At 60.4% G+C, this 230,686-nt stretch carries 202 protein-coding genes and 1 pseudogene (2 of these 203 only partly in view); 99 read left to right on the top strand and 104 right to left on the bottom strand.

Translation table 11 applies throughout. From position 1 onward, the window contains the following. Positions 1-353 carry the 3' portion of a hypothetical protein gene (locus HWX91_RS24745; RefSeq protein WP_028195201.1) on the top strand. Its footprint begins 151 nt before the window's first position, so the window shows 353 of its 504 coding nt (coding positions 152-504); the start codon falls outside the window, past its left edge; its stop codon occupies positions 351-353. 54 nt (positions 354-407) lie between these two features. Here the strand turns inward: HWX91_RS24745 and aroE are convergent, their stop codons facing one another. From aroE to HWX91_RS24720, 5 genes are read right to left on the bottom strand one after another with little or no spacing between them, the layout of a single operon-like run. Further along, positions 408-1,241 (bottom strand): shikimate dehydrogenase, encoded by an 834-nt coding sequence (gene aroE, locus HWX91_RS24740; RefSeq protein WP_028195200.1) that lies wholly within the window; start codon positions 1,239-1,241, stop codon positions 408-410. After that, positions 1,238-2,461 carry a CaiB/BaiF CoA transferase family protein gene (locus tag HWX91_RS24735; RefSeq protein WP_028195199.1) on the bottom strand — a complete coding sequence of 408 codons (1,224 nt, stop codon included), beginning with the start codon at positions 2,459-2,461 and terminating at the stop codon, positions 1,238-1,240. The genes aroE and HWX91_RS24735 overlap by 4 nt, the downstream gene beginning before the upstream one ends. Beyond that, entirely contained in the window at positions 2,461-2,919 is a 459-nt protein-coding gene (locus tag HWX91_RS24730) for a MaoC family dehydratase (RefSeq protein ID WP_028195198.1), read from the bottom strand. The genes HWX91_RS24735 and HWX91_RS24730 overlap by 1 nt, the downstream gene beginning before the upstream one ends. Before the next feature lies 1 nt (position 2,920). After that, positions 2,921-3,313 carry a VOC family protein gene (locus tag HWX91_RS24725; protein ID WP_028195197.1) on the bottom strand — a complete coding sequence of 131 codons (393 nt, stop codon included), beginning with the start codon at positions 3,311-3,313 and terminating at the stop codon, positions 2,921-2,923. Then, complete coding sequence (locus tag HWX91_RS24720; protein WP_028195196.1) at positions 3,310-4,260, bottom strand: ketopantoate reductase family protein; 951 nt, start codon at positions 4,258-4,260, stop codon at positions 3,310-3,312. Before HWX91_RS24720 ends, HWX91_RS24725 begins: the two co-directional genes overlap by 4 nt. Positions 4,261-4,355: 95 nt before the next feature. Here HWX91_RS24720 and HWX91_RS24715 point away from each other — a divergent pair, with 95 nt between their 5' ends. After that, on the top strand, positions 4,356-5,261 hold the full coding sequence (locus HWX91_RS24715; RefSeq protein WP_028195195.1) for a LysR family transcriptional regulator: 906 nt from the start codon (positions 4,356-4,358) through the stop codon (positions 5,259-5,261). 209 nt (positions 5,262-5,470) lie between these two features. On the opposite strand, the gene HWX91_RS24710 is transcribed toward HWX91_RS24715, so the two are convergent. After that, positions 5,471-6,265 (bottom strand): SDR family NAD(P)-dependent oxidoreductase, encoded by a 795-nt coding sequence (locus tag HWX91_RS24710; protein ID WP_028195194.1) that lies wholly within the window; start codon positions 6,263-6,265, stop codon positions 5,471-5,473. A gap of 104 nt (positions 6,266-6,369) precedes the next feature. Here HWX91_RS24710 and HWX91_RS24705 point away from each other — a divergent pair, with 104 nt between their 5' ends. The 3 genes from HWX91_RS24705 (at position 6,370) to HWX91_RS24695 (ending at position 10,158) form a co-directional block, all read left to right on the top strand. After that, the gene (locus HWX91_RS24705; protein WP_028195193.1) at positions 6,370-7,260 is read left to right on the top strand and encodes a LysR family transcriptional regulator; all 891 of its coding nucleotides are present in this window, start codon (positions 6,370-6,372) and stop codon (positions 7,258-7,260) included. Between the two features lie 169 nt (positions 7,261-7,429). Continuing rightward, positions 7,430-8,560 (top strand): sensor histidine kinase, encoded by a 1,131-nt coding sequence (locus HWX91_RS24700; protein ID WP_028195192.1) that lies wholly within the window; start codon positions 7,430-7,432, stop codon positions 8,558-8,560. 725 nt (positions 8,561-9,285) lie between these two features. Then, on the top strand, positions 9,286-10,158 hold the full coding sequence (locus HWX91_RS24695) for a manganese catalase family protein (protein ID WP_028195191.1): 873 nt from the start codon (positions 9,286-9,288) through the stop codon (positions 10,156-10,158). 171 nt (positions 10,159-10,329) lie between these two features. Here the strand turns inward: HWX91_RS24695 and HWX91_RS24690 are convergent, their stop codons facing one another. After that, complete coding sequence (locus tag HWX91_RS24690; RefSeq protein ID WP_030099677.1) at positions 10,330-10,740, bottom strand: NUDIX domain-containing protein; 411 nt, start codon at positions 10,738-10,740, stop codon at positions 10,330-10,332. Between the two features lie 964 nt (positions 10,741-11,704). On the opposite strand from HWX91_RS24690, the gene cls reads away from it, so the two are divergent. Beyond that, positions 11,705-12,976 carry a cardiolipin synthase gene (gene cls, locus HWX91_RS24685; RefSeq protein ID WP_028195189.1) on the top strand — a complete coding sequence of 424 codons (1,272 nt, stop codon included), beginning with the start codon at positions 11,705-11,707 and terminating at the stop codon, positions 12,974-12,976. A gap of 45 nt (positions 12,977-13,021) precedes the next feature. Here cls and chrA read toward each other — a convergent pair whose 3' ends face one another. Beyond that, the gene (chrA, locus tag HWX91_RS24680; protein WP_042274194.1) at positions 13,022-14,260 is read right to left on the bottom strand and encodes a chromate efflux transporter; all 1,239 of its coding nucleotides are present in this window, start codon (positions 14,258-14,260) and stop codon (positions 13,022-13,024) included. Positions 14,261-14,885: 625 nt separating this feature from the next. On the opposite strand from chrA, the gene HWX91_RS24675 reads away from it, so the two are divergent. Then, on the top strand, positions 14,886-15,461 hold the full coding sequence (locus tag HWX91_RS24675; protein WP_042274191.1) for a GNAT family N-acetyltransferase: 576 nt from the start codon (positions 14,886-14,888) through the stop codon (positions 15,459-15,461). A 347-nt stretch (positions 15,462-15,808) separates the two neighbouring features. Here the strand turns inward: HWX91_RS24675 and HWX91_RS24670 are convergent, their stop codons facing one another. Beyond that, complete coding sequence (locus tag HWX91_RS24670; RefSeq protein WP_028195186.1) at positions 15,809-16,306, bottom strand: RidA family protein; 498 nt, start codon at positions 16,304-16,306, stop codon at positions 15,809-15,811. 602 nt (positions 16,307-16,908) lie between these two features. Between HWX91_RS24670 and HWX91_RS24665 the strand changes: the two genes are divergently transcribed. Beyond that, positions 16,909-17,544, top strand: coding sequence for an SDR family oxidoreductase (locus HWX91_RS24665; RefSeq protein WP_028195185.1), 636 nt, complete (start codon positions 16,909-16,911; stop codon positions 17,542-17,544). 612 nt (positions 17,545-18,156) lie between these two features. On the opposite strand, the gene HWX91_RS24660 is transcribed toward HWX91_RS24665, so the two are convergent. The 7 genes from HWX91_RS24660 to HWX91_RS24630 all read right to left on the bottom strand — a co-directional run bounded on the left by HWX91_RS24660 (position 18,157) and on the right by HWX91_RS24630 (position 26,708). After that, on the bottom strand, positions 18,157-18,591 hold the full coding sequence (locus HWX91_RS24660) for a hypothetical protein (RefSeq protein ID WP_176035679.1): 435 nt from the start codon (positions 18,589-18,591) through the stop codon (positions 18,157-18,159). Positions 18,592-19,155: 564 nt separating this feature from the next. Next, entirely contained in the window at positions 19,156-20,160 is a 1,005-nt protein-coding gene (locus HWX91_RS24655) for a transketolase family protein (RefSeq protein WP_028195184.1), read from the bottom strand. Further along, on the bottom strand, positions 20,157-20,999 hold the full coding sequence (locus HWX91_RS24650) for a transketolase (protein WP_028195183.1): 843 nt from the start codon (positions 20,997-20,999) through the stop codon (positions 20,157-20,159). Before HWX91_RS24650 ends, HWX91_RS24655 begins: the two co-directional genes overlap by 4 nt. A 43-nt stretch (positions 21,000-21,042) precedes the next feature. Beyond that, positions 21,043-22,371: an MFS transporter gene (locus HWX91_RS24645; RefSeq protein ID WP_028195182.1), complete on the bottom strand. Its 1,329-nt coding sequence runs from the start codon at positions 22,369-22,371 to the stop codon at positions 21,043-21,045. 185 nt (positions 22,372-22,556) lie between these two features. Beyond that, positions 22,557-23,306, bottom strand: a complete 750-nt coding sequence (locus HWX91_RS24640) for an SDR family NAD(P)-dependent oxidoreductase (protein ID WP_028195181.1) — start codon at positions 23,304-23,306, stop codon at positions 22,557-22,559. Positions 23,307-23,402: 96 nt separating this feature from the next. Next, positions 23,403-24,290 carry a LysR substrate-binding domain-containing protein gene (locus HWX91_RS24635; protein WP_028195180.1) on the bottom strand — a complete coding sequence of 296 codons (888 nt, stop codon included), beginning with the start codon at positions 24,288-24,290 and terminating at the stop codon, positions 23,403-23,405. Positions 24,291-24,557: 267 nt separating this feature from the next. Then, positions 24,558-26,708: a hypothetical protein gene (locus HWX91_RS24630; protein WP_028195179.1), complete on the bottom strand. Its 2,151-nt coding sequence runs from the start codon at positions 26,706-26,708 to the stop codon at positions 24,558-24,560. Positions 26,709-27,064: 356 nt separating this feature from the next. On the opposite strand from HWX91_RS24630, the gene HWX91_RS24625 reads away from it, so the two are divergent. After that, a complete protein-coding gene (locus HWX91_RS24625) occupies positions 27,065-28,345 on the top strand; it encodes an MFS transporter (RefSeq protein WP_028195178.1) in 1,281 nt (426 codons plus the stop codon). 14 nt (positions 28,346-28,359) lie between these two features. Here HWX91_RS24625 and HWX91_RS24620 read toward each other — a convergent pair whose 3' ends face one another. Beyond that, the gene (locus HWX91_RS24620) at positions 28,360-29,352 is read right to left on the bottom strand and encodes a LacI family DNA-binding transcriptional regulator (RefSeq protein WP_028195177.1); all 993 of its coding nucleotides are present in this window, start codon (positions 29,350-29,352) and stop codon (positions 28,360-28,362) included. 178 nt (positions 29,353-29,530) lie between these two features. Here HWX91_RS24620 and HWX91_RS24615 point away from each other — a divergent pair, with 178 nt between their 5' ends. Together HWX91_RS24615 and HWX91_RS24610 are read left to right on the top strand one after the other, a co-directional pair. Beyond that, positions 29,531-30,364 carry an NAD-dependent epimerase/dehydratase family protein gene (locus HWX91_RS24615; RefSeq protein WP_028195176.1) on the top strand — a complete coding sequence of 278 codons (834 nt, stop codon included), beginning with the start codon at positions 29,531-29,533 and terminating at the stop codon, positions 30,362-30,364. 100 nt (positions 30,365-30,464) lie between these two features. Then, positions 30,465-31,010 carry a GGDEF domain-containing protein gene (locus tag HWX91_RS24610; protein WP_028195175.1) on the top strand — a complete coding sequence of 182 codons (546 nt, stop codon included), beginning with the start codon at positions 30,465-30,467 and terminating at the stop codon, positions 31,008-31,010. Between the two features lie 122 nt (positions 31,011-31,132). On the opposite strand, the gene HWX91_RS24605 is transcribed toward HWX91_RS24610, so the two are convergent. Continuing rightward, complete coding sequence (locus HWX91_RS24605) at positions 31,133-31,462, bottom strand: ArsR/SmtB family transcription factor (RefSeq protein WP_028195174.1); 330 nt, start codon at positions 31,460-31,462, stop codon at positions 31,133-31,135. Positions 31,463-31,549: 87 nt separating this feature from the next. Here HWX91_RS24605 and HWX91_RS24600 point away from each other — a divergent pair, with 87 nt between their 5' ends. The 5 genes and pseudogenes from HWX91_RS24600 to HWX91_RS24580 all read left to right on the top strand — a co-directional run. Then, positions 31,550-32,647: an NADH:flavin oxidoreductase/NADH oxidase gene (locus HWX91_RS24600; protein ID WP_028195173.1), complete on the top strand. Its 1,098-nt coding sequence runs from the start codon at positions 31,550-31,552 to the stop codon at positions 32,645-32,647. 563 nt (positions 32,648-33,210) lie between these two features. Further along, a complete protein-coding gene (locus HWX91_RS24595) occupies positions 33,211-34,221 on the top strand; it encodes a zinc-binding alcohol dehydrogenase family protein (protein WP_028195172.1) in 1,011 nt (336 codons plus the stop codon). 108 nt (positions 34,222-34,329) lie between these two features. Further along, positions 34,330-34,485 (top strand): hypothetical protein, encoded by a 156-nt coding sequence (locus tag HWX91_RS24590; protein WP_156034503.1) that lies wholly within the window; start codon positions 34,330-34,332, stop codon positions 34,483-34,485. Positions 34,486-34,537: 52 nt separating this feature from the next. Further along, complete coding sequence (locus tag HWX91_RS24585) at positions 34,538-34,843, top strand: putative quinol monooxygenase (protein ID WP_028195171.1); 306 nt, start codon at positions 34,538-34,540, stop codon at positions 34,841-34,843. Positions 34,844-35,072: 229 nt separating this feature from the next. Next, a pseudogene (locus HWX91_RS24580) lies at positions 35,073-35,681 on the top strand (phospholipase D-like domain-containing protein); the annotation flags it as partial. 86 nt (positions 35,682-35,767) lie between these two features. On the opposite strand, the gene HWX91_RS24575 reads toward HWX91_RS24580, so the two are convergent. Together HWX91_RS24575 and HWX91_RS24570 are read right to left on the bottom strand one after the other, a co-directional pair. Next, positions 35,768-36,289 (bottom strand): hypothetical protein, encoded by a 522-nt coding sequence (locus HWX91_RS24575; protein WP_028195170.1) that lies wholly within the window; start codon positions 36,287-36,289, stop codon positions 35,768-35,770. Positions 36,290-36,402: 113 nt separating this feature from the next. After that, positions 36,403-37,377 carry an alpha/beta fold hydrolase gene (locus tag HWX91_RS24570; RefSeq protein ID WP_028195169.1) on the bottom strand — a complete coding sequence of 325 codons (975 nt, stop codon included), beginning with the start codon at positions 37,375-37,377 and terminating at the stop codon, positions 36,403-36,405. Between the two features lie 82 nt (positions 37,378-37,459). Here HWX91_RS24570 and HWX91_RS24565 point away from each other — a divergent pair, with 82 nt between their 5' ends. Continuing rightward, positions 37,460-37,897, top strand: coding sequence for an RrF2 family transcriptional regulator (locus HWX91_RS24565; protein WP_028195168.1), 438 nt, complete (start codon positions 37,460-37,462; stop codon positions 37,895-37,897). Positions 37,898-38,032: 135 nt separating this feature from the next. Here the strand turns inward: HWX91_RS24565 and HWX91_RS24560 are convergent, their stop codons facing one another. Beyond that, on the bottom strand, positions 38,033-38,818 hold the full coding sequence (locus tag HWX91_RS24560) for an IclR family transcriptional regulator (protein WP_028195167.1): 786 nt from the start codon (positions 38,816-38,818) through the stop codon (positions 38,033-38,035). Between the two features lie 127 nt (positions 38,819-38,945). On the opposite strand from HWX91_RS24560, the gene HWX91_RS24555 reads away from it, so the two are divergent. After that, positions 38,946-40,289, top strand: coding sequence for an MFS transporter (locus HWX91_RS24555; protein ID WP_375791918.1), 1,344 nt, complete (start codon positions 38,946-38,948; stop codon positions 40,287-40,289). Between the two features lie 4 nt (positions 40,290-40,293). Continuing rightward, positions 40,294-40,740 (top strand): type II 3-dehydroquinate dehydratase, encoded by a 447-nt coding sequence (locus tag HWX91_RS24550; protein ID WP_028195165.1) that lies wholly within the window; start codon positions 40,294-40,296, stop codon positions 40,738-40,740. Positions 40,741-41,348: 608 nt separating this feature from the next. On the opposite strand, the gene HWX91_RS24545 is transcribed toward HWX91_RS24550, so the two are convergent. The 14 genes from HWX91_RS24545 to HWX91_RS24480 all read right to left on the bottom strand — a co-directional run bounded on the left by HWX91_RS24545 (position 41,349) and on the right by HWX91_RS24480 (position 55,676). Beyond that, positions 41,349-41,810, bottom strand: a complete 462-nt coding sequence (locus HWX91_RS24545; RefSeq protein WP_028195163.1) for a MarR family winged helix-turn-helix transcriptional regulator — start codon at positions 41,808-41,810, stop codon at positions 41,349-41,351. Positions 41,811-41,971: 161 nt separating this feature from the next. Continuing rightward, entirely contained in the window at positions 41,972-42,685 is a 714-nt protein-coding gene (locus HWX91_RS24540) for an SDR family oxidoreductase (protein WP_028195162.1), read from the bottom strand. A 73-nt stretch (positions 42,686-42,758) separates the two neighbouring features. Continuing rightward, positions 42,759-43,133, bottom strand: coding sequence for a hypothetical protein (locus HWX91_RS24535; RefSeq protein ID WP_028195161.1), 375 nt, complete (start codon positions 43,131-43,133; stop codon positions 42,759-42,761). 31 nt (positions 43,134-43,164) lie between these two features. Continuing rightward, a complete protein-coding gene (locus HWX91_RS24530; RefSeq protein WP_028195160.1) occupies positions 43,165-44,046 on the bottom strand; it encodes an NmrA family NAD(P)-binding protein in 882 nt (293 codons plus the stop codon). A gap of 541 nt (positions 44,047-44,587) precedes the next feature. Continuing rightward, positions 44,588-45,520: an amidohydrolase family protein gene (locus tag HWX91_RS24525; protein WP_028195159.1), complete on the bottom strand. Its 933-nt coding sequence runs from the start codon at positions 45,518-45,520 to the stop codon at positions 44,588-44,590. A 2-nt stretch (positions 45,521-45,522) separates the two neighbouring features. Continuing rightward, entirely contained in the window at positions 45,523-46,845 is a 1,323-nt protein-coding gene (locus HWX91_RS24520; protein ID WP_028195158.1) for an MFS transporter, read from the bottom strand. Positions 46,846-46,857: 12 nt separating this feature from the next. After that, positions 46,858-48,096, bottom strand: coding sequence for an MFS transporter (locus tag HWX91_RS24515; protein WP_028195157.1), 1,239 nt, complete (start codon positions 48,094-48,096; stop codon positions 46,858-46,860). Beyond that, positions 48,093-49,373, bottom strand: a complete 1,281-nt coding sequence (locus HWX91_RS24510) for an MFS transporter (RefSeq protein ID WP_028195156.1) — start codon at positions 49,371-49,373, stop codon at positions 48,093-48,095. The genes HWX91_RS24515 and HWX91_RS24510 overlap by 4 nt, the downstream gene beginning before the upstream one ends. After that, positions 49,370-50,416, bottom strand: a complete 1,047-nt coding sequence (locus tag HWX91_RS24505) for an amidohydrolase family protein (protein ID WP_028195155.1) — start codon at positions 50,414-50,416, stop codon at positions 49,370-49,372. Before HWX91_RS24505 ends, HWX91_RS24510 begins: the two co-directional genes overlap by 4 nt. A gap of 12 nt (positions 50,417-50,428) precedes the next feature. Beyond that, entirely contained in the window at positions 50,429-51,580 is a 1,152-nt protein-coding gene (locus tag HWX91_RS24500) for a porin (protein ID WP_028195154.1), read from the bottom strand. 45 nt (positions 51,581-51,625) lie between these two features. Then, positions 51,626-53,005 carry an MFS transporter gene (locus tag HWX91_RS24495; protein WP_028195153.1) on the bottom strand — a complete coding sequence of 460 codons (1,380 nt, stop codon included), beginning with the start codon at positions 53,003-53,005 and terminating at the stop codon, positions 51,626-51,628. Positions 53,006-53,078: 73 nt separating this feature from the next. Continuing rightward, positions 53,079-54,008 carry an SMP-30/gluconolactonase/LRE family protein gene (locus HWX91_RS24490; RefSeq protein WP_028195152.1) on the bottom strand — a complete coding sequence of 310 codons (930 nt, stop codon included), beginning with the start codon at positions 54,006-54,008 and terminating at the stop codon, positions 53,079-53,081. A 22-nt stretch (positions 54,009-54,030) separates the two neighbouring features. Continuing rightward, positions 54,031-54,978 (bottom strand): NAD(P)-dependent oxidoreductase, encoded by a 948-nt coding sequence (locus HWX91_RS24485; protein WP_028195151.1) that lies wholly within the window; start codon positions 54,976-54,978, stop codon positions 54,031-54,033. Then, positions 54,978-55,676 carry an RraA family protein gene (locus HWX91_RS24480; protein WP_028195150.1) on the bottom strand — a complete coding sequence of 233 codons (699 nt, stop codon included), beginning with the start codon at positions 55,674-55,676 and terminating at the stop codon, positions 54,978-54,980. The genes HWX91_RS24485 and HWX91_RS24480 overlap by 1 nt, the downstream gene beginning before the upstream one ends. 166 nt (positions 55,677-55,842) lie before the next feature. On the opposite strand from HWX91_RS24480, the gene HWX91_RS24475 reads away from it, so the two are divergent. Further along, on the top strand, positions 55,843-56,553 hold the full coding sequence (locus HWX91_RS24475; protein ID WP_028195149.1) for an IclR family transcriptional regulator: 711 nt from the start codon (positions 55,843-55,845) through the stop codon (positions 56,551-56,553). Between the two features lie 64 nt (positions 56,554-56,617). Here HWX91_RS24475 and HWX91_RS24470 read toward each other — a convergent pair whose 3' ends face one another. The 9 genes from HWX91_RS24470 to HWX91_RS24430 all read right to left on the bottom strand — a co-directional run bounded on the left by HWX91_RS24470 (position 56,618) and on the right by HWX91_RS24430 (position 63,859). Beyond that, complete coding sequence (locus HWX91_RS24470) at positions 56,618-57,052, bottom strand: hypothetical protein (RefSeq protein ID WP_042274245.1); 435 nt, start codon at positions 57,050-57,052, stop codon at positions 56,618-56,620. Positions 57,053-57,833: 781 nt separating this feature from the next. Then, positions 57,834-58,838 carry an allantoicase gene (gene alc, locus HWX91_RS24465; protein WP_028195148.1) on the bottom strand — a complete coding sequence of 335 codons (1,005 nt, stop codon included), beginning with the start codon at positions 58,836-58,838 and terminating at the stop codon, positions 57,834-57,836. A 41-nt stretch (positions 58,839-58,879) separates the two neighbouring features. Continuing rightward, positions 58,880-59,548, bottom strand: coding sequence for a DUF1989 domain-containing protein (locus HWX91_RS24460; RefSeq protein ID WP_028195147.1), 669 nt, complete (start codon positions 59,546-59,548; stop codon positions 58,880-58,882). After that, positions 59,545-60,348 (bottom strand): amino acid ABC transporter ATP-binding protein, encoded by an 804-nt coding sequence (locus HWX91_RS24455; protein WP_028195146.1) that lies wholly within the window; start codon positions 60,346-60,348, stop codon positions 59,545-59,547. Before HWX91_RS24455 ends, HWX91_RS24460 begins: the two co-directional genes overlap by 4 nt. A gap of 5 nt (positions 60,349-60,353) precedes the next feature. After that, positions 60,354-61,028, bottom strand: coding sequence for an amino acid ABC transporter permease (locus HWX91_RS24450; protein ID WP_028195145.1), 675 nt, complete (start codon positions 61,026-61,028; stop codon positions 60,354-60,356). Beyond that, positions 61,025-61,708 carry an amino acid ABC transporter permease gene (locus HWX91_RS24445; protein ID WP_030099716.1) on the bottom strand — a complete coding sequence of 228 codons (684 nt, stop codon included), beginning with the start codon at positions 61,706-61,708 and terminating at the stop codon, positions 61,025-61,027. The genes HWX91_RS24450 and HWX91_RS24445 overlap by 4 nt, the downstream gene beginning before the upstream one ends. An 18-nt stretch (positions 61,709-61,726) precedes the next feature. Continuing rightward, on the bottom strand, positions 61,727-62,362 hold the full coding sequence (locus HWX91_RS24440) for an urea carboxylase-associated family protein (RefSeq protein ID WP_028195144.1): 636 nt from the start codon (positions 62,360-62,362) through the stop codon (positions 61,727-61,729). Positions 62,363-62,373: 11 nt separating this feature from the next. Continuing rightward, positions 62,374-62,991, bottom strand: a complete 618-nt coding sequence (locus HWX91_RS24435) for a DUF1989 domain-containing protein (protein ID WP_028195143.1) — start codon at positions 62,989-62,991, stop codon at positions 62,374-62,376. A 19-nt stretch (positions 62,992-63,010) separates the two neighbouring features. Beyond that, the gene (locus HWX91_RS24430) at positions 63,011-63,859 is read right to left on the bottom strand and encodes a transporter substrate-binding domain-containing protein (protein ID WP_028195142.1); all 849 of its coding nucleotides are present in this window, start codon (positions 63,857-63,859) and stop codon (positions 63,011-63,013) included. A 278-nt stretch (positions 63,860-64,137) separates the two neighbouring features. On the opposite strand from HWX91_RS24430, the gene HWX91_RS24425 reads away from it, so the two are divergent. Further along, on the top strand, positions 64,138-65,022 hold the full coding sequence (locus HWX91_RS24425) for a MurR/RpiR family transcriptional regulator (RefSeq protein WP_028195141.1): 885 nt from the start codon (positions 64,138-64,140) through the stop codon (positions 65,020-65,022). Positions 65,023-65,404: 382 nt separating this feature from the next. On the opposite strand, the gene HWX91_RS24420 is transcribed toward HWX91_RS24425, so the two are convergent. Then, a complete protein-coding gene (locus HWX91_RS24420) occupies positions 65,405-66,322 on the bottom strand; it encodes a LysR family transcriptional regulator (protein WP_028195140.1) in 918 nt (305 codons plus the stop codon). A 117-nt stretch (positions 66,323-66,439) separates the two neighbouring features. Here HWX91_RS24420 and HWX91_RS24415 point away from each other — a divergent pair, with 117 nt between their 5' ends. The 3 genes from HWX91_RS24415 to HWX91_RS24405 all read left to right on the top strand — a co-directional run bounded on the left by HWX91_RS24415 (position 66,440) and on the right by HWX91_RS24405 (position 69,543). After that, complete coding sequence (locus HWX91_RS24415; RefSeq protein WP_028195139.1) at positions 66,440-67,603, top strand: alpha/beta fold hydrolase; 1,164 nt, start codon at positions 66,440-66,442, stop codon at positions 67,601-67,603. Positions 67,604-67,650: 47 nt separating this feature from the next. Then, entirely contained in the window at positions 67,651-68,442 is a 792-nt protein-coding gene (locus tag HWX91_RS24410) for an MBL fold metallo-hydrolase (RefSeq protein WP_028195138.1), read from the top strand. 81 nt (positions 68,443-68,523) lie between these two features. Beyond that, positions 68,524-69,543 carry a carbon-nitrogen hydrolase family protein gene (locus HWX91_RS24405; protein WP_028195137.1) on the top strand — a complete coding sequence of 340 codons (1,020 nt, stop codon included), beginning with the start codon at positions 68,524-68,526 and terminating at the stop codon, positions 69,541-69,543. A gap of 199 nt (positions 69,544-69,742) precedes the next feature. Here HWX91_RS24405 and HWX91_RS24400 read toward each other — a convergent pair whose 3' ends face one another. Next, entirely contained in the window at positions 69,743-70,720 is a 978-nt protein-coding gene (locus HWX91_RS24400) for an AraC-like ligand-binding domain-containing protein (protein ID WP_028195136.1), read from the bottom strand. Positions 70,721-71,409: 689 nt separating this feature from the next. Here HWX91_RS24400 and HWX91_RS24395 point away from each other — a divergent pair. The 3 genes from HWX91_RS24395 to HWX91_RS24385 all read left to right on the top strand — a co-directional run bounded on the left by HWX91_RS24395 (position 71,410) and on the right by HWX91_RS24385 (position 74,483). Continuing rightward, the gene (locus tag HWX91_RS24395) at positions 71,410-72,090 is read left to right on the top strand and encodes an alpha/beta fold hydrolase (protein ID WP_028195135.1); all 681 of its coding nucleotides are present in this window, start codon (positions 71,410-71,412) and stop codon (positions 72,088-72,090) included. A 115-nt stretch (positions 72,091-72,205) separates the two neighbouring features. Beyond that, positions 72,206-73,666 (top strand): catalase, encoded by a 1,461-nt coding sequence (locus HWX91_RS24390; RefSeq protein ID WP_028195134.1) that lies wholly within the window; start codon positions 72,206-72,208, stop codon positions 73,664-73,666. 49 nt (positions 73,667-73,715) lie between these two features. After that, positions 73,716-74,483, top strand: a complete 768-nt coding sequence (locus tag HWX91_RS24385; protein ID WP_028195133.1) for an alpha/beta hydrolase — start codon at positions 73,716-73,718, stop codon at positions 74,481-74,483. Positions 74,484-74,869: 386 nt separating this feature from the next. Here HWX91_RS24385 and HWX91_RS24380 read toward each other — a convergent pair whose 3' ends face one another. Continuing rightward, positions 74,870-75,376: a winged helix-turn-helix transcriptional regulator gene (locus HWX91_RS24380; protein ID WP_028195132.1), complete on the bottom strand. Its 507-nt coding sequence runs from the start codon at positions 75,374-75,376 to the stop codon at positions 74,870-74,872. 229 nt (positions 75,377-75,605) lie between these two features. On the opposite strand from HWX91_RS24380, the gene HWX91_RS24375 reads away from it, so the two are divergent. From HWX91_RS24375 to HWX91_RS40885, 3 genes are all read left to right on the top strand, one after another. Next, a complete protein-coding gene (locus HWX91_RS24375; RefSeq protein ID WP_028195131.1) occupies positions 75,606-76,700 on the top strand; it encodes an NmrA family NAD(P)-binding protein in 1,095 nt (364 codons plus the stop codon). Between the two features lie 70 nt (positions 76,701-76,770). Continuing rightward, positions 76,771-77,376, top strand: a complete 606-nt coding sequence (locus HWX91_RS24370) for a hypothetical protein (RefSeq protein WP_042274180.1) — start codon at positions 76,771-76,773, stop codon at positions 77,374-77,376. Positions 77,377-77,446: 70 nt separating this feature from the next. Continuing rightward, positions 77,447-78,628, top strand: coding sequence for an alpha/beta fold hydrolase (locus HWX91_RS40885; RefSeq protein WP_042274178.1), 1,182 nt, complete (start codon positions 77,447-77,449; stop codon positions 78,626-78,628). A gap of 127 nt (positions 78,629-78,755) precedes the next feature. Here the strand turns inward: HWX91_RS40885 and HWX91_RS24360 are convergent, their stop codons facing one another. The 7 genes from HWX91_RS24360 to acnA form a co-directional block, all read right to left on the bottom strand. After that, complete coding sequence (locus HWX91_RS24360; RefSeq protein WP_028195129.1) at positions 78,756-79,676, bottom strand: proline dehydrogenase family protein; 921 nt, start codon at positions 79,674-79,676, stop codon at positions 78,756-78,758. 721 nt (positions 79,677-80,397) lie between these two features. Beyond that, positions 80,398-80,667, bottom strand: a complete 270-nt coding sequence (locus HWX91_RS24355; RefSeq protein ID WP_028195128.1) for a hypothetical protein — start codon at positions 80,665-80,667, stop codon at positions 80,398-80,400. A gap of 591 nt (positions 80,668-81,258) precedes the next feature. Beyond that, positions 81,259-82,008, bottom strand: a complete 750-nt coding sequence (locus HWX91_RS24350; RefSeq protein ID WP_028195127.1) for a response regulator transcription factor — start codon at positions 82,006-82,008, stop codon at positions 81,259-81,261. A 217-nt stretch (positions 82,009-82,225) separates the two neighbouring features. Further along, positions 82,226-83,857 (bottom strand): hybrid sensor histidine kinase/response regulator, encoded by a 1,632-nt coding sequence (locus tag HWX91_RS24345; RefSeq protein WP_162181281.1) that lies wholly within the window; start codon positions 83,855-83,857, stop codon positions 82,226-82,228. A 438-nt stretch (positions 83,858-84,295) separates the two neighbouring features. Then, complete coding sequence (locus tag HWX91_RS24340; RefSeq protein ID WP_028195125.1) at positions 84,296-85,045, bottom strand: ABC transporter substrate-binding protein; 750 nt, start codon at positions 85,043-85,045, stop codon at positions 84,296-84,298. Continuing rightward, positions 85,042-86,325 carry an MFS transporter gene (locus HWX91_RS24335; protein WP_244144137.1) on the bottom strand — a complete coding sequence of 428 codons (1,284 nt, stop codon included), beginning with the start codon at positions 86,323-86,325 and terminating at the stop codon, positions 85,042-85,044. The genes HWX91_RS24340 and HWX91_RS24335 overlap by 4 nt, the downstream gene beginning before the upstream one ends. Positions 86,326-86,443: 118 nt before the next feature. Continuing rightward, positions 86,444-89,125 (bottom strand): aconitate hydratase AcnA, encoded by a 2,682-nt coding sequence (gene acnA / locus HWX91_RS24330; RefSeq protein WP_042274172.1) that lies wholly within the window; start codon positions 89,123-89,125, stop codon positions 86,444-86,446. Between the two features lie 178 nt (positions 89,126-89,303). On the opposite strand from acnA, the gene HWX91_RS24325 reads away from it, so the two are divergent. Then, a complete protein-coding gene (locus HWX91_RS24325; RefSeq protein ID WP_028195124.1) occupies positions 89,304-90,209 on the top strand; it encodes a LysR family transcriptional regulator in 906 nt (301 codons plus the stop codon). 102 nt (positions 90,210-90,311) lie between these two features. On the opposite strand, the gene HWX91_RS24320 is transcribed toward HWX91_RS24325, so the two are convergent. From HWX91_RS24320 to HWX91_RS24305, 4 genes are all read right to left on the bottom strand, one after another. Further along, on the bottom strand, positions 90,312-93,425 hold the full coding sequence (locus HWX91_RS24320) for an efflux RND transporter permease subunit (RefSeq protein WP_028195123.1): 3,114 nt from the start codon (positions 93,423-93,425) through the stop codon (positions 90,312-90,314). Then, a complete protein-coding gene (locus HWX91_RS24315; RefSeq protein WP_042274170.1) occupies positions 93,422-94,633 on the bottom strand; it encodes an efflux RND transporter periplasmic adaptor subunit in 1,212 nt (403 codons plus the stop codon). Before HWX91_RS24315 ends, HWX91_RS24320 begins: the two co-directional genes overlap by 4 nt. Continuing rightward, positions 94,630-96,111: an efflux transporter outer membrane subunit gene (locus HWX91_RS24310; RefSeq protein WP_052660640.1), complete on the bottom strand. Its 1,482-nt coding sequence runs from the start codon at positions 96,109-96,111 to the stop codon at positions 94,630-94,632. Before HWX91_RS24310 ends, HWX91_RS24315 begins: the two co-directional genes overlap by 4 nt. A gap of 148 nt (positions 96,112-96,259) precedes the next feature. Next, entirely contained in the window at positions 96,260-96,937 is a 678-nt protein-coding gene (locus HWX91_RS24305) for a response regulator transcription factor (protein ID WP_028195122.1), read from the bottom strand. Positions 96,938-97,098: 161 nt separating this feature from the next. On the opposite strand from HWX91_RS24305, the gene HWX91_RS24300 reads away from it, so the two are divergent. The 3 genes from HWX91_RS24300 to HWX91_RS24290 all read left to right on the top strand — a co-directional run bounded on the left by HWX91_RS24300 (position 97,099) and on the right by HWX91_RS24290 (position 99,813). Next, positions 97,099-97,782: a response regulator transcription factor gene (locus tag HWX91_RS24300; RefSeq protein ID WP_028195121.1), complete on the top strand. Its 684-nt coding sequence runs from the start codon at positions 97,099-97,101 to the stop codon at positions 97,780-97,782. Then, positions 97,769-99,142 (top strand): sensor histidine kinase, encoded by a 1,374-nt coding sequence (locus HWX91_RS24295; protein ID WP_042274167.1) that lies wholly within the window; start codon positions 97,769-97,771, stop codon positions 99,140-99,142. Before HWX91_RS24300 ends, HWX91_RS24295 begins: the two co-directional genes overlap by 14 nt. Positions 99,143-99,234: 92 nt before the next feature. After that, positions 99,235-99,813, top strand: coding sequence for a YncE family protein (locus tag HWX91_RS24290; protein ID WP_052660639.1), 579 nt, complete (start codon positions 99,235-99,237; stop codon positions 99,811-99,813). A 107-nt stretch (positions 99,814-99,920) separates the two neighbouring features. On the opposite strand, the gene HWX91_RS24285 is transcribed toward HWX91_RS24290, so the two are convergent. Beyond that, positions 99,921-102,827, bottom strand: a complete 2,907-nt coding sequence (locus HWX91_RS24285; RefSeq protein ID WP_028195119.1) for a CHAT domain-containing protein — start codon at positions 102,825-102,827, stop codon at positions 99,921-99,923. Positions 102,828-103,324: 497 nt separating this feature from the next. Here HWX91_RS24285 and HWX91_RS24280 point away from each other — a divergent pair, with 497 nt between their 5' ends. Next, positions 103,325-103,846, top strand: a complete 522-nt coding sequence (locus HWX91_RS24280) for a hypothetical protein (RefSeq protein ID WP_028359591.1) — start codon at positions 103,325-103,327, stop codon at positions 103,844-103,846. Between the two features lie 387 nt (positions 103,847-104,233). Beyond that, positions 104,234-107,038 carry a CHAT domain-containing protein gene (locus HWX91_RS24275; protein ID WP_028195117.1) on the top strand — a complete coding sequence of 935 codons (2,805 nt, stop codon included), beginning with the start codon at positions 104,234-104,236 and terminating at the stop codon, positions 107,036-107,038. Between the two features lie 130 nt (positions 107,039-107,168). On the opposite strand, the gene HWX91_RS24270 is transcribed toward HWX91_RS24275, so the two are convergent. Then, positions 107,169-108,116, bottom strand: a complete 948-nt coding sequence (locus tag HWX91_RS24270; protein WP_028195116.1) for a LysR family transcriptional regulator — start codon at positions 108,114-108,116, stop codon at positions 107,169-107,171. A 104-nt stretch (positions 108,117-108,220) separates the two neighbouring features. On the opposite strand from HWX91_RS24270, the gene HWX91_RS24265 reads away from it, so the two are divergent. Together HWX91_RS24265 and HWX91_RS24260 are read left to right on the top strand one after the other, a co-directional pair. Next, positions 108,221-108,955: an SDR family NAD(P)-dependent oxidoreductase gene (locus HWX91_RS24265; protein WP_028195115.1), complete on the top strand. Its 735-nt coding sequence runs from the start codon at positions 108,221-108,223 to the stop codon at positions 108,953-108,955. Positions 108,956-109,025: 70 nt separating this feature from the next. Further along, the gene (locus HWX91_RS24260; RefSeq protein ID WP_028195114.1) at positions 109,026-109,625 is read left to right on the top strand and encodes an NADPH-dependent F420 reductase; all 600 of its coding nucleotides are present in this window, start codon (positions 109,026-109,028) and stop codon (positions 109,623-109,625) included. 113 nt (positions 109,626-109,738) lie between these two features. Here the strand turns inward: HWX91_RS24260 and HWX91_RS24255 are convergent, their stop codons facing one another. Both HWX91_RS24255 and HWX91_RS24250 read right to left on the bottom strand, forming a co-directional pair. Continuing rightward, positions 109,739-110,539, bottom strand: a complete 801-nt coding sequence (locus HWX91_RS24255; RefSeq protein ID WP_028195113.1) for a phosphodiesterase — start codon at positions 110,537-110,539, stop codon at positions 109,739-109,741. Positions 110,540-110,794: 255 nt separating this feature from the next. Beyond that, the gene (locus HWX91_RS24250; protein ID WP_042274237.1) at positions 110,795-111,229 is read right to left on the bottom strand and encodes a hypothetical protein; all 435 of its coding nucleotides are present in this window, start codon (positions 111,227-111,229) and stop codon (positions 110,795-110,797) included. A gap of 968 nt (positions 111,230-112,197) precedes the next feature. On the opposite strand from HWX91_RS24250, the gene HWX91_RS24245 reads away from it, so the two are divergent. Then, complete coding sequence (locus HWX91_RS24245) at positions 112,198-114,108, top strand: ATP-binding protein (RefSeq protein WP_028195112.1); 1,911 nt, start codon at positions 112,198-112,200, stop codon at positions 114,106-114,108. Between the two features lie 51 nt (positions 114,109-114,159). Here HWX91_RS24245 and HWX91_RS24240 read toward each other — a convergent pair whose 3' ends face one another. From HWX91_RS24240 to HWX91_RS24220, 5 genes are all read right to left on the bottom strand, one after another. Continuing rightward, entirely contained in the window at positions 114,160-115,098 is a 939-nt protein-coding gene (locus HWX91_RS24240; RefSeq protein ID WP_081832960.1) for a retron St85 family RNA-directed DNA polymerase, read from the bottom strand. Further along, positions 115,091-116,011 carry a retron St85 family effector protein gene (locus HWX91_RS40510; protein WP_208459044.1) on the bottom strand — a complete coding sequence of 307 codons (921 nt, stop codon included), beginning with the start codon at positions 116,009-116,011 and terminating at the stop codon, positions 115,091-115,093. Before HWX91_RS40510 ends, HWX91_RS24240 begins: the two co-directional genes overlap by 8 nt. A 592-nt stretch (positions 116,012-116,603) precedes the next feature. After that, positions 116,604-117,455, bottom strand: coding sequence for a carbohydrate ABC transporter permease (locus tag HWX91_RS24230; protein WP_028195111.1), 852 nt, complete (start codon positions 117,453-117,455; stop codon positions 116,604-116,606). Beyond that, the gene (locus HWX91_RS24225) at positions 117,452-118,342 is read right to left on the bottom strand and encodes a carbohydrate ABC transporter permease (protein WP_025647863.1); all 891 of its coding nucleotides are present in this window, start codon (positions 118,340-118,342) and stop codon (positions 117,452-117,454) included. Before HWX91_RS24225 ends, HWX91_RS24230 begins: the two co-directional genes overlap by 4 nt. Positions 118,343-118,495: 153 nt before the next feature. After that, the gene (locus HWX91_RS24220) at positions 118,496-119,728 is read right to left on the bottom strand and encodes an ABC transporter substrate-binding protein (protein WP_028195110.1); all 1,233 of its coding nucleotides are present in this window, start codon (positions 119,726-119,728) and stop codon (positions 118,496-118,498) included. Between the two features lie 335 nt (positions 119,729-120,063). On the opposite strand from HWX91_RS24220, the gene HWX91_RS24215 reads away from it, so the two are divergent. From HWX91_RS24215 to HWX91_RS24190, 6 genes are all read left to right on the top strand, one after another. Continuing rightward, positions 120,064-120,837, top strand: coding sequence for an SDR family oxidoreductase (locus tag HWX91_RS24215; protein WP_028195109.1), 774 nt, complete (start codon positions 120,064-120,066; stop codon positions 120,835-120,837). Positions 120,838-120,929: 92 nt separating this feature from the next. After that, positions 120,930-122,012, top strand: a complete 1,083-nt coding sequence (locus HWX91_RS24210; protein WP_028195108.1) for an ABC transporter ATP-binding protein — start codon at positions 120,930-120,932, stop codon at positions 122,010-122,012. Between the two features lie 92 nt (positions 122,013-122,104). After that, entirely contained in the window at positions 122,105-122,968 is an 864-nt protein-coding gene (locus tag HWX91_RS24205; RefSeq protein WP_028195107.1) for a MurR/RpiR family transcriptional regulator, read from the top strand. A gap of 316 nt (positions 122,969-123,284) precedes the next feature. Further along, positions 123,285-124,037 carry a PA3715 family protein gene (locus tag HWX91_RS24200; RefSeq protein ID WP_052660638.1) on the top strand — a complete coding sequence of 251 codons (753 nt, stop codon included), beginning with the start codon at positions 123,285-123,287 and terminating at the stop codon, positions 124,035-124,037. Continuing rightward, on the top strand, positions 124,030-125,295 hold the full coding sequence (locus tag HWX91_RS24195; protein WP_081832959.1) for a DUF3142 domain-containing protein: 1,266 nt from the start codon (positions 124,030-124,032) through the stop codon (positions 125,293-125,295). Before HWX91_RS24200 ends, HWX91_RS24195 begins: the two co-directional genes overlap by 8 nt. Continuing rightward, positions 125,282-127,939: a hypothetical protein gene (locus tag HWX91_RS24190; RefSeq protein WP_028195106.1), complete on the top strand. Its 2,658-nt coding sequence runs from the start codon at positions 125,282-125,284 to the stop codon at positions 127,937-127,939. Before HWX91_RS24195 ends, HWX91_RS24190 begins: the two co-directional genes overlap by 14 nt. 8 nt (positions 127,940-127,947) lie before the next feature. On the opposite strand, the gene HWX91_RS24185 is transcribed toward HWX91_RS24190, so the two are convergent. Beyond that, entirely contained in the window at positions 127,948-128,796 is an 849-nt protein-coding gene (locus HWX91_RS24185; protein ID WP_028195105.1) for an IclR family transcriptional regulator, read from the bottom strand. After that, positions 128,793-129,650 (bottom strand): IclR family transcriptional regulator, encoded by an 858-nt coding sequence (locus tag HWX91_RS24180; RefSeq protein WP_028195104.1) that lies wholly within the window; start codon positions 129,648-129,650, stop codon positions 128,793-128,795. Before HWX91_RS24180 ends, HWX91_RS24185 begins: the two co-directional genes overlap by 4 nt. A gap of 285 nt (positions 129,651-129,935) precedes the next feature. On the opposite strand from HWX91_RS24180, the gene HWX91_RS24175 reads away from it, so the two are divergent. From HWX91_RS24175 to HWX91_RS24155, 5 genes are all read left to right on the top strand, one after another. Continuing rightward, the gene (locus tag HWX91_RS24175; protein ID WP_028195103.1) at positions 129,936-130,895 is read left to right on the top strand and encodes an MBL fold metallo-hydrolase; all 960 of its coding nucleotides are present in this window, start codon (positions 129,936-129,938) and stop codon (positions 130,893-130,895) included. Positions 130,896-130,965: 70 nt separating this feature from the next. After that, positions 130,966-132,666 carry an FAD-dependent oxidoreductase gene (locus HWX91_RS24170; protein ID WP_028195102.1) on the top strand — a complete coding sequence of 567 codons (1,701 nt, stop codon included), beginning with the start codon at positions 130,966-130,968 and terminating at the stop codon, positions 132,664-132,666. Positions 132,667-132,715: 49 nt separating this feature from the next. Then, positions 132,716-132,952, top strand: coding sequence for a DUF2783 domain-containing protein (locus tag HWX91_RS24165; RefSeq protein ID WP_028195101.1), 237 nt, complete (start codon positions 132,716-132,718; stop codon positions 132,950-132,952). Positions 132,953-133,147: 195 nt separating this feature from the next. Then, positions 133,148-134,488 (top strand): MFS transporter, encoded by a 1,341-nt coding sequence (locus HWX91_RS24160; RefSeq protein WP_028195100.1) that lies wholly within the window; start codon positions 133,148-133,150, stop codon positions 134,486-134,488. Between the two features lie 112 nt (positions 134,489-134,600). Next, entirely contained in the window at positions 134,601-135,296 is a 696-nt protein-coding gene (locus HWX91_RS24155; protein ID WP_028195099.1) for a 4'-phosphopantetheinyl transferase family protein, read from the top strand. A 28-nt stretch (positions 135,297-135,324) separates the two neighbouring features. On the opposite strand, the gene HWX91_RS24150 is transcribed toward HWX91_RS24155, so the two are convergent. The 3 genes from HWX91_RS24150 to HWX91_RS24140 all read right to left on the bottom strand — a co-directional run bounded on the left by HWX91_RS24150 (position 135,325) and on the right by HWX91_RS24140 (position 137,434). Beyond that, entirely contained in the window at positions 135,325-136,146 is an 822-nt protein-coding gene (locus tag HWX91_RS24150; RefSeq protein ID WP_244144130.1) for a 4'-phosphopantetheinyl transferase family protein, read from the bottom strand. 18 nt (positions 136,147-136,164) lie between these two features. Beyond that, the gene (locus HWX91_RS24145; RefSeq protein WP_028195097.1) at positions 136,165-136,644 is read right to left on the bottom strand and encodes a hypothetical protein; all 480 of its coding nucleotides are present in this window, start codon (positions 136,642-136,644) and stop codon (positions 136,165-136,167) included. Positions 136,645-136,771: 127 nt separating this feature from the next. Next, a complete protein-coding gene (locus tag HWX91_RS24140) occupies positions 136,772-137,434 on the bottom strand; it encodes a nitroreductase family protein (protein ID WP_028195096.1) in 663 nt (220 codons plus the stop codon). Positions 137,435-137,689: 255 nt separating this feature from the next. On the opposite strand from HWX91_RS24140, the gene HWX91_RS24135 reads away from it, so the two are divergent. From HWX91_RS24135 to HWX91_RS24120, 4 genes are all read left to right on the top strand, one after another. Then, entirely contained in the window at positions 137,690-138,925 is a 1,236-nt protein-coding gene (locus HWX91_RS24135) for a YbfB/YjiJ family MFS transporter (protein WP_028195095.1), read from the top strand. A gap of 88 nt (positions 138,926-139,013) precedes the next feature. After that, complete coding sequence (locus HWX91_RS24130; RefSeq protein WP_028195094.1) at positions 139,014-140,159, top strand: alpha-hydroxy acid oxidase; 1,146 nt, start codon at positions 139,014-139,016, stop codon at positions 140,157-140,159. Between the two features lie 112 nt (positions 140,160-140,271). Continuing rightward, on the top strand, positions 140,272-141,213 hold the full coding sequence (locus tag HWX91_RS24125) for an ATP adenylyltransferase family protein (RefSeq protein ID WP_028195093.1): 942 nt from the start codon (positions 140,272-140,274) through the stop codon (positions 141,211-141,213). A gap of 67 nt (positions 141,214-141,280) precedes the next feature. Beyond that, on the top strand, positions 141,281-141,451 hold the full coding sequence (locus HWX91_RS24120) for a hypothetical protein (RefSeq protein ID WP_167440635.1): 171 nt from the start codon (positions 141,281-141,283) through the stop codon (positions 141,449-141,451). Positions 141,452-141,532: 81 nt separating this feature from the next. On the opposite strand, the gene HWX91_RS24115 is transcribed toward HWX91_RS24120, so the two are convergent. Beyond that, positions 141,533-142,381, bottom strand: coding sequence for a LysR substrate-binding domain-containing protein (locus HWX91_RS24115; protein WP_028195092.1), 849 nt, complete (start codon positions 142,379-142,381; stop codon positions 141,533-141,535). A 126-nt stretch (positions 142,382-142,507) separates the two neighbouring features. Between HWX91_RS24115 and HWX91_RS24110 the strand changes: the two genes are divergently transcribed. Continuing rightward, entirely contained in the window at positions 142,508-143,155 is a 648-nt protein-coding gene (locus HWX91_RS24110) for a LysE family translocator (protein ID WP_028195091.1), read from the top strand. Here the strand turns inward: HWX91_RS24110 and HWX91_RS24105 are convergent, their stop codons facing one another. From HWX91_RS24105 to HWX91_RS24095, 3 genes are all read right to left on the bottom strand, one after another. Beyond that, on the bottom strand, positions 143,156-143,629 hold the full coding sequence (locus HWX91_RS24105) for an Lrp/AsnC family transcriptional regulator (protein WP_028195090.1): 474 nt from the start codon (positions 143,627-143,629) through the stop codon (positions 143,156-143,158). 426 nt (positions 143,630-144,055) lie between these two features. After that, positions 144,056-144,436 (bottom strand): hypothetical protein, encoded by a 381-nt coding sequence (locus tag HWX91_RS24100; protein ID WP_028195089.1) that lies wholly within the window; start codon positions 144,434-144,436, stop codon positions 144,056-144,058. A gap of 444 nt (positions 144,437-144,880) precedes the next feature. Then, positions 144,881-145,936, bottom strand: a complete 1,056-nt coding sequence (locus HWX91_RS24095) for a LacI family DNA-binding transcriptional regulator (protein WP_028195087.1) — start codon at positions 145,934-145,936, stop codon at positions 144,881-144,883. 198 nt (positions 145,937-146,134) lie between these two features. On the opposite strand from HWX91_RS24095, the gene HWX91_RS24090 reads away from it, so the two are divergent. The 5 genes from HWX91_RS24090 to HWX91_RS24070 all read left to right on the top strand — a co-directional run bounded on the left by HWX91_RS24090 (position 146,135) and on the right by HWX91_RS24070 (position 152,484). After that, positions 146,135-147,160: a TRAP transporter substrate-binding protein gene (locus tag HWX91_RS24090; RefSeq protein ID WP_028195086.1), complete on the top strand. Its 1,026-nt coding sequence runs from the start codon at positions 146,135-146,137 to the stop codon at positions 147,158-147,160. A gap of 89 nt (positions 147,161-147,249) precedes the next feature. Then, a complete protein-coding gene (locus HWX91_RS24085; protein ID WP_028195085.1) occupies positions 147,250-149,136 on the top strand; it encodes a TRAP transporter large permease in 1,887 nt (628 codons plus the stop codon). 104 nt (positions 149,137-149,240) lie between these two features. Then, positions 149,241-149,780 carry a VOC family protein gene (locus HWX91_RS24080; RefSeq protein ID WP_028195084.1) on the top strand — a complete coding sequence of 180 codons (540 nt, stop codon included), beginning with the start codon at positions 149,241-149,243 and terminating at the stop codon, positions 149,778-149,780. Further along, positions 149,777-151,075 (top strand): ribulose-bisphosphate carboxylase large subunit family protein, encoded by a 1,299-nt coding sequence (locus tag HWX91_RS24075; protein WP_028195083.1) that lies wholly within the window; start codon positions 149,777-149,779, stop codon positions 151,073-151,075. The genes HWX91_RS24080 and HWX91_RS24075 overlap by 4 nt, the downstream gene beginning before the upstream one ends. After that, entirely contained in the window at positions 151,072-152,484 is a 1,413-nt protein-coding gene (locus HWX91_RS24070; RefSeq protein WP_244144129.1) for a four-carbon acid sugar kinase family protein, read from the top strand. Before HWX91_RS24075 ends, HWX91_RS24070 begins: the two co-directional genes overlap by 4 nt. 15 nt (positions 152,485-152,499) lie before the next feature. Here the strand turns inward: HWX91_RS24070 and HWX91_RS24065 are convergent, their stop codons facing one another. Beyond that, a complete protein-coding gene (locus tag HWX91_RS24065) occupies positions 152,500-152,655 on the bottom strand; it encodes a DUF3309 family protein (protein WP_035519431.1) in 156 nt (51 codons plus the stop codon). 917 nt (positions 152,656-153,572) lie between these two features. Between HWX91_RS24065 and HWX91_RS24060 the strand changes: the two genes are divergently transcribed. The 12 genes from HWX91_RS24060 to HWX91_RS24000 all read left to right on the top strand — a co-directional run bounded on the left by HWX91_RS24060 (position 153,573) and on the right by HWX91_RS24000 (position 171,150). Then, entirely contained in the window at positions 153,573-154,988 is a 1,416-nt protein-coding gene (locus HWX91_RS24060) for an undecaprenyl-phosphate glucose phosphotransferase (RefSeq protein WP_042274161.1), read from the top strand. A 22-nt stretch (positions 154,989-155,010) separates the two neighbouring features. Beyond that, positions 155,011-157,389, top strand: coding sequence for a YjbH domain-containing protein (locus HWX91_RS24055; RefSeq protein WP_028195080.1), 2,379 nt, complete (start codon positions 155,011-155,013; stop codon positions 157,387-157,389). 19 nt (positions 157,390-157,408) lie between these two features. Next, the gene (locus HWX91_RS24050; RefSeq protein WP_028195079.1) at positions 157,409-158,143 is read left to right on the top strand and encodes a hypothetical protein; all 735 of its coding nucleotides are present in this window, start codon (positions 157,409-157,411) and stop codon (positions 158,141-158,143) included. A 197-nt stretch (positions 158,144-158,340) separates the two neighbouring features. Then, positions 158,341-159,498, top strand: a complete 1,158-nt coding sequence (locus HWX91_RS24045; RefSeq protein ID WP_244144136.1) for a polysaccharide biosynthesis/export family protein — start codon at positions 158,341-158,343, stop codon at positions 159,496-159,498. Further along, positions 159,495-159,932 carry a low molecular weight protein-tyrosine-phosphatase gene (locus tag HWX91_RS24040; protein ID WP_028195077.1) on the top strand — a complete coding sequence of 146 codons (438 nt, stop codon included), beginning with the start codon at positions 159,495-159,497 and terminating at the stop codon, positions 159,930-159,932. Before HWX91_RS24045 ends, HWX91_RS24040 begins: the two co-directional genes overlap by 4 nt. Positions 159,933-159,944: 12 nt before the next feature. Further along, positions 159,945-162,179: a polysaccharide biosynthesis tyrosine autokinase gene (locus HWX91_RS24035; protein WP_028195076.1), complete on the top strand. Its 2,235-nt coding sequence runs from the start codon at positions 159,945-159,947 to the stop codon at positions 162,177-162,179. Further along, positions 162,176-163,669, top strand: coding sequence for a hypothetical protein (locus HWX91_RS24030; protein ID WP_042274159.1), 1,494 nt, complete (start codon positions 162,176-162,178; stop codon positions 163,667-163,669). Before HWX91_RS24035 ends, HWX91_RS24030 begins: the two co-directional genes overlap by 4 nt. Continuing rightward, positions 163,647-164,723: a glycosyltransferase family 4 protein gene (locus tag HWX91_RS24025; RefSeq protein WP_028195075.1), complete on the top strand. Its 1,077-nt coding sequence runs from the start codon at positions 163,647-163,649 to the stop codon at positions 164,721-164,723. Before HWX91_RS24030 ends, HWX91_RS24025 begins: the two co-directional genes overlap by 23 nt. After that, a complete protein-coding gene (locus tag HWX91_RS40875; RefSeq protein ID WP_081832958.1) occupies positions 164,710-166,953 on the top strand; it encodes a glycosyltransferase in 2,244 nt (747 codons plus the stop codon). Before HWX91_RS24025 ends, HWX91_RS40875 begins: the two co-directional genes overlap by 14 nt. After that, on the top strand, positions 166,946-168,268 hold the full coding sequence (locus HWX91_RS24010; protein ID WP_063627861.1) for a hypothetical protein: 1,323 nt from the start codon (positions 166,946-166,948) through the stop codon (positions 168,266-168,268). The genes HWX91_RS40875 and HWX91_RS24010 overlap by 8 nt, the downstream gene beginning before the upstream one ends. Next, positions 168,265-169,629, top strand: a complete 1,365-nt coding sequence (locus tag HWX91_RS24005; RefSeq protein WP_028195073.1) for a glycoside hydrolase family 71 protein — start codon at positions 168,265-168,267, stop codon at positions 169,627-169,629. Before HWX91_RS24010 ends, HWX91_RS24005 begins: the two co-directional genes overlap by 4 nt. 1,173 nt (positions 169,630-170,802) lie before the next feature. Next, positions 170,803-171,150, top strand: coding sequence for a hypothetical protein (locus HWX91_RS24000; RefSeq protein WP_028195072.1), 348 nt, complete (start codon positions 170,803-170,805; stop codon positions 171,148-171,150). Positions 171,151-171,185: 35 nt separating this feature from the next. Here the strand turns inward: HWX91_RS24000 and HWX91_RS23995 are convergent, their stop codons facing one another. The 5 genes from HWX91_RS23995 to HWX91_RS23975 form a co-directional block, all read right to left on the bottom strand. After that, complete coding sequence (locus tag HWX91_RS23995; RefSeq protein ID WP_028195071.1) at positions 171,186-172,826, bottom strand: MFS transporter; 1,641 nt, start codon at positions 172,824-172,826, stop codon at positions 171,186-171,188. Positions 172,827-172,845: 19 nt separating this feature from the next. Further along, positions 172,846-173,130 carry a DUF3303 domain-containing protein gene (locus HWX91_RS23990; protein WP_028195070.1) on the bottom strand — a complete coding sequence of 95 codons (285 nt, stop codon included), beginning with the start codon at positions 173,128-173,130 and terminating at the stop codon, positions 172,846-172,848. A 402-nt stretch (positions 173,131-173,532) separates the two neighbouring features. Further along, positions 173,533-173,760 (bottom strand): hypothetical protein, encoded by a 228-nt coding sequence (locus tag HWX91_RS23985; RefSeq protein WP_028195069.1) that lies wholly within the window; start codon positions 173,758-173,760, stop codon positions 173,533-173,535. Positions 173,761-173,947: 187 nt separating this feature from the next. Beyond that, on the bottom strand, positions 173,948-174,232 hold the full coding sequence (locus HWX91_RS23980) for a hypothetical protein (protein WP_028195068.1): 285 nt from the start codon (positions 174,230-174,232) through the stop codon (positions 173,948-173,950). 88 nt (positions 174,233-174,320) lie between these two features. Then, complete coding sequence (locus HWX91_RS23975; RefSeq protein ID WP_028195067.1) at positions 174,321-174,608, bottom strand: hypothetical protein; 288 nt, start codon at positions 174,606-174,608, stop codon at positions 174,321-174,323. 415 nt (positions 174,609-175,023) lie between these two features. On the opposite strand from HWX91_RS23975, the gene HWX91_RS23970 reads away from it, so the two are divergent. Next, entirely contained in the window at positions 175,024-177,186 is a 2,163-nt protein-coding gene (locus HWX91_RS23970) for a serine/threonine protein kinase (protein WP_028195066.1), read from the top strand. A 42-nt stretch (positions 177,187-177,228) separates the two neighbouring features. Here HWX91_RS23970 and HWX91_RS23965 read toward each other — a convergent pair whose 3' ends face one another. After that, a complete protein-coding gene (locus tag HWX91_RS23965) occupies positions 177,229-179,229 on the bottom strand; it encodes an SUMF1/EgtB/PvdO family nonheme iron enzyme (RefSeq protein ID WP_028195065.1) in 2,001 nt (666 codons plus the stop codon). Between the two features lie 408 nt (positions 179,230-179,637). Here HWX91_RS23965 and HWX91_RS23960 point away from each other — a divergent pair, with 408 nt between their 5' ends. From HWX91_RS23960 to HWX91_RS23920, 9 genes are all read left to right on the top strand, one after another. Next, positions 179,638-180,141: a DUF4399 domain-containing protein gene (locus tag HWX91_RS23960; protein WP_028195064.1), complete on the top strand. Its 504-nt coding sequence runs from the start codon at positions 179,638-179,640 to the stop codon at positions 180,139-180,141. A 46-nt stretch (positions 180,142-180,187) separates the two neighbouring features. Beyond that, a complete protein-coding gene (locus tag HWX91_RS23955) occupies positions 180,188-180,631 on the top strand; it encodes a DUF4399 domain-containing protein (protein WP_028195063.1) in 444 nt (147 codons plus the stop codon). 294 nt (positions 180,632-180,925) lie between these two features. Further along, positions 180,926-181,228, top strand: coding sequence for a hypothetical protein (locus tag HWX91_RS23950; protein ID WP_028195062.1), 303 nt, complete (start codon positions 180,926-180,928; stop codon positions 181,226-181,228). Between the two features lie 246 nt (positions 181,229-181,474). Beyond that, a complete protein-coding gene (locus tag HWX91_RS23945) occupies positions 181,475-182,938 on the top strand; it encodes an efflux transporter outer membrane subunit (protein ID WP_174459535.1) in 1,464 nt (487 codons plus the stop codon). Positions 182,939-183,164: 226 nt separating this feature from the next. Next, a complete protein-coding gene (locus tag HWX91_RS23940; RefSeq protein ID WP_028195060.1) occupies positions 183,165-185,765 on the top strand; it encodes an FHA domain-containing protein in 2,601 nt (866 codons plus the stop codon). After that, entirely contained in the window at positions 185,743-187,116 is a 1,374-nt protein-coding gene (locus HWX91_RS23935) for a beta-barrel domain-containing protein (protein WP_028195059.1), read from the top strand. The genes HWX91_RS23940 and HWX91_RS23935 overlap by 23 nt, the downstream gene beginning before the upstream one ends. A gap of 34 nt (positions 187,117-187,150) precedes the next feature. Continuing rightward, positions 187,151-187,903: a peptidylprolyl isomerase gene (locus HWX91_RS23930; protein ID WP_028195058.1), complete on the top strand. Its 753-nt coding sequence runs from the start codon at positions 187,151-187,153 to the stop codon at positions 187,901-187,903. Positions 187,904-187,994: 91 nt separating this feature from the next. Beyond that, positions 187,995-191,051 (top strand): peptidase domain-containing ABC transporter, encoded by a 3,057-nt coding sequence (locus HWX91_RS23925; RefSeq protein ID WP_028195057.1) that lies wholly within the window; start codon positions 187,995-187,997, stop codon positions 191,049-191,051. Beyond that, positions 191,048-192,406, top strand: a complete 1,359-nt coding sequence (locus HWX91_RS23920) for a sigma-54 interaction domain-containing protein (protein WP_028195056.1) — start codon at positions 191,048-191,050, stop codon at positions 192,404-192,406. The genes HWX91_RS23925 and HWX91_RS23920 overlap by 4 nt, the downstream gene beginning before the upstream one ends. A gap of 73 nt (positions 192,407-192,479) precedes the next feature. Here HWX91_RS23920 and HWX91_RS23915 read toward each other — a convergent pair whose 3' ends face one another. Together HWX91_RS23915 and HWX91_RS23910 are read right to left on the bottom strand one after the other, a co-directional pair. Then, entirely contained in the window at positions 192,480-193,250 is a 771-nt protein-coding gene (locus HWX91_RS23915) for a PP2C family protein-serine/threonine phosphatase (RefSeq protein ID WP_028195055.1), read from the bottom strand. Between the two features lie 5 nt (positions 193,251-193,255). Then, positions 193,256-193,543, bottom strand: a complete 288-nt coding sequence (locus tag HWX91_RS23910; RefSeq protein ID WP_028195054.1) for a hypothetical protein — start codon at positions 193,541-193,543, stop codon at positions 193,256-193,258. A gap of 459 nt (positions 193,544-194,002) precedes the next feature. On the opposite strand from HWX91_RS23910, the gene HWX91_RS23905 reads away from it, so the two are divergent. Beyond that, positions 194,003-194,506 (top strand): lecithin retinol acyltransferase family protein, encoded by a 504-nt coding sequence (locus HWX91_RS23905; protein WP_028195053.1) that lies wholly within the window; start codon positions 194,003-194,005, stop codon positions 194,504-194,506. Positions 194,507-194,590: 84 nt separating this feature from the next. Further along, the gene (locus HWX91_RS23900) at positions 194,591-194,845 is read left to right on the top strand and encodes a hypothetical protein (RefSeq protein ID WP_028195052.1); all 255 of its coding nucleotides are present in this window, start codon (positions 194,591-194,593) and stop codon (positions 194,843-194,845) included. On the opposite strand, the gene HWX91_RS23895 is transcribed toward HWX91_RS23900, so the two are convergent. Next, entirely contained in the window at positions 194,842-195,720 is an 879-nt protein-coding gene (locus tag HWX91_RS23895; protein WP_028195051.1) for a LysR family transcriptional regulator, read from the bottom strand. The two genes, HWX91_RS23900 and HWX91_RS23895, sit on opposite strands and share 4 nt — an antisense overlap. 99 nt (positions 195,721-195,819) lie before the next feature. Here HWX91_RS23895 and bla point away from each other — a divergent pair, with 99 nt between their 5' ends. After that, on the top strand, positions 195,820-196,752 hold the full coding sequence (gene bla / locus HWX91_RS23890) for a class A beta-lactamase (protein WP_028195050.1): 933 nt from the start codon (positions 195,820-195,822) through the stop codon (positions 196,750-196,752). 332 nt (positions 196,753-197,084) lie between these two features. Here the strand turns inward: bla and HWX91_RS23885 are convergent, their stop codons facing one another. Then, positions 197,085-197,594 carry a MuF-C-terminal domain-containing protein gene (locus HWX91_RS23885; RefSeq protein WP_028195049.1) on the bottom strand — a complete coding sequence of 170 codons (510 nt, stop codon included), beginning with the start codon at positions 197,592-197,594 and terminating at the stop codon, positions 197,085-197,087. A 306-nt stretch (positions 197,595-197,900) separates the two neighbouring features. Between HWX91_RS23885 and HWX91_RS23880 the strand changes: the two genes are divergently transcribed. Then, a complete protein-coding gene (locus HWX91_RS23880; RefSeq protein WP_244144128.1) occupies positions 197,901-198,620 on the top strand; it encodes an IclR family transcriptional regulator in 720 nt (239 codons plus the stop codon). Here HWX91_RS23880 and HWX91_RS23875 read toward each other — a convergent pair. The 3 genes from HWX91_RS23875 to HWX91_RS23865 are packed head-to-tail and all read right to left on the bottom strand — an operon-like array spanning position 198,608 to position 202,113. Then, entirely contained in the window at positions 198,608-199,432 is an 825-nt protein-coding gene (locus tag HWX91_RS23875; RefSeq protein WP_028195047.1) for a citryl-CoA lyase, read from the bottom strand. The genes HWX91_RS23880 and HWX91_RS23875 overlap by 13 nt on opposite strands. A gap of 2 nt (positions 199,433-199,434) precedes the next feature. Further along, positions 199,435-200,634 carry a CaiB/BaiF CoA transferase family protein gene (locus tag HWX91_RS23870; protein WP_028195046.1) on the bottom strand — a complete coding sequence of 400 codons (1,200 nt, stop codon included), beginning with the start codon at positions 200,632-200,634 and terminating at the stop codon, positions 199,435-199,437. A 45-nt stretch (positions 200,635-200,679) separates the two neighbouring features. Further along, positions 200,680-202,113: an MFS transporter gene (locus HWX91_RS23865; protein WP_028195045.1), complete on the bottom strand. Its 1,434-nt coding sequence runs from the start codon at positions 202,111-202,113 to the stop codon at positions 200,680-200,682. A 364-nt stretch (positions 202,114-202,477) separates the two neighbouring features. Between HWX91_RS23865 and HWX91_RS23860 the strand changes: the two genes are divergently transcribed. Continuing rightward, complete coding sequence (locus HWX91_RS23860) at positions 202,478-203,524, top strand: phytoene/squalene synthase family protein (protein WP_028195044.1); 1,047 nt, start codon at positions 202,478-202,480, stop codon at positions 203,522-203,524. Between the two features lie 390 nt (positions 203,525-203,914). Then, on the top strand, positions 203,915-204,163 hold the full coding sequence (locus HWX91_RS23855; protein ID WP_028195043.1) for a hypothetical protein: 249 nt from the start codon (positions 203,915-203,917) through the stop codon (positions 204,161-204,163). A 271-nt stretch (positions 204,164-204,434) separates the two neighbouring features. On the opposite strand, the gene HWX91_RS23850 is transcribed toward HWX91_RS23855, so the two are convergent. The 4 genes from HWX91_RS23850 to HWX91_RS23835 form a co-directional block, all read right to left on the bottom strand. After that, positions 204,435-204,752, bottom strand: a complete 318-nt coding sequence (locus HWX91_RS23850; RefSeq protein ID WP_028195042.1) for a DUF4148 domain-containing protein — start codon at positions 204,750-204,752, stop codon at positions 204,435-204,437. Positions 204,753-204,936: 184 nt separating this feature from the next. After that, positions 204,937-205,800 carry an ABC transporter permease gene (locus tag HWX91_RS23845; RefSeq protein WP_028195041.1) on the bottom strand — a complete coding sequence of 288 codons (864 nt, stop codon included), beginning with the start codon at positions 205,798-205,800 and terminating at the stop codon, positions 204,937-204,939. A gap of 16 nt (positions 205,801-205,816) precedes the next feature. Then, positions 205,817-206,611: an ABC transporter ATP-binding protein gene (locus HWX91_RS23840; RefSeq protein ID WP_028195040.1), complete on the bottom strand. Its 795-nt coding sequence runs from the start codon at positions 206,609-206,611 to the stop codon at positions 205,817-205,819. 95 nt (positions 206,612-206,706) lie between these two features. Next, positions 206,707-207,726 (bottom strand): ABC transporter substrate-binding protein, encoded by a 1,020-nt coding sequence (locus HWX91_RS23835; protein WP_028195039.1) that lies wholly within the window; start codon positions 207,724-207,726, stop codon positions 206,707-206,709. Between the two features lie 282 nt (positions 207,727-208,008). On the opposite strand from HWX91_RS23835, the gene HWX91_RS23830 reads away from it, so the two are divergent. From HWX91_RS23830 to HWX91_RS23800, 7 genes are all read left to right on the top strand, one after another. Further along, on the top strand, positions 208,009-208,686 hold the full coding sequence (locus HWX91_RS23830) for a response regulator (RefSeq protein WP_028195038.1): 678 nt from the start codon (positions 208,009-208,011) through the stop codon (positions 208,684-208,686). Then, the gene (locus HWX91_RS23825; RefSeq protein WP_028195037.1) at positions 208,676-210,070 is read left to right on the top strand and encodes a sensor histidine kinase; all 1,395 of its coding nucleotides are present in this window, start codon (positions 208,676-208,678) and stop codon (positions 210,068-210,070) included. The genes HWX91_RS23830 and HWX91_RS23825 overlap by 11 nt, the downstream gene beginning before the upstream one ends. 175 nt (positions 210,071-210,245) lie before the next feature. Further along, a complete protein-coding gene (locus HWX91_RS23820; protein WP_028195036.1) occupies positions 210,246-211,628 on the top strand; it encodes a sensor histidine kinase in 1,383 nt (460 codons plus the stop codon). A 25-nt stretch (positions 211,629-211,653) separates the two neighbouring features. Further along, a complete protein-coding gene (locus tag HWX91_RS23815; protein WP_025496643.1) occupies positions 211,654-212,352 on the top strand; it encodes a response regulator in 699 nt (232 codons plus the stop codon). Between the two features lie 189 nt (positions 212,353-212,541). Beyond that, the gene (locus HWX91_RS23810) at positions 212,542-213,669 is read left to right on the top strand and encodes a porin (RefSeq protein ID WP_025496644.1); all 1,128 of its coding nucleotides are present in this window, start codon (positions 212,542-212,544) and stop codon (positions 213,667-213,669) included. 260 nt (positions 213,670-213,929) lie between these two features. Continuing rightward, entirely contained in the window at positions 213,930-214,685 is a 756-nt protein-coding gene (locus HWX91_RS23805) for a COG4705 family protein (RefSeq protein ID WP_028195035.1), read from the top strand. A gap of 83 nt (positions 214,686-214,768) precedes the next feature. Then, positions 214,769-215,200: a hypothetical protein gene (locus HWX91_RS23800; protein ID WP_030099809.1), complete on the top strand. Its 432-nt coding sequence runs from the start codon at positions 214,769-214,771 to the stop codon at positions 215,198-215,200. Between the two features lie 92 nt (positions 215,201-215,292). Here the strand turns inward: HWX91_RS23800 and HWX91_RS23795 are convergent, their stop codons facing one another. Further along, a complete protein-coding gene (locus HWX91_RS23795) occupies positions 215,293-215,571 on the bottom strand; it encodes a transposase (RefSeq protein ID WP_025496597.1) in 279 nt (92 codons plus the stop codon). A 433-nt stretch (positions 215,572-216,004) separates the two neighbouring features. Here HWX91_RS23795 and HWX91_RS23790 point away from each other — a divergent pair, with 433 nt between their 5' ends. Then, positions 216,005-216,883, top strand: a complete 879-nt coding sequence (locus HWX91_RS23790) for an EAL domain-containing protein (RefSeq protein ID WP_052660636.1) — start codon at positions 216,005-216,007, stop codon at positions 216,881-216,883. Positions 216,884-217,089: 206 nt separating this feature from the next. On the opposite strand, the gene HWX91_RS23785 is transcribed toward HWX91_RS23790, so the two are convergent. The 9 genes from HWX91_RS23785 to HWX91_RS23745 all read right to left on the bottom strand — a co-directional run bounded on the left by HWX91_RS23785 (position 217,090) and on the right by HWX91_RS23745 (position 228,851). After that, positions 217,090-218,358, bottom strand: a complete 1,269-nt coding sequence (locus HWX91_RS23785) for an isoprenylcysteine carboxylmethyltransferase family protein (RefSeq protein ID WP_028195032.1) — start codon at positions 218,356-218,358, stop codon at positions 217,090-217,092. A 112-nt stretch (positions 218,359-218,470) separates the two neighbouring features. Continuing rightward, entirely contained in the window at positions 218,471-220,261 is a 1,791-nt protein-coding gene (locus tag HWX91_RS23780) for a collagen-like triple helix repeat-containing protein (RefSeq protein ID WP_062859107.1), read from the bottom strand. A gap of 273 nt (positions 220,262-220,534) precedes the next feature. After that, positions 220,535-221,695 (bottom strand): iron-containing alcohol dehydrogenase, encoded by a 1,161-nt coding sequence (locus HWX91_RS23775; protein WP_028195030.1) that lies wholly within the window; start codon positions 221,693-221,695, stop codon positions 220,535-220,537. Next, a complete protein-coding gene (locus HWX91_RS23770; RefSeq protein ID WP_028195029.1) occupies positions 221,695-222,003 on the bottom strand; it encodes a putative quinol monooxygenase in 309 nt (102 codons plus the stop codon). The genes HWX91_RS23775 and HWX91_RS23770 overlap by 1 nt, the downstream gene beginning before the upstream one ends. Before the next feature lie 25 nt (positions 222,004-222,028). Then, on the bottom strand, positions 222,029-222,604 hold the full coding sequence (locus HWX91_RS23765) for a glycerol-3-phosphate responsive antiterminator (protein WP_028195028.1): 576 nt from the start codon (positions 222,602-222,604) through the stop codon (positions 222,029-222,031). A 4-nt stretch (positions 222,605-222,608) separates the two neighbouring features. Continuing rightward, positions 222,609-224,174 carry an FAD-binding oxidoreductase gene (locus HWX91_RS23760; RefSeq protein ID WP_028195027.1) on the bottom strand — a complete coding sequence of 522 codons (1,566 nt, stop codon included), beginning with the start codon at positions 224,172-224,174 and terminating at the stop codon, positions 222,609-222,611. After that, positions 224,171-225,850: a glycerol-3-phosphate dehydrogenase/oxidase gene (locus HWX91_RS23755; protein ID WP_028195026.1), complete on the bottom strand. Its 1,680-nt coding sequence runs from the start codon at positions 225,848-225,850 to the stop codon at positions 224,171-224,173. Before HWX91_RS23755 ends, HWX91_RS23760 begins: the two co-directional genes overlap by 4 nt. Before the next feature lie 5 nt (positions 225,851-225,855). Then, entirely contained in the window at positions 225,856-227,391 is a 1,536-nt protein-coding gene (locus HWX91_RS23750; protein ID WP_028195025.1) for an FGGY family carbohydrate kinase, read from the bottom strand. Continuing rightward, complete coding sequence (locus HWX91_RS23745) at positions 227,388-228,851, bottom strand: MFS transporter (RefSeq protein WP_028195024.1); 1,464 nt, start codon at positions 228,849-228,851, stop codon at positions 227,388-227,390. Before HWX91_RS23745 ends, HWX91_RS23750 begins: the two co-directional genes overlap by 4 nt. Positions 228,852-229,384: 533 nt before the next feature. On the opposite strand from HWX91_RS23745, the gene HWX91_RS23740 reads away from it, so the two are divergent. The 3 genes from HWX91_RS23740 to HWX91_RS23730 all read left to right on the top strand — a co-directional run. Beyond that, a complete protein-coding gene (locus tag HWX91_RS23740) occupies positions 229,385-230,056 on the top strand; it encodes an RNA polymerase factor sigma-70 (RefSeq protein ID WP_081832957.1) in 672 nt (223 codons plus the stop codon). Positions 230,057-230,185: 129 nt separating this feature from the next. Then, positions 230,186-230,440, top strand: a complete 255-nt coding sequence (locus tag HWX91_RS23735; protein ID WP_028195023.1) for an MbtH family protein — start codon at positions 230,186-230,188, stop codon at positions 230,438-230,440. A gap of 54 nt (positions 230,441-230,494) precedes the next feature. Beyond that, on the top strand, positions 230,495-230,686 hold the 5' portion of the coding sequence (locus HWX91_RS23730; RefSeq protein WP_028195022.1) for a TauD/TfdA family dioxygenase. The gene runs 861 nt beyond the window's last position; only the first 192 of its 1,053 coding nucleotides appear in the window; the start codon lies at positions 230,495-230,497; the stop codon falls past the right edge of the window.

Genomic DNA, 230,686 nt, shown 5'->3' with positions numbered 1-230,686 from the left:
TGAGCGTGTTCGTCATCGCGCATCAAGGTATCAGCTACGTCATCGGAGTCGCAGCGCTCGTGCTTTTGCTGGCTGGATATGGCGTTGCGTATCTGCCTCTGCGTCTGCCCGGTCGAATCGGTGTCTACCTGGAAACCTTCTGTCTGACGTTGACAGCATTCGTGCTGATGGTCCCCACGGTTACCGAAACGCTGAAGCGTGTGCCCGACGGACATCCGCTGGTCAGCGATCCGAAGTCGCCACTGCTTCTCGGTGCCCAAGCTGCGCTCCTCGTCGCGCTCGTTCTGGGGTTGATCGCTCAAGCACTTTATCTTCGCAGGAAGCCGCAGCGTTCCGGTCCGGTGAAAATCTAGAGAAGTGGTGAGAGGCGCCCGCAAGCGGCAAGCTTGCGCCACGCCGTTGCACTTTCAATCAAGCGGTACCGTGAGCCGGTCGATCACCGCACGGGTCTGAGGCCGCACGCCTCGCCACCAGTCGAATGCTTCCGCGGCCTGTTCCACCAGCATGCCGACACCGTCCGCGATACCCAGTACGCCCGCATTGCGCGCGAGTCTCAGGAAGGGCGTCAAGCGCTTGCCATAAGCGAGTTCGTAAGCCGAGCCCGCGGGACTGAAAACGCTCGGTGGGACAGGCGGCAGATCGCCGGTAAGGCTGGCCGACGTCGCGTTGACCACCAGGTCGAACTGTCCCATCGCCTCAAGGTCGGCGTACCCGCAGGCGGCAAGCGGACCGCTCCTGGCGACTTGCTCGACCAGCGCCCGAACCTTGGCAATGTCCCGGTTAGCGACGACCAGTTCAGCAGGTTGCGCGGCAAGGAATGGCAGCAATGCGCCACGCACGGCCCCACCGGCGCCGAGGATCAGCACGCGCCTGCCGGCCATCGGCAGGTTCAGATTGACTTCGATGTCGCGCACCAGACCCACACCGTCAAAATTTTCAGCGACGATCCTGCCGTCGCTGAAGCTCAGCGCATTGGCGGCACCGGCCAGTGCCGCGCGTTCGCTGCGTTCGTCGGCCATCGCGAACGCCTTAAGCTTGAACGGCGCGGTCACGTTCATGCCTTTGCCGCCCGCGGCGATGAACGCGCGCACGGTCGCGGCGAACGCGTCATGCGGCTCCAACGGTCCTTCGATTGCCGTATAGGACACGTCCTGCTGCGTCTCCTGCGCGAAGAGACCGTGGATCAGGGGGGATTTCGTATGGCCGATCGGGTTGCCGATCACCGCGTACCGGTCAGTCATCGTGACCTCACTTTCGAATACAGCACACCTGCTGTCTGCATCGCGTCGATCTCGGCAGCGCCGAAGCCGAGCGATTGCGCCACTTCCACATTGTGCTGACCGAGATCGGGCGCGACCTCGCTGATCGTCGTGTCGCAATCGGAGAAACGGAAGGGCAGGTTCGGCAGGCGCAACTTGCCGTAGCGCGGATGCTCCTGGTCGACCACCATGCCGCGCGCCACGATCTGCGGATCGGCAAGCACTTCGTCAATGCGCTGCACCTTCGCGCAAGGCACCTCGATACTATCCAGCAGATCGAGCACTTGCACGACCGGTTGGCTTGCCACCCAGGGCTTTACTACGGACAGAATGTCCAATCGGTTCGCATTGCGTCCCGCGCCGGTGTGATAGCGCGTATCGGTGCCGAAACCGGCTGGTCCTCCATGCGACTCGACCAGCGCAGCGAAGCGCTTCCACGCATCGTCCACCTGGGCCGCGATCACGAGGTCGCCGTCGGCGGCTCGAAACACGCCATAAAGCGTCGACGTGGGCATGTCGTGACCGGTCTGCTCCGGCAGGATGCCTTGCATCGTGTAGCACTGCACCGCGTATTCGTGCATCGACACCAGCGTGTCGTAGAGTGCCATGTCGATGTGCTGGCCGCGGCCGCTCTTCACGCGACCGAGCAGCGCGGCATTGATTGCCGCCACCGCGTGAATGCCGGTGTACATGTCGCCAAGCGAGATACGCATGAGTGGCGGCGGCTCACCGGGATTGCCGATCATCTGCATGATCCCGCTCTTCGCCTCGGCGATCAGACCGAAACCGGCGCGGTGCGCGTCCGGTCCCGTATGGCCGTAGGCCGAGATCGAGCAGTACACCAGTTGCGGATTTCGCACGGACAGTTCGTCATAACCGAGCCCGAGTTTGTTCAGCGCACCCGGCCGGTAGTTCTCGACGAACACGTCCGCCGAATCGCACAGCCGCTGCATGAACTCCTTGCCGCGCGGGTCCCGCATGTCGACGCTGACGCCGCGCTTGCCCATGTTCAGTTGCAGGAAGTAACCGCTCTGCTCGTCGTCGAGCACAGTGGCGTGCTGACGACCCGCATCGCCGCTGCCGGGCCGCTCGACCTTGATGACTTCGGCGCCGAGCGCCGCGAGACAGCGCCCCACATACGGACCGGCCAGAAAATGGCTGTAATCGACGACGCGAATACCTTCGAGAGGACGTGCTTGCATCAGAATGCTCCCGGGCGGCGCGGCACCATCAGACGATGCTCGCCATGCTGGACGACATGTCCGTCCTGATTAATCAGTTCGGACGGCAGTACGACGATCCCCCAGTCGGGACGGCTCCGGCTCGCGCGCATCACGCCCACACGGAATTTCACGTGCAGCACGTCGTTGACCTTGATGGGCAGGTTGAAGTCCCACGTCCAGCCGAGCGACATACCCGGCAGGAAGCGGTAGTCGCTCTGGGTCTTGAGCCCGTCGGCGATAGACAGGCCAAACAGACCGTGTGCAACGATCGAACCGAAGTGGCTCGCGTTTGCGTATTCCTCGTCCACGTGAACCGGTGTGTGATCGCCTGTCAGGTCTGCATAGGCCAGAATGCGCTCCTTCGTTACCGTATAGCTCGGGCTCACGCACTCGTCACCCTCGCGGGCATCGTCCCAATACTTATCGACGATCGGCATCTCAAACCTCCGAGCGGGGATTGATGTCCAGCGCCCGCGCCACGCACGATGCCGGCCGGGCCTGGATCAGTTCGATGGCGAGGCCGTCCGGGAGGCGCAACCAGTTGCGGCCCTGTGGCATTTCGCTGACGTCATACTTTTGCGCGGCAGCCAGCGCGGCCTCCATGTCCTCACACATCACGCCGAGGTGCCCAAGGCGGCCTTCGGGCGCGTCATGCTTCGGGTTATGGATGAACTGCAAACCGCCGAGCGTCCAGTACTGTCGTGGTTCGTCGACGGTGCCGTCGACCTCGCGCATCGTCATGCCGAAAACGTCTTCGAAGAACCGGATGTGCCAGTGGATGTCCTTCACCCAGATGGCGACATGCTCCAGATAAGCCTTGCTACCGTTCATGCGGTTGTCTCCTTGTGCTGTCGATCGGTCATGGCGCGCTCGATGCCCTTGATGCACGCGACCAGCGTCGCGTTGACGGGTGTCGGCACACCGTACCGTTGTCCCCGGCGCACGACCGCGCCGTTGATAAAGTCGATTTCGGTGATGGAGCCTTTTTCGAGGCTTTGCAGCATCGAGGTCTTGAACCTCGACGAAAGTCCTTCGCCTGCCAGGTTCCACGGGCGTTCAGGATCCGTTGTGGAGAGCGTCACACCGGCGGCGTGGGCGACCGCGATCGCTTCGGCGACAGCCGCGAGCGCGGCCGCTTTCAGAAGCGGTTCGTCGTATAGCTGGCCGTAGGTCAGGCCCGTGGTGGCGGACAGCGCGCCGGTTGCGACATTGACCAGCAGCTTGTCCCACATCGTGCCGACAATGTTGTCGCTGACCGTGGTGGCCAGTCCGGCGGCATTGAAGGTTTCAGCAATCGCCGTCACGCGGGACGTTATCCGGCCATCGAGTTCGCCGATATAGGTCGCCTTGCCGGCCACGCCTGACTCGATATGCCCTGGATTGCGCATCACGCCGCCGACGTACGTCTTGCCGGCCAGCACGCGCTCGCGCCCGACGATGTCGGCGAGCACATCTTCGTGCCCGAGGCCATTCTGCAACGACAGGACCAGCGTGTCGGGTCCGATCAGGTCCAGCGCGCCGCGCATCGCTGCGTCGGTATGAAACGACTTGACCAGCACGACCACCAGATCGGCGGCGCCGGCTTCGGCGGCACGTGTCGTCGCTTTTACCTTCACACGACGCGAACCATTCGCGTCGTCCACGCACAGACCGTCGCGCCGCATGGCCTCCACATGGGCCGCCGAGCGGTTCAGCAACCAGACTTCGTTGCCGCTTTCGGTCAGCGCGGCGCCGATGGCACAGCCCAGAGCACCCGCACCTAAAATCGCAATCTTCACTGCCGTCTCCTTGATGTGGAGACCACGATATGATCTGGTGCTCATGTGCGCAATGCAATGGATACAATGACGTCATTGCGCCAGACAATATTGCTATGAACCCGGCAGAACTCCCCGATCTGAAGCTGCTGCAGCTCTTCGACCTTCTCTACGATGTCCGCAGCGTCACGCGCGTCGCGGAGCAGCTCGGCCAAAGCCAGCCGACGATCAGCATCTGGCTCGGGCGTTTGCGAGCGCATCTGCAAGACCCGCTGTTCATACGTACCCCTGGCGGTATGGCGCCGACGCCGCAAGCCGATGCGCTGATCGGTCCGTGCCGGGAGATTCTCGAATCGCTGCGGCGCTTCGCTGCGTGGGAGATTGCCTTCGATCCCACCACCGCAAAGCGGCGGTTCCGCATCTGCATGACCGACGCGAGCCACATCACGCTTCTTCCGCGCATGCTGGCGCACGTGCGCGCGCAGGCGCCTGGGATCCGCCTCGAAGCGGCCAGAATCGACGGCAATACCGAACGCGCGCTGGAATCAGGTGAGGCAGACCTTGCGATCGGTCATGTGCCCTGGCTCGGCGGCGGCATTTATCAGCAGCAGTTGTACACGCAGGACTGGGTGTGTTTGCTGAACAAGCATCACCCTCGGGTGCGCGCGAAACTGGGGCTTAAGCAGTACCGCGCGGAAGGGCACGTCGCCATCGCGGCGGGGACCGGGGCGCAACTGCTGGAGCAGGCGCTTGTGCGCGAACAGGTTGAACGGGACGTCGTACTCGAGTTACCGGGTTTTCTCGGGCTCGGCGCCATCATCAAGAGCACCGATCTGATTGCCACGCTGCCGCGGCATATCGGCGAGACGTTGGCCAAGGTGAATGACTTGTCGGTGCGTCCGTGTCCGATACCGGTGGAGGGATTTGCGGTGCGGCAGCACTGGCACGCGCGCTATCACCACGAAGCGGGCAATCGCTGGCTGCGCGATCTGGTCGCTCGGCTATTCAGCAGTCTGCGCTGACGTTTCACGCGACGTCGGTTGTCGTGGCGCCGACGTGTCACCATGCATCAACCGGTCGGCGCGATTAAGGCAACTCCAGGCGGCTATTTTGTTTGGTAATACTCGTACGAAAGCTGCCACATTCAACTTGGGCTGTCGTCTACTCCAGGAAGGAACCGATGGTTTGGCCCTTCCCGAAGCCGCGTTGAACGAGCGAAAAAGCGCGCGACCTATGCAATGGTCCGAACGACACCGCCGTCGACACGCAAGGAAGTGCCCGTTGTCGCCGACGCCTGCTCCGAGCAGACATAGACGACCAGGTTTGCGACTTCTTCGGTCGTCGCGAAGCGATTGAGGAGCGTGGTCGGGCGATTCGTTTTCAGGAACTGCTGCTCGGCTTCTTCACGCGAAATGCCTTGCGCATCTGCGTTCGCCTGCGCCCAACCGCCCATGATCTCCGAATTCGTCGGACCAGGGAGAACCGAATTAACGGTGACGCCCGTTCCGCCGACCACCTCGGCCAAGCCCCTCGCAATCGCGAGTTGAGCGGTCTTGGTCGTGGCGTAGTCGATCATGTCCTTGGGGATGGCCAGCGCGGACTCGCTACTGATGAAGACGACGCGTCCCCAGCCGCGCTTCGTCATGTTCGGCACATAGTGGCGGGCGGCGCGAATGCCGCTCATGACGTTAAGTTCGAAGAGATCGATCCACTCGCTGTCCTCAATTTCGAAGAAGGACTTCGGACGCCCCGTACCCACATTGTTGACGAGAATGTCCGCATCCGGCGCCTGCGCGAACAACTTTGCCGCGCCTTCCGGGGTCGAAAGATCCGCGATCACGCCGGTAAACTCCGCCTTTGGCAAGAGTTCGCGAAGCTCACGAAGTGCCGTGGAGACGCGCTTCTCTGTGCGGCCGTTGATCACGACCGCGGCGCCCGCGCGCCCCAGTCCTTCTGCAATGGCTCGGCCGATGCCTGCCGTTGACCCAGTAACGACCGCCTTGCGGCCAGTAAGATCGATATTCATGACACCAGTCCTTCAACGTGTGGAGAAAGCTGGATTGTGGGTGATGTCGGAATCAATGATAATGACTTAAATTTGCATAATATTAATTCCCGGGAGGAATGGAGGTGGATCGATTCCAGGAGTTAAACGCCTTCATAGCCGTAGTTGAAGCAGGCGGTTTTACCGCCGCCGCGCGTAGAACCGGCGATTCACAGTCGGCCATCAGCAAGGCTATCGGCGCGCTCGAGAGACGCCTCGGGGTGGCGCTATTTATCCGAAGTACGCGCAGCGTGACCCTGACGGATCAGGGGCAGAGATATTACGACCGGACCAAACCGCTGCTTGACGAGATGGATGATGCCGATAGCGAGCTGACCAGCAGCACGCATAGTGTCTCGGGTCCGATCAGGATTGCCGCATCAGGTACTTTTGGCCGTCTTCATGTTTTGCCGCTTATCCCCGATCTGCTATCACTCAATCCTGGCCTTCAGGTGGATCTCATTCTCTCGGACTTCGTGCGAGATATGGTGGAAGATGGGATTGATCTGGCGATCCGGGTGGGGCCCGTGAACGATCCTGACGCGATCGTCAGGCGCGTGGCCAGCACGCCTCTCGTCTGCGTCGGATCCCGTCGCTACTTCGAGCAACGCGGAATGCCAAAGACGCCGGCCGAACTCGTTGATCACAATTGCCTTGTATATCGCGGCTTGACGGAGCCGACGCATTGGCCTTTTGTAGGGCCAGAGGGTAGATTTAGCGTGTCCGTGCGCGGAAATCTCACGTCCAACAGTATCGAAACGATCCGGGCTGGTGTTTTAGCCGGTGTGGGAGTCGGCCTGTTTGCCAGGATCTCTCTCGCCGATGACCTCCGACATCCGGACGTCATCACCGTTCTGGACGAATTTATAGGCGACGCCAGAGACATAAGTCTCATCTGGCCAAGACGCCGATTTGTACCGGCGCGTGTGCGACAAGTCACCGATTTTTTCGCAGAGGCCATACCGCGGCGTATTTAGTCTTCCGAAGCTTGATCAACGATCCGGGCTTCCGGGTTTGGTCATTTTGTGACGTTCGGCTGCGTCGCGCAAACGGCCGCTCCCGCCTTTTCGATCGATGTTCGTCCCTGATTTGCGCGTACCATAGGGGCGGCTGTGCGGATATCCGACTCGCCCTGGAGACGCTTCTATGCGACTTGCTGACTTTATCTTGCGGCAATCAGAGCCGATTCTGGCGCAATGGGAGGCGTTCGCCGCCTCCTTCGTGCCGGCTGCGGCAATTATGGAACCGTCGGCGTTGCGAGACCATGCGCCAGAGATCCTGCGCGCGGTGGCAAAAGACCTGCAGACTGCACAGACGAGGGAAGCACAGTACGAAAAATCAGTCGGGCGGGCCCCCGCTCCAATCAATGCGACCGAAACCGCCGCGCAAACGCACGCCCTTCTGAGGGCACGGTCCGGCTTTAACATCAAACAACTCACGGCCGAATATCGCGCGCTGCGCGCAAGCGTACTCCGCTTGTGGATGGACGATTGCGCGCCCGACGCACCTCATCTGGACGACGTCATTCGCTTCAATGAGGCGATCGATCAGGCACTTGCGGAATCGGTCGACTTTTTCAGCGCGCAGGTTGAGCAGAGCCGTAATCTCCTGCTTGGCATGCTCGGGCACGACATGCGCAGCCCTCTCCAGGCGATCCAGATGACTGCGTCGTATCTTGAAGCACTGAATGCCGGGGAGCAAGTATCGGACGCAGCAGGTCGCCTGATACGCAGCGGGGCCCGGATGCAGGCGTTGCTGGATGACCTGTGCGATTTCAATCGGACCAGACTGGGCTTGGGCATCAACGTGATACCCAAGCGTGTCAATCTCGCGGACGTGCTTGCTGAAGAACTGGAAGAGTTGCGAGCCATTCATCCGGACAGGCAGATTGAGCTGCACGTGACGGGGGATTCACAAGGAGTCTGGGACGGCCAGCGCCTGCAGCAATTGCTCGGAAACCTCGTACTCAATGCGCTCAAGTATGGGGCTCAGGACACTCCGGTGCGCGTGATGGTGACGTGCGACGTGACGCATGTCCGTATCGACGTTAGCAACCGTGGACCGGCTATTGAGCGCGCGACACTGGCGCGTATCTTCGATCCCCTGATGCGGGGGGACGAACAGCAGAGCAAAGACGACAGGGCGCGTAATCTCGGACTGGGCCTGTATATAGCGAGCGAAATTGCCAAGGCCCACAATGGTGCGATCGAAGCGCGCTCCGACGAGACGGAGACCTCATTTTCAGTGTCGCTCCCGCGTGCTGGCAAACCCGGATAAGGCGTTGCTGGTTCATTGCGACGAGGCTGAGTGCCTCCCGCGTCGGTAGTCGCCGGTTGTGTGCTGAGGGTAAGCGGTCGTCCAACCGTCGAGTCGCAATGACGCCTTGGCGTCGAACCGGGCCGTTTAAAATCAAGTTGGAGGGTCTTTTGGGGCGGCGATGGTTCAAGGGAAATGACGGGGGCGAAGCCAGTCTGAGAGCTCAGTTTCAGCACAGTCCTTCCACATTCATGCCGTGCCCGATGCATGGCGCATCCACTACGTTGCGCCAGACTATTCTGACGAGCGCCCGCGCTTGCAGACAATCCGGAAGAGCCTGGTGGGGGAGATTTGGCGGATGATCACGGCACCCGTCTGTTCGTCGAAAATTACGATCTAACGGCCCTGTATTACAGTTTTGCGCACCGCCGAATCGTTGAACTTGCTTAAGCGTCGCCCCACGCGGCCCACTGTCGGTGTGTTGACTAAATGGGTGAGCTGGGCACAGCGCATGCTGGGATTCGTGCGGCACTGTGTTGCCATGCTCGGCAATTTCGCCGGGCATCCGCCAGAGCGTCCGCTCTGAGAGCCGGGCGCCCGTCGTTGGGTGCGGGCAGCCGTCTGGCTGTGCCGCCGTCCGGGTTGATCAATCCACGGTCGTACGCGATTCCACGCGGGTACAGGCACGTAACCGTTCCTCGCACCCCACAGGGGGAATTGCTTCGGCCAGTCACCGGAGAAGTCTCATGTTTATCCACAACAAACGCCTTCAGTACACCGTGCGGGTTGCCGCGCCGAACCCGGGTCTTGCGAATTTGCTGCTCGAGCAATTCGGCGGCCCCCAGGGAGAACTGGGTGCCGCGTGCCGATACTTCACCCAGGCGGTCAGTGAAGATGACCCGGGGCGCAAGGACATGCTGTTCGATATCGCAACCGAAGAACTCAGCCATCTGGAGATTGTCGGGTCGATCGTTGCGATGTTGAACAAAAGTGCGAAGGGCCAACTGGCCGAAGCCGTCGAAGCGGAGGCCGAGCTATATCGTTCGATGACCGGTGGCGGAAACGACTCGCACACGACGGCTTTGCTGTACGGCGGTGGCCCAGCCCTCACCAATTCGGCGGGTGTCCCCTGGTCTGCGTCCTATGTCGACACGATCGGCGAACCCACGGCCGATCTGCGCTCGAACATTGCGGCGGAGGCTCGCGCGAAGATTGTCTATGAACGCCTCATTAACGTCACCGACGACCCGGGCATCAAGGAAGCACTGGGATTTCTGATGACCCGCGAAATTGCCCACCAGAAATCGTTCGAGAAAGCTTTGCATTCGATCCAGCCCAACTTTCCTCAAGGCAAACTGCCTGGCGTACCGCAGTACACCAGCGTGTACTACAAGATGTCGGAAGGCGAGGACGCACCGCGCGGACCGTGGAATGAAGGGCCAGAATGGGAGTTCGTCGCCTCCCCGGCGCCTGCCGTGGATGGAGGGGACGGAACGGCCACGGTCAATGTATCGAAGCGGGATGTAAAGGTGCTGCAGTCGATGGCGTCGCGAACTGCGTCGGATACGAGCTCGGATCCGACAACAGGGGCAGACCTCGGCGCGGGTCAAGCTGTCTGACGTTGCAGGCAGGTGCGCGGCTGTTCAAAGCGGCCGCGCGCTCAATGTCTTGTGGCTGGCGCGAACGTCTCTTTCGAAAGAGTCGAGGGACTGTTGTGCGCTCACGGTCCTGCGCCATCACGGCGCCGGACGCTGTTCTTTTCGGCGGATCCGGGGTGGCGTTGAGGTTATTCACTCGACTTGCTCCGACATCTGCTGCAAACCGCCGTGTTCAGCAGCGACCACGCGGCCAAGGAAAAGCTCGACGATTCCCCGGGTCGGCACACTCGCGGAAAGCGTCCCGATCTTGACGGGCGGGAACCATTTGCATCGGGTGATTTCGTTGCTCGCCTGCGCAACCGATTCATACGCCACGTCGGCGAAGAATACATAGTGCAGCGTGTTGAACCCGCTGAACTGAAAAAGGTAAGTCAATTCGGTCGCGGTGAGTGTCGTTTCCTCCGCCAGCTCACGCAGTGCGGCTTCGTGAGGTGCTTCCCCTCGGCGGATTCGGCCGCCCGGAAGCGCCCATCGCGATCTCAGCCTGGCAACCAGCAAGACACGGTTGTCCCGGACACATAAAACGGTTGCCCTCTCTTTCATGGATGTCTGTCCGTTTGATCGCAAAGCGCTAAAAGACCTCAATCATAATTTAGCGTGTTGATGACGTCTTTTTGGCCGCGTACGCTACCGTAAAATCGTGCCAATGCGGAACTCGCAGGCTTTGGCAATCAGGAAATGTCGGTGCGGGACGGGGAGTATAGCGATGAAAATGTCTCACAGATTAGGGAGCTCCGATACGGCGGGGCCGGTGTGGGGGCTTGTCTTTGGCATGTTCATGACGGCGGTCGGGATCGGCCTGTGGTTTTATGCGACATCGCGGGCCCCGGCGGGACGACAAGATGAATCGTTGGCCGTAGCGGCCGTTATCGTCGGCCTGTTTTCTGCCGTCTATGCGGGGCGCGAACTCTGTCACAAACGTCGGTAGATCGCCTTGGGGCGCGTAGGCGATCGGCTTGCGCCCAACCGCAATCGATATCGACCGACATGCGACCTGGACATTCCGCGGCGGTATCACTGCGGCCCACCGGCGACAGTCGCGGCAACGCAGTCTCGCTGCGCTGCGGACGTGACCTGGCCTGGCCGTTATAAGTGCGTCGAGGGAGGTTAGCTTCTTGTCACACGTTCCCAAACACTGAAGCAGCGAGATGTACTCCCGCCGCACTGCAATCACGCCCTCAAGTGCCACCAGGGCTTGCTCAACTTTGCGGGGTTGTCGTCGCAGGTCATCTGTCATTTCAATCCTCCTGACGGACGAGCGCGTCCTGTTCGCGCATGACGAGGTTCAGCGACTCCGGCGCATCTTGGCTCAGAAGGCTGCGGATAATCCGGCGAGCTTCTCTGGTTCCCATTAGCACTCTCTTGATGGCGTAGTGAATTGCGCTGACTCTCCATGCGCAGCGCCCGGCAACATGCCGACGAAGGGGAGAAGCGCTGATCTATCCGCGGTCCCGAATACCCGTACACTAACGGTTCCGGACGAGTGTCCGCTACGCGAGGCCCGCGCATGCCGACGATTGCCCTTATTGTCCTGACGGTCGTGGTAACGCTCGTCGTCGTGCTGGTGATCGCGAACCTGACGAGCGGCGAGAAGAAGCTCGAGCACAAGATCGAACGGCTTTACGCCAGTGACGATCCGCAGTTCATTCGCTCGATGGGGCTGCTGCTCGGGCCGCCCGTCGTCCCGGGCAACCGCTTCGAGGTGCTCCTCAACGGCGATGAGATCTTCCCGTCGATGCTGGAGGGCATCCGCTCGGCGCGGCATACGATCACCTTCGAAACCTTCATTTACTGGTCCGGTGCGATTGGCGAGGAATTTGCGCGCGCGCTCTCCGACAAGGCGCGTGCGGGTGTCGCGGTGCATGTGCTGCTCGATTGGGTCGGCTCGTCGAAGATGGACAGGCGCTATTTGCGGATGCTGCGCGAGGCGGGTGCGGAAGTCGTTCGGTACCACAAGCCGCACTGGACCGGTCTTGGTCGCATGAACGACCGCACGCACCGCAAGCTGCTCGTGATCGACGGACACATCGGCTTTACGGGCGGCGTGGGTATCGCCGACGAGTGGAGCGGACACGCGCAGGATGAGAAGCACTGGCGCGACATGCACTTTCGCGTCGAAGGCCCGGCGGTAGGGCAGATGCAGGCGGTCTTCATGGACAACTGGGTCAAGTCGACGGGCAATGTGCTTCACGGCCCGCAATACTTTCCGGAGATCGACGCCGCAGGCGAAGGCCTCGCGCACATGTTCAGCAGTTCGCCCTCCGGCGGCAGCGACGACATGCAGCTGATGTACCTCATGGCGATCACCGCGGCAACGCATTCCATCCACCTGGCGAGTGCGTACTTTGTGCCGGACAAGCTGACGATCAACGCGATCGTCGAGGCAGCAAAGCGCGGAGTGAAGGTGCGCATCATCACGCCCGGCAAACGCATCGACACCCACACGGTGCGCGAGGCGTCGCGCGCGTGCTGGGGCGACCTGCTCGCCGCGGGCGTTGAGATGTACGAGTATCAGCCGACGATGTATCACTGCAAGCTGATCGTCGTCGACGAGTATCTGGTGTCGGTAGGCTCGACTAACTTCGACAGCCGCTCGTTCAAGCTCAACGACGAGGCCAATCTCAACATCTATGACCGCGATTTCGCGCGCCGGCAGACGGCTGTTTTCGACGGTGACGTTGTCAACGCGAAACGCATCACGCTTGACGACTGGCGCCGCCGTCCGCTGCTTGAAAAGCTGCTGGAACGGGTTGTCGCGCTGCTCGATTCGCAGCTTTGAGGTTTGGAGCCGCCCGAGGTGCGCGGAGCTTGTCCGGACATCGGTTCAACGTAAAGCAAACTCGGCTATGCCAGCGAGCGCACCCACCACGACGACCGCGAATGGCGGTACCTTCCAGCGGGTAAGCAATAGAAAGCAGACCGCCGCGACAGCGAAGTCGGCCTTCGAAAGCACCGCACTGACCCATACCGGCGAATAAAGCGCTGTAGCCAGCAAGCCGACTACCGCCGCGTTCACGCCGCTCAACATCGCTGCCGTGGCAGGGCGCGAGCGCAGGGATTGCCAGTGAGGCAGGGCGGCTATGACCAGCAGCAGACCCGGCAGAAATATACCGGCGGTGGCCAGCGCGGCGCCGACCCAGTGACGCGGTGCCTCGGGCATCATCCAGCCGAGAAAGGCTGCGAATGTAAACAGCGGTCCCGGCACGGCTTGGGCCGCGCCGTAGCCGGCCAGAAAATCACTCGGCGCGATCCAACCTGTCGCGACAGTCTGCTGTTGCAGCAACGGCAAGACGACGTGGCCGCCGCCGAACACCAGTGCGCCGGAGCGATAGAAAGCGTCGAACATCTGAATGCCGCGCGTGTTATGTAGCGTCAGTAAAGCGGGGAGTCCAAGCAGAATAACGAAGAAAAGCGCCAGCGCGGCCCATCCGATCACGGGTGAAATGCGCATCGCGGTAAGCGCCGGATGCGGTTCGCTGCCCCGTTGCGCGTCTCCAGTCCTGCAAAAGACGATACCGAGCAGCGCCCCGAGTGCGATCACCAGCAATTGGGCGTACACCGTCGTCAAGACGGCAAGCATTGCGATGGAAATAAGGGCGATGGCCGCTCGCTGACGATCTGGGCACAGACGCCGCGCCATATCCCACACCGCTTGTGCGACCACCGCGACTGCCACCAGTTTCAGGCCGTGGATCAAGCCTTGCCCCGCAGCATTGCCGAGGTCAGGAGCGAGCGCAGCAAAGCCGATAAGCAAGAGAACGGATGGCAAGGTGAAGCCACACCACGCGGCCAAACCGCCGAGCCATCCCGCTCGCATAAGCCCGATCGAAAATCCCACCTGACTGCTGGCCGGGCCAGGGAGAAACTGGCACAGCGCTACGAGGTCGGTGTAGGCCTCATCATCGAGCCAACGCCGGTTTTCGACGAACTCACGACGGAAATAGCCGAGATGAGCGATCGGGCCGCCAAATGACGTCAGACCCAATTTAAGGAAGACCTTGAGAACATCGAACACGTCGATTAATCGGCCGGAGCGTGGCACTGTAACGGGCTGCTGATCCATCAAGTTTTATCCGTGGAGACTTGTCCGCGCATCATACAGTGACGACCTCCGGCCTCTCGGAACGTGCGGCTCGAACGCTCCGCGTGCGGGTAGGGCATCGATCTACCGCGCGGTCACCTGCCCCATTCAATTTTTCGATGGGCGTCTAGTCGCAGTGAACGGGGCTTGCCTGGAACCGTTCAAGCGGGTTTCGACGGTTGGCGTACGAGGCACGCGGACGTCTCTTAAGTAGAAGGTCGAATGGCTGGTGAGGGTAGAACTGAGCCGATCATTATCGGATTCAGTCCGACCATGAAGCGTCATTCGTCCGCTCCGTCGCCCGGACGTTCAGGCGTCGGTTCCACTAAGGAAGCGGCCATCCAATTCGCGATGTTGAACGTTGCTTCGTTGGCCTTAGTCGGCGCTCGCATGTCGACGCTGACATGCCCGCTCGCGGCAGCAGGGCGGTCGTTCGACAGCGGCAACCGCGAAGGGCAGCTATGGCACCAACGAATGCGTACTTTCGACCCATAGGGGGGGGGCGGTTTTCCCTGCAGCAGACATTGACATTCGCGTCGTCAGGCGAACTATTGACGAAAGACTCCTGACTAGACATACTCGCACGCCTTTGTCAACGGAGAGCGATGTGACGAGTGCCAGCTTCGATGTGTTACATCAAGAAATCTCTACCGCACGTCTAAAACTTGTACCGGCGTGTGGCCAGTTCGTGCAGGAGCTTCGAGAATACAGTATTGAGAACCGCGCCCATTTGCAGCCATGGGAGCCGCTTCGAGCCGAGAGCTTTTTTGAAGCTGAATCAGTCGCGCAACGACTTTCCACGATGGCCCATAACAACACTTCAGGGCAGGCTGTGCATCTTCTATTAATTTCCCCGGAAAGCGGAGAAATGATGGGGGAATGCAATTTCACCAACATCGTGCGCGGCCCTTTCCAAGCGTGTCACCTTGGTTTCTCGGTCGGAAAGCGGTTTGAAGGAAAAGGTCTGATGCGCGAAGCATTGACGCCCGCCATTTCGTATATTTTCGACCACGTCAGATTGCACAGAATAATGGCGAATTTTAGGTCCGAAAATGTTCGTAGCGCACAGCTATTGGAGCGGCTAGGTTTTGATCGCGAAGGACTGGCTCGGTCCTACCTAAAAATCAACGGGGTATGGGCCGACCACGTACTTACGTCGCTCGTAAACAACGCAGCGGATTGAATCGGATTCGCGACGTTCATTACCGCGTGTTCGACTCGCATTTTCGAAGAGGCAAGCATGCGCGGCAGCCGGTGAGTACCGGGCGGCGGGTGTTCGCCGTCCCACCAGGATTGTTTTAAAAACGCTTGATTGTCAACAATCTAAACGTGATGTCGAACGGCCGTTCCTGGCCGCGTGTCGCCTCATGCAATTAGCATGCGCCGCTTCACCCTCGCTTCGCTGCGATCGGCAGCACGCGACCCTTCTGGGTCACCCAGATGCTGTCCCTGACCGTCTGCTCTTGGATCGACCCGAGACGATGGTTCCTACACGTGCTTATGAGAGTGGCTCTCGGCGGCAATCCTGGATTAGAGGCGCAGTCCGTCAATCTCAACTTCCGCTTCGCATTCGACGGGCACGTTTAGAGGGAGCGCGACGCCGACGGCTGACCGGGCATGCATACCGATGTCCGGCCCGAACAGTTCAAGGATCAAATCCGAGAAGCCATTTGCGATCCGTGGCATCTGGTCGAAACCGGGCGTTGTATTGACCATTGCAAAGACGCGTACCCAGGCCGTAATGCGATCCAGATCGCCGAGCGCCTTCTGAAGACTCGCCAACTGTGCAAGCGCCACAAGGCGTGCTGCTGCGTAGCCTTCGTCTGAAGAAACTTCCGCGCCGACCTTGCCGACCGGTTGCGCAATCGTCCCATCGAGGTTGAGCGGGACGTGTCCTGAGACAAAAGCTCGCTTGCCGCTCACGCGCACCCATGCAAATGGCAATGACATATTTACGTTTGCAGGCATCTGCAGCGTCTGCGGCAACGTCAGTCCCATCCCCGCCAGCTTTGCTTCGATTCTTGCCATGGCCGTCTCCTCGGGAGCCTGCGAAGAACGGCAGATGTTGGCGGCCGGCTTTTCAAGTCGTGCTACGCCGAACGCGGAAACCAGGGGGATCGATCCCGACAATAAGGCGGCCCCGAGGAACAGGCTGCGGGCAATCTCGCTGGTACAAAGAACACATCAGTGGGGTTCAGAACCGATTGTCACGGTCCGAAGCTGCTATGCGAGCGGTCGCCCGAGCAAAATGAACCACCGGCCGTAGTTGGCCGATTGCACCAGTTCGACGATCGTCCCCGGACCGGACATTTGGATCCTCGGCGGCTCCTTACCTGCGGTTTCTGCGAACGCGTACTACCGGCCAGCAAGCGCCTCTCGTGGGCTCGGGCCGGTTGTCCGCGGTCGTGTCCGTACCGGCCCTCCACGGCGCGCTTACGACGATGGTTCCAAAGTTTGACACTGTACGGAAGACTGCGCTTACGGACGCAGGGAAACTCGGTGACGAGGAATAGCGGTTGGGCCCGCCGTTGCGACTTCCCCCAGCCTGATGGATGCAGAAAACTTTCGCGTTCTGATACTAGACTGTGAATACAGACTGCTGTGTAGCACATCGTTCCAGGAGAAAAGTCATGAACGTTCTGTTAATTGGCGCAAGCGGGAGAACGGGGCGGCTAATAGCCGAAAAATTGCATGCCGCCGCCATCCCGTTCTGCCCGTTGATACGCAACGCGGCAAAAAGCGATGCTTTCGAGCGGTTCGGCGTCCGACCGCTCATTGCCGACCTGACTGGCGATTTCTCGCATGTATTCAGCGGCGTACATACTGTCATTTACGCCGCCGGCTCGGCAGAAACCGAGGGCTCGGAGCAGGAACGCCTGATCGACCGCGACTCGATCATCAAGTCGGTCGATTACGCAAAGCAAAGCAGCGTGGGCCTTTTTGTCGTTATCAGTGCATTGCTTGCGTACGCGCCGGAACGTTCGCAGCAAGCACTACAACACTACGCGCAAATGAAACGCGAATCGGACGACTACGTGATTGCTAGCGGGCTCGATTACCTTGTGCTGCGCCCCGGCACGCTGACAATGGAGCCGGGAGTGGGAACCATTCAGATCGTGTCGGATGCCGACTCTCCGCGCGACCCGGTGGCGCGTGAAGATGTGGCCGAGGTCGTTCTCGATGCGCTCAAGGCGCGCCTGGTGAACAAGGTAATTGGTTTTGTAGGAGGAGATGTGCCTATTGGAGATGCATTAGCCCGCGTGTAGCCCTGCGCCCCGATCACGGCATCAGATCCGCTTTCTCGAACGCTTACCGCCTGCCTTAGCGTTCTCTGTGAAGGATCTGAGTAAGAAATACTCAATCAGAAATAACCCCGTGTAGCCCAAGTGCACCGAACACAATCCGCACCGTCGTTTAGTCTGACGGGGCGAGCGAATGACCGCTGACGAAAAAGTTTTATGATCGGTTTGGGTCGAGAGTGTGAGTCCGTCGATAAGGAAAGCTGCCGCCGGATTGATCCAGGCCGCCAACGTCGGCAATCCGCCACGTTTGGCGACGAAGAACCCGGCCTGTCCCAATGGCGGCTCCGGCCGATGACCAAGCGTTCGTCCTTGACGATTGGATGGCCGTTTACGGAGTGGAACCGTCGCTCGAACATCCGGGCGATGACGCATGTGAGCGGCTGTTTGTGGCCGGGAGCACGCGTTCGCACGAACCGCCGGAAAGCTCCCGCGGATGCCTGTCCACATTTGCTTGCGGCGCTCGCCGATGCTCGTGACGGAGGGGGCAGGCATCCTGAAAATCTGATCAACTGAAGTTGCCCACCTTCTTGATGGTTAGTGCTGCGCAGGAACCGATGCTTGGGCCGCCGCGTCTGTTTATGCGTTCGTTGTGGGCTTGGCTGACGTATGTTTGCTCGGGCTCGGCTTCGTGGCTGCTGGCGTTTCCTTCGTCGCTATTTCTGATGCCTCGGCAAGTAGGCGCATTGCACGGTTCGCAGTGATGCGGCTTTGAGGGATGCCCTTCGCGTCGAGTGCGATCACCTGATACAGCTCACGGTCACATTCCAGCTCCCGCTGATATTGCTCTGCTGTATCGACGAGCAATTCAAGCATGGTCTGCTGACGTCGTCTTTCGTCACTCGTGATGGCAGGATTCCTACATATTGAGGACCCAAGTGTGATCAATGTGTTGAGCTGGCTCAACTGCCGGTTGCATAGATCGAAGCTGGAGAGCGCAAGCTTTTCGTACTGAAGCGCGTCGACAGGCGGGCGTGAAGCGGGTTGAGATTGTTTTGTGGGTTTGCTGCTCATGGTGCGACCTCCCTGGTACTTCCTGGATCGCCCGACACTCGCTTGCTTGGGGAAGGGGTGAGCGGGCACGTGGCGGGTTTGGAAGACCGGTGTTCTAACGAGCCGGCGAGCCTTGCGGCTCCCCCACCACAGCCCGCCCATTGAAAACAACAGACGTGCAGGGGTAGACGCACGCCCGCCTAAGCGGGTGTGCGGTTAGAACAACAGGCTTCCACACCTGACCGCCGGGTGTTTCCCGACGGCTTGATGATTATAAGTCATGGCAACGGTGCAGCGATCAACCAGGCGGGCTAAGTGTTTGCGTTTGGCCAATTGGATAAGACATCGGCGGGACGCGATGGGTTGTCGGGAACCAAAGGATTGCGGACAAGCACGCGGCTAGTTGCTTCAGCGTTGACGGCCAGTACTAACGCGTAGCAGGTTTCGTCAACGCACGGGCCTGGCAGTCGATGGCGGTGCGTCGACGGAACGGACGCACCCCCCTTTCAAACTAGCAGACGACTCGTTTCACGCGCAGGCGGAGCGATGTCCGCCGTGCGGCTGCGTCTGAATGACACCGTGGGCTCATCGAAGCCAGCCCTTGATGGTATCGGCCATGACGTTGGTCGAGATGCCATAGCGATCGTGCAAGGTCGGCAGCGCGCCCGCACCAAGAAACTCATCGGGCAGTGCGATTTGGCGGTACATCGGCGTGACGCCCGCCGTGAGCAGCGTGGTCGCGACCGCTTCGCCGAGGCCGCCGATCACCGAGTGATTCTCGGCGACCACCACCATGCGACCCGTGCGCCGCGCTTCGCGCAAAATCGTCTCAGTGTCGAGCGGCTTGATGGTCGGGACGTGCAGTAAGCCAACTCCCACGTTGTCCGCTTCCAGCAACTTCGCCACCTCCAGCGAGCGCATGGTCATGATGCCCGACGAGATGATCAGCACATCGGCGCCGTCGCGAAGCAGCTTCGCCTTGCCCAGCTCGAACTGATAGTCGTATTCGTCTAGCACGGCCGGAACGTTGCCACGCAGAAGGCGCGCATACACCGGGCCGTTATGCGCGGCGATCGCGGACACCATCTGCTCGGTATCGAGTGCGTCGCACGGATCAATGACCGTCATGTTCGGCATTGCGCGCATGAGCGCAAGATCTTCGGCTGCCTGATGGCTCGGACCGTAGCCGGTCGTTAGCCCAGGCAGCGCGCAGATGATCTTCACGTCGAGGTTGTCTTCTGCGATGGCCTGGTGCATGAAGTCATACGCGCGACGGGTTGCGAATACGGCGTACGTCGTGACGAACGGCTGCGCCCCTTCATGCGCCATACCTGCGGCCGCGCCCATCAGCAACTGCTCGGCCATGCCCATCTGATAGTAGCGGTCCGGAAACTCCTTTCCGAAGATATGCAGGTCGGTGTACTTGCCGAGGTCGGCCGTCATGCCGATCACGTTCTTCTTCTCCCGGGCCAGTTGGGCCAATGCATGGCCGAACGGCGCCGAACGCGTGACTTGTCCTTCGCCGGCAATGGAAGCGATCATCGCCGAGGTCTTCAGGCGCGGCTTCGCGGTAAGAGTGGTGTCGTTCATGCTTGTCTCCCTGCTTCGAGTGCTGCGAGCGCCAGTTGCCACTCGTGGGCATCGACGCGGATGAAATGGTTCTTTTCCCGTTCTTCGAGAAACGGCACGCCGCAGCCCATGCGGGTATCGCAAACGATAATCCGTGGCTGCTCCTTCGGATGATTGCGTGCAGCATCGAAGGCCGCTTTCACCGCGTCAATATCGTTGCCGTCCACGCGCTGCGTGAACCAGCCAAATGCTTCGAGCTTCTCGACGAGCGGCTCGAACGCCATGATCTTCGAGGAGGGACCATCTGCTTGCTGGTTATTGACGTCCACCATGGCGATCAGGTTGTCCAGCTTCCAGTGAGCGGCCGACATCAGGCCCTCCCAGATCGCGCCTTCATCGAGTTCACCGTCGGAGAAGAGCGTGTAGACGAAGGCGTTTGAGCCCTTGCGCTTCAGTCCCAGGCAGCGGCCCACCGCGATCGTGAGACCGTGGCCGAGCGAGCCGCCGGACATCTCCATGCCGGGCGTGTAGCTCGCCATACCGGACATCGGCAGCCGGCTGTCGTCGCTGCCGTAGGTTTCGAGTTCTTCCGGGGGCAGGAAGCCGGCTTCGAAAAGCGCGGCGTAAAGCGCGATCGCGTAGTGGCCGTTGGACAGCAGGAAGCGGTCGCGGCCTTCCCAGTCGGGGTTGTCGGGTTGGTAACGCATCGCACCGAAGTAGGCAACCGCGAGTACATCGGCGATATCAAGTGCCTGGCCGATATAGCCCTGGCCCTGCACTTCGCCCATCAGCAAGGCGTTTCTGCGAATCCGATAGGCGCGCTCGGCGAGCGTCACCGCATCTGATGACGGACTGTTCATGATGTCTCCTTGATTGAAAAATGAGTCTTTGCGGCAAACGGTGTCAGCGATTGACGGATTTGGCTGGCACGAGGAACACAAGCGCGGCACCCATGACGATCGCCACAGAGATAAAGATGAGCCCGGCCGTCGATTTACCGGTCAGGTCGTTCAACCAGCCCACGATGGCAGGCGAGAAGAAGCCTGCGAGATTGGCGAAACAGTTCACCGCGGCGATACCCGCCGCGGCGGACATGCCGCCGAGAAGCGCGGTCGGCAGTGACCAGAACTGCGACGACGAGGCGAGGATGCCGGCGGCGGCCACGCTGACACACACCAGCGACGCGCCGACTCCGCCCAGCATCGGAAGCGTTGCAAAGCCTGCTGCCGAGACGAGCATCGGGATCGCAAGATGCAGACGACGCTCACGGTGGCGGTCAGCGCTCGCGCCCACCAGCGGCAGCGCAATGATGGCGCACAGGTACGGTACGGCCGTAAAGATGCCTACCCACAGCGGGTCGGCCACGCCGGACTTGCGGATGATCGTCGGCAGCCAGAACGTCAGCCCATACTGACCGAGCACGACGCAGAAGTAGATGGCAGCCATCAACCACAGACGACGATCGCCGATGAAAGATCTGATCGACACATGGGCGATCTTGTGGGCGTTGTCGTTCGCCACGTTGCGTGCGAGGAGCGCCTTCTCCTGATCAGTGAGCCATTTTGCGGCAGCGATACCGTTGTCGAGGTAGAGCAGGATGGCGACGCCAAGGAGCAGCGACGGCAGCGCTTCGAGGATGAACAGCCACTTCCAGCCAGCGAGACCGTGTACGCCCTGGAATGCATGCAGGATGTAACCGGACAGCGGCCCGCCGACAATGCCGGCCAGCGGAATCGCCATGAAGAAGAGGGAGAGCGCCTTGGCGCGCCGCGCAGACGGAAACCAGTAAGTCAGATACAGGATGACGCCTGGCGCGAACCCTGCCTCGGCCACGCCCAATAGAAAGCGCAGGACATAGAAGGTGGTCGGCGACTTGACGAAGACAAAGGAGGCCGAGATCACCGCCCACGTCAGCATGATGCGAGCGAGCCAGTTTCGCGCGCCCACTTTGTGCAACATGAGATTACTCGGTACCTCGAAGAGAAAATAACCGAGGAAGAAAATGCCGGCGCCGAAGCCATACACGGTTTCGCTGAATCGCAGGTCGTTGAGCATCTGCAGTTTCGCGAAGCCCACGTTGACCCGATCGAGATAAGCGCCCAGATAGCACAGCATCAGGAACGGTATCAAGCGCCGTCCCACCTTCGCATACGTTTTTGATTCGAAGCTCGCCGGATCGGCAAGCGATGTGACATCGCCCGTCATAGACGGCGCAGCGGCTTTCGTTTTCATGGTTGTCTCCTGTCGGCCAGAGTTAGCGCTTTAGCTGTCGATCAGAGTTCGCGCTTTAGCGCTTACTCTGCATCCCATGCAAAGCTCTTAGTCTGGCCCCATGCAAGATGATTGCGGCCATATTGCCCCGGCTTTTACCGCCGGGTGCATTGACTCATCCGCCGCAATCGCGACGGATGTTGCGCTTAGTGGATTAACATGCCGCCGTTGACGTCGAGCGTGATGCCGGTCAGATAGGCCGACAGATCGCTCGAGAGGAACAGGCAGGCGTTCGCGACGTCGGCCGCATCGCCGAGTCGGCCGAGCGGGATGCCCTTGATGATGTCGGCGCGCATCTCCGTCGTGAGCTTGTCTCCGGTGATATCGGTCTGAATCAGGCCCGGTGTGATCGAGTTGACGCGGATGTTGTCCGCCCCGAGTTCGCGCGCCATGGCACGCGCGAGACCGAGTACGCCCGCTTTTGCAGCGCTGTAATGAGGTCCGCCGAAGATGCCTCCGCCGCGTTGCGCGGACACGGATGACATGCAGACAATGCTGCCGCTCTTTTGCGCTCTCATTTGCGGAATAACCGCTTGCGACATGTAGAGCGTGCCGCGCAGGTTCACGTCGATGACCGCATCGAAGTTGTCGGCTCCGATGTCCATTGTCTTCAACGGCTGGGTGATACCTGCGTTGTTGATAAGACCATCGACACGGCCGTACCTTTCGATGACCGCCTTGGCGGCAGCCATGCATGCGGCCTTATCGGTCACATCGCAGGCGAGGCCGAAGTGTTCTTCGCCGAGTTCACGCGCGGCACTCTCTGCGTCTTCCTTGCGAAGGTCTAGAATCACCACCCGCGCGCCTTGCGCAGCAAGCGCTTTTGCGGTTGCCTTGCCAATGCCACGCGGCGAGGCTGCGCCGGTTACGATTACTACTTGGCTGTCGAGCAACATGTTTGTCTCCATCGATCACGTTAGTTGGTAGACGCAGTTTCAGCGCTTCAACCATCTCGATCAATGCAGTTCGGCTCAACTATTGCTGAAGAATTTTCAGGTGTTGCGGCTGATCTCCTGCTCGACCCAGGTCAAAAACTTGGCCACGCGCGGCAAGTCCGCGTTCTGGGAAGGGTAAACGAGGTGATGGGCCCCGACTTCGACCGCATACGTGCGATCGAAGACCGGTACGAGCGAACCGCGCTTGAGGTGGACCGATGCGAGCATCGTGCTTTCCAGCGCGACGCCGTGTCCCAACGCCGCGGCTTCGAGCGACATGTACGAGCGGTCGAACGCGAAATCGTATGCCTTGGGCGACACCGCGACGCCGAACTTGCCGAACCATTGCTTCCACTGAACGAGAGGCGTCTCCGAGAAGATCAGGCGCCGCTCGAGCAGATCCTCGGGGGCACGCACCGGGTGTCTTCTCAGGTATTCCTCCGACGCAAGAGGCGCGATGAACTCGTTGCGTAGCGTTTTGATCTCGCCATCGGTCCAATGAGCGTAGCCATGCCGGACGTCGACGTCATAGAAGCCGGAGGTGAACGATACATCCTCATATGAGCATGCGAGATTCAACTGAATGTCGCCGTTCGCTTCCTGGAACAAAGCCAGCCGCGGCAGCAGCCACATCAACCCAAAGCTGGGACTCGAGTGAATGCGAAGTATCTCGACACCCGATTGGCTCGATGCGCGTTCCGTCGCGCGGCTCAGGTCGGCGAGCGATCCGGTGACATCGGCCAGATATTGCTGACCCGTGGGCGTCAAAACCAGCCCCCGTCCCAGTCTTGTGAACAAGGGCCTTCCCACGATGGATTCGAGGTTGGCAATCTGATGGCTGACCGCGGATGGCGTTAACCCTAATTCATCGGCCGCCCGATTGACGCTCTTCGTGCGGGCGACACTCTCGAACGCGATGATGGCTTTTAGTGGTGGGATGCGCATTGTTCCTGGATGCAGAGGTTGCGAACGGGCTTGGATCAGGGTGTTCTGCTTCGCTACAGGCGATTCCAGAAATGTCGCGTATCCCAGGGGTAAAGGCAAGCCGAGGTTCGGCCGACAGGCAATCGGTTCACAGAGGCGCGAGACGTTGTGCGAATACGAGGGCCGTCCGTCTGGATGGGTTTTTTTTCGACCCGCACAGCTAGTTCAGCTCATAGACTTCCTTGCGAGGCAACGCCGGCCCTTAAAAGGCCGGCGCACTTCATAGGATCAATTTGAAACGGCGTACTTCAGCGTCCAGCTGAACGTACGACTACTTCCCGCGTTGAGTGCGAAGGGGCGTGTCGTACAGGCAAAGTTCGAATGCAGCTGCCCGATCGGAGTGGTCGACAACGGATTGGTTACCCCAGCCGCCATTTCGAAGTTAGACAGGGCGCAACCGTCAAAACCCATCGTGCCATAGCTGGTCGCATTGCTATTAGCGTACTTAACCGAAAATCCATCGCTATTCGCTGTGGTGTTCGGGAAATCCGCAAAGGACGTGAAGTCTGTCTCGACCGCGATGGGGCCGGTCAACGTCCCGGAACTCAGCGTATCGGTTCGCGTCAGTGTGCCTTGACCAAACGTTAGAACCGTGTGGACCTGCAGGTCGATATCCGTGGCATAGGTCGCATTCTTAACGGCCTGCCGGAACTTGGTCGTGTCGAAAGAGACGGCCACCTGGCCGTTGTTTTCCTGAACATTCAGGTTCTTATAATACGTGACCGGAATGTAGGTTTTCCCGTTATAGGAAACTTGCGGAATCAGCAACGCATAGCCCAGATCCGTTGTGCCGTAAATCAGGTTGTCGGAGAACGGCGTCGGGTAATAGGGCGTGTACGAATTGTAGTCGGGCGCCTGGCTCAGATTCAGATTGATGACCCGCTTGCCGTCGCGCACGGTGATGAGCGCGGCGCTATACGGATGCGCGGTATCGGTGGGCAAGTTGTACCAGGTGAGCGTGTAATGCGGTTTTGTATTCAGCCACGCTTGCAGGTCGGCATCGGACATCGGCGCTTTGCCGTTGAAACCGAGCTTGTCCCACCACGCGTTCACATACATGTACTGGTGCAGCAGGCTGAAATTCTCGCCCATCACGCGAGGCTTGCCGCGATACGCGTCGGTGCCGCGGCCCTTGACCCACATATTCACGGATGGAGTCGGCAAGGTCGGGTCGTACCAGAACGTGTCGAAACGATAGGCCGCCTTGTAGATGAACGAATAGGCCACCTCCATCTCCTGAGCGGACAGTACGCCGGCATTTGCCGCAGCAGTCAGGATTTCCATAAAGGCGGAGTCCCCGTACGGCCCGATGGACCTGCCATAATTGAAACCCTGGCCATCTGCGTTGAGCTGCGGAAGAATGAGGTCGACTGACTTGCGCAGATAGGATTTCAATTCGGGCGTGAGATTCGCCTCATTGCCCATTTCGAAAGTTCGTTCAACGACTTCGCCAATTAGCAACGTGCTGTACCGATCGAAGCGTGCCTGATCATAATAGGTCGTATGGGTGTTCGAGGCCTCGTCGGAAAAACCGCCGGACGAGTCTTTCCGAATGTGATTCGTGAGTGTGTACAGAAGCGCGTCCCGCGCACCCATCGATGCCACAGCCGGGTCGGTGGCGGAAGAGAAAGTCGGATTGCTCCATCCCAGTTTTTGTCTTAGTCCCGCAATACCGTAAGAAACCGCATAGTAGTTTTGAGCGGTATTAAGCGATGCAACGTCGATCGGCGTACCTGTGGCGGGGCACGTATTCTTCAAGCCGCTTGCATCGGCGCCAAACATATCGCAGAAGTTCAGGCGATTTTGAAGGGTAGCGAGCATTGCGTCGCTGAAGACCTCGTTGAGCATGCCATGCGCTTTGAAATTATTAAGCGCAACGAGGTAGTAGTACTCGCCCCAGGATGTATTCGCATACGTGTAATTCGCGCCGCTTGTCTGCGTCATCATCGCGGTTGTTATCTTTTGATACGTCGCGAGGTAATCCGCGTATTTAGGATCCCCTTTCGCTTTCATATCGATCAATATGTACGACAGGCCGAGCGCCAGTTTGCCTGGAAGAAATTTATCGCCCGTGTTCGTATCGAGTACATGGACCGGACTGCCGTCGCCCAGGTCCATCACCACCTGTGTGAAATCAGGCGCTTTCCTGATGAGATCAAAGAGCGCTCTCATCTGCCCCATCATGGTTATAGACACGCCTGCTCCTGGCGGGACGCTCGTATCCGTCGCTCCATAAACGATTCCGTGGAGAGACACGGTCGACGCAGAAGAAACTGGACTTTTCGGACCATCGTTCAGGCCGCCTCCGCAGGCACTGACGAGAAGGAACGTCAGTGTACTGGCCGCGAAAATAACGGCTGATTTTCTTGACGAATGCATTTTTGTCTCCTGATTGTAAGTGGATCGATGCTGAAAGACGACGGACCCGCGTCCCGCCAGTCCGCCTGACCTCCGCGCCGTCTCGACCTGCCGAGAGGCCGCTACGCATATGAACGAAAACGATTAACCCTACTTCGGGGCTAGATGGTCCCACCATTGGATTGCAGAGCACAAGACCAGGTAAACCAAGGACTAGACAGAGAGTCACAATGCTTCTATCCTAGAAAAACGTTTTCCTAAATTGACGTGCCCGTGACTTGGCGCACCTGCTGCGGCGCATAGCGACCCTCGGCGCTCCCTGCCTTCAATGACACATAGCGCGACGCGACGAACGCCGCCGCGCAACGGAGACTTACATGCATTCCGCCGTTATCAGACCCGCGCGCACCGCCGCTAGCCGTTACCGCTGGACGGTCTGCGCGCTCCTTTTCTTCGCCACCGTAATCAACTACATGGACCGCCAGATTCTCGGTCTGCTCGCGCCGGTGCTGCAGCACGACATTGGCTGGACCCAGGTGCAATACGGCCGCATCGTGATCGCCTTCTCGGCGTTCTACGCGGTCGGCCTTCTGTGCTTCGGCCGGATCGTCGACTGGCTGGGCACGCGCATTTCATACGCGCTTGCGATGCTGATCTGGAGCACGGCTGCGGTGTTGCATGCGGCGGTCGGCTCGGTGGCCGGCTTCGCCATAGTTGGTGCGCTGCTTGGCATCGGCGAGGGGGGTAACTTTCCGGCTGCCATCAAGACGACGGCAGAATGGTTTCCGCGGCGCGAGCGTGCGCTTGCGACCGGCATCTTCAACTCTGGCGCGAATATCGGCGCAGTGTTCGCGCCCGCAATCATCCCGCCGCTTGCGCTGGCGTTCGGCTGGCGTGCGGCGTTCGTGATCATCGGGGCGGTGGGCCTCGTCTGGCTGGCCGTATGGCTCGCGCTCTACCGGTCCGCAGACACGAGTTCGGTGGAGGGCGGACAGGACGAGGCCGAGACGCTCGATGCCGTCAACGTGAACGCCCGCGCGCCGGGCTGGGGCGCGTTGATCCGAAAGCGCGAGACGTGGGCGTTCCTGATCGGCAAGTTCCTGACTGACCCGGTGTGGTGGTTCTATCTGTTCTGGCTACCGAAGTGGCTTAACGAGTCGCGCGGCATGGACATGCAGCACATCGGCCTGCCGCTCGTCTGCATCTATGCGATGACGACCGTCGGCAGTATCGGCGGCGGCTGGCTCTCTTCGGCGCTCTTGCGTTCCGGGTGGAGCGTGAACGCCGCGCGCAAGACAGCGATGCTGATCTGCGCGTGCTGCGTGCTGCCGATCGCGTTCGTCTCCCAAGTCGATAACCTGTGGGGCGCCGTCGCGATCGTCGGACTGGCCGCAGCCGCACATCAAGGCTGGTCCGCGAATCTTTTCACCACCGCGTCCGATCTCTTTCCGAAGCGCGCGCTGGGCGCGGTTGTGGGGGTCGGCGGGATGGCGGGCTCGATCGGCGCGGTGCTGTTCTCGGAAGTGATCGGACAGGTCCTGCAACGCACGGGCCACTACTGGGTACTGTTCGCGATCGGCGCGCTCGCCTATCTCGTCGCGCTTGGCGTCATGCAGATGCTGACGCCGCGCATGACGCCCGCGAAGCTCGACGCGTGAAAGCACGAGGCGCCTCAGCGGCGGGCCGCTGTCGACTCACGGACGATAAGCCTCGGCTCGAACGTCGAGTGCCCAGCCTCCGCATGGCCCGCGAGCGCGTCGATGAGCTTTTGCATCGCGAGTTCGCCCATCTTCTCGCTCTGAATATCGACGGTCGTGAGCGCAGGCGCTGCGTACTCGCCATACGGGACGTTGTCGACGCCGGTCACCGAGAGCTCCTGCGGCACCCTGATGCCGAGCGACGCCGCCTCTTTCATGAAGCCGAGCGCGATCAGGTCGTTGTAGCAGATCACCGCCTGCGGCCTGCGCGGACCGAGCATCACGCGCGAGCACGCATCTTCGCCTGCATGCGCCGTCGGCGCGTGAGCGTCGTACACGTCGAGCGTGAGGCCGGCCTCCTCCAGACACTCTCGCGCGCCGCGAATGCGCTCGTCGTTGATGCGTGCCTTCCCAAAACCGAGGTAGGCGATGTGACGATGCCCGAGGTTGAGCAGATGCCGCGCGAGCATGTAGGTTGCGAGCCGGTTGTCGATTCCGACGCTCGGGATCTGCAGCACATCGCTACGTCTCAACAGCACGACTGGCTTGCCGAGATCGAGCAACCACTGCGCGTCATTGTCGGGCATCCGCGAACTGACGATCAGGCCGTCGACCCGCTGCGCGAGCGCTTCGATCAGCGGGCGCTCACGCGCCTGGTTTTCGTCGGTGTCGACGAGCAGCAGCGTGTAGTCGTGCCGCAGCGCGACGCGGTTGGCGCCTTTCACGACGTTCGTGAAGTGCGGATTGCTGATGTCAAGAATGGTCAGCCCAATGGTGCGGGAGCGGCCGGTGATCATCGATCGCGCAAGCGGATTCGAGCGGTAGCCGAGTTCCTCGATCGCAGCCTTCAGGCGAGCCTCGACCGGTGCGGAGAAGCGCTGCGCCCCGTTCATGTACTTCGACACCGTGGCGACCGATACGCCGGCGGCTGCGGCGACGTCGCGAATAGTTGGGGAAGGTTTTTTCATGCAAAAGGTAACGTTTTCTCTTTTGTTTACCGATTGTCGCAGAAAGCGCGGTCAGGCGGGCGAATGCCATTCGGCGTAAGCGCCGTCTAATGGCCGCGCATCCGGCAATTGATGCTGAACCTCATCCATCGCTCTCGTGTAGAAAACGTTTTCCGTCAGTCATTTTTCAGGAGTTTTTATGAGCCAAACAGTCGTGCCGTCGTTCAAGCCGTTCCGGCGCCTGCTTCTGACCGGAGCCGCCGGCAACCTGGGCAGCCAGCTGCGCGGCGCGCTCGCCAATTGGGCCGATGTCGTGCGCGTGAGCGACATCTCGGAGCTCGGAGAACCTGCTCCGCACGAGGAAACGAGCATCGTCGATCTGGCGGACCGGCCGGCGGTGATGCAACTTGTCGAGGGCGTCGATGCGATCGTGCATCTCGGCGGCATCTCCGTCGACGCCCCGTTCGAGGATCTGCTCGGCGCGAACATTGTCGGCACATACAACGTGTATGAGGCAGCGCGCAAGCACGGCGTGAAGCGCATCGTGTTCGCGAGCTCCAATCATGCGATCGGTTTTCATCCGGTCACCCAGGTGCTCGACGCCGACTCGCCGCAGCGCCCGGACAGTCTCTACGGCGTGACGAAGTGCTTCGGCGAGGCGCTTTCGCGCTATTACTACGATCGTTTCGGCATCGAGACGGTGTGCCTGCGAATCGGCTCGTCGTTCGAAGAGCCGAAGAACCCGCGCATGCTCGTCACGTATCTGAGCTATCGCGACTTTATTGAACTGGTGCGCTGCTCGTTGTTCACGCATTGCGTCGGGCACGCAGTCGTGTACGGCGCGTCGAACAATCCGGTCAAGTGGTGGGACAACACGAAAGCCAGCTTCCTCGGGTTCAACCCGCGCGACAGCGCTGCGCGGTTCGCGGAACGTTTCCCCGCGACCGCACCGAGCGACTCGCGCGACGATCCCGCACAACGCTTCCAGGGCGGCCCATTCGTGCTTGGCCAGCCAATGGAGCCGAAGCAGTGAAGCATGCGTTCTCGGGTGATCGGGATACCTGCTCACGAAGCGTCCGACGCAAGTCCAGACAATCGCGAACTGCTTCTGCGATGTGACGGAGCGAACGGCGTTGCTCGATCGGCTGCGGCATCAGGCGTTCCACGACGCGCTGACCGGCCTGCCGAACAGACGCTCCTTCCTCGAGAGGCTGGATGAGGCATGCGCGGCAGGCGGCGAAGGCGTGGCGGCCATCATGTTTATCGACCTGGACGGCTTCAAGGCCGTGAACGATACATACGGGCATCAGTGCGGCGACGAAGTGCTGGTTGAAACCGCGCGTCGGATAAGTCGCTGCGTGCGTGCCGGCGATCTGGTTGCGCGACATGCCGGGGATGAATTCACCGTGCTGCTGACCGGTCCTGCAGTCGATCGTGCCGCACTGGAGAGAATTGCACGTGCAATCCTGCTGACACTGAGCCAGCCCATAACGTTCGGGGCGAAGGTCGTGCGGGTATCGGCCAGTATCGGCATGCTACTGCGCGGCGAGGCACCGTCTTTGAGTGGGGAAGCCCTGTTACGCGCGGCCGATGCCGCCATGTATCGTGCGAAAGTCGCGGGCAAGGCGCGTATTCTCGTGCACGAGCTTCGCGATTCACCGGCGGGCAAGCCGGGTTGAGATCGACGCCGTGTCGTGCCGGCTGATTCGGCCAGCCTGGCGCCTGCCGCGCGATTCATCGGCGCACAGGGCAGGCGGGCCGAAGCCGAAGCCGACAAGCCGGAGACGACAAGCCAGAAGCCCTAAGCCGGCTCGCTCAACGCCGGTTCCGCGGCGATCTGCTTGAGTATCGCCTCCATTAACCCCGGAAACCGGCTGTCCAGTTCCGCGCGCCGCAACGAATTCTGATGCACGGTGCCGGCCACACGCGTGCGCACGAGGCCCGCCTCACGCAGGATCCGGAAGTGATGCGACACGCTCGACTTCGGGCGGCCGCCGTCTAGCTCGCCGCAGGTCGCCTCGTCGACGGACGACAGCCGACGGACGATTTCGAGGCGAACCGGGTCGCTCAGGGCATGGAAGAGCCGTCCGAGCGTGAAGTCCTCAGCGGCAGGATGGTTATAGGTACGCATCCTGCAAATGATAAAGGTTTCTGCGATACTTGGTTATTCGATGTTTATCGAACTAACGTACAAGCAAGTCCAGAGGAGTTTCACCCGATGTCCGCACTGTTCCAGCCCTACAAGCTCAAAGACGTTTCCTTGCGCAACCGGATCGCCATTCCGCCGATGTGCCAGTACACCGCCGAAGACGGCCTGATCAACGAATGGCACCGTGTGCACCTGGCCGGTCTGGCGCGCGGCGGCGCCGGGCTGGTGATCGTCGAGGCGACGGCCGTATCGCCCGAAGGCCGTATCACGCCGGGTTGCGCCGGGATCTGGACCGACGAGCAGGCGCAGGCTTTTGCACCGGTCGTCGCGTCGATCAAGGCGGCCGGCTCGGTGCCGGGCATCCAGATCGGGCACGCGGGCCGCAAAGCGAGCGCCAACCGTCCGTGGGAAGGCGACGATCACATCGCTGATGGCGACAGCCGCGGCTGGCAAACCATCGCACCATCGGCGATCGCGTTCGGCGGCAATTTGCCCAAGGTGCCGAAAGCGATGACGCTCGACGATATCGCGCGCGTTCGCGAAGATTTCGTCGCCGCCGCGAAGCGAGCGCGCGACGCGGGCTTCGAATGGCTCGAACTGCACTTTGCGCACGGCTATCTCGGCCAGAGCTTCTTCTCCACCCACTCGAATCAGCGCGACGATATGTACGGCGGCAGTCTCGAGAACCGCAGCCGCTTCCTGCTGGAAACGCTCGCGGCGGTGCGCAAGGTGTGGCCGGAGCACCTGCCGTTGACGGCGCGCTTCGGCGTGATCGAGTACGACGGCCGCGACGAGGAAACGCTAGCTGAGTCGATCGAACTCGCGAAGAATTTCAAGCGCGAGGGACTGGACATGCTGAGCGTAAGCGTGGGCTTTTCCACGCCGACCGCGGCGATTCCGTGGGCGCCGGCGTTTCTCGCGCCGATCGCCGAACGCGTGCGCCGCGAGGCCGGGATTCCGGTTTCGTCGGCGTGGGGCATCGATACGCCGGAACTGGCAGACCGTTCGGTAAAGAACGGGCAACTGGATCTGGTGATGGTTGGCCGCGCGCATCTGGCCGATCCGCACTGGCCATACCATGCGGCGAAGAAGCTGGGTATCGAGCGTCCGTCGTGGACATTGCCGGCGCCTTACGCGCATTGGCTCGAACGCTACGCGGTCGCGTGAGTTTGCGCGTCGGTTCTCTTTTGTACTGATGTGCTGGTGTACTGATGTGCCGTTTGTCCTATGCTTGATGCAGCGGGGCAGACGGCACGTCTGATTTGCCTTCTACGCGCGAACGCGCGGCGCCGCGTGTTGGTGCACGCCGCGAGTTTGTGGGAGTTTCCACTGAAGGCCGTCATCCGGCAGCCTGATTCGTAGAACGCATTAAAGATGCCACCCACTGAAAGGCCGGCGTAGACGGACAAACCGACCCCTTCACTTGCTCGTAGAAGCCATCAGCCACCTCGCATGCCTGGACCGTCGACGCTGAATGCGAGCACACCATCTCATCCAAATACCTATGTTTAACCAGAAACATAGCGTGTGCAGCGCGTGGGCCGATCCAGTCCGCATTCACAACTCCCACCTATACGATGATCAACCTGCGCCACTACTTCTGAGCGTCCGTGCGGGGCATGCAGTTCATTCACGACGCAAGGGTCATTGCCCTATGCGCTCCTGACGATATTAGTGAGTGAACAAACCCGGCCCGCTGTAACTTTAAACGTCATTTTTCTGGAGTACATATGAAAGCCGTTATCTATAACGAGTCGGTTCCGCTCGGTTCTCCGGATGCCCTGACCGACACCACGTTACCCGAGGCTGAGCCAACCGGGTACGACCTGTTGGTGGAAGTGCATTCGATCTCGGTGAACCCGGTCGATACCAAGATCCGTGGCGGCGTGCTGCCGCCCCCAGCGGTCCCCAAGGTGCTGGGCTGGGATGCGTCCGGCGTGGTGCGCGCCGTGGGCGACAAAGTAACCCTGTTCAAGCCCGGCGATCGCGTCATGTACGCCGGTTCGCTGTTGCGGGCGGGCACCAACAGCGAACTGCACCTGGTCGACGAGCGCATCGTCGGGCCGATGCCGAAGAGCCTCAGCTTCGAGGAAGCGGCCGCGCTGCCGCTGACCTCGGTCACGGCGTGGGAGTTGTTGTTCGACCGTTTGCAAGTGCGCGAAGGCAACAACCCGATCGGGACGCTGCTGGTCATTGGCGCTGCCGGTGGCGTCGGCTCGATACTGATCCAGCTGGCGCGCCAGCTGACCGGCCTGACCGTGGTCGCCACCGCATCGCGGCCGGAAACACGCGACTGGGTGCGCGAGCTTGGAGCGCATCACGTGATCGACCACACGCAACCGATGCCGGAGCAGTTGCGCGGCCTTGGCATTGACGAGGTCGATTACGTGGCGAGCCTGACCCACACTGACAAGCACCTGGCCGAAATCGCCCAAATGCTGGCGCCGCAGGGCAAGCTGGGGCTGATCGATGACCCCGAGTCGCTCGACGTGCCGATCCTCAAGCCCAAGAGCATCTCGCTGCACTGGGAATTGATGTACACCCGATCGATGTACCAGACCCCGGACATGATCGAGCAGCACAATATTCTGGCCCGGGTTGCCAGGCTGGTCGACGCCGGCGTGCTGCGCACGACGCTGGCGGACCATTTCGGCACCATCAATGCGGCCAATCTGCGCCGCGCCCATGCGTTGATCGAGAGCGGCAAGGCACGCGGCAAGATCGTGCTGTCCGGCTTTTGAGATTTTGAGGAGCGCGCCATGAAAATCACAACTGCCATCGCATGAATCACACAATGAAATCTCTGCTTCTTCAACACGCAGGAACGGACTAAACACTGGAGCTGGCGAATGTTCTTATCCCCACGCCAGGCCGGCGCGCGCGTCCTCGCAACCGCATCACGTTCGATGGACCTCGTCCGCTCGTTGGGCGCCGACGAGGTGCCGTCGGCATTGCGTGAGGCTGAAGCAGGGCACACACAGGGCAAAGTGGTGATCAGGCTTTGAGCCGCCACCAGACTTGTCCCATAGTTCAACCGTAAGATAGAAAGGAACCGTTATGACCATTGAAGTCATTGCCACGCTAGAGGCCCGCCCCGAAAGGGAAACCGACGTCGAGGCAGCGCTACGCGTGCTGCTCACGCATAGCAGGCAGGAACCGGGCGTCCGGCGCTACGACCTGTACCGCGACAGCACACGACCCGCCACGTTTCATCTGATCGAGGCTTACGCGGACGAAGCCGCGCTGGAAGCGCACCGTGAGAGCGCCCATTACGTCAGGTATCGGGAGCAGGCCGGCGAATGGTTGCTGGCTGCGCCAATGGTTGCGGTCCTCCACCCTGTTGCCGTTGCCCGGGATGAGTAAGTCCCGGGGGCGACGAGTCGATCACTCCGCGTGAATCCGCGACGCCTGTAATACGGCATGTCTGTCGCAACCGCTCCGAATCAACGGCCCCCGTCCATTCGTTTACTCGGACGGGGAGCTCGAGTCTTAGGCGAAACTGTGAAGGCGCGCCGCGTGTCGCGGCTCGCAATCGACGGTCTCGCAGGCTTTGAGCTAGCCGCCGTTGACAGGACTCGCCTTATTGAATTCTTTGCTGCGCCTACACAAGCCGCACTGGACCGGTCTTGGTCGCATGAACGGCCGCACGCACCGCAAGCTGCTCGTGATCGACGGACACATCGGCTTTACGGGCGGCGTGGGTATCGCCGACGAGTGGAGCGGGCACGCGCAGGATGAGAAGCACTGGCGTGACATGCACTTTCGCGTCGAAGGCCCGGCGGTAGGACAGATGCAGGCGGTCTTCATGGACAACTGGATCAAGTCGACGGGCAATGTGCTTCACGGCCCGCAATACTTTCCGGAGATCGACGCCGCAGGCGAAGGCCTCGCGCACATGTTCAGCAGTTCGCCCTCCGGCGGCAGCGACGACATGCAGCTCATGTACCTCATGGCGATTACCGCGGCAACGCATTCCATCCACCTGGCGAGTGCGTACTCTAACTTCGACAGCCGCTCATTCAAGCTCAACGACGAGGCCAATCTCAACATCTATGACCGCGATTTCGCGCGCCGGCAGACCGCCGTTTTCGACGGTGACGTTGTCAACGCGAAACGCATCACGCTTGACGACTGGCGCCGCCGTCCGCTGCTTGAAAAGCTGCTGGAACGGGTTTTCGCGCTGCTCGATTCGCAGCTTTGAGGTTTGGAGTCGCCCGAGGAAACGATGACAACGGACACCTACGATCGAGCGGGGTGATTCGATTCTCCGATTGGATCGGGGTGGCGTCAGGGCGGCAATCTGCCTGCGGTCGCACTGACGGCGAGAACCGTTCTGCCGTCACTGGCAAGACCACACTCGTAAATGATCGGCGTATAGACGCCGATGTCATTCTGGAACTCGGCCTTGTCGCCGATGTATGTGATGGGGCCGCCCGGACTATCGGTCCAGCGATAGCGACTGAACTTCAACTCATAGGGGCCGCCCGTCCATCTGACGGTGTGCGTCGCCAGTCGCTCGATCGGACCCGGGCAATAGATGCTGGCCGCAGCGTTCCCTCTATCGCCTAGACACTGCAGATCGTCATTGCGGCACGGCTGGACTTGATTCGCTGCGTCGCTGCCGTACCTGGCGCCGTTGTCCGAAGCGCAACCCCAGGTGATCAACGAACCGACGATAAGCATTCCCCAGCCGCCCAACATTTTTCCCACGCCGGTCTGCCGCTTGACCACGGGCGCGCCACACGTGACGCACGACGTCGCCTTGTCGCTTACCTCTTCCCCGCGTTGCTTGCGTTTGAGGACTGCCATGAATTCCTCCGATCATTTCCCACATCTCGTCGACACGGTCTTTCTAGATTAGGACAATCTGCCGATCGGGCAGGCACGCGTCCACCGTGCGTGTCAGATCGCGCCCGTGTACATCAAAGATCGCGGAGAAACTCAATCAATGCCGCGTTGACGAAATCCGGCGCCTCCTGTTGCAGCCAATGCCCTGCTCGTGGAACGATTCGAGATGCCGACAGCCTGGGCACGATCTGGGACATGCCATCGATAATCTCGTGCATGCCCGGCATTGCCAGACCGGTGTCTCGCTCGCCGACAAGGTACAGGGCGGGAACCTCGACGAGCAAGCCCTCGAAAGCCGATTGCACTTCCCAGTTCCGATCGAGGTTGCGGTAGTAATTTAATCCACCGCGAAAGCCAGAAATGCTGAATGCTTGTACAAACTTGTCGAGGTCGGTGGGTGCGAGCCACGTGGGCAACGAAGGTGGATCAATCAGAGCGTCAAGGAGTCCACCGTTGCGCGGCACAAGTCCGAATGGATTGGGCGTATTCGCATCGCGGGCCCCGACGTCGCCTGATGCGGAGTAATAGATCTTGCGCAGTGTCGTGGCAATGTCGCGCTCAAGTTCGGCTTCGGCCAAACCAGGTTCGGAAAAGTAATGCGTATAGAACCTCATCTGCTCGGTCTGCGGAAAAAGCCGGCTCGGCGTCACGGGCGCGCGGCCCATCATCGGCACCCCGAGCGCAACGACAGCGCGAAAGCGATCAGGCCGAAGCAGCGCGGCTTGCCAGGCAATGGTTGCACCCCAATCGTTTCCTACAACAACTGCGTCGCGGTCTCCGAGAATGTCAACGAGCGCCACCAGGTCACCGACAACGTCTAACGTCGTGTACTGTCCGATTGCCGTCGGGCATTCGCTTGATCCGTAGCCACGCAGATCCGGTGCCACGGCGTGGAAGCCGGCGTGCGCAAGTGCCGCCAGTTGATGGCGCCAGGCATGCGAGGTCTCAGGAAAGCCGTGACAAAGGAGCACCAACGGGCCATCGCCCTGTTCAGCGACATGCAGGCGAATTCCGTTTGCTTCAACAAAGGTTTGACGGTATGCGGTCATGGTTGCTCTGGCAGAGATGGATGCACACAAGAATCCCGAGATAGCGTAACATCAAAAGTTGCGCATTACCAAGCTTCCGAATATGCAACGCGATACCCGATTGGCTCGACTTCTGCACGTCCTCATCCACATGCATCTTCGAGGAGGCGCGACCACCTCGGAGACGATTGCGCTGATGCTGCATACGAATCCCGTCTTTGTCCGTCGAACGATGGCTGCGCTACGCGAATCGGGGTACGTAAAGTCAACTGGTGGTCCGGGCGGAGGCTGGGCGCTTGCCTGTGACCTCAACGATCTTACGGTGAGAGATGTCTACGAGGCCATTGGACATACCGCGCCGTTTGTGATCTGCGTGGCCGACGACAATCACACTTGTCCGGTGGAGGCGGCGGTAAATCGCCACATCAATGAGGTGTTGGGTTCAGCGGAAAATACGTTACTTCAATTGCTTGGTGACAAGCGACTCTCCGAGATCGCGCACGACGTGACGTCGTCAAAGTCGCGCAAAACGACTGGTTAATCTCGCGGAGCAATGGAATGGGGGCAATGGGCCGCTGACAGAGACGTTCGGTCATCCGCACCGACGTATCGGAGACGGCAATTCGGTCGAAGCGGACCAGTTCATCCGCCCGGAGGGCATGAGTCCGGTCCCTCCTCATCCCTTGCCGAGGGGTGGCCGACTGGGGAATCCCGCCATATTGCTCAACTGAGCCAGCTCGTTCGCCGCCTCGCGCAGCAGTACCGAGTACTCGTGCATCTTTTCGGCGGTCAGCCGCACCCGCGGACCGGCCAAACTGATAACGCCGACGCAACGCGAACCACTTACCACGGGCACCGCCACGGCTGACATGCGGGGGGCAAACACCTCGTCGATCATCGCGTAACCACGTACGCGAGCAGCGTGGAGGAATCCCAGCAGCGCTTTGAGTGTCGTCGGCGCATTGGGTCCGAACTCATTCGGCGGTCCGAAGCCCTGCTTCAAAACCAGTGCAATCGCTTGTTCGTCGGTCATCGTCATGAGCCACGCGTGTCCAGTCGATGTGCATGAAAGTCGCGCGGCCTGGCCCATGTCGGGGTCGTAGCGGAAGCCGATGCGATGCCCGTCCGCCTTGCCCACCCAGATAATCGCTTCGCCGTCCACCAACGACAGCCGTGCCAGTTCACCGGTTTGCGCGGCGACGCGCTCGATGATCGGTTGGGCGATATCCGCGATGCCCGTGAGGCTCAAGAATTCGAGTCCGTTCGAGGTCATGCGCATTGTCAGGATGTACCGGCTGTGATCGACCAGTTGCCTGACATACCCGCTTTCAACGAGTTCAGCGAGCAGGCGGTGGCACGTGCTGCGCGGCAGGGACAAGGCGTCAGCAATGGCAACAAGGCCTACCCCTTCGCCTTGCGACGCGAGCAGATCGAGAATTTTCAGCCCGTTTTTGAGCGACACTTTCTGTCTATTTTCACAGTATGAAATGGAGTTCCGGTGCGGAACAGCCAGTCTTTGTAGCGCAAACAATAGCACTTGTTCGTCGCCAGAAACGAACGTTTCAACATATCGGGAATTCGGAGACAACATGTCATTTTTTGCTGATTCAGATCTTGCCGCGGAAGAACAGTCCGCGCAGGCTCACTTGATGGCGCGCCGGGCGGTGGCAGGCGCAACCGTCGGCACTGCGCTCGAATGGTTCGACTTCGCACTGTATGGCGTGGTCGCGGCCACGATCTTTCCAAAGCTGTTTTTCCCGTCGCTGGACCCGACTGCCGCGCTGCTGGCGTCACTGGCTAGCTTTTGGGCAGGACTAGCCGCCCGCCCGCTCGGCGCGGTGATCTGCGGGATGCTCGGTGACCGTTGGGGACGGCGCAAACTGATGCTTATCACCGTGTCGGTGATGGGCGCGTCATCGTTCCTTATGGGGTTGCTGCCCACTTACCACCAGGTCGGCATCCTCGCGCCGACTTTGCTGGTGTCGCTGCGCATCATTCAGGGTTTCGCGCTTGGCGGTGAATCGACGGGCGCGCAGCTGATGGCGGTGGAGCATGCGTCTGTTCACCGACGTGGTTGGTATTCAGGTCTGCTTGGCATTTGCTCGCCACTGAGCCAGATTCTCGCCAATTTCTCGCTCTTTACGCTGGCCGCGTTGCTTTCGTCGGACGACTTCGATTCCTGGGGATGGCGAGTCCCGTTCCTCGCAAGCTTTGTCCTGGTGCTGCTGGGCATCTACATCCGCAGGAAGGTCAGCGAGACGCCGGCCTTCGAGGCGCTCAAGCAGACTGGCGTTCCCACACGCGCGCCCAATCCGCTCGGCACCGTCTTCAGATACCACTGGCGCACCGCGCTTCGCCTGACGCTGTTCTTCTGCGGCCCGGCCGCGCTGTTTTATCTGATCGTGGTTTTCTCGCTCAGCTACCTGACGAAACACCTCGGCGTACCCAGGCAGACGGGTTTCATGCTGCTAATGGTGGCAAATGTCTGTGCCATCGTGGGGGCGTTGGCGGGCGGCTATCTGAGCGATCGGATCGGACGCAAACGTGCGCTGATGATCGGCTCGTTCTGCACGCTGATCTGCTGCCTGATCTACTTCCCGATACTCAACCAGAACTCAATCGTCATGACCATGGCCGTGATGGGCGTATTCCTCGGCTTCACACAGTTCCAGAGTGGCATCCAGCCGGTCTGGTTCGCCGAGTCCTTTCCGACCGACGCGCGCTACACGGGCTCCGCACTGTCGTACTCGGGAGCCAACCTGCTCACGGGCGGCCCGATGCCGATCGTCGCCGTGGCGTTGCTCAATGCCTTTAACGGTTCCCCGTGGGCCATCGTAGCGGTTTGCGGCTCGCTGAACCTGATTTCCTTCCTGATGATCGCAATATCCCAGGAAACCAAAGGCACGTCCCTGGAACGCTCTTCTACACATTGATACCATGACTCGCAAACTCTACATCCTCAATGGCTCCAATCTGAACATGCTGGGCGCAAGGGAGCCTCACATTTATGGCACCACCACGCTCAAGGACATCGAAGAGAACTGCCTGACGCTGGCCGACACGCTTAAGTTCGACTGCGTATTCCGTCAGACCAACAGCGAAAGCGAGCTGATCGACTGGATCCAGGAAGCGTTCCTGCAGGACGCGGCGTTGATCATCAACCCGGCTGGCTTTTCGTTCGGTCGGATTCCGGTGCTCGACGCAGTCAAGCTCATCCGCCGGCCCGTAGTGGAATTGCATATCACCAACATCCACCAGCGTTCCGAAGAATATCGTCACTCGACCATCTCGGTGGCGGCGACTGCGGTGATCTGCGGAGCTGGTGCGAACGGATATTTGCTAGCGATCCGCGCGATTGACGATCTGTGGGGCAACCCGACTTGAGCCTGCCCCTCACTTCATGAACCACGCGGGCGCCGCGACGAGGCCCGCTTCGGCCGACATTTGCGTGTCGGGCATCGGGCAGGACTTCGAGCGGACCAGCCGTCCGAGTGACCATCGCATTGCTCTGGCGAGTGGCCGAAATTGGCCGGCAAGCGTCCGCTCGCCGGCTAGTTGCCGTCAGACCTCGGTCTGCTCCTTGGTATCGAGCTGAACCGGTCGTTGCGTCTTGCGCTGCGTTACCGTTGCCCGCGATCCGACGTGGGCTATCAATTGCGAGAGTGGACATAGCCAGCTCGCGAACGTTCGAAGACATGTGTCCGTTTATGCAGCCTTAGTGGAGATGTGCGTCACGTGAGACGTTCAGCTTTCAAAGCTTGCGCCAGGCAGCAGGTCGCCCACGTTGGGAATGTCGAGACCAGGCAAGAGACGGCGGCCGATGTCAGCCAGACCGGTTCCGATTGCGGTATGCGGTTTCCGCCTGGCGACCTCGGCTAGTGCCTGCGTGAACGCTTTCTTGAACGCGAGCCGCGGATGGAGCGCAAGGGTATCGTCGATGAGCCGGGGAGAAATCTCGTCCGTCCGAGGGCAGCCGCAATGCATCCGGAGGCTTAGTCTTGCGACGAGCGCATCGACACGTCGCCGATGACCACCCCTCTCAACCCCTCCCGCAACGCCGTAACATTATCCACACCGTTCAGTTGCTCGAACTCCCGTTGCGCTGCCTGCCAGAGAGGCGCTGCCCTTTCGTGCAGACGCCGTCCCTCCTCGGTGAGTTCGACAAGGCGGCTACGGCCGTCGGTGGGCGAGGGCTTGATCGTGACGAAGCCGTCGCGTTCCAGGAAGCCAACCATTTTTCCCATAGCCGTTCGTTCGATATCGAGCCGTTCGGCAAGGGCGTTGACGGGGGTACTTCCCACCTCGTTTAGGGCGGCCAGGGTGAGGAATTGCGTGATGCGCAGACCCGCGGGCTCGAGATGGCTGTCGTAGAGTCGTGAGATCTGCCTGCTCGCTTTCCTGACGGCGAAGCAGTTGCATTGATCGATTCCAAGCGGCTGATTGACCGGCAACATCTGTTTCACTCCTGATTTTGGTTAATTGCGCGAACGCTGGGTGCGCGTCGCGCGAAGATACTGCGGTATGTTTCGATGAAACCGGGAGCGACAGCGCTGGCATACGGCGGCCTGCGCACCTTATGTCTCGCTGCCGAAACCGACCGGTGTCATCTCGGTGTTCAAAGCCCTGCAGGCGGTGTGATGTAGCCGGGTATCTCGGCCGCAAGCGTGCTCTTCAGCACCGCCGTCCCCTCGTCGGCCATAACCTCGCTCTTGCCGGCGGCGAGAGCGTCGTAGGTCTGTCGCACCACGTCCTCGGGACTGGCCTTCGGCACGTCAATGCCGTTGGTCAGATCGGTATCCACGAACCCGACGTGCAGGCCCAAAACCTGGATGCCACGCTCGTGCAGGTGAAAGCGAAGCTGGTTCGTGTAACTCCAGGCTGCGGCCTTCGATGCGGCATACGGTGTCAGATAGGGTCGCGGAAGCCACACGATGTCGGAAAGCACGTTGATGATGGCAGCATGCGGCTGGGCTGCCAATATCTGTTCGAAGGCCTGTGTGACGCGCATGACGCCGTAGTAGTTGGTATCGAACATGCGGGCGGATTGCGCTTCCACGTCGGCCGCCAAAGGCCCGTCGATCAGCGCGGCAATGCCCGCGTTGTTGATCAGCACGGTCGTATCCGCCGCCAGTTTCGCGGCCTCGGCGATCGACGCCGTATCCGTGACATCGATCCTGACCGGCACAATGCCCGACTCGTCGAAACCGCTGGTGTTGCGCATACCTGCGTATACTTTCGCCGCGCCGCGCCGACGTGCCTCTCGTGCAAAAGCCAGGCCCAAGCCACGATTGGCACCGGTGATGAAGACGGTAGCGTTCCTGATATCCATGACAAGCTCCTTTTTCAAAAGCCGCAGACGGGGGAGAGTCAACTCCCGCCACTAGCCTGCGGGTGCCTCTGGTTCATAGAAAGATGTTTTCTGGCAACTGCTTCGAAAGCGCCTCACGCAGGCGCGTGGCGAGAGTCAGTACAGCGCCAAGCGGGCTCATCCGCACGCTGACTCGCGGCACCGAGCCGTCGGCGTTGCGGTCGACAACCACGACCGCGCTCAGCGCCTCGCCACTCGTCAGAACGGCCTCGTATTCCAGAAAAAGCCGCGAGCCGACGGCTTGAACGAACGTTGGCGTCTGTGAGACGTAGAAGGTTCCAACGGCGCCGACGGCGAGCCTGATTTCGTCGCGCCCGATAACGGGAGCGCGCAACACCGAGCTGACCAGCTCAGCGTCGGCCGTCAGATCATCGAGAAACGGGTGACGCTCAGGTTGGGTGGGTGACATTTTCAAACCTCGATTCGCTTTAAGGACGTGTTCACACGAATGCGGCCCGATTCCTGGCAATGAACTGCTGGACCGAGAGCGGCGGCTGCCCAGTGATCTTCTCGACGGCATCGTTGGTGCCTGAAAAGATGCCGTCGCGGTAGTTCTGCGCAACTTCGACCAGATGCTGCGTGAGGAACGGCGGAAACTTGTAAAGGGTTTCCATCTTGATCCGGAATTCCTCAATGAATGCTGGGGCATATTCGATCCGGGCACCGAGAACCTCGCTCATCGCGGCTGCGATCTCGACGTGGTTCATCTCGACGGGGCCGTGGAGCGTGTAGGTCTTGCCCTCGTGGCCTTCGGGGTTGGCGAGGAGATGGGCGATCACGCGTCCCTGATCGTCGCTGGCGATGGGGGCGTGACGGCCGTTGCTGAAGGGAAATTCAATTTTCTTCGTGGCCCAGATTTCCCTCGCGAAATGCGGATAGACGAGCCAATCGGCAAAGAAGGTGGGACGCAAATGCGTAGTCGCGACACCCGACCAATCGAAGACCCGTTCGGAAACCCAGTGATCCTGTGCCGCGTGGCTCGCCGACTCCCGGCGTGCGGAAATCTGCGACATGTTGACGATCGCCGTGACGCCCGCTTCCTTTGCTGCCTGCGCGAAATAGGCCGCGGCCCCGATGATTCCCGGCGCGATTGGATGAAGGAAATACGCCGACCGGATGCCTTCCATCGCTGCCCGGATGTCGTCGATGTCGGTGAAGTCTCCGACCGCGACATCGACACCGCGCTGCCTCAGGGCTGCCGCCCGATCGTCATCTGTGCGCACATAGGCCCGCACGCGTTTGCCCATCTTGAGCAGTTCGTCAATGGCAAAACCTCCGGTCCGCCCGGTCGCACCGCTCACAAGAATCTCAGCCTCGTTCATCGCTTTTCTCCATTCGAAAGTGAGAGCATATGCTCTCTTGTGTTGGAGATTAGGAGCATATGCTCTTATTGTCAAGTTTTTTTTGGGGGGGCGCGCGCCACGGATAACAGCACGCCTGGTTCAACTGACGGCATTGGCGGCGAGCATCGACGGATGCCGCGGGGCAGAGGCGTCGATATAGCCCTTGCTTACCTGGATGGCGGAATGTCCAGTGTCTGCTCACCTCGGGAAGAGACGGGACCGCGCGAATCGACGAAGCGATTTCCTGTGGTTTGGCAAGGGCGCCGGAGATCATCAGCGAGGGCCGCGAGTATTCGATCTGCCCGCAGATTCGTGCCAGGCGCAAACCGGAAATATCCGTTCGCGCCGGTCATTGCTAACAATGCACTGACCGACGGTGTGACCGGTCAGCTAGATGTGTAAGGGGCCACTGCTATCTTTGGAGCTGACATTTGAGTCTCCACCCGCGGTCGCTAAAGCGATGCATGTTTCGACTCGGTATATTGCCGTTGATCCCTCTTTTCGCGACATCTTCGCCGGGCTATGCGAATCCGTACAACTTCGTAGGGTTAGCGACGAATATCAGATGCTGCCAATCCGGCCGCCCGATCCAATCCGCGATCGTGTCCAGCAAGCTTGCATCATCCGGCTTATGAGTCTTTTCCGTCGGATGAGGCCAGTCGGTACCCCACAGCATCCGCTCCGGCGCCATCTCGATCAGCGCTTTCGCGACAGGTGCCACGTCTTCGTATGCTGGCGCGCCCGCCTTGCTGTCGACGTACGGCCCCGACAACGTGATCCATGTATTGCCTTTGTCGACAAGGCGCCGCGCGGTGCGCAAAGCGTCCGACGACAGGCCGCCCGGTTGCGGAACATGCGCGATATGGTCGATGACGAGCGGGCAGGGCAGTGCCGACAAATGCGGCTCGAGCACCGGCAGTCGCGCGCCCTGCACCACCAGTTCGATATGCCAGCCGAGATTGGCTATGCGCGCGGCAAGTGGCGTAAGCATGTCGAGCGTCGTGGCGCCCGGATAGCTCAGGTTGAAGCGGATCGCGCAAATGCCGCCTCGATCCAGATTCTGCAGTTCCGCATCGGTCACGGAACTGTCGATAACGGCAACGCCGCGCGCGTTGCCGCCGAACTGCCTGACGGCTTCGAGCGTACAGCGGTTATCCGTTCCATACGTCGACGGGGTGACAACCACGTTGCGCTTCACCCCGAGGCGCGTCTGCAAAAGCCGGTACTGCGCGACTGTCGCATTCGGCGGACGCAGGGTCGTGCCCGGTGCAACCGGGAAGCGATCGTCGTAGATATGCATGTGACAGTCGATGGCGCCTTCGGGCAACCTGAACGTTGGCCGATCCGTGCCGCCCGACCACGTCTCTTCCGCGTTTGCCAATTCAGGCATCGCCGCGGACATGAGTGCAACGCCCGCGAACTGGAGAAACTCGCGTCTCGTGGAAACAGTCATGATCAGATGGTCCCCGTCTTGCTAACCAGACGGTTTGCCGAACCGTTGCGAGTCAACAGCAACAAGGTCGCGACGCTGACGAGCGTGAGGATGGCGAGTGGCATCAACGCCAGCGCATAGCTTCCCGTCGCCTCCTTCACCCATCCGTATACGTTCACCATCAGCCCGCCGCCGAGCAGATTTGCAATCGCGTTGACCGTCGCGAGGCCTGCCGCCACGGTACTGTTGGACAGCATGTCTGTCGCGAGCGCCCAGAATGGGCCCTTGAACGAATAGGCGCCGACGAGCACCGCGCACAGCATGCAGACCGTCGGTACAAGCGAGCCGCTCAGCGACGTCGCGAACAGACCCACACCGATCAGCAGCATCGGTACTACAGTGTGCCAGCGCCGCTCGCCGACCCGGTCCGAGCGGCGGCCCCAGTACACCATCAGGATGGAAGCGACCGCGTACGGCACGGAGTTCAGCAAGCCTGTCTGCATGACAGACAACCCAAACGACTTGAGCAGTTGCGGCTGCCACACGGACAGCGTGCTGCCTGCCGCCGACGCACACGTATCGACGAGTGCGAGACACAACACATAGCGATTGCGGAACAGTTGTGCGAGCGGCAGCGACGGCACTTTCTTCGGAGCCTTCTGCTCGCTGACGAGCGCATTGACGAGCCACATCCGCTCGTCATCGTCGAGCCATTTCGCGTTCTCCGGCTTGTTGGTCAGCATCAACAGACACGCGACACCGAGCAGCACGGTCGGGACGCCTTCGAGAATAAACAGCCAGTGCCAGCCGCGCAGGCCCCAGAAGCCGTCCATCTGCAGCAGCAACGCCGAAATCGGTGAGCCGATGAAGCTCGCGGCGGGAATGGCGACCATGAACGTCGCGACAATACGAGCGCGATACGAGGCCGGAATCCAGTACGACAGATACAGCAGCACGCCAGGGAAAAAGCCCGCTTCGGCGGCGCCGAGCAGAAAGCGCAGGACATAGAACGACGTTGCGTTATGCACGAACGCGGTCGCCGCCGACACGATGCCCCACGTAATCATGATCCGCGCGATCCAGATACGCGCGCCGTACTTTTCCAACGCAAGATTGCTCGGCACTTCGCAAAGGAAGTAGGAAATGAAGAACAGGCTGCTGCCGAAGCCGAACACCTTCGCCGACATGCCAAGATCATGATTCATCTGCAGCGACGCCATGCCGACGTTGCCCCGGTCGATAAAGGCCAGCAGATAGCACACCATCAAAAAGGGAATGAGGCGCCAGACGACCTTTCGTATCGTCCGGCGCTCGATCGGGGACTTGTCCATAAATCCAGTTTGCATCGTCGTCTCCGTTTATTGTGCGCCTGCGCGCTGATTCGTGAATCGTTGCCATGCAATGACGGCGATGACCCCGCCGGCGAGCACCACCGCCATGGCTGCAAATGTGTGTCGTACGCCCAGCGCTTCGGACGCGGTCCCGACGAGCAGGTAGCCGAATGGCATCGTGCCGTTGTAGGCCATCCCGTACATGCCGACGAGCCCGCCGCGCACATGTTCCGGGCATTGCCGCTGGATGGTCGCGTTCGTCGACGTGGCTGCGAACGTGAGGCTGAAACCGAGTGCGTAAAACGCCGGCACCGTGGCTGCCGCCTCGGATGTCGCGGCGAGCGACGCGAGCGCGCCGACGGCCGTCCACGGCGCCCACGCGATGAATCTTCGCGACGCCCACGTGCCGATCGCTGAAGAAAGCAGGATTGCGGCGCTCAGCGAACCCGCGCCCGCGCACGCGAAGAACACGCCCGTAAACCGCGCCGCGTCGTGAAACCCCTGGTCCGCGAGCAGCGGCACGAGTGTCTGGTAACTGCCGGCGAACAAACCGATGCACGCAAGAATGGGCAGATAGCGCGCGGAAAACGCATCGGACATCACGTAGCCGACTGCGTCGCGCAGGCTGCTGTCCGCGCGCGCGGGCCGAGCCGCCGAGGCCGTTCTGATGGAACGCACGCAGGTCGCCATGAAGCAGAGCGCCACCGCATAAATCACAAACGATGTTCTCGGTCCGAGCGTCGGATAGACGAAACCGGCAATCGTCGGACCGACCATCCGGCCGACGTTGTAGACCATCGTGTTCATCGCCACGGCGTTTGACGTATGCGTCGGATCTTCGAGACTCGTCAGCAGCAGAACCTGGCGCGCGGGCGTCTCAACGGCGCTCGATACGCCGATGGCGAGCGCATGCGCGAGTATCAGCTTCACGCCGAGCACGCCGACCAGCGACAGCGTGAAGAGACTGGCCGTCAGCACCAGCGACGCCGTGAGTACGCACAGCGTCGCGCGCTTCGCATTGGCCGAACTGATCCGCGAGCCGGCGATCGGTGCGACGATCAGTTGCGGTCCGTACAGCAAAAAATTGAGCAGCGCGAGAATGGCCGCCGACCCCGACAGGTGATACACGAGCAGATTCAGCGTGACGTTCTGCGTCCAGCTACCGAGCACGGACGCGACCTGTCCGCTCAGATAGCGTCGCAGCGACGCCTCGGCAAGCGCCGGAAACAGTCTGCTTACGAAACCGGCTTGCGCGACCATGCTCATGACAACGCCTTGCCGCGCGTTTCGGGTGCGAAGAACACGACGACGGCGGCGGCGACAAACGCGACGATGGTCGTCGCGAGTCCGAGCACGAATCCGCCAGACGTCGATGCGAGCGCGCCGATGATCAACGGCGCGATGAAGCCGCCCAACCGGCCGCCGTTATACGCGAGGCCCATCAGAAATCCGCGCGACGCAGTATTGCCGATGATCTCCGCGAGGAACGGACCCGCTCCGGCAAAAATACCGTTGACGCTGAAGCCGGTCAGGAAGATCGCGACCATGAGCAGCAGCGCATTCGATGACACGATGTACACGCCCACGGCGGCAGCGCCAACGAGCAGGTAGGCCAGAAACATGGGCCGTCGACCAAGCCGGTCGACGAAAGCCGAGAACAGCAGGAAACCGGTGATCGCGCCGAACTGCAGCGCAAGCACGAACTTCAGGCTATGCACGAAGTCGAGATGCTTCACCGTGACGAGGAACGTCGGTGTCCACGTAAAGACGCCCCAGTACAGGTACTGCAGAAAGAAGATGAAACCGAATGCCGTCAGCAGTCCGCGTACGTTGAGCTTGGCGCCGCTAGCCGCCGCAGCGCGCTGTATCGACGCCTTCGCGTGCTTGCGCTCCAGCCAGATCGGCGATTCAGGCGTTTTTCGCGCGACCCAGAAGAGGATAAAGAACGGCAGGGCACCGATCAGAAACAGCAGGCGCCAGCTATTTCCGCCGAGCCCATTGTTCACGCCGCTGACCACACCAGAGACGGTGATCGCGAGGATTGCGCCGATGGGCAAGCCCATCTGCATCAGCGCGCCGCCCTTGCCGCGCCGGCTCGCGTGCCATGTCTCGGCGATCAGCGCGGCGCCCGCCGTCCAGGTGCCGCCCATGCCCAACGCGCCGAAGAAGCGCAACGCCGCGAACCAGTGCTCGTTCGGCGCAAATGCAAGCAGACCCGAGAACAGCGAATAAATGCCAACGCAGAGCAACGCGGTTCGCACGCGCCCCAGCCGGTCCGACACATATCCGAACAGAATCCCGCCGACGATCTGCCCGGCCGCCGTGATGCTTGTGAACAGACCGAGTTGCGCCTTGCTCAAGCCGAACTGAAGGGCGAGCGTCGGCAGCAGAAGCGAAAGCAGGAACGAGTCGTAGCTTTCGAACGTCCAGCCGAGTCCCGCAAGTGTTAGCGAACGCCACTCGGTACCTGTGATATTCCTGACTCCCCTGGCATCCGCAGCGTCCTCGAATTCGGTTGCTGCAATCGTTGGACTCGTCTTCATGTGTTGTCTCCGGCAATCGCGAGGCGATAGGTTGCCGCCGCAGTCCGGCTGAACAGGGCGGCTTTTTCATTGGCGGACATCGCGGACGCGAGTCGTTTGAAGGCGTTCCACAGCACGCCGTAACTGAACATCCCTTTGTCGACCGGAAAGTTGCTTTCGAACATGCAGCGATTCACGCCGAACAGTTCGACGCAGGTGTCGAAATACGGCCGCCATGCAGAGGCCAGTTCCTCGGACGAAGGCGGCACTTCGCGCGCGGCGAAGTCGAAGCCGAATACGTTCATGCCCGCGCCGCCGAGCTTGATGCGCGTGTTGGGCAAACTCGCAAGGCGCGCGAGTTTTTGCTGCCATTCGGCGTGAACCGCCGCGCGTTGACCGGCGTGCGGACCCACGCCCAGCGGTCCGCCAAAATGATCGATGACGACCGTCACGTGATCCGCAGCACGCGCGAGTTCATACAGATCGTCGAGTTGCGTGTGATAGACCCATGCGTCAAGCGCAAGCCCGAAGCGGCCGAGCGCCCCGACACCTTGCCGGAAAACCGGATTCGTCATCAGATCGCGCGGCGGCGTCACGGGGCTCGAACTCACTTCCGAGCTCGCATGCCACGCGAGCGGATTACGGATGCCACGAAGGCGTCCGCCGGATACCTGCAACATCGCTTCGAGCACCGCATCGAGTTCCGCACCAAGCATCAGATCCGCACCGCCGACGATCGCTTCGCAGCAGCGCGCCCGTCCGTACGCGCCGCTCGCGAACATCGCGGCGATGCCGTTGGCGAACTCCACTTCGCCAACGGGCTTCATCGCCTCGGGACCGTCCTCGCGCAGCATCGAGCGGCATTGCACGTAGACCGTCGACACGACCCGGTGCCCGCTCGCCACGTCGTTGCGGAATTCGTCCGCGAGGTACCGCCCGGTCTGGCGGTCCCACAGATGATGATGCGCATCGACAATCGGCAGCTCAGGCTCGAGAACAGGCTCCTTTCGCAGGGCAAGCCACTTTTCTCGAACCGGCAGATGGGGCGCATGGACTATCTGCACAACGCCCTCCCGTCAGAACTTCTGGCGCATGCCAATCGTGATGCCCGTCTGGTTATATCCGGGCGCGACCGTACCGTAGCCATTGACGCCCAGCGTGGATTTGTCCTTGTTGTGAGCGAAGCCCGCGGTTGCGTAAAGATCAGTGCGCTTCGACAGGAAATAGTCCGCGCAGAGCACCGCGAGCCATGGGTCGGCACCCGTCGAATGCACGTCCTGGTAGTAGCCGGTGGCCGTCACAACGAAAGCGGGCGTCACGTTGTACTGCGCACCCGCCCAGTAGAGGTTTGCAGCGCTGGCTTGCGAGCCGTTTGCAACGACGATCGGGTTCACAGGCAGGAACGCATTTGACGCACGCAGATAGCGATAGCCCGCGAAGCCTTTCACGGGTCCGATTACATACGAAGCCGCTGCCGTTGCGCGACGCTCGGTGCCCGTGTTGGTCGCGATCGTGTTGCTGTTGCGCTGCTCGTACGACACGCTCGCCGCGAACGGGCCTTGCGCATAGGTCACGGCCCCACTGAAAAAGCGCCCCGTGATTTCCGCGCCCGGCACTTCGGCGCCGTAGCCCGTGTCGTAGCGCGTGCTATACATCGCCTGCGCGGTCAGCGGGCCGAACACGCCCGTGTACTTCGCCGAGTTGTCGATGCGTCCGGCCATCGCGTAGTCGAGCGACAGCGCGGAGTAGCGCGACGATGCGCCCATCGGATCGAACGCAACGGCCTGTTCGTAGAGCAGCGAGTTCTGCCGGCCGAACGTCAGTTGCTGACCTTTGTACGAAAGACCGACCCAAGCCTGTCGGCCAAACAACCGGGTGGTCGTTGCAGCGTTAGCGCCGAGACCTTTAGTTGATTGAGCGGTCGTGCCGTCATTGATGTTGAAACCGCTTTCCAGCTGGAAAATGGCCTTCATGCCGCCGCCGAGATCTTCGACGCCCTTCAGTCCCCAGCGGGAACCGGACAGGTTGCCCGACACTTCGCGCGTTTGTGCGCCGCCAGCGCTCGTATTGTTGATGTGCTCGATCCCAACGTCGGCAATCCCGTACAGCGTGACGCTGCTTTGCGCATGTGCAGCGCCGCAGGTCAGACTGACGCCTGCGGCAGCGACTGCGCCGAGCATGAAACGGACGTTCGTGTTGACGTTGTGGCTGGCTTTTTTGAACAGCATGGAGTCTCCAGATAGCGTTTTATGGACTGGTTTTGAATGTGTGGATCAAACTTTGTGGGCCGACGGCGCTTCGCCTGCGTCGGCGCCGGGATCACCGAGCCAAGCGATGGTGAGCGCGCCGAGCAGCAGCACACCCGACACGGCGAGCAGCGGCACGGTGAACCCGCCTGAGAGTTGCTTGAGCGCGCCGATCATCGACGGACCGACGAAGCCGCCGAGGTTGCCAACCGAGACGATGAGCGCCAGGCCCCCGGCCGCGGCCCGTCCCGTGAGAAAGCCGGACGGAATGGCCCAGTAGGTCGCCTGGAAAGCGAGGATGCCGCTCACCGTGAAACAGAGTGCGATCAGCTTCAGCACGGGCGCGTCGATGAAGGTGCTTGCGCACAGCGCGGCCGCCGCCACGACCAGCGCACCGGCCACATAGGGAATACGGTTTTGCGAGCGATTCGCGACGCGCGCCCACCAGAGCATGGCGACTGCGCCGATTGCATAGGGAATCGCAGTGAGCCAGCCCACGACCGTGTGCGTGACGCCGAATTGCTTGATGATTTGCGGCATCCACAGGCCCACTCCCAGCGACCCGACGATGCCGCAGAAGTTGACGAACGCGAGCACGAACACGCGCCAGTTGGTCATCGCGTCGCGCAGTGTGCTGCCGTGACGTGCGCCGATGTCGCCCTGTTCAAGCGCAAGACGCTTTGCCAGAGACGACTTCTCTTCGTCGGTGAGCCATTTTGCTTTTTCGGGGCGGTCGGCCAGCACGAACAGACAGGCGATGCCGAGCAACACGGCCGGTCCGCCTTCGATCAGCAGCAACCACTGCCAACTGCGCAGGCCATGCAGGCCGCCGAGTTCGAGCAACGCGCCCGAAACGGGCGAGCCGATCATATTCGCGACGGGGATGCCGACCAGGAACGCAGCCGTCACTTTCGCGCGCCACTTGCCCGGGAACCAGTGCGTGAAATACAGGTAGATCCCGGGCGTGAAGCCCGCTTCGGCGATCCCAAGCAGAAAGCGGGCGGCGGCAAAGCTCTTTGGGCCGACGACGAACGCAGTCGCCATCGAAAAGAGACCCCACGTGATCATGATGCGTGCGATCCACACCCGCGCGCCGACCTTATGCATGATCAGGTTGCTCGGAATCTCGAACAGGAAATAGCCGACGAAGAACAGTCCTGCCCCGAAGCCGAACTGCTCGGACGTCAGACCGAGGTCCTTGTTCATCGTCAGCGCGGCGAACCCGACATTGGTCCGGTCGAGATAGCTGATGACGTAGCAGATGAAGATGAATGGCAGGATTCGCCGGAACGCCTTGGCGAGCGTGCGTTCACTGGCCGCGTAGTCCTCGCTGGCGATGCCGGCGACGGGCGGCGTTTCTGTCTGGCGCGTGGCACCGTCGGCGCGCAGGGTGTGCGACATGGTCATGCTTGCTCCTCCATCGCGCTTCTGTCGGCGCAAATGTATTGATGTATCGCGGGCGTTCGCGCCCGCTGCGCCATCAGACGGTTCGCCCGGCCTGCTTCGGAAGCGGGCCGGCAACCGTCATTTCAGCTTTGAGAACCGTTCCCGAAACGGACTCGGTCATGAACAGCGTCTTCATGTCCGCGCCGCCGAAACAGAGATTCGTGAGCGAAGCGCCTTCCGGGCTCGTCAGAATTTCGACGGGTTCAGCGCGATGGTTCAGCACCCACGCGCGGCCAAGCCCCGGATTCGCGACGAAGAGTCGTCCTTGCGTGTCGATGGTCAGTCCGTCCGGACCGCTCGGGCCATACGACGTGAAGAACTGCCCGACCTTACTGACGGAACCATCCGCCTGAAGCGGCACGCGCCACACGCAGTTGCCGCGCGTCATACCGACAAAGAGAATCTTCTCGTCGGGCGACAGCACGAGTCCGTTGGGGCTCGGGCAATTGCCGAGCAGCAAGTCGAGCTTGCCGTCCGCGGACAGCCGGTACACACGGCCCGTCGGATCGTGCAGTCCCGTTTGCCCCTGATCGGTGAAGTACAGGTTGCCGTTCGAATCGAACGTGAGATCGTTCACGCCCCGGAAGCGCTCGGAATTGCGCCGCTCGAGAAACGGGCGCACTTCGCCGCGCGCGATGTCGAGCAGCATCAGACCGTTGCGATAGTCGGTGATGAGCAGATGCGCATCGTCGAAGCGCTTCATTCCGTTCGGCTCGCCGTCGTATTGCACGACGAGTTCCCACTCGCCCGACGCCGAAATCCGGAAAACGCGGCCATGCGGGATGTCCGTGACGAACAGATAGCCCGCCAGGTCCCACACGGGGCCTTCGAGAAAGGAGTCCGTGGCGAGGCCGCCGCGATTGGCGCGCGCCCAATCGGTCTGGACGTCGGCTTTGCGGAATTTGTCCGGCATACGCGTGAAGACTTCCGCGGTGCGTACTTCGGGCGAGAGGAGATAGAACATGATGGAGCTTCTCGTGCGGACGTCAGGCTGCGTTGCGGGCATGTTCCTCGACGACGGCGAGAACATTGGCGGCGGCGCCCTTACCCATGTTCACGTACGCGGCATCGCTCACGCCGCCGATATGCGGCGACAGGATCGCGTTCGGGATCTGCTGGAACGGATGCGGGTGCGTTATCGGTTCGACGTCGAAGCTGTCGAGACCGGCAAAGCGCAACTGGCCGCTGGCGAGCGCCTCGGCGAGCGCCGCTTCGTCGATCAGACCGCCGCGTGCGGTGTTGACGAGAATTGCGCCGCGCCTGAATCGCGCCAGCGTGTCGCGGTTGAGCATCCGGCGGTTTTCCGCTGTCAGCGGGCAGTGCAGCGAGACGATGTCGGAAGCGGCGTACAACTCGTCCAGCGACACCAGCTTCACGCCGGCGGGCGCTTCCTTCGCGTACGGATCGAACGCGAGCACGTTCATGCCGAACGCCGCGCCGATCGCTGCGACGCGCCGGCCGATCGCGCCCAGTCCGACCAGGCCGAGGGTTCGCCCGTCCAGTTCGACGGACTTGTGCGTGGATTTGTCCCAATGGCCTTCGCGCATGCGTGCATCCAACTGCGGCACCGACTTCGCGCACGCGAGAATCAGCGCCCATGCATGCTCCGCGACGGCGGCCGCGTTGGCGCCAACGGCGGCGCGCACCGCGATACCGCGCGCGGCCGCCGCTGCCTGATCGATCACGTCGATGCCGCTGCCATGCTTGGAAATCACCTGGAGGTTTTCGGCGGCATCCATGATGCGGGCGTTCACCTTGCCGTATCGGACGATGATCGCCACCGGCTTGTGCTGCTCACAGAGCGCCACGATGTCGTCTTCGGTCGGCTGCTTGCCCGCGAATACGACGTCGAATTGGGTCAGCATATCGAGCGCTTGCGGCGCGAGATCGGCAGCCGTCACGAGGACGACGGGTTTATGCGAGGCCGGCTCCATCACAGCGCCTCGCCTTCGGCCAGCATGCCCGTTGCACGCAGTTCTTTCTCGACCCAGCCCGGACGCACGTCGCCCCTGTGAATCGCCGCGATGCGCGCCGTTTCCATGTCGAGCTTTTTCTGCGCGAGATCGATGATGCGTGCGACGTCGTTACGCGGAATCACGACTACGCCGTCCGCGTCGCCAACGATGAGATCGCCCGGGTTGATGGCCGTGTTGCCGGCCGAAATTAGCGTGTTCACGAGGCCCGCGACGCTTTTGGTCGGGCCGCAGGGATTCAGGCCGGCCGCGAAGATCGGGTAGCCGCCGTTGGCCAGTTCGTGTGCATCGCGTACGGCGCCGTCGATGACGATGCCCGCTATACCGCTCGCCTTTGCCTGCGCTGCCATGATTTCGCCGATCAGCGCGCACGAGAGATCGCCCTTGCCGTCGACGACGATCACGTCGCCCGGCTTCGCGATGGACAGCGCGGCGTGAATGGCGAGGTTGTCGCCGGGACGCACTTCGACCGTGACGGCCGGACCTGCGACTTTCATCGTCGGCGACAACGGCTTGACCCGGCCATGCAGCGTGCCGCGACGGCCAGCGACGTCAGCGAGGATAGCGGCCTGAAAGCGCGCGGCCGCCTGGACCAGTTCTGGCGACACCCGTTCGATATTGCGATTGATAGCGGAAGAACCTGCAGGATTGGTGCTCATGGATTTCACCTCAGCTTGGGAAGTTGTACTGTGTACAACGATGGTGTACAGAATGAAATCACTATAGCCAGCAGGGACGCGCCAAGCCACTAGCGTTTACCCTTTTACGGTATAAACCAGTGTTTTACTGTGTACAATTTCGGGAAACGAATTGCGGGAGGTAGGAATGGGAAACGAAGGAGTTGTCGCTGTCGAGAAGGCGCTTTCGCTGTTGGACTGTTTCAAGCCGGGGGCGGAATCACAGTCACTGGCGATGCTTGCGCAAGCATCCGGGATGCACAAGACGACGGTCTATCGACTGATGAACTCGCTGGAGCGGATGGGCTATGTCGTGCGCGCTCAATCCGGCAATTATTCGCTCGGACATCGCGTGCTGTACCTGGGCAAGCTGTACGAGCAGTCCTTCCATCTTTCCACGGTGGTGGAACCGGCGCTGCATGCACTCGCCGCGGTGACGAAAGAAAGCGCATCGTACTACGTTCACGACAACGGGCAGCGGCTGTGCCTGTTTCGGGTCGAGCCGTCCGAAGGTCTGCGTGAAACGCGGCTCGCCGGAACGGCGCTGCCGCTCGACGACACGGCCATTAGCCAGGTGATCCGTTTCTGGGGACTCGGTGAACCGATCTACGACAAGCCGCCGGCACTGCCCATGTTCACCGCGGGTGCGCGCGACGTGCACACAGCAGCGTTCGCTCTACCGATCTTCGGCGCCGGGGACAAGTTCATGGCGGCGCTGACGCTTTCCGGTCCCGCGTCGCGGCTCAGCGCGGCGCACACGTCGGGCGAGCTGGATCGGCCGCAACTGGATGCGGCCGCTGATCTGTCCCGGAAGCTCGGCGCCAGTGTTGCATTGTGCGAGAAGATCTACGCCGTTTGATCTTCGCGTCGGCGGACGGTGGTTTCCGCTGCGCGGGAACCGGTTGTTGGGACGCCGCGTCTGTTTATGCGTTCGTTGTGGGCTTGGCTGACGTATGTTTGCTCGGGCTGCGCTTCGTGGCTGCTGGCGTTTCCTTCGTCGCTATCTGTGATGCCTCGGCAAGTAGGCGCATTGCACGGTTCGCGGTGATGCGGCTTTGAGGGATGCCCTTCGCATCGAGTGCGATCACCTGATACAGCTCACGGTCACATTCCAGCTCCCGCTGATATTGCTCTGCTGTATCGACGAGCAATTCAAGCATGGTCTGCTGACGTCGTCTTTCGTCACTCGTGATGGCAGGATTCCTACATATTGAGGACCCAAGTGTGATCAATGTGTTGAGCTGGCTCAACTGCCGGTTGCATAGATCGAAGCTGGAGAGCGCAAGCTTTTCGTACTGAAGCGCGTCGACAGGCGGGCGTGAAGCGGGTTGAGATTGTTTTGTGGGTTTGCTGCTCATGGTGCGACCTCCCTGGTACTTCCTGGATCGCCCGACACTCGCTTGCTTGGGGAAGGGGTGAGCGGGCACGTGGCGGGTTTGGAAGACCGGCTCTGTACCATACCGGCGAGCCTTGCGGCTCCCCCACCACAGCCCGCCCATTAGAAAACAACAGACGTGCAGAGGTAGACGCACGCCCCGCCTGAGCGGGGGTGCGGGTACAGAGGACAGGCTTCCACACCTGACCGCCGGGTGTTTCCCGATGGCTTGATGATTATAAGTCATGGCAACGGAGCAGCGATCAACCAGGCGGGCTAAGTGTTTGCGTTTGGCCAATTGGATAAGACATCGGCGGGACGCGATGGCTTGTCGCTAAGCCAGGGATCGCGAATGAGCACGCGGCTAGTTGCTTTAGGGTTGACGGTTAGCACTAACGCGTAGCGGGTTTGGTCAATGCACGGGCCTGACAGTCGACGGCGGTTCGTCGGCCAAAGCGGTCGTTTAATCCATGAGTGTTTCGACCGGCTGCGAGTGTCCGCTTTGAACTGACGTGATCGACCGTACTCGACCCTGAGGAGACATACAGCTTCCTCGATAAGAGACGTTCGTGCGGAACTAGCGAGGGTTACGCCTCGTCGCAATCTTACATCTAGAGCAACGTCGGGTGGTCAACCACGCAACAGCACGTTGCGTGGCAACGGGATCCTCCGCGACGACTAGCCCTGTTTAAACAATTCCAATGACAAGTGTAGTCTTGGAAGCTGGAACGCCTCTTACGATCAAATCGGGCAGGCGTTGTGGATCAGACCAGTGCGCGCCCGATCAGACGAACTCGCGACACCCCTCCGTCCGGCAGAATATTGAAGCGCACATGGGTAACCCGCGTTATCCGTTCAGGCGAGAACGAACGTAAGCAGTCCATTTCCAGCTTCTGCTCGTCGAGCAACACGGGCCAGAACATCGATTGGGTAATGAGCGACTCGTCGGTGCCTGCCGTAACGAATGCGCCTTGAAGCGAGCAACGGTCCGCGAAATTGCCTTTGAAATGCGCGGTGTCGACATCGATCCTGCTGATTTCGCCAGCCACCGCGAGTTCGACGATGCACCAGTCACAGCCCGGTTCGCGACGCCGACGGGTTTCCCAGCCTTCGCCCATGTTGGCTGCACGCGTGGGCAAAAGCAGATTTGACGCGAGGCCGTAGTGCTGGTTGTTCGCCGCAACGATCCGCGCACCGTTCATCGCTGACGCGAGATCGAGTTCGGCGCCCGGCGCGAGTTCGCGGCGCGGCCGGCCGAACACGCGCAATCGCGCGATACCGCCGTCCGGGTAGATATTCAGGCGTACGTGCGTGTAGACTGCGCCCTCGGCCACCTCGATTGCGCGAAAGTGATGCGCGTTTCCGTTCAGCGCCATCGCGGGAAGCACTTCGGTCCATTGCGCATCGGCGGGCGGAATGTCGTCATCCGAGCGACACGCGTCTATCGATGCCGCCGGAGGAAAGTTGCCGGTGAAATGGCTCGTGTCGATATCGACGCCCATCAGTTCGCCCGCCGTGCCCAGCTTGACGATACAGAAATCGTGGCCAGTCACGCGCTTGCGACGCGATTCCCAGCCGTCCATCCATTTGCCGTTGTCATCGTATTTGCCGGGTATGAACACGGCCGGCTCCGGATTGAGCATGCGAGCCATCGGCGCGAAAAAATCATCACTGGTAAGCACAGCTTGCGCGCCGAGACGTGGGTCCGCGAGATTGATGCCTGTGCGCGTAAAGGCCGGCGCGTTCGGGTCGAGAGTGGGAATGGCCATGTGTGTGAGCGTCTATCTGAGATTGTTGAAATGATGAACGCTCAGGCGTCCGGAACCCACGGTTGCGTGCCTTGCAGATCGGATACGAAGTCGTCGAGCACGGCGATGTCAACCGGTTTCGGCGTGTTGTCGGCTTGCCCCTGAATTTTGACGATGTCCTGCGGACACGCAGAAAACGCAACGAAGCAATCCATTTCGGCGCGTAGCGTGATGTACTCGCCAGGCTTTGTCACGGTAGGCAACGTATGCAGCGTGATACCGTCCGGTTGCACGCGGATATTCATGAAGATGTTGAACGAAGCGAGGTTCTGGCGCGGCGGCGTTATGCCGAGTTCGAACATACCTTCGAACATGTTGTCGCAACAGTTGCGGTGGTAGCCGCGCACGCCCAGCAGTTCATAGCGTTTGCGATCGCAGGCCGCCATGAAGGTGTCATGGACACCGGGCGTCGTGTCTTCCACGACGGTCAGCACCGGATTACGCTGGTTGGTCACGAAGCTGTCTCCAACCACCGGATTGAGCCGCTGGTTCCAGACGCGCGTGGTCTCCATGCACATGTATTCGTTCAGGTCGTACGCGTTCCAGGCCCAGCAGTCTACGACTTGCGTGCCATGGGTATTGATGACCCGTACGGCCTGGCCCGCTTTCAGTCGGACTGCTTTGCCGTGGCCGGCGGGAACGGTTACTGCAGGTTGATCTGTATAGCTCATGAGCGTGATTTTTCCGGAGTAAAGCGATAGAGAAATTGCTGGAGTCGTGGCGACGAGGGTGTGTCGAGTACCTGCGCGGGCGGACCTTGTTCGACGATGCGTCCGCCGTCCATGAAGACCACGCGGTCCGCGACATCGCGCGCAAAGCCGATTTCATGCGTGACGACAATCATCGTCGTATCGTTCGCAGCGAGTCCGCGCATCACCGTCAGCACTTCGCCGACCAATTCGGGATCGAGCGCGCTGGTCGGTTCGTCGAACAGGATGACTTCCGGCGCCATCGCGAGGGTGCGGGCAATGCCGACACGCTGCTGTTGGCCGCCCGAGAGGTTCGCGGGCATCGACGTGTGCTTGCCGCCCAGCCCAACCTGGCTCAGCGCTTCGACGGCGAGGTCAGCGGCGGCGAGACGGTTCATCCGTTTGACCGACAGCAGCCCTTCCATCACGTTTTCGAGCACCGTCATATGCGGCCACAGATTGAAACTCTGAAACACCATGCCGATGCGGCTGCGCTGCGCCCGTATCTCGCGCTCAGGCCGCGGGCTCGTCGCGCCGTTCGGGTTCTCGCGCAAGCCGATCCGCTGGTCGCCGATCCAGATGGCGCCTTCGTCGGGCGGCGAAAGCCAGTTCAGGCAGCGCAACAGCGTCGATTTTCCGGAGCCCGACGGACCAAGTACGCAGACCGTTTCGCCGCGCGCTACGGTCAGATCGACGCCGTCGAGGATGCGGTTCGCGCCGAACCACTTGACTATGCCGCTCGCCTTCAACGCTACGGGCGGCGTGCTGTCGGATAGGTTCATGCTGATCACCGGGGCTGGGCGACCCGATGGTCGCGGCCGAGGCGGCGCTCCCAATGACGGGTCGAAAAGTGGATGACGGACGTCGCGGCCCAGTAGGCCATCGCGACGACGAAATAGACTTCGAGCGGCGCGTACGTGTCGGACACGACGGCCTTCGCGGCGAACATGAATTCGTGCACAGAGATCACCGATAGCAACGCGGAATCTTTGACGAGACCGATCAGCAGACCCGTCAGCGTGGGCAGCAGCAGCGGCAGCGCTTGCGGCGCGATGATGCGGCGCGCGATCGCGACCGGCGACATGCCGATCGCGACTCCCGCTTCGACGGTTCCAGCGGGCACGGCGGCAACAGCAGCCTGAATCACTTCTGCGACGTACGGGCCGTAATAGACCGCGAGCGTGACCGTGCCGACCAGCGGCGCGGGCAGCAGCACGCCGAAATCCGGCAGTACGAAGAACATGACATACAGCAACACGAGCAGCGGCAAGCCGAGCGTCAATGCCGTGTAGCCGCGAATCACCGCAGCCAGCCACGGACCGCCGCGTCGCTGGCCGACCGTCAGCAGCACGCCAAGCACGCCCGACATTCCTGCGCCGGCCGCACACAACCAGCCCGTGCTGCCGAGTCCTGCTGCAAGCTCCGGCCAGTAGCCGGACAGAACGCTGAGATCGAAGGTCATCGCGCAACTCCCGTCGCGACCTGCTCGACGCCTGGCGCGCGCGGCGAACGCTGTGCGCGCCGCGCGGCATAGATAACCGGCAACGCGACCGCCAGATAGCCGACGCTGACCAGCAGCATCACTTGCGTCGACGTGTAGGTTCGCGCGATCACCATCTGTCCCGCGTACGTCAGTTCGGTAACGGCGACGACCGACGCGAGCGGCGTGGTTTTCAACAGGATCGTAAATTCGTTGATGAGTGCGGGCAGGCTGGCCTTCAGCATCTGCGGCAGCGCGATCCTCAACGCGATGCGCCACGGCGCCATACCGAGCGCAGTCGCGGCTTCGTACTGGCCAGGAGTGATCACCCGCAGATTGCCTCGCACGATTTCCGCTGTGTAGGCGCCGCTGTTCAGGCCGAGCGTGAGCGCGGCTGCCAGCATCGGACGGCCGCCCAGCCCGATCAGCGGCAACGCGAAGAACAGCACGAACAGTTGCACGAGGGCGGGTGTGCCGCGCATGAAGCTGATATAGAGTCGCGCGGCCCAGCGCAACGGCGCAACGCGTGTCAGTTGCATCGCGAGCGCGAGATGGCCAAACACGAGACTGCCGGTTGCGCCGAACAGCGTCAGTTCCACGGTCAGCAACCAGCCGTCGATGAGTGTCGGCAGGCTGTGGATCACTTGCGGGTCAAAGCCCATCACGGCTGGTTCCCGGAATCAGAGTTGGTCGAGGTCTTCGACCGCCGACAGTTCGAGCGCGCCTGGCACGTCGTTGCCCGCAATGCCGGTGCAGCACGCCGATACGATGAACACCATGTCCGTCACCACCCGGCACGCGACGAAATCGCCGGCTCGCGTGACGTTGGGCAGCGGTTCGATGCGGCCATCCTGATGCAACGCCACGTGCATGAAAAGGTTGATCGGGTCGGGCATTTTGGGCGGCTTCAGGCCCAGCGATTGAATCACCGCGCCGACCGATTCGACGCAGCCGGTCTGTCCCGCGTAGCCTTGGTCCGCGAGATACACGGTTGTCGATGCCGGGAGCAGCAGATCGTGTTTGCCGTTCGAATCCTTACCGAGCACCATCAGCGCGCGGCGGCGATTGCTGACGATCCGCATGCCCGCCTGCAGAACGTACGAATTGCTGAACACGCGTGTGTGATGAACCGACATGTACACATCGTCGTTGATCCGGCTGAAGCCGAACATCGACGCGACCGCGCCCGGTTCTTTCGCCTCGATACGCAGGATCTGGCCTGCCTTGACGTCGATCGCGCGCGATTCGCCCGCAGGCACGGCGACGGTTCGCGGGGGCAGCGGTGCGCGCGAAGGCGGTTCTTTGAGAAGCAGCATGTTGAGTCCGTTCAGGCGGCGACAGGCGTCGCGGGCAGGATGGAAATGGCGATGTCGGTAACCTTCAGGCCGTTGCCGGGAATGATGTCCTGTGGACACGAAGACACGGCACACACCAGGTCTTCGAGCACGTCGAACGTGATGTAGTCGCCCGGCTTGCTGGTCGGATCGGTGACCTGCATTCGGCAATCCCGCGTGACCGGGCCGTTCTGAAACAGGTTGAACGGCTCCGGTACATCGAACGGCGACAGCCCGTACAGAGCCAGACCCGCGTGCATGTTGTCGAGGCAGTTGCGATGCCCGGTCACGTTGAAATCGACCGTGAAACGCGTGTCGTCGCAGGCGGGCACGTTGGCATCGTGAATGCCGACGGTGTCTTCGACTACCCGCAACAACGGGCGCCCCAGCGATGAATACAGCGCGTCGCCGACGTTGAAAAACAGCGTCCGAAGCTGGCGGCGCGTATGCGTCGGCGACAGCTTCTCGCCATGGTTCGACTTGAGCACCGCGACAAAGTCGGCGGCCTGCTGCCCCTCGACGTCCATGATGGTCAATCGTTGGCCCGCCTTCACTTCGAAGGTACGTCCATGTCCTGCCTTGACGGTGAGAGTCTGTACTGGGTCTGTCATGTGATTCGGTCTGCTTTGTTTACTGCGCGGGGATGAAATCGGACGTCGGTGTATCGAAGCTCACGCCCAGGCTGGCCTTTTGCAGGCGAGCGAGTTCGCCGGACTTTTTCATGGCGAGGATCTGGTCGCTGATCGCCTTGTTCAGACGTATATCGTCCGGGCGAGTCGCCCAGGCAATCCATTGCGAAGGTCCGAGCTCACCAGTCGATTTCAGCTTGCCCGGATTCTGTTTGATAACGCCCGCGAGCACGGTCATATCGTCGAACACGAAATCGGCGCGACGCGTCATCAATGCAGCCACTGTCTGATCGACGCTATCCACGCTGATCAGCTGGATCGGCGCAAGACCTTTGGCTTTCAGCGTCTCGTTGAACTGCTTGAGGATCTGCTCGGGCGCGCTCGCGCTCTTGACCGCAGCCGTCAGTCCGGCGAGAGACTCGATGGTGGCCTGCTGCGGAATTTTTTTGAAATCGGCGCGCACCAGAGCGCCATTCACGGTCTTGCTGGTCGGCACTATGTAAGCGAGACGCTTTGCACGTTCGGCGGTTACGTTCAGCGCAGAACCTTCGACATCGAACGAATGCGCGAGCAGGCCCGGGATGATTCCGCTGAATGCCATGCGCTGATACTCGATCTTTACTCCTAGACGCTTCGCGACCGCAGCCATGACGGCCGGATCGAAGCCAACAATGTTGTTGCTGGCGTCGGTGTATTCATACGGCGCAAAGGTCGGATCGATCGCGACGGTCATCGTGCCGCGACTCTTGATGTCGTCGAGTGTATCGGCATTTGCGGCTACCGAGTGGACCAACGCGCCGCACGGAAATAACGCGGCGAGGACGATGCTGGACAGGCGGCGTTTTGACATCAGGGAACTCACGTAGAGAGGTGGACGAACCCGTCTGAAGGCATGATCCGTGCCAACCTATGCGTGAAACTTAGGTTTCACGAAGCAACCGATGAAAACACATGTTTCTACAAGGACTTTAGAGAAACAAAAATTTCGCGATCCACGGTACGATTTATAGTGACGTCATCGCAGGATGACGACTGACCGCACCCGCTGCGTGCAAGAAAATAGCGATGCACGTTCGCGGTGCCGACGCTGCACCACGGCGGGCGCTCCACTTACTCACAAGCATCGAAATGTCAAAACCTCAAACGAAACAGCAAAAGCGCGCACCGCAGTCGATCGAGAGTCGCATCGCCGAATGCTATGACGAACTGTCCGAGATCGATCAACGGTTGGCCGATGTCATTCTCAGCGCTCCGGGGCAACTGGCGATGCAAACTGCTACGGAACTGGCGGCGACCGCGGAGGTGTCGAAAGCGACTGCGACACGTTTTTTTCAGAAGCTCGGATATACGTCTTATGACGACGTGCGTGCGATTGCGCGCGCGGCACAGGTCGGCGGTTCACCCTTGTATCTACAGAATCGGGGTCGCAAGAATGCGAGTACGAAACTCGACGACGTGATTCAGGCGCATTTGCAGCATGAGGTCGAGAACCTGGCAAATACGTACCGGTCGCTCGACACGCGCGTGCTGAGTGAGGTGGTCGAGGCAGTTGCACACGCGAGGCGCGTGGTGATCATCGGGTATCGGCATAGTCATACAGTAGCCACGATGATCAGGCGCGAACTGATTCAGGTGCGCTCCGACGTCATGTTGTTGCCTGCGCCGGGCGACACCATGGGCGAATATCTCGGCGACCTGACCGCGAAGGATGTCGCGATCATCGTCGGCTTACGGCGCCGTGTGCCGGCGGTCGGTCTTGCCGCAGTTTCACTCGCTGAGGCCGGCGTGCCGATTGTGTATATGTCGGATGTCATTGCAGGGAAGCCGGCGCGATTGGCGCGCTGGGTAATCCGTTGCCACACGGATGGCCTGATGCTGTTTGACAGCAACGTTGGCATGACGGCGGCCGTCAATCTGATCTGCTCACTGGTTGCCGAGCGCCTGCTCGAAGGGGGCAGCAACCATTTACAGCGGGTCGAAATATTGCACGAAAGTTTGCGTGAGTTCGAGTGAAGACGTAGAGAGTTATCTAAAGATCCTGCCGCACCTGTTAGGCAGAGGTAATATTTCCATGAGTAATGTTGAGGGGATGAACACCGATCGTTGACAATTTTCGTCGCTTGTCGAACGTCTCAAGCTGGCCGATCACGATCCCACGCCAGCTGCATATACCGCGTGCCAGAGATCGATTTGCATCGGATCGTGGTCGACCCTGAGCGGTCGGTCGAGGTTCGGCAGCCCCGTGTTCCGATTTTCGAAGAGAAGCGGCCAGTCGATGACCCTTCCGATGAAGATGCAAATGGCAGCGCGAGGCCGGGAAGCAAGAACCGCTGAGCCGGGGCGATCTGGTTCGTCTGTTCGAGCCCGACATTGAATGACGGATGCAGCCGCTCTTTTATAGCCTTGCGTTCCGATCCCACGGCGGTTCATCGCCAAACGTCCCGGCAAGATAATCGACGAACCGGCGCACTTTGAGCGGTATGCGCTGCGCGCTCGGATAAACCGCGTGAATCGCCAGATCAGCCGCGCGGTAACCCGGCAGCAGTGCCACAAGTTCGCCCCGCCGTAGATGCTCGCCGAATACGAAGGTCGGACCGTACGTAATACCGGCCCCCGAGAGCGCGGCGGCAAGAAGCATCTGCGTATTGTTGGCTGTCATCCGGCATGGTCCGTCGATCACGTGCGCGCGGTTTCTCGCATCGAGCAATGTCCAGTCGCCAGACGACACGGCTTCGCTGAAGGCAAGCCGCTGCGCGAGTCGTAAGTCTTCGGGTTTGCGCGGCGCTCCGTGGCGCTCGAGATACGCGGGAGACGCACATACGACCATTCGGCAGGGCGCCAGCCTGCGCGTCACCAGTCGTGGGTCCGTCAACCGTCCTATCCGGATTGCCACGTCAACGCCCGCATCCATGAGATCGACATAGCGGTCTCCGAGCAGCACTTCCACGTTGACGTGCGGATGGTCCTCCAGATAGCGGGCAACAACGTCGCCCAGGTGCATGGCGCCAAAGGTGACCGGCGCAGCGACGCGCAGTACGCCATGCGCCGTGCCTTGCGAATCGCCCGCTTCCCGATTCGCCTCGTCGAACGCTTCAAGGATCCGCTTACAGCGCTCATAGTAAGTCTGGCCGGCATCGGTCAGACTCAACCGCCGCGTAGTGCGCTGCAGGAGTCGCGCATTCAGATCGGCTTCGATTGCGCTGACATGCTTGCCGGCCATCGCTGGCGATAGCCCGAAGCGGCGCGCCGCAGCAGCAAAGCTGCCTTCCTCGACAGCCGCGACGAATACGCCAAGGCTCGTCAGTCGATCCATTTTATGTACTCCAATTCGATAGTCCCATTATCGACTGAATACACCAATCCGGCAATTATCAAACTGGCGACATGAATCTACCATTGAGCCACTAACCAACCGGCAGGTGGCACGGAAATGGACATCGACTCAAACGGTACGCGGATTCACGTCAAGCAGCGAGGCAGCGGCGAGCTGGCGCTGGTGTTCCTGCACTACTACGGGGGCTCGTCGCGTACGTGGGACAGGGTAGCAAGCGAATTGTCCGACCAGTATCGAATTGTTGCCACCGATCACCGCGGCTGGGGCGATTCCGAGGCGCCCGCCGACGGCTACCGCATCGCCGATCTTGCCGCCGATGCCGAAGGCGTCATCGAGGCGCTAGGTCTGCAGCGCTATGTTCTGGTCGGTCATTCGATGGGCGGCAAGGTCGCACAACTCGTCGCATCGCGCCGGCCACGCGGGCTCGAAGGCCTTGTGCTTGTCGCGCCGTCGCCTCCGTCGCCGATGCTGCTGCCGGACGAGCAACGCGCGACGTTGACCGGCGCGTATCAGTCGCGTGAATCGGTCGAATTTGTTATCGATCACGTCCTCACCGGAAAATCGCTTGACGCTGCTCGTCGGGAGCAGGTCATCGAGGACAGCTTGAAGGGCGCACCGCAGGCCAGGGCGGCCTGGCCAAACGTGGCCATGCGGGAAGACATTACTGCGGCGGTGGCATCAATCGATGCGCCGACCATCATCATCTCAGGTGAGCTTGACCAGGTGGATCGCGTCGCAACGCTGCAGGCGGAATTGATGCCTCGTATTCCGCACGCGGCAATGCATATCCTGCCTGGAATTGGACACTTGTCGCCGTTAGAGGCGCCGATCGAGGTGGCGCGGGTTATTGCGCGCTTCGTCGCTGCGATCGAAAACAGGTCCGCCGTGTGCAGCACGCCCGAGCAGGTCCCCATCGCTTTCGACGCGGCGCTCAACGCCGGCGATCTTGATTCCCTGCTCGGTATGTTTAGCAATAAAGCCACGATGCGGATGACGGACGGCAAGGTGGCGCAAGAAAGCCCCGCCGATTTGCGCAACGGCCTGGCTCGGCTACTGACACTGCGCCCGCGCCTTCACAACGAGGTGCGTCGAGTGTTGACCAGCAGCAACATAGCGCTCGTCCTGCTCGACTGGACCTTGAACGTGACGCTACCGGACGGCAAGGAGCACGAGGAGCGCGGCACCGCCACGCAGGTCATGGAAAAGGGCCTCGACGGCGGGTGGAGGCTGCTGATCTCTAATCCGCTTGGGTTGAACTGAAGGGTACAGGGGGAACGACGCCATGAACAACCGACAGGAAGCACATCATGAATAAGCCTACCATCATTACGGTTCCGATCCTGCCGTTCGGCATGGTCCACTCCCACCTCATCATCGGTGCAAAGGGCTGCGTCCTCGTGGACACCGGCACGCCGGGCTCAGAGAACAAGATTGAGCGCGTCCTGAAGAAGCACGGTCGAAGCTTTCGCGATGTCACCTTGATCGTGGTCACTCACGCGCACACGGATCATGCCGGTTCGGCTGCGCGACTGCGCGAACTGACGGGCGCGCCAATCCTTGCTCATGCCGGAGATCTGGACTACTACGAGCGGCGCAAGGAAATGACGTATTGCGTTACGCATTGGTGGGGGCCGCTCTTTTTACGCTCCGGCCTGCCCGGCGAGCCATACTTGCCGTTCACACCGGACATCCTGCTTCAGGACGGCGCCACCATCGATCTAAGCGGTTACGGAATCGAAGGCGTGGCTAGGCACACGCCAGGCCACACAGCCGGCTCCGTGTCAGTTGAACTGGGCAGCGGAGATGCGTTAGTCGGCGACCTCATCGCCTCGGGTGTCTTTCTAGGCGGATTGATACGTAAGGGGCACGCCATGCGCCCGCCGTTCGAGGATGACCCGCAGGCTGTCAGTGGTGAATTGATGGGTATGGTGGAGGCCGGCATGCAACGCTTTCACATGGGTCACGGTGGTCCGCTGGCCGCCAAAGAAGTGCGCCGGCACGCTCTCTCACTGCGGAACCTGAAGCCTGGACGCAAATACGGGATGCAGACCGTCGGGTGTGCCTGCTCTGAGCCCAAACTAGCTGAGCCGGTTAAATAAAGCATGGCGCGCGGTTCAGGCGCGTTTCTCCCATGAATTAATTGAAGTCGGTTCCGCTTCGCTAATCAGGAATGGATTGCCATGCCTCTCGTTCATCCGAAATATAAAGTCGCTGTTGTTCAGGCTGCTCCAGTCTGGCTCGATCTTGACGCCGGCATCGACAAGACCATTGAGCTGATCAACGAGGCCGCCGGCAACGGCGCCAGGCTGATCTCCTTCCCGGAAACCTGGTTACCTGGCTATCCATGGCATATCTGGATGGGCGCGCATGCGTGGCAGGTAAGTCGGGGCTTCGTACAGCGGTACTTCGACAACTCGCTGGACTACGACAGCCCAGAGGCATTGCGGCTCAGCACCGCTGTCCGGCAGGCCGGGATCACCGCGGTCATCGGCGTTTCTGAGCGAAGTGGCAGTAGCCTTTATATGGGGCAGTGGATTATCGGCGCCGACGGCAGGACCATCGCTGCCCGCCGCAAGCTGCGCCCCACTCACGTCGAGCGCGCCGTGTTCGGCGAGGGCGATGGTTCGGATCTGGCAGTGCATCAGGTTGAGGGTCTGGGAAGGATCGGCGCGTTGTGCTGCTGGGAGCATTTGCAGCCACTGTCAAAATACGCAATGTATGCGCAGAATGAGCAGGTGCACGTCGCAGCGTGGCCAAGCTTTTCTAACTATGAGCCATTTGCCCCGGCGCTCGGAAGCGAAGTCAACAATGCCGCAAGCAGAATCTATGCAGTGGAGGGGTCGTGCTTTGTGCTGGCACCTTGCGCGGTCGTGTCCAAAGCGATGATTGACGAGTTGTGCGATACACCCGAAAAGCATGAGTTGAACCACGTTGGTGGTGGCCATGCTGTCATCTACGGGCCTGACGGAAGCGCGCTAGTTCCGAAGCTGCCAGAGGACAGTGAAGGTATCCTGTACGCGGACATTGATCTTGCCACCATTGTCATGGCCAAGAACGCCGCCGATCCTGCCGGCCACTACTCTCGCCCCGATGTCACACGGCTTTTGATCAATAAGACCCGTATGCAACGCGTAGAAGCTTTCGCGCTGCCTATCGACAGGTCCGAGAATGACGATTTGGCGCACCGGGAAGAGATGTAGGCACGCCGATGTACCTTCGTCGCGCGAAACGCAACGAGCCCTCGCACTGCAGAACCTCAAGCCTGGACGCAAATATGGGATGCAGACCGTCGGATGCGGCTGCTCGAGGCGCAAGCTGGCTGAGTTGGGTGAGTAAGGCTAGTCTTGGCCGATTGCTTGTCGGGCTGCTCGCATCCAAGATGAAGGAAAAACGTCGCTATCAACCCTTCCGAAACTCACGGGGCGTTTTGCCGAAGGCCATTTTGAATGATTGACTGAAATGCGTGAGATTGTTGAAACCCCATGAGGAGGCTATATCGCCAATGGCGCGATTTACCTGTCCCGGGTCTTCGAGATCGCGAGCACACCTGGCCAGTCTTCGCTCCCAGATGTACCGTTCAACCGACTGGCCGTCACTGGCGAATACCGAACTCAGGTAGCGCTTCGAGATTCCCAGATGCTCAGCAACGTCGGCGGGCGCCAACGAATGATTTCGCAAATTCGTTTCGATAAAAGCGCGACCACGATAGGCGAGCATAGCTCTCGTCACCGTGTTCGTCGGCGCTGCTGTAGATTTGTCCTCCGGTCGCGACATGAATGCCATCATGGCCATGTCTATCGCCTGTGCGGTTAGGCGTTGCGCGATATCCGCACTGAAGCTCTCGAAGTTCTGGGCCAGCGAGTTGACAAAATCCCTTGTCATATTGCACAGCGGATTATCTGTCGTGACGATGGTCGCCGTGAGGTGTTCGATGGCGCCCACCTGCTTGCGCACAAGCGTTCTTGGAATCTGCAGAACTAATTGGGATGTTGCCTCGGGAAACTCGGCGCGGAAAGTCTTCGATGTATCCAGAAAAGTGATATCGCCTTGACGAAGAACATTGCGCCGGTTGTCCTGTTCGACGATGGCCTCTCCTGTCACCTGTATGCAGACGAATACCTGCTCTTCTCCGATCTGTGAGATTTTCGGCTTGATCCGAGCTATCGTATGCGATGCCGCTACGATTTCGATCAGGTTGATTGGACTCGAAAGATGAGCGGTAATCGATCCGGAAAAGCCTTCATCGACAGCGCTCGAACATTCCAGATGAGTCAAAAGATTTGCGACGTTGGTTTGCCAGAAGGCTAGTCTGGCGTTAGGCGCCACGCGCTCAGTGGAAATTAGAACGGGGGCTCTGTTCATCGTCGTACCGGTCATGCGTGTCCGTCAGAAGAATCATCCCCGTGGCAGGGATGCACCGATCGTCTTGTTGTGCAGCCGCTCAACGCATTGTGATGATAGCCGATGTCAAATTTCCGCGCGACTGACCCGAAACTTTCTTGAAACGGAATAAAGAATGTAGTCAAGCGGCACAGGCATCGCACAGCGTGCGCGCTCCGTTACACTTCGAGCACGTTGCGATTCAAGGTAGGTCTCGACCAGCGCAAGACCAGTTGCACAAATATCAGCACACGCGATACACAGCGCCGACCGCCATTCGCGCTTGAACACATCGAACACAGCATTAACGCGGATCGCACATATCGGGAGAATGTGCTCCGCGCGTCCTCTCAGCCTGACGAGCTCTGCGCTGCAATCGTCCGGCCGCAGATCCGAAAAAGCGAAGCAAGCAAAGTGCGCACTAGCAATGGCTTGACATGCGCGTGTTGTGCGCCCGAATCACCATCCGTTCAATGCCTTGATGTTCTTTCAGCGTTTGGAGAAGAAACGATGAATATGCATGCGTCGAGGTCCCGGATTTCACATTTCAATGGCAGGTTGGGCCAATCGCTCAAGGGCATCAATACTTGCCTGGTTGTTTGCTTCAGAAATACCCCTGTTTTTCCGCTTGTAATTCGCGTCTTCTCTCAACTGCATGTTCAACAGCATTCGTTAAGGAAACGACCATGAGTCAATCTGTTACCGCCGTACTCGTCCATGGAGCATGGGCCAACGCCGCGTGCTGGTCCAAAGTCATTCCGCTACTGCAGGCGGCCGGATTATCCAGCGTCGCCGTGCAATTGCCGTTGACCTCGCTCGAGGACGACGCCGCTGCAGTCAATCGGGCGCTCGCTTTGATTGAGGGGCCGGCGGTGCTGGTCGGCCACTCCTACGGTGGCGTCGTCGCGACTGCTACAGGCAATGATAGCCACGTGCAAAGCCTGGTGTTTGTTGCGGCTTTCGCGCCGGACGAAGGCGAGTCAGCAGGCTCGCTCGGGGCCGGGGCGGACCCGGCACCACTCGGTGCAGAGATCCGGCCCGATTCACAAGGCTTCCTCAAGCTCACGCGAACCGGCATTGATGAGAGCTTCGGTCAGGACTTGACGGAAGATGAACGGTTGCTGGCCTTCGTGACCCAGGGCCCGACGGCCGCAAAAGCGCTTGGGGACACTGTATCCAAGCCCGCATGGAAATCGAAGCCGTCCTGGTATGTAGTCGCCGAACAGGATGGTGCGATTCAACCTTCGTTGCAACACAAAATGGCCGACAGGGCGAAATCGCAGAAGGTGTCCGTGGTTTCCAGTCACCTTGTCATGCTCTCTCACCCACAGAAAGTGAGCGAGGCGATTCTGGCGGCGGCCGAGTAGGCATCACGCAACGGAGTACCCCGGCGCACATGTGGTCGAACCACGCGCCGGCTTCCGTTTTGCGCGTGCGCTGCGCTGCGCTTTCAAGCTTTACCGATACCCCACGGAGAATGCAATGAGCAAACTGACGACCGCGTTTGGAGCCCCTGTACCTGACAATCAGAACACGCAAACGGCTGGACCACGGGGGCCGGCGCTACTTCAGGATGTGTGGTTTCTCGAGAAACTGGCCCACTTTGACCGCGAGGTGATTCCGGAGCGTCGTATGCATGCCAAGGGCTCGGGCGCATTTGGCACGTTCACGGTCACACACGATGTAACTCAGTACACTCGCGCAAAAATTTTTTCCAACATCGGAAAATCGACCGAGATGTTTGCCCGGTTCTCTACGGTTGCGGGTGAGCGGGGCGCTGCGGATGCGGAGCGGGACATCCGCGGTTTCGCGCTGAAGTTTTATACCGAAGAAGGTAACTGGGATCTCGTGGGGAACAATACGCCCGTTTTCTTTTTGCGAGACCCGCTGAAATTTCCGGACCTCAACCACGCAATCAAGCGCGATCCGAGGACGGGACTCCGCAGCGCGGAGAGCAACTGGGATTTCTGGACGCAATTGCCGGAGGCGCTTCATCAGGTCACCATCGTGATGAGTGACCGCGGCATTCCTCGCACGTTCAGAAACATGCACGGATTCGGCAGCCACACTTTCAGTCTCATCAACGCTGCCGGCGAGCGCTTCTGGGTGAAGTTTCATATGCGCACGCAGCAAGGCATCGAGAACATGAGCGACGCGGAGGCGGTAGAGCTGGTTGGCTCCGACCGCGAAACCCATCACCGTGACCTGTACGAGTCCATCGAGAAGGGGACGTTTCCGCGCTGGACCCTGTATTTCCAGATCATGCCCGAGAAGGATGCGTCGACATACAAGGTGAACCCGTTCGACCTGACCAAGGTCTGGTCAAAGAAAGACTATCCGCTGATCGAGGTAGGCTACTTCGAACTCAACCGCAATGCGGAGAACTGGTTTGCCGACGTCGAGCAGGTGGCTTTCAATCCGGCAAACGTTGTCCCCGGCATCAGCTTCTCACCGGACAAGATGCTGCAGGGCCGCCTGTTTTCCTACGGTGACGCACAGCGATACCGTCTTTCCGTCAACCATCACCAGATTCCTGTCAACGCGCCGCGTGGTGCCAGCCACTACAACAGCTATCACCGCGACGGCGTCATGCGCGTCGATGGGAATCACGGCGGGACAACGTCTTATAACCCCAACACAAAGGGTGCCTGGGTCGATCAGCCCGACTTCAGCGAACCTCCTCTTTCTATCGAGGGCGCGGCTGACCGTTGGAATCACCGTGTCGACGACGATTATTTCTCACAGCCGGGCGATCTGTTTCGGCTGATGTCGGAGGCGCAGCGTCAGGTTCTGTTCGAGAACACGGCGCGTGCGATGCACGGCGTTTCCCAGGCAATCAAAGACCTGCATGTCGAGAATTGCAGCAAGGCTGACCCGGCATACGGGGCCGGCGTACGACACGCCATTGAGAGTCTTGAAGCGCCGGGGACGACCAGCGGATAAGTGCATCGCAACCCAAGCCTCACCCAACCTGATTAACTAGAGATAAAAAATGAAAATGAAGTCCCGCCTCAACCGTATTGCCAACGCGCTCACTCTTTCGGCCGCGGTGTTTGGGTCAACTGCTGCTATGGCAGCGCCGATCAGAAATGTCGTCCTCGTTCATGGCTACTTTGCGGATGGATCGGGTTGGCAAGCGGTCGCAAAGATCCTGACGCGCGATGGCTATAACGTCACCGTCGTTCAGGAACCGGAAACGTCCTTCGCCGACGACGTCAAGGCAACAAGCCGAGTCGTCGACGCACAAGACGGCCCGAGCATCCTTGTTGGCCACAGCTACGGTGGCGCTGTGATCACAGAAGCAGGTAGCGATGCAAAGGTTGCGGGACTGGTTTATGTCGCCGCATTCCAGCCTGATGCGGGCGAAAGCGCAATGGATCTGGCCAGGAAAATGCCCGGAGCCTCCAAGGCAATCAAGGCGACCCCTGATGGCTATCTATATCTGGACCCGGCAAGCTTCCACGCCGATTTTGCGGCAGACGTTCCGGCTGCTGAAGCACAATTCATGTCGGTGTCCCAGGTTATGCCGGCAGCAGCGTCCTTTGGAACGCCCATCTCGACACCCGCCTGGAAAACCAAGCCGAGCTGGGCAGTTGTCGCAACCGCTGACCGGGCCATCAATCCCGACCTCGAACGGTTCATGACGAAGCGTGCCGGCAGCAAGACCATCGAGCTTAATTCGAGCCATGTGGCGTACATCTCTCACCCGAAGGAAGTGGCGAAGCTGATTGAGCAAGCAGCGGAGAATTCGGGCAAGTAACGAGGAATCAAATACATTGCGCGGGAATGGCTCTGATGAGTAGCCATTCCCGCGTAGTTGTCCCGTTACGCAGAAAGTTCTATCCGATCGAAACACGGCAAGATTCGGAGGATTTCAGTAACAAAACTACCAAGTGACGCGGAAGATGCAATGTCAACGGGATGGCATATGGGCGATTACTATTCCGGCAAAGATCCTTGGGCTCACACAGTAAAAAATCTTCCCTGGTCGACCCTGAGCCGCCATTCGGACCCGCGCAGTCGTAACGGCCGGTCCCGAGGGCGTAACTGCCTTTGAGCCGGCTAGTCTCTCCGCTCGGAGCTTCATGCACTCAGGCGAAGGGCCGTCGATAGGAGCTGCGTGTATCGCGAGAGATCTGGTTGTCCTCATGCTTTCTGGTGGCGGTGCTCACCTTGCGACAAGCGCCAGCGGAGCAGATCGTCTGCGCCGGGCCCTTCCGTGATAGCCACGTCTGCGGCGCTGAGCTGCTCACCTGTCTCTTGATCGATAAAGCTCCACCGCACCTCAGCCCCGGTATTCCGATTCACGAACTTCATCGGCGGCGCCGACGCTCCGGAAACGCCCAGGTTGTCCCCTATCTCGGCGAGCACCGGCATCACTGGAGCGATCTGCCAACCCTTTCTGGTCAACCGATATTCAAATCGATCCGGATTTACCTGATAGCGTCTGCGCTCGACGAGGCCATTGGCCTCCAGATGCTTGAGTCGATCGCTGAGCGTCGCGTTGGTGATGCCCGACGACTGGCGAAACTCATCATATCGACTGAGGCCGAGGACGAGATCGCGCAGGATCAGCAAACCCCACCGGTCACCGATCGCCGCCATGGCGCCGGCGATCGAGCAGACCATTCCGTCAAAACCCTTCGAACGCATGTGCTGTGTCCCTGATAGTCCGACGATTGTCGCCGGGTAAATCTCATTATAAGAGTGGCAATGGCCACGCAGAACCATTCCACGAGGCGCCACGGGCTCGTCCTTGTTCCGGGAACTGGAAAATACTTGCCGGGCAGGCCACTAACTCTTATTATAAGAGTTAGTGGCCTGCCCAGTGATGGACGCTGCTGGTCCGGATGCCCGTTCAACTAAACTTGAGGAAACAACCATGACTTCTCACGCCGCGTCCCGGATTTTCGTCGTTGGCGGCACTGGCGCGCAGGGCCTGCCCGTCATCAGCGCACTCGTTGCCGATGGCAAATATTCTGTCCGGGCTTTGAGCAGGGACCCAGATTCCCGGCGGGCCAAGGCGTTGCTCGCACTCGGCAACGTATCAATCCTGAAAGGCACATTCGCCGACGAAGCCGTCCTTCGGGAAGGCTTCCGTGGTTGTGATGGGGCATACATCAATCTCGACGGATTCAACACCGGCGAGAAAACGGAGATCTATTGGGCGATTCGTTGCTACGAAATCGCGCTGGAAGAAGGCATCAAGTTCTTCGTGTACGGCAACCTCGACTACGCACTCAAGAAAGCCGGCTACGACTCCCGCTTCCGCGCAGGCCACTATGACGGCAAAGGTCGCGTAGGCGAATGGATCCTGTTCCAGAACCAGACGAACCGGGACCGCATGGGCGCGGCCGTATTCACCACCGGGCCGTACATGGAGATGGCGATTTCGGCCATGACGCCAATGATGCCGATGATGGAGGACGGCGTGCTAACCTGGCGCGTGCCACTCGGCAACGGCTCTGTGCCCCACGTCGCATTGGACGATTGCGGCTACTACGCACGCTGGCTGTTCGACCATCCCGAGCGCTCGAACGGCATGGATCTCGAAGTTGCGATCGAGCAGGTCGAGTACCACAAACTGGCCGAGGCGTTCGAGCAGGTGACCGGGCATCCGGCGCGCTATATCGACACGGATCTGGACACGTACTGGAACGGCCCACTCAAGATGGCCGCGAGCCTGCCTGCCGGATACAACGCGGATCCGAACGACAAGAGCACGATGAGCTTCCGAGACAATTTCACCGGGTTCTGGAACATCTGGAAACACGGCGTGATCCAGCGTGACTACGCGCTGCTCGATGAAATCCATCCGAACCGCATCCGGACCGTCGAACAGTGGCTCCGGCGTGAAGACGAGCGCGGCCGGCAGCAAGGTAAGGGAAGCCTCTGGGAGCGTATGCAACCGGAAAACCTGTTCAGGTCGACGCCGCTTCTGAAACTATCCGAAGACGGTAGAAAGGGCGAACTGTAACGCTCCGACATCGCCTCCAGAAGGTGCCGCAAGCGGACCAACAATTTAGTTTAACTAATGGGTATTGACGATGAATCAGGTAGTTGAAATCGGAAAAAGCAGCGGGCCGCGCGTTTTGCTGGGGGTGCTGATCGTCTGGGGACTGGCTGTTGCCGCCGCTGCCGAAGCGGGTGTCTACCGTGCCGTCTACCCGCTGTCGCTCGCGGGCCTCATCGCTTTGGGAATCGCGGCGCCGGTCGTCGTATACGCACTGTCCAGAAGGTTTCGCGCATACATCGAGGCCATCGGGTTGCGGACGCTGACAGCATTCCACATCTGGCGCATCGCGGCCGCGCTGGTGTTCTTCTGGTACGGCGCGCATGACCTCCTGCCGGAGGCCTTCGTGCGGAACGCGGGATGGGGCGACCTCATCGCAGGATTGCTGGCGCTCGGCGTCACGCTGCTGCCGAAAACGCGCAACCGGTATCTGCTGTTCCACCTGTTCGGGTTTGCCGATTTCGTCGTGGCAGTTGGTACCGGGTTGACCTACTTCCTGCTTAACGATCCCCGCATGTCCGGCATCCAGACGCTGCCGATGGCCTTGATCCCGTTCTACGGCGTCGGAATTTCGGGGGCGAGCCACATCATGGCGTTCGACCTGCTGCGTCGCCGTCCAGGTCTGTCCAACGCCAGGTAAGCACGCTGCTGTAATGGCATGAGCCGAATCGAGGCGCACACGCCTTCCCTACCCAAGCAAGGAAATCATCATGAAGTCTCGTTGTACCCGTGCCGCAGCCAGCGCGCTGTTTGGCTTGCTGGCGTTCGGCCCCATGTTCGCGGGTATCGCATCGGCCCAATCCAATGCACCGTCCGCCGCATCCGCCAATGCAGCTGCGCCGTGGGACCAGCGCGTGAATCCGGCGGCTGTTCAGGCCGATGTCTGGTTCGACAATTACACATTCCGGGACGGCGAGACGCTGGCCCGGTTGAGGCTTCACTACGCAACGCTCGGCACGCCGCATCGCAATGTGCAGGGGGTCGTCGATAACGCCGTCCTGGTCTTGCACTGGACGGGTGCGGACAGCCGCACGCTGCTGAGTCCCACCTACACGAAGGCGCTGTTCGACCCGGGCCGTCCGCTCGACGCGAACCGCTACTATCTGATCTTTCCCGACAACGTAGGCCACGGCCAGTCGAGCAAACCTAGCGACGGACTGAAGGCGAAGTTTCCGAACTATGATTACGGCGATATCGTCGATCTCCAGCACAAGCTGGTGACCGAAACATTGGGCATCGGCCATCTGCATGCGATTCTGGGTATGTCGATGGGTGGCATGAACGCATGGCAATGGGCCGAGACGTATCCCGACATGATGGACGGCGCGATGCCGGTGGTCTCGCTGCCGATTACAGTCTCGGGCCGCAATTTGCTCTGGCGGCGTATGGTGATCGACGCGATCCGCTCCGATCCTGACTGGAAGAACGGGGACTACACGCAAACGCCGCGCGGCTGGATCGACGGTTTCAGGGTACTGCGGATGATGATCGACAGCGCGCCTGCGCTGCAGCAGGAAATTCCCGACGGCGCGGCGGCGGACAAGTTCCTCGCGACCGCCCGCTTTCAGGCCGAACACGTCGATCCGAACGACATCCTGTATTCACTCAAGTCGTCATTCAGCTACGATCCCGAGCCAGCGCTTCCCAGGATCAAGGCCAAACTCTTCGCCCTGAATTTTTTCGACGACGAGTTCAATCCCGACACGCTACAGGTCCTCGAGAGACTTGTTCCGACGCTTCAGCAAGGCAGGTACGCGGTGCAGAAGGGCACGTCATCGTCGCCGGGACATTTCACCATGACGCGTCCCGACCTCTGGGCGCAGCACGTAGGCGAATTCATGCGGTGGCTTGGCGATGTGCCCTCACAGGCAGGCAGTACCAATACCCAGTGACCCAGGTTATGTCCACGATGTACGGATCTGTAACGCCCGATTTTGAAAGCCTATGGGACAGTTGAACGTGGCGATAGAAAGGTCGGCCAGTGGCAGGTACTGGCCGACGCCGGTCCTGCTGTAAGTGCTAGCGAGCCCGGGCGCTACGTATCATCGCAGCCAGGATATATCCGGCAATTCGCGGATTCTCCTTAATTCGCCGCGTGCTGTAGCCATACCAGTCATGACCATATGGCACATAAACGCGGACGTGAAATCCTTGCGCAAGCAAGGCGTCACGCTGCGGTTCGCACACGCCTAGCAACATCTGAAACTCGAATTGCGAGCGGTCAACTCGCTCGCGTTGCAGCCAACTGGTCAACGCATCGATCAACTGTGCGTCGTGCGTTGCGATGCCCACAAACGATCCCGCACGTATCGCGCTCGATACGTGCCGAACGAAGTGCGCATTGATCGCGGCCCGATCCCTCGACGCACCGTCGACGAGATGCTCGGTTGACTCTGCATAAATGCCCTTGCAAATTCGCATGCGGCTCTTGCGCGCCTGCAGGGGAACGATGTCGTCATTCGTGCGCGTCAAATAGGCTTGCAGCGCGATCCCGACTGGATAACCGTCGGCTTCGAACTCCTGGAACGCGTCGAGCGTTTTCTGAGTGCAACTGATGTCTTCCATGTCGATGCACGCGCCGATTCCGTGCGATGCTGCCGCTCGCAAAACCATAGAGACGCGTGCCATGCACGCGTCTTCGTCGAGATGCAGTCCGAGGGCGGTCAATTTTATCGATAGCTCGGTGGGTTGATTTTCTGCACCTAGCGCTTCGACGAGATTGAGATAGTCGCGAGCCATCGAATCCGCCTGCTCGGGCGACGAAGCAGTCTCGCCCAGCACATCGATGGTTGTACGGAAGCCTGCTGCGTGGAGCGCGCGGATGCGCGTGCGAGCATCGCAGAGCGTTTCACCAGCGATATAGCGGCGGGAGATTTTACGGATTAGCGAACGGGGAACGAGCGGGATGGCGCGAGCCGCCATCGTATTGAGAATACGCATGTTGTGGTCTCATGAAAACGCAGTCGCACGAATCTGGATACAAAAAGTCGATTCGAGCAACATCACCGGACTGCCTATCACAACAGGTCCGGGACGAATGCCAAAGTGGATGCAATCACTGCATCGACACAGGCTTTCAGTGCGTTTTCGAGGGAGGCCAGGCAGCTGCGTACATTGTTCGAGCGAAGTCTTTTGCAGTTAACCACGGGGTGAGTCAAAGCCCGATTTCTCTACGTCAGTCAGGCATCGGGGATCGTAGCATGAACGAACAAACGGTGGTGACGAACCAATCCGGGCTGCACCGAAGCTTTGATTGTTGACGATTGGCGCATCCCTGTCGAGTGTCTCGAAGGCGCCGGTTGCAACCGCCGGGAAATGACGCTACTAAGCCGCCGCTGGCCTGGGGTGCAAGCTTTTGAACGGCGGCTCACGGTGAATGGGCCGAACGCGTAAGGTCGGCCAATAGTTGCCGTTCGCGCAACACACGAAGCCATCATTCCAACGGCCGGTCCACTCGGAACCGGCCATAACTGAAATTGAAGCAGGCCAGGTTTTACGCCACCTATGTGGTGGATCGCTTGCCCGTGGCGTTGTCGCGCAGTCGGCCGGCTGCTTCCCCGGTCAGTGCCATGCCGCTTTCGACCCCCATTCGGCAACTGTTCTATCGATCGTGTCCGTCGCTTCAATTTGCGAGCTGCCTTATCGCGGCATCGCGACCCAGCTAACTACCCTGATAAATATCGCAGGAGAGGCCCACTACGCACGGTTGACCGTCTCGGGTTTTGCCGTAACCGTTTCGTCCGCCCGGTTGGGCTCCAGAGTCCCACGTACTGCCGCCGCCCATCGGCATCACCTGCTGTGAGGAAGGGATTGGCTGCTGACTGGATGACTGGCCAGTGACGTCTGACGGTTGCATCTCCTGAGCGTCGGCCGCGCCGGCCGCGGTGAGCAGGAACAGCACGACGGTTGCGGCCGAGGGTTGCACTTTCATTTCTTCACCTTTTCATCATCAACGGGTTGCATGGCTCTCGTGCCCTCGGACCTTGGTTAGCTCCCACCGAAAAAAACGTTGCATTGTGGGTCCATCCGGCACGGTCTGGCATTTTTTGCACCAGCTTGTACCCGCGTGTCGGGCGTACCGCCGTACGCTTCCATTCCGGCAGTCGGGTCGGCTGCTTGTGTAGCGGCGTTTTCTTGGGGCGCGGGTTGAGACGCTTGCGGTGTGCCTTGCGAATGCGCAGCGCCGGCCATGACAAGCAGCACGACAGCGGATGCGACTATCAGTGGAGATTTCACGTTGGTTCCTTCATCTACGTTGAGTTTTCCATTCGTGCGATTCGTTATTCGCGTCGCGCACGAGTCAGGGCCGGTTCAGCTCATCACGACGAGCAACCGCTCCGGGTGCATTCGACGAATGCCCCTCGGCGTTGCTGTCATATTTATTCTTGATCAGGCGAAGGGCCGTCGCAACGCACATGTGTAGGCGGTGGACAGCAAAGGTCGGCGAAAGATGTAGGTACTGTGATCGGCCGATCCCGGTGACATGCCGGGTCGCGATCGATGGAAAGCACGCTGACCGAAGTCAGTCGGTTGATTGTCTGCCGGCAGCCGGCAAGCTTCGGTCAAGCACCGGATCCGTGACCGGCGGGACGCCAAGCTTGATCCCTCTATCCGCCAGCATGACGATGAGTTCGGTACGGCGCCGCAGATTGAAATGCGCAAGCAGATGACTGATGTATTTCCGTACCGTAATGTCTTCGAGCCCCATTCTCAGGGCGATCGTCTTGGACGGAAGTCCGCGCACCAGCCACGCCAAGGTTTCGAACTCTCGCGGTGTGAGTCCCAGTTCGGATGCATAGTTCGTTTCGGATTTAACTCGCGGCTGCGCATCCTCAGGTCCATTTTCGGAAACCTTGTCAGTGTTCATATCACGACTGAGGCTGGCAATGCTGGCGGCTGGCAGGAACACGCCGCCAGCGAGCACCGCGCTTACCGCCGCACGAAGCGCTTCAGGCGGCGACGATTTCGGCACGTATCCCATGGCGCGAAGCTGGATGCATCGACTGATCGTTTCCACTCGCTCATCGGCCGATATTACGATTACCGGTAACGACGGTCGCGACGCTTTGAGTTCGGCAAGCGCATTGAAACCGTTGCCGTCGGGCAGGTCGAGATCGAGAAAAACGATATTCAGTAGCTCGCCAAGCGCATGACCCACGCCTTGGGACAATGTGCTCGCGTGCAGCAACTCGATGTTCGGAAAGAGCTCCGTGAGTAGAAGCGCCAATCCGGCTCTGAACAGTTCATGGTCGTCGACGATCAGTACGCGCACTCCATCGTCTCCTGGAACTGTCTTCGCGCCGAGCTGCGATTGCGCATCGGAGGATGGCTAAACCGGTCGTGATCGTCCGATGTCTTCAGATCAGATAGTACACAGTGGCGGTGGATCTATATGGCGTCGCCTGAAAAGTGGCGGTTTTCGCCTATCATTAGACGAATCAAGCGTACCACGCGTACCAGCAGGACCACCGCGCTCGGGACGCTTGCAGTCACTGAACCTTCGCGAGATCGAGCTTCATCTTCCGCTGAGCGCTCATGTACCGGCTGACGTCCGCCAGCAGGTCTTTAGGGGGGGATGACTTACGCAATAGTACGAACGGTTCCGGGAAGTCGCGAAGGACCCGATCGGACAGCAGCTCACCGGTGATAAATGCGACGGGGATAACGCCCGCCCACGCGAAATGACGCCTGATCCGATTGGCAACCTCCTTGCCGGTAGCTCCGTCGCGCAGACGAATATCGGCGACGATGAGATCGGGAATGCGACTGTCGTCGGCAAGGATGGCCTCGAATCCAGCCATCGACTCTGCGGCGTACACGAGCGCGCCCGCGCTTGAGAAAAGACGCCTCAACCCTTCGAGGACAGTAGGGTCATCGTCGCATAGGAGCATGAACGTGCCAGTGAGATCGGGTGTGTAGACGTCGCCACCCTGAACATGAGCGCCGACGCTCGGGGTTGATGTCGAAACCGTCGCGTAAAGGGAAAAGCGCGATCCGCGACCTTCCACGGAGGCGAGACTCATGCCGTGTCCCGGCAGGATATGGATCGCACGCTGCACAATCGACAGCCCCAGTCCCAGCCCTTTTGAACGGTCGCGCCCCGGATTGTTGATCTGATAGTACTCGGAGAAGATCGCGTCCCGATGGGCGGGCGCAATGCCGATGCCGGTATCCCATACATCGACGCGCAGCCGTTCATTCAGTTGCACCCAGCCAAGCACAACGCCACCCGATGAGGTGTTCTTGATCGCGTTCGATACGAGATTCGATACGGACCGCTTGAAGAGTGATCGATCGGTTTCGATGGACGGCGGGTACCTTCGCCGCCCGGCGATTCTTAGAGCGATGCCGCGCAATCGCGCCGTCTCCCTAAATTGCTCGAAGACCTCGGTCAATAGACCGTGGGTATCGACCGGTACGACATGGGGAACATATGAGCCCAGTTCACTGTAGTCCTGAATGTCCTTGAACATTTCGAGGATGTCGGATGCGGTCTCCTCGATGACATCGAGCTCGCGATCAACGGCGTATCCGTCCCTGATCCTCGTCCGGGCGCTTCGAATGAAAAGATTGATTGCGGCGAGAGGCTGCTGGATGTCGTGATACGCCGACGAAAAGAATCGCTCTTTCTCCTTGACGAGCTCTTGCATGCGTCTGTTCTGCTCGTTGACCGCGCGCGAGGCCGATTCGACGCGCGCCTTGGCCGCGCGCAAGGTGCGCCGGTACATGAATTCGCGCCTCGCGGCGCGTTCCAGCGGGATGCTGAGCAGCACACCGACGACAGCCATCAACGGCACCATCGTGGCGTGTGCAGCCACCGACTCCATGCGCAGTTCGACACTCCCGCCGACGGGTTTGAAATAAAGCATGACCAGATAGCTGCAGACGCATATCCCCATTAGCCAGGCCGCCGTGATGACCCGAAGCCGAAAGGCCATGAATATCAGGAAAAGGGAAAACAGCAGCACCGGATAGACTTCCCGCCAGCCAAGGTCGCCCGGATAGAACTGCAGCATTCTCAGCGTGGCGAACCAGCAACTGATCGTCCAGACACTGAGCAGCCCGACGGCCCAACGCTCATCGAGTGCGCGCGGGGTCCAGAACAGCACGGGAATCGCCATGCCGATCGCTGCGGCGACTCGCAGCAGAATGAGCTCGTTGTGATGCAGATGGGCGGGATCGAGTACGTTTAACCGGGGGAAGTCGCGGATGGAAAATAGGATCCACAACGCGGTGAAGATTGCGATAGCGAGTCTGCGCTGTCCAGAGAAGCGCCGCGCGTAGTCCCACCGGAACGCGCGTTCCTGAGCCGCCGATCTGAACTTGCGCACCCTGAGGCCTGACGATCTCATGACGACGCTCGATCAGGAAATTCGCCGCCTGCGGATAGGGGCAGCGTGCAATCGAAACAGAATAGCAGGGTGTCATCCGAAGTTATATACACAAATGTAGCGTCTCGATGTGCCTACCTGATCAGGAGCACCTACATTCTTCCAGACTCGACTCCGGCACCCGGTCGGCCCTGACGCCGTGGCCACCCACGGCGTTCAAGGAGATGCTTATGAAAACAGTGCTCGATACGCCGGTGCGACCTGCGCGCCGACTATTCCGTGCCGGCTCAGGGCAGCGGCAACGAAACCGGACCGTTTCATTTCCTCGACAAAGTCGCACAGCACTTTCGCCGCTTCGGCGCCGCGCGTCTTTGGCGTACCCATCGCTTGCTGGATGACCATGAAACGCTCGTCAAGCAGCCGTAAGCCGGGCGTGACGCTGGCATCAGCCTCGAGTTGCTGCTTGACTCCGGCCGCAACGTCGAGATTCTGCTCAATGAAGGTTTGAACGACCGCCGGCGAGGTTGGAGCACGGAAGATCTCCGCGGACTTCAACGCTCGCGACAGGAACAGGTCATAAGCACTACCTTTGCCAACTGCTACCCGAATGCCGGGTCTGTCCACGTCTTTGTTACTCACAATCGGCGACGTCTCGCGAACGAGATAGAAGCCCTCGATCAGCACGTAGGCCGCAGTGAAGGCGATTGCCTGTCCACGTACCGGATCAAGCGCAAAAAAGCCGATGTCGGCTCGGTCGTCATTGACCGTCTCCACAGATTTGCCGGCCGCATCGTGGACGGCCAGTTCCAGCTTTACCGACAGCCTTTCCGCAAACGCACGCGCAAGATCGACTGATACGCCGGTGACTTCGCCTGTCACCGCATCGCGATTTGCGAGGATTGGATTTCCCAGATTGATCGACGCGCGCAGCTTTCCCGTAGGCGTGAACGCGTCGATGACAGAGTGATTGATGTTCATTGGTTTACCGATTCTGCTGCCTTTGTCGACGGCTGTTTTGTCCACCGGCGGTTTCCATGCGTCTCGGGCATCTTGACATAGACGATCAGCGAGATCGCAGCCCAGACGGATACATACCAGTAAAAATAATGTTCGTGTCCAATCGCTTTGAGCCGCAGCGCGACAAATTCCGTGGTTCCACCGAGAATGGCGGTCGTCAGCGCATACGGCAATCCGACTGCTAGCGCACGGATGCGCACGGGAAACATTTCCGCCTTTGCCAACATGTGGACCGAAGTAAATCCGCTCAGCATCACAAGTCCAGCAAACGCGAGCGTGAATGCGACCCATGGGTTATGGGTCACGCTTAACGCGTTGAACAGTGGCACGGAAAACAGCGTCGTCGAAAGTCCGAAGCAGATCAACACGGGACGTCGACCGAAGACATCGGATGCGTAGCCGAACAATGGCTGCAGGAACATGTAAAGCAGCAAGGCGCTGGTCGACGCGAGCGCCGATGTTTCCTTCGATAGTCCGACCGTGTTAACGAGGTACTTCTGCATATACACGGTGTAGGTATAGAAGGCGACCGTTCCACCGACCGTGATGCCAATCGCAAGTGCAATTCGACGCCAATGGGCCAGCAGTTGCGTCGAAATCGGCGGCGCAGTCTCCTGCTGGCTGGCACGAAAAGCATCCGATTCCACGACGTTCCTTCGCATGTACCAAGCGAAGAGAGCTAGCGCTCCGCCGACGAAGAATGGAATCCGCCAGCCCCACGCATCGATTTGCGCGGACGACATTGCGTGCTGCAGGACGAGCATGAGCGCGAGAGCGACCAGCTGTCCGGAGACAACGCTGACCTGTAGAAATCCCAGATAAAAACCGCGCCGGTTGGCCGGCGCAATTTCACTCAGATAGGTCGCGCTTGTGCCGTATTCACCGCCCATGCTCAGACCTTGCAGCAGCCGGGCGACAATCAGGATGATCGGCGCGAATACACCGATAGCGCTATAGCCCGGCGTGAGAGCAATCATCAGCGAGCCGACACACATCGCAGCGACCGACCGCGTTAGCGCTGACTTTCGGCCGTGTTTGTCAGCCCACAACCCCACGAGCCAGCTACCGAGCGGCCGAGCGACGTAGCCGACGGCGGCAATTGCCGCGGTGTTCATCAATTGCACAGTGGGCTTGTCGCTCGGGAAAAATGACTTCGCAAAGTAGATCGAGAAGATGCTGTACGTCAGGAAGTCGTACCACTCAATCAGGTTCCCTCCCAGTCCAGCCGCGATCGATCGCATATGCGGTCGAGTCGCGGTATGGGTGGCCTCGAGTGCATCGCGGCCAATACTGCTATTGTGCGCGGGTGTCATATTGTCTCCAGCATGTAATGAGTTATTGTTGGATTGGCGAGGCGAGTCAGGAAAGCTGTAGTTCTGCGCTTTGGGCCTGCCGGGCGAGCCGGTCACGCAGCACGTACGGCAAAATTCCACCATGCCTGAAGTAGGTTTCTTCGATCTCCGAATCGATGCGCGCACGCAGGCGAACTGTTGCCGTTTCGCCATTGCCGCGATGAACCACGAGATCAAACATCTGTCCTGCCCGGATTGCGCCCAGATCGCCGGGCAGATCGAACAGTTCGTCTCCAGAGAGGTGGAGGCTTTGCGCGCTGTCACCTTCTTCGAATTCCAGCGGCAAAATCCCCATCCCAACCAGGTTGCTTCGATGGATACGCTCGAAACTGCGTGCAATCACGGCGCGAACGCCTAACAGACGGGGACCCTTCGCCGCCCAATCGCGACTTGAACCATTGCCGTATTCGTTTCCCGCGAACACAATCATCGGGACGTTTTCAGCCGCGTATTTCGTCGCGGCCGCGAAGATGCTCATGCGCTCCCCGTCCGGCTGGTGTAACGTCACGCTTCCTTCCTCACCCGGAACCATCAGGTTGCGAAGGCGGACGTTCGCAAAGCTGCTTCGTACCATCACACGGTCGTGGGCGCGCCGGGAAATGTAGCTATTGAAGTCGCGCGGCTCAACACCAAGCGAGATCAGGAATTTCCCCGATTCCGATTCCGGCGGGATCGCACCGCCTGGATTGATGTGATCAGTCGTGACCGAATCGCCCAGGATCGCAAGCGCGCGCGCACCGCGGATTTCCCCGGGCTGCGGGATTTCGCGTGTTACTCCGTCGAAAAATGGCGGACGTTGCATATAGGTGGAATCGTCGGTCCACGTGAAGAGGTCGCCTTTAGGCGCCGGCAGCGATTCCCACAGGTTTTGCTCTGCGGTTGTCGCGTAGAGATTGAGCACATTTTCTGCGTCTTGGGCAAATGGCGTGACCTCGGCCATGTCCTCTGCGCTCGGCCAGATATCGCGCAGATAGACGTCCTCGCCTTGCAAACCCTTCCCCAACGGCTCGGTTTCGGGATCGAAGCCGATTTTCCCGGCGATAGCAAACGCCACAACCAGCGGAGGGCTCATCAGGAAATTCGCCTTGATAGCCTGGTGGATGCGCGCTTCGAAATTGCGGTTGCCCGAAAGCACTGCGGCAACGCTCAGGTTTCCGTTCTTGATCTGTTCGAGAACCTCCGGCGCAAGTGGCCCCGAGTTGCCCATACACGTGGCGCATCCATAACCAACCGCGTTGAATCCGAGAGCATTCAGATATTGCTCGAGGGCCGCCGACTTGAGATACGCGCTAACGACCCGCGACCCCGGCGTGAACGACGTCTTCACATGCGCCGCAGTTCGCAGTCCCTTCTGCACGGCATGTTTTGCGAGGAGTCCCGCAGCGAGCATCAGACGAGAATTGGACGTGTTGGTGCAGGACGTAATGGCAGCGAGCACGATATCGCCATGCTGCAGGCCGGTGGTGTCTTTATCGTCTCCGGTGTGAGAAGACGCAGCGCCAGGTAAAAGTGCGTAGACTGTTTTCTTCAGATTCGACAGCGGGATCCGGTCTTGTGGTCTCGACGGGCCTGCAACGCTCGGTACCACAGAGCCAAGATCGATACTGACCGTTTCGGTGTAGTCGATGTCGCCCCGAACGGGAATGCCGAACATGTTCTGCGCTTCGAAATAAGCCCTAAGCGAAGCCAGCTCGACGTCGGTTCTGCCGACAGATTTCAGGTACTGCAAGGTGTTGTCGTCGACAGTGAAGAAGGCGACGGTGGCGCCATATTCGGGCGCCATGTTGGCAATCGTCGATCGGTCGGGCGCAGCAAGGCTTGCCGCGCCTGGTCCGAAGAACTCTACGAATTTGCCGACTACTTTTTTTGCGCGTAACGCTTCGACGACGGTAAGTACGATGTCAGTCGCCAGGATTCCGGGAGCGGGCGTCCCCGTCAGTTCTACGCCAATCACGTCTGGCACAACAACGCAAACGGGCTGTCCGAGCATCGCCGCTTCGGCTTCGATGCCGCCTACCCCCCAACCAAGCACCCCGATGCCGTTGATCATCGGAGTGTGACTGTCGGTTCCAATGAGCGTGTCGAAGTACGTAATGCCGTCCTTCTGATGGACGCCACGAGCAAGCCATTCAAGATTGACTTGATGGATGATGCCGGTACCGGGCGGAAAGATACGGAACGATTCGAACGCATTGTCGGCCCATTTCAGGAACGAATATCGTTCGGCGTTGCGTCGATACTCTACTTCCATGTTCAAGCGGAGCGCTTCTGGCGAGCCTGCGTGTTCTACCGAGATCGAATGGTCGACGACCAGGTCAACCGGCACCAGCGGTTCGATGGTCGCGGGCTCGATGCCAAGTCCCGCAGCAGCTTCGCGCATCGCGGCGAGATCGGCCAGAAGCGGAACGCCGGAAGAGTCGGGCGCGACGATTCGGGAAACGACAAATGGCACTTCGTTGGTACGTTTGCCATGCGGCTTCCACCCTGCGACTTCGTGAAGATGGTGTTCGTGCACGGTCGTTCCGTCGAGATTCCGTAACAACGACTCGAGAATGATACGAACGGAATGTGGAAGTCGCGAAATGGTGCCGAAGCCTAGCTGTTCGAGCGCGCTGAGCGAAAAAAACTTGCTGTCGGGAAGTCCCGCGATGGGCAGGGGGCGCAATGCGTCTTTAGATTGAAAGCTCATGTATGTGCTCGTTGAGTGGGTCCAGGTGCTCGCCAATACCGGGATCATCGATTCAGAGTGTTTGTCCGTCGAGTTGCTACGGCGTGGTCGGCCATCCGAAGGACATGATTGAGCAGTCTAGGCAAAGACCTCCCTGGCGTCTAATATATTGAAATTGCACTCTCAATACATAATATGTATGGACCTGCGGCATCTCCGGTATTTCGTGGTCGTGGCAGAGGAGCTGCATTTCACGAAAGCAGCGCAGCGCATCGGTATCGCGCAGCCGCCGCTGACGTTCCAGATCAAGGCGCTGGAGACTGAACTGGGCGTGCAGTTGTTCGACCGCCAACCTGGGCGGGTTACGCTGACAGAGCCCGGCAAGATTTATCTAGAAGAAGTGCGCGCAATCCTGGAGCACGTGCGGATGGCGGCGCTGCGCTGTCAACTCAGTGCACAGGGCGTGACCGGCCGGCTCAACATCGGCTTTACCGAGTCCGCGTCGTTTCGCGGAGAAGTGACAAGTACGCTTCATCGATACCGAAGTCTTTTCCCCGGAGTCGATATTTCACTCGAGGAAAATCGCACTGGGCCGCTTCTGGATTCGCTGCGGCAGGGACGTATCGACATTGCTTTCGTGCGTCCGCCGACCAACACTGACGACGAAATCCGCTTTGTTCTGCTTTCGACGGAGCCTATGGTCGTTGTCGTTCCCAAAGGCCATCGAATGGAAAGCCGCGATGCTGTTTCGCTGGAAGAACTGCGCGACGAGTTGTTTGTGCTTTATTCGCGCACCACGCGCTCGGGGCTTCCTGAGATGGTGCTTTCGGCATGCGAAGCCAGTGGCTTCAATCCGAAAGTGGTGCAATATGCCCCGCAAATCTCGTCGACGATCAATCTCGTTGCCGGTGGGCTCGGTATTTCGATTGTTCCTGCCTGCATGCGCAGCAGCCGCTCCGACGACGTTTGCTACATCCCGCTGAGTGGCGATGGTGCCAACCTGGTTGCGAGCTTGGGACTGGCGCATCGGGTCAAGGGACTATCGCCGGCCGCACAGAATCTTTTGAAACTGATCCCCGGCGTTGGTGTTCACGAAAGCCACTAGCCATGTTCACAGGAATGTTAGCGGGCAAGACGCCGGGATGACGCGCTAACCATAGCGAGCGCGCCGGCAGTCGAGCACCGGCAGCGACGCGCCGCACCGCGCTCAACCTACCGATTCACGCTCAAGCATATCGCCTCTTGCGCGCCGTTTCGCCAGCCAATGCGACAGACGGTCGAACCACAGATGCACGACCGGCGTCGTGAAGAGCGTCAACATCTGCGAAACAATCAGGCCGCCGACAATGGCGATGCCAAGCGGCACGCGCAATTCCGCGCCTGCACCGTGGCCAAGCGCGAGCGGCAGTGCGCCAAACAGCGCGGCGAGCGTTGTCATCATGATCGGCCGGAAGCGCAGCACGCACGCCTGACGGATCGCCTCGCGCGGCGATAGGCCTTGCTCACGCTCGGCCACCAGCGCGAAGTCGATCATCATGATGGCGTTTTTCTTCACAATGCCGATCAGCAGAATGATGCCTATCATCCCCATGATCGAGAGATCCTGGCCGCACAGCATCAGCGCCAGCAATGCTCCCACCCCCGCTGAAGGCAGCGTTGAAATGATGGTGAGCGGATGAATCGCGCTCTCGTACAGGATGCCGAGAATCAGGTACACCACGACGAGCGCGGCCGCGATCAGATACGGTTCGCTCGAAAGCGAGGCCTGGAACGCCTGCGCCGTGCCCTGGAACGAACCCGTCAGACTGTCGGGCTTGCCTGCTGCGACTTCGGCCTGGTGAATCGCCGTCACGGCATTGCCGAGCGATTGCCCCTGCGCCAGATTGAACGAGATCGTTACAGCCGGGAACAACCCCTGGTGATTCACAGAAATTGGCGAGACGTTGTTTTCGATCTTTGCGAGCGTGTTGAGCGGCACAAGTTCATTCGTCAACGGTGAACGAACGTAGAGATGCGCGAGCGCGTCGGTGGTCAACTGGAAGCGCGGATCGACTTCCTCGACGACGTGGTACTGATTTAGCTGCGTGAACAGCGTAGCGATCTGCCGTTGGCCGAACGCATCGTAGAGCGTGTCGTCAATCGCTTGCGCGGTAATGCCGAAGCGTGAGGCGGTACTGCGGTCGATCACGAGCGTCGCGCTGGTCGCGGCAGCTTGCTGGTCGGACGTGACGTCGGCGAGTTGCGGCAGCTTCGACAGCTTGTCGGTCAGTACGCCCGCCCAATGATTGAGTTCGTTGATATCCGGGTCTTGCAGGGTGTACTGATACTGCGCGGCGCTGATACGGCCGCCCACCTGAATATCCTGGCGGACCTGCATCGACAGGGAAATGCCCATTACCGTTGCCAACTGCGGCTTCAGGCGATTGAGCACCTGCGCGGCGCTGTCCTTGCGCTGACCGAACGCTTTCAGGTTGATCATCACGCGGCCCTGGCTCACGGTCGGATTCGCACCCATCCAGTAATAGACGTTATCAACGGCAGGATCGGCTTCGATAATGTTACCCAGTTGCTGCATTTTCAGAGACATCGCGCGCGGGGAAATGTCCGGCGCGGCCTGCGCGACGCCCATGATCAATCCGGAGTCCTCCTGCGGAAAGAAACCCTTTGGGATCGCGATAAACAACGCAACTGTCGCGACAATCGTTGCGATCGTCACACCAAGCATCAGCCTCGCCCGATCCAACACCCAGTCGAGACCTCGCTCATAACGCCGCTCCACCGCGACGAAGCCTTTTTCGAGCCACGCTTCGAGCTTGCGCATGCGCGCTGCTTCATCGGGCTCGGGCAAACGGATCAGCCAGCCGCATAGCATCGGCGTAACCGTCAGCGAGACGAGCGCTGACATCACGATCGCCGCGCTCACTGTCACCGCGAATTCGCGGAAGAGGCGTCCAACAATGCCGCCCATCAGCAGGATCGGAATGAACACCGCGATCAGCGAGGTCGTCATCGAAAGAATGGTGAAGCGCACCTCCATTGCGCCGAGCAGGGCGGCTTTCATGCGGGGCACGCCTTCTTCGACATGCCGCATCACGTTTTCGATTACGACAATCGCGTCGTCCACCACGAAACCCACCGCGATGGTCAACCCCATCAGCGAAAGATTGTCGAGGCTATAGCCGAGCAGATACATCACGCCGAACGTGGCGACCAGAGACAGGGGGATCGTCAGGCTCGGAATGATCGTCGCCCATACGTTGCGCAAAAACGAGAAGATGACCATGACGACGAGCGCGATCGTCAGCATCAGCGTGAACTGCACGTCGTGCACCGATGCATTGATGGTCTGCGTACGATCACCCACCACGTGCAGATGCGCAGCGGCAGGCAGCGTTGCTTCCAGCGCAGGCAGCTTTGCCTTGATGTTGGCGATCGTCTGCACGACGTTGTAGCCGGGCTGCTTGTGAATATCGAGGATGATCGCGCGTTCGTGCTGAAGCCATGCGGCCTGCTGGTTGTCTTCGGCGGCATTCAGAACAGTGCCCAGATCGGCAACGAGAATCGGCGCGCCGTTCTTGTACGCGACCACCAGATCGCGGTACGCCGAGGCGGTCGTGATCTGATCGGTCGCGTTGAAAATCACCGAACGGTCCGGGCCGTTCAGGCTGCCCTTCGGCGCATTCACGGTCTGCAAGCCGACGATCGAACGCACGTCTTCCAGCGTGAGGCCGCGCGCGGTGAGCTTGTCGGGATCGAGCTGAATGCGCACGGCTGGCCGCTGCTGGCCGTGGAAATCGACGAGACCGACGCCTGGCATCTGCGAGATCTGTTGCGCCAGATAGTCTTCGGCGTAACTGTCGAGTTGCGTGAGCGTGAGCGATGGCGATGTCAGCGCGAGCGAAAGCAAAGTGAAGTCGGCGGGGTTGACCTTTTCATAGGTCGGCGGGTTCGGCAGATTCTTCGGTAGAGTGCCGCCCGCCGCATTGATCGCCGTCTGCACATCCTGCGCCGCGCCGTTGATGTCGCGCGACAAGTCGAACTGCACCGCGATGTTGGTCGTGCCCAGCGAGCTCGACGATGTCATCTGCGTGATGCCCGCAATCAACGAAAGTTGACGCTCGAGAGGCGTCGCCACCGACGTCGCCATCGTCTCCGCACTCGCGCCCGGCAACTTCGCCACGACCTGAATGGTTGGAAAGTCGACTTGTGGCAAGGGCGCGACCGGCAACAGGAAATACGCCACCGCGCCCGTCAGCAGCACCGCGATAGCAAGAAAACTGGTTGCAATGCGCCGGTTGATGAAACGTTCCATGAGGCTCATGACGGATTGTCCAGGTTGGCCTGGCTACCGGCTGTCTCAGCGTTGCCCGGTGCCTGGGCCACCGTCGGGACCGTGGTGGCCGCCACGCGCACGCCCGGGTTCAAGCGGCTTTGTCCGTCGAATACGACCAGATCCTTAAGGGCGATGCCGCCGCGAATTTCCGTCATTCCGTCGACCGTCACGCCCGTTTGCACCGGACGCATCTGCGCCGTGCCATCCGCGTTGATCACATAGAGCTGCGTGCCGTTCTGCGTGTTCACCACCGCGCGGCTCGGCACGGCGAGCCGCATCGTATCGGTGCGCAGCAGCACGCGCGCATTCACCAGCTCGCCCGGCCACAGCTTGCGGTCCTTGTTGGTGAATGAGGCCTTGAGTTTGATCTGGCCCGTGGTGGGATCGACCGTACTGTCGACGAACACGAGCGTGCCGTCAGCAAGCGCTGTGCTGCCGGAACGCGTGGTGACGTTGACTGGCAAAGGTGCGGCCGCCTGATTCGTGAGCAAGTCGGGGAGCACATCTTGCGGCACGGAGAACAGCACGGTAATCGGCTCCATCTGCGTCACGGTGACGATACCGGTCGTATCGGTGGGATGCACGATCGCGCCGATGTCGGCCTCGCGCGCACCGACGCGGCCGGTGAACGGTGCAAAGAGGGTGGTGAAGCTCAGTTGCAGGCGGTCGCTCTGCACCAGCGCTGCATCCGCCGCGACAGTGGCGGCGAGTGCCTCGACTTGCGCCTTCGCGGTGTCCACAGCTTGAGCGGTTGCCGCACCAATGCCGACGAGCTTCGAGTAACGCGCCAGGTCGAGTTTTGCGTTATCGAGCGACGCCTGATCCTTGCGTTGCGCCGCTTCCGCCTGATGTAGTTGCGCGGTGAGCGGCCCCTGGTCGAGCTGGGCGAGCAGCTGTCCTGCCTTCACATCCTGCCCTTCAGTGAAGGCTACGCGCTGCAACTGGCCATCCACACGCACTTTGACGTCCACGGTATTGAGCGGGAGGACCGTACCCACCGCCGCCACTCGAATCGGAAAGTCACGCTTCACCGGATGGCCGGCGTTGACCGGCACCGCAGCCGCGGGCTTCACCGCCTGGTGCTTCGGCCAAAACCACGCGATAAGAATCGCGACAAGGACGGCGAATACCACCACGAGCGGCGCGTGACGGCGCCCGCGGAGCGCTTCGTGGTTCGGAGAGTCAGCAGGTTTCATGAGTGGGAAGGCGCAGGAGTGGAAGCGGTGTTGCTATCGGTCACGCCGAAGCCGCCGCCGAACGCGCGAAACAGGCTCACCGAAGCTTGCAGGCGCGCGAGCCGCGCCTGTACCAGCGTGTCTTCGGCTTGATAAAGCGTGCGTTGGGCGTCGAGTACGGTCAAGAAGTCGATCGTGCCGAGCTTGTATTGGGTTTGCGCGAGTGTGGCGGCTTTACGGGCGGCATCGGCGGCGGTCTGGTCGGCGGCCTCCGCGAGCTGCTGCTGTTGCGCTGCCGAGAGCGAATCTTCGACGTCCTGCAATGCGGTTATCACGGCTTGCCGGTAATCGGCGACGCCCTTGGCTTCGGCGGCTTTGCTTGCGTGCAACTGGCCGCGCAGCGCGCCGCCGTCGAACAGCGGCGCGGCCAGAGACGTGGCGAGGCTCGCAAACGGACTCGACAGGAAATGCGAAAGGGACTTGCTGCTGAGGCCGCCGTCGGCGGTGAGCACGATGTTCGGCAGGAAGGCCGCGCGCGCCGCACCGACGCTCTCGTTAGCCGATTGCAGCTGCGCTTCCTTCGAGCGGATATCAGGGCGTGTTTCCAGCAGGCTGGCCGGCAGATTCGGGCGCGGCTGCGGAATGGCGATACTGACGAGCGCGGTGTCGTCGACTGTGAACTGCTCGGGCGCGGTGCCCACCAGCACGGCGAGCGCATGGATATTGGTGTCCAGTTGCTGTTGCAGCGCCGGCACCGCCGCCTGGAAGGTGGCGAGCGCATTGCGCTGCTGCTGCACCTGCAGCTCGGTCGCGACGCCCGCCGCCTGTTGCGCGAGCAACAATTGCAGAATGTGCGCGGCATCGTCGGAAATGGACCGTGCGATCGCCAGACGGCGGCGCAGGCTCTGCACCTGGAAATACGTGTCCGCCACCGACGCGGTCAGCGTCAAAGCCACCGTATCGCGATCGAATCCGGACGCGCGCGCAAGCAGGTCGGCCGCGCTGGCGTTGGCGGCGTTGAAGCCCCAGAAATCGACCTCGTAACTTGCTTCGGCGAAGAGGCTCTGGGTTTTGGTGGTCGAGCCACGCCCCTGGTGAGCGCGGTCGAACGTGGCGCCGAGCGTCAGCGACGGATACTGCGGCGCCCCGGCTTTTTCGGCGTTGCCGCGGGCCTGTTCTACGCTCGCAATCGCGGACGCCAGTGTGAAGTTGTTTTGCAGACTCCGATCGACCAGCGCATCGAGCGCGGGGTCGCGATATTCACGCCACCAGCCGCTTCTGACGGGGACGGTATCGGCGAGCGGCGAATTCGCGACGCCGTCGAAGCGCGGCGCGAGCGGCGTACCCGGCCGCTGATAGGTCGGCACGACGGAGCACCCGGCTAGCACGGTGAAACCCAGCGCACATGCTGCGGCGTATACGGCGGCGCGTACACCGGGATGAGGTGCACGAGGACTGACGACGCGCGAGAATGACGCCGAACGGGACAGTCCTGACATTGGAGAACGCTCCGGCAACATGGGAATGCCACCAGATTAATCAGCGGGTCCTGTCGGTGCTTTCGCCCAATGATTAAAAAAATTTAATGCGCCGCAACCCGCCTTCGGAGCGGGTGTGCGCGAGGTCATCCCTGTCGCCGGGAACATACTAAGGCGCCGGGTTCAGCACATAACCGGCACCCAGCACGGTATGAATCAGCGCCACCGGAAAATCGCGATCCACCTTCGCCCGCAGCCGATGCATGTGCATATCGATGATATTGCCGCGTGGCTCGAAATCGTAGTTCCATGCCGCCTCCAACAGCATGCTACGCGTCACGACCTGGCCCTCGCGACGCGCCAGGCATTCGAGCAACAGAAACTCGCGATGCTGCAGGCGCAGGTCGCGGCCGCCCCGGGTCGCGGTTCGCGCTCGGGTATCGAGTATCAGATCCGCGCATTCGAGCCGCTCGCTCATTCTGCTGCGATCCGCGCGCCGCGCGAGCGCCTCGATTCTCGCCAACACTTCGACGAAAGCATACGGCTTCACAAGGTAATCGTCGCAACCGACGCGGATACCCTCCACGCGTTCGTTCAGCCCGCCAACCGCGGACAGCATCAACACCGGCGTGGTATTGCCACCTGCGCGCAATTGCTGCACGAGGGCGATTCCGTCGAGCGCCGGCAGGAGCCGATCGGTCACAATCACGTCGTAAATGCCCTCACGCGCGTAGGCTAGCCCGGTCGCACCGTCGGCTACGGTGTCGACAATGAAACCGCTCTCGATCAGGCCGCGCGCAAGGAACTGGCCGGCGCGCGTATCGTCTTCGATCAGCAGAATTCGCATACGCTAAACGGGTTGATGAAGGCTTGCATTAAAATTCTTTAATGTTGGCGCGAAACGCCTGTACAGCTTCGCGCGGCATACTCGGGACATCAAAGGTACGAGCGTAGTGTATATGGCCGGCTCGTACAGGCTCGCAGCGCGCTCACTTCTGGAAGAAACGCATGTCGAACGTACTGATCGTCGAAGACGACGAGCAAACCTTCGCGGAGCTCGTTGAAGCACTGACCGATCACGGTTGCAAGGTGCAGGGCGCGCGCACGGGCCGCGACGGTTTGATGCTTGCGGTCGCCAACAGTTACGACGCCATCGTGCTCGATCGCATGCTGCCGGGCGGACTCGAAGGGCTCGGCATGCTGGCGGCGTTGCGCAGTGCCGGCGTGCTCACGCCCGTATTGATTCTGAGTGCGCTTTCCGCGGTCGACGAACGTGTGCGCGGTCTGCGCGCCGGCGGCGACGACTATCTGACCAAGCCGTTCGAGTTCATCGAATTGACCGCCCGCCTCGACGCGCTGATGCGACGGCGGGGAGCGACGCCCGGCGTGCAGGAGTATCAGGTCGGCCCGCTGCGTCTTGACCCGCTCAAGCGTGAAGTGAGCTTTGCCGGCCGTCCGGTTCTGCTCCTGCCACGCGAATACCGGCTGCTCGAATACCTGGTCCAGCACGAAGGGCAGGTGGTGAGTCGGACCATGCTGTTCGAAGCGGTATGGGATTACCGGCTCGACGAGCGGACTAATGTGATCGACGTGCACATCAGCCGCCTGAGGAAGAAGCTCGACCCGGACGGGACGGCTCCGATGATCGATACCGTGCGCGGTTCGGGGTACATGCTCCATGCGCCTGGCTGATCTGCACCGCACCACCGGCTTTCGGCTCGCGACACTGTTCCTGATGCTGTTCGGCGTGATCGCGATACTGCTGTTCGGCTACCTGTATCACGAGATCACGGGCTTCGAACAGGAGCGCATCGACGATTGGCTGATACGCGAACACGCGCAGTTGACACGCGAAGAGCCGGACGAACTGGTGGCGCGATTCGAACATCAAAACCAGTTCGATCCGCGCCACCAGCGCCCGTTCGGTCTGTTCGACGCAAATGGCAAACATCTAGCCGGTGGCTACGCGGGCGATCAGCCGGCTATCCCAATCTTCGACCAACCGTTTTCCATGCGGCTCGCGAGGCTGCCCGGCCACCCGCCCGCACGTTGCATTGCCGCTCGCGTGCCGGATAGCCGCGTCGCATTGCAATGCCAGAACACCCGCGAACTCGACCACTTCGACGAGGAACTGCTGCACGCGCTGCTGTCCACCGCGATGATCACGCTCGTGATCGGTCTGGTCGGGGCGAGTCTGATCGGCATATCGGCGATGCGGCGGCTGGATGCGGTGACGGCCTCGATCGAGGAAATCGTGGCCGGCAATCTCGGCAGGCGTTTGCCGGTGCAATCGAGAGGCGACGACGTGGATCGCCTCGTCGGCGTCGTGAACGGCATGCTCGACGAGATCGAACGACTCATGAACGAGGTCAAGGGCGTGTGTGATGCGATTGCGCACGATCTGCGCACACCGCTCACCCGGATGCTTAGCGGACTGGAACGTGCGCAGCGCCGCGCCAAATCCGAAGAGGAGTATCAAGCGGTAATCGATGAAACCGTTATGGAGATCGGTGGACTGCTCCGTACTTTCAACGCGCTGCTGCGCATTTCAGAAATTGAAAGCGGTGTGCGCCGCGCAGGATTCACGACGGTCGATCTGGCTGCGGTTGCCAACGACGTGTTCGAGTTTTACGAGCCGACAGCGGAAGACAACGCGCTCAGGTTTGAACTTCAGAAAATGACGTCCGGGCCGCTCGAGATCCAGGCCGATCCGAGCCTGCTGTTCGAAGCACTCGCCAATCTGGTCGACAATGCAATCAAGTTCGCGCCGCAAGGTGGCCTTGTGACGGTGACACTGCGGAACGACACAAGCGGTATCAGCGTCTCAGTCACCGATAGCGGCGCCGGCATCAATCCTGCGGAGTATGAGGCCGTCGTTCGTCGCTTTTATCGCGGTGAAGCGAGCCGCCATACACCCGGTAGCGGCTTCGGCCTGAGCCTCGCGGCCGCGGTGGCAAATATGCATGGTATGCGGCTGCAGTTCAGCGATACAACCGATGGCTTCGAAGCCTGTCTATTCCTGCCGCGCGATCGCGATGCCCAACACCTGTAACATGGGCAAATGGACTTGAGTAAAGCGGTTTTCCTTATCAAAGTCTGAAGGGTGTCGCTGCGTCAAATTGTTCGCGACGCAGTAATGGTGGTGTGCAGTCACATCAGGATCATGCCTACATCAGTCTGATTTCCCTTAGCAACTATTCGGTGATAGGCCGGATCGACGTGCCCGCTGGCCAACTGAAAGCCATGGCCATCGATCATGCGACGCACCGCCTGTTCGTGAATATGCGCGACAAAAACGAAGTTGGCGTGATTGATCTGCGCACGCGCAAATTGACGGCCGTCTGGCAGGTTCCCGGCCCGAGCCGGAATTCGGCCATGGCCTTCGATTCGAAGAGCGGGCGCCTGTTCATCGGTGCGCGCGACCCCGGAAAATTGTATGTGATGAATGCGAGCGACGGCTCGATCATCCAGTCGCTCGACATCGTCAACACGTCGGACGACATGGCCGTCGACGCGGTACATCATCACCTGTACATCACCGGGTCGACCGGTCTGGATGTCGTCGACCCTGTCGGGGCGGACCAATACGCGGTCAAACAGCATGTGGACACGTTCGGCGGGAAGACCTCGGTCTACATCCCGTCGCTCCAGCGGTTCTATGTCGTTCATACGAAAGGCCGTGACGCGGCGATGGCGGGGCTTCAGGTATTCAGTGTGCGCTAGCATGCCAAGTCGCTCTGCGGCTCACGAGCGGCGAGACGTCGCTCGCAATTCAGAAAAATGAGCAGGTTGCATTTGATACCCCTTTGAGTGTCAAGCCAGTATTAAAGTCAGCGAGCCGCATCACCGCTCAGAACATACGCGCCCCAAAAATACGGATGACGATAAAGCGCGCCATCTTTGCCGGCGGCCATATCGCGCTCTGCGCGCGCGAGTGCATCGGCCTTTGACAGCGATGGATCGCCGGCATAGGTTCGGAACACGCCGGTTGTGATCTCGGTTGCTGAGCGCGATTCAACGGCCCATTGAGTGACGAGCATCGAACGCGCGCCTGCCGCGAAAAAAGCGCGGGACAACTCAGAGATTGCATCGCCAGCGGTGCCAGTGACAAAGCCTGTATTGCAGGCGGACAGAACGACCCAGTCGGCGTTCAACCGCAACGTCACGATATCGTCCGCAGTGAGAATGGAATCGGTCAGCCCGCTTCCCTCGTAGGCCATGGCGAGACCCGCCTTGCGCCATCCCGGCACTTCACCCGCTACGATGCCGTGTGTCGCGAACAGCACGACGCGGTCGTTCGACAGGTCAGCCTTCATCGCCTCACTACGGGAAGCGCGCGTACCCCGAAGCACACTTTGGTCAGAGGCACCGAGCGCCGTGGCGATAGAGTGCGCTTCGGCCATCGTTTCGGGCAAGGGCATCACGCGATGGTAGTCGAACGCCGGAGCATCTGTGTCGACAGGAAAGGCGCGCGCAACAACGCTGCCGGCTGGCGTGCCGACAGCTTCCGAGCCGTGGCCGTCGAAACTTGGGTCGGCGAAAGCGATCAGCGGTTCGTTTGCGTGCGCGGCCGGATGACTCCGCGTGAGTGCGAGCGCAGAGGCACTCGGTACACGCACGGGTGTTGCCGTGTCGATCCACCAGCTGGCGTCCGCGAGACTCGACGCTGTACGCGTAGTCAGCACGTCAAACGGGATGCTCGCGAGGACTCCACTTGTTGCGATGTAGACCGTTGTCGCCGCGTGAATATCGTCGTGCAGCGGGGCAATCAGCGCCTGATACAGGCTTGCCGCTGCGCCTAGATCGAAGCCTGCCAGATCGCCCGCGTGCTGCGGTGGAACCCCTGCATCAAAACCGGCTCGCAATGCCTTCACCTGTCTCGCGAGCTCGGCACGTGTCACGCTCAGGCGGACCGCGCGGAAGGCCCCACCCGGACGAACCACGAACGCGTAGCTGGCATCGCGCCCCGCGTAGAAATCCACATAGACTTCGCCTTCGTGAAGTGACTTGCCGAAGGCGTCGGGTGTCGGGATTTCTGGCGACACCAATTGACGATAGAGCGGAAATTGCGCGGCGATCTGCTGACGCAGACTGGCCAGCTTTCCGTCAACCGCCTTGATGGCGTTCTCTTCATGTTCGACGTTTGCACTGGCAACATTCTGCCGCCCTTGTGAGCCGCCTTGCGTTTGCTCCGCTTCGAGCCGGTTGGTCGAGCGTGCCAGCGCCAGGTGTGCGGTGTTCTGCTCGTGGCGCAGCAATTGTTCCTGCTCGATCAGCGCGCGCAACGCTGGCGTCGAAGCCGCGAGGCGCGCCGCGCCATCGGCCATCGCGCCCTGGGTTGCGTTCATATGGAACAGCTCGGCGATCTGAAACGCGAGGACCTGGCCCTGCTCACCTTCGCTCATCGCGCGGTTCAGCGATTGGGCCAGCGCCCCGTCTTCGTCGTAGGCGCCCCGCGTACTCGAGTCGTTCCAGTCGTCCTGCGTGCCAACGAGGGGTTTGACATAGGCGGCGATGTCCGCCTCGCCAACGTTGCTGGCGGGATCTTCCAGCCGGTACAGCATCAGCATTGCGGCCTGGTACTTGTAAAACGGGCTTTCGGGCCCTTGCCTGAGCAGATTCTTGGTCATCGCTGCCGTGATCCGCCTTTCGGCCTCCTGCCAGTTTCCATGTGCGGCGAGTATCAGGGATTCGCGTTCGTCGTCGGTTACGGTGTGGGCCACTACGGGATTGACGCTTGCCGCGTACTCCCAGGCGTCCGCGTCCGCCTGATAATCGCCGATGTGTTTTATTGCAAGCGCAAACATCAGACGAAGCCGCAGTGCTCCCGCCAAGTTCCATGAATACGGAGCGACATTCTGCTTGCGGAAGGCTGTGATCGCGGCGTTGACGGCCGCAATCGCACCGTCGTAGTCGTCGTTCGATGCAAGCGCTATTGAGCGGCCGAGCTCAATCTCGGCACGCTGGATAGGACTCGGCTTCATGTCGGACCGGTTCTCGATATCCCATCGAATCTCGTTCGCATAGCTCAACGCCTCCGTCCGGCGATTGTTCTGGACCATCAGGCGGATCAGTTCGGAGGAGTTGTCGAGCAGTTCGTTGACAGCGGCCTTCCGCCGTCTAACGCTGAGTGCCGGGTCGTTGATGTTACGCCAGGCAAGTTCCGCGCTCTCCCGGCGCTTGAGCAGCCCGAGGTCATGCCGGTTAAGGTACCGACGGTCGATTTCCGCTTCAGCGGAGAAGTAAGCATAGGATGGCTCGCGCGGCAATGTCTCGAGTTCCGCCGGAGTTGTATCGCGCGCGAGCGCCCGGGCGCGTCCGAGCAGGCGCTCGCTGCGCGCGTAGTCAAAGCCCAAGGCGTACCCGCTGGCTAGCGACGAAGCGATAAGCGAGCGTCGGCCAGCCGGAATACGCGAATCCTCGACGATCTGCTCGCGGATCCGCATCGAGTCCGCCACCATTCCCGCACGGAAATAGTCCGACGCCAGACTGTCGAGCAATGCGTAACGTGCGTCACCATCAGTCGTGTCGCTCAACTGATGTAGCACCGCCTGTTCACGGTCCCGTAGCGTTTGTTGTTGGGGACCCTGTGCAGCCGACGACCCGGGCGCCGATGACGCGAGGGAGTTGTCGGTTTGGGACGCCCGGTCCGAGCCGTCCGACGCCCACGACAGCTGTGCCAGCGCGAGCGGGATCAGCGGGATCAGAAGGATCATCCGACGGTAGCGCATCTCCATGTCCCTGTCTCCATAGGACTGGTCCGGCTTCGCTATACAAGACGATGGTCGGCCGCTCTAGCGGTGCTTGTATTGAAGCAGCAGTAAAGTAGGGATGCAAGGCGTAAAGCGCGCTGAATTGACGGGTACTCCTTCCGACGGGCACCACACTACTTGGATTCGTCAGCAGGGCCGGATCGCGGCCACGGTTGCGTTGGGTCGACGCTGGGATGAGAACCATTCGGAAAGATGCTGCGTGTGGCGGGCGGCGCGCCACCTTGGTCAGGGTTCGAAGCGGCACCGCTTGCTGCGGATGCCGGCTGTGCATACGCGGCGCTGGACGGAATCGGCGCGCCTGCCTTTCGAGCCGCCGCCTTTCCTGATGTAGAGGGATTTGTTTCGGGCACCTCGGCCTGCGTGAGAGCCGACAAGCAAAATAGCGCAGGTAGCAAGACAAGAATGCCTCTGCTGTGTTTCTTGACTATCATTATTTTGCTCCGCACGTGTACGGGGGAACCATGGAACGCGAGAACCATCCAGTCTGGGCAGTTTATGACAAGCTTCGTACTGCTCGGCTCAATGTTCGATATTACAGTGAACGGCTGCGCCGTCTGGAACTTCTGGATAAGGCGATGGACCTGGCGCTCGTCATCGCGGCCCCGACATCGGCCGTCGCCGGCCTATGGTTTTTCAAAACTGACATCGGCAAGCACGTATGGCAAGGCCTAGGAACGGTTTCCGCCTTCATTGCTGCCATCCGGCCGGCCATTCAGTTCAGAAAAACGCTGAAAACGTATGAAATGACGATCGTTTCTTATCAAGCCCTCGAGTACGACCTCGAAACGATACGCCGCAAAGTCGAACAGCGCGGGGTTTACGACGAGGAGTTAAAGGCTGACTTTTTGCGTGCGCTCGAACGACAGCGCCACATCGACATTTCCAGTCCGGACAAGATCGCCAATTCACGGCTTCTGAAAACCTGCACGACCGCAGTGCTTTCTGAAATGCCATCGAGTGCTTTTTTTATTCCGGAACGGTAATGGCGACGCTACGGTCTTCGCGCTGACAGAAATCCGGTATTAACGTCAGGCCGGATGATCGGCACGTCCCGTGCCATTGCGAACGTCGGCTGGGGTACAACGGGCCAAGGTTCAAAGCGCAAGTAAAACGATGACGAACAACAGAAGCTGGCCGATAACGTATAGCTTTGTTTGTCTGTTGCAAGCTAATGTTCGTCCTTGAACGGCTAATGTCAGATTTCCGCCTCTGTGCTGGGTGCTCCCTGGTCAGCGGGACGTGAAGCGGAGGCAAGGATGGCCATCGGATCCGGGAATACATCGCATGTCGTGGGCCGGTGTCTAAGGACTATGTTGTGCTTCTTGTCGGCGGCGATTGTCGGGTCCTTTTGCGGGTTACCCCGGACTTCGATGGCGGGTGAGCTTCAAGGTGTGAATGGGTCCGTCGAAAAAGTCTACACGGCGTCTGGGCAGCCCTCCGTCGCCGATGAAGAGAGGGCCATTCGCAAGCGACTCGAACAGACTTCGGACGGAGATACGCGGCTTGCACTGCTGATTTCACTCGTTCAGGATTACTACAACGCTGATGATGCCGCCGGCGCAATGGGGGTCTTGGAGAGCATTGTGTACGACGGGCAGATTTCGCCTGGCCAGCGCTCGCTCACCGCATCAGGACTTGCCATAGCGTATGCGGTTCAAAACGACTTCGTGCGAAGCCAGAGGCTGGTGAATCAGGCGAAGAAGCTGGCCGACCAGACGAGCGCTGCCGAGCTTGAAACCCTTCCGGAAGAACCTGCCTACGGGTATCTCTCCGCCGAGGCGGAGCTTGCGCGCCGCGCGTTGAATCAACATGACACGGCGTTGTTCAAGGTGCGCGAGGCGGCCGATCTGGCGAGAAAAAATCTCGATGATCCGTCGCTCAGTGAACACCGTCACCAGGAAGCCGCTAACCAACTGCTCGATGAAGTCGATCATCTCGTGCGCTTGCAAACGCAGAACAATCGGCGCACCGAGGCGTTGAACTACGCGAACGGGATGCTTTGGGACATCGACCACGATCCTCGACTCAAACCGACCCCCTCACAGCGCGCCCGCGTTGAGGTCGCAATGTCGATCGCGCTCATGTCCAACGACGACTACGATGGCGCACTCGCCTGGATAGACAAAGCCATTAAGGGGTATCAGGATGCCGGCGTGCTCCCCTATTCGTTCACCTACGCGGATGCGCTGCGCATGCGTTTGATGGTCGCGCTTGCGACAAACCGCCTTGCCGACTTCAAGGCCGACGCTGACGGTTTGGAATACGCGGCTTCGATCAATCCGGTCGCGGCAAAAACACCGAGTTCAGACGAGCGCGAATCTGTGATATTCGGGACGCAGGGGAACTGGTCGGCAGCCGAGTCGAAGCTTTCACGCGTGCTGGCGTACAACCTGAAGGGCCAGGGTGCGCAGAGTCCGTTCGTCAAGTATCAGTCTGCAATGTTGATGCTCTATCGCCTTGAGGATCCCGAGAAGAAGGTCAGCGAAAGCGAGATCGCCCGATACGTGACGCCCATGCTTGGCCAGAACGACGACTGGGACGCCTCCAGTACCGCGGGCGCTTATGTCGAGGACGGTGCCCTTGCAATGTGCCTGAGCCGTCTCATGGACGACGGCGCAGAAGGTCAGGCACTCGCCTTCCGTATCGCCGAGTTGTTTCACATGAATGCGACCCAGGGCGCGATGAGCGATGGTGCTGCGCGATTGGCGGCGGTCACACCGGAACTGCGCAGCCTGGTTGAGCGGGAGCAGATGGCGCGTCGTGCCCAAAATATCGAACGGATGGGACTCTCGGGACTGAGCACACGGCTTGCCAAGGTCGACACGGAAAATACCGGAGATAAAGGGAGTGCAATCGCTAGTGTCAAAGATGCCGAGAGGGCCATGAATGCCTCGGCCGAGGATCTGGCCGCGCTCCACGAGCACATCAACAAGCAGTTTCCCGAGTACCGGCAACTTGTATCGCCCGCCGTTCCCACGGCTGAGCGGGTGGGTGCGGCCCTGCATTCGGGTGAGGTCTATGTCGATTTCTACGTCGGGCGCGATGCGACCTACGCATTCGTCGTCAACGCCGAGGGCTCGCTGCATGCGACACGACTCAACGTAACGCGTGCAGACCTGAGAAAGAAGATCCTGACGCTTCGCAACGTGTTTGATGCGGGCGTTCCGCCACGTAAGGCGGGTGAGCTGGCCGGGTTCGACACAACAGTGGCCTCGGATCTCTATCGCTTGTTGATCTCTTCGATCCAGCCCGACCTCGAAGGGGCGACAACCGTGTACATCGCCACAAGCGGCATTCTCTCGAGCCTGCCGTTCAATGTGCTCGTGACGGCACCCGCAACGGATCTTGCGAATGCACACTGGTGGATCGCGAGGACAATGCCCGTACGTATTCCGAATGCCGCGGCCCTCATGCTCGCCCGCAGTCATCCGGCAGCGCACGCCGGCGAGGCGCTGATCGCGTTCGCAGATCCGAGCTTCAATCGCCGCGACTCAACCACGATTGCGGTCCCACCCGTGGATAGAACTCCCGCGCGAGCCTTTCCGGTTGATGCGAGTACGGCTTCGTTCGACTACCATCGCGTCGCACCGTTACCTGAGACGCTCGACGAAGCGACCTCAATCGCGAAGACGCTCAATGCTTCCGAACACAGCGTGCTGCGGGGAACGAGCGCCTCGCGTAGCGAAGTCATGAAGCGGGATCTGTTGAACGATCGGGTTGTTCTGTTCGCTACGCACGGCATCGTCGCGGGCGAAGTGCCGGGCTGGCACAAAGCGGGACTCGCGTTGGCCTATGAGGGAAACGGGCTGCCAGATTCGGTTCTCACCGCGGACGACATCGTGACCTTGCGGTTGAATGCCGACTGGGTGGTACTGTCCGCCTGCAACACGGGACTCGTCACCGGTAACGCGGGAGATGCAATGTCGGAGCTGTCCCGCGCCTTTTTTGCAGCGGGGGCTCGCTCGATTCTCCTCACCCAGTGGGCTGTGGAATCTCGATCGGCTACAGAGGTGACAACCGGTGTATTCCGGACTTATGCCAGTGATCCGTCGCTGTCAAAAGCCGAGGCGCTGGCGCGTACAGAGCGCGACATGGCCAGCGGCAAGGATGGAGAACTCTACCGTCACCCGTATTTCTGGGGTGCATACGTTCTCGCCGGTGACGCGGCCCGCTGATCTTCGACACTGCGTCCTTAGTGGGAACTTCAGGCTGCGCCCCGCGTGATCTACAGTAATCGCATGACGGGTAACTGTCGTAATTCGCCCTTCAGCCGCCGCGCGGCTGCCGCTCGCACGTAGCGCCCCTTCACGCTTTTTTGCCCGCGCGTGACACAGTGCGCTTACCGGCACCTTTCGAAAAGCGATGACGATCACCGAGCAGCGCAACCAGCCGCGTCCCACATTCGGAAAACGAGTACCCGCGCCGCTGCGAGATCATGAAGGTGAGGGCGCGCATATGCCATGCGCGCCGTTGGAGTTCGACAAGTGTTCCGTCCGCGAGATCTTGCGCGACCACATGATGCGGCATGTGCCCCCAGCACAAACCACCCCTTAGCAAATCGTGCTTCGCGCCGAGGTCATTGACCAGCCACTGGCGTCCACTGGCGACGCCCTGTTGTGTCTTTTCCGCATCGGGCTGATTGTCGGTGACGACGAGCTGGATGTGCCGGCCAAATTCCTCCCGCGGGATCGGCCCCGCGACCGCGGCCAGAGGATGCGATGGCGCACAGACGGTCACCATTTGCGCTTCACATAGATGCTGCCGTTCTATGGTAGCCGGGCTCAGCTCCGGCACGTCGCTGATCGTCACCGCCAATGCGCACGTTCCGTCGAGAACCAGGTGCTCGCCGCCTTGCATGGTCGTCATGCGCAGATTGATTGCAACGGTTGGAAAGTCCGACTGCAGCCTGCGCAGGCATTCAATCAGGTGCGCGCGCGGAAAATAGGTATCCACTGCAATCGAGACCTGTGGCACCCCGGCTTCAGCAATCGCAACCGCGCGCATCTTCATTTCCTCGGTGCGTGAGATCACCCCACGAGCATCGGGCAGGAGGCTACGGCCCGCGGCTGTCAGCGTGGCTTTGCGGGCGTTGCGTTCGAACAGCAACACATCAAAGGCACTCTCGAGCGCGCTGATCGCGTGACTAATCGCTGACTGTGCGCGCCTCAGTTCCCGTGCAGCCCCGGAAAAGCTTCCCTGGTCACACACGGCAACGAAGGCCCGAAGTTGATTGATGGTGACGTTGTCGAGCATATATCTAAAAAGTAGATGGCACCTATAGATATTCGGTCAATTGGCTTCATGGATCAAGAGGGCCAAAATTGTCTTTCTCGCTTCTGTTTCGAAGGACGAATGACATGCATAGACTGAATGGAAAGACCGCCGTGATCACCGGCGGCGCTACCGGCATCGGCCGCGCTGCAGCAAAGCGCTTCATCGAGGAAGGCGCGTTCGTCTTCATCTTCGGCCGCCGGCAGGACGCACTCGATGCCGCTGTCGCCGACCTCGGGCCCAATGCCCGCGCGGTGAAGGGTTCGGTCTCCGATGAGGCCGACCTCGACCGGCTCTACGCGGCGGTGAAGGCCGAGCGCGGCACCCTCGACATCGTCTTCGCCAACGCCGGGGCGGGAAGCCCGCTTCCGCTCGGGCAGATCACCGCCGAGCACATTGACGAAACCTTCGACACCAATGTGAAGGGTACGATCTTTACGGTCCAGAAGGCGCTGCCGCTGATGAGCGCGGGCGGTTCGATCATCCTGACCGGATCGAGCGCCGGGACCACGGGCGCCCCGGGATTCACTGCCTATAGCGCGAGCAAGGCAGCGGTGCGCAACCTCGCGCGGTCATGGGCGCATGACCTGAAGGGCACGGGCATCCGGGTCAATGTGCTCTCGCCCGGCGCGACGGCGACCGAACTGGCGAAGAGGTCGCTGGGCGAAGAGGGCCAGAAAGCCTATGGCGCGATGACTCCGCTCCTACGCATGGCCGATCCGGCAGAGATCGCAGCGGCGGCCGCCTTTCTTGCGTCGCCGGACAGCAGCTTCATGACCGCCAGCGAGGTTGCCGTCGACGGCGGCCTTGCGCAACTCTGACACGCCACGCCCGCCGGTCACTCCGTTCGATATTCGGAGCCGGTAGGGCGTCGCACACCAAGGACACTATATGAGCTACGCAATTATTGGCTTCGGCAAGATCGGCCAGGCGCTTGCCAAGGCGTTTGCACGAAAAGGCATCGAAGTATCCGTTGCAACCACTCGCGACCCGGAAAGCTTTGCATCCGCTGCGGCCGCTATCGGACCCGAGATCATTCCCAAAACTCTGGCGGAAGCGGTCAAGGCGGACATCGTCTTTCTGGCTGTTCGTTTCGAGTCGCACAAGGATGTCGCGAAGGCGCTGCCGAGCTGGCAGGGCAAGACTATCGTCGATGTCACCAATGCCTACGGCGTGCCCCCTGAGGAAGTGGGTGGGCAACCTGCTTCCAGGGCCGTCGCGCAGGCCTTCACGGGTAGCAGGCTGGTCAAGGGCTTCAATCACTTGGGCGCTCGCGTCCTTGAACAGGACCCGGGCGTACACGGTGGCAGGAGAGTCGTGTTCCTCGCGAGTGACGATGATGGCGCCGCAGAGGAGATTGCTGCGCTTGCCGAAGATCTCGGTTTCGCGCCGGTCAAACTTGGCGGCCTGTCGGAAGGTGGACTGCTTGTGCAGGGACTGGGAGATAGGTGGGGTCAACTGATCTTTAAGGACCTCGTCAAATTCGACTGATGAATCGTGGTCGCAAGTTTCGATGCGATCCTGTCTCGTGGACCAAAGGCCAGCCGAGCAATATTGCTAACGACTCGTACGTCTATCGGCCGCTGTGTACTTGACGGCGAAACTTACGCGAAGGGGAGTGGACCTTCGAAACGTTCGATGTAACACAAGTGGGAGACCGCCGGCTGACCTCCACCTGTCCAGCGATGCAGCATGTATGCGGGTGGTTCGAGAAAAGAAGCGGGCTGCGCGTCCGCTTCGACGCGCAGCGCGATCTGTGTGGTCGTGCTCGGGCACGTGAGGACGGGAACGCGTCCGAGACGAGTCTGCATCGACCGATGGACGTGTCCGGCGAGAATTCGATCTACGTTGTTGTGGCGTGCAAGAACCGTTGCGAATGCATCCGCGTTTCGCAACCCGTAGATGTCCAGATAAGGGATGCCCGTCATGAACGGTGGATGGTGCATGACGATGACCACCGTCCGATCTCGATGCTCAGTGAGTTCGGTGTCGAGCCAGGTCAAGGTTTTGGCGTCCAGTTCACCGTGATGCAGTCCAGGAACGGAAGTGTCCAACGCCACGAGGCGTAGTTCGCCCACGTCCAGCGCGAACGAGAGTGCGCCCTCGCTCGGAAGCCACGCGTGATCCGGAAAAGCGGCCCGTAGATTGCCACGGTCGTCGTGATTACCCGGCAGGACCACGAACGGTCGTCTCAGCCCGGCAAGTAATTCGCGAAGCTTTTGATACTCATCCTCGGTACCGTAGTCCGTCAGGTCGCCAGAGATGACGACCAGGTCCGGCTCGGGTTGGATGCGGTTCAGCGAATCGACGGCTGCCGAAAACATTGCATTCGAGTCCACGGCGTCTTGATACAGGGTGCCGTGAGGACGGACATGAATATCTGAAACTTGCGCGATGACCGTCACTCGGCTCTCCGTGGGATTCGACCGGCTCGTACATGGACCGGAACGATTTTAGACCGGACAAAAATCGCCGGTCAGCGGAGCGCGTATTGGGCTGACTTCGTTCAGGTTTGTTGGATGCCTGTCCACACTTGCTTGTGGCGCTCGCACATGCTCGTGACGGAGGGCAGGCATCCTGCAAATCTGATCAACTGAAGTTGCTGACTTTCTTGATGGTTAGTGCTCCGTGGGAACCGATTGTTGGGCCGCCGCGTCTGTTTATGCGTTCGTCGTGGGTTTGGCTGACGTTTGCTTGCCCGGGCTCGGCTTTGCGGCTGCTGGCGATTCCTTCGTCGCTATTTCTGATGCCTCTGCAAGAAGGCGCATTGCACGGTTCGCGGTGATGCGGCTCTGAGGGATGCCCTTCGCGTCGAGTGCGATCACCTGATATAGCTCACGGTCACACTCCAGCTCCCGCTGATATTGCTCTGCTGTGTCGACGAGCAATTCAAGCATGGTCTGCTGACGTCGTCTTTCGTCACCCGTGATGGCAGGATTCCTACATATTGAGGACCCGAGTGTGATCAATGTGTTGAGTTGGCTCAACTGCCGGTTGCATAGATCGAAGGTGGAGAGCGCAAGCTTTTCGTACTGGAGCGCGTCGACAGGCGGGCGTGAAGCGGGTTGAGACTGTTTTGTAGGTTTGCTACTCATGGTGCGACCTCCCTGGTACTTCCTGGATCGCCCGACACTCGCTTGCTTGGGGAAGGGGTGAGCGGGCACATGACGGGTTTGGAAGACCGGGATCGTAACGAACCGGCGAGCCTTGCGGCTCCCCCACCACGGCCCGCCCATTGAAATATAGACGTGCAGAGATAGACGCACGCCCCGCCTGAGCGGGGGTGCGGTTACGATCACAGGCTTCCACACCTGACCACCGGGTGTTTCCCGACGGCTTGATGATTATAAGTCATGGCAATGGTGAAGCGATCAACCAGACGGGCTAAGTGTTTGCGTTTGGCCAATTGGATAAGGCATCGGCAATGAGCGGCGTGGTGTTGTCGATTCGGAAGGGCGCGCCCGGCTATTTGTCTCTATGTCGATAATGAGCGCGTACGCTTATCTAGGGTTGGGCGGCGTCGCAGTTTAGCAGTCGATGTCGGTTGGCCGAATAGCCGATTTAGCTAGAGCCGATCGCGTGGTACTTGCTGGCTTCTGCGGTTTTTGCCTGTGCGTAGCGCTTGGGGGCGTTGCAAGTGGCAAGCTGTTAAGACCTGTGCCCATCAAGTGCATTGTCTTTATTGCTTTTTCGGACCTTATCCTCTCGGTGTCGATGCTCCCAATAGGCAACCCTTCGGTCGTTGAAGTTATTCGTCGTAGCAAGCCAATGGGAATGAATGTCCGCATCCGGGACGTTTGACGCTCAACTGCATCCGGCCATTACGCTTCGAGCGGCACGACACTTAGAGTCATCTTCAGACATTCACGCTTGGGCGGGGTCAATTATGCCCTTCGCATGATCAACCAAGTCTGGCAACAGCCAATGTGGTGGCAAATTGCTAGCGCCATTGAGAATGACGCGAATCGGAACGGCCGTGGTGCTTGCCGCAATCCATGTTGCTTTTGTAGTGGCACGTCTGTAAGCTCGGCGATGAGTTGGCAACGCATTATTCGACATCCCTATGGATGCTCCGCGCTGGATATCACCAAATAAAAAAATCCTTAAGCACGATTATGGGGTAAAGAGAATGAAGCTAGCCGAAATACGAATTCGAAATTTTAGATGCTATAGAAATGAGTTCCTTATATCATTTGACAAACTAACCTGCATTATTGCCAAGAACGATATCGGAAAATCGAGCATCCTTGAGGCACTCGAGGCGTTTTTCAATCTCGAGAAACTTGATGCTGAAGACCGGTCTACGGGTGTGCGCAATGCTGACCCGATTGAGGTGACATGCGTATTTGAAAATATACCGACTACCTTGGTCGTTGATACAGATGCTTTGATTTCGCCACACAATGAGTATCTACTCAATCGAGACGGTTGCCTTGAAATCCGGAAATGCTTCTTTGGCGCTTCTCCGAAGTGCGAGGAAATATACGTCAGGGCTGTTCATCCAACGGCACCAAATTTCGATGATTTGCTTACCCTAACAATTGCAGCCCTCCGGCAACGCGCTCAGGCTCTGGGAGTCAACTTAACCGGCATCAATCAAACAATCAAATCGGCAATTCGTCATGCCATTTGGTCTAGCGTGCCGCTTGAAGATTTGCGACTCGAAGAGGTATTGATCGAGGTGAAGGCAACGATCTGGAAGCCACTTCAAAACGCCCTGCCGCTGTATCAGTTGTTTCGCGCAGATCGCCCAAGTTCAGATCAAGACTCTGAGGCACAGGATCCGATCAAGTTTGCGATTAGGGAAGCGCTCGCCGGGAGAGAGGCAGAACTGGAGACCTTGGGCGCTTACGTAAAAGCACAAGTGGAGCAAGTGACGCGTGCGACGATCTCGAAACTTCGAGAGATGGACCCAGCCTTAGCTAGCGAACTCAATCCAGTATTCTCGCCGTTCAACTGGGCCAAGGTTTTCTCCGTCTCCCTTACTGGCGAGGGGCAGGTGCCTCTAAACAAACGAGGCAGTGGGGTGAGGCGCTTATTTCTAATCAACTTCTTCCGCGCAAAGGCAGAGCAGTTAGCGAGCGGACGCGGCGCTCCGGATGTCATTCTCGCCGTCGAAGAGCCCGAAACGTCGCAACATCCTAATAACCAATTGCTCCTGTTGGATGCTCTTTGGGAGCTATCGCAAGATCCTGCGAATCAGGTCGTACTTACAACCCACAATCCGTTGCTGGGTCGAAAAATTGATAGAAATAGCGTGCGCTTTCTCGACAAAAATGCAGATGGCGAGCGTTCCGTGGCACCGAATAATGATGCCACAGCCGCGCTCATTCGCGACACACTCGGAATACTACCGAATCACAATATTCGAGTATTCGTAGGGGTGGAGGGTCCAAACGACATTGAATTCCTGAACCGAATTTCCGAGGTGCTGTCAGCGACAGAACCAGATATTCCGAACCTTTCGGCGGAAGAACGAGTTGGCAGACTTGTATATATACCTATGGGCGGTTCAACGCTGGAGCTTTGGACGAATCGCCTCGAAGGGCTTGAACTTCCTGAAATCCATATCATGGACCGTGATGTTGCGCCTCCTGCACGCCCTAAGTATCAAAACGCGGCAGACCGCGTAAATGCGCGCGTTAACTGCCTCGCGTTTACGACAACATGCCGAGAAATGGAAAATCTAGTACATCATGACGCCATAAACGAAGAGTTCGGCATTGCGCTTGCCGCGGTACAGGATTTTGACGATGTCCCTGCTCTCGTTGCCGAACTGGTGCATGAGGCATCGGACTCACCGATCCCTTGGGCAAATCTAGACGATGTGAAGAAGTCGAAGAAAATCAGCCACGCAAAGCGCCGCTTAAATCGTGGCGCAGTAAGTCGCATGACTTCTATCCGCCTTGACCGTGCCGATCTGACTGGACAAGTGCGCGAGTGGCTGCGCGCCATTGCTGCACATCTAGTATGAGTGTCGCGCGTTGCTTAAGCAGGGGCCGTTACTCGTTGCGCGCTTCTCGAATCAAATAAATTCACTTATCACGCCAGTATATTTTGCGCATAACGTCGAAAAAAAAGCCGGTGCTATGTGCCTAATATAGTCGAGATGCCCTTTCAGAACTCGCACGTCCTCTGGCCGTAAAACCTGCTTTCCCCGCAACGACAACATAAGACGAACCTTATCTTTATACTCGCGCGTTATTGTGACATGACTATCATTGCAAACCCTCAGCCCTGTCACAATTGCACTGCCGCCGTTTCTGCTAGAAAATGTCGTTTTATTTTCGTTGACGGAAAGCGATGGAGACGCCCATGTTTTCACAAACGAGCGGATCAACTCCAGAAACTTCGCGCACCCACCTTTCTTGTCTGTCGAGAACACGATGTCGTCAGCATATCTAGTTATCCTTCCATCTCCCAGTTCATTGGTGTTTGCAGTGACGAGTTTTTGTAATTGAACGTCGAACTCAAACATTACAGCGTTGGAAATTATGGGCGAAGAAATGTAGCCTATTGGTAAGCGCAAATTTGAATCAAAACAAACTCGCTCTATAAAACTCCCCGCATCGGCATAATCTGTAAATATGTTTCTAATAATCTTTGATTTCCCGATTGCAAAATTCAGGTCGGCGTATCGAATTGATGGAAAGAAATTTAAAAAATCAACCCGAATAAAGTACAGTGATTTCGCGTGGAATTGTGCATTTGTCAATATTGAACGTCCCGTCCTGAATGCCATCGCGGAATCATGGATTTCCATTTTCTCAAAAAATCGAATGGTAAGCCACCGCTGCAGAATTTCCAACTCGGCCGAAGGGCGGGAGATAATGCGAAATTTGGCTGACTTAGGTTTTTTTATTTTCAAAGTCTTAACCCGACTTGGCCCTTGCCGGATCACATCATTGACCCAACGTTCCTGCACACAGCATTCGGTAGCGGCGAGCTTGACTAGACTAGACATGAATTAGGCGCGTGGAATTATATTTCAGATGAAAACGCCGGAAGGCAGGGATAAGATCCTTACCAACGCCGTCAAAATTGATAAAAGTATCGGGTGTTATGGCGAGATATGACGGCTCGCCCCCACTAGTCACGGTTTTTATTAATTCAGCGGCGTGAAGAATTGCCCGCAAAGCCTTAATCTCATCGAAGCGCCGGTTTCCATATAATACCCGATATATTTCGATAGTTTCCGCATGAGTTATCGGGCCGCAAAGATAGATAATATCATGCAAAAAAAACAGAGATGCTTGGCTTTCGATGTTCGGAAAACATGATGCGGCATCAAGGGCCGGGCGAATGTGCCGGTGCTCTAGATGTTTCAACACCGACGGGAGAGTCAGCCCGATTGCATCTCTAACCGTTATTCCGTTAGATTGCATTGGATACCAAATTACGCGATCTTCCGCCACATCCTCCTTGATCGCTTGGAGAGGGCCGAGATTTATAAACGACGACTGTGATTTGAAATTTGCGTCATTTATGACGATTAATTTTGATCGCAGACTTTCGGCGGCAAATGCGCCTAGCTCACAAAATGAACTGTAGCTTTCCAATACGATGAGAATCCAATCGGCAATTTTCGATATTTGATGTTCAATGTCAAGCAGATTTTTTGTTTTACCGTGCTTTACAAGTTCATCCATGACTCGTTCGGCGTACACAATTCGTGCGTGCGGAAGCGCTGATTCTATCGTCTTTTTTAGATATCGCCGACGTTCGGATGGGATCAAGTCAGAGCGGTTGGCCCCGCATAGAAAAATGAATGATAAATCTCTTTTAATAGAAAAACGGCCCGAATTGAGGGCCGTTGCGAAACGTTGCAGGATAGATCCCAGCCGTGGTCGGGGCAATCCTAGATATTCTTTTAACATGCCTACCTAATGCAACGAGGAATACGGAGACGGATTTTCGTCGACCGGCGAAAATACGTCTCCGTATTCCTCGTCGATGACTAAAAATCCAAGGCGGATAGTGACTCACTACCCGATTCGACTCGCGTCGAATAATGCTAGGCATCGGTGATTGTAGGCATTCCGCTCGGGCTGTCAAGGGAATTGCAGACAAGCATTTCGAGGCACATCCAAATGGCAAATGGCGAACCGCCTATATCGATTGCAGGGCAAATGGGTGACTACCGGAACGTAGGCATTCTCCTGCGACCAGCAGCAACCGCGGGTGACCTGCCAGACGACACTTAAATCGATCAGCATGGCGCTCCGAAACCCGCCATCGGGCGCGCGATAGGCGAGCTGACGAATCGGGGCGAGGGTGACTGATCTCACCCGCCGAAAGCGGACGCGCGAAGTTGGTCGCTGCATTCGCAGATCGAGCGTCTGTTTACACCGAGAATCAGCCAATTGCAAAAGTCGAATGTACTTAACGATTCATGGCGTAGGTGGCGGCGGGCGGCAGACCCAATCGTTCACGATGGTTCGGCAGTACCAAGCTGAGACCCCCCATCCCTCACTTCACCGCCCCCAACGCCAACCCCTTCACCAAAAACCTCTGCAACCAGGCAAACACAATCGAAACCGGCAACGTCGCACAAAGAGTAGCGGCCATCACCAGATGCCACTCCACAACATACTTCCCAGCGACCATGTCAGTCACTTGCACGGTCAAAGTCTTATTCTCCGGCGACCGAATCAACGTATAGACCACCGCAAACTCATTCCACGCATTAATAAAAGTAAAGATCGCGGTCACAACAATCGCAGGCACAGCCAACGGCAAAAACACCTTAAAAACAGCCCTAGTCCTCCCACACCCTTCCAACCAGGCCGACTCCTCAAGATCCCTCGGCACAGTCTGAAAGTACGAAGACAGCATCCAGACCGCGAACGCGATGTTAAACGCCGCATAAGAAACGATGACGCCAATCTTGGAGTCAACCAGATTCCCATCCCCATAAGGAATCATCGCCGCCAACCGGAACAACCCAACAACCAGCAGGATCGGCGACAGCATCTGCGTCACTAAAAGAAACTGCGAATAAAACCCCTTCCCGCGAAACGGAAACCTCGCCAACGCATAAGCCGCCGGCAAGCTCACCGCCAACGCCAACGCAGTCGACAAAAAGCTGATCACGCAGCTATTCCTCAGCGCCACGCCAAAGTTAGCCGCAACCCACATATCCGAAAAGTTGCTCCACTGCCAATGCACCGGCAACCACCTCGCCGGATAAACAAAAATCTCCGTAGCCGGCTTCAAAGCAGTAAACAGCATCACAGCAAACGGAAACAGCACCGCCACAATCAGCGGCGAAAGTGCCAACCAGCACCACAGCGAGCGCTTCATCTTGACGCTGAGACTCATGACGTCTCTCCTTCTTTCGCGGGCTGCAGGCGCAGATAGATCATCGAGAAAACGAACAGCATGACGAGCATGATCAGCGACACCGCCGCAGCTTCGCCGGGACGTCCCAGCCGGAACCCAAGCTCATAGAGATACGTAACGAGAATATGCGTGCCGTTATCCGGGCCGCCTTGCGTCATCACCCAGATGATCGGGAAAGAATTGAACACGTAGATCACGTTCAACAGAATCGTCATGTTGATGAACGGCCGCAAGAGCGGCATTGTCAGCTTGCGAAACTGTTGCCACGCACTGGCGCCATCCATGCGCGCCGCTTCGTAAATGTCACCCGGCACCGACGACAACCCGCCCAGCAGAATCGTCACCGTAAAGGGAATCGACACGAGAATACCCACCGCGATCTCAACCGGAAAGGCGAGCTCCGGCGTAGCGAGCCAATGAATCGGACCGTTGATCAACCCAAGCCGCTGCAACGTGACATTGACCATGCCGTAATCATCGTTGAAGGCCCAGCGCCACACCACGGCGGTCATCGTCAGCGAGACGGACCACGGCAGCATCACAATCGTGCGTGCCACGCCACGCCCGTAGAAATCCTGATTCAGGATCAGCGCAACCGGCACCGAAATCAGCACCGTGCCGCCCACCACGCACACGGTCCAGACAATCGTCCGCTTGGCGGCAGCGAGAAACGCGGGGTCGGTGAAAATCGTAATGAAGTTCTGCAGACCGGTGAAATCGCGGATCGCGCCGAAACGCGAGACGTCGTGCAGCGATTGCCACACGATGTTGAAAATTGGATAGCTGATGATGAAAAGCGCCAGCACCAGACTCGGCGCAATCAGTAACCAGGGCGCCTGCAGGCGCGAAGAAGCGGAACGGCTCATGCGTGCTCGATCGTAAGACGCGTCCCCATTAGAAAAGAGGCGCGACGGGATGGGCCGGATAGTGCGTTACATCCATGACAACCGAAACGCGCACCGCCTTGGCAACGGCGGCGCGCGTTCCGTGTTCAGCAGATCACCTCGTGACTACGCGTTTCACTTACCGAGCGACTTGTTCGCTTGCGCTGCCGCGGCATTCAACGCGTCCGCCGGCTTCGCCTTGCCCAGGTAGATCGATTGCATTGCATCGGTCACGGCCTTCGCCGTGTCTTCCCAACCGGTCACGGTCGGTGCGAAGTGAGCCGTCGGCAGCAGCGCGACGAAAGCTTTGGTATCCGGATCGTTGAACGCCGGATCGGTCGCCTCAGCCTTGGTGGTCGGCAGGAAACCTTCGGTCGTCGTGAACTCGACACGCGGTTCCTTCGTGAACAGATAGTCCAGGAACTTCCAGGCCGACTTCTTCACCTTCGAGTTCTTGAACATCACGATGGAGTCGGTCACCGCGTACGTGGCGTGCGTCGTGCCCATCGGGATCGGATCGATGCCGTACTTCAGATTCGGCGCTTCCTTCTTGATCTGCTTGGCGAGGAACGGGGCGGAAATCATCATCGCCACGCGGCCTTGCTTGAACAGGTTCTGCACGTCTTCACGGCTGTAGCCGGTCACGCCAGGCTGCGTCAGGCCCTCGTCGATCATCGTCTTGTAGAGCGTAGCGGCCTTGATGCCGGCCGGCGAATTGAACGCCGCCTTGCCGTCCTTGCCCACTACGTCGCCGCCATTGGTCCACAGCGCGTAGTAATAGTAGACGTCGGTTTCGATTTCCTTGCCTTGCAGACCGAAGCCGGCAACGCCCTGTGCCTTCAGTTTCTTCGACGCATCGATCACGTCATTCCACGTTTTCGGGCCGTCGGGATAGCCGACCTTCGCGAGCAGATCCTTGTTGTAGTAGAGCGCGCGGGCGGACGCGGCGATCGGCAGGCCGTAGACCTTGCCGTTGATCTCGCCCGGTGCGAGGAACGGGCCAATGAAGCGGCTCTTGAAGCTGGCGTCCATGTAGCCGTCGAGCGGCTCGGCCACATCGTCCTTCACGAAGTCGAGCAGCCAGCGCGTGCCGACGATCGCCAGGTCGGCGTTGGCGCCGCCGGAGATGTCCGTTTGCAGTTTCTGTTGCAGCGTGTCCCAGTTCACGTCTTCGATCTTGATCGTCGTGCCGGGATTGGCCTTCTCGAAGTTACGGGCCATCTTTTCGAAGTACGGCGCGGTCGCATCGCTGTAATGCGCGACCGTCACGCGAACCGTGTCGGCGTGCGCCGCGACGGCGATACCTGCAAACGCGAGCGCCACGGCAACTTTGCCGAGCGCGAGTGAAGCACGGGCATGCAACGACATTTCTCTCTCTCCTGTGTCGATCGGAGTTAGCGTTTTAGCGCGTAGTCCGGTCCCATCCGATGATGGTGGGGGGTGGTCTGCTGCCGTCGCCGGCCGCGTTGGTTGAATTGTTTGAAAAAATCCTACATGACGCAAAATAGCTTGTCACGTAGGGTCTGCCATATTTTTTCCAAGCGAGTTTTGTGCATAAGATGCTGTAAAGCAGGGGTATTCTGCGTAACGCGAAGTCACGGATACCCAATCTTCGGGATGACTAGACAAGTGCGCGGCGGCCGGTTTGTAGGAAACTTACACGCCGGAATGACGGTGCGGCGCGGTTAGGAGCGAGGGCGGATATGAATCGTGTGGTGTTGGTGACGGGCGCTTGCGGCGGGATTGGCAGCGTGCTCTGCAAGCGCTTCGTGGAGCAGGGCGACACGGTGCTGGCGCTCGATATCGACGCGGCCGCGCTCCGTGCGCTGGTGGCGCAACTCGGTGAGGCGCACGTCACGCCGGTCGCGGTCGATCTGGGCGATGCTGCCGCAGTGCAGCAAGCCGTTGCCGACGCGGTGAAAGCGCGGGGTCCGGTGGACGTGCTGGTTGCCAACGCGGGCGCCGCCAAAGGACTGACGCTCGCCACCACCGATGCCGCCAGCTGGCAGCGCGATATCCATCTGAATCTGAACGGCACGTATCACACGGTGGAAGCGGTGCGTGCGTCGATGATCGAACGGCAGAAGGGCGCACTGGTGCTGATCGGCTCGGTGAACGGCATGGCCGCGCTCGGGCATCCGGCGTATAGCGCGGCGAAGGCCGGGCTCATCAGCTACACGAAAGCGCTGGCGATCGAGCTGGGCCGCTATGGGATTCGCGCCAACATCGTCTGTCCGGGGACGGTGAAGACGCAAGCGTGGCAGGCGCGCGTCGACAAGAATCCGCAGGTCTTCGAAGATCTGAAGAAGTGGTATCCGTTGCGCGACTTCGCGACGCCCGACGATATCGCCGATGCGGTGATGTTCCTCGCCTCGCCGATGGCGCGCGTGATTACCGGCGTCGCGTTGCCGGTCGACGGTGGCCTGATGGCCGGCAACCGCCTGATGGCGGAGGAGCTGACGCTGGAATCGCTTTGAGCCGGTTTGAACCCGATAGCGCGCCGTGCTCCTTGCCCGATCACGCAAGGCGGCACGGCAGTAAGACGATGCAGTAAGACGATGAGGACAGCATGGCAGCAGTGCAACTAAGCGGCATCTTCAAACGCTATGGCGACACGCAAGTGGTGCACGGCATCGATCTCGACATCGATGACGGCGAGTTCGTCGTGCTGGTCGGCCCATCGGGTTGCGGCAAGAGCACCTTGATGCGGATGGTCGCGGGGCTCGAGGAAATCAGCGGCGGCGATCTGATGATCGGCGGCACGCGCGCGAATACGCTTGCGCCGCAGCAGCGCAATATATCGATGGTGTTCCAGAGCTACGCGCTCTATCCGCATTTGTCGGTCTACGAAAACATCGCGTTCGGGCCGCGGATTCGCAAGGAGTCGTCCGCGAGTTTCAAGCCGCGGATCGAAGCCGCCGCGAAGATGCTGAACCTCGGCGGTTATCTGGATCGCTTGCCGCGCGCGCTCTCGGGTGGTCAGCGTCAGCGGGTGGCGATGGGCCGTGCGGTGGTGCGCGAGCCGTCGTTGTTTCTGTTCGACGAACCGCTGTCCAATCTCGACGCCAAACTGCGCGTGCAGATGCGCACGGAGATCAAGGCGCTGCATCAGCGTCTGAAGAATACGGTGATCTACGTCACGCACGATCAGATCGAAGCGATGACGATGGCCGACCGCATCGTCGTGATGAACGCGGGACGGATCGAGCAGATCGGTCGTCCGCTGGAACTGTACGATCATCCGGCAAACCTCTTCGTCGCGAGTTTTCTCGGCTCGCCGTCGATGAATTTCGCGGAAGGGGTGCTGGTCAATCGTACGGAAGGGCAGGGCCTGGCGTTGAAACTCGGCGACGGTGGCGAGATCGTGCTGGAAGGCGCGCCGGCGTCGGCGGTGCCCGGCGCGAAGGTCACGCTGGGTATCCGGCCCGAACATATCGAAACCATGGCGGACAAGCCGGACGCCACGATGGAAGTCGAAGTGGTCGAGCCGACTGGCGCCGAGACCCACTTGTACGGGAAAATAGGCGGCAGCACGTGGTGCGTGACGACTCGCCAGCGCTCGAAAGTCGAGCCCGGCCAGCGGGTCACGCTGCGTCTGCCGGCCGGCCATATTCATCTGTTCGATACGGAGAGTGGACGCAGGCTGGTCTGAACCGCGTGTTGCCGCTTGAAGTCGATTCAAGCTGATTGAAGGATTGAAGCTGCGACGCGACGCGGATTCATTTAACCCTTAAGGAACACCGGGTGTCCGCACCGAACTTGATTCCCCACATCCGCGGCGCACTGGCCAATTTGCGGCCCGCCGAGCGCAAAGTTGCCGACATGGTGCTGAGCGATGTCGACTTTGCGATGCGCGCGAGCATCACTGAGCTCGCGCAGCGCGCGGACGTGTCCGAGCCTTCCGTCACGCGCTTTTGCCGCGCGATCGGCGCGCATGGGCTGCGTGACTTCAAGATGCAATTGGCGCAAAGCGTGGCGGGCGGGGTGCCGTATGCGTCGACCGCGGTGGCGCGTGACGACGACGTGCGCACGTTGATGGACAAAGTAGGCGAAGCCGCCGTCGACGGGATTACCCATGCGTGTGCCGCACTGGACCCGGCCGTGTTCGAGAGCGCGGTTGCGGCGTTGTCGAGCGCGGGGCGGGTGTTCTTCTTCGGCGTGGGTTCGGGGTCGGGGCTTGTCGCGCAAGATGCGGCGTTGAGGTTCTTGCGGCTGGATATCGCGGCTACCGCGTTTACCGACGGTCATTTGCAACGTCTCTACGCGGGTCTGATGGAACCCGGCGATGTAGCGTTTGCGATTTCACACTCGGGCCGCAGCGTCGAAGTGAACGAAAGTATTCAGATCGCCAAGGAGCGTGGCGCGACGACGATTGCGCTGACCAATGTCGGCTCGCGGCTGGCGTGGCTGGTGGATATTCCGTTGCTGCTGCGCGTGCCGAGTCCGATCGATCCGAATACGCCGGGCGTGTCGCGGCTGGTGCATCTGTGCATCATGGATGCGCTGGCGATCGGCGTCGCGTTGAAGGCGCGACCGAAAACCCTCGAAAAGATGCGGCACGCGAAGGCGCGGTTATCGTCGCATGAGCCGGAGGCGGCGGGGGATTGATCCGGAATCGCCAAAGAACGCGTCATTAGAAATAGCGGACGGCCGCCTGCTTTGGCGCGCTGACGCAAACAGGCAATCAACGCTTCCTGCGTGGCCTTATCCAGCCCTTCCTCCACCATGTCGATCACGAGCACGGCAGGCCGTTCGGACTTCAATCCGGCGAGCGTGCGTTGCGGCGTCATTGACAGCGTGGCATCGTTTTCGCGTCATCGTTTTACAACGAACGGCGCGCACCATAAAATCCGCCGGACTGGCCGAATCCGCCAATGCACCACGCATTGTCAAAACGCATTGCCAAAGATACCCCGAAGGGAAAATGAAAAAACTCATCACGTCGGCCCTGTTGTGCCTGCCCCTGTTCGCTCACGCCGGTACTGACGCCGCCGTCGACTGCCAGTCGCATCTGTCCACGTGGATGAAAACCTTGCACCCTGGCCGGCAACTCGACACCGAGCACGCGGCATGCAAGGTCTGGCCTGCGGACCCTTCATTGACGCTGGCCGTGCAGCCCCTGCCGAAAGCGGGCAACACCGACGACGAAGGCGAGTACGACGTCGAAGTGCTGGTCGCGGACAGCAAGTCGGGTGCAATCATCGCGCATGCCTATGAAGCGGCTGCGATCAGTTCGGACGCGATCCGCTTCAGTCAGATCGACTTGGACACCGCGCGCTATCAACTCACCCCGCAATTGCGCGCATTCGGCGTTCGCGTGACTTACGAGGGGGCGTCGCGCGTCAATCCGTACGAGGCTCAGGCGTTGAGCCTGTATGTGCTGGACGGCCACACGCTGCGCCGCGTGGTCGACGATCTGGCTGTCGAGAACAACACCGGCGAATGGGACGGCAATTGCGCCGGTACGTTCTCGGCCATCACGCGCACGCTCGCGCTCGGTCCGGCCAACAGTGCGGGCTACGCGACGTTGCGCGTCGGCGAAACCGCGAAGGAAACCGTCAGCAAGCAGACGAGCCAGGACTGCGTATCGACCGATCGTTCGTCGAAGCGCGCTACCACGACGCTCGAATACGACGGCACCGCTTACCGCGTGCCCAAAGCCTTGCACTATGAATGACGGCAGCGCAGCGCCGTTGCGGCGGCGAGTGCGTGGCGCGCTCGCCGCTTGCGCCGTGTCGCTGCTGGCGCTGACGCTGACGTTCGTCGGCGCTTGCAGCAAGCCGCCCGCACCGTTGCCGAACGACGCTTATCTCTGGCAGCGTAAATGGACGCCGTCCGTTGCGTCGGCGGTCGAACAAAGCCGCGCTTTCGTGCAGACGTGGCATGTGCTGGCCGCGGAGAAAGACAGCAAGGATGATTGGACCGTCGTCTCGCCCGAGTGGACGACCCTCGCCGCGATCCACGCGCCTGTAAGCGCGGTCGTCCGGATCGACGGCCAACTCGACGACCTGAACACGCTGCCGGTCGCGCGCATCGTCAAGCTGGCGGCGGACTGGAAGCAGCATGGCATCCCGCTCGCGGCGATTGAAATCGATCACGACTGCGCGACGTCCAGGCTCGCCGGCTATACGCGCTTTCTCGCCGCTTTACGCGCGCAACTCGATCCCACCGTCAAACTGACGATCACCGCGCTGCCCACCTGGCTCGACAGCCCGGCGCTCGACGCGCTGCTGGCCCAAGCCGACGAATCCATCCTGCAGGTGCACGCGGTCATGAACCCGGTGCGTGGCCTGTTCGATCCGGTGCAGGCGCGTGCATGGCTGCGCGAATTCGCGCCACGCACCCGGCGGCCGTGGCGCGTCGCGTTGCCGACTTACGGCTCGCGCGTGACATGGGGCGACGACGGCCGCGTGGCCGGCATCGAAAGCGAGCGGCCGATGTTGCTCGCCAACGGCTCGACCCAAGGCGTCGTGTATGAACTTGTCGCGCAACCCGAGCAGCTCAGCACTTTTGTCGCGCGGATCGAACGCGATGCGTTGCCGGGACTCAAGGGCATCGTCTGGTTCCGTCTGCCCACCGATGCCGACGAACGCGCATGGAGTCTCGCTACCTGGCGTGCCGTGCTCACACGTGCGCCGCTGACCTCCGCGGTTGCCGCCGACGTGCGCCCAAGCGCGCAGCAGCCGGGTCTCTTCGACGTCTCGCTCGTCAGCGGCGGCAACACCGACGCACCGTTGCCCGCGACCGTGCGCACCGATGCCTCATGCGCAGCCGCCGATGGTATCAACGGCTACGCCCTCGACTACGACGCGCGCGGCATGCTGCTGCGTCGCGTTCAACCCGGTTTGCTGCGCGCCGGTATGCGCCGCGATATCGGCTGGCTTCGCTGCGGCGAAGTCGATAACAAAAAGGTCTCTGTTCATGTTGAACCGTAAATATCTTGCGCTCGGTGGCGGGGTTGCGTTGCTGGCCGGCGCGGTTATCGTCCACGCGTGCGGTCCGTTTTTTCCGCTGCAATTGCTCGACAATCGCGCGGGCACGCTATCCGGTACGCCGAACAATTCGTTTGCGTATGAGGTTTCGCATCTCGTGACGCCTGCCGATCATCTGCTCGCGCCTGAGGCCGTGCACGTTCCGGCGGGGCAGCAACCGGTCGATCCTGCCAAAGCGATGTTGGCGGGCCTCTTGCCCGAACAGATCGCCACGCTGGCCGCGATGGCCAAGGCCGCGGATGGCGACACCGCCTACGCAATGGGAGCGAGCGTGCCCGAGGCGCAACGGCTCTTCGCAGCCGCGGATGTCGATTTCGGCCACGCACTGACGGCCTGCACGAGCGCGGCAAGTGCGGCGTCGGATGCGCCCGCATCCGGCGCAAATCCAGCCGCCACGGATGCAGACGCATCCGACGCTTCGCCCGCGACCCATGCAACAGGCACCATAGCCGCGCAGTCCACCTGCGCCGCCCGCGAACCGCTGCTCGGCCGCGCGGTCACCCGGCTCGACGCGGTCCTCGCGTTGCCTGCTGCAACCGGCGCTCCACGCACGGTGGCCGCGGCAACCGAACTCGCGGCGATCGCCCAGGCACGGGCGGACGACTGCAAGAGCGGCGACGCGTGCGCTGCCCTCAAGGCCGCATTGCCGGCCGCTTACGCAAAACCGCGCACGCTCGCAGCGAACGGCGCCCCCGATCCCGAAGGTCTGGCGGTGGCCAGTTTCGGCGATGAAGCGCTCACCTATCTGCAGGACAAACGAACCGGCAAGCAATGCGACTACCGCAGCTTCCTGAACAGCACGCCATGCGCGACGGCGATCGCACCGGCGGATCTCAAGCAGGCGATCAACCTGTACGCGCAGCAGGCCGCACGCGGTGGCAATAGCGGCCTGCAATCCCTGCGCTTTATCGCGGCGTGGGCGCTGGAGGGGAAGGCGCGCGTCGCCTCGCTGATCGACGATCCGCTCGCGCAACGTTTGCTGGTTGCGTATGCGCTCGCGCGTGAAGGCGACATCGTCAACGATCAACCGGCGAGCGCGTTCGAATACTACGGCGGCTACGACAACAGTTACGGCCCGACTGGCTATGCCGATGCCGCTCGCGGCGACAAGGGCATCAAATCCAATCCGGCGTTGGTGTCGCTGGTCGAGGCTATTCAGCAACGGGGCATCGATCATGTAGCGGGCGCCGACCGTCTCGCCGCGCTGGCGTATCGAGTCGGCCGTTACGATTTCGCCGGTACGCTGGCGGCGCGTGAACGCAGCGCGCTCGCAAGCTGGGTGAGCGCAAAACTGGCCTTGCGCCGCGGCGACACGGCAGCGGCTGTGCAGGCCTATGCGCAGGCATCCAAAGCATTTCCAACCGCCGATGCGAGCGTCGAACCGGCTGGCGCACTGTTAATTAAAGGCGAGCAGGCGGTGTTGACGCTGTCGCGCGGCCAATATGTTGAGGCGCTCGGCTATTTGTTCGACGCGGCATCCCGACAGGACAAGTCGGGACTGGACGACGACTCCGTCTCCGAAGTCGCCTACGGCAGCGACATGGCCTATATCGCCGAGCGCGTGCTCACCACGGACGAACTGAAACACTTTGTCGACTCGCGCGTCCCGGCATCGGCGGTGCCTCCGATGCCGGCGTCGAATGCGGGTGCGGACGCCTACTATGCGTTGCACCAGACCGCCGCCGATTCGTTGCGTTACCTGCTCGCGCGCCGTCTCGTGCGCGATGGCCGGATCGACGATGCACTGCCGTATTTCCCCGCCGACAACGACCCGCGCTACGGCATCTTTAGTTGGGAAGGCGGCCAGACGACCCGCAAGCAATTGCAGCTTCGCAAGCTCGCGCGCGACTATGCGGCCGCGCTGGACGAGGCGCAGCATGCATGGTTGAGTGCGAACCGCGCGCATGGCTGGTTCGACGCGGCGACGCTCGCGAAGCAGTACGGCATGGAGTTGATGGGTTACGAGCAAGGACCGGATTATCACGACGTCGACGGTGCATTCGCGGGCGGATCGGGGCGTTCAGGTGTGATCGGCGCGCGGGGGAGTGGTGCTTCCAATGCCGGTGCGGCCAGCGCGCCGGCGACACCGGATACGCCGGCGGCGCGCGCCGAGGCGGATCTGGCCGGACCGTTCGTGACTGCCGACGAGAAGCGCCGCTACGCGGCCAGCGAGAGCAAACCGTTGGTGCGTTTTCACTATCGCGACATCGCCGCCGACTACATCGCCAAAGCGGCGGACGGCTTGCCGCCGCGTTCGCAGGCATTCGCCGCCGTGCTTTGCCGTGGCACGGACTGGACGCACAACGACGATCCGGCGCGCGCGCTCGCGTTTTATCAGCGCTATGTCAAAGAGGGCGCTTACGTGGATTTCGGCGGCCCGTTCGGCACGCTGTGCCCGGCGCCGGATTTCCGGGCCGCGGCGACGTTCACTTACACCCAGGCCTGGCGCAACGTGAAGCGCGATGCGGGGCGCAATAGGAAACCTGTGGCATTGATCGTGTTGCTGATCGCCGCGGGTGTGATCGGCGTGGGGGTCTGGCGCTATCGGAAGGGAAGAGCGCAACGTACCAGCGCCGACGGCAAGTGATCGTGTTTTCAGGCCTCGCCTGCCGCCGCCATCCACCCAAAGCGCCGCGACAGCCTTAGCGTGGCGGCGCGCAAAGTCTGCGCCGGGCCGCCCGCGAGTTCGCTGTCGAAGCTGCCGCTCGGCCCCATCACCGCGAGCACCAGGCAGATGCTGCCGGTATGGTCCAGCACCGGCGCGGCCAGCGTGTCGATGCCTGGCACTGGCCGGCTCAGTGCGGTGTCGATACCGTCCGCGCGGATTTGCGCGAGGCGTTGGGTGTAGGCCTTTGTCTGTTCTGCCGCGGCCCCAGCCAGCCGCAAATGATCCTGCGCCAGCAGACCGTGGCGCACATCGTCCGCGACGTAAGCAGCAAACACGCGCCCGATAGCGGTATTCACCAGCGACATCACCGTGCCGACTCGCAAGCTCACATGCAGCGGCCGCGCTGATTCTTCTAGACGCACGACGGTCGGCCCGAGCGGCCCAAGCACCGCCATCGCGACACTCATTCCCGTCGACGCCGCCAGTTCGACCACTTCCGGTTCGGCCTCCCGCGTGGGCGACAAACGCTGCAAGCCGATCAAGCCAAGCTCCAGCGCTAAAGGCCCGGCTTCGAAGCAACCCGCGGCATCGCGATTCAGCAAGCCGATCTTGAGCAGACTCACCAGATGCGGAAACGCTTTAGCCGGCGGCATGCCGGCTGCGGCCGCAAGGTCGCGCAAGCTTAGGGGCCGTGCGGCTGCGACCAGCGCGCCAAGCAACTCGCCGGTGCTGTCGAGCGACTGGATGCCGCGCTGCGGCTTTGCATCGGCGGAAGCGGAGGCAGAAGCAGCAGAAGCGCCGGTGCCTGGGGATGAGGTGTCGAACGAATCGGTCACGATGCGGATGAAGCTAGCAAAGAAGGCGCTGCCGCCAGTTCGGCGGCGATGTCATGAGCGGCGGCAAGCAGTGCGCGAGCCGTCGGACCATCGGCGGCTACGTCGATCGCGCCCGTCGAGCCGATCACCGTCAGCGCGAGGCACAAGTGGCCGCTGGCATCAAGCACCGGCGCGCTCAAACTGCTGATGCCCGGACTCGGCGCGTCAACGCTGAATGCGAGTCCGCGCGCGCGGATGTCGTTCAAGGCGGCCTCGAACGCGGCGTTGTCGCCAGATGGCGTCATGGCGCGATCGCGCGAGCCCGACTGATTCGCCCACATCGCCGCCAGCGTTTCGCGCGGCAGATAGGCGCAAAACACGCGCCCCGTCGACGTAGCCGGCAGCGACATCACCGTGCCCACGTGCAGATTCACATGCAGCGGAAAACCCGCATGTTCATAGCGGACGATGGTCGGCCCTTGCGGCCCCGCAATACAGATCGCGACGCTAAACCCGATTGCCTCGGCTAACGCCGCCACGCGCGGCACGGCGGCGCGAAACGCCGGCTGATTCTCCAGATGCATCAAGCCAAGCCGCAACGACAGTGGACCAGGTTCATAACGGCCCGACAATTCGTCGCGTTTGATCAGACCTAAGCGGCTCAAGCTGACCAGATAGGCGTGCGCTTGCCCCGGCGCAATCTGCGCGGCGGCGGCAAGATCGGACAACGCGAGCGGGCTGCGCGCCTGTGCGAGCGCCAGCAACACGCGGCCGCCCACTTCGACGCTCTGAATTCCGCGCTGCGTCTTGCCGCCATCTGCCGTCTCGCTGCCGCCCGCGCCCTTGCCGGCGGCCGATTTCGCTGCTGTGCTCACACCCGCGCTCGTCCGTAAAAAGGGTCCATGTTAGCCGATGCCCCGTGCGAAAGCCCGCGCCATCCTGTCCTTATCTTAGACGCTCTGAGATTTGCGTATAGCGATACATTTCGCTATTGACAAATAAACTGGCGCGGCCATAAGATGCATTCACCCCGACATACCGGTGCAGTCACAGAGTCAAAACGGGGCGAGACAACCCCCAATACCGTCAGCCCGCGCATCTGAAATCCGTACGCGCAGCCGGCCGTCTCGCCTCACATTCCACTTTTGAGGGAGACAAGCATGGCAAAGGCATTCGCATCCCAGGCCGACCTGGAAGTCAAGAAAGTCACGTGGACCAAGCTGTCCGAGAACGCTTACGCGTACACCGCTGAAGGCGATCCGAACTCGGGCGTGATCATCGGCGACGACGGCGTGCTGATCGTCGACACCACCGCCACGCCGGCCATGGCGCAAGACCTCATCGCGAAGATTCGCAGCGTCACCGACAAACCGATCAAATACGTCGTGCTGTCGCACTACCACGCGGTGCGCGTGCTGGGTGCGTCGGCGTATTTCGAAGAGGGTGCGCAGGAAGTGATCGCGAGCCGCGGCACCTACGAGATGATCGTCGAGCGCGGCGAAGCGGACATGAAGTCGGAAATCGAACGCTTCCCGCGTCTGTTCGCCGGCGTCGAAACCGTGCCGGGCCTGACGTGGCCGACGCTGGTGTTCGAAAAAGAAATGACGCTGTTCCTCGGCAAGCTGGAAGTGCGTATCGCGCATCTGGGCGCGGGTCATACGAAGGGCGATACGGTGGTGTGGCTGCCGTCGCAGAAGGTGCTGTTCTCCGGCGACCTGGTTGAATACGACGCAGCCTGCTATTGCGGCGACGCTCAACTGGAACAATGGCCGGCCACGCTCGAAGCGCTGCGCGCGCTGAAGGCCGAGAAACTGGTGCCGGGCCGCGGTCCTGCATTGACCACGCCGGAAGACGTCAACAAGGGCCTCGATTACACGAAAGACTTCGTGACCACGCTGCTCCAGCAAGGCCGCGAAGCCGTCGAACAGAAGCTCGATCTGAAAGCCGCAATGGCGCATACGCGCAAGGCAATGGACCCGAAGTTCGGCCACGTGTTCATCTATGAGCATTGCCTGCCGTTCGACGTTTCGCGTGCGTTCGACGAAGCGAGCGGCATCACGCATCCGCGCATCTGGACCGCGCAACGCGACAAGGAAATGTGGGACGCGCTGCAAGCCTGATTGAAAATCTGACCACCGCATAGAAACGCCGGAACGCGTCAAGCAGAGCAGAGAAGGACGGAGACACAAGATGAGCATCAACTACCAGACGCTGTCGTTCGAGTATCGGCCGTGCCGCGAGCAAAGCGGCGCGGAGCAGGCGCGTTATCCCGTGATTGTGGTCGGCGCGGGGCCGGTAGGCCTCGCTACCGCGATCGATATCGCGCAGCAGGGCGTGCCGGTCGTGCTGGTCGACGACGATTGCTCGTTGTCCACCGGTTCGCGGGCGATCTGCTTTTCGAAGCGGTCGCTCGATATCTTCGACCGGCTCGGCTGCGGGCAGCGCATGGTGGACAAGGGCATTAGCTGGAATGTCGGCAAGGTGTTCCTGGAAGATGAACTGGTGTACACGTTCAATCTGCAGCCGGAGGCGGGTCACCATCGGCCCGCGTTCATCAATCTGCAGCAGTACTACGTCGAAGGCTTTCTGCTCGAACGCGCGCAGGAGATGCCGAATCTCGAGATTCGCTGGAAGAGCAAGGTGGTCGGCGTGCAGCAGAGCGGCACGCCAGGTACGCAGGACGCCAGCGTAACGCTGACGATCGACACACCTGATGGCCAGTACCCGTTATGCGGCCGCTATGTGGTGGCCGCCGACGGTTCGCGCAGTCCGATGCGTAATCTGATGGGACTCGACAGCAAGGGTGTCACCTTCAAGGACCGTTTTCTGATCGCCGACGTGAAGATGGAAGCGGAGTTTCCGACTGAACGCTGGTTCTGGTTCGATCCGCCATTCCATCCGAATCAATCGGTGCTGTTGCATCGTCAGCCGGACAACGTGTGGCGAATCGATTTTCAGTTGGGCTGGGACGCCGATCCGGTGCTTGAGAAAACGCCGGAGCGGGTGATTCCGCGTGTGCGCGCGTTGCTCGGACCGGATGCGAAGTTCGAGCTGGAATGGGTCAGCGTCTATACGTTTTCGTGTTTGCGCATGGACCGGTTTCGGCACGGCAACGTGTTGTTCGCGGGTGATTCCGCGCATGGCGTGTCGCCGTTCGGCGCGCGCGGCGCGAATAGCGGCGTGCAGGATGCGGAGAACCTCGCATGGAAACTGGCGATGGTGCTCGACGGTAAAGCGTCCGATACGCTACTCGACACCTATGCAAGCGAGCGCGAATTCGCCGCGGATGAAAACATCCGTAATTCCACGCGCTCGACCGATTTCATCACGCCGAAGAGCCCCGTGAGCCGCGTGTTCCGCGATGCGGTGCTGAAGCTCGCACGGCATCATCCGTTCGCGCGGCAGTTGACGAATAGCGGGCGACTGTCCGTGCCGGCGGTGCTGCGTGATTCTCCGCTGAATACACCGGATAGCGAAAGCTTTGAAGGTGCGATGGTGCCGGGCGCATCGTGCGTCGATGCACCGGTCCACGCAGACGGGCAACCTGCATGGCTGTTACAGCAACTCGGCCAGCAATTTACGGGCGTGCTGTTCTGTGGCCCGCAAGGCATGGATCAGTCGACGCAAGCTGCGCTGGACGCATTGCGAAGCGGGCCGGTTCCGCTGAAGCTCGTCGTGGTGACGAGTGGCGATGCGCAGGTCGCGTTGGCTTCGGATGTCAAGGTGGTGCATGACGTCGATGGGCTTGTCGCCGCACGTTATGACGGCCAACCCGGCACGTTCTATCTGATCCGCCCCGATCAACACGTTTGCGCGCGTCGTCGGCAACTCGATGTGAGTTTTGTACACGGCGCATTGAAGCGGGCATTGTGCGTGGAAGGCACGGCCTGAAGCGGGGCGCACGCAGCGCATCGGCAAAAGAAAATAGCAGGAGACAGTCATGGCATTGAACACGCAACCCAATCTCGCCCGCCCCGACGATTTCTACGAGGCGCTGATCGACATGCATCGCGATCTGGACGACGCGCAGAGTCAGTCGGCGAATGCGCAACTGATCCTGTTGCTGGCCAACCATATCGGCGATCACTTGACACTGCTTGAAGCGATGCGGCACGCACGTGAAGGCGTGGTTGACGTTTCGCTGCAAGGCGCACAGGCACATTCACTGGCTGCCTGAACAGCAGTTACGGTAAGCAGCAGTAATAAAAAACGCAGTACGCGCGTGGCCGTTCGAGCCACGCGCAATTCACCATGGCGAGCGGCGTACCTATAGCGCCGCATGCCGTTCCGTTCCCATAGAAAACAGACAACGCGGCGCATCAAGACGCCGGACCCAGCGGGTCCGTTGGACCCTCACGTTTGGAGATAATCGATGAGCCAATCCCTCGCCCCCACGCTCGCGCCGGGCGCATCCGCTGCTGTGCAAGACGACGTGCTGTATCGCAAGGTCTCGATGCGGATTATTCCGTTTCTATTCCTGTGTTACGTGGTGTCGTTTCTCGACCGCATCAATATCGGCTTCGCGCAATTGCAGATGAAGCACGACCTCGGTTTCAGCGACGCCATGTACGGTTTGGGGGCGGCGGTTTTTTACATCGGCTACGTGCTGTGCGAGGTGCCGAGCAACATGTTGCTGGCGCGTTTCGGCGCGCGCCGAACGTTCACGCGGATCATGCTGCTGTGGGGCATCGCGTCGGTCGGCATGATGCTGGTGTCGAAGCCCATGCACTTTTACGTGCTGCGTTTCATGCTCGGCGTGTTCGAAGCGGGTTTCTTTCCCGGCATCGTGCTGTATCTGACCTACTGGTACCCGGCACGGCGGCGCGCGGCCGTTCTGTCGATTTTCTTCGCGGGCGTCGCGGTGGCGGGTGTGCTCGGCGGCCTGGTGTCCGGCTGGATCATGCGCGATATGGGCGGCGTGATGGGGCTGTTCGGCTGGCAGTGGATGTTCGTGATCGAAGGGGCGCCGGCCATCGTGCTGGGCTTGCTCGCCGCGTTTTATCTGCTCGACGGCCCGCAGCAGGCAAGCTGGCTCACCGCTGCTGAAAAGGCGCAACTGATCGCGCAGCGCGATGAAGATCGCCGCGCGGCATTCGACGCACATTCGGACGCACATTCATCGCGTTCTGTCATGCAAGCGCTGCGCAATCCTCGCGTGTACCTGTTTGCGTTCATCTACTTCTCGCTCACCTGTGCGTCGCTGACGCTGAATTTCTGGATGCCGTTGATGATTCGCGACTTCGGCGTTCACGATGTGCTGGCGATCAGCCTGTACACCGTGATTCCGAATGCCGTCGGCGCGGTAGGCCTGATTCTGATTGCGCGTCACTCGGACCGCCGTGGCGAACGACGCCGGCACTTCGCGGTTTGCACGATCGGCGGCGGTATCGCGCTCTCGCTTCTGACACTCCATCTGAGCAGCTTTCCGGCGATGCTCGCGATTCTCTCGGTGGCTGCCGTACTGATCTTCGCCGCGTTGCCGATTTTCTGGACCGTGCCGTCGGGCTATCTGTCCGGCGCGGCTGCGGCCGCCGGGATTGCGCTGATCAGCAGCATCGGCATTACGAGCGGGATTGTCAGCCCGTGGGTGATCGGTCTGATCAAGACGCACACCGGCAGCATGGATAACGCGCTGTATCTGCTGACCGCGCTGTTGTTCGTCAGCGGCGTAGCGTTGCTGCCCGGCGTACCTAAGGAAATGAAGCGTGTCTAAGGGCGTCCCTTGCGAGGCGCCGTTCAGGCGGATGGCGCCGGTTTGAACGTCATATCGGGTAGAGTCGCGTAAAGTCTCGTGCTTGTGCGCGTCCAACGTCCGAATCCTCGCGATGTATTCAATCGAACCTGTTCCACTACCGCATGAAGGCCCATCCGACGTTTCGTTGTGGCGGGTCGATTTCGCTTTCAAAGCATCGTTGGAAGATGCCGCGTTCGCCGCGCTGAGCAACGACGAACGCACGCGAGCCGGCAACTTTCATCGCCACGAAGACGTGCTGCGTTTTGCCACCGTGCGTGTGGCGTTGCGCGAGCAACTCGCGCGACATCTCGGCATGACGGCACACGCCGTCCGATTCAAACTCGATGAAAACCGCCGTCCATGTCTCGCCGATTCCGACGCCTGCGACTTCAACGTCTCGCATGCGGGTGCGCACGGACTGATCGCGATATCGCCGCGTCGGCGTGTCGGCGTCGATATCGAACAATGCAGCAATACCTTCGATTGGCGTTCGATCGTATCGCTGACGCTCGACGCGAGCGAGGCGGCATGGATCGAGCAGTTGGACGCGGCACAGCAGATCAGTGCGTTTTACGACGCGTGGGTCGCAAAAGAAGCGCTCGTCAAAACAACGGGCGTGGGCATCACGCGTGGCTTGCAGCATCTCACGGTGCTGCCGCGCGACGGCCTTCAAGTGACGCTACGCAAGCAGATTCCCGACGACATGCGCGAGCTTGCCGCGCGCTGGATCGCGGCGCCGGAAGGCTATGTCGCCTGCGTGGCGTGGTCGACGAAAACGTTCGCGTAATACAAGGCGCGCGTGGCGCCAGACACGTCTAGTTGCCGGGTTCGCCAAACACCATCGCTTTCGGCCATCCAATCGCCTGCACATGCGTGACGGGCTGCGCGAGTGCAACTGCCGCGCAAATCTTCCCCGACATCGGTAAATCGAGCACATGCCAGCGGCCATGTTCCGCCAGATCGAACGCGCCGACGGCGGTATCGCTCGACAGCAGATCCAGGTCGATATCGACGGGCGCATAGCGCAACGCATTGCACAAGCTCCCGTAACGCGCGCGTCGGCGTGAGCCTTCCGGCGTATCGTCGGGCGTGGCGCCAGGCGAGGGGACGACGACGCTCAGACCGAGCGTGGCCGATGCAAGACCGATCACGATCCAGATGCCGGCGTACGCGATATCGATCGTGATGCCTCGACCGTCATGCGGATGGCGCGCGCGCAGTTTTTCGTTGCCGTCGTCCTGCAAATCGACGGCTTGCGGCTCGCAGTCGAACAGATTCGCGACGATCCAGCGCGTCACCACGCGCGCGCTGATAAAGCGTTTGCGCAGCGGCGAGTTCGGATGAAGCCGTGCACGTTCGCGCTCGACTTTCGAGAGCCACGTTTCGCCTTCCTGGACCGGCACCGGTAGCCACTCGCAACGAAACCGCCACACCTGCAACTCACCCGCGCGTGGTGCGGCGACGCCGGCCGGATAGTGACGCGTCAGCGGACGCGCGACGAATTCCGGCGCGACGGCATGGACAACAGCGCGGGTGCTTCGTGCAGATTGATCGGCGCGCGGGACGTTGGCGCGATCCGCCGTCTGCGGCTCGATGCTGTCGCGTCCATGCGAGGACGGGCGATAAGCGAGTTCCATCGGCATACGCTTGGGCCCTCAATGCATATACGTGACGCGGCGCGCTTGCACGTCGAGTTCGACTCCCGCATCGAGCAGATCGATGGCGAACCAGCGAATCAGCTTCAACACCCCACTGACAGCCGGCGCCGGCAGCCATTCGTTCAGCATGCGCAAGGCCGCGCCGCTGTGGGTTTTTTGCAGCAGCGCGATGGTTTGCAGAATCACGGCTTCGTCCTTGCCGAGATCGCTGGCGCAGCGGCATCGCATGTCGAGCGGGCGATAGGACACGTGCATCAGCGACCGCATCAGCAGATCGAAATGTTCGATGCCGTCCTGCCGCAGGCCTACGCCGCTCAGGATGTCGCGCCAGTGCACGCCGCCGCGCGCCGTTTCGCACGCTGGCCGCAGCCAGGTGCGTACTGCGCTGAGGACCGTGCGATCGGGCGCATCGGCGGTGTCCGCGACGGGGTCGTCGACCAGTTCGGGACGGCTGCTGTATTGAGAGCGGAAGTTCATCGATGCTCCTGAATGGACACGGTCCTATGAGTCGCGCCGGCCTGATCGGATGAGAGCCGCGTCGCAGGCCAGCGCATGTCGCTTGCGACGGATAGGCGATGACGCAGCATTTGCGTCAGGGCGTGCTTCAAGTCTTTGCGCGCTCAACCGGCAGCCATTCGCGTACGTGCTCGCTGCGCGCCGGACGTGCCGGTGCCTGGCCGGGCGTTTTCGGCGTGCCGACAAACAGGAATCCCACTAGCTGCTCGTTCGGCGCGAAGCCCAGCGCCTCGCGCAGTCGGGGTTCGTAGCAGTCCGGTCCGGTGGCCCAGAAGCCGCCGTAGCCGAGTGCGTGGATCGCATTCAGCATGTTCATCGTGGCGGCGCCCACCGCCAGCAACTGCTCGGTTTCGGGCACTTTCGGATGGTCCGAGAGCGCCGCGCCGAGCGCGATCACGAGGGGCGCCGCAAAGGCCTTCTGGCGCCGATGCGCATGCGCCGAGCGCGGCTCGCCAGGCGAACGGGCGCAGGCGAGGTCGACCAGCACGTCGCCGAGCTGGCCGCGTGCGTCGCTGCGGATCGTCACGAAGCGCCACGGCCGCAGATTGCCGTGATCGGGCGCGCGCAAGGCGGCGTCGAAAATCAGATCGAGCTCGGTGCCTGCCGGTCCCGGCTCGGTGAGCGGCCAATGAGATTGGCGCGAGAGCAGCACTTCAAGTGCGGCCGCCGCCTTCGCGTTGGCGGCGGACTGAGGCGCGGTTGCTGTGCGTTCGCTGGCGGTTGCAGGACGGCCGATATCGAGCGTGCTCATGATTTTGGTGTTCGGCTGATGGTATGGGCCTATGATGAGCCAATTTTCACGTAAATGCAAATCATTCTCATTTAGAAAATGAATTGGACAGAGCGAGGCATCGTGGATGGGCACATGCTGCGGGTGGTGCAGAGGGCTTGCAACCGAACGTCGAACGCAGACTTGCAACTAACGGTCAACCGCGCGAGGCGCCCCCGGCTATGATGGCGACATGCCGCAGCAAGCCTGCGCATCCTTGTCTACCCACGCTAGCCAATGTCAATAAAAACTCGAGACATCGCGTCGACCGCGCACCCCATTGAAGCGGCGCAGCGCCTGCCTACCTTGATGCTGGCCATTGGCCTGTCGTTAGGCAGCGCGATCGCGCTGGGCCTTGCCCGTTTTGCCTACGCGCTGCTGTTGCCGTCGATGAAACTCGACCTCGGCTGGAGCTTTGCCGAGGCTGGCGCGATGAACACCGCCAATGCGCTGGGCTATCTGCTGGGCGCGCTCGCCTTTCCGCAACTCGCGCGCCGCTGGCCGGCCGGTGTACTGTTCGGCGCCGGCTGCGCGGCCACTGCGCTTCTGATGGCGATCAGCGGTTTGCTGGCCGACACACATTCGCTGCTCGCGTTGCGTGTAATTACCGGCGTGAGCAGCGCGGCGATTTTCATCAGCGGCGGCGTGCTCGCGGCGCGGCTTGCATCCGCGAGACCGCACGAGGCGGGATTGGTGCTCGGTCTGTATTACGGCGGGACCGGCTGGGGCATCGTCGCCTCGTCGGTGCTGGTGCCGTTGACGATTGTCGACGCCGTGCATGGCTGGCAGTTTGCGTGGTTTGCGCTCGCGGCGGCGTCTGCGGCATTTGCCGCGATTGCCGTCGGCGCCGCGAGGAAGATCGACAAGGTTCATGCGCCCGGCTCGTCCGCCGCACATGCTGCCGATACCGCTGAAGCGCCGCGCTGGCCGCGTTTCAGCCTCGCGCTGGCGGGCTATGGACTGTTCGGTGTCGGCTATATCGGCTACATGACGTTCATCATCGCGCTGCTGCGCAACGCGGGCATGAGTGCGGCGGTGGTGACCGGCTTCTACCTGCTGCTCGGCGTGGCGACCGTGGTATCGGCGCGGCTGTGGTCCGGTTTGCTCGACCGGATGCGTGGCGGGCATGCGCTCGCGATACTCAACGCGTTGCTCGCGGTGGCAACGCTGCTGCCCGCGTTGTTCACGCAACCCTGGGTGGCGTTCGTCTCCGGCGTGTTGTTCGGCGCGACGTTTCTCTCGGCCGTGGCGTCGACCACGGCGTTCGTGCGCCACAATTTACCGGTGAGTCACTGGGCCAAGGGCATTAGCGCATTCACGATCGTGTTTGCGTTCGGACAGATCGTCGGGCCGATGGTGATCGGGTGGGTCTCGGATGGCGCAGGCCTCGCCCGCGGGTTGGTTTATTCCGCGTTGCTGCTGGCGGCCGGCGCGGCGCTGGCGGCTTGCCAGAAGCCTTTAAATAAAGCCTGACTGAATTGTCCTAAGGAATTACCGGAATACCGGGTGACTGTCTCCACAACGTACACTCGTTCCCTTGTTCCCCGCGCAGAGAGAAATCGTGCCCGTCATCACCTGCATCGAAGATTTACGCGTGCTCGCTCAACGGCGTGTGCCGCGCATGTTCTACGACTACGCCGACAGTGGCTCGTGGACTGAAAGTACCTACCGCGCCAATGAGAGCGATTTCCAGCGCCTGAAGCTGCGCCAGCGCGTGGCAGTCAACATGGCCGGCCGCAGCACGCACACGGAAATGATCGGTCAGCCGGCCGCCATGCCGGTGGCGATCGCGCCGACCGGTTTGACCGGCATGCAGCACGCCGACGGTGAAATCCTCGCGGCGCGCGCGGCCGAGAAGTTCGGCGTGCCGTTCACCTTGTCCACGATGAGTATCTGTTCGATCGAGGACGTTGCCGCCCAGACCACCAAACCATTCTGGTTCCAGCTTTATATGATGCGCGACCGCGATTTCATTGTGCGGCTGATCGAGCGCGCTCGCGCGGCAGGGTGCAGCGCCTTGATGTTGACACTGGATCTGCAGATTCTTGGGCAACGTCACAAGGACATCAAGAACGGGCTCTCGGCGCCGCCCAGGCTGACCCCCGCGAATCTCGTCAATCTCGCGACCAAGCCGCGCTGGTGTCTCGGCATGCTCGGCACCCGGCGGCGTACCTTCGGCAACATCGTCGGTCATGCGAAGGGCGTGGGCGATCTGTCCTCGCTGGGCTCGTGGACGGCCGAGCAGTTCGATCCCACACTGAGTTGGGCGGACGTCGAGTGGGTCAAGAAGCAGTGGGGCGGCAAGCTCATTCTGAAAGGCATCCTCGATGCTGAAGATGCGCGCCTTGCCGCCGACAGCGGCGCGGACGCGTTGATCGTCTCCAATCATGGCGGACGCCAACTGGACGGCGCGCCCTCTTCGATCGCGGCGCTGCCCGAAATCGCACGCGAGGTCGGCTCGCGCATTGAAGTGTGGATGGACGGCGGCATTCGCAGCGGACAGGACGTGCTGAAGGCGGTTGCGCTCGGCGCGAAAGGCACGCTGATCGGGCGCAGCTTCCTCTACGGCCTGGGGGCGATGGGCGAGGCGGGCGTCACGCGGTGCCTGGAGATCATCCACAAGGAACTGGACATCACCATGGCCTTTTGCGGCCACACCGACATCCGTCAGGTAGACGAGCGAATCCTGCTGCCTGGCACGCGTTGAAGGCCGGCGGCTGACGACGACGCCATCCCGCGGCCCGCGCTTTCGCTGATGGCGGGTTCGTACCAGGCTTGATTGGGGAAGGCAGCCGCAGGCCGCGGAAACGAGACGAATCGTGGAACATCCACATCTCCAGGCCGGCACCCTGTGGCCGGCTATCCTGCACCAGACCGAGCATGCGCTGCGGTGTGGCGCGTTGCGGCCGATCGAGACCACCCAGGCGCTGATCGAAGACCACGGCGTACCGTTTCTCGTTCGCCAGGTTTCAAGCCTCGCTCGCAAGGAGGCGGCGCGCCAGGCGCCCAAAGACAACAAGACGGTTAAGACCGATGGAGCGGCAACGCGCAGCCCGGTCAATCCGTTCCTGCCTTATGATCCAGACCTCTTTGTGGCCGATCTCTCGGACACGCACATCGCGTTGCTCAACAAATTCAACGTCATCGATCATCATCTTCTGATCGTCACCCGTTGCTTCAGATCGCAGGAAACGCTGCTCGATCTGGCGGACTTTGCTGCCTGGTTCACCTGCCTGGCCGAGTTCGATGGCGTGGGTTTCTACAATGGCGGCGCGCAGGCGGGCGCGAGTCAACGCCACAAGCATTTGCAGATCGTGCCGTTGCCGCTTGCGGAATCAGGTCCGCCGCTTCCCATTGAGTCCGTTCTTGGGTCCGTACGCGTGGAAGGTCGGATTGGCAGGGTACCCGCCCTGCCGTTCCGGCACGCCATCGCCTATCTGGAACGCGCGCCTGCCGAATCAAGCCAAGCCGCACAGGAAGCGCTCGATTGCTACCACGCATTGCTCGACGCGGTGGGCCTGCGCGCAATCGAAGTGGATGGTGAACTGCACCCGTCGGCACCGTATAACCTGCTGGTCACCCCGCAATGGATGCTGCTGGTGCCACGGATCCTGGAGCGTGTGGAGGGCATTTCGGTGAATGCACTTGGGTTTGCGGGATCGCTCTTTGTGCGCGACACAGCACAGATGCAGATCATCAGAAGGCTGGGTCCGATGACTGTGCTGGAACGCGTTGCGGTTCCTATCGTCATCGGGCAATGAAAGCAGACGTCGCTATTTCTCCAGTCGCCTAAAATATAAGCATGGTTTCGCCTCAAAGGAGGTTGCCATGACTGAATCGATGATGAGTTTCGTAGTGGGAATCGTCGTGGTGTGCTGTCTCGTGATCTTTACAGCGGTGCGCTACAGGCGCGAACACAAAGACCGGTTGAACGACCAGCCGGTTTCCCGCTGGTTGCACGCCCATCCGCTCAAAGACTGGCTGCACCATAAGCACTGAAGAACTGGGCGTTCCGCTGCGCGGCAGGCAGCCGCCGGCGTAGCGGCAACACCCCCGGTCGAGAAATCGGCGTCGTCCCGCTTAAATCCTCAACTCAGACAGAATCTGTTCAGCGAGAAAATCGCAGGGCGGCCGTGCCGAGCGGGCACTGCGCGCAAGGACCACTTCGAGTTCGTTCAGGGGCGGCAAGCCTTCATTCTGCGAGAGCTGAACAAGGTGCGCCGGTACGCTGCATCGCGCCAGCGGCGCTATCGCGAGCCCGGCTTCGACCATGCTGATCAGGCCAAGCAAACTCGGGCTTTCGTAGGACATCCGATACTTGATATTTTCACGCTGAAGCGCGCTGACGGCATAGGCGCGTGCCGTACTGCCGTGTTCGAAAACGGCAATGGGAAGCGGCCGCTCTTTCCACACTTTTCTTGCGGGCGATCCGGCCCATACCATCGGTTCGAAGCGAATAAATTCGCCCACCACGCCCCGCGTTTTCGTGAAGCAGGCCAGGTCGAGCGTATTGTCTTTCAGCAAGGGAACGAGCGCATTGCTGGGCAAACCGATGACGCGAATTTCCACGCGGGGATGCGCAACCGCGAACTTTCGCAGAACCGGAGGCAGCAACGATGAAGCGTAGTCGTCGGGCACGCCGATCGTGACGCGGCCCTTCATCTCCGGGCGAACCACCGAAGCCCACGCTTCCTCCCGCATGGCAAGCATCCGGCGGCCATAATCCAGAAGCGTCTTGCCCTCGGCCGTAATCGCGACGTTGCGGGTGCTCCGCACGAAGAGCGGTTTCCCCAATGCATCTTCAAGTGCTTTGATCTGCATGCTCACCGCCGACGGCGACCGGTGCACGGACGCCGCCCCTCCCGCGAACGAACCTGTATCGGCGACCGCCGCCACCATTTCCAGCACGTCGAGATCGAGTTTTTTCACTTTGAGCCGTTTTCAAATTCGTCAGAAAATCTGAGTAATGGGTTCAGTTTAATTCGTTTTACTGGCGTATGCCTATCGGCCGATACTGTGCCACTCATGCTGAGTCCTTGAAGGGAGCCCGCGACAATGCACGGTACGGTATCGATTTACGGATTTCTGGCGGTCGGCGGCATGCTTGCAGTGACACCGGGTCCGAACATGGTCTACGTCATGTCGCGCTCGATCGCGCAGGGACGCACGGCCGGGCTGATATCGCTGGCGGGCGTCATGCTGGGATATCTCTTCTATATGTTCAGCGCGGCGTTCGGCATCACCGCGGTTTTCCTGAGCGTGCCTTATGCTGCCAGCGTGCTGGGTGCGGTGGGGGCGGCGTATCTGTTCTACCTCGCGTGGCAGGCCGTGAAGCCGGGTGGCCGTTCTCCGCTGGAGGTCCGTGATCTGCCGCGCGAACGGCCGCGCCGGCTTCTGGCGATGGGGGCAACCACCAGCCTGTTGAATCCCAAACTCGCGATGATCTTTCTATCGCTCCTGCCGCAATTCATCGACTATCAGGACGGCAGCGTTTTCAGGCAATCGCTCATGCTCGGTTCACTGCTGATTGTGGCGTTCGCTTCGGTCAACGGGCTGGTGGCAATCTGTTCCGGCAGCATGGCGACGTTCCTCTCGCGTCGTCCAGGATTTCTGCTGGCTCAGCGCTGGATGATGGGCATTGTTCTGATCGCACTCGGCGCGCACATGACCGTCGACGCGTTGAAGCTGGCAGGCGTCGCCTGATCAGATCGCGATCGACGGAATGCTCTTCATGCAGCGGAGGGCAAACATCGAGCGGCTGTGGCGGATGCCGGCGATCTTGTAGAGCTTCTCGCGTAGAAAGCGTTCGTAGCCCGCCGTGCCGTCGACCGCCACTTTCACCAGGTAGTCGTAGTCGCCCGACACCAGATACGCTTCCAGTACTTCCGGCAACATCGCCAGTTCGGCGCCGAAGCGCGCGAGGGCATCGTCGTCGTGACGGTTGAGCGTGACTTCGAGCAGCACTACGTCGGCGAAGCCGAGTTTCTGCTGATCGAGCAAGGCGACATAGCCCCGGATATACCCCTCGGCTTCCAGTTGACGCGTGCGATTCCAGCACGCCGTAGTCGACATGCCGACCAGTTCAGCAAGTTCGGCATTGCTCAGGCGCGCGTTCTTCTGCAATTCGCGCATGATCTTCCGATCCTGGTTGTCCAGTGGGCGATTTCGGGTAGACATAGCATCGACGGAAGTTAATTCAGATAAATGCCATTCTAAAGGAAGATCATTCTGCGTGCGGCGGATGATTGCACCGCTTTAAGAAGCATATCCAGCCTGCCTCCGGATATATTTTCAGGGTGCATTCATGCCCGGGACAACCGTCCGGGCCGCCGGCCCTAGGCCGGCGGTCTTGCGCGGCCACAAGCTGCCATCCGGTGTCTCGCTGCCTTCACAGGAGGACAGCACGCGGGCGAATTCCGGCGTCACCCGCGCCGGAAGACGCGCTCGCCGGGCATGGTGCATTTTCTTAACCGAATGCTTGCCGGCACCGGCCGTCCATCCGCTGTCCTTGAACGATCTTCGAGCGCGGCGGTGACGTTTGCGTTGGTGAGCAGTTTGCTGGTCGGCACTGGTGCCTTGATGGCGGCGGTTCGCTGACCCCGTTCAACTGGGTTTGCCCGGCACTCTGAGCGCGCTTTGTACAGCGACACTGCGATAGGCGTCGCGACAGAATTGCATGCCGCCTTCATGCGTGCCGTTGACGGCAGCGGCGATATGCACGGAGCGTTCCGGACTATCGACCCGTTCCGGCGTCGCGGGATTGACGAGGGCTGCGTTGATGGCGAGCGGATCGGTAGACGAAGCCCGCATGATGCCGATGCCCTTGATCGTCACCGCGAGACAGGGGTCCGGCACTTGTGGGCCATGAGTGGCGGCGACGTTGAAATTGATGTTCAGCGTCCAGAAGCCCTCATGTATGTTCTGATGAATGATCACTGCCCTCACTACGTCCTGATGTGACAGCGTGTATTCGTTGCTTGCCATCGGTCCCTCCTTGCTCGTACGCAGTCTGTGCGTGCGTGTGCAGATATGGCATTTTGCGCGGACTAGGGGACCTAGTTTTACGCACCGTTTTGTACAGTGCAAGTGAAAAGGAATGAGTGCCGATCCATTACTGCTATCGATGGATGGCGACATGGAGGGGCGAGGCCGTCGGGAAACGCGGCGTGCCCGGACAGGCAGCGCCGCGCGGACCGATCTTCAGGTGAACTGTCTATGCTGCAACGAGTTAATGGAAGATGAGGTACAGGATAATCAGTACGATAAGTGGGACGCCGAGCAGCCAGCCGAGAAGATAAGGCATGATGTGTCTCCTTGAATATCAACGATTGAATACGCTGGAGACTGAGCATCCGGCATGCCTGACGTGATTCGCCGTCGCCGCAGACCTGCCGGCAAGTTTCAAACCCTCGCTTCAAACCCCGCGAATCAAGGCAAATTCTCCCTCAGCACAATACTGAACTGCACAGGTTTAACGTCACTCATCGCCTCGCGTTTTTCCCGTACGTTGCGGAAAATGCGCAAACAATTCCCCACCATGGCCTGCGGTGTTTGTGTGATCAATGCATCCATCGTCCCGTCGATCAGGAGGGCTCTCGTGTCAGGTGTCAATCCGTGCCCGACAAACAGGATCTTCTGCTCGGCACGGGCTTCGACAATCGCGCGAGCGACCCCGTCAGATCCGCCGCCACTGTTGTAAATTCCCGCGAGATCAGGATGCTGTTCCAGCAGCTTGCGCGTCTGCGCATAGTTGCGCTCGCTATCGTCGTGCCCCTCTCGCAAGCCGATGACCCGCACCTGCGGAAACGTCGATTCGATCAGGTGCAGAAAACCGATCTCGCGTTCTTCATGGCCACGATAGTTGAGGCTGCCCGCCAGCATCGCGATCTTCCCACTCGGCCGTGGACCCATGAAGCGTCCCAGCAGCAACGCTGCCGTTCGTCCGGCTGAGCGATTGTCGATGCCCACGTACGCCAGTCGCCGCGCGTTCGACAAATCTGAAATCAGCGTAATAGCCGGCACGCCTTGATCGGCGAGCGTATTCACCGCATCGCGTACGACGGGATGCTCGAGCGCCATGAACACGACACCGTCCGCACGTTGTCCGTAGTGCAGCAGACGGTCCGCGAGTTCTTTCGGGTTAAAACTCTCGACGTAGTGGACGCGGCATTTCATGTCCAACGCATTCCACTGATCGTGCGCGAAGTCGATGTAATCGCCGAGCATGTGCAAATAGCGATTGGTGCCGGCGGGCAGAAGAAACGCAATGCGCATGGGTTTTGAAGCAGACGCCGCGGGGGTTTCCGGCGTGAGCAGATAACCGAGTTGCGCGGCCGCCTGAAGCACACGTTGCGCGGTGACCGCGCGTACGCCTTCGCGGCCATTGAGTACGCGATCCACCGTGGCGGTCGAGACGCCGGCGGCGCGCGCAATGTCGGGAATGCGCGCCCGCGTGGCTGCGGTGACGAGAAGCGGTTCGGACATAGCCGTCCTTCGCAGAGTGGAAGTCCATCAAAAACCATCAAGTTCGCGGTTTGACAGCAATTGCCGCGCACGCCTAGTCTTGCAGCTATCGCACGACGGCTGATACGCAGTGACCGGAAATCAGAGCGGTGTCAGCGAGTGATGATGGTTTTTGATGGATTCGACAGTCACATCAATTATAAGCAAGGAGACACCCAAATGACCAACCTCGCGAGACGCACGTTGCTGCGTGCCGCTGCCGCCATGCCGGTGGCCGGCGCGCTGGGCTTTCCGGCGATCGTGCGCGCGGCGTCCGGCCCGGAATTCGTGTTCAAGTACGGCAACAATCTGCCGCTCACGCATCCGCTGAACGTGCGCTCGCAGGAAGCGGCCAACCAGATCAAAGAGGCGTCGAAGGGACGCATGGAGATACGGATATTCCCTAACAACCAGTTGGGTGGCGATACTGACATGCTTGCGCAGGTGCGCAGCGGCGGCATTGAGATGTTCACGCCGTCCGCACTGGTGGTTTCTACACTCGCGCCATCGGTCGCGATCAATGCGGTTGGCTTTGCGTTTAGCGACTACAACCAGGTATGGAGCGCGATGGACGGCAAGCTCGGCGCCTACGTGCGTGCCGCGATGCAGAAGGCCGGGCTCGAGTCGTTTGAAAAGATGTGGGACAACGGTTTTCGTCAGACCACGACCAGCAACGGGCCGATTGTCAGCGCGCAAAACATGCGCGGTCTGAAGATTCGTGTGCCGGTGAGTCCGCTCAGCATCGACATGTTCAAGGGCCTGGGCGCCGCGCCGACGAGCCTGCAATTCAGCGAAGTCTATTCGTCGCTGCAAACGCATATCGTCGACGCACAGGAAAATCCGCTGCCGATCGTGCAGGTCGCGAAGCTCTACGAGGTGCAGAAGTATTGCTCGTTGACCAACCACATGTGGGACGGCTACTGGTTCGTGCTGAACCAGCGCGCGTGGCAACGTTTGCCGAAGGACCTGCAAGCAATCGCCAGCGATGCGTTCAATCAAGGCGCGCTGAAACAACGCGACGACGTTCGCAAGCTCAATGAAGCCGCCGTCGCGGATCTGCAAAGCAAAGGCCTCGCCATCAATCGTCCTGCGCCGGACACGTTCCGCGCGGCGCTGCGCCAGGCGGGTTTCTACGCCGAATGGAAGAGCAAGTTCGGCACGCAGGCGTGGGACCTGCTCGAACAATCGGTCGGCAAGCTGGCTTAAGCGCAAGCGGCGAACCTTGAGTTCCGACCGTGCGGCACATTGGTGAGCATGACGCGAAGCGCGGCGAGCGGCCGCGAGGAGGCATCCGTATGTCGAATCACGCATTGAATCCGGCCGAGGCAGCCGTCGCGTTGCACGCGGCGAGCCTGCCGCGCCGCTGGCTGCGAAGCTTCGATCGCGGCTTGATCGCGCTCGTCGAGGTCTGTGCGGCGGCGCTGCTGGCGGTGGAGATCGTCGTGCTGCTGGCGGGCGTGATCTGCCGCTATGCGCTGCACCAGCCGCTGGTGTGGTCGGACGAACTTGCCGGGATTCTGTTTCTGTGGCTCGCCATGCTGGGCGCCGTACTTGCGTTGCGGCGCGGTGAACATATGCGGATGACGGCTTTCGTCAGCCGTCTTTCGGCGCAGCGGCGCGCATTCGTCGATACGCTGGCGATCGCTGCGTCGATCGCCTTACTCGCGCTGCTGATCGGACCCGCTTACGACTATGCATCGGGCGAGGCAGCGATCGTCACACCCGCACTGGAGATCAGCAATGCATGGCGCGCGCTCGCGTTGCCGATAGGTGCCGCGCTTATGCTGACCGTTGGCCTGATTCGTCTTGCGCAGGTGAGTCGCTTGCGCGACGTGCTGATCGTGCTCGCGATTGCCGCGCTATTGGGCCTCGTGGCGGTATTTGCCGGTCCGTGGTTCCAGACGCTCGGAAAGGCCAACCTGGTGATCTTCTTCGTCGGCGTGGTGGCGATCGGTATTTTTTCAGGCGTGCCCATTGGCTTTTCGTTCGCGCTTGCCACGTTCGGCTATCTCGGGCTCTCGACCTTCACGCCGCTCGAGGTCGTAGTGGGTCGTATGGATGAGGGGATGTCTCATTTGGTGTTGCTGGCGGTGCCATTGTTTGTGTTTCTCGGCTTGCTGATCGAAATGACCGGGATGGCGCGCGCGATGATCGAGTTTCTCGCGAGCCTCGTGGGGCACTTGCATGGTGGTTTGTCGTTCGTGCTGATCGGTGCGATGTATCTGGTATCGGGTATTTCCGGTTCGAAAGTCGCGGACATGGCGGCGATCGCGCCGGTGCTGTTTCCGGAAATGAAAAAGCGCGGCGCTTCAGAAGGTGACCTGGTTGCGCTGCTTGCCACCACCGGCGCGCAAAGCGAAACCATTCCGCCGAGCATTGTGTTGATTACGATCGGTTCGGTGACCGGCCTGTCGATCTCCGCGCTTTTCACCGCGGGGATGCTGCCAGCCGCCGTGCTTGCGTTGATTCTGTGCGTGGTGGTGTGGTGGCGCTACCGTAAGGAGGACCTGAGCGGCGTGCAGCGTTTCAGCAAGCGGCAGATCGGGCGTCTGTTTGTTGTCTCGCTGCCGGCGCTCGCGCTGCCGTTCGTGATCAGAATGGCGGTGGTCGAAGGTGTGGCGACAGCGACCGAAGTATCGACCATCGGCATTGCGTATTCGATGGTGATCGGGCTGCTCGTCTACCGGCGGTTCGAGTGGAAGCGCCTTGGCCGCATGCTGGTGGACGCAGCGACCCTGTCCGGTGCGATCCTGTTCATTATCGGTTGCGCGACGGCCATGGCGTGGGCGCTGACGCAATCCGGCTTCTCGCAGGACCTCGCGCAACTGATGGGTTCGATGCCCGGCGGCGCATATGGTTTTCTCGCGGTGTCGATCGTCGTATTCGTGATGCTCGGCAGTGTGCTCGAAGGTATTCCCGCCATCGTGCTGTTCGGACCGCTGCTGTTCCCGATTGCGCGGATCGCGGGCGTCAATGAAGTGCACTACGCGATCGTCGTGATTCTTTCGATGGGCGTGGGTCTGTTCTCGCCGCCGTTCGGGGTCGGCTACTACTCGGCGTGTGCGATCAGCAAGGTCAATCCCGACGCGGGGATTCGTCCGATTGTCGGTTATATGGCGGCTTTGATCGTCGGCCTGATTCTGATCGCGGCGATTCCCTGGCTTTCTATCGGTTTTCTCTAAGGTCTCTTTCAAGTCTCGTTACGGGTTCGACATTCGGGCGCTGCGTTCCCCGTTGCGCCGGGGCGTCGCTCGTCTTTCAAAACTGGCAGCATCGGGAGAGTTTCATGAGTCGTTTCTTTGGCGAGATCCGTCAGGCGGGTTATGTGGTGCGCGATATCGAGGCCGCGATGGATTACTGGAGCCGCGTACTCGGCGTGGGTCCGTGGTTCTACAACGAACGCGTGCCAATCGAGAATTACACGTACCGTGGGCAAGCGTACGACGTGCATAACTCGGTGGCGCTGGCGAACTCGGGCACGCTGCAGGTCGAGTTGATCCAGACCCGCAACGATGCGCCGTCCATGTATCGCGACTTTCTTGCTGCGGGACACACCGGTTTGCAGCACAACGCTTACTGGACCACTTCATTCGATGCCGATCTTGCGCGTTTGCAGGAGCAAGGCTTCAAAGTCGCGATGAGCGGCGAGGTGGGGCATAACGGTCGTTTCGTTTACTTCGACACCGAAAATCATCCGGGCACGGTGGTCGAGTTGTCGGAGATCGCGGGGCCCAAGGGCAAACTGTTCGACATGATCTATGCGGCCTCGCGAGATTGGGACGGCCGTAATCCGGTGCGCCGCTTCCCCGATCTGAGCACGCTATGAACACGATATTGCAGGCGCAGACCGTCACCGACGAGTGCCTCGAAGCCGACTATCTGATCGAGACGCCGCTCGATCCCGCGCGCGTGGCCGACGTGATGGCCGGCGAGCAGTCGAGCGGCACTTTCGTGCGGGTCGCGAATGAATCCGACGCGCTACGCGCGCGCATCCGCGCCAGCGTGGTGCGAATCGAGGAGCTCGAACCGGCTTCGCAGCCCAGCTTGCCGAGCGCATGGCTGGCGCGTCAGGGCACGCCGGGGCCGTGGCGGCGCGCTCGCGTCACGTTGTCGTTTCCGTTGGCCAACATCGGCGTGAATCTGCCGACGCTTGCCGCGACCGTTGCCGGCAATCTGTATGACCTTGGTGAAGTCACCGGCATGCGGCTGTTGTCGCTGCGCTTGCCGGCCTCATATCGTGCGCGCTTTGAATTGCCGCGTCATGGCGTAGCCGGTACGCGGGCGCTGACGCAAGTCGCGGACAGGCCGATGATCGGCACCATCATCAAGCCGAACGTTGGTTTAGGTGCCGAAGAAACCGCGGCGCTGGTGCGCGAGTTGTGCGAAGCGGGTGTCGATTTCATCAAGGATGACGAAGTGTGCGCGAATCCCGCGCATGCTCCGCTTGCTGAGCGCGTGCGCGCGGTGATGAAAGCAGTGCGCGACTATCGCGAGCGGAGCGGCCGCCCCGTCATGGTCGCGTTCAATATCACCGACGACCTCGACGCGATGCGCCGTCACGCGGAACTCGTCGAACGGGAGGGCGGCAGTTGCGTGATGGCCAGCATCAACTGGTGCGGCTTTTCGGCGATCCAGACACTGCGCCGCGCAACGCCACTCGTGCTGCACGCGCATCGAAACGGTTTCGGGATGATGTCGCGCGATCCAGCGCTCGGTATGTCGTTTCAGGCGTATCAGACGCTCTGGCGATTGACGGGTGTCGATCATATGCACGTGCACGGTCTCGCCGGCAAATTCGCGCAAAGCGATGCCGAGGTGATCGAATCCGCGCGCGATTGTGCTGCGCCACTCGCACCTGGTTGCGACGATGCCGTGTTGCCCGCATTCTCGTCAGGACAATGGGCGGGCACCGTGCCGGCGACGTTCGATGCCGTGCATTCCACCGACGTATTGTTCATGTCGGGCGGTGGCGTTCTCGCGCATCCCGACGGTCCTGCGGCTGGCGTCACCAGTGTTCGGCAGGCATGGGAGGCGGCGCAGGCACACACGCCGCTGGAACGTTACGCCGAGCACAGGCCGGAACTGCGGCGTGCGCTGGAGTTCTTCGGCAGCCGGGCATGAGTGACACGTGGGAGGTAAATGGCATGAGCGGCGTGAGCGGCGCGGGCCCCGCTTATGGTTTCTACGGCGACGACTTTACGGGCGCGACCGACACGCTCGCTCATCTCGCCCGCGCCGGCTTGCGCACCATGCTGTTCTTCGCTCCGCCCGATGCCCAACGGCTGTCGATGCTGGGCCGGCTCGACGCAGTGGGTATCGCGGGCGCGGCGCGCACCATGCAGCCTCATGCGCAACATCAGGAGCTGGCACGGGTGGGGGCCGCGTTCGCTGCGCTAGGCGTGCGCGTGATGCACTACAAAGTGTGTTCGACCTTCGACAGTGCGCCGCAGACCGGCAGCATCGGCGTGGCAATCCGCACATTGCGCGAGTACTGTGCGAACTCGCTCGTGGCGGTGGTGGGGGGCCAACCGAGTCTGCGTCGCTATTGTGTATTCGGCGAACTGTTTGCGGCAGGCGGTGAAGACGCTCATCAACGATCGGTCTATAGAATCGACCGTCATCCGACTATGAGCCGTCATCCCGTCACACCGATGAATGAAGCGGACTTGCGAGTTCATTTGCAACGTCAGGGATTGAAGAATGTGCAATCGATCGATTGGCGGTGTTACGCGCGCGGGGACGTGGTGCTGCAAACCGAACTGGATTGCCTGCTCGAATCGAAGCCAGATGCCGTGCTATTCGACGTACTCGACGACTCGCATTTGCAAGCGATTGGCGGTTTGATCACCCGTCATGCCGCGATCCACTCGCCACTGCTTGCGGTTGGGGCGAGTAGTGTGGCGCAGGCTTATGCCAGTGCGCTCAATGATGTGGCGAATCGAGGAGAAATCAGTGCCGTGCCTGCGCCGCTGACACGCGCACGGGGGCCGGTGTTCGTGCTGGCCGGCAGTCTTTCCCCTCTGACGGAAGTGCAGATCGCCGCGGCTCAGTCTTATCTGCGTGTGGAACTGGACCCGCAGCAAATGACCGGCAATGCGGCGCCCGACTATCTGGCCGAACGCGTCGCGGCAATCGTCGGGCCGTTGCGCGATGGACGCAATGTGCTGGCTTTTACGACCCGGCGCGCGGCGCACCCCGCAGCCGACGCTGTACGCAGCGTGATGCCGCAACTCGCTAATGCGAATGCCGCTTTACTGAAAGCGGTGCTGGGCGAGGTGAGACTGCAGCGCGTCGGGATCGCAGGCGGGGACACATCGAGCATCGCCGTTCGCGCGCTCGATGCGTGGGGGTTGTCGTATCTTGCTCCCTTGTCGGCGGGCGTCACCGTTTGCCGTTTGCACGCTGAGCGGGGCGAACTCGACGGCATGGAAGTTATGCTCAAGGGCGGTCAAATGGGCGATGCCGATCTGTTCGAGCAACTGCTGAACGGCTATGCCGGCGATGAAGCAGCCGACAGTAGCCGTTCTTGAACAGTGCAATGCGGGCTATATGACGCCGGTCAGGACCAGCACAATGACGACGATCACCACGAGTCCGAGACCGCCTGTTGGCCCATAGCCCCACGCACGGCTATGAGGCCACGTCGGAAGTGCGCCGATCAGGAGAAGGATCAGCACGACCAGAAGAATAGTTCCCAACATATTAATTACCTCCGCTTAGATTGACAGGATCTATCTGTCACGACAGCCGTGCAGCCCGCAGTTGAGCGGGCTCGCGAAAGGCAGTATCGCTGCCGTCGATTCAGCAAGGCATGTGCCCAATAGCGGAGTCGGAGCGCGTATCTGTTTAAAACGAACGTCCGCGCCTGCGTGCAACGCCGCTCCGAATCATTGGAAGTGGCGACGCTCCGACCTCTCTCCTGAGTTTTTCTCCTGCCGCATCAGGCACTTCTTTGCCCTCATTTCTTCAGACGTTTGTAGCGTTGCGCGCGCTCTGTTTCTGTTCCTTGTCGACGCGGGCCGTTACGGCGGCGTTACGTAACGGCCGCGTTACCGGACACGGTTTAAAGGCCGTTTTGCGTTTTATTTGCCGACTCTACGACGAGTCGCGTAAGAGAAAAAACGTATGTGAGACAAGGGTTTGCCCCATATATCCAGGCTGATTGTAAAAAATATCTAACGATTGGCATGGTTGCTGCTTTAAAGGTTGCGCGGTGCACAACACAGACAACACAAGCAGTAAGCGGTAGCGAAGTTCGAGTCAACGACTGACCTGGTCGGGGGTTATCAGGTCAGTCTCCTCAACGCACAAACGGTTTGATCTCTGTTTCGGATTTGATCCGTGGCGGCGTTTTGCCTGAGTGCCCAGGTTAGACGGGTGCAAGCGGCTTGCTGTACATCCCCCATCGTTGTTCAGGAACGTCCGGTCGTGTCGTTTCGCGCTGGATGAATCAAATCCAGATTGTTTTTGTATTGCGCGCTTCTTCGCGTGCCGGGGCGGTTTTGTTGTCGCGAAGAGCGTGGTGGTTGAAGTACGAGAGACATGGGCTGCTGAAGCGAACACAAGTTGAGCAGCTCCACAAGAACGTTTGGCGCGAGAGACCAGCGCGGGGATAAGTATGGATACGGCGAATTTTGCGCAGCAAAGAAAAACGGTACCGGGGTTGCAAGGCCTGATCGTGCGCTTGTTCGATGTGATGCTCGTCGTCCTGGGGGCGCTGGCTGCGTCGCAAGTGCGATTTGAAGATCTGACGCAAAGCCGTATCGATACCGCGTTCGTTGCGTTTGCCGCGGCCTCTACGCTGGTTCTATTCCCCACTTTTGGTGTCTATGGATCGTGGCGTGGGCGGGCGATGTTGCGCATGGCCGGTCAGGTGTCAGTGGCGTGGTTCGTCGTTCAGGGCTTTGGCCTTGTGCTGATGTTTTCGCTGCATCGCACGGATTTCATCTCGCGTCTCTGGTTTGCCTACTGGATGGCCATGACGGGTGGTGCGTTGATTGTTTCGCGTCTGCTTGTACACGCTGTGCTGGCGCGTGTCAGGCACGCGGGGATGAATCTGCGCAGGGTTGCAGTGGTGGGATGTGGGTCGCATTGCCACCAGGTCGTGCGCAATATCGAAGGCTCGAGCGCGAGTGGTTTTCGCGCAGTGGCGGCCTTTGATGTGCGGCCGGTGACGGGAACGATAGGTTCAGGCGTGCCGGTGTACGACGACATCGTCAAGTTCGCCGCCTACGTGAGATCTCACGACGTGAGCGAGTTGTGGCTGGCATTGCCGCTCTCCGAGGAACGCACGATCTCGCGCTTTGTCGCCGAGTTTCGCGACGATCTCGTGAACGTGCGCTTTGTGCCTGATATGCGCAGCGTTGCGCTGTTCGATAGCGGCATGATCGATTTGATCGGTATGCCTGCGATTAACCTGGTTGCGTCGCCGGTGCCGGCTCGCGCGTTGGTGAAGAAAGAGGTTTTTGATCGGGCGTTTGCGGCTTGTGCGTTGATTGCGCTTGCACCAGTGCTGGTGGCGATTGCGGTTGCTGTGAAGCTTTCTTCGCGTGGACCGGTGTTCTTCACGCAGAAGCGCAAAGGGGCGGACGGCCGCATCTTCAAAATTTACAAGTTCCGCTCGATGCGTCCTCACGACGTGGAAACGGGCGTGGTGAAACAGGCCACGCGAGGAGATCCACGTATTACGCGTGTGGGAGCGTTTCTCCGGCGAACCAGCCTGGATGAGTTACCGCAGTTTTTTAATGTACTACGTGGCGATATGTCGGTAGTAGGCCCGCGGCCGCATGCGATTGAGCACGATGAGCTCTACCAGAAAGTGGTGAGCGGCTACATCCACCGGTATCGGATCAAGCCGGGGATCACAGGATGGGCGCAGATCAACGGATTCAGAGGAGAAACCGATCAGATCGAGAAGATGCAAGGACGCGTCGAACACGATCTGTACTACCTGCGCAATTGGTCGTTCGGGCTCGACATGCGGATTGTCGCGGCGACGATAGCGAAGGGCCTGGTTCATAGCAACGCGTACTGACACCTGAACACAATAAAAACATATGGCCATGAGATTACGCGGACAACAACCTCGATCGGCGCCGAGCGCGCTGACGCTTGCTGCGGCTTTAGCATTCTCTGCTTCAGCGCAAGCGTCTGATCCTGCTCTTAACGCGCTTGGGCAGGCGGGTGGCTTGGTGATTCCGTATGCGTTTGTTCTACCGGAGGGGACGGTGGAGACGCAATACAACAATTACATTGATCCGCGCTATGGGAAAAAAGCGACGGGTGCGCAGATGTATTGGGGGGCAGTGGGGTTGCTGCCTTATGTGGAGGTGTCGGGAGGATTGGCCAATTATCCGGCTGATGTTCACGCACCCTTCAGCAATGCGGACCACTTCCTGTTCCGTCACCTGATGGGTGACGTGAAGCTAGAAGTACCGAAGTTCTTCAAGTATCAGCCGAGTATTGCCTTAGGCGTAACAGACATTGGCGGCCAGACGCATTTCTTCCGTTCGAAGTACGGCGTGGTATCGCAGGCATTTGGACCGGTGACGTTGACTGCCGGCTATGGGCAGGGCGACCGGCTCGATGGTTTGTTCGGTGGCGCACAAGTTTCGCTGTGGAATACGGGGTTTTCGCTGCTCGCAGAAGACGATTCGAAGACGCCTTATGCAGGTGTGCGTTATCAGTCTCCGCGAATTAGCTGGCTAGGTGATGCAAACGTGATTGGCACGTTGATGCGGGCGATCCGATCAACGGACGGCGTTTCGCCACGCACGTCGTTCTCGGTGGGGATTCAGATTCCACTGGGCAAGCGCTTTAGCAGTGCGCGTTGTGCAGACGGCTTGTGCGAGGGGCCGCAGGTACCGGCAGCACAATCCGTTGGTACCGACGATGATGGCCCGATCCGTCTCGCCAGCTTGCAACCGGTGGATACGCGTACAGCCGACGGGAACAACAACGTGCTGGCCGCCGCGCCGATTAAGTATGTGCCGCCGCTGCAGTCGTACGCATCGGTGATGCTGAGTGATGTGGCGGAAGGCAAAACGCCGGATGCACGGTCTACGATCATTCCAGAAGCCTTGGATACTGGCGCACTCGACGAGATCGCCGCACAACTTTTTGCCGCCGGCCTCGAACGCGTGCGAGTAGGGATGAGCGGCCGCGACCTGGTGGTTGAGTACGAGAACCACCGATACAACCAGAACGAAGCTGATGCGCTCGGCATTGTGCTCGGTGTGGCGAGCGTGAACGCACCGCACGGCATCGCCAAGATTCATGTGGTCATCAAGAAGGCCAACGAGCCGTTAGGCGAAGTCACTGTGGATCGTGATGCCTTTGCGCAGTTCGTTGCTGGCGGCGCGCCGACGGCGGCAGGAGCCTCGCTGACAATGCGTACGCGCCCGACCTACGACGCGGATTCGATTGCTTGGCATGGCGACGAGCACTCACACGGTCTCACGCGAATTCAGATCGAGCCGATCGTCAGTTACCTATACGGCACCGAGTACGGAAACTTCGACATTTCTCTTGGCGCCAACATCGAAGGATTCGTGCCGCTATGGCGTGGCGCGGAGCTGTACGCGAGCTACATCGCTCCGATCTACAACACCAAGAACATGGATGAAGGTCGCGTGTTCAGTGATTACCGTTTGCGCGGCGGCCTGAATGCGGTCGCTTTGGCGCAAAGCTTCTGGGTCATGCCGCAAGTATTCAACGTCGCATCGATTGGCAAGTTCGATTACTCGTATGTCGGCGTACAGAACGAAACCACGGTCTTTGTACCTGGCCGCCCCGATTTGATCCGTTTGCGACTGGCCTATTTGCATCACGAACCTGGTCACGACGAACTGCCGAGCGAGAAGAATGCCGAGCTGACTTATCGCTGGGTGCAGCCGTCATGGAAGCTTTGGATTGAAGCTGGTGTGGCGCGTTTCGTCGGAGGAGACAAAGGGCCGGTTGCAACGTTGACGCGTTGGTTTGACGACGTATCGGTGAGCGTCCATGGCGAGCATAGCGGGCAGGGAACGTTTGTTGGAGCCGCAATTAGCTTCCCACTGACATTGCGGCAGGGCATGAAGCCGGGAATTAGTCAAGTCTATGGCTCTGAGCAATTCGGGCTCGACTTCCGAACACGGGTTGGGTCGACGAATTATCTGTCGGCCAATGCGGCCGAGAACATGACCTTCCCATATAGCACGCAGCAGTACTTGCTGAACCAAGGCCGCTTTAGCGGCGAGTACTTCTCAACTCAGCTTTACCGGATGCGCGATGCGTATCTGCGTTATGGGCGGCCCGGTGCTGACGGAACAAAGTCGAAGCCGCAAGTGAGTGTGCCTGCCGTATCGACGGGCGTGGCGCTTTCACGTGGGATCTGCGGAAGCGGTTTGCAGGGTGTAAGCGAGGGACAGGCCTTGGCGCCGGTCAATTGTGAATGACTTTCTTTGGAGATAGGCGATGAAGCTTTTTAACGGCGCCACGCTGCGCACGCTGCAGTTCGGATCGATAGTGCTTGCAACCAGTGCGCTTGTCGCATGCGGTGGTGGAACCAGTACCGGTGGTTCGCCAGCTGGAACGGTGAGTGGTACAGCCGCAGTCGGCGCTGCGCTGGCTAACGCGAGCATCACGCTGACCTGCAAGAACGGTTCAGGTAGCGCGACTGCTAACGCAAACGGTGCGTACTCGGCGACCTTCGCATTTGACGGTCCTTGTTCGATTGCGGCGACCGGCGGTGCAATCACGATTCATTCGTTTGCTGCCGGCGCGGGGACGTTCAATGTGACTCCGCTGACGGAATTGTTGCTCGATTACATCGCCGGGCAATTGGGCACGACTGTTAGTGGGTTGCTCTCGGGGATCACATCGAATCCCTCGTATCAGAGCGCGCTGTCGAATAGCACGGTGATTGCGAATGCTCAGGCGGCCGTTGCGAAGCTGATTAAAAACACGTATGGGATCACGCTTTCATCTTCGTCTTTCTTGACGGTTTCGTTTACGCCGGGCGCTCCAGGTGCGGATGCGGATCTCGATACGTTGCTGGCGGCCGGGGCGATTACGAGCAATGGACAACCAGCGGCTTCGTTGGCGGCGGCTGCGCAGGCGGCTGGGGCGGCGGCGCCAATTGGGAGTGGAAACAATGGGTCGACGGGTGGCTCGGGTGGCAGCGGTGGGACGGGGACGACGACGAAGTAAGTCGGGTGGCGGGAGCCCCTAACGCTCCCGCCAGTCCACGTCACTGTGCACGGGAGCTTGAGCGATCCAGGCGACCGGCGAGCGATAGCCGTCAAGGGTACAGGGTTTGACCAACACAGAACGTGCGACGCCCACCGCAAAAATCTGCGAGCGGCGTCAAGCACGCCAACGGCCAACAAGTTTTACGGAGCAGTGAGATGAAAGTGGATGTTGAGGCTATCGGTAGAGCCGCAAGGATAGTGCGAGGTTTGTGTGCCGTCGCTGTGTGCGTAGGTTTGGTTGCATGCACCGCCGCGCCGGGCATGAAGATGAGCACGCCGGCTGCGCTGCAGGTGACGAGTGGCGATGAACGTACGCCGCCCACCAATTTGCCGGTGCAGATCAAGGATATTAATGTGACGCTGATCGCAAGGTTACAGAGCCAACTCGCACAAGCACGCTCGGAGCAGCTTCGGGATCTCACATCCGTTCCGGCTATCTATACGTTAGGTAAGGGCGACGTACTGCAGATCACGGTGTGGGATCACCCGGAGCTAGCCGCCGCGCAAGCGCCTTCCGGTCAAACTGCAACGCGCGCGTTTGATCCGGCGCCCGGGTTCGTGATCGACGAGGAGGGCAACCTCCAGTTCCCGTATGTGGGTAGCTTGCATGTTGAGGGACTTAAGCCCGCGCAAGTGCAGCGAGAACTGACGACGCGGTTAGCCAATGCCTTTATCAAACCGCAGGTTACCGTACGCGTCGCGTCCTTCCGCGCGAAGCAGGTGTTCGTCGACGGGCAGGTGCACACGCCCGGCGCGCTGCCGCTTAACGACATCCCCATGACTCTCTACGACGCGATCAATCGCGCCGGCGGTTTCAGCGACGCTGCCGACCAAAGCCGGCTCGTGCTCGTGCGTGATGGACGGTCGTATCCGATCAGCCTTACCGACATGCTAGACACGGGCACGAATCCAGCGAAGATCGTGCTTCAAGACGGCGACCTGCTGCGCGTACTTGCTCGCGATGAAAACGGTGTTTACGTGATGGGCGAGGTGAACAAGCCGATGACGGCCTTGCCGATGCGCAATGGCCGCCTTACGCTGAGTGAAGCGATCTCACAGGCGGGTAGTCTGAACAGCAATACGGCGGATGCATCCGAGGTTTACGTCATCCGCAATTCACTCAGTCCGCATCCCGAGGTCTATCACCTCGAAGCGCGTTCGCCAGTCTCGATGTTGCTCGCCAATCAATTCCAGCTGAATCCGCGTGACATCGTTTATGTCGATGGTAACGGCCTTGTGCGGTTCTCACGGGTGCTGAGCCTGCTGCTTCCTGCCGTCAATGCAGCGCTAACCGGGGCGATTGTAACCAAATGATCAAGACGATATTGGTCGTGTGCATCGGTAACGTCTGTCGCAGTCCTATGGCGCAGCACCTGCTCGCTCGTGAGATCAGCGGAGTTACGGTGCTATCGGCCGGCTTGGACGCGCTTGTGGGTTCCGCGCCCGATCAGCTGGCAATACGCGTTACCGCCGAGTCGGGACTCGACATCGCGTCGCATCGCGCGCAGCAGCTCAATGTGAGTCTCGTTGGCGGCGCGGATCTGATTCTGGTCATGGAAGCGGCACAGAAGCACGAGCTTATGCGCCGGCATCCAAACGCTTCGGGCAAGGTGTTCCGGCTCGGGGAAATAGAGCGCTTTGACGTGCCTGATCCTTACAGGAAACCAATCGGGCATTTCTATGACGCCTTCGAGCTTATCCGGCGCGGTGTCGATGCATGGGTGCCACGTATAAAAGTAATGGCCTAACAAGAGAAAAACATGAACAACAGATTGGACTTGATAGTCGAGGATCACGCTGACGAGGACAGCGACCTCATCCGCTATCTGGACGTCGTGACCTCGAACCGCTGGCTCATCGCGAGCATCTTCGCCATCGTCGTTCTGCTTGGCATCGCCTACGCGTTTCTGGCGAGGCCGACGTACGAAGCGGACATCATGATTCAGGTCGAGGAGGACAATCCAACGAGCGCAAGCTCACTTCTCGGCAACGTGTCGTCGTTGTTTGACGTCAAGACTGAGGCAGAAGGGGAGCTCGAGATTTTGCAATCGCGTCTGGTTGTCGATCAGGCGGTTCGCAACCTGCGGCTTTATATCGATGCGGAGCCACGCTATTTCCCACTCATAGGTTGGCGTATCGCCGACAGCGCGAAGTCGCTTTCCAATCCAGGTATTCTCGGATGGGGCGGCTTCTGCTGGGGTACCGAATCGATCGACGTGCGTGAATTTGACGTTCCGAAGGATCTCGAAGACGAACGCTTCAAGCTGACGCTACTCGATAATAACCGCTTCCGCTTGACGCAGTCCGATCTCGATGCGCCGATTGAAGGTGCGATCGGTAAGCCGGTCGACGTTGACCAGAGTGTCGGCCATCTCCACATACTCGTGGCTGGGGTGTACGGGAAGCCGGGCGCGGCGTTTAACCTGAGGCGAGAATCGAAGCTCAAGACGCTGACAGATCTGCAAGAAAAGCTCAACATGCAGCAAAAGGGCAAGCAAAGCGACATCATCACCGGTGCGCTGCGCGGGCGCGATCCGAGGAAAATTTCCGCCGTTCTTAACCAAATCGGTGAGGCATACGTCGCGCAAAACGTAAAGCGAAAGGGTGCCGAGGCGGAGAAGTCTTCGCAATTCCTCGAAAGCCTACTGCCCGGGCTCAAGCATGATCTTGAAGTCTCCGAGAAGCGCTACAACGCGATGCGCAACCAGCGTGGGACGTTTGATGTGAGCCTTGAAGCGCAGACATTTCTACAGGAAAGCGTCGCTACGCAAAGCGGTCTTCTCGACCTGCAACAGCGGCGGGCTGACCTTGCGACACGATATGCGCCGGGTCATCCCTCAATTGTCGCGCTCGATCAGCAAATCGACGCGATGAAGACCAAGCTCGGAGACGTGAACAGCCGCGTGAAGCGGCTGCCGAATGTCGAGCAGGATACGGTATCGCTGATGCGCGACGTGCAGGTCAATCAGGATATCTACGTCAACACGCTAAACAACATCCAGCAGCTGAAGTTAGTTGCCGCGGGCAAGGTAGGCAATGTTCGCCAAGTGGACGACGCGCGCCTGCCGGAAGACCCGGTATGGCCGAAAATACCGCTCGTGATCGGTCTCTCTGTAATTGCCGGGCTAATATTCGGCGTCGGTGCCGCATTCGCGCGAGAATTGCTGTACGGTGGCGTGACGGATGCGCAGGACATCGAGCGCTATGCGGGCCTCAACGTGTACGGCACGATCCCGCTTTCGCAGGCGCAGAATGCTCTGAATTTGGGTATGCAATCGAACAGGCTGGCGAGACACTTGCTGGCGGAAGCGAATTCGGCCGACCCTTCGATCGAGAGCTTGCGTAGCCTGCGCACTGCGCTGAGCTTTGCAATGCTCGAGGCGCCGAATAATCGCCTGTTGCTGACTGGTCCCGCCCCCGGCGTCGGCAAGTCGTTCATTTCCGCTAACCTCGCGGCCGTGCTGTGTGGTGGGAACAAGCGTGTTCTGCTGGTTGACGCGGACATGCGGCGTGGCCATCTCCATCAATTCTTTGGTCGTACGCGCGGCCAAGGTCTGTCGAACGTGCTTGCGGGGCAGGTGTCAGTCGAGGTCGCGATTCAGCGCGACGTATCGACCGGACTCGATCTGTTGACGACCGGTAGCATCCCACCAAATGCGTCGGAGCTTCTGCTCAGCGATAGCATGAGTCGTCTGATGGAATCCCTCGGTGAATGCTACGACATTGTTGTGATCGACACACCGCCGGTGCTTGCGGTCTCCGACGCACCAATGATGGCAACTATTGCAGGTACTGTATTCCTTGTCGCGCGTTTCCAGAAGTCTACGATTGGCGAACTCACCGAGAGTGCGCGTCAACTACAGCGTGCGAACGCGCCGCTCAAGGGCGTGATCTTTAACGGCGTCGATGCGCGTGCATTCGGGTACCGGTCAAAGTATGGCGCGTACCGTTACGTTGCCTATCAGTATCAGAACCAGAAGAAGCTGGCGAAATGAGCGCGGCGCGGACTACATGGCGGCGAGCGGCGCGAAAACGCAGCCAGCTTCCATTTCTCTGGCTGCTAGCCTTTGGCTTTGCGATGGCCGGCCTTTTCGCCGCGCTTTACCTCGGCAGTACCGATACGCTGACAGCCGGGTTGGTGTTGCTTGAGGCCGTAAGTATCTTCTGTATCAAAGCCGATAACGAGTTGCTGAAACTGTGGCGGTTGTTCGCACTCGCGTATTTTTGCGTGCTACCGGCCGCACAGCTGGTTGCACATGACGAAATCTATTTGACCCTCTTACCCGAGCAGAACCCGACAACAATCGCTTGGTTCGTGCTGAACATCATCGGAATTTGGGGTATGAATTTCACCTTGATTGCGATGCGTGGCAGGCGGACGACGGTTGCACTGCCCTCGGAAACGCGCCGCTCTGCTGTTGTGAGCCGTTGGGCCTATATGTTTGCTCTGCTCGCGTTGGCCGCGCTAGCGTTTATCTACGTGAAGCTGGGGGGGTATCGGCAGATCGAGCAGTTGTACGCGGATCGCCTCGAAACATCCGTTACACAAAACGATCCGCTGGAAGGGCTCGGATTCGTGCAGGCGCTTGCTAATACTGCGCCACTTTGGGTGTTCGCATGCCTAACGCTCCGACCATGGCACAGTCGCTTGATGAGGATAGTTGCCTTTGTCCAACTGGTGGTGCTGGGATGGCTCTCGTCCGGTGTATTTGGCAACCGTCAGGGTATTGTGTTTGTGGTGCTGTTCGCGTGCCTGATCTACCACACTTTTGTCGGGCGTATCAGCCGACGCGCAGCGAAGATCGTGGCTACCTGCATTGCGGTCGGTGGTCTCGCCATGATCCCGCTAAAGTTTGGTATCGACTATTCGGAAATCGGCAACCTGTCAAAAAATTTTGCGGACCAGCGGATGCTGCAACTGTCGATGGGTCCACTCAGCTTCTTTCTGTTTCGTGACCTGTCGCGCTTCGACGTGCAGGTTCAGGCGCTTGATTCGGTGTCAAAGCCCGGATACACGCTCAGCATGGGTCGCAGTTTCGTTGGGGCAGTGGCCGCCATTGTCCCGAAGGCGATTTGGAAGGATAAACCGGACACCTTCGCTCGCGAGAAGAGCGACATCGTCCGCGAAACCGAGACTAACCAGTCCGACGAGACGACGCTGCTGTTTGGTATGCCCGGTGAATTCCTGGTCAATTTCGGCGTGCTCGGATATTTGCTTTCATTCGTCGTGGCTGCTTGGATGATCGCGCGAATTAATGGGATGGCTCTTGGCGCGAACTGGCGCTGGTTGACCGTCAAGGTCGTGTCGTATCCGCTTCCATTTCTGTTCTTTTTGTTCGATTCGAATGTCCTCGCTTACTACGGAACGCGATGGATTGTATTGTTCGCTTTGCCGATGGCGCTGCTGCTTAAGCAAAAACAACGTAAGCCGCGCCTTTTTCATCAAAACGCTGGGGTGCGTAATGAGAATAATCCACGTAGTTGAAACCTGGATCGGTGGCGTCGCTAATTATGTGACGGCGCTCATGGTCGAGCAGCGCAATCGCGGACACCAAGTTGTGCTGGTTTGCGATCCGCGCAATATGGATATCGCAAAATTGGACATCGACGGCATTCATGTGGTGCCGTACCCTTCGAGTCGCAATCCGTTCAGGCTTGTCTCTATCGCGCGCTCGATGCGCTCGCTCATCGAGCCGCTACGTGCCGATGTGATTCATTGTCACAGTACCTTTCCAGGCGTCTATGTGCGTCTAAGCCGCTATGACAAGGAAAGAGTACTGTACACGCCGCACGCGTGGTCGTTCATGAAAAAGGATATATCGCGTGTGACAGCTTGGGCTTTCGCACAGTTGGAGAAGTGGCTTGCACGGCGTAGCACCCTCATTCTTTGCATGTCGTTTGACGAAGTGCGCATGGCGCGCAAGTATGGCATTGCGCCCGACAAGATCGAGCTTGTCTACACGGGCATCCCGACGAACGTCGCCGTCGAGCGGATCACTGACGACACGGAGGCCGCCGCGCGGTCGCCGCAGCAGATTCAGGTTGGCTACTTCGGGCGGCTCGACTATCAGAAAGGCTTTGACATTATTGTCGACGCATTGCCACTACTGAAGAACAGCCTTCACGTGCACGTGTTTGGGGTGGCGGTCCGCGGAAAATCGCAACTGCCGGGCGACGCATCGCGTATTTCATATCACGGTTGGGTCAGTCCCGAGGATGCGGGACGCGCGATGCAAGAGATGGATGTGATTGTGGTTCCGTCACGCTGGGAAGGGTTTGCACTTGTACCGATCGAAGCGATGCGAGCTGGCAAGGTACTGGTTGTTTCGGGTGAAAGCTCTCTGCCCGAACAGGTCATCCATGGCTACAACGGCCTGATTCTGCGTCAGCTTACAGGTGTGTGCCTAGCTCAGCAACTCAACGCACTGTCCATCGATGAATGCCGCCGCATGGGTGCGAACTCGCGCCATGTGTTCGATCAGGCGTTCGATGCCAACAAGTTCTTCAAATCGTTGATGAGCTGCTATGAAAACGCCTGACGTCTACCTTCTTCACGCATATAGCTCACGCAACAGCGGCGACGGGTTGCTGGTCAAACTGAGTCTGCGAGCCATTCGCGAGGCCGGTTTTCGCCAACGCGTCACCGTCGTTTGCCTCGATCCAGCGTCTTTTGTCGGCTATCTTGATGACTCGCTAGTCGAATTGATTTCACTCTGGCAGTTCGTCGGCAGAACACTCGCATGTGCATGGTTGCGGCGCGCGCCGGTGTTCTTCGGCGTCGGTGGCGGTTATTTGCGCGCAGGCACATGGAAGGAAGGCTGCAAGACACTGGTGGCGCATGGGTTGCAGATCGCGTGCGCGTCCCTGTGGCGGCCACGCTCGCGAGTCTATCTGCCGCAAAGCGTCGGCCCATTCTCGTCAGTGCCGGGTCGCGTCCTAAAGTGGCTTGTACGCCGTCATGTCGACACGATGTTTCTGCGTGACGATAAGAGCATGGCCGAGTTGAATCATCGGCATGCAGTACGGATCGGAGATCTTGTTGTATTGGAGATCGGTAAGCAGTCTCCGGTGCCGCAACGCGCATCTCACGGTTTTTCCATAGGCAAGGAGCGGCGCAAGGTATATTTTGTGTTTCGCGACTTGAGCGACAAGCCGTATGGAAACGCCTACATCGCGAAGCTGCGTCGCCTGGTCGAATTAACGCCGAATGCCGATCTTGCAGTACAGAGCGCAGGGCGTGGTAATAGTGATGACGTATTCTATCGACGGGTGTTCGGCATCGAATCGGCACCCGCGCTGCGAGATGTGATTCATTCTGAGGACGCGATTGTCGTGTCGGTGCGGCTGCACGGTAGCCTTGAAAGCGTACTTGGCGGATTGCCGAGTATTCACATCGCTTATGAACGCAAGGGGCAGGCTGCCTACGAAGATCTCGGATTGTCCGAGTACGCGTTCCACGCGGAAAGCTTCGACCCCGAAGAGGTGGCGGCCTCTATCGAAAAGCTCAGATGCGACACTTCGCCCTTCTGGAACAAATTGGCATGCCTGTCAGTGAATCGTTACGCTGAACTTGTCAAGTTGTTCAGAACCGAGACGGATCTATCGATCACGCTTTTAATCGACGGAAACTTTTCGAAGGTCGGCAATCAGATTTTTAGCCCTCATATGGGACATCGCAAATTCGCGGCTCGCTTCACAGAAAGCTTCGCGCGTGTGCGAATCGCAGCCCGTTCGTTTCCGGTGCAACGCGCGCACGGCGAGTTGGTTACCGGCGATTACACTCAATTCATCGACCTCGGCGCGCCACGCGGTGTGACGGCGCTAGTCAAGCATATGCCGCGACTCGTCTGGCGTATCTGGCGTGTGATTCGCGACGCGGATCTTCTGGTGTTGCGTTTTCCTGGCAACCTTACGTTGATTGCAATGCTGCTATGCCGTATGACGGGTAAGCCGTTCTCAGCGGAAATCGTGGCTGATCCTGCGGACTACTTTAGTGATACGGCGTCGCGTCATCCGCTGCGGCACGTTGCCCGACGCGTGCACTGCTGGGCGACGCGCCATGCGGCGAAGCACGGTAGAACTGTGCGCTATGTAACGGCTGGGGCGTTGCAGGCCAGTTACCCCCCGCGCACATACGCTCGGTCGTTCGGATTCAGCGACGCATATCTGCCCGATGAGTTGTTCGAACGTGGTGACGATGCTCAAATCAGGGGTGGTGCCGATGATGGTGCATTCCGCATTGTCAATGTTGCTATGATGCACAACGAAAGTAAGGGGCACTGCATTCTGTTGCGCGCTATGGCCTCGCTGCGTGAACGTGGGCTGAACGTCGACCTGACGCTTATCGGCGATGGGGTGCTACGCATCGAGCTCGAGCGACTTGCCGCGAAACTTGGACTTGGCGACAGTGTGCATTTCGCGGGTGCGTTGGACGGGGACGATGTACTTCGCGCGGTGAGCCAGCATGCGCTCTTTGTGCTGCCTTCGTTGCAGGAGGGCATGCCGCGAGCTCTACTCGAGGCAATGGCTCTGGGTATCCCGGTTGTAGCGACGCAGGTGGGCGGCATTGCAGAAGTGCTTGAACCCGCGAGTCTCGTACCGCCCGCCGACGTTGATGCACTATGTGAGAAGATTGCGCGGGTTGCAGCGGATACGCAGTGGCGCGAGCAGCAGAAGCAGCGTCAGAGCAACGCTGTGCGCCAGTTTCGTTACTCGGATATCCAGGCGCAATACCGTCACTATTGCGAGGCGTTGAAAATATATGGCTGACATGAAGCGGGACGTCGTACATATCATGCTTGCCTCGGCATTGCCCGCTTTCGGCAATTTCGTTGCGGTCGCGCTTGCGCTGCGTTTTCTGGACGCCGCATGGTTGGGCAAATCGTATGCTTTAATGGCCTTCTTCTTCGTTGCGATCGATTTGTTTAATTTCGGCTCGCCGCGGATCTTCACTATAGAGAAGGTGCGCTCACAGGTATCGACGCTGATCTTCCTCGATTGTCTGAGTGCGATCGGTTCAACGGTGGTCTTTGCGACTGTCGGAACGTTGCTCGCACGTTATGGTCTGTTTGCACCTACGCAGTTATGGATAGTGATGGTGCTGGCACCGGCATGCTATGGTCTTTCGCATTTTTCGTTAGGTATATTGCGCTTCTATGGACGCAGTGGAACGATCTGCGCGATTTCAACTGTATCCGCGCTGAGTCGCGTTTTGATCCTCGTGCTGCTGATCAAACGGCGCTCGCTCGATGTGTACTTACCGGATCTCTTGCTGCTTGTCGAGGCATTTTATGGCGTAATGCTGCTTGTCGCATACCTGCATTCGCTAGGTCGTGGAGCGCCGCACGACTCCGATTTTTTCCATCCGGAAGCGGGAAAATTTAGCTTCCGCACATTCAACTATAAAGCGTTCTTTGTGCAGAACCACAAGGAGATTTTAGGAAGTTGGTATGGCAATGCAATCTTCTCTGGCGCGAAACATATCGACATCATGATCGTAACGTTCGTTATTGGACCAGCTGCGGGATCGCTGTATCGAGGCGTAAAAAGCGTGCATAACTTAGCGTTCAATTGCGGGCAAGGTGTGGCACTGGTGTTGAGTGGAGGTTTCAAGCGACTCATGGCCGCGCTCTTGATTCTGCCACGCGGCCGAACTGTGGCGGCGACCATGGCCTTTATTGTCGCGTTATTATCGGTTGCGAGTTGGTTCGCGTGTCGCATTCAGCTCTTTCCAATTGCTGCGCTTGGCTCGTACGCGGTGCAGTTTGAATTCATGTTTATTGCGTTTCTCGGTGCCGTACTTATCTTCGCCTGCCGCGTGTTGTCACTGTTAGTTTTCTCCACAAACCGCAAATCGTTTGTCGTGGTTTCGACGCTAGACGTTGGTGCGTCATTGCTATTCGTGTCAGCATTTTCTTATGGCTTAGGGCTGATCGGTGCGCTGACCGGTATTGTGATAGCGGGCGCACTCGTGCTGACGCTGTCATTGATTATCAGCATACGTGCAGCATCGCGCTCGCTCGGGACGATACAGCCGCCCGATACGCCGGTTATCGGTAACTGGCGTGGGAGCTTGCAGGAATGAAGCGTAGAACCTTGCTATTGGTGGGGATGGGAATACCGACAGCGTTGGCGGCTACGCGGGCGTCAGGTGTTTCGACCATGTCGGCGGATGCGGGCGCATCAGGAATTGGAAAGAGGGTATTTGCCCACTACATGGTCGCTTGGCCGCGTGGTGGCCCAAACGCCGGTATCGATGACTACGTTATGGAGTTCCGCGACGCGCATCAGCGCGGTATCGATGGATTTGCACTGAACTGCGGTGGCTGGAATCGCAGCGAGCCTCTTTACCGTACTCGCGTGCTGACGATGTATCGTGCCGCCGAACAGTTCGGTAATAATTTCAAGCTTTTCGTATCAGCGGACGGAAAAGCACAGGATGAACTCGAGGACATCGTGCACTCGATTACCGGTCTCCAAGCGCAACTGATGGTCGATGGAAAACCAGTAGTCTCGTCGTATGCATTAGGCGGCAACGATGCTGCACGATGTGAAGCGCTGATTGCACAGGCAGAATCTCTCGGTGCGTACTTTGTGCCGCACTTCATGCCATCGTCGAAAGAAGCGGAGATCGGCGATGTAGTCGCGAGCGAAGTAGCGAGTCGCTGTCGCGCGGCGCAAGGATATTTCTATTTCGGAGCGGCCGGTACATCAGGTTCTCTAGCACGCTCAATCGAACACTTGGCTCCCGCGCTCAAGTCGGCCCGAAAACTGTTCATGGCGCCTGTCACGCCGTATTACTGCGGCCTTGCGAGTGGCACAAATTACCGTGCATTTGAAACTGACGGTTTTTCCGGCATGGCAACTGAATGGATAGCGGCGATTCATGCGAATGTCGATTGGGTGCAAATCGTTACGTGGAACGATTGGGCCGAGTCAACATATGTCGCCCCGATTGGTAGTAATACGCGAGCGGAGGTCTACAATCCGCGCTTCGGCGCGTTGCTGAGTCATACTGCGTATCTCGATGCGAGCCGCTATTTCATTGATTGGTTCAAGCGCGGCGCCGCACCTCCGATTACTCATGATAAGTTTTACTATTTTTATCGCTTGCATCCGGTGGATGTTGGCGCAATGGCGACCGCTGCATCGGTCGGTTATGCAACCGCCCCGCGCTCGCGCATACCGCTGACCGCGCTAATCCACGTAACGGTTTTCCTCACCGAAGCCGCGACCCTCATCATCGCTCAGGGCGGTGTCCAAACGACGCGAGAACTGCCGCCCGGGGTTAGCGAAGTCGCCGTACGGTCAATACCCGGCGCTCCGCGCTTCACGCTGACTCGCCATGGCAAGAAAATCGCCGAAAAAACCGGTGAAGAACCGATCCGCACAAACGAGTTCAGCGGCGCTTTTAACTATTTCACTGGGGCGTCAACTTCGGTTTGAGCCTGTGGCGACACTAAATCGGCATACCCTTTGCTGTGCGAGCATCTGGCGACAACGTGTTCGAAATCGTTGCGCAAATCTTAGTAATATTGCCTTTCTAGCGAATATCCCGCAATCCACTGCTGTGGTCTTCCCCTACAGCAACCCCCTCTCCGCCTCAAACCGATCCAACTGCCCAAGCAAATCCTTGATTTGAAACGTCTGCAATCGAGTCAGGGGAAACTCGTCCTGTATGCGTTGTAGCCGCTTTCGCCAATACGCTGGCGGGAGCACAGGTTCACCACGAAAGGCGCGCAATGAAGGCGCCATCACACGCGCGACGTGCGCGATGTCCTCATCCATTGTCATGCAAAAGCCCCGAAAAGCCTCGGTGTTTGGTGTTGTTTTTTTGTGTGCGCTTTGGGTGAAAACGAGTTCATGGACGCTGCGCAAACGTCGAGGCTTATAGTAAGAAAACAGAACGTCCGGGTCAAGGTTTCCAATCGAATTTCGGGTGGACCGAACGCCGAATTCCCCTTGATTTGAGGGCTGTTTCGATCACGGCGGCTTTGCGATGCATCGCTTGGCACGTCGCCAATAAAGACGTCTCTACACACGAAATTGCTTCGGTGCAACGCAAGTCAAACGTCGCAAGTGAGTGGTTCCAAACCTGAAGACGCAGGTAAAAAGGCGGATGAAGGTTGGAGCAGGGTAGCTACGAACTGTCGGCTTGTTCGGTGTGCGCACGCTATTCTCGCAACCGCAGCATCGCCAATGTTCCGCCTTAGCTCGAACTCGCCCCCGATCTGCGTGAACCTGCTCGCTCCACTTTAACGTTTGCGCATGCCGCGGAGCATCTGGCGGAGCTCCAGCATCCAGTCGCAATGTAAAGATTGGTTATAATTCGCGCGGTTAATCCATCGGGCGATCGTCCCAAAAAACGAATGGGTTAAATTGCTTCTGCCGTCAGACAAGACGGCGCGGGTTTGACAGCCTGCTGAGATGGACCGCACTGCCTGCGAAAGCAGGTAGTGCTCACCTACGCATGTCCTCTATGGGCGGGCCGTGGTGAGGGGGCCGCAAGGTCCGCCGGTTTGGTTCATCTCCCGGTCTGTCAACCTCGCTACGTGCCCGCTCACCCCAATCTGTTTAGCGAGTGTCGGGCGATTCAAGGAAGCAACCTGGAATCGCGCCATGAGAAAAACCGCTGAATCCCTATCTCTCCCGCAACCGTATAACGCTGACGCCCACGCGAATGTAAAACGCATCGCGAAAGCCGCAGCCGAGTTGAGCGCGAGGCATGCAGCCCAGTTCGCCAGACTCACCGCGCTGGCGAGATCCATACAAAAGTACCTGCCGGCGAGCAAGGCGAAGCGAAGTGATTGCGTGCAATTAGCGCGTACCCTCGTTGACCATGCTGAACAGTACAGGGAGCGGGCAGACTTGGAGGACATCGCATTTTCAATAATCGCGACTGATAGTCGATATCTGCTTGACGACGAAGCGCGTGCTGAATTTCTCGGAAAAACCGACTCCCGCTAGCCGGCCCCGAACCCCATAGCGAAGCTTGCCGCCCCTCATAGCACATGCCCCCGCGGCGGAACCACCTCACCATGCGCCGCTCCTCCGCCTGCGCCAACCTCCGCCTCCAAATATCCGATCCGCACCGGTGGCACAAACCACGCAAGGCACAATCCGGTCAACGCAGCCGCACCCGCCACCAGAATGCCGATATGAATCGACTGCACCAACATGTCCCGCGCCGAATTCATCATCGCGTCGCCCGCGTGCCCCGCGCTGACCAGGCGATCGATCAACGCCGCCTGCTCCGCGCGGTCCACCAGCAACTCGGGGCTCGCAAACGATTTGAACCACTGCGTCGCCTGATATGACGTGAGCGAACGATGCACGCCCTGCGTGTAGAGATGTCCAAGCAACGCGCCCGTCATCACCGTGCCCAGCATCCCACCGAAAGTGCGCAGCGATTGCAGCAACGCAGTCGCCGCGCCGAGCTGGTCGCGCGCGACGATCTGCTGAGAACAGACTGTCAGACTCGTCGCGACCAGACCGAGTCCGAGCCCGCTGATTCCCATACACGACATCCACACCAGATGCGGCTCCGTACCCCGCAGCACGACCACGCTCAGACATGCCAGCGCGGATAGCGCGAAGCCGACGTACATGATGCCGTTCGCGCGGCGAATCCGGGTGACAATACGATTGTTCACCACGCTGCCGATCGTCGTGCCGAGCAACAGCGGCGTGATCAGCATCCCCGAGTCGTGCGCAGACATCGCATAGCCGCCCTGAAACAGCAGGGGAACATAGAACACCAGCGAAAACAGCGCGAAACCGCCAAGCACGGACATCGCAAAGAGCGCGAAGAGTTTGCGGTCCAACAGCATATCCACGGGAATGATCGGATACGCGATCCTGCTCTCCCACAGCCATAGCGTCAGAGAAAAACTCGCTGCAACAACGGCCAGCACAATCGTTATCGTGTCGATGCCGTGCTTCGGAAACAGTTCGATCAGCAATTGCAGCGCGCCGAAGGTGACCGCGATCACAAACGCACCGAGCCAATCGAGCCGCACGGGGCCCTTGCTTCGCAGATGACGCAGCGGCGGCAGAAAGCGCTGCACGAACAGCAAGGACACGACGCCCACCGGCACGTTGACGAAGAACACCAGTCGCCATCCGCCGTATTGCGTGAGCATGCCCCCGAGCGTCGGCCCAACCATATTGGCAAGCCCGAATGCGGACGTCACGAACACGAGCCAGCGCAGCCTCAGCTTCGGATTGGGAAACAGATCGGCAACGGTGGCGAACACCGTGCCGATCAGAATACCGCCGCCGATCCCTTGCAAACCGCGAGCCATCACCAGTAACAGCATGCTGGTGGCAAAGCCGCACAATACCGATGCACCGGTAAACAAGAGAATCGCGGCGATCAGGAACGGCTTGCGGCCGAACAGATCACCCAGTCGTCCGAAGATGGGAATGGTGATGACGGAGGCCAGCATATAAGCCGTCGCGACCCATGCGTATAAATCGAAACCTTTGAGATCGGCGACGATGCGCGGCAGCGCGGTGCCGACGATGGTTTGATCGAGCGCCACCAGCATCGACACAAAGGCAATACCCAGCATCGCCAGCAGCGACTCGCGAAACGGCAAAAGTTGCCCATTGGGTGGAGGCGTATCGAGGCTGGGTGTCATGTCCGTTTTGCTTGTGTACTTATTTGCGCGCGGCCTGGTGCGCGCTCAATGCCGCGCCGAGGTCTTCGTCAGTCATGGCAGGGCAGATGCTCATTGTCAACAAATCACCCCATTGAAGAGCCAGCGCAGACATTCCACGCGTATCGTCTGCCTCAACGACCGCAAAGCCATGCAAGCCACCGATCGCATGCCAGCGTCCCAGTAGTTTGACGCCTTCAGGCGCGACGCCGCCGGTTTTCATGAAGCGCTCGATGACGGCGTTTTCCGCAGCCGGCAGACCATTCCATTGCACGATGAATTTCATTTGATGCCTCCAGTTTGATCGGGCGATGCTGACGCGTGGCGCGCCATTATTGCCACCCGCGCTGTGCGACGTTCTTGCATACGCCGGCGCCGTGAACGCCTTTGCGCCAGGATGCTGTCCGAGCATTCTGCGCAAGCGGAAAGTGACATAAAACCAGGTGGCATCCTAAACATCATAGGTGAGCACACGAGCCCCGAGGTCGCAGCGTACGGACATTCACCAGGCCAATCGAACAAGACACCAGTCGCCGGAACAACAGACAGCTACGTTTATTTCCAATTGCAGGCGCCTCGTGCGTCCTACAGGAAGGAACTTCTAATACGGCTATCGACGATGCCGGAATCGAACTTGTTGGAAGCGCGCCATACAACGTGCCGTTGCGGCGAACATCTGAGGCGGGCCCTACGTGCGCGGCGATTGGAGGGGCACCGCGGTGCTGGAAGCATCGGCAATTGTCTGACGTGCAGCCGGAAAGCCGGGTGGGTAGTCCACAACGCGCGCGGAAAGTGGCGCCGCCAGCATAGTGATACTCGCACGCGCGCCAACCCGTGCGCCGCCGACAATGGCCGCCATCGCCTTGCGGTCGAGTTCGACGCTTTCGGTGAGGTCTTTGATAACGAGCTTTGCCATGGTGGCTCCGGTGAAACGATTGAGCTGACGGCTGGTGCGATCTTCCAGCCGCCGCCCGGGGTGTGTTTGTCTTTGGGTGTACGGAGGTCTCGTCGCACTATCAGTATAGGAAATCTGCTTGCAGCCCGCCTGTTGGATATGCATGGACCGCAGCAGAGAAGTCCCCGCGCTTCGCTACTGCGTGCCGTTAAGCAAAGGCATAGTTGGCGCCCGACAACGACGGGCTGACGTTCAGATGAAACGGTACGACATTGGCGCCGACCATGCCGATGTCGTTGAACGCCGCAACGTTGACCGTTTGTACCTGGGTGAGGTTCTGGTCGATCTTGACGCTGACATTGGCGATTCCGCCAAGGCCGCTCATCGACGGCACGCCCGGCACGCTGGCGCCGGTGCCGCCGGCCACCGCCGACATTGCGTGGCGGTCGAGCTCGCGGGTGCGGGATAGATCGCGAATCATGAGGGATGACATGGTGATTCTCCAAAAGTGCGCGGAAGTTAGGGGTGATCGGAGCGAAGCGGAACTGGCCGAGGGCCAATCCGCTTCACCGGGTCAGGCTTTAAACGTTGATGTTGTTGCTCGACGTGACGCAGGGATTGATCGTCGAAGTGAGTCCCGTGGCGAACGCGACGTTGTTGCCGTTGGCGTTCTGGATGTTCATTTCGGTGCTGATCATCTGTGTGGCGCTGACCTGCTTGCTGTTGTTCGGCGCGAACACAGGGCTAATGTTGGTGTACGACGTGCCGCAGGGGTAGCAGCCGAAGCCGAGGCCGCCGCGCACGGCACGCATGGCCTTGCTGTCGAGTTGTTCGGTGATGGACAGGTCTTTGATCATCAGCGTGTTCATGGTAAATCTCCTGGAAGTGAAGGTGAGAGTGTTACGGTTGGGTTCGAGCATCTTGTCTGCTCGAGCATCACTAACGCATGGGCCGTGCCAGTTTTATTCGCGCGTCCTAACAAAGCCTGCGAAGCATTGATGGTCAAGGGTTTCGCGTCACGTCACTGCGTCAAGGTTGCAGGATGGCGACTAACCCACAACGGGAAGCTGATGGCGCGCTCCCAACAACGCGCGAGATTCTGTTGGATGCCGCAAGACACTGGCGGGAGGCGCGGGCAGCGGGGCAATCCTGGTTTGCGAAAGCATGGGTCGGGGACTAGTATCGAAGCGGCACATGTAACTGGTTACGACAGGTTTTCTATTGGCCCGACAGGCCCCGGTCGCATGCGATCCGGCCCAACGGCAGCGGGGGCGCTTCGCACACATGGCTAGCCTTGCGCACGTAATTCGCGACTATCAGAGCGGCGAGCTATCACGTGATGAGTTCGTCGCTCAACTCGACAGCACGTTGACGACCGAAGGACTGGGTCCCACGCAGCTGCTGGAAATGCTCGGCGTAGCGCATCGCAGATCCCCTCTGCCCGAGGACCTCTACGCCGAAGTTCGGCGGCGCATCGAACAGTTGCGCGTGTCGAACGTGGCGGCCGGCGGTGAGGAAACCGGCATACAGACCACCGTCGAGATACCGTCGCCACGCTCATCGAACTCAACGAACTCAGCGAACTCAGCGAACTCAGCGAACTCAGCGAACTCAGCAGGCCCGACCGGCACGCCGGGATATGACCAGATCAAGGGCACAGGCGATACGCTGAACAACCGCTTCGTTCTCGAGGAATGTCTCGGTGTGGGTGGGATGGGCACGGTGTACAAGGCGCTCGATCTGCGCAAGCTCGAGGCGTCGGATCGCAAGCCGTATGTCGCAATCAAGGTGCTGAACGTCCAGTTCCGCGGCAATCCGAACTCCCTCGTCGCGCTGCAACGGGAAGCGCGTAAAGCCCAGGTGCTGGCGCACCGCAACATCATCGCGGTGTACGACTTCGACCGCGACGGACCGATCGTCTATCTGACGATGGAATACCTCACCGGCAAGCCGCTGAGCCAGCTATTGCGCACGCCGGGCTACAAGGGCATGCCGGTTCGGGCCGCGCTGCCGATCGTGCGCGGCATGTGCAACGCGCTGGCCTACGCGCACGAACACGGCTTCGTGCACTGCGATTTCAAGCCTGCCAACGTCTTTCTCACGACGAATGCCGAAGTGAAAGTCATCGACTTCGGCATCGCCCGCGTGTTCCAGCGGTCCGAGGAGGAGAGCGATGCCACGGTCTTCGATCCGGGCAGTCTCGGCGCATTGACGCCCGCGTATGCGAGCCCGGAAATGATCGAGCATCGCGAGCCGGACCCGCGCGACGATATTTACGCGCTCGGCTGCATCACATACGAGTTGTTGACCGGCCACCATCCGTTCGACCGCTTGTCGGCAACCCAGGCTCGCAATGCGGACTTCAAGCCGCAACGGCCACCCGATCTCGATTCGAAACAGTGGCGTGCATTGCGTGCCGCCCTCTCGTTTGATCGCAACACGCGCATGCCGAGCGTCACCCGCTTCATCGCGGAGTTCGATGACGAAGCGCGCGCGGAAAAGTCCGGTACGTTGGTCAAGACGGGATTCGCGGGCTTGGCGGTCGTGTGCGCCGCAATTGTCAGTGTGTTTGCTTTGCGCTCCGCGCCGAATCGTCAGAGCGCGGCGCAACCGTCTGCGAGTGCGTCGCAAGCCGCTACCGGTCGGGAGGCTTCGGCGACTACGCCTGTTGCTGCCGCAACGGCGGCAAGCGCGCCTGAGCCACCGTCCGCCGTCGTGCCAAATGCGGCGGCGCCTGGCGCACCCTCTGCACAGCCCGCGCCCAAGCCCGTGCTGACCCTGGCCGCCATCGCCCCGGTGCTGGCGCAGGTGCCGTGCTCGGCACTGTCCGCCTCGGCACAGGACCACTCGCTGATGGTGCGCGGCTACGTTTCGCAACGCTACGGTGCGGCGCGTCTGAAGGACACGTTAGCGGCGCTTCCGGGCGTCGATGCGCTGACGCTTCAGGTCGAGCCGCTCGCTGACGATAAGTGCGATGTGGTCAAAGCACTCTCTCCCTACTGGATCCACAACTGGCAAGCAGGCCACGTTGCGTCGCTGCGCGTGCGTCCGCCGGGCGGCCAGTTGCAGGAGGGAGATTCACTGGTTGTCGACGTGACGACGCCCGCTTACGACTCATACGTGAATCTTGACTACTATCAGCTCGACGGCAGCGTCGTGCATATGGTGCCGAGCCCGCGCGCCAGGGACAATCAGGCGCCGCCGCACTACGCCGCTACCATAGGCGGCGCGGGCGACTGGATTATTTCCAGGCCGTTCGGAGCGGAAATGGTGGTGCTTCTGATCACGCCGGTGCAACTGTTCGATAAGCCGCGGCCTGAAAGTGAATCGCGTGCCGACTATCTGCAAGCTCTGGATGCGCGGCTCGCGCAGATCACCGAAAAGTACGGTCAGAATCATATCGTCGCTGACTTCGCGCCGATTACAACGAAACCGCGCACCCCTTAAGAGACGGGCCGCGACAGCGGCGATACCGGCCTTCGCTTCACTTCACTTCAGGTCCTTCACCACCCTGACACCATCCTGCGACTGGCGCACGCTCGCGCTGTACTTGAAGCGCGTCGCGCTCAGCATGTAGTTGCCGCCTTCGCGCCACGAGCCGCCGCGAATCACTCGCATGTCGCAACTGGGACTGTCCCACGCGCGGCCGTCAGAGGGTGCGCCCTGGTAGGAGTTGTGCCAGCAATCGGCGACCCATTCCCAGACGCTGCCGTTCATGTCATACAAACCGACCGGATTCGGCGCGAACGAGCCGACGGTCTCGGGCCCTTCCTTGTGCCAAGGGGGGCCGCAATCCATGCAATTGGCGTTGCCCTTGCGCATCTGCTCGCCCCACCAGTACGCCGTGGTGGTGCCGCCGCGGTCCGCATATTCCCATTCGGCTTCGGTGGGCAAGCGGTAGGGTTTGCCGGTCGTTTTGCTCAGCCACTTCACGTACTGTTGCGCGTCGTCCCAGCTAATGTCGCGTGCCGGCGCCGTCCTGTTCGTATTGCTCTCCGGAGTCAGTTTCGGACAGGCATTCGCCGCAACGCATGCATTCCATTGTTCGACGGTCACCTCGTACTTGCCGATCGCGAACGGCGCGCCGATGGTCACGCGGTGGACGGGTTTTTCGGAGGGGTCGTCGGTATTGCTGCCCATCGAGAAAACGCCTGCGGGCAACGCGACCATGATCGGACAGGCAGCGCAATCGTGGCTCTCGCCCGCGGCCGGTGGGTGAGTTGCGGATTTTTGCGCGACGACCGGCGCGGCAGGCGCCGCGGTTTGGGTACCCGGTGCCGTTGTAGGCGCGGCAACGTGCGAGTGATCTTGCGTGGCAGCGCTCGCGGGCGGGCTTGGTCGCGCGGCTTGCGGTGACTGTGCAACGGCGGGCGCAGCAGACGGTGTGAGCGCCGGCGCAGCAAGTGGCGCACTCGCTGCTGCCGCGGCGCGCAAGCGGTCAATGCGTGCGTGAGCAAGCGTGGCGAAGCGTCCATTCGGATAGGCCTTCAAATAAGCTTCGTAATCGCCGGGATAGTTGCTGTCCTTGATGGAATTCCAGAACGTGATCTCATATTGCTCGCTGCTGTCCTTGGGCAGGATGCCTCTGCTGTGCAGCGCGACTACGGCGTCCTCGACCACGGCAGACGCGCGCCTTGCGCTCGCGCCGCGAGATAGCGGCTCGTTCAGATTAAAGTCTTCGGCAAGCGAAGAGGCAAACCACGGAGTTTGTTCGCCGGCAGTCAGCTTGACCACTCTGGCCGCTACGCGTTGCAGCAATCGCGCGAGAGACAGCGTTGAAGAAGGGCCGCCGAGCGCATGCAGCAAGGCGTTTGTGTAAATGCCGTGATGTGCGCCATCCGCCGCAAAGCCGCCGGGCGCCGTCGCGTACGCGATCAGGGTATTGGCAGGTAAGGAAGTCGTATCGGGTGATGCATCCACGGCGAAAGGATTGTTCAGACAGGTATCGAGAATGATGAGGTTGAGCGCTTTTGCGCGCGGTGCACCCATAGCCTGCAAGACGTTGTCCAGATCGATACCCTCTCTGACGAGCCGTGCCGGCGAGCGTTCATCCAAGCCCGCAGGTAAGAGCAACGTCTGCGTTCCGATTTGCACGCCATGTCCCGCGAAATAGAAGAGTCCTGTGCCACCTTCGCGCAGACGTTGGCGAAATTCGCCGATGGCCTGCTGCATTTGCTGCGGCGTCACGTCAGTACGAAAGATGACTTCGAAGCCGAGCGCATGCAGTCTGTCGCGCATGGCGCTAGCATCGCGTCCAGCGTTACCGCTGATCGGGTCCGCGCGATGGCCGTATGCGCCGTTGCCGATCACCAGAGCTACTTGAGCAGAGTGCGCGTTGTTCTTCGGAAATGTGAGCGGCGTGCTCAAGGCGGTCGGATAGGGGACGGTAGCGCCATGCATTGCGTCGCCACGCTGCGCCGCGGCACAAACACTGCCGCAGTACGCCTGAATTGCCCCGGCCATGCAGACTAGCAGGAATGTTCGCCACATATTCATATCCTGTTTGTTCCGGACAGAACATAGGTATTCGACGACCGCGAAGCTCGCAGCAGCCTTTGGAGTGGATTGGGCGCAGCATCGGCACTGCGATCGGCAATCCATCGGCAACCTATGAATAACGATAGCACGCGGTTTGCGCGTCACAATGGTCCGCACGCCTTCAATGCGTTATTCGGTTAACGAGCGTGGCGTATCTTTTTGGCAAGTTACGTCCTAAGCTAATTCACAAAGTAGCGCAGTACGTCCGTTTTATTAGTGCTGCCGCTCATCCACGAATGACGTGAACCCGCGACGTGAATCCACGTGGAAGTACGCCAGTGTCCGCGACGTCCGCTCGGAGCGTCTGGCCGCAACCGGCCGCAGTGGAGCAGCCAGGACCATTCTTCGGGAGAGTGCGCAATGCGAAGAACCCTCACATCCGGCGTACTCGATATACGTCGCAGAACGAAGACAACGCTTGCGGCTCTCTGCACGGCCTGGTTCGCCACCGTCATTCTCCTGCTCGGTACGGCGTCGCTGTCCGACTCAGCACGTGCCGAACAAACCCCTTCGCCCCCGGGCGCCGAGGAATACATCATCTGGCCATCAGATGGTGCGGTAATTCACGGCGGCAAACTGTGGGTCCGCATGGGACTGCGCAACATGGGCGTGTGCCCAAAGGGCGTGGCGGTTCCGAATACGGGGCACCACCATCTGCTGATCGATACCGACCTGCCGGCGCTCGACCAGGAAATTCCGTCTGATCGAAATCACCTGCACTTCGGTGCGGGTGAGACGGATGCGCGCATCGAACTGCCGCCTGGCAAGCACACGCTGCAACTCATTCTTGGTGACCATAATCACGTTCCGCACGTGCCCCCCGTGTATTCGAAGAAGATCACCATCACCGTACAAAAAGACTAGCTGTCCCGTTCATTTCAGGCGGGCTCGTCAGGACGGAGAAATCAACATGGACAGGATCATCGCGCTTGCGGCGCTGCTCGCATTTGCGGCATTGACATCACTGGCATCGCCGCGTCTCGCCGTGGCCGGTACGACTCCGTCGCCGGCCGGCGCGCACGCCTATATCGGCTATCCGAACGATGGACAGGTCGTGCCCGCCAATAAGCCGTTCCGGGTCTGGTTCGGTCTGCGCTATATGGGCGTGGCGCCGAAAGGCGTCAAGTATCCAAACACGGGACACCACCATCTGCTGATCGACACCGACCTGCCGCCGATGGATCAGGAAATCCCGAATGACCGCAATCATCTGCATTTCGGCGCGGGCGAAACGGAAACGATGATTCAGCTTCCGCCGGGCAAGCATACGTTGCAACTGTTGATGGGCGACGACATGCACGTGCCCCACAATCCGCCCGTGTATTCGAAGAAGATCACCGTCATTGCGCGCTAGCCGCCTATGCGGATATCGACCTGACACGGCTTGCTCGTTTCAATGTCACGTCGCAGCCAACACAATCGCGCGGCTTGTTGGCTGCGATCCACCAGTCTCACTCCGTCGTATCCTTGCAGTCGTATCGGCTCTGGAAGTACAGCATCTGCAAACGCCTTTATCCACGGTCGTTCGCGATCTTTCTTAGGATCGGAAATCAAAACTGGCACAGCCCATGCGTTAGTGACACTCGAGCAGACAAGATGCTCGAACCCAACCGCAAGACTGTGCTGTTTCCCTTCCAGGAGATTTACCATGAACACGCTGATGATCAAAGACCTGTCCATTACCGCTCAACTCGACAGCAAAACCATGCGCACCGTGCGTGGCGGCCTTGGCCTTGGCCTTGGCCTTGGCTACGGCTATCCGTCGTCCTCGTTTCTCAACTTCTCGCCCGTGTATGCGCCTAACTACAGCAAGGCCGTCGATGCCACTCAACTGATCAGCACGACGATGAACATTCAGAATGCCAACGGCAACAATGCAGCGTTCGTTGCCGGCGTAACGACCACGATCGATCCGCATGTGAGCTCGAGCAACAACATCAACGTGCACTAAACCGCGCAGCCGACCGCGGAGGCCCTCGGGTCTCCGCGGAATACGCAAGCTCAACGAGTCAAAAAGTTCTGCGTCCAATCGTTCTTTTCACACGACCCACGCGTTACCGCTCAATCCCCGCGCCGACCCTCCTGTACCGCTTCGATGGTGAAGACGGGCAGCACATGCTTTACTTAAACAGCGCGTTCTTCTCGTGCGGCGTAGCAGGTGTCATCGGAGAAAATCGTGTCTGCGTTGTCCGATTCCATGGTTCTTCAGCGCGCCAGCAATGCGCCGGCGCGGCGCGGTGCGAGCCGCCGGATTGCGGCGCTGCGCGGACTCGGTGCGGCAGTGGTCTGCGCGCTGTCGCTAGGCGCATGTGTCGATGTCAGCATGCCCGACTACAAGCGGCCCGATACGCCCGCCAAGGGATCGTGGTCGGATCAGAAAGGCGCGCCGGTGTCGGCGGCCGCGACGATCGAACCGGACTGGTGGAAAGGCTTCCACGATCCGTATCTGGACACGCTGGTCGCGAAGGCCATTTCAGGTAACTTCGATATCAAGGTGCTGGCCGCGCGCATTGACGTGGCCAGCACGCAGATCGGCGAGGCTAAGGCCGGTGCGCTGCCGACCATGGATCTTGGCGGCGGCGCCGATTTCGAAAAGAGTACGAGACAGACGTTTGCCAAGCAGTACAACGTCGCCACCCAGGTGAGTTGGGACATCGACATCTGGGGCAAGGTGGAGAAGGGCGTGCAGGCCCAGAAGGCCGAATTTCACGCAAGCGAAGCGGATTGGCGCGCCGGTTATCTGGAACTGGTGGCGAACGTATCGAGCACCTATTTTCAGATCCTGCAGTTCGATGATCAGATCGAGCAGCAGCAACAAACGCTCGTCACGAACCGGCAGATTCTCACGATCTACGAAGGCCAGCGCCGCAACGGCCTTATACCGCAGACGCAGGTGCTGCGCCAGCAGGCCGAAATCAACCGCCTGACGAATCAGTTGCTCGAATTGCACCGCTCGCGCGATGTCGCGAACAACGCGCTGTGCACGCTGCTCGGCGTGCCGGCGGGCGAGTTCCAGTTGCCGAAGGGGCATTTGCAACAGCGCGTGCAATTGCCGGTGGTGCCGGAGGGCTTACCTGCTCAACTTCTGGCGCGGCGTCCCGACGTCGTGGCCGCTGAGTTCAGGGTACTGGAAGCCTATAACCTGGTCGGCGAGGCCAAGCTCGCGCAACTGCCCACCATCAACCTCACCGGCCACGGCGGCACCGCAAGCTTCGCACTGACTGATCTGCTGAAGTCGTTCACGTACGGATTAATGCCCAGCATCAATATTCCGCTTCTCGATCCCGGTGTGCGGGCTCATGTGAAAGTCACGCAGGCGCAATCCACGGTTGCCGAACAGCAGTACCGCGTCGCCGTTATGGGGGCGTTCGAGGAAGTAGAAAACGCGTTGGTCAATCTGAACTCGCATAAGGCGCAGCGTGTGGAATTGCAGCAGGAAGTATCGCGTCTGCAGATCGTTGCCGACCAGATTCAGTCGCAGTTGCGCCTCGGCGTGGTGTCGCAGCTGGAAGTTTTCGAAACTGAACGGACCTTGCTGGAAGCACAGCAGGAACTGCTCGCCAACCACCAGTTGATTCTGTCCGACACGGTGCTGCTCTATAAGGCACTGGGCGGTGGCTGGCCGAGCGTGGATGTACAAGCCGAAGTAAAGGAGCACTGAGCTAATCGGTGACAGGGTGCGTGTGGCGTATTTCGACTGCATATGACTCGTGAATGGCTTATACAACCGACGATGTGGAAATTGACACTTGCCATGTGTGACTTAAAATTTGTAAGGAGCCGGACTCTGCGTGGCTCGCCAGAAAATCCAGTATTCGCCGTAGTTCTTCCTTCCGTTCCTCCTGTGCTTTCGACGCAGCGGGTAAACGATTAGTGATCCAGATAAAATGACGGCCGGCGAAACCCCGATAGCTGAGATGCGCGCGACATTGGACGCCACGTTCGACGTGGTGCTGTCGCCGGTTGCGTCCGCGCAGCGTCCCGCACTCGACGCGATCCGGATCGTCGACAGCCTGTTTGCGATCGGCCGAAGCGACCCGCCGTTTAGCGATTACCCGGCCGACCGGATTGCCCGCCTGTCACGCCGCCATGCGCGGATTTTCACGGAGCACGGCGCTGTCTATGTCGCCGACCTTGGCAGCAAGAATGGCACGACGCTCAACGGCGTTGCGGTGCGGCAAGCGCCAGCGCGGGTGCGCGCCGGCGACGAACTGTGCTTCGGCGGCGAGCTGTGCTATCGGGTGGGTATCGAACCGCGCGCGCGGATTGTCGCCGCCGCGACGGCGGCGCCGGTGCCTGGCCTGCTGCTGGTGCCGCAGCGCGACGACCTTGGGCTTCTGCCAATCGACGTGCAGGCGTTTCCATTTCTCATCAGCAAGACAGACGAGGTTTTCGCGCGCTACAAGGATCGCTATCCACACCAGGTCAACTACATTTCGCGGCGTCATGCGCATGTCTTTCTGAAGAGTGGCGAACTCTACCTGGAAGATCTCGGCAGCACCAACGGCACATTCGTCGGCGGAAAGCGGCTTGACGAAGCAGCCGTGCCGCTTGCGGAGGGAGACGTCCTTGCATTTGGCGGCGATCACTTCGTCTACAGGGTGACACTGAAACAACCCTCGGACGTCGAGCCGACCGTGACCCAGCTATCCCTCAACGCAGCAGCCGGCGAAGCAGCCGATGCCGACAAGACCACCTTCGTCGGCGCCGCGCATTCGTTCCTCGATATCTTTTGCGTCGACCCGGGGCTACAGCGGGAAGATGAAGTCAACGAGCAGGCTCACGCTGCCGCCACACACGCGAAGCGTGATACGCACACTGGCGGTGAAAACGGTGCAAGCGGCACTGGCGGTACCGGCGGAACCAACGGCAAGCAGGGCTCGAACGGCTCACATGGTCCACATGTAGCCAAACGCCGCCCGCAACGTTGGCGGCTGCTCGCGGGCGAACTCCGAAATGCCTTTGCAGGCGGTGAGCGTACGATCGAGCGTCGCGCCGTGTGGGGAAGCTGCGTCGCCCTTGCCGTTCTGCTGGCTGTCGCGCTGACCCTATACATGCGAGGTTCATCGGAGCGCGACCTGCGAAATTTGCTGGCGAGCGGCGATTACAGCGGCGCGGTGACGGTGGCAAACGACTACCTGGCCCACCACCCCGACGACACGAAGATCGGCGCGTTAGCGAGCGAAGCGCTTCTGAAGGCAAAACTCCCCGGTTGGTTGAACGCGTTGCAAAAGGCGCAGTTCGACCAGGCCGACGCGTTGCTCAAGGATATGCGTTCGTTGAGTACGAACAATGCGGACGCTGCGTCTCTGGTCGGTGAATTGCAATGGGTGGGCGACCTGGAGCGCTTCGTCACGGGGCGCGGCGGTGTGGAGGCGCCAATCCGCATGTACGCGGACGAGAGCACCATCAAGGGCCTGCTGCAACGCTGGGAAGACGACGCGAAGGGCCATCAGCGCGCGCTCGACCGCATTGCCTCCTATGTGCCCGTGTTTGCGGAGCCGTACGCGCAGGCGCTGAGCCATCTGCGCAAACTGGAAAGCGACGACTCGGTGTACATCGCCGCCATCGACCGCCTGAACGGCACCATTCGCACCGAGCTGGCGCGCGACAAACCCGACGCGCTGCCTGCCGTCCTCGACGATTATGCGCAGCGCTATCCGCGACTGCTCGGCCTCGACCGAGTACGGGAAGATTTGCGGGGCTATACCGAGGTGTTGAACGCCGCGCTCAGCCGGCAATTGACGTCCTTGCTCACATTGCTGAGAACGGTGCGTTTCAGCACGCCGCCATTTCAGGCGCAGTTCCAGCAACTGGCCGCGAGCCGCCTGCCGTCGCCGGACATCATCCAGCGTCACGATGCGGCGAGCGCAGCGTGGCAGCGCGGTGATACCCAGCAGGCCTTAAGCGACTTGCAGGCCATGCCGGCCGGGCCGTGGTCGGACGTGATCGCCGCGGAACTGATGCATAAGAAAGCGTTGCTCGATCAATTCGCCGACTTGCAGAAGATCCGTGGCAGCAAGGACTACGAGCAACGCCTGCTGTCGTTCTACGCCAGTCTCGATCCGACAGCGGATGCGTGGTTCGTGCAATCGATCCAGAAAGACGTGGCCGCTTTGCACGACAAAGCGCTGGCGCGCGCGCAAGACCTGTTGCTGCGCGGGCAGAGCCTCTGGAAACAGTATCGGGCGAATGGCCCGATCGGCGGTACGCAACGGCTCGAAGCGGGGATCTCGCCCGGCTTTCGTAGCGCGGCGCGTCTGCTTTCCGATGCACAGGCGGCGGCGCAGCAGGGTATGCGCATCTATACGCAACTGAAGGCGGATCACTCCGCCGATTTTGACAGGCTGCTGGCGGATATCGACGCCGAGGCGGATTTGCAGCGCCGCTCGCTGACCGAGTTGCGCATGGTGCTTGACCCTGGGCTGTTGAAGGCGAAGCTGGCGTTGATTGGAGGCGAGCAGAGTGAAACGCGACAATCACCCTAGACCGTTGTCGGAGGCGCTGGAGGACCACAGCGTCGAAGGCATTGCGATTCTGACCGCGGAGCCGGTGAGAATCGCTCGCGCGCTGATCTGGGCGATGGTCGCGCTGGTGGTGGCCGGCCTCCTGTGGTCGTTCGTCGGGCGCGCGGATGTGATCGTCAGCGCACAAGGCACGCTGTCGCCGGAATCGGAGGTGCGCCGCATTTACGCGCCGATCGACGGTGAGCTTGCCGACCTGTACATCGCCGAGGGGCAGCCCGTATCGAAGGGCGACGTGCTGGCGCGACTGAACGCGCGCGGCGCGATCGAAGCCGCGAGCAACGCGCTGCAGGCGCAACTCAAGCTCGAAGACGCCGAGCGTGACTGGAAGCAGTTCCCTGAGAAGAAGGCGCTAATGGAGCGTAAGGCGGCCGCGTTGAAAGCGCAGATGGAGGTCGAAGCGCATCTGCACGAAAATCGTGTTTCCGAAGGCACGACGAAGCTCGCCGAAGGCCAGAAGGCCGAACTCGACGAAGCGCGCAGCGTGCTCGACAATGCGCGCCGCACGCGTGAGGCGGCGCGTCAGGAATTGGACCGCTATTCGCAACTTTTCGCCCAGCCGGGTGGCGGCGGCATCGCCGAGCTGCAGGTAGAGCAGAAACGGACCGCCGCGCTGGAAGCGGATAACGCCTACCGCGTTGCGCAATCGAAACTCGCGGAGCTGGATTTTCGTCTCAGCCATGAATACGCGCAGGCCAATGCGCAGCTCGAAACCAGCGGGCAGCAGACCACCGACCTGCAACTTCAGTACGACTCCGCAGTCCGCGACATCGCGGATGCGGAAGACAAGGCACGCCTGCAATTGCAAAGCGCGCGCCTCGCGGCGGAGGCCGCCGCGCGGATTCGCTTCGAGAATATCGACAAGGACAATTTCCTGCTGATCCTCGCGCCGGTGTCCGGCGTCATTACCGACGTGACCTCCACCCAGCGGGGCGACAAGATTCAGGCGAACGCGCCGCTCGGCGGCATCGCGCCGAAGGATGCGAAACCCGTGCTGAAGATCGAAATCGCCGAACACGATCGGGCTTTTCTTCATGAAGGCCAGCCGGTGAAGCTGAAGTTCAACGCCTTCCCATACCAGCGCTACGGCTTGATCAACGGCACGCTTGCCTATATTTCGCCGGCCACCAAGCCTTCGTCGCAGGACAAGCAGCCGGTATACGAAGGCCGCGTAACGCTGGAGAAGAACTACTACCAGATCGCCGATACCCGCTATCCGCTTCGCTACGGCATGACGGCGAATGCGGAAATCGTGGTGCGCGAACGGCGCCTGATCGATCTGGGTCTCGATCCTTTCAGGCAGGTCGCGGGATGAGCGCGGACGACACATCAATCAAGGAGCGGATGACATGACTGCGATAGTACGAATCGACGATGAAGTCGTGGACGTTTCCGAGTTCATTCGTCTTCTGAAACTGACCGGCCAGTTCGAGAGCCTGATCGAGCAGATCGTGCGCGACAAGCTCACGGTGCATGCGGCGAAGAAGCAGGGCATTGCTGTCACAGCGGACGAAATCCAGCAGCGTGCCGATCAGTTTCGCCGCGTGCGCGGTTTGCATCGCGCAACCGATATGAATCAGTACCTCGACGCGCTTGGCGTGAATCTCGACGAGTTCGAAGCATTCATTACCGACGGCCTGTATCAGGAGAAGATGCTAGACCTGGTTGGCAACGAGGCGGCGATCAAGGATTACTTCGCGCTCAACTCGCCGAAGTTCGATGCAATCGAAGTGAGCCATATCGTGTTGGACAGCGAGGGCAAGGCGAAGGAAATGATCTCGTACCTGCGCGACGACCCCGACAGTTTCGCCGACATGGCGCGCGAGCATTCAATTGCGGATACGCGCGAAGCCGGCGGGGTGATCGGCAAAGTGCTGCGCGGATCGCTGAAGCCGGACATCGAGGCGAAGATTTTCAACGCGGCGGTGGGCGATCTGCTCGGGCCGTTTCCGTCGGCGGATGGTTCATGTTTCGAGATTTTTGCCGTGACGGCGAAATATCCGGCAACGCTCGATGCGGACGTGGCCGCTGAAGTCAGGCGCTTGCTGCGCGAAAGCTGGTTGATTGCGCGAGCGCAGGAGCATGTGATTGAAGCGCGCTGACCGCGTACTTCGCATTGCATTGCCCGCCACGCAACAGTGCGATGCAACATAGAGCAAAGCCACGCACAGCCGAATCGAGGTCCGCAAGCATATGGATGCCCCCCAGACCGCGCCCTCCGCCGCCGAGTTTCTCACCTCGGTGGAAATTCTCTCGCCGTTCTCGCGCGAAGAGATCGAGCGTCTCGCCGAGTACGCGCAGGCGCGCTTCTATTCGTTCGGTGAAACAGTATGCTCGGCGGGCGAAACGGCCGACGGTCTTTACGTGGTGCGCTCAGGGTCGGTACGGATCTTCACCGAGGAGCATGGCAAGGAAACCAGCATGGGCGTGCGCAAAACCGGCGAGATTTTCGCCGACATTGCGATGTTGCGCACGTACGTGCATGAAGCGTCGGTGCGGGCTTCGGCGAAAACGGAATTGCTGTTCATTCCCCGCGCCGCGATCGAGCCCGTGCTCGCCGGCAATCAGGCCGCCCTGGCCTTTATCGCGAGCTACGTGGCAATCAACTCGGCGGGCGGTTTCGTCGCGCAGTTATTCGATCTGCGCGGCAAGCTCAATAAGGCGGAACTCGAAGAGTACGTGCGCAGCGTCGGCGTGAAACGGGTGGCCGCCGGCAAGGAAATCCTCAAGCAGGACGGGCGCGATGACCGTCGGCTCTACGTGGTTCGGCAGGGCGAAGTGCGCATTGTCCGCCATGAGGAAGGCCACGACTACACGCTCGCGACGCTGGGCGAAGGCGAGATTTTCGGCGAGAAAGCCTGTTTGATGCGACAGGAGCAAATGGCGTCGGCTGTGGCGACGACCGATACGCGGCTGCTGGTGATCCCCGAGCGCACGGTCCATTTCATTCTGGAGCGCAATCCGAAGCTGCGTGAAGTCCTGGATGAGCGGATCCGTTACGGCGAGCGCGAGCTGCAAAGGCAAAAACGCCTCGAGCAGCGCCGCAAACTGCCGCTGATGCTCGATCTGCAAACCAAACCCGAGTTCGGTGAAAAGGTTATCAAGCGCTTTGCGCTGGTTGAACAGGCGGAAGAAATGGATTGCGGCGCAGCATGTCTCGCCATGGTCTGCCGCCACTACAACATCCCGATGACGCTCGGCAAGCTGCGCGAACTCGCCAATGTGACCACGCAGGGCGCGACGCTCGACAGCCTCGCGCGTGCGGGCGAATCGCTCGGCTTCACCGCGCGCGGCGTGCAATGCACATTCGATTCATTGCGCGGTTTCGATCTGCCCTTTATCGTGCATTGGGAGGGATACCACTACGTCGTGGTGTACGGGCTTTCGAAAGACTACGTGTGGGTCGCGGACCCGGCACTCGGCTTCAGGAAATTGACGGTTGAGGATTTCGAGCGCGGCTGGAGCGGCACCTGCCTGCTCTTTACCGGTGGACCGGATCTCTTGCAGATGTCGGCCGCGCGTTCACCGTGGATACGCTTCGTGGGCTATCTGAGGCCGTATAAGAAGATTCTCGGCCATCTGTTTCTCGCCACGTTCGTTATTCAGGTGCTGGGCGTGATTCCGCCGCTGATTATCCAGAACATTCTCGACGGGGTGATCGTTCACCAGAACGTCAGTCTGCTGCATCTGCTGATCGGCGGCCTGATTATTGCCAACGTGTTTTCGCAATTGATGTCGTCGATCCGCGCGTATCTCGCCAATTTCATGGTGCGCAACATGGACTTCGCGATGATGTCGCAGTTTTTCAAACACACCCTATCGCTGCCGTTCTCGTTCTTCGCCAAGCGTAAAACGGGCGACATCTTCGCGCGCTTCCAGGAGAACCAGACGATCCGCGCCTTCCTCACCGAGTCCACGGTGACCACCGCGCTAAACCTGCTGATGGTGTTCATCTATTTCACGATCATGTTTGTCTACAACGTGAAGATGACGCTCGTATTGATCGCCTTTGTGATTCCGATTATGGCGTTGACGGCGCTGGCCACGCCGAAGATCAAGAACTACGCGCGTGAGGTGTTTACAGCATCGACCGAATCGAAGTCATTTCTGATGGAAGCGCTTGCCGGTGTCGAGACGGTCAAAGGTATGGGTATTGAGCGGCCGGTGCGCTTGCGCTGGGAAAAGAAATATGCGAAGGCGCTCGAGGTGCAATACCGGGCGCATGCTTTCAATATTCTGGTTGGGCTTGGCAGTCAGTTGCTGAACGCGGCGACTACGATCGCCATTCTTTGGGTGGGGGCGAATCTGGTGCTGGCGCGCGAAATGACCATCGGCCAGTTGATCGCTTTCAATGCCTTCATGGGCAGCGTGCTGGGCCCGCTGATGGGCTTGGTCGGGCTGTGGAGCATGCTGAACGATGCGGGCGTGGCGATGGAACGCCTCGGCGACGTGCTCGACATCGAGCCGGAACAGAAGCCGCAGGACTTGCCGTCGCGCGTAATGCTGCCTGATCTGCAAGGCGAAATCAGTCTCAGCGGGGTCTATTTCCGCTACGCCGAAAACGATTCGGCGTACGTGCTGGAAAATATCAGCTTCGACATCAAGCCTGGCGAACTGGTGGCCATTGTGGGCCGCAGCGGTTCCGGCAAGACCACGCTCGCGAAGCTGCTGGTCGGTTTCTACACACCGACCGAAGGCAAGATGACGATCGACGGCTACGATCTCGGCGTGGTCGATAAGGCCTATTACCGTGCGCAGATCGGCTATGTGATGCAGAGCAATCTGCTGTTTTCCGGCACGATTGCCGAGAACATTGCAAGCGGTGACGATGCGCCCGAGCGGCGACGCATCGAGGAAGTCGCGAAGATGGCCGACGCTCACGCGTTCATCAGCAAGATGCCGCTTGGCTACGAGCAGATTGTCGGCGAGCGCGGCATTGGCTTGTCCGGTGGGCAGATCCAGCGTTTGTGCATCGCCCGGGCGCTTTACCACGACCCGCGTCTACTGGTTTTCGACGAGGCGACCTCGGCACTGGACTCGCAATCGGAAAGCAATATTCTCGGCAACATGCACGATATTCTGCAGGGCCGAACGGCGGTGATCATCGCGCACCGGCTCAGCACCATCATGCGCGCGGACAAGATTCTGGTGCTGTACGAAGGGGCGATCGTCGAACAGGGCCGTCACGATGAACTGATTCAACGCGGCGGCATGTATTACCAGTTGGTCCAGAAACAGTTGAGTGCGTGATGAAGATACTCGACCAGGTTGAGGAACCCAGCCCGGCGATTTCCTACGCAGGGCTGATCGAACGCATCGAGATTCTGCGCTCCACGCTGCGCTGGTCGTCCCGGCTCGAGCGTGCCGATATCGACAAGCTGCTCCGGCAAGCCACTTCCTTACGCGACGAGGTCATGCAACTCTCGCACAAGGAGCGCTTCGTACAGGCTGCCACGACTGCGGAGCCGGTCGTTGCTGCCGATCAATCGCGAGGCGCGCGCAGAAAGGCGTTGATCGAGCGGAGTTTCATTTTCGAAGGGACATTCGGCGACAATCCGCGTTTGCTGGAGTCGCTCGAGATTGCCGAGAAAGCGGCGCCGACCGACCTGCCCGTATTGATCGACGGTGAAAGCGGCACGGGCAAGGAGTTGATGGCGAAGGTGATTCATGCGAATGGCGCGCGCTCGGACAAGCCTTTCATTTCCGTGAATTGCGGCGCGATTCCGGACAATCTGCTGGAATCGGAATTGTTCGGTCATCGCAAGGGTGCGTTCACAGGGGCATCGAATGATCGCAAGGGAAAGTTCGAAAGTGCGCATACCGGTACGATCTTTCTCGACGAGATCGGCGAGCTCCCGCTGGCCGGTCAGGTGAAACTGCTGCGCGTTCTGGAAGCGCATGAGATTCAGCGCGTGGGCTCCGATGAGACGATTGCGGTCGATACGCGTATCGTCGCGGCGACCAATCGCAATCTTCGGCAGCTCAGCGAGGAGGGCAAGTTCCGCGAGGATTTGTTCTACCGTCTCAGCGTGATTCACGTCACCTTGCCGCCGCTGCGTGAGAGACGCGATGAGATTCCGCTGCTGATTGCATGGTTCGGCGATGAGGCCGCCGGCACGCTGAAACGCAGGCCCGTCAGATTGACGCCGCGTTTACGCGACTTTCTGCTGAACTATGCGTATCCCGGCAATATTCGTGAACTGCGCAACGTGATGTATCGCGTCTCGTGTCTGGCGGGCGAGGTGGCGGATGTCGATCATCTGCCGGTGGACATGCGGCCGGCCGCTCCGGGTTCCGCAACGGCTGTGTCCCATGCGGAAAAAGCGACGGGACAGGAACCGATCAGCGTGGCGAACCTGATGTCCCTGAGCGACGCAAAGCGCGCCGCGAGCGACGACGCCGAAAAGGCCTTCCTGGAGCGCGGCCTTCGGGAGGTAAGCGGTACCGTGGCGGAATTGGCGCGGCGCATCGATATGAATCGCTCGCATCTGCAAATGCTGCTGAAGAAGCACGGCCTGCATTCAAAGGACTTTCGCAACCGCAACGCACCGCCTACGGGCAGAAACGGTACTGACGAGCACGACGACGAAGACGCCGATAGCTGAAACGGGGTGTCTTGCGTGACGCGCGCTGCGACGGCCATAGCGCATCCGGTGCCGCTTTTTCAGATCGGTGCGTTCAAGGCGCGGGGTTCAGCAAGGTTTTGTCGGATGCGTACGGGTCTTCTGCCTGCACGACTACAGCCGTGACATTGTCACGCCCGCCGTGAGCAAGGGCCAGCTCGACCAGTTCATCGGATGCGCGTTCGCATGCCACCGAGGTCAGCACCGCCAGTATCTCCGCATCGCTGACTTCGTTGCTGAGGCCATCGCTGCAGAGCAGGAAGACGTCGCCATCCGCAACTTCGATTGCATCGTCATCGAGTTCGAGCACGTCCGTGGCGCCCACCGCGCGCGTAATCATGTGCTGCGCCGGATGATGCCGCGCCTGTTCGTCGGTAATCACGCCGAGCGACTTGAGCTCTTCCACCTGACTGTGATCGCGTGTGAGCTGCCGCAATTGTCCTTTGCGATACAAGTAGAGGCGGCTGTCGCCGGCCCACAGATAGGCGCAGAAGCGGTCGCAGGCGAGCAGCACGACGACCGTGCTGCCGATCCGTTGCACTTGGCGGCGCGCGGCTTCGTCCCGCAGTTGACGATTGGCTTTTTGCAGCCGTGCGCGCGCGTCTGCGATGCCGGTTTTCATCGCGGCCGGTGGCGCAAGGCGGCTCAGCGCATCGATTACCAGACGGCTTGCCAGATCGCCGACCGCATGCCCACCCATGCCGTCGGCGACGGCCCAGCGCCCGGGTTCGGGCTGGTCGAGGCAGGCATCTTCGTTGATTTCACGGACGCGTCCGACGTCGGAACGCGCGGACGACGTCCATCGAAATTGGCTCGGACAGGTCACAAGAGCTACACCGTATCGTTTCTGCTGCGCGCGTCCGGGGAGACGTTGATGTTCGAGTTCGCACCCGTGTTGCGCACATCCACGGACTGGAACGTGTTGATCATCTGGTTAGCATAGAAGTTGTTCGAAATGTCGTACAGGTTCACAACCGGACCAATGCTCGGCGTTTCCCGCACATAGGGCTGAATCCAGCCGTACACCCACGGCGCACCGCCGCCGCCGCGGATCGCCGCCATCGCTTTACGGTCGAGCGCGAGGTTGAGCGAGAGGTCGTTCACACTGATGGAAGCCATGTCGTTCTCCGGTTGGCCGCGTGCGACGGGCGCGCGATTGAATAGGATCTGGACGTGACGGTGCAAGTGCCATGCCAATTTGCGACGCGCGCGCACGCTTTCGCGTAACGCCTTGATTGCGCGGCGATTCCGCGGGCTTGCTATGCGGCGACAGTTCGCGTGGCAGCGTGGAGGTCGGAGAGTATCCAACATCCGGGCGCGCAAACCGGTGGCGGACCCAACACCTTAGGCAGGTTCCCGGACTCTTGCAGTGGCACGCACGGCCGCTCTTCCAGTAAGTCGGGATGATCGACGCTGGCCAACACATCGGCGTCTTTTCTGTCGGCTCATAACGGACACCTGCTCCACCCGGCACCGCCAGAAACGCTTCCCAGCCCTTTAAATAAAGGCTTTTCCTCGCCTGGCCCGGATGATGCACAAGACCTCGCAACAGTGTTGGATTTTGAAGCGAGGCCAGCCATGAACACCTACTTTCTTCCGGCGAGCAGCGAAGACCGCGACGCGCACTGCGATGAAGCGCTGAGCATCGACTTGCCGATCGGCGCGCATCTCGTCACGCAACGCCGAGGCTATGAACATCATGGCATTTACGTCGGCAATGGCCGTGTGGTCCATTACGCGGGTTTTGCGAGCTCGGCGCATCGCGGTCCCGTGGAAGAGGTGGAATTGAACCGCTTCGCGGCCGGTCATGCATTGACGATCCGCCCGACCCCGAGCGCCCGCTATGTCGGCGATGAGGCCGTGCGCCGCGCGCGCTCCCGCCTCGGAGAAAACCGGTATCGCCTGCTCACCAACAACTGCGAGCACTTTTGCGCGTGGTGCCTGCTTGGCGAAAGCCGCAGCGAACAGGTGCATTGCTGCCTGAGGCATCCGCGCGCCGGTGTGCTCACGCTGGTGTGTCTGGTGAAGGCGTTTGTCGAGCGGGCTGCGAGGAACGATCAGGCAGCCGCACAGTTCGCCTGAGCGGACGTGACCGAACGTGACCGAACGTGATCGAGCAGGAACGAGTTCAGCAATTCAAGGGTTTGAGGATTCAAGGAGCGCATCATGATTACGGCAGAAAAGACCTTGCACTGGGCCGTCGATAAATGGCTCGCGCCGACACCGTCGATGCCCGCGCGCGTCGTGCGGTTCTGCCACAGCGCGTCTGCTCAGCAACGTTATGTGTGCGTGGAAGCGCTGCGCCCCGGCGGCCTGCTGTCGATCTTCTTTTTCCGTCATGCCGACGGCTCGTGGAACGTGTTCCCGCCGCAAGCCGAGCGGCCCGCCATGAACGGCTATCGCCGTGCGGCAGTTTGCTAGCGTGATGCGAGCGAGCCCGCTTCCTTGACGATCCACTGGCTGAACAGCGTCATGGCCGGCGTCATCGGTTTGCCCTTCAACCACGTCAACCAATAGCTGCCGGCGTGAACCTCCACGTCGAATGGGCGCACCAGGCGGCCCGTGTTGATCTCGTGATCGAACATTAGCGCGGGCGCCAACGCGATGCCCGCGCCCTGCATCGCCGCCTCCACCATCAATCGCGAAGAATCGAACACCGGTCCACGAATTGGCCGCGGCGGAATGCCGGCGGCCGCGAACCAGCTTGCCCAGTCATCGACCCGATAAGAGCGCAGCAAGGTTTCATTGGCGAGATCCGCGGGTTCGGCGAGGCGCCGCGCGATGTCAGGCGCACACAGAATCGCGAGCGGCGCGTCGAGCAGCCGGGTGGCGAGCGAGCCAGGCCAGGTGCCGTCGCCGAAACGAATTGCGAAGTCGAGGCCTTCCGTGGCGAGATCGACCAGATTGTTGTTGGTGAGCAGGCGCAATTCGACAAACGGATGCGCTTCGCGAAACGACTTGAGCCGCGGCATCAACCAGCCTACCGCGAAGGTGCCCACCACGCCGACCGTCAACACCTCGTGAAAGTGGCCGCCCTCGAACTGCTTGAGCACGGCTTCGATGCGATCGAACGCATCGGTGAGCACAGGGCGTAGCGCGAGGCCTTCGTCCGTCATTGCGAGTCCGCGAGGCAAACGTTTGAATAGCGTCGTGCCGAGCCGCTCCTCCAGCGTCCTGACCTGCTGGCTCACCGCGGCCTGGGTGACGTTCAACTCGAGCGCGGCGCGCGTAAAGCTCAAATGCCGCGCGGACGATTCGAAGGCGCGCAGCGCGTTCAATGGAAGATACGGTCTCATGGCGGAAGCATAAGTTTTTCTTGGGGACCGACTAACTTATCATCGTTTGCCAACGCGCGGTGGAACTCCGATAGTTGCGACTTCACATAAGGAGCGGCGATGATCACAAGACGGAAATTCGCGGGCGCGATGCTTGGTGTTTCGATAGCTGGGGTTGCGGTTGGCAGCGGTGGAGCGTTTGCGAAAGTGGTGAAGGCGGGCGCCGTCAAACAAGGCGGCGCGGTCAAGGCGGAGGCCATCCGCCAACGGCTTGCGCAGATCGAAGCGGAAAGCGGCGGACGGCTGGGCGTCTCGATCCTCGACACGACGTCCGGATTGCATACCGGTTTGCGCACGGACGAGCGGTTTCCGATGTGCAGCACGTTCAAACTGCTGACAGCGGGTTTTGTTCTGATGCGCGTGGATCACGGGCAGGAGACTCTGGAGCGGCGCGTCGTATTCTCAAAAGGCGACCTTGAACGGTACTCGCCGGCGACCAGCCGGCACACCCGCGAGCTGACCGGTGAGGCGGGGATGAGCGTCGCCGACTTGTGCAAGGCGGCCATTACGCTCAGCGACAACACCGCGGCCAATCTGCTGCTGGCAAGCTTCGGCGGTCCCGCTGCTTTGACCGCGTTCGCACGCAGTATCGGCGATGGCGTCACGCGTCTGGACCGTAACGAACCGACTTTGAACGAAGCGACACCCGGCGATCCGCGCGACACCACCACACCCAACGCAATGCTCGGCGATCTGCGCGAACTGCTGCTGGGCGAGCGCCTTTCCGCGCCGTCGCGTGCGCAATTGCTGGCCTGGCTTGCCGCCAATCAGACCAGTGGCGAACGGATTCGCGCGAAGCTGCCGAAGGATTGGGGCGTCGGCGACAAAACCGGCTCGGGCGATCACGGCACGGCAAACGACGTCGCGATTCTCTGGCCTCCGGGACGCGGGCCGATACTCGTCACGGTCTACCTCACGGAGACAAGCGGCGATGCGGCGCGCTGTAATGCGGCGATTGCCGATGTGGGGGAGGTGGTGGTGGCGTCGGTCTGATGGGGTGGGCTGGCCGCAGATGAAACGGCGGTTGAGCTTCGCACGACGCCGCCGGTCACGGCCAGCCGTTGCGCGACGCACCCGGGACGCGTGGCCGCCGCCTAAGTGAATCTTGTCCGCTTCAGAGGCCGAAAGTCTTTGCAGTTTGACAAGATTCCTATCGAAGCAGATAATTCGCTTTGCCTAAGGGCCACGATAAATACCTGACTAGCAGCAGACGGTCGGCTATCCGTGGACTTAGGCATTTTCATTTCCGAGACGGGTCGCTGCTTTTTGCATCTCCGGCCTAGACGTCGACCTCGACTTCGACGCCGCAATTTCCTACCCCTCGGCTACACCGGTTCGGTCGTGATTTCGACGACTGGCTCGCGCTTCCAGATCAGAAGTCCATTTGCCTCCCAGCGCTCGATAACTGCAGGATCGTCTTTCGCGTAAGCGCTTGCCATCCAGTGCATGTTCGGTTTGTTTGCTGAATCCGGCACGTCGACGCGAATCGCGACAAGCAGGGGATTTTTACCATCAGGCATTTCGATCGTAACTACCACAATGCTATCGCGCTCAGTGGCTGATTCATACACCGCGACGGGTTTGAGGATGAGTTCTCGCAGCGAGGCGACCGTCTCGGGAGGCAGGCCATGTTTCTCCATCACTTTGAGAAGCAGGCGAACGGACGTGACAACCGCTCGATCGGATAAGTTGATCGCCGCCAGCGTTTCCTTCGTAAAACGGCCGATGAGAACCTGATGACGGTAATCGCTGTCCGTAAGGTCCCCTCTTTGATGTCTCCGCAATAACTCTGCTGTCAGCTCTACTGACAGATCGAAGCGTACAAATCTGCTCATTGATGCCTTTGTATTTTCGCCTTCCAGGCACCCAGGAAGATTGGAATTTTATCTGCGCTGCCAGAGCAAAAGGCATCTCTTTATAGTGGGTTCCGTCGCGACCGCGTATCCGCTGAAACAGGCAGAAATGACCCTACTTAGCCGTGCAGTATTTGCTTTCGATCCGTTGCATCGCAGAGGAACCAATGTCGGCTATGAGAGGACCGCGTCATGGCGTAAAATTTCATCTTCCCTATGAAGCAACGTGACTAACGCGAACTCATGCCAACGCCTGCGGACAAATCAAACTTAAAGGAAACCGAGGGCGTGGCCGTCATCGATCGCGCTTGCGCGATCCTGTTTGCCTTCCGGCCGGATGACGCCGCCCTCACGCTCGCCGAACTCGCGGCGCGCACGGGGCTCTACAAGAGCACGTTATTGCGGCTCGCCGGCTCGTTGATCCAGCATCGCCTGCTGCTGCGTCTGGACGATGGCCGCTATCAACTTGGCCCGGCCACTTTCATGCTCGGCGCGCTATATCAACGCAGCCTCAACGTCGGCGACATTCTCGTGCCGCTAATGCGCGAACTCGCAGAAACGAGCGGTGAAAGCGTGTCCTTCTATGTGCGTGACGAAGCCGTGCGCGTGTGCCTGCATCGTGTGGACTCCACCCATGCGGTGCGTTTTCACGTGCGCGAAGGTGACGTGCTGCCGCTGGAAAGCGGCTCGGGCGGCCATGCGTTGCTGGCGTTCGGCGGCACGCCGGGTGCACCGTACGAGAAGATTCGCGAGGACTTCTACTGTGTGTCCATCGGCGAGCGCGATCGGGAGACGGCCGGGATTTCGATGCCGGTATTCGGCGTGCGTCAGAGCTTGCGCGGCGTGCTCACGCTCGCGGGCCCGAGCTCACGCATCGATCAAGCGTTTTTCGAGCGCAATCTCGACGCGCTGTTCGATTGCGCCGCGCGTGCCACGGATGCGTTAGGCGGCGACTCGCGCGCCATGCGCAGCGCGCAGCGGCGCGCGGCCGCGCTTCAGGACAGGTGACGTTCGGGCTTGCCTGTGTAGATGTAGCCCATCTGGCGCGGCATCGGGCCTTTGTTGCGCTCGTTGCGTCCGCGCTGCTCCCACGCATGCGACAGAATCCCGACCGCGCGTGACAGGCAGAACACGCCGCGTGCCAGCTCCGGCGCGAACCCCAGCTCCGCGTAGATCACGGCGGTTGCGCCGTCGATATTCATCGGTACGGGCTTGTTCTTGCGCTGCTTGAGCAAAGCTTCAATGCCGCGCGCAATCGCGGCGTATTGCCCGCCGATACTCTTTTGTTCGACGTTCTCATCCACGAGTGCAAGAAGCCGGACGGCTCGCGGGTCGACCGGATGAAAGCGGTGTCCGAAGCCGGGCAGGTACTTGCCGTGCTCCGCGGTAAATGCGTCGACTCCTTGCTCGACCGCGCTTTCCAGCGCGGCGCCGGCCTTCATGAGCGCAGCGATGGAATCGTACAGTTCGACTGCCTGCTGGCCCGCTCCGCCATGCACGTCGTCCAGCGCATTGATCGCCGAGGCCATTGCTCCGTTCAACGGCAAGCCGCAACTGGTCGCCATTCGCGAGATCGCAATCGACGGGGCGTGCGGGCCATGATCCACCGACGCCACCAGCGCCGCCTCGAACAGGCGTGCTTGCGCGGCGTCAGGCAGCTCTCCGCGCAGCATCAGCCAGATCATCTGCGGAAAGCTGACGTTGCCAATCAGTTCCTGAATCGGAAAACCGCGTACCTTGATCGAGCCCGGATGAATATCGATGATCGAGGTGCTCCAATACTCGGCGGCGAGCTTGGCAGCGTCGAATGCTTGCGTCATGTTCAGATCACTCCTTCGGAGCGTAGGTGGTCGATTTGTGCGTCGTCGTAACCCAGCGCGGCGAGCTGCTCGCGCGTGTGAGCCGATAGAACCGGCGCGGGCGTGGCCGGCGCAGTATCGGCATCGGAGAGACGAAAGCCCGCGCGAGTCACGCGTTGCCGCTCAGTCGCGCTGTTGCGCGGAAATTCGCGGATGAACTCGCGCGATTCCAGATGCGGATGAGCGAGGATCTCGGGCACCGACATCACGCGTCCGGCCGGCACGCCTGCTTCGAAAAATTTGGCTTCCCAGTTTGTCGCACTGTCACTCGCCAGCGCCGCTTCGATTTCAGCCTTCAATGCCGCGCGATTCGCTTTGCGTGCATTGCGCTCGGAAAAGCGCGCGTCGTCGAGCAGATCGGCGCGGCCGATCAGGTGGCACAGGCTCGCGAACTGCTTGTTCTCGTTCGCAGCAATGTTGAGCGGTCCGTCGCCGGTTTTGAAGGTGCCCGAAGGCGCGGCGGTGAAGTTCTCGTTACCCATCGGCACGGGCGGGACGCCGGCGTTCAGATAGTTCGAGACGACCCAGCCCATTGTCGCGAGCGTAGCTTCGAGCATCGAGACGTCGAGCATGCGGCCGTGCCCGCTTGCGCGCGCGTCTACCAGCGCGGCGCAGATGCCGAATGCGGCGGTGAGACCGCCCACCGTGTCCGACACCGGGTAGCCAACGCGCAATGGCGCGCTGTCGGCGTCGCCGGTTACGCTCATTACCCCCGAAATGCCCTGGATGATCTGGTCATAGGCGGGGCGCTTCGAAAACTCGCCGTCCATGCCGAAGCCGGAGATCGCGCAATACACGAGCTTTGGATTCACCTCGCGCAACGCGTTGAAATCGAGGCCGAGCCGCGTCATCACGCCGGGCCGGAAATTTTCGACCAATACGTCGGCGGTTTTGACGAGCTCGCGCAAGATGGTCTTGCCGCGTGGATCCTTCAGATTGAGCGTGAGGGATTGTTTGCCGGCATTGACCGCAACGAACGAGGCCCCCATGTTGCGCGTCGACGCTTCCTTGTCGGCACCCAGACGCCGGGCAAGATCGCCCCCCTCGGGATGCTCGACCTTGATTACCTCGGCGCCCAGCAATGCGAGCTGATACGCGCAGAAAGGGCCGGCCAATACATTCGATAAATCCAGTACCCGCACTCCAGCCAGCGGCAGCGTCATCTTTGAAGCCTCTTGTTCAATGCGCTCAGTTGCGCTCGATTGCGCTCAATGCGAAATTTCGTCGAGATTGCGATTGTTGGTGCGCGGCCCGAAGAGGCCGATCGCGCCCATCACCATCACCATCGACAGCGTGATCAACGCGAACACGCCCGGTACCTGGAAGTGGCGCAGCGCGAAGGCGATCATGAAGCCGGAGAACATCGCGGATAAGCGCGACATCGAGTAAACGAAACCGACGGCGCGCGCCCGCAAACGGGTGGGGAACAGTTCGGTCTGGTACGCGTGATAGCCGACCGACAGCAGCGTGCCGCACAGCGTGATCAGCACACCTAGCGTCATCAGCATGGCAGGCGAGGTTTGCGTCGCGAACAGGCTGCCGAATACGGCGATGCCGAGTGCCGACAACACGATCAGGGTCTTGCGTTCGATGCGGTCCGCGATCGCCATGCCGATTAGCGGTCCGAACGGATTGGAGATCGCGATGACGAACGAATACAGCAGGCTGTGCGTAATCGTCACGCCCTTGGAAACCAGCAGCGTCGGCACCCATGATGCGAAGCCGTAGAAGCCGATCGCCTGGAACAGGTTGAAGACGAGCATCGTGATCGCGCGCTTGCGATACGGCGGCTGCCAGATTTCGCGGAAAGCGGCCTTGGTGGTAGCCGGCTCGACAGCCGGCACCGGTGCGGGCAAGGGCTTGCCGTATTGCCGGGCGACTTTTGATTCGATCGCTTGCAGGACCTGTTCGGCTTCGGCGGCGCGGCCTTGCTGGGCGAGCCAACGCGGGCTTTCCGGCACGCGCCGGCGGATGGCCCACACGATCACCGCGCCGAGTGCGCCGACGATCACGACCCAGCGCCAGCCGTCCACGCCGAACGGCGTTTGCGGCACCAGCCACCAGGCGAGCAGGGCGACCGACGGCACGGCGGTGTACTGCACCAGATGAACAAACGCGAAGGCGCGGCCACGCAGGTGTTTCGGCACGAGTTCGCTGACGTAGGTGTCGATCGTCACCAGTTCGACGCCCACGCCGATGCCCGCGATCAGACGCCACAAGTTGATGGCCGGCGCGGTGGTTTGCAGGGCCATGATCAGCGTGGCCGCGGAATACCACAGTAGCGAAACGGTAAACACGGTTCGTCGACCGTAGCGATCCGCCAGACCCGCGAGAAAAAAGGTGCCGATGAAGAGTCCGGCGAATGACGCCGCCACGAAGGCGCCCAGCCCGGATACCCCGAAGAACGACGCGGTTGTCGTTGCATAGAGGCCGCTTTTGACGAGGCCGGGGCCGACATACGCGGTGAAAAACAGGTCGTAGAACTCGAACCAGCCGCCGATCGACAGCAGGAACACCAGCATCCATATCGTGCGCGTGGCGGGCAGGCGATCGATGCGCGCGTTGACGCCGGGCGTAAGCGCCTGCGCGCCGGTGCTTGAAGCGGGCGACGCGCCGGGTGCGTCGAGCGGCAGGCTTGCCATGGAATCCTCCTTGGGAGTCTCTTGCCTCTGTCGTTCTGTCTAACAGAACGACGTTCTATTTAATGAGTGTGCTGAGGTTAATCCTTGTGGTGGTTGGCAGGAATTCGGGGTTTTACCTAGCCGTCAGGCCGCGATCCGCGCGAGCGTGCCGAGACGGGCGCTGAATGAAAGCCGGCTTGCGTGCGTATTCGATGGTGGGGTTCGGCCGTGCCGGAATAATCGCGGTCGGGGAGTTTTTCAACTCGATGCGACGGAGGCGCAGTGCACGAGTGCAGGGCTTGAGCGCAGGGCATGAAACAAAGTTGTTTCGCCGTATACAATTCGGCAGCGCCTGATTTCGCCTATTACTCACCTGATCTCACTCATGCAGAATCCGACCCGGGCCTTTCTTCTCGGCCCGCTCCTGAAAGGCGTTTCACGCTCCTTCTACCTCACGCTGCGCGTGCTGCCCGCCGGGATGCGCGATCCGATTGGCCTCGCGTACCTGCTGGCGCGCGCGGCCGACACCATCGCGGACACGTCGCTGATCTCGCCCGAGCAACGCCTTGCGCTGCTGCTGTCGCTGCGCGGCCGGATCAACGGCGCGCCGGATGACGGCGCACTGTTCCAGCGTCTGGCAACCGAAGTAGCGGGGCAGCAGGTCCAGTCTGATGAAAAGGTCTTGCTGGAATCGCTTGGACCCGCGCTCGAGGTGCTCGCGCAACTGAGCGAGTCGGACCGCAAGGCCGTACGCGAAATCGTCTCGACGCTGACCGAAGGCATGGAGTTCGACCTTCGCGCGTTCCCCGACGAGCGTTCCGGGCAGATCGCCGCGCTGCGCGAATACGCGGAGCTTGACCGCTATACCTATCTGGTGGCTGGCTGCGTCGGCGAATTCTGGACCACGATGACTTACGCACACATGCCCGGTACGCTGAAAGAGCGGCCCGAGACCATGGCGCGCCGCGGTGTGCGTTTCGGCAAAGCGCTGCAGATGACCAACGTGCTGCGCGATTGCGGCAAGGACTTGCGGATCGGCCGCTGTTACCTCCCGCAGACGATGCTCGATCAATACGGCCTGAGCGTGCAAGACCTGCTGCTGCCGGCGAATTCCGCTCGCGCGAGGCCTCTGATGGTCGAACTCGTGCGCGGTGCGCTGGATCATTTCCGCGAGGCGCTCGACTACACGCTGGCGATTCCCGCGTGGTCGGTGCGTTTGCGTCTCGCCTGTTTGTGGCCGATCCTGATCGGCCTGGACACGCTGTTGTTGCTGGTGGATAACGCGGCCTGGCTCGATCCGGCCAAGGTCTCCAAGGTTCGGCGCAACCAGGTGTATGGGATCATCGCATCTTCACTGCTGCTGGTGCCTTCGAATGGTCTGGTGCGCGCGTCCGTTGAAAAACGCATCAAGCAGATCGAAGCACGATTTTGAGTGTCGGGTTCGCATCTGCAGATGCTTCGTTATCCGTTTTAATTCGGATGCATTGGACAAAAGACGTGCAACCCATGCCGCGTCTAAAAACCATTACACGTTAATGGCGCTGCCAGATAATCCGTTCAGCATGGCCGTGCGGACCCGCTGGCCCCTCCTTGCCTGCGCATCCAGAACTCCGACGCTCTCGGTTCCGGCATCTGCGCGTGGCGGCGATATCTTTTCACCAGCACTGATCGCCCGCAATATCCTAACGGATAGCCCCGCATAGCAGTTTCACGCGAAAATCCGCTTCACTTAATCTGCATCATTGAATTGCTGCCAATCGGGAAACCCCTAGCATCCTGAGTCGATGGTTCGCGTTAGTCTCTTCAAAAGAGGAGACGATCCATGAGACAAGCGTTCAATATTGCTGTGGTGTTGTTGCTTGGCTATCTGATGGCGGATAGGGCGCTGATGCGCGCGCAAGCCGGGGAAATGGGGACAATAACGTGCCACCAGGGCGCGGAGCTGGTCAAGGCGAATGCGTTGAAAAAGGGCTTCGGTAACGCCGGGGCCAGCAGTCAAGGTGAAAATTTCCTGTCGAGCTGTCTCGTCACGGGGCGTGGCGAAGTAGACGGTCTGATCGCCCGCGAATAACGCCGGTGTCGGGTACTGCTACGGCGTCGCAATCTATGCGGAAATAGAAAAAAGCGCCCAGACCGCGGAGGTCCAGGCGAAGTCATCGGGAGCCCGATGACGGAGGTATCGAATACAGAACTGGCCCGCGACCGGGGATGCCCGGTCGCGGGCCAGTTCGTTTGAAGCAGTGCGCGCGGCTGTTCTGCGCGCCTGGCAGCCGACAGGGCAAGCAGCAAAGCCGCTGTGGCGGATTCCGCTGGACTGCCTGGTTACCGGCTCGCGTATCGGCTTAGTTGCCGAAGTAGATCGACTTCGGACCGTCTGCCGCAACCGCATGGCCGGATTGCGACGAGCCGCTCACCGCACCGCCGAAGCTGCTTTGCGCGGCTTGTGCGGTACCGTTCTGCGTGGCGACACGGGCTTGTGCAGCCTGAATGTCAGCCGGGTAGTACGGGTCGGCACGGCCCGGCTGGTAGCCGGCCTTTTCGAGTTGAACCAGTTCTGCACGCACCTGGGCGCGGGTCACGGGCTGGTTGGACTGCGCAAACGAGGCAACAGGAGCGGCCAGCACAGCGGCGATAACAACAGCTTGAATGAGCGATTTCATGATGAACTACCTCCAGTTCGGTCTTTATCTTGCTACGAGCAATGTTGTTCGTAGTCAGTGATTGCATTGTAGTTTTGCGATCTGGCGAGAGTAATCGTCAATTCAGGTAAGGTTTGTTGCGCAATTTGATACAAAAAGGGGCGCCGATGGCGCCCCTTTTTTTTCATGCAGCCTGACGGTCAACTCAAACGGCTGCGGGCCGCCACTTCAACAGCCGGTGTTCGAGCGCAGTCAGCAGATAATCCGCGGCCAGTGCGACCACGGCCAGCACGATCATTGCCGCGAACACGCCGCTTGCGTTGAACGCGCCTTGTGCGGTGGAGATCAGCAGGCCGATGCCTTGCTTCGAGCCGAGGAACTCGCCGACCACCGCGCCGACCAGCGCAAAACCGAAGCTCACGTGCAAGCTGGCGAGAATCCAGCTCAGTGCCGACGGAATCACCACCGAGGTCGTCACCTGACGGCGTGATGCACCGAGAATCTGCGCGTTCGCGATCATGTAGCGGTCTGCCTCGCGCACACCTTGAAATGCGTTGGCGAACACGACGAAGAACACCATCACCACCGCCAGCGCCACCTTCGAAGCCATGCCAAGACCGAGCGCAATCACGAACACCGAGCCGAGCACCACACGCGGAATCGAGTTGGCGATCTTGATGTAGAGGCTGAACACGTCGGAGAGCAGCTTGTTGCGGCCGAGCACGATGCCGCAGAACACACCCGCCACCGAACCGATAATGAAGCCGAGCCCGGTTTCTTCCAGCGTGACCCACACTTGCGTCAGGAGCGGACCTTGCGACGTGCCGTTCACGAACCAGTCGACGATCTGATCGAAAATCGCACTGGGCATCGAGAAGAAGAACGGATCGATCCACTTCAGGCGCGCGGACAATTCCCACCCGCCGAGCACTACCACCAGCACGACGATGCGCAGCGTAATCACCAACGCCTGGCGCTGCCGCATGCGTTTTTGCGCGACACGCTCGACCTGGGCGAGCGTCACGGGATCGATGCCTGAAGGCATCATCTGTTGAGGGGTCGTAGACATGTTTGCCATTCCTTGATTAACCGATCTGCACTTCTTCGCGCAGGTCATGCCAGATGTCGCGCGAGATTTCGATGAAACGCGGTTCGTAGCGAATCTCCGACGTGACGCGCGGACGCGGCAGATCGATTTCGTACACTTTCTTCAGCGTGGCCGGGCGGGCCGTCAGCACGAATACGCGGTCGGCGAGCGCAATCGCTTCTTCCAGATCGTGCGTGACGAACACCACCGAGCCGGCGCCGCCCCACAGTTGCAGCAGTTCGTCCTGCATCAGCGTGCGCGTCTGCATGTCGAGCGCCGAGAAGGGCTCGTCCATCAGCAGGATTTCCGGCTTGTTGATGAAGGTTTGCGCGAGCGCCACGCGCTTTCTCATGCCGCCCGACAGTTGATGCGGATAATGCTTGCCGAACTTGTCGAGACCCACGCGGCGCAGCCATTCGTTGGCTTCGTCGTAGGCGGCGGATTTCGAGCGGCCGCGATACAGCGGGCCGGCCGCCACGTTGTCGAGCACCGAGCGCCACGGGAACACGGCGTCTGCCTGAAACACGAAGCCGATGCGCGGATCGATGCCGTCCACCGGCGCGCCCATCACGCGCACTTCGCCGGTGGTCGGCTTCAGCAAGCCGGTGATCATGCTGAGTGTGGTCGACTTGCCGCAACCCGTCGGCCCGACCACCGCGACGAATTCGCCGCGCGCCACCGACATGCTGAAATCGCGCAATGCGACGGTTGCCTTGCCGTCCGGAGAAATGAAACGGCACGATACGTTGCGCATTTCGATGGCCGGCGTATCGCGTGACATGGGTTGGTTCATCGGCTGGTGCCTCGCAGTTCTCTTGATGTTGAATGGGCGTGACGTCGAGAGCGTTGCTTCGCGCTCACTGCCTCGACCTCACTACCTCTAGCGCATTACTTCGCCGCGGTCTTGACCGGTGCCGACACGTAGTCGTTGGTGTAGGTCTTGGCGAGGTCGATATGCTTGCCCTTCACCGAAGGATTGAATGCCGACAGCACCTTCAGAACCGTTTCCGGGCCGTCGGCGGGCATCTTGCCGTCCTTCGTGAACATCGGCAGCGACGCCTTCAGCGCGCCGACGTACAGATCCTTGTTGTTGCCGTAGTAGTCCTTCGGCATCTTCGCGGCGATCTCATCCGCGCTATGCGTCGCGATGAAGTTCAGCGTCTTCGCGAACGCGTGCGCGAGCTTCGCGGCGTCGTCCTTGTGCGATTCGGCCCATGCGCGCTGCACGTAGAAGCTCGAAGCCGGATACGTGCCGCCGAGCGCGGCGCGCGTGCCTTCCAGCGTGCGCATATCGACCAGCACCTTGGCGTCGCCGGTCTTCAGCAACTGCGAGACGGTCGGCTCCGTGGTCATGCCCGCGTCGATACGGTTCTGCTTGATGGCGGCGATAAAGCTGTTGTCCGCGCCGACCGGCAGCAGCGTGTATTGCGTGGACGGCACGCCCGCGCGTTGCGCGAGATATTGCGTGAGGAAGCTGGTCGACGACCCGAGGCCGGTCACGCCCAGCGTCTTGCCCTTCGCGTCGGCCATGCTTTTGAATGTCTCGGCAGCCTTGGTGGAGACCATTTCCACTTCACCGGGCACCTGGCCGAAAATCACCAGCGCCTGGACTTCCTTGCCCTTGCTCTGCAAGTCGATGGTGTGATCGTAGAAGCCCACCACGCCTTGCACAGCGCCGGCCAGCAGTTCGTTTTCAGCATCCACGCCGGCCGGTTGCGAGAGAATTTCGACGTCGAGTCCTTCGTCCTTGAAGTAGCCGAGTTGCTCCGTGAGCTTGGCCGGCAGATAGATGATCTTGGTGGCGCCGCCGACCATGATCGTCAGCTTCTCGGCGTGAGCCGCGGCCGAAGCGGCGGCAAGGGTGAACGCAACACCTGACACAGCGGCAATCTGGCGCAAGGTACGCATGAAGCAGTCTCCTTAGGTTTGGTCGCCGCTATCTGCGGATGCGGCGCTTTCTGGGTGAATGACGGGGATTATAAAAATCGCAAACCTTCTGGCAGCTTTCGGGGCTGGGGGCAAATTATGGGTGTTAACCCGAGAATTCACATCATCCTGCCCGCCACCCCCTGGCAAACCCCATAACGTAGGCCACGAATCACGCAAGCCGCGCGCAAGGCCGCTGTTTTACGGCACAATCGGCGTCCTGACTTTTCCGCGCATTGAGTGACCCAGTCCGCCGTTCCCACCATGAAGCTGCTGCTTATCGAAGACAACCCGACGCTTGCGCACTGGCTCGCGAAAATGCTGGAGCAGGAAGCGTTCGCGCTCGACGCGGTACAGGACGGCGACGCCGCCGACCACCTGCTGCGCACCAACCACTACGACGTGATCCTGCTCGATCTGAATCTGCCGAAGCTGTCGGGCAAGAACGTGCTGCGCCGGCTGCGCCAGCGCGGTGACGCCACACCGGTCCTGATCCTGACCGCAAGCGGATCGATCGACGAAAAAGTGGAACTGCTCGGCGCCGGTGCGGACGACTACCTGGTCAAGCCTTTCGAAGTACGTGAACTGATCGCGCGGATCAAGGTGGCGATCCGGCGTCAGTCGCCGTCGAAAGCCAGCGAGGTTGTGTGTGGCGATCTTTCGTTCGACATCGACACGCGCCAGTTCACGTTGAAGGGCGCACCGCTGAATGTCACGCCACGCGAGCGCTCGGTGCTCGAAACGTTGATCTTGCGGCTCGGCAAGACGGTGACCAAACCGGCGCTGGTCGACGCGATTTTCACGCTGGCGGACGAGCCGAGCGAGGACGCGGTCGAAATCTACATCTCGCGGCTACGCAAGAAACTCGACGGCAGTTCGGCCGCGATCGTCACGCTGCGTGGGCTCGGTTATCTGCTGCGCAAGAAAGAAGATGACCAATAGCCTGCGCATGCGTCTGCTGTGGTGGCTGCTGGTGCCGCTCGCGCTGTACGTGTTCGTCACCGGCAAGGCGGAGTACGACAATGCGCGGCGGACGGCGGACCTGGTGCAGGACAACCAGCTGATTTCGTCGGCGCGAATGATCGCCGGCGAAGTGGAATGGGTAGACGGCTTTCTGCGCGTGGACGTGCCGCCGGCCGCGCTGGAGATATTCGCGTCGCCGTATCGCGATCAGGTGTTCTACAGCGTGCGGGTCGACGATGGCCGCTTGCTGGCCGGCACGCCGGATTTTCCGCAACACGCGGTGCTACCGTCCGATCGGGCCGATCACTACGATGCCCAGTTTCATGGCCAGTCCGTGCGCGCCGTCGGCCTCGTGCGGCTGATGTACGACAACGGCGCGACGCACCGGGTACGGGTGACGGTGGGCAAGACGGTGCGCTCGCGTGACGCGATGGCGCAGCAATTGTGGCAGCCGCAACTCGTTCGGCAGATCGAAATGATCGTGCTGGCGGTTGCGCTGGCGTGCATCGGCCTCACCTTCGAATTGCGGCCGCTGATGAAAGTGAAGGAGGACGTCGCCGACCGGGACCCCATGCAACTCGAACCGATTCGTGTCGAGCGCCTGCATACCGAGTTGCGGCCCATCGTCGAAGCGATCAATCAATGCATCGCGCGGCTTGGCGTACAGGTCGCCGCACAACGGCGTTTTATCGCCGACGCCGCGCACCAGTTGCGCACGCCGCTTACGCTGCTCGGCACACAATTGCAGTTCGCGCGTCAGCAGGACGGCCTGAATCCCGCGCTCGACGAAGCGCTCGCCGCGATGCATCGCAGCAACCGTTCGATGGTCGGGCTGACCAACAAGCTGCTGTTGCTTGCACAGGCCGAGGCCGCCGACAACCGGCAACTGGCCGTGGAAACGGTGGATCTGGTGCCGCTGGCAATGGACGTGGTGGAGGACCTGGCGCTGCTCGCCCAGGCTCGGGACATCGATCTGGGTGCCGAACTGAACGGCCCCGCGCCGGTGGCCGGGCATCGGGGCCTGCTTCAGGCGTTGATCGCCAATCTCGCGGAGAACGCGATCCGCTATACCGGCAGTGGCGGCCACGTGACGGTGGCAGTTGGCGCGCATGACGGTCTGGTCACCGTGTCGGTGCTGGACGACGGCCCCGGCATTCCGGCCGAGTCGCGCAATCGCGTATTCGAACCGTTTTTCCGGGCATCGACGGATACGGAAGGAACGGGTTTGGGCCTTGCCATCGTGCGCGAAATCGCCGATGCGCATCACGCTGAGATCGTGCTCAAACCAGGCGAAGGCGGCAAAGGCGTACATGTAAGCGTTTCGTTTCCGCGGGCGGCGGCCGAAGGGCGTCAGCCCGCTTGAACCGGCCGCTTCGGCTCGACGAATCTGGAACCAGTCGGGACAAACCCGCAATCGGCGCCGGAAACGCTCATGTGAAAGCTTTGGGAAGGATTCGCGCACCTAGAATTTTTGCTGTCGACCTATTAAACATCCAGCGAAAGGTGCGCTGGTTTCCAGAAAAGAGGAACGACGAATCGTGTTTTCAGGCAGTTTGCGCGGACGTTTGTTGTGGTGGCTCCTGCTGCCGCTGGCGGCGTTCGTTTCCATTTCCGGCCTGATTTCGTACCGTAACGCGCAGACCACGGCCGATCTGGTTCAGGACAACGCGCTGCTATCGTCGATGCGCATCATTGGCGAGGACATCGATTGGGACAACGGCAGCGTTTCGATTCAGGTTCCACCTGCCGCGCTCGAGCTGTTCGAGTCGCCGGAGCAGGACAGTGTCTACTATCGTGTCGAAGCGAGCGGCCACCGCCTGCTGGCCGGCAGCCTCGAGTTGCCGGTGCCGCGCGGCGCGGGCGATGTCCCGATGCTCTACTACACTCATCTCGACGATGGCCGGCCGGTACGCGCGGCTGTTTATGTGCGGCAGTTATACGACTCGGGCCGCACGGAGGAAGTCATCGTCGCGGTCGCGAAGACGGAGGGCTCGCGCGACGCCATGCTGTGGCGCCTGCTGCGGCCGCAACTGTTCGGTGAGGTGCTCACGCTGGTGCTCGCCATGGTGTTCGTCTACCTCGGGCTGACCTTCGAGCTGAGGCCGTTGATGAAGGTGAAAGACGACGTCGCCGATCGCAACGCGTCGCAACTCGAACCGATACGCGTGGTGCGCCTGCATGTCGAACTGAGGCCTATCGTCGACGCGATCAACCAGTGCATCGCGCGCATGGGCCAGCAGGCCGCAACCCAGCGGCAATTCATCTCCGACGCCGCGCATCAGTTGCGCACGCCGCTCGCGCTGCTGGTCGCGCAAATCCAGTTCGCGCGGCAACGTGAAAATCGGGACGCGCCGCTCAGCGAAGCGCTGGCGGGCATGCATAAAAGCAGCCACAAGCTGACCACCCTGACCAACAAACTGTTGCTACTCGCTCAGGCCGAGTCGGCGGCGCCCCCCAATACGCGCGAACGGGTCGATCTGAGCGCGTTGATCGCGGGCGTGCTGGAGGAGTTGATTGCGTTCGCGCAGTCGCGTGAAATCGACCTGGGGGCCGAACTGGAAGACAATTTGTACGTAACGGGCGACGAGGCGTTGACCGCTGCGCTCGTCACCAATCTTGTCGACAACGCGCTGCGCTATACGCAAACCGGTGGCCGTGTGACCGTGCATGCCCAGCGCAGCAACGACCGGGCGATTGTGCGTGTGATCGACAATGGGCCGGGAATCAAGGCCGAAGCGAGGGCACGCGTGTTCGAACGCTTCTATCGCGCGTCGAGTCATGCGGACGGAACCGGCCTCGGTTTGCCGATCGTGCGCGAGATCGCTCACCGGCAGGGCGGTGCGGTAACGCTCGAACCGGGAGAGGGCGGTGTTGGTCTGGTCGCCACCGTCGAGATGCGACTATGGTCGGCAGCGGTTTGATACGCCGGTACATGAGGGGAGACTTATGAAACTGCTGCTCGTTGAAGACGACGCCGACCTCGCGCGTTGGGTGATGAACCTCATGCAGGTCGAGCATTTCGCGATCGACTGGGCGCAGGACGGCGAGCGGGCCGAGACGCTGCTCGGTCTGCAATGCTACGACGCCGTGCTGCTCGATCTGCGGCTGCCGGGCATGAGCGGTAAGGACGTACTGGCGCGCCTGCGCCGCAAACGCGACAACGTGCCGGTGCTGATGCTCACCGCTAACGGTTCGACCGACGACAAGGTAGCCTGTTTCTCGGTCGGCGCGGACGATTATGTCGTCAAACCCTTCGACGCACGCGAGCTGGTCGCACGCATCAAGGCGCTGATCCGCCGCCAGGCGGCCGGCGACAAGGGGCAGTCGATCGACTGCGGCGATCTGCGCTATCTGTTCGACTCCCGTGAATTCGTGCTGCAGAACGAGCCTTTGCCGTTGCGGCGGCGCGAGCATGCGATCCTCGAAACGCTGATGCTGAAGCAGGGCAAAACAGTTTCGAAGTCCACCTTGATCGACAAGGTCTTCGCACTTGACGACGAACCCAGCGCCGATGCCATCGATATCTACATTCACCGCTTGCGCAAGCATCTTGCCAGTTCCAGCGCAAAGATCATGACCTTGCGAGGATTGGGTTACATCCTGCGCGAAGAAGTGCCGTGCGAAGCATTTGCCGAGACGTTATAGCGTCAACGGCGAGTATTTCTTCGTATCGAGCAGGTTATTCGATTCATTTAAATATCGTTATATGTAGTGTTTTCACCGACGTTTCCCGTGCTTCTGCGAAAGAGGCGTGAAGGGTTGGTCTGACTATCCTTTGTTCTGCTACGCAAATGGATATCAGATCAATTCAACGCAGCAGGATCGGAGGAGACGATGGTAAAAAAGAGCAGCTTGTTGCTGGTGGCGAGCACGGGTGTCCTGGCGGTGGGCAGCGCTCACGCGCAATCGAACGTACAGCTATACGGCCTGATGGATCTGAGTGCAGTGTCTTATCAGACCAACGCGAACGCCGATGGCAAACACGTAATTTCAATGGGTATCAACGGTGAACCGTGGTTTAGCGGCAGCCGGTTCGGTATGAAGGGCGCGGAAGATCTGGGTGGCGGCCTGAAGGCGATCTTCAGATTGGAAGCAGAGTACCGCGTGAGCGACGGCGCCATGGAAGACCCGGGTCAGATCTTCGATCGCGACGCATGGGTGGGGGTGGAAAGCGACACCATCGGTAAGTTCACCGCGGGGTTCCAGAACACGATTGCACGCGATGCGTCCGCGATCTACGGCGATCCGTACACCAGCGCGAGGTTGAGTACGGAAGAAGGCGGTTGGACCAATACCAACAACTTCAAGCAACTGATCTTCTACGCGGGCAGCGCTACGGGTACCCGTTACGAGAACGGTCTTGCCTGGAAGAAGCTGTGGAACAACGGTATTTTCACGTCAGCGGGCTATGCTTTCGGCAACAAGACGAGTTTCGGCAACAACGCTACGTATTCCGTTGCACTTGGCTATGACGGTGGCCCGTTCAATGTGTCTTCGTTCTACAACCACGTGAACAACAACGGCTTCACCAACAAGGCGTACTCGGTGGGTGGAAATTACACGTACAGCATCTTCCGCGTGAATGCCGGCTATTTTCACTACACCGGCGATCAGGGTGCGCTGGGCCAACGCCGTGACAATGCGTGGACGGTGTCGTTCAAGCTGGCACCGAAGGGTCCCCTCGACTACGAACTCGGCTACCAGCAGATGCATACGTCGAACGCGGCGTTCGATACGAACGGCAGTATCGCCAATGCCAACCTGAGTTTTGATCCGGATACCGGCACAGGCAGCGGTTATAAGGAAACCCTGTACGCCTCGATGTTCTATCACCTGTCCAAGCGCACCGAACTATACGTGGCCGGCGACTACATGAAGCTGCACCGCGGCTATGTCGTGGCGACGACGTACGGAGCGAAGAACCAGTTGGAGTTGACAACGGGTATTCGTACGCGTTTTTAAATAGTCCATAACGATCGATTCAAGGTCCGAAAAGGCGGCGCGCGGTTCGCGGCGGCGCCTCTTCGGACCTTTTTCTGCCTTCGTTCCCCTGCTGCATTCCCGTGATTGCGCCGGCGTCTCGGATAAGGTTTTCATAAGGTTCGCCATTGCACTATTCGCCGCATGAGTAAGCGCCAGCACGCCTGCTCGCAACGTCGAATTGAATGCCGACCAATGGGAGAACCAGCTTGCTAGAGACCGCGAATGATCGTGCTGCCGGGATGCGGAACAAAGTGCCCGAGGCAACAGCTGTTTTCTGGGCGATCAAGATCATGGCGACCACGGTCGGTGAAACCGGCGCGGACTATCTTGCCGTGCATGTGGGACTCGGTACCGCGTTCACTGGCGCATTGATGTCGGCGTTGCTGATTGCCGCGTTGGTCATGCAGCTTCGCATGCGCAAGTACATACCGTGGATTTACTGGCTGACCGTGGTGCTGGTCAGCGTGGTCGGCACGCAGATTACCGATGCACTGACCGACAAGCTCGATGTCAGTCTTTACGCTAGCACGATCGCGTTTTCTCTGGCGCTGGTCGCGGTGTTCGCGCTCTGGTATCGCAGTGAACGGACGCTGTCGATTCACACGATCTACACGACGCGGCGCGAGCTTTTCTACTGGGCCGCTGTGCTGGTGACGTTCGCGCTCGGCACCGCGGCCGGCGATCTCGCGACAGAAGCTCTGGGACTCGGCTTCCTGTTCGGTGTTGTGGTATTCGGCGCGTTGATCGCTTCGGTGAGCGCTATCTATTACGTCGGCGGGAATCCTGTGCTGACTTTCTGGCTTGCCTATATTTTGACGCGGCCCCTGGGCGCTTCGTTTGGCGACCTCCTTTCGCAGTCGCGCGCTTACGGTGGCCTTGGCCTCGGCACGATCAATACGAGCGTTCTATTTCTGAGTGCCATTGTCGTGCTGGTGATTGTCGCGACTGCAATCGAACAGCGGTCCGTGCGGGTAGTCCCGGCACGCGAGCCTTGAGCGTGCGCCGCTCAATAAGCCGTGCACGTCGCTCATTTTCAATCGTCTATCGACATAACCGGATCATACGGAAGAGGACAATCATGAATCAACGCACGCTCAACAAAGCTGTCGTCGCTTCTTTCATCGCTGTCTCCGCCATCAGCTTCGGGCGCGGCGACGGGGGTGGCAACCTGGGCGGAATCGGCTTCGCGTCAACGGCAGCGGCAGAGGCCGTCAAGGTGTCGAAGCTTGGCGATCTGTCGTCGTTTCGCAAGATCGCCGCCGACACCGCAATACTCGTGGACAAGGGCGATCTCGCGGGCGGCAAGGCGCGCATCAAGGATCTGGAGCTGGCATGGGACGACGCCGAGCCTTCGCTGAAGCCTCGTGCCGCAGCCGACTGGCATATCGTCGACAAGGCCATCGACCGTGCGCTGAGCGCGTTGCGCGCCAGCGCGCCAAATGCAGCGCAATGCAAACAGTCGCTCGCCGATCTGATGGCGGTGATGGATCGAATGAACGGCAAGGCCTGACATGCTGAAGGGGCCGGCGCTCATGGAAGCGAATCGAGGCAGAGAATCGCTTCTGAATCGATGCGGGATGCCAGGCAATGCTTGACGCTAATTCAGCAGGTCGACAACGCCGAATCGCACAACGGAAGGCGTTCATTCACCTGATCCAGAACGCCCGTTTTCTTCCACGTCATATATCGCAGATAACAGGTCTGCTGTGGCGGAAAAGTCGCCGGAAGCCTGTGCCATTTTTCTTTCGTTTGCTGCACCCAGAGTATCGCGTTGAGGATCTCGCGATCGCTGCGACGAGGACGCCCGCGCCCGGACGCGGTCGTGGGAAAGAGATTCTGAACGCGCGCCCAATCGGCGTCGGTGAGGGGGATCTGAAGCATCGGCCGCCTTGAATGACTGTATGAGGAATGCGCAGTCGTTGCATGCTGCGTTGGTGCCGATACTAGTAAATCTTTTTTTATCGGTCAAATTTTATTGGTGCGGTGCGAAAGTCTAAATTTTGCCGATCGTGAACGAGCGTGCTGTTCGTCATGCAGGACACAATTTCCGGATGTGAAAAGACTGCTGTGGTAATCCCAACACGCTACGCATTGCGCGATAGGCCGTAACGTCGAACCAGAACGCTACGTAACACACGCGCCCGTACGAACGTTCGATAATGAAAATCATGCCTCGGCAGATACGATCCTTATCGCCGTAAACCATTGTTCCGTGGGGCTTATCGGTGATGGTCGCGGTTGGATTGCGAAGTGAGCGCAGCACTTGGCACGACATGTGCATACGTTGGCGAGGTTAAAAAATTGCGCCTCCGCCATGCTAACGCTCGACTATGAAAAACCCGTCTCGCTCACAACGTCGTTCGGCACGCGTAACGCTTGCGTTGAGCAGACCGATTGGGACGACGCGCACGACGATCCCGCGACGCTGGGCGGACTCGAGAGCCGTGTCAGCCAGGGTCTGCGCGCCGGCGAATTCCATCTCGTGTTTCAGGGCGCCTATCGCGTGGCAAGCGGAGCGCTGACGCGCCTCGAAGCGCAGGTACGATGGACGCATCCGGATTACGGACTGCTGCTTCCCGGTATTTTCATGATGCCGCTCGAGCATCCGCAAGTCGCGCGGGAGATGGCCTTGTTCGTCATCGAAGGCGTGTGCCGTGAACTGCGCGATTGCCTGTCCGCGAAGATGGCGCTGCTGCCGGTTGCAATCACGGTGCCGGCACAGGTGGCCGTGACCGAATCGTTTGCCGACGACTTGTCACGTATCGCGCGCTCGTATGGCGTGCCGGCCAATCTGATCGAAATCGAAGCGCCCGATAGCGCCGACGCGGCGCGTCTGCTGTCTTTGCGTACCCTGACGGCAGGACTGCGATCGGCGGGAGCCGGCATCTCGCTGGGCAAGTGGGGTAACGGCGCGTCTTCGCTCGCGCTGCTCGGTGCACTCGACGTAGACACGGTCGCGATTGCGCCTGAATTGATGGCCATGGTCCCGCGTGATCCACGCGCCTGCGTGGTGATGTCGGCGTTACTGGATCTGCTCCATGCGCTCGATGTACAGGTCGTGGTGAGCGGTGTCGAGACCAAAGCACAGTTGCAATGGTTGAGCGCCTGGCCACAGGCGCTGGCGCAAGGTTTCCTGTTTGCGCGTCCGAAGGCCGGGCTGGCCAATATGCTGGCGCTCAGCCGCGAATCCTGAGCACGACCCGGAACGTTACGTAACGTTCTGGGTGCAACGCAGCAGACGAGTTTCTATTGCGTCCGGAAAATCGGTGGCGGGCGTTGTCTCTGCGATTCCATTGGCGGTCGCATGTCGCCGGTAAAAAGTGCGGCTTTCATTTCTGTCGGCATCAGAAATGTTGCACTGCAAAAAATGTGTGCCAGCGCGTTCATAGAATAAACATCTTATTTAAACACGCGTCCGATTCTGGCAAACAGGCCATTTTTCTCGATCCATTCTGCGTAAGCCCGATAGTCGGGGTCGTTCATCAAATGCCGTTCCTCGGTTTTGGCGCGCATGAAGTACAGCAGATTCACGGCCGTCAGCGCGACGCAGTGCGTGAACGCGACTTGCCAGCCCAACGGTTCGACGAACGGCACCGAGACCAGCCAGAACGAGAGATTCTTTGTGATGTAGGCCGGATGCTTCGTGAAGCGATAAGGACCCGAGGTGATGATGCCGCGATTGGTCAGGTTCGAGAATCGCAAGCCGAACGCGACAGTGGAAAGCGCGTAGCAGAAGACCAGGGCGATGATTGCGCTGCCCCAGATGAATCGGATAATGGGTACGGAGATCAGCCAGTTGTCCCAGAACATCGTGCCCTGGTAGTGAATATACTGGTTCGAGATGAGCGACCAGAACGGCTGATAACAGACTAGCGCAACCAGCCAGCCGAGCGTGGTGGGTTCCGCGCTGCGCACGTGGGTATCGAGAATGCGCAGTGTGCACAGATAACCTACTGTGCCGAACATCAAGTCCATCGTAAAGGACAGGTCATACATGAACCTGAACGACGCGAGAGAGAACGGCGCGTTCATGGCGGTCGCGAGCGACGCGCCGATATGGTCCGCATCGGTGGAAAGATAGGTGATCATCAGCGGCAGGAAGAACGCTTTCACCATCCATCCCGCCAGCATTTCACGCACGGGCTTCCAGTTGCCCGGGCGCTGTCCGAGAAACACCAGACGGCCCCACAACATGTAAGCATCGTCGACTTCGCGCTGGCGCCTGTCCATCCACGCAAAGTAAAACGGCGCGGCCACCATCAGATACGGTGCGAGCGTTCGGATCAGAGACCAGAAGGGTTGGTAGAACGTGCCGTGATACTCGGGCAATAGCCAGTAGAGCAGACCGATGCCGACATATACCGAGGCCAGCGCGGCAAGACGCAAAGCCACGCGCGCCATGCTGAGCGGCCGGAGCGCCTGACCCGCAAGCCCCGCGCTTGGGCGTAGATACGCGCGCGCGACAAACAGTTCGTATAGCGCGATGGTTGCGATGATCGCGAGACATGCGGCAGTGCTGCGCGCCGCGCCGTCCAGCGCGGTATTGTCGCGCAGCAGCCAGAGTGTCAGCAGGCCGATCGCGATGCCAAGCAGGCCTACGGAAAACGGCGTTGCCGAACGCGGGCGCTGCTCTTCTACGTGCGCTACGTTACCCAGAGTGGAGTTCATGTCATCCTCGTATTCATGACATAGAGAGCGGCCGGGCTTTTGATTTTTTAAGTCCCGGCCGCTGTGCAGAATTGCCGCTTGATGCTGATTAATGCTGCTTACTTATTGCGGGTTATTTAGCGGGGGCGGCGCCGCCAAGCAATCCGGTGACAAGGTTCGTCACCGGCGCCAGCAGATTCCCGCTGCCCGTCGAGCCGCTACCCGTACTGGCCGAGCCACCGGTCAGGCCGCTCACGATGCCTGTGACCGGTGCTAGCGGCGTGGTCTTGCCGGATGCGCCGCTCAGTGTCGAAGTCAGCGTCGTGACGAGGCCGGTGACGGGCGCGAGCGGCGAGCTTTGGCCCGCAGCACCGCTTAGCGTCGACGTCAGCGTCGACACGAGGCCGGTGACCGGTGCGAGCGGACCGCCGGAACTCGAGGAGCCGCCAAGCGAACCGAGGTTGCCGAGCAGACCTGTGACCGGTGCAAGCGGGCCGCCTGCGCCGGAGGTGCCGCCCGAACTCAAACCGCCGAGGAGTCCGGTGATCGGCGCGAGCGGGTTGCCGGAGCTTCCGGTTCCGCCCAGCGAACCCAGGTTGCCGATCAGGCCGGTCAGCGGCGGGATGCCGATGCCGCTACCGGTGCCGCTCGATCCGCCCAGCCCGCCCAGTCCACCAAGCGGGCCCAGCAGGCCGGCGATCGGCGCCAACGGATTGGTCGTCGCGCCCGTTAGCAGTCCACCCGTGCTGGTAACCGTCTTGCCCAACTGGCTCACGATGCCGCCGACGTCTTTACCCACCTGATCGCCCGTCGCGCCCGACACTTTCTTGCCGGCCGAATCGAGTCCGTTGCCGATGGTGCCCAGCAAGCCGTTGAGCGGCGCGCCGAGGCCCGTGGCGTTGCCGATTGTTTGTGTCGTATTCGAGACCACCAGGGTGATCGGGTTGATGGCCGTGCTCAATTGGGTCTCGACCTGTTGAACCGGCCCGCTGGTCAGTGCCGAATTCAAGCCGGCGCCAACTTTGACGACACCCTCACCCACGCCGCCGACAACCGCACCCAAGGTCGACGTGACGGGGGCGAGGGGCGCGAGCGGCCCAGTTCCGAGACTCGTCACCACACCGCCGACCGCAGTAACGGCGGCACCCGTATTGCTGACGAGACCCGACGCGGAGGTCAGAGTCGGTCCAAGCGGATTGGTCGAGCTGCCCAGCGTGCCGAGACCCGCGGCCGTGCCGTTGCCGAGCACCTTGACGCCGTTGCCGAGATCGGTGATTGCAGCACCGAGATTCGAAGTCGTTGCGCCGTTGACGCCGGGGATCGAGGTACCGGTGATCTTGGAACCCGTATCGGCGACGGTGGTGCCCACGGCCGTGATGAGATTGCCGCCCTGGGTGACGACGTTGCCGATTGGGGTGGAGGAGGCGCCGGAGGTGCCGGAGCTGGTGCCCGAGCTCGTACCGGAGCTGCTGGTGCCCGAGCTGCTGGTGCCTGAGCTGCTGGTGCCTGAGCTGCTGGTGCCGGAGCTACTGGTGCCTGAGCTGCTGGTGCCCGAGCTGCTGGTGCCAGAGCTGCTGGTGCCCGAGCTGCTGGTGCCAGAGCTGCTGGTGCCTGAGCTGCTGGTGCCCGAGCTGCTGGTGCCAGAGCTGCTGGTGCCTGAGCTGCTGGTGCCAGAGCTGCTGGTGCCTGAGCTGCTGGTGCCTGAGCTGCTGGTACCTGAGCTGCTGGTGCCGGAGCTACTGCCACCCGAGCTGGCACCTGAAGAGCCGCCCGAGCTACCTCCCGAACTCGACCCCGAAGTGCCTCCCAGTCCACCGCCGCCAAGGCCACTGCCGGGGTTGGTAATGGTCGATCCACAACCGTAGAGCGCGAGTAATGTTGATGTCGCGACAGCGATAACTGTCCGACCGGCGAATTTTTGCATGATGTCCCCGTTGAACGACTATTGATGGGGTTATCACTGCAAATTACACGCCAAATACCACTTATCGCGCCAGTTAAACAATTTGTAAAATATACGGCTGAAGAATCGTGAATCTTAAGAATTTATCGCGTATAAAACCCGCTTTCGACTAAAACGCACCGATCGTGTTCCACGCCCATGCTACGTAACGTGTCCCGTTGGCGTAACGGCGCGGAGCTGCCATCAAACGCTGCGCAGGGCGACTCCCGCACACGCTCGCGCCCAGCTCGCCGATTAAAACGCAGCGGTATAAATTGCCAGCGCATCGGCCTCGGTAACGGGCCGGGGGTTATTCACCAGAAGCCGCGTTTGCAGCATCGCGTCGCTCGCCATCCGCTCGAGCCCGCTTCGTTCAATGCCGACGTCGCGCAACCGGGCCGGAATCGCGGTTGCGGCAATCATCTGTTCGAGCCGTTCGATCAACGCCTGCGTCTTGCTCTCCGCGCTGCCCGCCAGACCCGGCACGATCACGTCCGCGAGTTCCGCGTACAGATGCGCCGCGGCCGGGGCGTTGAACCGCAGCACATGCGGCAGCACGAGCGCATTCGAGAGACCGTGCGGGACGTGGTAAATGCCACCGATCGGATAAGCGAGCGCGTGCACAGCGGCCACCGGCGAATTGGCGAACGCCTGCCCGGCGAATGCCGCGCCGAGCAACATCGCTTCGCGGGCCGCGCGGTTCTGACCGTTCTCGCAGGCAGGCAACAGATTGCGCGACAACAGGTCGAGCGCCTTCACCGCCAGCATGTCGGACATCGGGTTCTTCAAATGCGCGGACGTGTAGGCCTCGATCGCGTGAACCATGGCGTCGACGCCGGTTGCCGCCGTTGCGGCGACCGGCAGGCCGAGCGTGAGTTCGGCGTCGAGAATGGCCAGATCGGCGACCAGTTGCGGCGCGACCACGCCCATCTTCTTCGCCTCACCCACCGTTACGATCGACACAGCCGTGACTTCGGAACCGGTGCCCGCAGTGGTCGGCATCTGCACGAGCGGCAAGCGCGATACGGTGACCTTGTTCACGCCGTACATCTCGCTGAGTGCCTGCTCCTGTTGCGGCGCCAGCACGGCGATCAGCTTCGCCACGTCCATCGACGAACCGCCGCCGAGTCCCAGCACGATTTCCGCACCGGCCTCGCGTGCGAACGACGTCGCCTCGAGCACGATGTGCTCGGGCGGATCGGCGATTACGTCGTCGATCACGGTGGTGTTCCAGCCGTGCGCCGCGAGATCGGCGAGGGCCGGATTCAGCAGCCCGCTCTTGTGAAGAAAACCGTCCGTCACCACGCACAGGCGCGTGAGTGACGGAAACTGCGCACGCAACAGAGCGCCGAGACGGCGCGCCGCGCCGAATTCGACGACCATGGTCGGCACGGTTTGAAACCGGAATGCGTTCATCATGCTGCGTCTCCAGGCACCATATGGCTCGTGACTTCACGCCGCTCGAGCAGCGGAATGATCGTGCCGAAGCCGAGCCGCTGGAAGTGCGGTGTATCGCGATGCACGCTGAGGCCGTCGGCGTCGCTGTACTGTTCGAGAATCACGAAGTGATCGGGATCGACCGGCGAGCGGAAGAATTCGTAGTAGAGGTTCTTGGGCTCCGCGCGGGTCGCCGCCGCGAGTTCCGTGAGGGGTTGCACAATCGCGTCGCCGTTGCCCGGTTTGGCGAAATAATGCGCGATCACCTGCAGGTAAGCATTTGCCATCGGTTACTCCAACAAGATGGGACCTTCAACGTTCGGGATCCAGATTCCACAATTCGCTGTCGCTGGTGGAGACCGCGACTGCGCCTTTCTTCAGCGCATCGAACACGTCGCCTTTATTGCAGACGAAGCCCGAGGCGACGATCGGCGGTAAAGCCTTGCGGTCCTGCTCAGACAGATGCGAGAGCATCGGCGCCGGCATCAGTTGTACCAGATTCGGATCGCTTTGCTCCAATGCCTTTACGCTGCGCGGCCAGGTCGAGCGGTCCGTCACGAATACTTTCTGCATGGTGACGAGACCGGCCCGATTGCCGCGCTGGATAGTCGCCACCCGGGTCGAGACGAGGCTGGTGACGCCGATGTCCGCCAGATACTCCACGCCGCCTTTATCTTGCGAAAGCCCGTCGCAACTGTCGATATTGACGATGACATACTTGCCGGCTTTCGTCAGCGCCGCGACCACCGGATGCAGTTTGCGTAATTCGACATTCGCGACGATCGAGATTTCCGCGGCGCTTTTCAGAAAGATGTCGATCTGCTCGACGCCGAACAGCGTTGCAATGACCGGGTGGCGCGTAAGGCGCGCCCCAAGTGACTTATCCATGTGATTACTGCTTCGTGTCTTGAGCTTGCTCGTCAGTCAGGCCAAGCTTGCCGGGATTGAGAATGTTCTTCGGGTCGAGCGTGCGCTTGATTGCCTGCAGAACCGGGAATGCACTACCGAGCGATTCGCTCATGTACGGCGCGCGCAACAGGCCGACGCCGTGATGGTGGCTCAACGTTGCATTGTATTTGATGAGGACAGCATTGGCGGCGTCCCATGCCGCGCGATACCACTTCGCACGGTGCTCGACTTCGACTTCGCCGCGCAACGAGAAGTACAGGCACGCGCCGTCCACATACGCATGCGACTGGTGCGCCGAACCGGCCAGCGTGCCGGGTACTGCATTGATGGCGGCCACCACGTCGGCATAGATGCCCGGCAGGTCTTTCCACGGGCCGACCATTTCCAGCGTATCGGCCACGAAACCCGGGCTGCGCTTGAAACCTTCCGCGCTCTTGCCGGTGAGGTAACGCGTGTCGAGCCACTTCTCGAAGATGACCTTGTCGTCCAGTTGCTCGCCCAGTTCCTTGCAGACACATTCGCTGATCGTCAGCACCGCTTCGACCATTTCGCGCGGACCTTCGTCGGCGATCAGCAGCACGTTCGATTCCGGCAGCCCGAATTGCACGCCGCTTTCGAGCTCGTCATATAGACGCAGGGCAGCCGGGTTCGCGCCTTGTTGCATGATCTGACGGCATGCTTCGAGGCCGATCGCGAAGGTCTTGAAGCCATAGGCAATCGCCCGGCCGTAATCCGGCAGACGATGCAGCTTCAACCGCACGCGCACGATTACGCCAAGTGTGCCTTCGGAACCGATGAAGAGCTGCTGCAGATCGGGACCGACCGCCGCGCGCGAATAACCGCCCACGCTGATCAGACTGCCGTCGGCAAGCACCACGTCCATGCCGGACACCATGTCTTCGATCTTGCCGTAACGCGTCGAGAGTTGACCCGCGCCGCGGCACGCCACCCATCCGCCGACTGTACTGATTGCGTACGACGACGGCCAATGGCCCATCGTCATGCCGTAATCGCGCTGAATGGTTTCTTCGAAGATGTCGCCGAACATGCCTGCTTCGACTTCGACGATCTGGCTTTCGCGGTCAAAGCCGACGAGGCGATTCAGTTCGCACACGTCCAGCACGATGCCGCCGCGCACGGGCAGCGCCGCACCGGTCACATTGCTGCGCCCCGCGGACACCGTTACCGGAATCGACGCTGCATGGGCGATACGCATGACAGCCTGAATCTGCTCGACCTTCGAAACGCGCACGATGACCGCGTGCGGCGTAGCCGGTTTGCCGGCGGTTTCCGTCACCATCGAGGCGGCCCACCAGTCGCGCGTCCACGCGACGACGTCGGGTGCGAGCGTGAGCACTTCGTCGGCTACCTCGCGCAACGCGCCGATCTGCTGTTCGCTGACCTTGACCGGATCGCGTTGCAGACCGGCTTCGGTGGTGCTGTCTTTGACTGCGTCCTTGAGCGTGGCGGCGTAAGCCGGCGGAGTATGCGCGCCGACGATGTAGTTGCCACGGTTATAGCCACGCTTGATTGCTTCCTTGCTGATCATTCGGTTTCTCCCATAAGAACAGACTTTTCGTGTTCGACGGCGGCGACGTAGTCGCTCACCTGCTTTGCGACGGCCGCCGCGGACAAGCCGAGCTCCGTCTGTAAAATTTCACCTACGCGCACGGCGGCGCGTGCCGATGCATCGCGTGCCATCAGGCGTGCGCGGATGCGGCGCGACAGCACGTCATCCACGTTGCGTGCGAGTTCGTGTCTGACGGCGTAGAGCACCTCTGCTTCGGTGTACGGCAGACCTTCGACAATCGGCTTCAGCAAGCTCGAATCGCCTTCGAGAATGTCGGTGACGAAGCGTGCTTCCGTGCCGTAGCGTTCGCCCAGTTGCGCGGACAATCCGCCGGACGCGACGATCGCTTGCGCGTCGTAGCCCGCCGCGCCAAGCAGGTACGCGGACTTCGTACGGCATTTCGCGCGTTTGCCGATCACCTTCTGCGCGGCGTCGATGGTCTGTTCGGCCATGTGCCGCGAGGTCGTGAGCTTGCCGCCCACGATCGTGACGAGTCCATCCGGTGCGGTGTGAATCTCGTGATTGCGCTTCATTTCCAGTGTCTTTCCGCCAGGCGGCCCGACCAGCGGCCGGCAACCGGCGATGCTGCCCACCACATCTTCCGCCTGCAGATCGGTCTTCAACGCGGAGCGCGCGCCTTCGATCAGGAAGTCGAGTTCCTGGCGCGTGCAGCAGACATCGTCTAAATTGCCTTGATAGTCTTCGTCGGTGGTGCCGAGATAGGACACGTTGCCCCAGCGCGTGATCGTCGCGCGTCGGCTGCGGCCCGGTACGGGAATCGTCACCGTGCAGTCGTTGCGAATCTTCAGCCACGGAATCGCGACGTGCACGCCCTTCGCAGGACGGATTTGCAAAGCTGCCGGATCGTCTTTCTTGCGGCCGTTCCAGTCGCGCAGCCAGACGCCGGTAGCCATCACCACCACGCCGCCACGCACGCGAATTTCGCGCTCGTCCGCATGCACGATCACGCCGTCGACGCTGCCGTGTCCGTCGCGCGTAATCTCGACGACCTTCGCGTGATTGACCACGGCCGCGCCATGAAACGCCGCCGTGCGCGCGAGATTCAACGTGAGGCGCGCATCGTCCACGCGCGCGTCGAAATACATGAAGCCGCCGGTGAGGTTCTCTTCGTTGAAGGTGGGGCAGTGCGACAGCACTTCCGCCTTGCTGAGCTTCTGATGCAGGATGCCTTCGCGCCAGCCGCCGGCAATGTCGTAGGTCCACAGCAGACTTTCGAATGCTTTGGCGAGACGCTTGTCGAACACGCCGTCTTTTTCCATGACGGGAAACAGGAAGGGCAGACGTTGCACCAGGTGCCGCGCGTTTCTGCGCAGACGCTGCCGTTCGAGTAACGAGTGGCGTACCAGCCCGAGATTGCCCTGCTCGATATAACGCAGGCCGCCGTGCACCATCTTCGATGACTTCGACGAGGTGCCCGAGGCGAAATCGCTCTTTTCCAGCAGCGCTACGCGATAGCCGCGCAAGCTGGCGTCGAGTGCCGCGTAGGCGCCGGTCACACCGCCGCCCACGATCACGATGTCGAAGGTTTCACTGCCGAGGCGGTCGAGCTGCTCGCCGCGCACCATGCGCAGGGGCTCGGTGCCGGTCATTGCGGCGCGTTCTTTCGAGGCCTTTCTGGATGGAATAAACAACATGTGTCTCAGTCCCCGCAACCATTATTAAATGCACTTGCGTGAGCAAGCTCGGCCTCGACCCTTGCCTGCCACGAGGCGCGCCGCTTCGCGCGCGCGCCTGAGTCCGCTGACGGCTCGAACACCGCGTTGGTGCCAATAGTGGCGCGGGCCTGCTGCAACGAATCCCACAGCAAGCCCGACGAACCCGCGAGAAACGCGATGCCGCGCAGGCTCGCGCGATCGCTTTCATGCATGCGCCGCACCGGCATGCCGCTCAGATCGGCCTGAATCTGCAACAGGGTGTCGCTGCCCGACAGGCCGCCGCCGACCACCAGTTCGGAGGCCTCGACATCCGCGATCGCCTGGTTCGCGTCGATGCACAACGCCACCGAATGCACGATGCCTTCGAGAATCGCGTAGGCGATTTCGGCTTGTGTCGTCGCGATGGAAATGCCGCACAGCGAAGCGCGCGCATTCGGTTGCAATTGCGGTACGCGCAGACCGGTCAACGCGGGCAGGAAGGTCACGCCGCGCGCCGAGTTCACCGTCGCGGCGAGCGCACTGATCTGGGCGGGGTTATCGAACCAGTGCAATTTCTCGCAGATCCAGTTCAGCGCCGAGCCTGTAGTCGCGACGAAGGTTTCGAGGGAATAATGCGAGACGTTGTGCTGACGGCGCGCGGTCATCGTCAGCGTGCCGTCGTGCGAAGTCCCTGTTACGGGAGGAATCTGCGTGCCCACCAGCAGATCGACGAAACTGCCGGTGCCGTGGACACACATCGACTGGCCGCGATCGAGACAGCCCAGTCCCACGGCGCCCGCAAGCTGATCGCCGGCGCAGGCGAGAATCGGCACGTCGATGCCGAGCACCTCAGGGCGAGTTCGGCCGAATTCATCGGCATCCTGACGAAGTTCCGGTAACAGGCTCTGCGGGAAGCCGAGCGCATCGATCCAGTCGAGACAATAGCGGTGCTCGGCCAGCAGGTAGGCGCTCGCCGAGGTCGCATTGGTCGGCGTCGTCACACAAACGCGTTCGTTCGACAGATGCCAGAGCAGCCACGTGTCGATGGTGCCGAACGCGAGGCGCCGCTCGCGCTGGGCGAGGACGACTGAGGGCGTCTTTTGCAGGTGATGGGCTGCCCACAGATAGGGCGAGCGCACGCCGGCAGGGCGTCCCACGCGTTCAATCAATGTGCTGTCCCACTTCGCGGCCAACCGGTCCAGTTCGCTTGCGTGGCGTGTGTCCTGCCACACCATCGCGGGCACCAGCGCGCGGCCGGTGTGGGTGTCCCACAGCACGGCGGTGGCGCGTTGCGTCGCAATGGCCAACGCGACCACGTTCAACTGCTCGCTTGCCGCGCGAGCCAGCGTCGCGCGGCACACGGCGAGGGTTTTCTCGAGGATGGCGTTCGCGTCCTGCTCGACGACGCCCGGCCGCGGGCTGTCGACACTGAGCGGCAGATACTCCAGACAGGAGACCTGTCCGTCTGCGTCGACGACTGCCGCGCGCGTGCCGGACGTCCCCTCGTCGATGGCGAGAATAACGTTTCGATTACGGGTCATTGCTGGGATTTCTCGATTGCCGGGGTCATGAATGCGGATGCTTGCTCAGCGTCGCCTTTGAATTGCGGCGCGTTGGGTTCGTTGTCGGGGGTGATGGTGGTGCGCGTCGGGTCCCACTTGATGACAAAGCAGATCACGCTCGCCACCAGCGGCACGATGGCCAGGATCAGGAAGGTGGTGTCGAGGCCGTAGCGCTCACGGAAAAGCGGGAACACCAGCAGGCCCAGCGCGGCGCCGATCGACCCCAACGCGCCGATCACGCCGTTGGCGCCCGCGCGAATCTCGCTGCGAAACGACAGCGAAGAAAGACTCTTGCCGTTCGCGCCGGGCCCTGAAGAGTGAAACAGAATGAACAGCGACGGCACGATCACCGCGAGCCACAATGGCATTTTCGAGCCGAACAGGCCGAGTACCACCAGCATTACGAAGACCGCGGCGAAGCCGAATGCGGAAGCGCGCCGCAAGCCGAATCGCTTGCCGATGACCGGCGACATGAAGCCGCCGAAGATGCCGAACACGTTGAAGAGCAATGCGCCGAGCGTGGCGTAGACGAAATCCTTGCCGAACAACGCCGCGCTGATCAACGGCAAATACCAGCCGATCGCGAAGTACTGGATCGACTGGCCGACCTGAACGGTAGCGGCGAGCAGGGTGCGTGGCAGATAGATGCCGCGAAAGATCAGGGCGACGTTGGCGAGCCCACGGGTGGCCTGATTCAGCACCGGCACGCGCTCTTCGACGGGCGCGGCAGAGAAGGGGCGCCCGTAGATGCGGCTCATCGCGGTGGCGGCTTCCACCAGACGTTCCTTGCGCGCGAGCCAGATCGGGCTCTCGACCAGAAACACCAGTTGCAGCACGAGGATCGCGGCGCCGAACAGGGCCGTTGCCGCCACCGAATAGCGCCAGATCGAGTCGCCGACGTGCCACGATTGAAACAGCAGTGCGAGCAGCAGGTTGGAGCAGACGGCGGTGTACCACATGCCCTGCCATGCATTCAGGCGGCTCTTCAGTTTGACCGGTGTGAACTCGGCGAGCATCGCCATCGCAATCGCGAAGTCGATCCCATAGGCCATGCCGACAAAGAAGCGGCCTGCCAGAATGACTTCGAAGCCCGGTGCGAACACCACCAGCACGGCGCCGATCACCGCGAGCAATTTGGCTAGCACTAATGGACGGATGCGCCCCCAGCGATCGGCCATCCAGCCGCCGATCGGGTTAAAGGCGATCGCAACCCAGGACGCAAACGACGTCATGAGCGCAATTTGAGGCGCGCCGAGATGGAGATCCCGCGTCATGGGCCCGAGGCCCGCGCTCAAAGCCGAATTGGAGAATGCGTCTAGAAACAGGCCGCCGAGTGCGAGCCACCAGATAACGCCGGCTCTACCGGGAATGCCTGAACATGAATCGATGAATGAAATGACATCGTCAATGCCACGAATCTTAATCGCGATCGTTTGCACAATCGGTCTCCTTTAGTTTTTCTGTAAGAGGCCGGTGCTGTTCGCGGAGCAAATCGCGAGTGCGTTTGCGATTACGTTTCGCTCACGCGCAAGAGACCATCTTACAGATAGTCTCTTATCTAGATCTGCAGGCAAACTTTATGATGCGTCGTGAAAAGTGTCAAGCGTTGTGACGAAGAGAATGTCGACCGAGATGAGTTGGTGTGGGGAGGGATTTCCACTATTGCGCGACTGTGTTCCGTTTCGCGTGCTCTGATAGAAGATATGGATGCCTAAGTTAATTCCATTTCAAGGGCGGCCTGGGCTATCTGATGATCACTGGCCGCGTGATGTTCTGCACCGGGCACGGACCTTCTGACCGTCCGACTGCCCGCAGTCAACGCCGCACTCCGCAGGAGCCGTGTCCTTGAGGCAACTCCACCGTTTCATCAGACAAATCTATCGAGATTGTAAGGTTATTCCGATTCTTGATTGAGAATGATTCGCGTTTACGTTAGATTGACGCTCTTCCTTGAGAAATGCGGAGCGAATCTATGGCTGAGGTGCTCGTCCGGCAGGAGCCTTCAACAACGATACCGATGCCTGTCCTCAGTATCGGCGACGCCCGTCCTCCGGGTCCGCGGCGGTCTCGCGGTCACGCCCGTTCCGTCGATCGGGAGAAGGGCGCGCTGCTCGACGTGCTGATCGCCAACCGCCCAATGCTTGTCAATCTCGCGCGTGGCTTTGTGGGTTGCGCGAGTCTGGCGGAGGACGTGGTGCACGACGTCTTTATCAAGCTGGTCGACTTCCCGGATCAGGAGGCCGTGCGGCAACCGGTGGCCTACGTGACCCGCATGGTGCGCAACGCGTCGATTGATGCGTTCCGCCGCCAGAGCCTCGAAAACACCTATCACGCTGACGAAGACGACGGCCTGCATGTGCCCTCACCGGAGCCTTCGCCTGAAGCGGCGCTGCTCGTGCGCGACACGCTGCGGCACGTCTACAACGCACTCGAGCAATTGCCGCCGCGCAGCCGCGCGGCGTTCGAGATGGTGCGCTTGCGCGAGGAAACGCTGCAAAGCACCGCACGCGCCCTCGATGTTTCGCAAACGCTCGTCCATTTCATGGTGCGCGACGCCGAAAAGCATTGCGCCGACTGTCTCGACGCCTGCAATCGCGGCGTGGCGGGTCCCGCGTTCTGCAGCGGCCGCTCGCGGCGGCGGTAAAAAAGCGCGCACGTCAAACGTCAATTGAGTAGAGGCGGAGGGTGAGCGAGATGCCGCCGCCGCTGTTCCGGGTAGTTCATCAGCGCTTCGCTGAAGCTTCCTGACCATTCTTCGACCGAGCCATTCATCATGACGCAAGCACAGCAAACTCCTTCCGCCGCCGGCGAGGCGGACGATCTCGTCTATACGGTCGTCATCAATGACGAAGAGCAGTACTCGATCTGGCCGACCTTTCGCGCCGTGCCGGCCGGTTGGCGCGAAGTGGGCGTGAGCGGTCCGAAGGCTGCTTGCCTCGCGCATATCGACGCCGTGTGGACCGACATGCGTCCGGCCAGCTTGCGTCGTCACATGGACGGGACCGCCTCGAAGGCGAGCGCATCGTAATCGGGACGGCCTGGATACGCACTGGGGCAAGTCGCTTCTGCAAGAGGAATTCGCATGACCACGCTTTCGATACCGTTGCCCACGCTCGCCGATTTGTCGATCGAGCCGGGACTGCCGACTGTCGTCTCACCGCGCGCGGGCGCGGAGATTTCACTGGAAGAGGCGGTGACGCTGCTGCATGCGATCGTTGACGATACGCTCGAACGGGCCGGCGGCGTGCTGTTCACCGGTTTTCGCGTAGCCTCG

This window comes from Paraburkholderia fungorum (assembly GCF_902833645.1).
Taxonomy (GTDB): domain Bacteria; phylum Pseudomonadota; class Gammaproteobacteria; order Burkholderiales; family Burkholderiaceae; genus Paraburkholderia; species Paraburkholderia fungorum.
The sequence above is the reverse complement of the archived record's forward strand: the minus strand, read 5'-3'. Positions and strand labels throughout refer to the sequence as shown.

Coding starts and splice junctions, on each gene's coding strand:
- HWX91_RS24310 (WP_052660640.1), bottom strand. CDS start 96,111: ATGTCAGGACTGTCCCGTTCGGCGTCATTCTCGCGCGTCGTCAGTCCT.
- HWX91_RS24340 (WP_028195125.1), bottom strand. CDS start 85,045: ATGAACATCAATCACTCTGTCATCGACGCGTTCACGCCTACGGGAAAG.
- HWX91_RS24120 (WP_167440635.1), top strand. CDS start 141,281: ATGACTGAATCGATGATGAGTTTCGTAGTGGGAATCGTCGTGGTGTGC.
- HWX91_RS24455 (WP_028195146.1), bottom strand. CDS start 60,348: ATGAACCTATCCGACAGCACGCCGCCCGTAGCGTTGAAGGCGAGCGGC.
- HWX91_RS24295 (WP_042274167.1), top strand. CDS start 97,769: ATGCGCCTGGCTGATCTGCACCGCACCACCGGCTTTCGGCTCGCGACA.
- HWX91_RS24345 (WP_162181281.1), bottom strand. CDS start 83,857: ATGGCGATTCCCGTGCTGTTCTGGACCCCGCGCGCACTCGATGAGCGT.
- HWX91_RS24565 (WP_028195168.1), top strand. CDS start 37,460: ATGCAACGCGATACCCGATTGGCTCGACTTCTGCACGTCCTCATCCAC.
- HWX91_RS24040 (WP_028195077.1), top strand. CDS start 159,495: ATGATCAAGACGATATTGGTCGTGTGCATCGGTAACGTCTGTCGCAGT.
- HWX91_RS23900 (WP_028195052.1), top strand. CDS start 194,591: ATGATTACGGCAGAAAAGACCTTGCACTGGGCCGTCGATAAATGGCTC.
- HWX91_RS23840 (WP_028195040.1), bottom strand. CDS start 206,611: ATGAACCAACCCATGTCACGCGATACGCCGGCCATCGAAATGCGCAAC.
- HWX91_RS24090 (WP_028195086.1), top strand. CDS start 146,135: ATGACCAACCTCGCGAGACGCACGTTGCTGCGTGCCGCTGCCGCCATG.
- HWX91_RS23845 (WP_028195041.1), bottom strand. CDS start 205,800: ATGTCTACGACCCCTCAACAGATGATGCCTTCAGGCATCGATCCCGTG.
- HWX91_RS24320 (WP_028195123.1), bottom strand. CDS start 93,425: ATGAGCCTCATGGAACGTTTCATCAACCGGCGCATTGCAACCAGTTTT.
- aroE (WP_028195200.1), bottom strand. CDS start 1,241: ATGACTGACCGGTACGCGGTGATCGGCAACCCGATCGGCCATACGAAA.
- HWX91_RS24215 (WP_028195109.1), top strand. CDS start 120,064: ATGAATCGTGTGGTGTTGGTGACGGGCGCTTGCGGCGGGATTGGCAGC.
- HWX91_RS23800 (WP_030099809.1), top strand. CDS start 214,769: ATGAATCAACGCACGCTCAACAAAGCTGTCGTCGCTTCTTTCATCGCT.
- HWX91_RS24615 (WP_028195176.1), top strand. CDS start 29,531: ATGAGCCAAACAGTCGTGCCGTCGTTCAAGCCGTTCCGGCGCCTGCTT.
- HWX91_RS23770 (WP_028195029.1), bottom strand. CDS start 222,003: ATGGCAAATGCTTACCTGCAGGTGATCGCGCATTATTTCGCCAAACCG.
- HWX91_RS23950 (WP_028195062.1), top strand. CDS start 180,926: ATGAACACGCTGATGATCAAAGACCTGTCCATTACCGCTCAACTCGAC.
- HWX91_RS24305 (WP_028195122.1), bottom strand. CDS start 96,937: ATGCGAATTCTGCTGATCGAAGACGATACGCGCGCCGGCCAGTTCCTT.
- HWX91_RS40875 (WP_081832958.1), top strand. CDS start 164,710: ATGAAAACGCCTGACGTCTACCTTCTTCACGCATATAGCTCACGCAAC.
- HWX91_RS24150 (WP_244144130.1), bottom strand. CDS start 136,146: ATGGAACTCGCTTATCGCCCGTCCTCGCATGGACGCGACAGCATCGAG.
- HWX91_RS24495 (WP_028195153.1), bottom strand. CDS start 53,005: ATGACCATGTCGCACACCCTGCGCGCCGACGGTGCCACGCGCCAGACA.
- HWX91_RS24070 (WP_244144129.1), top strand. CDS start 151,072: ATGAGTGACACGTGGGAGGTAAATGGCATGAGCGGCGTGAGCGGCGCG.
- HWX91_RS24555 (WP_375791918.1), top strand. CDS start 38,946: ATGTCATTTTTTGCTGATTCAGATCTTGCCGCGGAAGAACAGTCCGCG.
- HWX91_RS24025 (WP_028195075.1), top strand. CDS start 163,647: ATGAGAATAATCCACGTAGTTGAAACCTGGATCGGTGGCGTCGCTAAT.
- HWX91_RS24155 (WP_028195099.1), top strand. CDS start 134,601: ATGTATTCAATCGAACCTGTTCCACTACCGCATGAAGGCCCATCCGAC.
- HWX91_RS24490 (WP_028195152.1), bottom strand. CDS start 54,008: ATGTTCTATCTCCTCTCGCCCGAAGTACGCACCGCGGAAGTCTTCACG.
- HWX91_RS24605 (WP_028195174.1), bottom strand. CDS start 31,462: ATGCGTACCTATAACCATCCTGCCGCTGAGGACTTCACGCTCGGACGG.
- HWX91_RS24080 (WP_028195084.1), top strand. CDS start 149,241: ATGAGTCGTTTCTTTGGCGAGATCCGTCAGGCGGGTTATGTGGTGCGC.
- HWX91_RS24690 (WP_030099677.1), bottom strand. CDS start 10,740: ATGAAAGAGAGGGCAACCGTTTTATGTGTCCGGGACAACCGTGTCTTG.
- HWX91_RS24050 (WP_028195079.1), top strand. CDS start 157,409: ATGAAGCTTTTTAACGGCGCCACGCTGCGCACGCTGCAGTTCGGATCG.
- HWX91_RS24390 (WP_028195134.1), top strand. CDS start 72,206: ATGAGCAAACTGACGACCGCGTTTGGAGCCCCTGTACCTGACAATCAG.
- HWX91_RS24285 (WP_028195119.1), bottom strand. CDS start 102,827: ATGGAGATGCGCTACCGTCGGATGATCCTTCTGATCCCGCTGATCCCG.
- HWX91_RS24230 (WP_028195111.1), bottom strand. CDS start 117,455: ATGAGTCTCAGCGTCAAGATGAAGCGCTCGCTGTGGTGCTGGTTGGCA.
- HWX91_RS24700 (WP_028195192.1), top strand. CDS start 7,430: ATGCGACTTGCTGACTTTATCTTGCGGCAATCAGAGCCGATTCTGGCG.
- HWX91_RS24270 (WP_028195116.1), bottom strand. CDS start 108,116: ATGCTCGACAACGTCACCATCAATCAACTTCGGGCCTTCGTTGCCGTG.
- HWX91_RS23975 (WP_028195067.1), bottom strand. CDS start 174,608: ATGAACACGCTGATGATCAAAGACCTGTCCATCACCGAACAACTCGAC.
- HWX91_RS23860 (WP_028195044.1), top strand. CDS start 202,478: ATGCAGAATCCGACCCGGGCCTTTCTTCTCGGCCCGCTCCTGAAAGGC.
- HWX91_RS24160 (WP_028195100.1), top strand. CDS start 133,148: ATGAGCCAATCCCTCGCCCCCACGCTCGCGCCGGGCGCATCCGCTGCT.
- HWX91_RS23790 (WP_052660636.1), top strand. CDS start 216,005: ATGCTAACGCTCGACTATGAAAAACCCGTCTCGCTCACAACGTCGTTC.
- HWX91_RS24635 (WP_028195180.1), bottom strand. CDS start 24,290: ATGCGCATCCCACCACTAAAAGCCATCATCGCGTTCGAGAGTGTCGCC.
- HWX91_RS23925 (WP_028195057.1), top strand. CDS start 187,995: ATGGATGCCCCCCAGACCGCGCCCTCCGCCGCCGAGTTTCTCACCTCG.
- HWX91_RS24485 (WP_028195151.1), bottom strand. CDS start 54,978: ATGGAGCCGGCCTCGCATAAACCCGTCGTCCTCGTGACGGCTGCCGAT.
- HWX91_RS24275 (WP_028195117.1), top strand. CDS start 104,234: ATGGCGGGTGAGCTTCAAGGTGTGAATGGGTCCGTCGAAAAAGTCTAC.
- HWX91_RS24695 (WP_028195191.1), top strand. CDS start 9,286: ATGTTTATCCACAACAAACGCCTTCAGTACACCGTGCGGGTTGCCGCG.
- HWX91_RS23850 (WP_028195042.1), bottom strand. CDS start 204,752: ATGAAATCGCTCATTCAAGCTGTTGTTATCGCCGCTGTGCTGGCCGCT.
- HWX91_RS24430 (WP_028195142.1), bottom strand. CDS start 63,859: ATGTCAAAACGCCGCCTGTCCAGCATCGTCCTCGCCGCGTTATTTCCG.
- chrA (WP_042274194.1), bottom strand. CDS start 14,260: ATGGATCAGCAGCCCGTTACAGTGCCACGCTCCGGCCGATTAATCGAC.
- HWX91_RS23825 (WP_028195037.1), top strand. CDS start 208,676: ATGACCAATAGCCTGCGCATGCGTCTGCTGTGGTGGCTGCTGGTGCCG.
- HWX91_RS24420 (WP_028195140.1), bottom strand. CDS start 66,322: ATGGATCGACTGACGAGCCTTGGCGTATTCGTCGCGGCTGTCGAGGAA.
- HWX91_RS23955 (WP_028195063.1), top strand. CDS start 180,188: ATGGACAGGATCATCGCGCTTGCGGCGCTGCTCGCATTTGCGGCATTG.
- HWX91_RS24265 (WP_028195115.1), top strand. CDS start 108,221: ATGCATAGACTGAATGGAAAGACCGCCGTGATCACCGGCGGCGCTACC.
- HWX91_RS24645 (WP_028195182.1), bottom strand. CDS start 22,371: ATGAAAACGAAAGCCGCTGCGCCGTCTATGACGGGCGATGTCACATCG.
- HWX91_RS24530 (WP_028195160.1), bottom strand. CDS start 44,046: ATGAACGAGGCTGAGATTCTTGTGAGCGGTGCGACCGGGCGGACCGGA.
- HWX91_RS24665 (WP_028195185.1), top strand. CDS start 16,909: ATGAACGTTCTGTTAATTGGCGCAAGCGGGAGAACGGGGCGGCTAATA.
- HWX91_RS24135 (WP_028195095.1), top strand. CDS start 137,690: ATGTCAATAAAAACTCGAGACATCGCGTCGACCGCGCACCCCATTGAA.
- HWX91_RS23980 (WP_028195068.1), bottom strand. CDS start 174,232: ATGTCATCCCTCATGATTCGCGATCTATCCCGCACCCGCGAGCTCGAC.
- HWX91_RS24570 (WP_028195169.1), bottom strand. CDS start 37,377: ATGACCGCATACCGTCAAACCTTTGTTGAAGCAAACGGAATTCGCCTG.
- HWX91_RS24595 (WP_028195172.1), top strand. CDS start 33,211: ATGAAAGCCGTTATCTATAACGAGTCGGTTCCGCTCGGTTCTCCGGAT.
- HWX91_RS24190 (WP_028195106.1), top strand. CDS start 125,282: ATGTTGAACCGTAAATATCTTGCGCTCGGTGGCGGGGTTGCGTTGCTG.
- bla (WP_028195050.1), top strand. CDS start 195,820: ATGATCACAAGACGGAAATTCGCGGGCGCGATGCTTGGTGTTTCGATA.
- HWX91_RS24385 (WP_028195133.1), top strand. CDS start 73,716: ATGAAAATGAAGTCCCGCCTCAACCGTATTGCCAACGCGCTCACTCTT.
- acnA (WP_042274172.1), bottom strand. CDS start 89,125: ATGAGCTTTCAATCTAAAGACGCATTGCGCCCCCTGCCCATCGCGGGA.
- HWX91_RS24000 (WP_028195072.1), top strand. CDS start 170,803: ATGAGAAAAACCGCTGAATCCCTATCTCTCCCGCAACCGTATAACGCT.
- HWX91_RS23930 (WP_028195058.1), top strand. CDS start 187,151: ATGACTGCGATAGTACGAATCGACGATGAAGTCGTGGACGTTTCCGAG.
- HWX91_RS23940 (WP_028195060.1), top strand. CDS start 183,165: ATGACGGCCGGCGAAACCCCGATAGCTGAGATGCGCGCGACATTGGAC.
- HWX91_RS24145 (WP_028195097.1), bottom strand. CDS start 136,644: ATGAACTTCCGCTCTCAATACAGCAGCCGTCCCGAACTGGTCGACGAC.
- HWX91_RS23905 (WP_028195053.1), top strand. CDS start 194,003: ATGAACACCTACTTTCTTCCGGCGAGCAGCGAAGACCGCGACGCGCAC.
- HWX91_RS24100 (WP_028195089.1), bottom strand. CDS start 144,436: ATGGCAAGCAACGAATACACGCTGTCACATCAGGACGTAGTGAGGGCA.
- HWX91_RS23830 (WP_028195038.1), top strand. CDS start 208,009: ATGAAGCTGCTGCTTATCGAAGACAACCCGACGCTTGCGCACTGGCTC.
- HWX91_RS24105 (WP_028195090.1), bottom strand. CDS start 143,629: ATGTCTACCCGAAATCGCCCACTGGACAACCAGGATCGGAAGATCATG.
- HWX91_RS23785 (WP_028195032.1), bottom strand. CDS start 218,358: ATGAACTCCACTCTGGGTAACGTAGCGCACGTAGAAGAGCAGCGCCCG.
- HWX91_RS23760 (WP_028195027.1), bottom strand. CDS start 224,174: ATGATCAGCAAGGAAGCAATCAAGCGTGGCTATAACCGTGGCAACTAC.
- HWX91_RS24585 (WP_028195171.1), top strand. CDS start 34,538: ATGACCATTGAAGTCATTGCCACGCTAGAGGCCCGCCCCGAAAGGGAA.
- HWX91_RS24540 (WP_028195162.1), bottom strand. CDS start 42,685: ATGGATATCAGGAACGCTACCGTCTTCATCACCGGTGCCAATCGTGGC.
- HWX91_RS24650 (WP_028195183.1), bottom strand. CDS start 20,999: ATGAACAGTCCGTCATCAGATGCGGTGACGCTCGCCGAGCGCGCCTAT.
- HWX91_RS24200 (WP_052660638.1), top strand. CDS start 123,285: ATGAAAAAACTCATCACGTCGGCCCTGTTGTGCCTGCCCCTGTTCGCT.
- HWX91_RS24225 (WP_025647863.1), bottom strand. CDS start 118,342: ATGAGCCGTTCCGCTTCTTCGCGCCTGCAGGCGCCCTGGTTACTGATT.
- HWX91_RS24380 (WP_028195132.1), bottom strand. CDS start 75,376: ATGCGTTCGAAGGGTTTTGACGGAATGGTCTGCTCGATCGCCGGCGCC.
- HWX91_RS24210 (WP_028195108.1), top strand. CDS start 120,930: ATGGCAGCAGTGCAACTAAGCGGCATCTTCAAACGCTATGGCGACACG.
- HWX91_RS24360 (WP_028195129.1), bottom strand. CDS start 79,676: ATGCGTATTCTCAATACGATGGCGGCTCGCGCCATCCCGCTCGTTCCC.
- HWX91_RS24335 (WP_244144137.1), bottom strand. CDS start 86,325: ATGCGATCGATCGCGGCTGGACTGGGAGGGAACCTGATTGAGTGGTAC.
- HWX91_RS24165 (WP_028195101.1), top strand. CDS start 132,716: ATGGCATTGAACACGCAACCCAATCTCGCCCGCCCCGACGATTTCTAC.
- HWX91_RS23960 (WP_028195064.1), top strand. CDS start 179,638: ATGCGAAGAACCCTCACATCCGGCGTACTCGATATACGTCGCAGAACG.
- HWX91_RS24435 (WP_028195143.1), bottom strand. CDS start 62,991: ATGACAGACCCAGTACAGACTCTCACCGTCAAGGCAGGACATGGACGT.
- HWX91_RS23945 (WP_174459535.1), top strand. CDS start 181,475: ATGGTTCTTCAGCGCGCCAGCAATGCGCCGGCGCGGCGCGGTGCGAGC.
- HWX91_RS24515 (WP_028195157.1), bottom strand. CDS start 48,096: ATGAGCATGGTCGCGCAAGCCGGTTTCGTAAGCAGACTGTTTCCGGCG.
- HWX91_RS24500 (WP_028195154.1), bottom strand. CDS start 51,580: ATGCTGTTCAAAAAAGCCAGCCACAACGTCAACACGAACGTCCGTTTC.
- HWX91_RS24445 (WP_030099716.1), bottom strand. CDS start 61,708: ATGGGCTTTGACCCGCAAGTGATCCACAGCCTGCCGACACTCATCGAC.
- HWX91_RS24300 (WP_028195121.1), top strand. CDS start 97,099: ATGTCGAACGTACTGATCGTCGAAGACGACGAGCAAACCTTCGCGGAG.
- HWX91_RS24630 (WP_028195179.1), bottom strand. CDS start 26,708: ATGCATTCGTCAAGAAAATCAGCCGTTATTTTCGCGGCCAGTACACTG.
- HWX91_RS24280 (WP_028359591.1), top strand. CDS start 103,325: ATGGAACGCGAGAACCATCCAGTCTGGGCAGTTTATGACAAGCTTCGT.
- HWX91_RS24440 (WP_028195144.1), bottom strand. CDS start 62,362: ATGCTGCTTCTCAAAGAACCGCCTTCGCGCGCACCGCTGCCCCCGCGA.
- HWX91_RS24415 (WP_028195139.1), top strand. CDS start 66,440: ATGGACATCGACTCAAACGGTACGCGGATTCACGTCAAGCAGCGAGGC.
- HWX91_RS24370 (WP_042274180.1), top strand. CDS start 76,771: ATGAATCAGGTAGTTGAAATCGGAAAAAGCAGCGGGCCGCGCGTTTTG.
- HWX91_RS23970 (WP_028195066.1), top strand. CDS start 175,024: ATGGCTAGCCTTGCGCACGTAATTCGCGACTATCAGAGCGGCGAGCTA.
- HWX91_RS24545 (WP_028195163.1), bottom strand. CDS start 41,810: ATGTTGCCGGTCAATCAGCCGCTTGGAATCGATCAATGCAACTGCTTC.
- HWX91_RS24575 (WP_028195170.1), bottom strand. CDS start 36,289: ATGGCAGTCCTCAAACGCAAGCAACGCGGGGAAGAGGTAAGCGACAAG.
- HWX91_RS24240 (WP_081832960.1), bottom strand. CDS start 115,098: ATGTCTAGTCTAGTCAAGCTCGCCGCTACCGAATGCTGTGTGCAGGAA.
- HWX91_RS24060 (WP_042274161.1), top strand. CDS start 153,573: ATGGATACGGCGAATTTTGCGCAGCAAAGAAAAACGGTACCGGGGTTG.
- HWX91_RS23895 (WP_028195051.1), bottom strand. CDS start 195,720: ATGAGACCGTATCTTCCATTGAACGCGCTGCGCGCCTTCGAATCGTCC.
- HWX91_RS24535 (WP_028195161.1), bottom strand. CDS start 43,133: ATGTCACCCACCCAACCTGAGCGTCACCCGTTTCTCGATGATCTGACG.
- HWX91_RS23740 (WP_081832957.1), top strand. CDS start 229,385: ATGGCTGAGGTGCTCGTCCGGCAGGAGCCTTCAACAACGATACCGATG.
- HWX91_RS24525 (WP_028195159.1), bottom strand. CDS start 45,520: ATGACTGTTTCCACGAGACGCGAGTTTCTCCAGTTCGCGGGCGTTGCA.
- HWX91_RS24045 (WP_244144136.1), top strand. CDS start 158,341: ATGAAAGTGGATGTTGAGGCTATCGGTAGAGCCGCAAGGATAGTGCGA.
- HWX91_RS24655 (WP_028195184.1), bottom strand. CDS start 20,160: ATGAACGACACCACTCTTACCGCGAAGCCGCGCCTGAAGACCTCGGCG.
- HWX91_RS24475 (WP_028195149.1), top strand. CDS start 55,843: ATGGGAAACGAAGGAGTTGTCGCTGTCGAGAAGGCGCTTTCGCTGTTG.
- HWX91_RS24640 (WP_028195181.1), bottom strand. CDS start 23,306: ATGTTGCTCGACAGCCAAGTAGTAATCGTAACCGGCGCAGCCTCGCCG.
- HWX91_RS24710 (WP_028195194.1), bottom strand. CDS start 6,265: ATGAATATCGATCTTACTGGCCGCAAGGCGGTCGTTACTGGGTCAACG.
- HWX91_RS23855 (WP_028195043.1), top strand. CDS start 203,915: ATGAGACAAGCGTTCAATATTGCTGTGGTGTTGTTGCTTGGCTATCTG.
- HWX91_RS23835 (WP_028195039.1), bottom strand. CDS start 207,726: ATGCGTACCTTGCGCCAGATTGCCGCTGTGTCAGGTGTTGCGTTCACC.
- HWX91_RS24625 (WP_028195178.1), top strand. CDS start 27,065: ATGCATTCCGCCGTTATCAGACCCGCGCGCACCGCCGCTAGCCGTTAC.
- HWX91_RS24245 (WP_028195112.1), top strand. CDS start 112,198: ATGGATGCTCCGCGCTGGATATCACCAAATAAAAAAATCCTTAAGCAC.
- HWX91_RS24085 (WP_028195085.1), top strand. CDS start 147,250: ATGTCGAATCACGCATTGAATCCGGCCGAGGCAGCCGTCGCGTTGCAC.
- HWX91_RS24520 (WP_028195158.1), bottom strand. CDS start 46,845: ATGCAAACTGGATTTATGGACAAGTCCCCGATCGAGCGCCGGACGATA.
- HWX91_RS24460 (WP_028195147.1), bottom strand. CDS start 59,548: ATGAGCTATACAGATCAACCTGCAGTAACCGTTCCCGCCGGCCACGGC.
- HWX91_RS24250 (WP_042274237.1), bottom strand. CDS start 111,229: ATGAGTAGCAAACCTACAAAACAGTCTCAACCCGCTTCACGCCCGCCT.
- HWX91_RS24075 (WP_028195083.1), top strand. CDS start 149,777: ATGAACACGATATTGCAGGCGCAGACCGTCACCGACGAGTGCCTCGAA.
- HWX91_RS23995 (WP_028195071.1), bottom strand. CDS start 172,826: ATGACACCCAGCCTCGATACGCCTCCACCCAATGGGCAACTTTTGCCG.
- HWX91_RS24095 (WP_028195087.1), bottom strand. CDS start 145,936: ATGTCCGAACCGCTTCTCGTCACCGCAGCCACGCGGGCGCGCATTCCC.
- HWX91_RS23795 (WP_025496597.1), bottom strand. CDS start 215,571: ATGCTTCAGATCCCCCTCACCGACGCCGATTGGGCGCGCGTTCAGAAT.
- HWX91_RS40510 (WP_208459044.1), bottom strand. CDS start 116,011: ATGTTAAAAGAATATCTAGGATTGCCCCGACCACGGCTGGGATCTATC.
- HWX91_RS24715 (WP_028195195.1), top strand. CDS start 4,356: ATGAACCCGGCAGAACTCCCCGATCTGAAGCTGCTGCAGCTCTTCGAC.
- HWX91_RS24260 (WP_028195114.1), top strand. CDS start 109,026: ATGAGCTACGCAATTATTGGCTTCGGCAAGATCGGCCAGGCGCTTGCC.
- HWX91_RS23865 (WP_028195045.1), bottom strand. CDS start 202,113: ATGGCAAGCCTGCCGCTCGACGCACCCGGCGCGTCGCCCGCTTCAAGC.
- HWX91_RS23815 (WP_025496643.1), top strand. CDS start 211,654: ATGAAACTGCTGCTCGTTGAAGACGACGCCGACCTCGCGCGTTGGGTG.
- HWX91_RS24470 (WP_042274245.1), bottom strand. CDS start 57,052: ATGAGCAGCAAACCCACAAAACAATCTCAACCCGCTTCACGCCCGCCT.
- HWX91_RS24110 (WP_028195091.1), top strand. CDS start 142,508: ATGCACGGTACGGTATCGATTTACGGATTTCTGGCGGTCGGCGGCATG.
- HWX91_RS24035 (WP_028195076.1), top strand. CDS start 159,945: ATGAACAACAGATTGGACTTGATAGTCGAGGATCACGCTGACGAGGAC.
- HWX91_RS24620 (WP_028195177.1), bottom strand. CDS start 29,352: ATGAAAAAACCTTCCCCAACTATTCGCGACGTCGCCGCAGCCGCCGGC.
- HWX91_RS24410 (WP_028195138.1), top strand. CDS start 67,651: ATGAATAAGCCTACCATCATTACGGTTCCGATCCTGCCGTTCGGCATG.
- HWX91_RS23875 (WP_028195047.1), bottom strand. CDS start 199,432: ATGACGCAAGCATTCGACGCTGCCAAGCTCGCCGCCGAGTATTGGAGC.
- HWX91_RS24355 (WP_028195128.1), bottom strand. CDS start 80,667: ATGAAAGTGCAACCCTCGGCCGCAACCGTCGTGCTGTTCCTGCTCACC.
- HWX91_RS24175 (WP_028195103.1), top strand. CDS start 129,936: ATGGCAAAGGCATTCGCATCCCAGGCCGACCTGGAAGTCAAGAAAGTC.
- HWX91_RS23750 (WP_028195025.1), bottom strand. CDS start 227,391: ATGACCCGTAATCGAAACGTTATTCTCGCCATCGACGAGGGGACGTCC.
- HWX91_RS24325 (WP_028195124.1), top strand. CDS start 89,304: ATGGACCTGCGGCATCTCCGGTATTTCGTGGTCGTGGCAGAGGAGCTG.
- HWX91_RS24670 (WP_028195186.1), bottom strand. CDS start 16,306: ATGGCAAGAATCGAAGCAAAGCTGGCGGGGATGGGACTGACGTTGCCG.
- HWX91_RS23810 (WP_025496644.1), top strand. CDS start 212,542: ATGGTAAAAAAGAGCAGCTTGTTGCTGGTGGCGAGCACGGGTGTCCTG.
- HWX91_RS24220 (WP_028195110.1), bottom strand. CDS start 119,728: ATGTCGTTGCATGCCCGTGCTTCACTCGCGCTCGGCAAAGTTGCCGTG.
- HWX91_RS24480 (WP_028195150.1), bottom strand. CDS start 55,676: ATGAGCACCAATCCTGCAGGTTCTTCCGCTATCAATCGCAATATCGAA.
- HWX91_RS24395 (WP_028195135.1), top strand. CDS start 71,410: ATGAGTCAATCTGTTACCGCCGTACTCGTCCATGGAGCATGGGCCAAC.
- HWX91_RS24400 (WP_028195136.1), bottom strand. CDS start 70,720: ATGACCGGTACGACGATGAACAGAGCCCCCGTTCTAATTTCCACTGAG.
- HWX91_RS23990 (WP_028195070.1), bottom strand. CDS start 173,130: ATGAAATTCATCGTGCAATGGAATGGTCTGCCGGCTGCGGAAAACGCC.
- HWX91_RS24010 (WP_063627861.1), top strand. CDS start 166,946: ATGGCTGACATGAAGCGGGACGTCGTACATATCATGCTTGCCTCGGCA.
- HWX91_RS24600 (WP_028195173.1), top strand. CDS start 31,550: ATGTCCGCACTGTTCCAGCCCTACAAGCTCAAAGACGTTTCCTTGCGC.
- HWX91_RS24065 (WP_035519431.1), bottom strand. CDS start 152,655: ATGTTGGGAACTATTCTTCTGGTCGTGCTGATCCTTCTCCTGATCGGC.
- HWX91_RS23805 (WP_028195035.1), top strand. CDS start 213,930: ATGCGGAACAAAGTGCCCGAGGCAACAGCTGTTTTCTGGGCGATCAAG.
- cls (WP_028195189.1), top strand. CDS start 11,705: ATGCCGACGATTGCCCTTATTGTCCTGACGGTCGTGGTAACGCTCGTC.
- HWX91_RS24195 (WP_081832959.1), top strand. CDS start 124,030: ATGAATGACGGCAGCGCAGCGCCGTTGCGGCGGCGAGTGCGTGGCGCG.
- HWX91_RS24425 (WP_028195141.1), top strand. CDS start 64,138: ATGTCAAAACCTCAAACGAAACAGCAAAAGCGCGCACCGCAGTCGATC.
- HWX91_RS23735 (WP_028195023.1), top strand. CDS start 230,186: ATGACGCAAGCACAGCAAACTCCTTCCGCCGCCGGCGAGGCGGACGAT.
- HWX91_RS23985 (WP_028195069.1), bottom strand. CDS start 173,760: ATGGCAAAGCTCGTTATCAAAGACCTCACCGAAAGCGTCGAACTCGAC.
- HWX91_RS23775 (WP_028195030.1), bottom strand. CDS start 221,695: ATGAACGCATTCCGGTTTCAAACCGTGCCGACCATGGTCGTCGAATTC.
- HWX91_RS23910 (WP_028195054.1), bottom strand. CDS start 193,543: ATGGCTTCCATCAGTGTGAACGACCTCTCGCTCAACCTCGCGCTCGAC.
- HWX91_RS23780 (WP_062859107.1), bottom strand. CDS start 220,261: ATGCAAAAATTCGCCGGTCGGACAGTTATCGCTGTCGCGACATCAACA.
- HWX91_RS24140 (WP_028195096.1), bottom strand. CDS start 137,434: ATGAGCACGCTCGATATCGGCCGTCCTGCAACCGCCAGCGAACGCACA.
- HWX91_RS24660 (WP_176035679.1), bottom strand. CDS start 18,591: ATGAGCAGCAAACCCACAAAACAATCTCAACCCGCTTCACGCCCGCCT.
- HWX91_RS24005 (WP_028195073.1), top strand. CDS start 168,265: ATGAAGCGTAGAACCTTGCTATTGGTGGGGATGGGAATACCGACAGCG.
- HWX91_RS24405 (WP_028195137.1), top strand. CDS start 68,524: ATGCCTCTCGTTCATCCGAAATATAAAGTCGCTGTTGTTCAGGCTGCT.
- HWX91_RS24030 (WP_042274159.1), top strand. CDS start 162,176: ATGAGCGCGGCGCGGACTACATGGCGGCGAGCGGCGCGAAAACGCAGC.
- HWX91_RS40885 (WP_042274178.1), top strand. CDS start 77,447: ATGAAGTCTCGTTGTACCCGTGCCGCAGCCAGCGCGCTGTTTGGCTTG.
- HWX91_RS24550 (WP_028195165.1), top strand. CDS start 40,294: ATGACTCGCAAACTCTACATCCTCAATGGCTCCAATCTGAACATGCTG.
- HWX91_RS24725 (WP_028195197.1), bottom strand. CDS start 3,313: ATGAACGGTAGCAAGGCTTATCTGGAGCATGTCGCCATCTGGGTGAAG.
- HWX91_RS24735 (WP_028195199.1), bottom strand. CDS start 2,461: ATGCAAGCACGTCCTCTCGAAGGTATTCGCGTCGTCGATTACAGCCAT.
- HWX91_RS24055 (WP_028195080.1), top strand. CDS start 155,011: ATGGCCATGAGATTACGCGGACAACAACCTCGATCGGCGCCGAGCGCG.
- HWX91_RS23765 (WP_028195028.1), bottom strand. CDS start 222,604: ATGGATAAGTCACTTGGGGCGCGCCTTACGCGCCACCCGGTCATTGCA.
- HWX91_RS23885 (WP_028195049.1), bottom strand. CDS start 197,594: ATGAGCAGATTTGTACGCTTCGATCTGTCAGTAGAGCTGACAGCAGAG.
- alc (WP_028195148.1), bottom strand. CDS start 58,838: ATGGCCATTCCCACTCTCGACCCGAACGCGCCGGCCTTTACGCGCACA.
- HWX91_RS24315 (WP_042274170.1), bottom strand. CDS start 94,633: ATGAAACCTGCTGACTCTCCGAACCACGAAGCGCTCCGCGGGCGCCGT.
- HWX91_RS24375 (WP_028195131.1), top strand. CDS start 75,606: ATGACTTCTCACGCCGCGTCCCGGATTTTCGTCGTTGGCGGCACTGGC.
- HWX91_RS23755 (WP_028195026.1), bottom strand. CDS start 225,850: ATGTTGTTTATTCCATCCAGAAAGGCCTCGAAAGAACGCGCCGCAATG.
- HWX91_RS24730 (WP_028195198.1), bottom strand. CDS start 2,919: ATGCCGATCGTCGATAAGTATTGGGACGATGCCCGCGAGGGTGACGAG.
- HWX91_RS24510 (WP_028195156.1), bottom strand. CDS start 49,373: ATGAAGACGAGTCCAACGATTGCAGCAACCGAATTCGAGGACGCTGCG.
- HWX91_RS23870 (WP_028195046.1), bottom strand. CDS start 200,634: ATGACGCTGCCGCTGGCTGGAGTGCGGGTACTGGATTTATCGAATGTA.
- HWX91_RS24590 (WP_156034503.1), top strand. CDS start 34,330: ATGTTCTTATCCCCACGCCAGGCCGGCGCGCGCGTCCTCGCAACCGCA.
- HWX91_RS24170 (WP_028195102.1), top strand. CDS start 130,966: ATGAGCATCAACTACCAGACGCTGTCGTTCGAGTATCGGCCGTGCCGC.
- HWX91_RS23965 (WP_028195065.1), bottom strand. CDS start 179,229: ATGTGGCGAACATTCCTGCTAGTCTGCATGGCCGGGGCAATTCAGGCG.
- HWX91_RS24450 (WP_028195145.1), bottom strand. CDS start 61,028: ATGACCTTCGATCTCAGCGTTCTGTCCGGCTACTGGCCGGAGCTTGCA.